The organism is Bacillus sp. FSL K6-0073, from assembly GCF_038006085.1.
GTDB classification, from domain to species: Bacteria; Bacillota; Bacilli; order Bacillales; family Bacillaceae_G; genus Bacillus_A; species Bacillus_A cereus.
In genome coordinates this window covers 4,307,741-4,538,426 of record NZ_JBBOUN010000001.1, presented here as the reverse complement: position 1 = coordinate 4,538,426, position 230,686 = coordinate 4,307,741, and the positions used below count along the sequence as shown (strand labels likewise).

The window sequence follows — 230,686 nt, the reverse complement described above, 5'->3', positions numbered from 1 at the left end:
AAACGGCTTGTGGAAGCGATGGACGGAAAAATTCATCTTTCTAGTAAACCGTATGAAAAAACAATTTTTACAATTGTATTAAAAAAGATGCTGTTTTAGCTTGTAGAGAAGTAGATTCTACAAGCTTTTTTTCAGCGTAAGGAATTTGTAAGAAACGGGTAAGAAAAAAGAGATTTCCGTTGTCTATTATAGAAATATAGAGTATTGCGAAAGGGGAAAGTAACATGACATATATATTAAAAACAAATCAGTTAACGAAAGTGTTTAAAGGGAAAGAAGTTATTTCCAGTGTTAACATGCATGTGAAAAAAGGAGAGATATACGGTTTTTTAGGACCAAACGGTGCTGGTAAAACAACGATTATGAAAATGATTACAAATTTAATAAAACCGACGAGTGGTGATATTGAAATCTTCGGTGATAAATTAACAGATACATCTTATGAAGTATTAAAAAGAATGGGGACAATTATTGAATATCCAATCTTTTATGATAAATTAACGGCGAAAGAAAACTTAGACCTACATTGTGAATACATGGGCTACTACGATAAAAATGCAATTGACCATGCTTTACATTTAGTGAAACTACAAGGGGTAGATAATAAAAAAGTAAAAGATTTTTCATTAGGAATGAAACAACGACTCGGTATTGCAAGGGCAATCGTTACAAAGCCAGAATTGCTCATTTTAGATGAACCAATTAACGGTTTAGATCCAATTGGTATTAAAGAGTTACGAGACTTATTTAAAATGCTTTGCAAAGAATATGGCATTACATTATTAGTTTCTAGTCATATTTTAGGTGAGATGGAACTAATGGCCGATACAATTGGTGTGATTCAAAATGGAAAACTAATAAAAGAAGTTTCAATGAAGAGTATTAACGGAAAACAAACAGAGTATATTGAAATTACTGTTCCTGATGTGAAACGTGCAGCTTATATTTTAGAAGATAAACTTGGTATAAAAAATTACAAAATAATGAGCGGAAACATGATTCGGATTTATGAAGTGGCGGTGACACAGCAAGCCATTTCAAAAGCACTTATTATGAACGATGTGGAAATTGAAAGTATTAATAAGAAACATAGTTCCTTAGAAGAATATTTCTTAAATGTAATGGATGGAGAAGGTATTCATGCTTAATGGACTGTGGCTGAACCTGGTAAGTGGATTTATCGTAATGCTAATAAGTGGAATTTTATATTATAGAAAACCAGAGCGGAAATGGTTGTTCATTGTACTAGTGATAGGAATGTTAAGCTTCGTTACTGCTGGAATTAGAATGTTAGCAGCGTAGAGACAGGTATATAAAGAATGGAGGCGTAATTTATATGTTTAAATTAATGAAGCTCGAATGGAAGAAACATAAATTATCTCGTTACTTTAAAAGTGTAGCAATTTGTATTATAGCAATTTTCGCTGCAGTAAGCCTTATGGCATTGGGAATGAAAGCCGAGGAAGACATGCTCTTCTCTGATTTCACACAGAACATGGCTGCAGCAAATATTTTTATTAGGATAACATTCATTATTTTTAGTTCGGTCATTTTATCACGTTTAGTAATTGATGAGTATAAGAACAAAACGATGCAATTATCGTTTATGTACCCGCTGCAAAGGAAAATGCTAATGAGGGCGAAATTAACAATTGTTTTTTGTTTTTGTTTTGTGAGCACCATTATCGCTACTTTTATTATTAGTTTACTCGTATATTTTGTGAGTCCAATGATGGGACTGATTGAAACGCCAGCTACGATAGGTGAAATAATAGCTATCGTTCCAGATACTTTTATAAGTGCATTTATGATATCTGGTATAAGTTTAATTCCTTTATTTTTTGGAATGAGAAAGAAATCGACACCGACAACGATTACTTCGGCAGTAATAATTGGTATGCTGATTAGTGGTAACGTTGGTCCTGGAAACGATCAAGTAAGTATGTTTGATTTTATAGCTATCCCAATCGTGCTCTGTTTATTAGGGATTTTCATTAGTTATTTATCGTTTCGTAAAATCGATAAGATTGATGTGGTGTGAAGCAAGCTTAAAACAACAACGAACTGGGGTATGAATGGTGAAAAAGATAATAGTAATTGCAATATTATTCATTACAATTGCTAGTGTAGTTTTTGGTATTAAGGTATTTCAGGGGAAAGATTTTAAGAAAGAAAAGTCTTTTGAGATAAATAATATAAAAGAAATAGAAGTAGATAATGAAAACTGGAATCTTGAATTTAAAAGTACAGACGCTAATAAAATAGTAATTTCCGCTCAAGGTGAACAAGTAGATAAAGAGATAGATCCTGTCAAAATAGAAAATGATGAAAATAAAATTGTGATTAAACAAAAACAAAAGATGAACAGATTTTTTAATGGTTTTACGTTTAGGAAGAAAAATAGTATATCTATAGCTATTCCGAAGAAAGAAATAAATAAAATTGTATTAAATAATAAATCGGGTGATGTGAAAATAAGAGATATAGTAGTAAAAAATATCATGACAAAAGGCAAGTCTGGAGATGAAATGATTGTAGGACTATCAGCCGAGAAAGGTGAATTCATATCGCAAAGTGGAGAGTTAGTTTTAAAAGGTAGTTCAGTACAAGAATTAAATATAAAGTCTACGACTGGTGATAACTATATAACAAATGTAAGTAACTCAAATATGAACATCACTTCAACATCTGGGGAAGTATTACTGAAAGATATGACAGAAGGAAAATCATTATTTATAGAAACAAAATCAGGTGATATTGGCGTACGGTATAAAGGTGTCCCTGCATCATTGAAGCTTATGGCTAAAAGTAATTCGGCTGACGTAATAGTGGATTTAAAAGGACTTAAGAAAGATAAAAATACAGAAAAGATAAAAGAAGGAACTATTGGTGATGCAAAAAACGAAGTGAAGATTTTAAGTAAAACAGGGGTAATTTATATTGATTAAAGTTTAAATGAAAGGAGGACTATCATGCTACGTCTTATGAAGCTAGAATTGAAGAAGTTTAAGTTTGGATGGTATGTGAGGGGAGCAGTTATTGCAAATATCATTATACTGGCATTATTAATCTTTGTTAGTTTCATTGCACAAATAGAAGGAGATCCAGAAATAAGAGATCCGCAGATGATTTTGCTAATGGCTAGTACAGTAGTAAGAGCAACATTTATTATTTTTGGTAGTGTGTTAATCGCAAGGTTAATAATTGGCGAATATAAAAATAAAACAATACTACTCATGTTTTCTTATCCTATTAACCGAAAGAAAATGATGGCTAGTAAGTTGGCTATTACAGCGATAGTAACATTTATAACAGTTATTGTATCTAACATTTTAGTAGTAGGAATTTTCTTTGGGATAGATAGTTATTTTTCAATTCTTCCTCATTCATTCACAGTAGATCAATTGGTGCAAGAAGGAATAAAACTGGTTCCTTTAGCTATTGCAACTGCGGGAATGAGTTTAATCCCATTATATTTCGGAATGCGTAAACGTTCAGTGCCAACTACAATTGTTTCATCTCTTATCGTTGTAGCAATTGCAATGAATAGCAACCCAGCGTTTCCTACAGCAACTTTACTTCCCCTTCAACTAGCACTCGCAGCAATTGGAGCTGTGATTGCATATTACGGAATTAAAAATATAGAGAAGGAAGATATAGCTGTATGACAAGAATAAGAAAAAAGAGTTGGCGTTACACTAACTCTTTTTTGTATATGTATGCTTCGTTACTACTCTGTAAATTTGGAGTGTTTGCTTAAATACTCTTGAACTCCTGGAGAGATATTAAAGTTATTAGGACTTTTATATTCGATAGTAAAATCTCCGTCTCTACTTGTCTCAAAGGAGATGGCATAGCTATTCATTTTAGCATCGTAAGAAGTATTTTTGACTTCTGCATCTAGATTAAAATATTTTGTAATATATTCTTTTGAGTCCGTAATTGCTGCTTGTTTTCCCCAAGGGGTACCATAATAGGTGAAATAAAGAGATACACTAATAACTCCAATAAGGGAAGTTAGTAAAATAGTTCCCATAGCTATTTTTTTATTTTTTGTATTCAATTTGGTTACTCCTCTTCGTAATATGTATTCATTTTAACCTATATATTCCATAAAACAACCATTTTAAAAAATAGTTTCACATGAAACAAGTTACAGAAAAAGACAAGATATGTAAACACCTTGTCTTTTTTGTCATTACATTTTAGGAGCTACCATTCCAGCCGCAGCCCACTCTTCTTTTGCGGGGCCGTACACACCAGGAACTGTTAAGCCGGCTTGTCGCATTAAAACCGTCATTTGCCCGCGATGGTGATTTTGATGATTAATAAGTGTCATTAAAAATATAGAATTCGGCATAGGGCGACCAAAGAAGTCGTTAATAGTAGCTAAGTCTTTATCAGTCCATTTATTTTGAAGTGTTTCAACAAAAGCCGCGTTCACTTTACGGTACTCATCTGCAATTGTTTTTGCAGAAGTTGGAACAGGATAATCTTTCGTTTCTCCTTCAAACTTTAGCCCTGTGCCAGATAGTATAACAGGAATTGCCGTCACGATATGCCAAGCGACTCTTCCTAAAGTCCAATGTTCAGGTGCAATTTCTTGTGATAAAGATGCATCGGTTAATGAATCAAGCATTTTCTCAGTAGACTCTGCTTCGTATGTCCATGATTGTAAAAAGCCTTCAATTGTTTGGTACATAGTTATCCCTCCTATTTTTGTTCATAGATTAAATTCGTGAGAGATAATATAATCCCTGTTCCACAAGAAATAATTAATTAAGCATTGCTACAATATGAAAACAATTAGAAAATATTTGTAAAAGTGTCAGGAAACGAATGTGCTCATTCGTATATATAATGAATAAAGAATAGGATAAAGAGTGGTGATAAGGGTGAAGGATATAGAAATAGTAGAAGGTCTTCGGAAACAAGATATGTTAGCATTACATACAGCAATTGATCGATATGGAGATTTAATTTATAAGGTAGTTCATAGTATTTTAGATACTGCACAGAGTAAGGTGTTAGTGGATGAATGTGTTGACGATATTTTATTAATCGTTTGGTACAACATTAGTAGTTATGATGAAAATCGTGGGAAGTTTAGAAACTGGCTTATATCTGTCGCTAGGTTTAAGGCCATCGATTATAAACGAAAAAGTAATAAGTCTTATCAATTACAAGAGTTTCAGCAAGAAATATATGAAGATAGAAAAAATGTCAATTTAACAAAAGAAGAGCGAGATTATAATTTTTACGTTTTAATTAAAGAATTGAATGAAGAAGATAAGAAAATTTTTATAAAAAGGTATTTAGATGAATATAGCGTACAAGAAATAGCGCTTGAATTCGGTATGACACGAGATACGGTATATAGTAGGCTTTCAAGAGGGAGAAAGAAATTGAAGAAGCTGCTGGGGGGGAAAAGGAATGAATAAAGAAAAGTTACTTCAGGAATTAAATAACTTACAGTATAGCGATAATTGTGTAGATGATTATAGAAATGATGAGAAAATAGATAAAAAGAAAATAGATCGTACAAAAGAAGTTGTAACAAAAACAATTTTAATGAAACGTTGTTATGAGGTTGTACAAGAAGAGTTACAGGGAAGCGAAGAGATTTTATATAGTATGCTTGCCGAAAATCATCGTGTGAAAAATTGGCAGACAGGCACAGCAATGACATTAGGGATAGGCGTTCTTGCAATGAACTTCGGTATTAATAATGTGTTAATCGTTACAAATAAACGGTTGTATGTGTTTTTTATGGATCGTTATTATAATGAAGTTGATTTAAAAGTATGTGTATTGAATGAAGTAGCTTATATGAAAACAATATTAGACCGTAAAGGTGGAAGTGAGTTTCTGCATATAAAGTATAAAAATGATAACGAATACGTATTATTGGGAAATGCTGATGATTACAGAGAGTTATTTCAAATAGTAGGTAGGTTGAAAATAGCGAATGGAATAGAATTGAGATTACAAGATAAGAAATTAAAGAGAAAGTTAACTTTAAAACGAAGTGTGTTCAATATAATCATGTATTTACTTGTTATATATATTATGTACAAAGCCTATGTTAATTTTATGCCATAATAGGAAAAGACGGCTTCACATATATGAAGCCGTCTTTTAATTAACCTTCTTCCCACTCTTCCTCATCAACCATAAGAAATAAGGTGCTCCAAGTACAGCAACGACAAGACCAGAAGGAATTTCTTTCGGATATGCGATTGTACGTCCAAGTAAGTCAGCAACAGAAAGAAGGATTGCTCCAAATAGTGCTGAACAAACGAATAGTCTTTGATGATTCATACCAACAATAATTCTTGCTAAGTGAGGTGCGACAAGGCCTAAAAAGGCAATTGTACCGACAGCAGCGATATTTACTGATGCAAGTAGTGTCGCTAGCACAATCAGAGCAAGACGTGTTTTATTTACTGGTTGCCCAAGTCCAGTTGCTAAATCGTCTCCAAGTACGAGAACGTCAAGTTGTTTTATTAAGAAAAAGATAATGAATACAAGAATTAGAGATGGATATAGAATGATATTTTCTAAGTGATTCCATCCTCTTGCATACGTACTGCCAGATAACCATGTTAAAGCAGCGGCAACATTCAAATTGGCTCTAACGATAAAGATTTGAATAATTGCCGAGCCAAGTGCAGAAATACCAATTCCTATTAAAGCAAGGGCTGTTGGGCTAAATCCTGATTTCCATGAAAAGAAGAGGACAATTCCTACTGCAAGTAGTCCTCCGATAAATGCACCAATTGGTAGAAAGAAACCAGGAAGTGCAGGAAAGACATACATAATAGTTAAAGCACCAACACCAGCTCCCGATGAAATACCAATAATAGAAGGATCGGCAAGTGGATTTCGTAATATACCTTGGAAAACAAGCCCACTTATTGCAAGGCATGCGCCAGCAATAGCAGCCACGAGCATTCTTGGTAAACGAAGATTCATCATCATATTTTTGTCAAATAGTGTTAATTGACCTGATATAACATTTGTAATACTTTCGATATAAGCGTTACTACCGATTGTAACACCAAGAGCAATCGTCACAATACAAAGTGTGATAGATATAATGATTACCTTTTTATAAGAGTAATAGCGGGAACTAGCTCCAGCTGCATTCGCACCGTTATCATTCATATATTGTTTCGACTTCATCATTCGGTACACTAAGTAAATAAGCCAAGGAGATCCAATCATTGCTGTGACTGCCCCAACAGGAAGTTCTGCACCGGTTGGATCTATTAATTTACCGACAACATCTGCTCCAAGTAATAATACTGCCCCCCATAAGAAAGAAGAGAGAAGAAGAGTAAAGTGTTGACGGTATCCGATAAGGCGCATTAAATGAGGCGCAACTAAGCCGACAAATCCAATTGGTCCAACAACAGTAACAATTACTGCTGTTAAAAAGATTGCAGCAATGAAGGCGATAAGACGTGTTACTGCTGTTTTTTCACCAAGAGAAACAGCAACATCATCACCAAGTAAGAGAATGTTGAGTTTACGAGACATAAATAGTAAAACTAGGAAAGAAATAATGATAAATGGAAAAGCAAATTGAACGCCATCCCAGTTATTTTGAATAAGAGAGCCAGCTCCCCATAAAAATAAACCAGCTGTTTCATTTTCATAGAAAAGCTGCATCGTTCCGGTAAAGGCAGAGAGCATTAATGTAACGACCATACCAGCTAATGCCATTCTAAGTGGGGTTCCCTTTTTTCCACCAGAAATACGGTATACAAATAAAGCAGTAATAGCGCCGCCGATAAATGTGAACAGAAGAGAATTAATTTGTAAACCTTTCGGTAAGAAAATTGTAGCCGCTACTAGAAAGAAATATGCGCCAGAGTGAATACCCATTGTACTGGATTCAGCAAGTGGATTTTTCGTTAACGTTTGTAAAATAACCCCTGATGCAGCAAGAGCGCCTCCAGCTAAAATGGCAATTACAGCTCTAGGTAATCGAAGCATGATTAAAGTTTGATGTTCTAGCGATTGGTTCGGTGAGATAAGAGCATCAATAATCATACTATAGGAAATGTTTGCTTGACCTTGTCCGATATGAATAAAGAAAAGGAGGAGCAAGAGAGCTGCTCCTCCTCCGAATACAAGACTTGCTCGAAGTGTGTGTTGTAAGCTATTCATCGTGTAATCACTTCTTCGCTGTCATTACATCTGCTACTTGTGTTGCTAAAGATGTTGCAGACTCAGGACCACCGAAAATCCAAGTATCGCCTTTTAATTTATACATTTTGTTTTCTTTTTTGAACTTTAATTCTTCCCAAGCAGGGTTGCCTTTTAGTTGCGTGTCAAAAATGTTATCTTCATCCGCTACAATGTAAATGAAGTTTGAATCTTGTACACTTTGTAATGATTCTACAGTTGTTTGTTTGAAACCATCTGGCTCAGATTTTCCTGCTTCAAAAGTATTTGTTAAACCTAATTTTTTTGTAACTTGTAAAGCTAAAGAATTGTCAGTTAAGATACGGAATGTTGGTACGTTTTTAGCAGTAAATGCTTGTGCCATTGCAATGTTTTTATCTTTTAAGTCTGCTTTCTCAATTTTTGCTTTTGCATCAGCGAATGCTTTATCCATATCAGCTAATACTTTTTTACCTTCTTCTTCTTTTCCAACTGCTTTTGAAATTTGTTTAAATGTTTCTGTCATTTCAGCAAAGTGATCGTTATTACTTGTTGATGGATCAAACATAACTGTTGGTGCAATTTGCTCTAATTCATTTTTAATTGCTTTACCACGGAATGAAGCTGTGATAATTAAGTCTGGTTTTAAACGGCTAATTTCTTCTAAGTTTGGTTGTTGACGTGTCCCTACATCTACAACATCTTTACTCGGTTTTGTTTTTGTATTTACCCATTTATTATAATTCTTAATGTCTGCCATCCCTACTGGCTGAACACCAAGTGCTAATAAGTCTTCTGAATATACCCACTCAAGTACAACTACTTTTTTCGCTGGTTTATCTAACTTCGTTTCCCCTTCAGCGTGTTTAATTGTTATAGCTTGATTTTTATTGTCCGCTTTTGTTTCTTTTTTCTCCTCTTTTTGCTGTCCGCATCCAACAGCGAATAGAAGAACTACTATAAAAATACTGATAATTTTCTTCATCTTCTGCCCCCAAATTAAGTGTTTTTTGTAACTAGTACCATGAGTGAAAATGGTTATCAATTACAACACCCAAATCATACTATGAGGGTATTTTAAGTGTCAATATATTTTTAAAATTTTGACGAAAAACAACAAATTATATGAATTTATATATATTATAGTCGTTATTTATCCCGCTATTTGCCCGGCCGTAAGATTCATATCTCAAAATTTGGGTGGAGCAAAGAAGTTAGGTGGGAGTCGGGCTGATTAAAGTTTCACTTTATGGAGAGTAAGTCTCTTTACTAAAAATATTGGCGAATGTGGAAAGTTAAAATGGGAACTTGGCTGTGTACGAAAGTGTAATGTGTATGGTTAATAATCTGTGGAGATGGGGCGAAAGTACAAGCAAAAGGAGAGTGAATCGCATGTAATAATTACTAGAATGTATGGAGGAAATCTGTGTTTTATCCCCGACTAGGCAAAGTATTTCTTTGTTATTTAGATAGTTGTTTTTTTAGTTGGTGATTGCACTAGAAAGATCGAATATAAAGGAAGTGATCAACATGTCTTCATGGAGCAATAACATAAATGGATATTGTGGGTGTAATAATCAAAATGGTGTACATGTTGATTCATGCTGTTTTAGTTGCGATGGGACAGTGCCTAAGGTTGGTCCAACCGGTCCGACGGGAGCAACAGGCTCAACAGGTCCAACGGGAGCGACAGGAATAACAGGAGCAACGGGAGCGACAGGTTCAACAGGTCCAACGGGATCAACGGGTTCAACAGGTCCAACGGGAGCGACAGGAATAACAGGAGCAACGGGAGCGACAGGTTCAACAGGTCCAACGGGATCAACGGGTTCAACAGGTCCAACGGGAGCGACAGGTTCAACAGGCCCAACAGGAGCGACAGGTTCAACAGGCCCAACCGGAGCGACAGGTTCAACAGGCCCAACAGGAGCGACAGGTTCAACAGGTCCAACGGGAGCGACAGGTTCAACAGGCCCAACAGGAGCGATAGGTTCAACAGGCCCAACGGGAGCGACAGGTTCAACGGGAGCGACAGGTTCAACAGGTCCAACAGGATCGACGGGAGCAACGGGAGCAACAGGCTCAACAGGTCCAACGGGAGCGACAGGAATAACAGGAGCAACGGGTCCAACGGGTCCAACAGGAGCGACAGGAATAACAGGATCAACGGGTCCAACAGGAGCGACAGGCCCAACCGGAGCTACAGGTACAAGTATCACGGCGACATATGCATTTGCAAATAATACGTCAGGAACAGCGATATCAGTACTTCTAGGTGGAACGAATGTCCCGCTTCCGAATAATCAAAATATCGGTCCAGGTATTACGGTTTCCGGGGGAAATACAGTATTTACGGTTGCAAATGCTGGAAATTACTATATTTCATATTCGATTAATATAACGGCTTCATTATTAGTTAGTTCACGGATTACAATCAATGGAGCACCACTTGCTGGGACGATTAATTCTCCTGCTGTAGCGACTACATCATTTAGCGCAACAATCATTACAACTCTTGCAGCAGGAGATGCTATTAGCTTGCAATTATTTGGTTTGTTAGCTGTCGCAACATTATCAACAACTACTCCAGGAGCAGTGTTAACGATAATAAGATTAAGTTAAACTATAACTCTCTTACTCTTTTAAGATTAAGAGAGTTTCTACATATAATAAGAAGTTAATGAAGTAAAGCATAGTTATACAAAAGTCAGAATATTATGATTGTAACGCTATGGTGACTATAATATAATGAAAATAACCATCATGAATGAACATTCATTTATTTTTATGTATTTGAAGGGGGAATGAAGGTGGAAAAACCATGGTTGAAAAGTTATCCAGAGGAAATTCCGAGTACGATTTCTTATGATATTCAGCCGCTTCATAGATATGTAGAACAGATGGCTTCTCGCTACCCAGAAAAGAAAGCGCTTCACTTTTTAGGGAAGGATATTACGTTTTCGGACTTCCATGATAAGGTGAAGAGGTTTGCAAATTATCTTCAAAAGCTCGGTGTGGAAAAGGGTGATCGAGTTGCTATTATGTTGCCGAATTGTCCGCAAGCTGTAATTGGTTATTATGGTACATTACTTGCGGGAGGTATCGTAGTACAAACAAATCCACTGTATACAGAGAGAGAATTAGAATATCAGCTTCATGACTCGGGAGCGAAAGTAATTCTTTGTCTCGATTTAGTGTTTCCAAGAGTAACGAATGTTCAATCTGCTACAAAAATTGAGCATATTATCGTAACTCGCATTGCGGACTTTTTACCATTCCCTAAAAATCTATTGTATCCATTTGTGCAGAAAAAACAGTCAAATTTAGTTGTGAAAGTATCAGAGAGTGAAACGATTCATCTTTGGAATTCAGTAGAAAAAGAAGTGAATACGGATGTTGAGGAGCCTTGTGATCCTGAAAAAGATCTAGCTCTTTTACAGTACACAGGAGGAACAACCGGATTTCCGAAAGGCGTTATGTTAACGCATAAAAACCTCGTCTCTAACACGTTAATGGGAGTTCAATGGTTATATAATTGCAAAGAAGGAGAAGAAGTCGTTCTTGGGGTTCTTCCATTTTTCCACGTGTACGGCATGACGGCTGTTATGAATTTGAGTGTTATGCAAGGATACAAAATGGTCCTTATTCCAAAGTTTGATATGAAAATGGTTTTTGAAGCGATTAAGAAGCATAAAGTGACACTATTTCCAGGTGCACCAACTATTTATATCGCTCTTTTAAATAGCCCACTTTTAAAAGAATACGATATTTCTTCTATTCGTGCTTGTATTAGTGGATCAGCACCACTCCCAGTAGAAGTACAGGAAAAGTTCGAAACAGTTACAGGTGGTAAACTAGTAGAGGGATATGGTTTAACAGAATCCTCTCCGGTTACACATAGTAATTTTTTATGGGAAAAGCGAGTGCCAGGTAGCATTGGAGTTCCGTGGCCAGATACAGAAGCGATCATTATGTCACTTGAAACTGGTGAGGCATTACCGCCAGGAGAAATAGGGGAAATTGTAGTGAAAGGTCCTCAAATTATGAAAGGATACTGGAATAAGCCAGAGGAAACAGCGGCTGTATTGCAAGATGGCTGGCTCCATACAGGTGATGTTGGCTACATGGATGAAGATGGATTCTTCTATGTAAAAGATCGCAAGAAAGATATGATTGTCGCGAGTGGATTTAATGTGTATCCTCGTGAAGTTGAAGAAGTATTATATGAGCATGAAAAAGTGCAAGAAGTAGTGACAATTGGAGTTCCAGATCCGTACCGAGGAGAGACAGTTAAAGCATTTGTTGTGTTAAAAGAAGGTACGGAGTGCTCTGAGGAAGAATTAAATCAGTTTGCACGTAAATATTTAGCGGCTTATAAAGTGCCGAAAGTATATGAGTTTAGAGATGAATTGCCGAAAACGACAGTAGGGAAAATTTTGCGCCGTGTTCTAATAGATGAAGAGAAGAGAAAGAATGAGGATGAGCAAACGGGCTAAGGCCCTTTCTTTTTGAAAAAATAGGATTGACACTTTTCTAAATAGTCAGTATTATAAGAATATGAATGACTATTCATTCAGTCATCTTCTTGAAGGGGACAGTAAAGTGAAGAAAAATAGACCGAAATACAATCAAATTATTGATGCGGCAGTCATTGTGATTGCGGAGAATGGGTACCACCAAGCGCAAGTTTCTAAAATCGCAAAGCAAGCTGGGGTAGCTGATGGCACGATTTATTTATATTTTAAAAATAAAGAAGATATATTAATATCCTTATTCCAAGAGAAGATGGGAGAATTTGTCGAAACAATTCGTCAAAAAACAGCAGGAATTGAAAGCGCTGTATCGAAGTTATTCATGTTGGTAGAAACGCACTTCTTGCTGTTGTCGCAAAATGATCCTCTTGCTATCGTTACGCAATTAGAGCTGAGGCAGTCCAATCAAGACTTGCGCCTTAAAATAAATGAAGTATTAAAAGGCTACTTACAAGTTATGGATGAGATTTTAGAGACTGGTATAAAACAAGGTGAATTTCAAGCAGATTTAAATGTTCGCGTGGCAAGACAAATGATCTTTGGAACAGTAGATGAAGTTGTGACCAATTGGGTAATGAGCGATCATAAGTATGATCTGGTCGCACTTTCAAAAACGGTACACGGGCTACTTATTGCAGCTTGTGGTTATCGTCAATAATGGGAGGGATCATGTTGAAATTCCTATCTGTAAGAGTTGAAGATCATATCGCGGTGGCGACGTTAAATCACGCACCAGCGAATGCGATGTCTTCACAAGTTATGCATGACGTTACTGAATTAATTGATCAAGTGGAAAAGGATGATAACATTCGTGTTGTTGTTATTCACGGTGAAGGACGTTTCTTCTCAGCGGGAGCAGATATTAAAGAATTTACATCTGTTACTGAAGCGAAACAAGCAACAGAATTAGCACAGCTTGGACAAGTTACGTTTGAGCGTGTTGAAAAATGTTCAAAACCAGTTATTGCGGCAATTCATGGAGCGGCACTGGGCGGCGGCCTTGAGTTTGCTATGTCTTGCCACATGCGCTTTGCAACTGAAAGTGCAAAACTTGGTTTACCTGAATTAACACTTGGATTAATTCCTGGCTTTGCAGGTACACAGCGCTTACCACGTTATGTTGGGAAAGCGAAAGCTTGTGAAATGATGTTAACAAGTACACCAATTACTGGTGCAGAAGCATTAAAGTGGGGACTTGTTAACGGATTGTTCTCTGAAGAATCTCTTTTAGATGATACGCTTAAAGTTGCAAAACAAATTGCTGGAAAAAGTCCAGCAACAACTCGTGCTGTACTAGAGTTATTGCAAACGACAAAATCGTCTCATTACTATGAAGGTGTACAACGTGAATCACAGATTTTTGGTGAAGTATTTACAAGTGAAGATGGAAGAGAAGGTGTAGCTGCATTTTTAGAAAAGCGTAAACCTTCATTTAGTGGCAGGTAGTTCAATTATTTTTTTAATATAAATTAACAGAAAATTAAAATTGATAGAATCTTTCTGAAAAACAAGGGGGTAAATGGAATGAACATCTACGTACTCATGAAACGAACATTTGATACAGAAGAAAAAATCGTAATTAAAAACGGTGCAATTTACGATGGCGAAGCGGAATTCATCATCAACCCTTACGATGAATATGCAATTGAAGAAGCAATTCAAGTAAGAGACGCACAAGGTGGAGAAGTTACAGTTGTAACAGTCGGTGGCGAAGATAGTGAGAAAGAACTTCGTACTGCATTAGCAATGGGCTGTGATAAAGCCGTATTAATTAATATTGAAGATGATGTAGAAAATGGTGACCAGTTCACGACAGCAAAAGTGCTTGCTGAATATTTAAAAGATAAAGATGCAGATTTAATTTTAGGTGGAAACGTTGCAATTGATGGTGCATCTGGACAAGTAGGACCACGCGTAGCTGAAGCGTTAAATATTCCATATGTAACGACAATTACAAAACTTGAAATTGACGGTACAAATGTGAAGATTGAGCGTGATGTTGAAGGTGATACAGAAGTGATTGCAACTTCATTACCAGTTTTAGTAACAGCACAGCAAGGTTTAAATGAACCGCGTTATCCATCGCTTCCAGGTATTATGAAAGCGAAGAAAAAGCCGCTAGAAGAATTAGAATTAGATGATTTAGATTTAGAAGAAGATGATGTGGAAGCAAAAACAAAAACAATTGAAATCTATTTGCCTCCTAAGAAAGATGCAGGAAAAGTGTTACAAGGCGAGCTGCAAGATCAAGTAAAAGAACTTGTATCGTTGCTCCATACAGAAGCGAAAGTAATCTAATAAAATACGAAATTATATATGCAGGAGGGAAAATCTATGGCTCGTAAAGTATTAGTAATGGGTGAAGTTCGTGATGGATCGCTACGTAACGTTTCTTTTGAAGCGGTAGCAGCAGCAAAAACAATTGCAGAAGGCGGTGAAGTAGTAGGTCTTCTAATTGGAGACAGCGTTGCCTCTTTTGCAAATGAATTGATTCATTACGGTGCAGATCGCGTTGTGACAGTTGAAAATGATAAATTAAAATCATATACATCTGATGGTTATGCACAAGCGTTTTTAGCTGTACATGCTGAAGAAAATCCAGAAGGTATTGTCTTTGGACATACAGCACTTGGTAAAGATTTATCACCAAAATTAGCAGCGAAGCTTGAAGCTGGTTTAGTTTCTGACGTAACTGCTTTAGAGGTTGAAGGTGGAAATGTTATCTTCACTCGTCCAATTTATTCTGGTAAAGCATTCGAGAAGAAGATTGTAACAGACGGCATCTTATTTGTGACAGTGCGTCCAAATAACATTGCAACTCTGGAAAAAGATGAGTCTCGCAGCGGTGACGTATCTTCTATTACAGTTGATGTGAAAGATTTACGTACAATCATTCAAGATGTTGTCCGTAAAACAGCAGAAGGTGTGGATCTTTCTGAAGCAAAAGTTATTATCGCTGGCGGACGCGGTGTGAAGAGTGAAGAAGGCTTTAAACCATTAAAAGAGTTAGCAGACGTACTAGGCGGCGCTGTTGGGGCATCTCGTGGTGCTTGTGACGCTGAATACTGTGATTACTCATTACAAATTGGTCAAACTGGTAAAGTTGTTACGCCAGACTTATACATTGCATGTGGTATTTCTGGTGCGATTCAGCATTTAGCAGGTATGTCTAACTCAAAAATAATCGTTGCGATTAATAAAGATCCAGAAGCAAGTATCTTTAAAGTAGCTGACTATGGTATTGTCGGTGACTTATTCGAAGTTGTACCTCTTTTAACAGAAGAGTTTAAAAAGTTAAAAGTACATTCATGATTTAAGTACCCTTGAGTTCCAAGTGAAGTACCCCTATATATAGAAAAAGGTGAGAGATCCCCTGTCTCTCATCTTTTTAGTATTTAATCCGTATTTTTATATAGTATAAAGGAACATTTTTTTGTTACAATACATAACGATACATATTATTCGCCACGTATATAAGTTAATGATATACTCTTGGTAGAATATACTTGAAGGAGGAAATAAAATGGCAATTGTAAACGCAAATGACCAAAGCTTCGCAGCTGAAACTAGCGAAGGTGTTGTATTATTAGATTTCTGGGCACCTTGGTGTGGACCTTGTAAAATGATCGCTCCTGTATTAGAGGAAATTGATGCAGAACTAGGCGAAAAAGTAAAAGTAGTAAAAGTAGACGTTGATGAAAACCAAGAAACTGCTCGTCAATTCGAAGTAATGAGCATTCCAGCTCTTTTCGTATTAAAAGACGGTAAAGTAGTTGATCAAGCGTTAGGTTACAAACCGAAAGAAGCGTTAGTAGAATTAGTTTCTAAACACTTCTAAAATAAAAAAGCTACCATTTGGTAGCTTTTTTTATTTTCTTTTTTACAGTCTTTCCGTTACAATAAAAGAACGTATGTTGGGTGTTTGGGCATAGTATGTTTTCAAGGGAAAATAAAAATGCTAAGTATGTAGAAATGGAGGGAGACGAGTGCACGAACATTTGAAAGAGAAGTTGGCTATTTTACCAGATCAACCTGGTTGCTATTTAATGAAAGATAAGCAAGGAACGGTTATATATGTCGGAAAGGCAAAAGTGCTTAAAAATCGTGTGCGCTCGTACTTTACTGGTTCACATGATGGGAAAACACTGCGGCTTGTAGGAGAAATTGTTGATTTTGAATATATTGTAACCTCTTCGAATTTAGAAGCACTTATTTTAGAGTTAAATCTAATTAAAAAATATGATCCGAAATATAATATTCAATTAAAAGATGATAAAACATATCCTTTTATTAAAATTACGGCGGAGAAGCAACCGCGCTTACTCATTACTCGAAACGTAAAAAAGGATAAAGGGAAATATTTTGGTCCTTATCCAAATGCACAATCTGCTCATGAAACGAAAAAACTGCTAGATCGTATGTATCCACTTCGGAAATGCACGAATATGCCAGATAAAGTTTGTTTGTATTATCATATGGGTCAATGTTTAGCACCTTGTGTGAAAGAAGTGACGGAAGAACAAAATAAAGAAATTGTAGATGAAATTATTAAGTTTTTAAATGGTGGACATAAAGAAGTTCGTTCAGAACTAGAAATAAAAATGTATGAGGCTTCAGAGAAACTAGAGTTTGAACGTGCAAAAGAGTTGCGTGATCAAATTGCTCATATTGATGCGATTATGGAAAAACAAAAGATGATTATGAGTGACTTAGTGGATCGTGATGTGTTTGGATATGCAGTGGATAAAGGATGGATGTGTGTTCAAGTTTTCTTCGTTCGAAAAGGAAAGCTAATTGAACGTGATGTTTCTATGTTTCCAATCTACGATGAACCAGAAGAGGGTTTTTTAACGTTTATCGGCCAATTTTATGAAAACAGTAGTCATTTTAAGCCGAAGGAAATTGTCGTTCCAGGAAGTATAGACTCGGAATTAGTAGAGCGCTTTTTAGAAGTGGAAGCGACGCAGCCGAAACGTGGTAAGAAAAAAGACCTTGTAGAATTGGCAAATAAAAATGCGAAGATTGCTCTTGAAGAGAAGTTTTACTTAATTGAACGTGATGAAGAACGAACGATTAAAGCGGTAGATCATTTAGGGAAGCAGCTTGGGATTGAAACGCCATATCGTATTGAAGCGTTTGATAACTCAAATATTCAAGGAACAAATCCCGTTTCTGCAATGATTGCTTTTATCGATGGGAAACCGGCGAAGAAAGAGTATCGGAAATATAAAATTAAAACGGTTCAAGGACCAGATGATTATGAGTCTATGAGAGAAGTTGTGAGGCGCCGTTATACAAGGGCGCTTAAAGAAAATTCACCTTTACCTGATTTGATTATTATTGATGGAGGAAAAGGCCATCTAGCGGCTGCAAGTGATATTTTAGAGAATGAGCTCGGATTATATATTCCGATGGCAGGTCTTGTAAAAGATGATAAACATAAAACCTCCCATTTAATTATTGGGGATCCACCGGAACCTGTGATACTTGAGAGAAATAGCCAAGAATTTTATTTGTTGCAGCGTATTCAAGATGAGGTGCATCGATTTGCGATTACATTCCATCGTCAATTACATGGGAAATCTGTCATTCAATCAGCATTGGATGATATTCCAGGAATCGGTGATAAACGGAAAAAGGTATTGTTAAAACATTTTGGTTCATTAAAGAAGATGAAAGAAGCTTCTATAGAGGAATTTGTCGAAGCGGGTATGCCGAAAAATGTCGCGGAGACGATTTATACGTATTTAACAGATAAGAAGACGTTGTAGTTTACAACGTCTTCTGTTTTTTGGTATAATTTCTGAAGATTTAAAATAAACGCATCTGAATGAAAATACAAAAAAGTCAACTAAACTGATATGTCTAGTTGACTGTAGGTAATGCTTACACTTCAATGAGATCTTTTATATCCCATTTTACAAGAAATGTAATAGAGTCAGAACGTTTTTTCTTTTCTTCGTATGACTCCGCAACGACGTTCCGTTGCTTTTGGATTTGTTCAGCGATGAATCCGGCTTCTAGTTGATAAGAAGAATGTCGTTTTTGTTTTTGACGTTCTGCGATGAGTGTGCCTTTAAGTTGGAACTGCATTTCACGACGCTTATGTTCAACAATGCTTAAAGTGCCCCAGCCAGCCTTTTCAAAGAACTGAATGACTTCTTCAATTGTTTCTAGCGGATATTTTCTTGCAAGGTTTCTACCAGACCAGTATAAAATACCATCTAAATCGTTGCCGATTAAATCAGGTAGTAATTCTTCACGTAGCAATTCATAAGCGAAGGCGTTCAATGAAACATCTTCTAAAGATGTTGTATCGATTGTATTTTTACTCACAATATTCCCCTCTTTCTATAGGGATTATTATATAACATTTCACATTTATAAAAACAGATTTTTCTTTAGGAAAATCTGAATATATAAGAAGAAAAAAAGAATTGGCAAATTATATGCAAATTATGTATACGTTTTCTTGACGCTTCGACAAAAATAGGAGTAAAATGAACTTGGTATCAAATTATGCTGAAATATTTCGAATAATTTTTTCAGTTTTTCTTATGCCAATAGTGAAAAAACATTATTGTCATAAACTAATCTGAAAACAGCAGTCAAACATTCAAGGGGGGTAATGGGGACATGAAAGGCCGCGAGTATACGTTTCGTAAGTGGCACTCATTAATGGGGGTCATCCCGGTTGGTGTCTTTTTGACGCAACATTTAATTGTAAACAACTTTGCAACACGAGGAGCAGAGGCTTTTAACAAAGCTGCAGGCTTTATGGAGCTCCTTCCATTCCGGTATGCGCTAGAAATTTTCATCATCTTTTTACCGATACTGTACCATGCTATATATGGCTTATATATTGCATTTACAGCTAAGAACAATGCGGTTTCTTACGGTTATTTCCGTAACTGGATGTTCGTTTTCCAAAGAATTTCAGGTATCGTTACGCTGATTTTCATTTCTTGGCATGTCTGGGAAACTCGTATTCAAGCAATGTTAGGTAAAGAGGTAAACTATGATATGATGGCAGATATTTTAAACAATCCAGCTATGTTTGCATTCTACTTAGTTGGTGTTGTTTCAACAATTTTCCACTTTGCAAATGGACTATGGACATTCTGCATCAGCTGGGGAATTACAGTATCTCCACGTTCACAAAGAATCTCTACTTATGTAACATTAGCTATTTTCTTAGGTTTATCTTATGTAGGTGTGAGTGCATTATTAGCGTTCATCGATCCACAGCTAGCAAACCAGTAAGGAGTGGGAGAGCATGAAAGGGAAACTTATAGTAGTCGGCGGTGGCTTGGCTGGCTTAATGGCAACGATTAAAGCGGCAGAAGCAGGAGTAAATGTTGAACTGTTTTCTTTAGTACCAGTAAAACGTTCACATTCTGTATGTGCTCAGGGCGGAATTAACGGTGCCGTAAATACGAAAGGTGAAGGGGATTCTCCATGGATCCACTTTGACGATACAATTTATGGTGGGGACTTCTTAGCGAACCAACCACCAGTTAAAGCGATGTGTGAAGCAGCACCTGGTATCATTCATTTAATGGACCGTATGGGTGTTATGTTCAACCGTACGGAAGAAGGACTTCTTGATTTCCGTCGATTTGGTGGAACGCAACATCACCGTACAGCATTTGCTGGTGCAACAACTGGACAGCAATTACTTTACGCATTAGATGAACAAGTACGTCGTCACGAAGTAGCAGGACTTGTAACGAAATATGAAGGTTGGGATTTCTTACGAGCTGTTGTTGATGATGAAGGTGTGTGCCGAGGAATCGTTGCACAAGACTTACAAACTATGGAGATTAGAAGTTTCGGAGCAGATGCCGTGATTATGGCAACAGGGGGCCCTGGTATCATTTTCGGAAAATCAACAAACTCCATTATCAATACAGGTACAGCAGCTTCTGCTGTATATCAACAAGGCGCATATTATGCAAACGGTGAGTTCATTCAAATTCACCCAACGGCAATTCCTGGAGACGATAAATTACGTCTTATGAGTGAATCTGCACGTGGTGAAGGTGGACGTGTTTGGACATATAAAGATGGTAAACCATGGTACTTCTTAGAAGAAAAATATCCGGCTTACGGAAACCTTGTACCTCGTGACATCGCAACACGTGAAATCTTTGATGTTTGCGTAGAGCAAAAACTAGGTATTAACGGTGAAAACATGGTGTACTTAGATCTTTCTCATAAAGATCCAAAAGAACTAGATATTAAACTAGGTGGAATTATTGAAATCTATGAGAAATTTACAGGGGATGATCCTCGTAAACTACCGATGAAAATCTTCCCAGCTGTTCACTATTCAATGGGCGGACTATGGGTTGATTATAAACAGATGACAAATATTCCAGGTTTATTTGCAGCAGGTGAGTGTGATTATTCTATGCACGGTGGTAACCGTCTTGGTGCGAACTCACTATTATCAGCAATTTATGGTGGTATGGTAGCGGGACCAAACGCAATTGAATATATGAAAGGTCTTTCTAAATCATCTGATGCTGTTTCATCTACTGTATATGAGCAAAATGAATTAATCGAAACAGAGAAATTTAACAATATTTTAACGATGGATGGTAACGAAAATGCGTATGTTCTTCATAAAGAGCTTGGAGAATGGATGACAGATAACGTTACAGTAGTTCGTGAAAATAAAAAATTATTAGAAACAGATGCGAAAATTGAAGAATTAATGGCTCGTTACAAACGTATTAACATTAACGATACAGCAAGATGGAGTAACCAAGGTGCTTCATTTACACGCCAACTTGCAAATATGTTTGAGTTAGCACGTGTTATTACAATTGGCGCATATAACCGTAATGAAAGCCGTGGGGCGCATTACAAACCTGAATTCCCAAATCGTGATGATGCAAACTTCTTAAAAACTACGATGGCAAAATTTGAGGGAGAAGGAAATGCACCAGCATTCCATTACGAGGACGTTGATATTTCGTTAATTAAACCACGTAAACGTGATTATTCTTCAAAACACGATGTAGCTGCTAAGGGTGAAGAGAAGGGGGATAAACAACATGTCTGAGAAAACAATCCGCCTCATCATTACAAGACAAGACGGGCCAGATGCGCAAGCCTTTGACCAAGAGTTTGAAATTCCATATCGTCCGAATATGAATATTATCTCAGCACTTATGGAAATCCGTCGTAATCCTGTTGATTCAAAAGGGAACCAAACAACTCCGATTGCATGGGATATGAACTGCTTAGAGGAAGTATGTGGTGCATGTTCGATGGTGATTAACGGAAAACCACGTCAATCATGTACGGCACTTATCGATCAATTAGAGCAACCAATTCGCTTAAAACCGATGAAGACATTCCCGGTTGTACGTGACTTGCAAGTTGATCGTAGTCGCATGTTTAATGCTCTAAAACGCGTTAAAGCGTGGATTCCAATTGATGGTACGTATGACCTAGGTCCAGGACCAAGAATGCCTGAGAAAAAGCGTCAATGGGCTTATGAGCTTTCAAAATGCATGACATGTGGTGTTTGCTTAGAATCATGTCCAAACGTAAACAGTAAGTCTGATTTTATTGGACCAGCACCGTTATCACAAGCTCGCTTATTCAACTCACATCCAACGGGTGAAATGCATAAAGCAGATCGCTTACGTGCAATTATGGGAGATGGAGGACTAGCAAACTGTGGTAACTCGCAAAACTGTGTGCAATCATGTCCGAAGGGTATTCCTTTAACAACTTCAATTGCGGCATTAAACCGTGATACAACAATTCAATCGTTCAAAGATTTCTTTGGTAGCGATAATAACTATTAATAAATATTGCCTCTTCATATCGAAGAGGCAATATTTATAACTATATTTTTCTGTTTATTCTGTTTATTTTAAGATGAAAAGGAGAGATAACAATGAAGAGGATTTCTTATATTGAAGACTTTGAGCAATGGGAAAGTGGTTTTTCGTTTTACAACCCTGTAAAGGTTCGTTTTGGTGAAGTAGATATGTTTGGACATGTAAATAATGTCGTTGCTTTTACTTATTTTGAAGAAGCTCGTATTGCGTTGTTTAAAGAACTTGGATTTATGCAAGAGTGGACACATGCATCATCAGAAACGATGATCGTTGTTGCGGATTTACAATGTAATTTTATTAAGCAAATATATTTTGATGAACAGTTGAAGGTGTATGTAAAAGCAGGGTCGGTTGGGAATTCTTCTTTAGATTTACATTATATGGTGAAGAATGAAGCAGGAGAGGTTTGTTTAGTAGGTCGTGGAATGATGGTTCAAGCGTCGAAAAAAACAGGAAGAGGCGAACCATGGCCTGAAGAATGGAAGAAGAAATTACTACAATGATAGAGTGAAAGAAAAATAAGAGAGCAATTTGCTCTCTTATTTTTTGTCTTCCATCACTTCTTCTAATGTTAAGTGATGTTTATATAGGTATGTAGCGTATGGATTACCAACGTAGCGTAAGTGCCATGGTTCATATGCATATTCTGTTGTATCTGTTTTATCTTCTAAGTAACGAATGACAAAGCCGAATTCATGAGCATGTTCTGCGACCCATTTTCCTTCTGCTGTCTCCCCGAAGATAGGCTCTAATTGAAATTTAGCTGATTTTGAACTAATATCCATTGCTAAACCCGTTTGGTGTTCACTTGTACCAGGAATTGCGCTTACTGAATTAGCTTCGGCTTTTCCTTGGCGTCTAACGTATGTATCATGCAACGACTTTTGGCGTTTGTATGAACGATAACCAGATACAGCTGTAAGATCAAGCCCTTCTTTTTTCGCAGCTTTAAACATGTTTTCAAGTGCCTCTGCAGCATCTTTGCGTAGTAATGTTTTTTCTTTATCTTTTGGACTAGTAAATGGTACATTTGGTCTCGTTAAGTCTTCAGGAGTGTATCCATCTGGTAGTTTTCGATGTTTATTAATTAAGACAAGGTTAGATTTTGGATTTGTTACAACTGAAAAGTCATTGTCTATTTTCTTTGCATTATGATCAGCTTTTGGAAAATCAGGAATTTCTTCTTTTTTATGGTTAGTATGTTTTTGACTTTCGACAGCTTTCGCTTCATGATGTAGTGGTGATTTAGAACCAAAGTAAGCGAAAGATGTGATACCGATTACAATAGTAGTGGCAGAAATAATTATTATCTTTTTCATGATGCCTTGTAATCACAGTCCCTTCTTAATAGAATGTGTAATGTTTTTTTATTATAAATCTAGTTTGTTGGAAAAGGAATATAAGAGTCATAACGTAATAGAAATGCAAAGAAAATGTCAGAAAATGTGTGAATTTGTAGTATTTTTTTATATAATTCATTTCTTATCTTTCATGAAATGCATTTTTTATGTAATATATATACATAAGAAGATGTAGCGATTATCGAGAATAGAGAACTTCTTGTATAGACTAGGAGTGAATGGGAATGGATTTTGCAACAATTATTGGACTTATTTTAGGATTTGTAGCAGTGGTAGTAGGGATGGTCGTCAAGGGCGCTGACATAACAGCCTTATTAAATCCTGCCGCAGCATTAATTATTTTTATCGGTACATTTGCTGCAGTATGTATTGCATTTCCGATGAATCAACTAAAAAGGGTTCCAAAACTATTTAAAGTTCTTTTTGGTTCAAATAAAAAGGATTTAAGTTATGAACAGTTGCTAGAATTATTTGTTCATTGGACATCTGAAAGTAGAAAATACGGTATTTTGTCTTTAGAGCAACAATTAGACAAAATTCAAGATGAATTTCTTTTGCGCGGTATGAAATTTGTGATTGATGGTGTATCCGCAGAAGATTTAGAGCAGATTTTGGAATCTGAATTAGAGGCAATTGAAGAAAGACATGCAAAGGGAGCTGCTATTTTTTCACAAGCTGGTACGTATGCACCGACATTAGGAGTTTTAGGTGCTGTTATCGGTCTTGTAGCTGCGCTTGGTAACTTAACTGATATTGAAAAGTTAGGTCATGCTATTTCGGGTGCGTTTATTGCAACGATTTTTGGTATTTTTTCCGGTTATGTATTATGGCATCCATTTGCAAATAAGTTAAAGCAAAAATCTTCAGCTGAAATTGAGAAAAAACGTTTAATCATTGATTGTTTATTAATGTTACAAGAAGGTACATATCCGTTTATTATGAAGAACCGTATTTTAGGTGCACTTTCTGCAACTGAGCGTAAAAAGCTAGAAAAAGGAGCAGAAAAAAATGCGGAGTAAGAAAAATAGAAGAGGTAAAAAGAAAAAACATGATGAGCATATCGATGAAACATGGTTAATTCCATATTCTGATATGTTAACGTTGTTATTTGCATTGTTTATCGTTTTATTCGCAATGAGTAGTATAGATGCTGCGAAGTTTAAACAGATGGCAGTTGCTTTTCGAAGTGAATTAGCTGGGGGAACAGGCAACAAAGAATTTTTAAGTGATCAAAAGCCAAATGATGAAAAAGAATTATCAGCAAGTAGCCTTGAGGCAGAACAAGCAAAAAAACAAGAAGAAGCTAGAGCTAAAGAAAAAAAAGAGATGGATGAATTGAAAGCATTACAAAAAAAGATTGATCAATATATTAATGAAAAACAATTATCCTCTTCTTTTCAAACTAAATTAACTGAAAAGGGATTAATGGTGACAATATTAGAAAATATACTGTTTGATTCGGGGAAAGCAGATGTGAAATTAGAATCTTTAGGGATTGCAAAAGAGATGTCTAGCTTACTTGTTTCAGCGTCACCTCGTGAAATTACAGTATCGGGTCATACGGATAATGTCCCTATTGCCAATGCGCAGTTTGCGTCGAATTGGGAATTAAGTACGCAGCGGGCAGTTAATTTTATGCAAGTATTACTGCAAAATAAAGAATTACAACCAGAAAAATTTAGTGCGATTGGATACGGAGAATACCGTTCAATTGCTCCAAACGATACGCAAGAAGGAAAGGCAAAGAATAGACGTGTGGAAGTATTTATCTTGCCTTTAACAGAGAAAGTAAAATAAAAGAGGATGGCGAATGCCATCCTCTTTTATTTTACATCAAATGATTTTAAGTTGTCGCGACGGATTTTATCTTTTTCTGCATCTGATTTTTTGAAATCATAATCATATAAAGCGCCTTCCCAATCACCATACATTGGATTCGGGAAAATAATGAATTTCTCACCAAATTGTGCTTTTGAATCTTCTACTGTTTGGTTACGATCTTTTACAGATTTTCCATCAAAACCTGTGAAATCAGACAAGTTATCACCGAAGAATAAGACAATATCATGGGTTTGAGAAACGAGTTCACGGCGTTTTTCTTTCCCTTTTTCTTTCGGATCTTGTAGTAATATATGTTCTTTCGTTGCTTGAGGAGCACCTACACGCTCAAGATTTTTAATTGTTGCATCTAGTTGATTCGTTTTACGATTTGAGACGTAGTAAATATCTACACCTTTAGACTCTGTATATTTTAAGAAATCAATTGCGCCTGGAAGGGCTTCAGCCTCAGCTTTGTTAATCCAATCATCCCATTTGTAAGGATAGCCTTTGCCTGTTTTTACGCTCATTGCTTGATGAGGACTGTTATCTAAAACAGTTTCGTCTAAATCAAGCACGATAGCAGGTTTTTTCTCTGTCCCTTTTGCAAGAATTGCATCAAGCTTTAATTGACCAATGTTGTACCCTTGGTAGTAAAGTGCTTTCGTTTCACCGGCTGTTTGATACCATAAATCAGCCATTAATTGTTGTTCTGTTAATTTTACTTTCTCTTCTTTCGCCACTGTTTTCTCTGGTGTTCCTGAACATGCTACAAGTGATGTAGATAGAACTGCTACAGATAATAAAGTGGTAATGCCCCTCTTCATCTTCATATGTATCCTCCTTGATGTTAGAAAATCATTTTATATTATATATTAAAATATAATATTTTTATATGAACATTTGCATATTGTCTTTTGTATATATAGTAGTATGTCCTATATTAGAAAGATGAGCAAAATAATAATAGTTGTTTTGACAATTTTTATTGTCGTAATGACAATTATAATTGACAAAAAGAACTTTGTTATTTACAATTTTAACTAAATAGAACAAATGATGGATTCATGACGATGTTTACATATAAGAGGATGAAGCGTGGTGCTATATTTTGTCTTGAATAAACATAGTCTTTGAAAGAGAGCACGAATGATACTAAAGGGGAGGCTTTATACTTTGAGTTTACAAATTCAAAACTTAACGAAACAATTTGGGGAATCAAAAGCAGTTAACGGTTTGCAAATTTCGTTACCAAAAGGTGAAGTACTAGGGTTACTTGGACGAAATGGTGCAGGGAAAACAACAACAATCAAAATGCTTCTCGGATTATTAACGCCTAATGAAGGTTCGATTACATGGGATGGAAAAGCATTTGGAAATAGTGGTGTAACAATTGGGTATTTACCAGAAGAAAGAGGTTTATATACAAAAAGTAGAGTAATAGATCAGCTGCGATATTTTGGTAGATTAGAAGGAATGTCGAAGAAAGAAGTAGATCATGCTATTGATCACTGGTTAGAGCGTTTAGCGATACCAGAATATAAATTTAAAACGGCTGGAGAGCTTTCAAAAGGGAATCAGCAAAAAATCCAATTAATTGCTGCTCTTCTTCATAATCCGGAACTTCTCATTTTAGATGAACCATTCAGCGGCCTTGATCCAGTTAATGCTGGGATGTTAGCTAGTATTATTGAAGAACAAGTACAGAGCGGAAAGACGATTATTTTATCAAGTCATCGTATGGAACAAGTAGAGGCTTTTTGCCAACATGTATGTATTTTGAAAAAAGGTGAGGCAGTCGTAAAAGGACAGCTAAGTGATATTAAGAAAGAATACGGTTTCCGTAATTTAACGATTGAAGATACAGTAGAGAATGAAAAGGGATTAGAAGCTATACATGTATCGTATGAAAAACAACAAGGCCTTCTTTATGTGAAAGTACAAGACGATGCGGAAGCTCTCAAGATTTTGCAACAGTTGCAAGAGCAAGGTGTTAGCTTACGACAATTCAAAATGTTAGAGCCGACGTTAAACGAAATCTTTGTAGAGAGGGCGAAATAACGATGCGTAAATTTTCTCACGTATTTTCATTTTATTTTAGGGAAGCATTTTTATCTAAAAAATCATTAATTACGAGTGCGATTTTATTTTTAGTTGTGTTTGGGATTTTTGCATTTAATCATTTTACTTCAGGCGATGATAAAAATAAGGATAAAGATAAAATTGCAGTTGTAGTAGAGAGTTCCACATATAAAGTACAAAAAGATGAGCTAAATAAGCTATTGCCATCAGCAAAAATAACAATTGGTTCAAAGGATGATTTTGATAAACTGCATAAGCAAGTAGAAGAAGGCGATTTAGATGGTCTATTCCATGTGACGGAAAAGGATGGGGCTCCATCGATTACATATATGTATAATGGATTTCCAAGCCAAGCAACTTCTGCAATTATGGCAGGATATTTAAAGCAACAATATACGATGGTGACGATTGCCAAAAATAATGTTTCACCAGAAATTGCACAGCAATTACAAACAGAAATTCAAGTAAAGCAAGAAGCGATAAAAGATCGTACATCTTCTTTCGGAATTGCCTATTTCTTTACATTTGCTTTATATATGTTTATTGTAGCGTTCGGAAATACAATCGCAATGAATATTGCATCTGAAAAGGCGTCACGTGTAATGGAAGTAATGCTTCCGAAAGTGAAGCCTCTTACGATGATGTATGCGAAAATTTTAGCGGTTGTTTCAACGGCGTTATTACAACTTGTCATATTGGCGTGTGGTTATCTTATTCCATATTTGTTAGGTTGGGTCGATTTAGAAAGTGCCTCACTATTTGGTATTCCAATTGACTTTACGAAATTAGATGCAAAGGTTATCAGCATGTTTCTTGTTTATTTCATTACGGGATATTTACTTTATGCGATGATGTATGCTGCTGCTGGAGCTGTCGTGTCTAAGACGGAGGATTTACAAGCTGTATCTTTCCCGGTAATGATTTTAATTATGGCTGCATTCTTTATTAGTATTAAATCATTAAGTGATCCGAATAGTACTATCGTCGTTGTAAGTTCTTACATTCCATTCTTTACACCGATGGTTACCTTCTCACGTATTGTAGCTGGTGAAGCAGGTATGCTAGAAATTACGATAACATTAGCAGTCTTATTGGCGACAATTGCGGTATTAAATGCTGTTACAAGCCGCATTTACGTAAACGGCGTAATGAATTACTCAGATAAAGTGAAATTTAAAGATTTAGCGAAATTTATAAAGCGTCAATAATGAGAGAAAAGCGTGATTTCTTATTGAAATCATGCTTTTTCTTTATGTATAAATTAAAAATAGTATATAATGATAAGAGTCGTCTTTTAATAGAATGAATAAAAAGGAGGGTGTGCAGATGGGGATTAGTAGTCGTTTTACAGTAGGTGTTCATATGCTGACATTACTTGCGATAGATCGAAACTCTCGCTGTACCTCTGAATGGATTGCCGGTAGTGTGAATACAAATCCAGTTGTGATTCGTCGCATTACAGGAATGTTGAAGAGAGCAGGACTTGTTGATGTACAAGCTGGTAAAGGTGGTACGACACTTGCTCGAGATTTAGAAGAAATTACATTACTTGATGTATATAAAGCAGTGGAAGTTGTAGAAGAAGGACAGCTATTTTCCTTCCATGAAAATCCCAACATTGAATGTCCAGTAGGAGCTAATATTCAATCAGTATTAGAAATTATTTTAATGCAAGCGCAAGAAGCGATGGAAAACGTACTTGCAAATGTAACGGTAGATCAATTAGTTACAAATTTAAAGTCTAAAATGAAAGAATAAAAAAAGCGAGCTTCCTCATAATGAGGGCTCGCCTTTTTTTATTCAGAAATATTGAAAATTCTATTTTTCAGTATTTAAAATGAATTTACCTACGATAGCTGCGAAGATACCACCAAGAATTGGTGCTACGATGAATACCCATAGTTGAGAAAGTGCTTCTCCACCAACAAATAAAGCTGGTGCGATACTACGAGCTGGGTTAACAGATGTTCCAGTTAACGGAATTCCTAATAAGTGAATTAAAACTAATGTGAAACCAATTACTAGTCCAGCTAAAGAAGAACTTCCTTTTTTACCTGTTACAGCAACGATAACTAAAATAAATACGAAAGTTAAAATGAACTCAACTAAAAATGCTCCAGATAAACCAAGAGTTCCGAAACCATTTTGTCCTAAATTATCTAAAGGTGTTTTAGCAGATTTTAAAATTGTTACTAACGTTGCAGTTCCTAATAAACCACCTAAAATTTGAGCTAATACATAATAACAAAGTTCCATAGCGTTCATTCGTTTGTTGATGAACATAGCTACTGATACTGCTGGGTTAATGTGACATCCAGAAATTGTTCCGATGCTATATGCCATAGCTACAATAGATAGACCGAAAGCCATAGCGATTCCTAATGTTCCAATTCCTTCAATTCCGCCGCCAGTGACAGCTACTCCAGTTCCGAATAATACAAGTACAAATGTACCAATAAATTCAGCGATTGCTTTTTTTAACATAATTTACCTCCTATTAATGCGCATGAAACGTATTATAACATAAGTTTTAGTATAAGCAGCCAATGAAATACTATTCTGATAAGGCGAAATAGGGGGACAATAAAAAAGAGTATGGTTCATCTCTATAGAACCATACCCTTTTTTTATGCCGATTTTTTCTGTTTAACGACTGGAACAGAACGGTTTAAAATACTATTTGCAACCATTCCTAACATGATAATAATCATTCCGATGAGAGAAAGTCCTCCAGGGAGTGAACCATTTAAGAAAATGATTTCTCCAAGTACGGTAAAGACCATCGTTCCAGCTTGTGTTGCTTCAACAGCTCCAAGTAGAGCGAGGTTATCTTTTGCTAAGTCAGTAGCAAAGAAAAATGTCATCGTTGCAATAACGCCGGAACATAATGCTAACAAAAATCCTTGAAGTATTTGGTTGGATGTTGGAATGCCAGTAGTAGAAAATCCGTATATACCAAGCAAGATTGTTATAGGAAGACTTCCAATTGCCATTCCTAATACACGTTGGAACGTATCAAGGCGTCCACCAACAAGCTCCATCATTTTTCGGTTACCGAACGGATATAAGAAAGCGGCTAATACGACAGGTAAAAAACCTGAAATGAACTGAGTCATTGTAATATGGCCTGCGGCAGTTGCTTGCATACAAATTACACCAAGTAAAATAAATAATGCAACATATAAGCTACGAAGTGGAATTTTTCCACGTACAAGTTTCGTACCTGATTTTGTTTCTATTTTCACGAAAAATAGTGGTGATAGTAGTAAACCAGCTAAAATCGTAACTTGCCAAGTTCCAGCAACGAGCCAAGCTGGAGAAAAGACAGCTGCGAAACTTAATAAAGAATAAAAACCAATACCGGCAACAGAACCCCATCCGATCCATGCCAATGGATGTTTTTTTAAATCTTCCCATAATCCCCTAAAGTTTTTGCGAAATAAAACGATAAGGAATAAAATAGGAAGAGCAAATAAAAAACGGAAGGAAGCTGTCCAAGCCCAGCTCGTTCCAGATACATTCATTGCTCTATTAATAATAAAGGTTGCAGAAAAAAAGGCCGATGATAAAAGACCTAATAAAATTGCGCGCATGAAGTATAACACTCCTTTCGAAAATAAATAATTATGTATAGTATGATATACTTTTAATTATTAAAAGTAAACTATTTTATACTTTAAGGTGGTTTTATATATGAAAGAAAATGAAGATATGCAAACGAAAGAAGTCATTCAACAAGTTGGACAGTTATTGAGACAAATTCGAAATGAACAGAAATTAAGTTTAGAAGAATTAGCTCATAAAACAGGAGTTAGTAAATTAACATTAGGAAAGATCGAAAGAGGGGAAACAAATCCGACACTAGCTGTCATTTGGAAAATAACGAAAGGGTTATCAATTCCTTTATCCAGATTAATGGTTGTTGGAGAACCTGTAGCTGTTGCGCGCTGTGGAGAAGGATTTGCAGTAGATGAAGGACAAGCGTGGCATTTAGAAACGATGTTCCGTTATACGAAAGAAACAGGGATGGAAATGCACCGCGCTTGTTTACGATCAAATAGTATATATGAGCCAGAAGCTCATCATGAAGGTGCGATTGAGCTTGTAACGGTAATGAAAGGGAAAGTGTCTATTCAAGTGGAGAATGATGTATACGAATTAAATGAGTTTGATTCCATTCAATTTGAAGCGAATAAGAAGCATATTTATAAAAATGAAGAAGAAGAAGTAGCGGTATTACATTTAACGATGAAATATTCTTCATGAAAAAATCACCTATAGGATTCTATAGGTGATTTCTCTTCTTAAGTATGTGAAATAATGCCGTTAGTACGAACGTGGCATAAGTAATAAACAAATGAAATAAACTAAAAATCCTGTCCCAAAACATAAAACAGCAATAACCCAAATGATACGAATAAGAGTAGAGCTAATATCAAAATATTCTCCTAAACCACCACATATACCAAATAGCATTTTATCAGTTTCGGATTTACATAACTTTTTTGACATATTCCAATCAACTCCTTTTTATATCAAACTGCATACTTTTATTCTATATGGAAATTTATGAGAAGACTATGGGGTTGTATTACATTTTTTTGTGAGAAGTGATCGTATTAATTGTCTTAATTTTCAGTGGATATTAAACTTGTAGTTATGAGGTGATTTTTAATAAAGGGTGGGGAAATAGAGATGACAGTATATTGGTTGACTAACGTAATGCTTGAATCAGGATATACATATGAAGAAGAGAGAATTTCACAAACAGAAACAGAATTATGCAGTTTACTTATTGAAGATGGTCGAATTAAAAAAATTATAAAAGGGATTGTTCAAGAGGAAGATATAGTAACTTTTGATGCTAAGAACTTATTAATGTTGCCAGCTTTCAAAGAGATGCACATTCACATTGATAAAACATATTATAGTGGCCCATGGAAAGCTTGTATGCCAGCAGAAAGTATTTTTACACGTTTTAATGAAGAAGAAAAAATTTTACCAAAGCAATTAGCGACTGCCCAAAATAGAGCGGAAAATATGCTAGAGTTACTACTGCAAAATGGTGCAACGAATATTAGAACGCATTGTAATGTCGATCCGATTATTGGGCTTGGTAATCTGGAGGCGACGTTAGCGGCATTAGAAACATATAAAAATCGAGTGTCTAGTAGAATTGTTGCGTTTCCGCAACATGGATTATTGCGCAGTGATTCTGTGCAACTCGTGAAAGATGCGATGCGTATGGGTGCTCATCTAGTCGGAGGAGTAGATCCAGCTACAGTAGATAATGACATTGAAAAGTCATTACATACAATTATGGATATCGCAGTAGAATTTAATGCGGATGTTGATATTCATTTGCACGATGCGAATAATCTTGGAACGTTTACGATGAAGAGATTGGCAAGTTTAACAGAAGAAGCAGGATGGCAAGGCCGTGTAACGATTAGTCATGCACTTGGACTTGGTGGTGTTACTGATAAAGAGGCTGAAGAAGTGGCAGAAAGACTCGCAAATGTAAATATTGATATTACTTCAACAGTGCCAATTGGTAAACAAGTAATCCCAATTCCGTTATTAGATAAAAAAGGTGTTAAGGTTGCATTAGGCAATGATAGCATTACAGATCATTGGTCACCGTTTGGAACAGGTGATATGCTTCAAAAGGCGAATCGATTAGCAGAGCGTTTTGGGTGGAGTGACGAAAGGTCTTTAGGAAAAGCACTCCGCTTTATTACAGGAGGAAAAGAAACGTTAAATAATGAAGGGAAGCGAGTATGGCCGAATGTAGGGGATGAAGCGAGCTTTGTTTTGACGAATGCGACATGCGCTGCTGAAGCAGTAGCGCGTCAAACAGAAAAACGTTTAGTCGTGTATAAAGGAAATATTGTTGTTGGAAGTTTAAATGAGGTGGAATTAAATAATCTTGTGTAGAAGAATCGTTTAAATACTTTGAGGAGGGTTCTAATGGTGAGTATAGAACTCTTCTTTTTTATTCTTACAATATATTTTTATAGGAAAGCTAGAAGGGATGAAAAAATTGGACAATCAACATAACCAAAATCATATTATGGGAACTTTGCAATGGTTTATATTTTTATTAGCAAATTCAATCGCACTACCAATTGTCGTTGGCGGATTATTTCATCTTACGACGGAAGAAATATTTTATTTAATGCAGCGTACGTTTTTTGTAGTTGGTATATCTTCTTTTTTACAAGGGTGGCTTGGGCATAGACTGCCAATTGCGGATGGGCCGGCTGGATCTTGGGTTGGTGTATTTACCGTACTTGCTTATGCAACGGCCGGACAGGATCAATTACATAGTACACTGCAAATTTTAGAATTAGGAATAATAATCTCCGGTGTTATTTTAATAGGATTAGGAGTAACTGGTTTTATAGGACGTATTTTATTTTTATTTACGCCGCTTGTGACAGGGACGTTTTTACTTTTATTATGTTTACAATTAAGTGGTGTATTTTTAAAAGGAATGTTAGGAATTACAGCTACTATTTCTCAAATCGACGGATTTACAGCAATGATCGCGTTTAGTATATTTCTGTTCGTTATTATACTATCTAATTTTGGAAAAGGCTTTGTCAAAAGTTATGCAGTTTTAATAGGATTAATTAGTGGGTGGATTATTTTTCTCATTGCAGGAAAAGTGACAATCCCATCTCAAGTAACTCATTTTGTGCAACTTCCACATATATTTGCTTGGGGACTTCCAAAATGGAATACTGGTATGGCTGTATCCAGTTTCGTTATGGTATGTATTTTAGTTTCGAATACGGTGGCAGCTATTATAGCAATTAATCAAGCAACTATTCATAAAGCGACTATTGAACAAAAACAGTTGAAAGATGGAACATGGGTTGGGGGGATTTCACATCTCATCTCTTCTGTATTTTCAACTGTAGGTGTCGTTCCGTTACCAGCAACGGCAGGATTTATACGTTTAACAAAACAAAAGTATATACGATCGTTCTTAATGGCATGTGCATTACTAGTCGTAATGTCTCTTTTTCCAAGTATTATTCGTTACTTAGCATCTTTACCATCAGCTGTTGCATCGGCTGTTTTAATGGCTTCGTTCGTACAGTTAATTGGAATTGGATTTAATAATATAAAACAAGTGCCGATGAGTGAAAGGAATGTAACGATCTTAGGCGTTGCAGTATTATTTGGCAGCGGCGTAATGTTTTTACCGTCTGGAGCACTCCAATCCTTGCCGTCTATTATGCAATATATATTCGGTAATGGTTTATTTGTAGGTACGGTTGTAAGTATATTGCTAGAACAAATATGGCGCGTTGGAAAGTAAGTGGATAAAAAGAGTGTACGCACTGTATAAAAGTCTAAAATAACATAGGAAATAAAGCCCATTTTTATTCACCACCTGCACATTTCGTTCATACAATATCTTGACTAAATAAACACCCAACTTACACATACACAGCTCTGGCTTAAGCAAGGAGGGTTATACCAGTTGAAGGAAAAAGCGTATCAATCTAAACCTTTACTCACAAAGAGAGAGAGAGAAGTATTTGAATTGCTGGTTCAAGATAAAACAACGAAGGAAATTGCAGGTGAACTTTTTATAAGTGAAAAGACAGTTCGCAACCATATCTCAAACGCAATGCAAAAGCTAGGGGTTAAAGGACGTTCACAAGCAGTTGTGGAGCTTCTTCGTATGGGAGAGCTCGAATTATAAGAAAGCAGCCGACTTTTATATAAAAGTCGGCTATTTTTTGTTTGCTTCACTTGCTATATGAATGATAAGAACACTCCATACATAAATAGGTAATAAGGAGGGGATATGTTGAAAAGGATACTGTTAGTTTCAACAAGTGCTCATGATATGAATGGACACCCGACTGGTTTGTGGCTGGAAGAGCTCGCAGCTCCTTATCATGTATTTAAAAAGGCTAAGTTTGATGTTGATATTGTGTCAATAAAAGGTGGGAGAGTACCTATAGATAGAGTGTCTATTCCGAATGGTATACCTCGCGAATTCAAGCATGTAGCTTCTTTATTGCAAAATACGAGGCCGATTTCAAATGTTCATTTTTCGGATTATGATGCGGTTTTATTTTGTGGTGGGCACGGGGCGATTGTAGATTTTCCAGGTAATCCATATGTAGCAAATTTGATTGAGAATATGTATAACAATAACCGGATTGTAGCGGCTGTTTGTCACGGAGTAAGCTCTTTAGTCGGTGTGAAAAATAAGGATGGCTCGTTTTTTGTTGCGGGTAAGCGTATAACAGGTTATACAAACGATGAAGAAAGAGCTGTACATTTAGAAAAGCGCGTTCCGTTTTTGTTAGAAAGTAAGTTGAAAGAAGAAGGAGCTTTGTTTTATGTAGCCCCCAATTTTACGCCGCATGTAGTAGTAGATGGTCATTTAATTACAGGACAAAATCCACAGTCTAGCGTGGAAATAGGTAAGGCTATAAAAAGGGCTGTAAATAAATTATCGTCATTTTAATTTCTGCTCATTTCTTCTTATTAATGGGAATGTCTTCTTTTCAAAAAAAGATGGAGCAATGAATATGCACTTTATATAGAAGAAACCGACTTTCTTATAGAAGGTCGGTTATTTTTCTATCTTGCAAATTACGAAAAAAAGGAGCAAAATAAAAAAGGTCCTAGTCTATACATGGGCAAATGAAAATTTTCATACAGAAGCATTTGAAGTGAGCGAACTTAAAGTGTGTAAAATATAATGATAAACATAAAAGATGATGAATGAGAAAACGGGTGATGAAGTTGAATAGAGCAATCGGTGTTATCGATTCAGGAGTTGGCGGTTTAACAGTAGCGAAGGAATTAATTCGTCAATTGCCGAAAGAGCGTATCATATATTTAGGAGATACAGCACGTTGTCCTTATGGTCCACGTTCTCGAGAAGAAGTACGTCAATTTACGTGGGAAATGACGGAGCATTTACTAGATTTAAATATTAAAATGTTAGTTATTGCGTGTAATACAGCAACTGCAGTTGTATTAGAAGAGATGCAAAAACAATTACCAATTCCAGTAGTAGGAGTTATTCACCCAGGATCACGTACAGCTTTAAAAGTGACAAACACGTATCACGTTGGGATTATTGGAACGATTGGAACGGTGAAAAGTGGTGCATACGAAGAGGCGTTAAAGTCTATTAATAACCGTGTTATGGTAGAAAGTTTAGCTTGTCCACCTTTCGTTGAACTTGTAGAGAGTGGGAATTTCGAAAGTGAAATGGCGTATGAAGTTGTAAGAGAAACGCTGCAACCACTGAAAAGTACCGATATTGATACACTTATATTAGGTTGTACACATTATCCGATTTTAGGACCTGTTATTAAAAAAGTAATGGGAGATAAAGTGCAACTAATTAGTTCTGGTGATGAAACAGCACGTGAAGTAAGTACAATCTTATATCATAGTAAAATGTTGAATGAAGGAGAAGAACAAAGCGATCATCTCTTCTTAACAACAGGAAAAATAGGCTTGTTTAAAGAAATTGCATCAAAATGGTTTGGTCAACCGATTGAAAATGTGAAGCATATTCATTTAGAAAAAGAATAATAGTAGAATTTATATAAGTGAGCTCCTGAGAAATCAGGAGCTTTTGTTTTATCTTGCTATTTGCTGGGTAGTAAGACCCCTGCTGATTAAAGTTTCAATTTATAAGAGGCACAGCTTGTTCTAAAACGTGAAACAGCTCGTATACATAATAGTACAAACTTAGATTTTAGGGGGGAATGGCATGCCTAAATCCACTTTTAAATGGGTTGTTGGTGCTACTGTGAGCGCTGTTTTACTAACAGGGTGTGGCTTTATAAATCAAGAGAAAGCAACTGAACAAATTGATCCGCCAAAACAAGTTACGTATACAGAGGGTGGGAAGAAAGAAGTAGCTAAAAAAGATAAGCAAGGGCAAATGGTAAATAGAGAACTATACCTTGTTGATAAAAATGGTTATGTTGTACCACAAACGTTAGCTATACCTACTCCGAAAGCAAATGAGACTGTGAAGCAAACGTTAGAATACCTTGTGAAAGATGGACCGGTAACGAATTTATTACCAAATGGGTTTCGTGCAGTCATTCCGGCGAATACAACGATGACCTTAGATTTGAAAAAGGACGGAACGGCAGTTATTGATTTCTCTAAAGAAATGAAAAACTATGCGAAAGAAGAAGAGCGTCAAATCGTTGAATCTATAGCTTGGACGTTGACGCAATTTACAGAGATAAAACAAGTGCAGTTCCAAATAAATGGTGAGAAATTGGCAAAGATGCCGGTTGGTGGTACACCGCTTGGTGAAGGAGTGAGCCGTGCAAATGGTATTAACTTCGATGATGAACAAGTAGCAGATGTAACAAATACAAAACCAGTCACACTGTATTTTATGGCGCAAAATAATAATAAACAGCAATACTACGTACCAGTCACACGCCGCGTTGCGGAAGGTAAAGAAAATGACTATGCAGCAATTATAGATGAGCTTGTAAAAGGTCCGATCCATCAATCGCTCCTGAATGATTTTAATCCAGGCGTTAAGCTTATTACGAATCCGAAATTACAAGACGGAAATCTTACATTAAACTTTAATGAAAATATATTTGTAAACCCAGATAAAAATATGATTTCAAATTACGTATTGAAGTCGTTAGTTTTATCTTTAACTGAAAAGAAAGGCGTGAAAAGCGTTTCTATTGAAGTAAATGGTAAAGCAAATCTTATAGATGAAAAGGGCGGAAAGTTAATAAAACCGGTAGATCGTCCAGAAAACGTGAATACAGGTAGTTTTTAATCGCCAATAATTTGATATACTTAAGTAAGAAAGGGGAATTGCTTTTTGAGTTCCCCTTCTTTTATTGTATACATATCATACATTTAAATTTGGCTATACTAACAAGTAGTTATGAGGAGGTTATTTTTATGCGAGTAGATGGTAGAGAGAAAACAGAATTACGCCATATACATATTCATACGAATTATTTAAAACATCCAGAAGGATCAGTATTAATTGAGGTTGGGGATACAAAGGTAATTTGCTCAGCGACAATTGAAGAGCGTGTCCCGCCGTTTATGCGTGGAGAAGGAAAGGGCTGGGTAACAGCTGAATATGCGATGATTCCACGTGCGACAGAACAACGTACAATTAGGGAGTCAAGTAAAGGGAAAGTAACAGGACGTACAATGGAAATCCAGCGTTTAATTGGACGAGCATTACGTGCGGTAGTTGACTTAGAAGCACTTGGTGAGAGAACAGTTTGGATTGATTGTGATGTTATTCAAGCGGATGGTGGAACGAGAACTGCTTCTATTACAGGTGCATATGTAGCAATGGTATTAGCGTTTGAGAAGTTATTACAAGCAGAAAAAGTATCTAAAATTCCAGTGAAAGATTATTTAGCAGCAACGTCGGTAGGAATTGTTGAAGAACAAGGTGTTGTTTTAGATTTAAACTACGTAGAAGATTCTAAAGCAGATGTTGATATGAACGTAATTATGACTGGAAAAGGGCAGTTTGTTGAAGTGCAAGGAACTGGAGAAGAAGCGACGTTTAGCAGAGCACAGTTAAATGAATTACTTGATGCTGCGGAACAAGGCATTTTCCAACTGATTGACATGCAAAAAGAAGCTTTAGGCGACATCGTATCTCATATAGAGTAGAGGTGGAAAGTATGAAACAAGTTGTTGTAGCGACAAAAAATATGGGGAAAGTACGTGAATTTGCTGAGTTATTTGAGCGATTTGATTTAGAAGTAAAATCATTACACGATTTTCCTCATATTGAAGAAGTCGAAGAAACTGGTGAAACATTTGAGGAAAATGCGATTTTAAAAGCGGATAGTCTGAGCAAACAGTTGAATGCAATTGTAATCGCAGATGATTCAGGTCTTATTGTAGATGCTTTAAATGGAAAGCCAGGCGTGTATTCAGCTCGTTTTGCTGGAGAGCCGAAAGATGATCAAGCGAATATTGATAAAGTGTTACAAGAATTAAATGAAATACCGTTTGATAAGCGTAAAGCTCGCTTCTACTGTGCATTAGCAGTAGCTTTCCCTGAAGGTGATAAAAAGCCTGTTATTGTAAACGGGACGTGTGAAGGATATATTTTAGAACAGCGCCGCGGAGAAAACGGCTTTGGATATGATCCGATTTTTTATGTGGAAGAATATAAAAAAGCGATGGCGGAACTAAGCTCAGATGAGAAAAATGCCATTAGCCACCGCGGACGTGCTCTTCGTAAATTAGAAGAAAAAATCCCGGAATGGTTTTTAGGAGAATAAGGGAGAGAGATTGATGAAAGCTTTAATCGTAAGCGATAGTCATAGCTCTGTGAAGGAATTACAGCAGTTAAAAGAGAAATATGAAGGGAAAGTAGATATCATGATTCATTGCGGTGATTCGGAGCTAACGCCTGCTCATGAAGAGTTGCAAGGTTTCCATGTTGTAAAAGGGAATTGTGATTATGCTAACTTTCAAGACGAAATCGTAACTGATGTAGATGGCATTCGTTTCTTAGTTGTGCACGGACATCGTCATAACGTGAAAATGACATTGCAAACATTAGCGTACCATGCAGAAGAGGTAGGGGCGCAAGTTGCGTGCTTCGGACACTCTCACGTATTAGGTGCAGAATTAATCAACGGCGTTTTATTTATTAACCCAGGCAGTGTTTTATTACCACGTCAGCGTGTAGAAAAGACATTTGCTTTATTAAAAATGGATGAAAATCAAATGGAAGTTCGTTTTGAAACGTTAGACGGACAGCTAGTTGAACAAGCAGTTTTTAAAAGAGGATAAGAAAAATTATCCTCTTTTAAAAAAGGTGTTGACTTTATGTATGGTTATACATATAATAAATATTGTCGATAGGGCAACGGCGCTAACGAAGAAAAATAAAATAACATATGCGGGTGTAGTTTAGTGGTAAAACAAGAGCCTTCCAAGCTCTGGTCGAGAGTTCGATTCTCTTCACCCGCTCCATGTCCCAGTAGCTCAGCCGGATAGAGCATACGCCTTCTAAGCGTACGGTCGGGAGTTCGAATCTCTCCTGGGACGCTAAAAAAACCTTTTGCGGTGACGTCAAAGTCCGCAATATATAAGCTCTCTAATTCGTAAGTTGAATCGTACAATGTGCGGTCGCTAACGAGTTAGGGGGCTTATTTTTTTATGTGACAAATTGTATTATAAAAAAATACACCCCCAATTGTTAGTTATGTCTAACAATTTTATTTTCAATTATGTAACTAATTGCATTCATTCTCCCTGTTAGTAATTTCTAATATTTGGAACAGTGAAATAACCATACATGGTATAATTTTCTTATAAAATGCTTTATAAAGAAGGAGGATCAATGCATGAGTTTAAATATGTATTTGGGAGAAGTACAAAGCCAAACTCATAGCATGAACGCTGTATGTTCCTCTACCATTCAAGGTATGGAACAAGCCATTCAGTCGATTGATGCTTTTACAAGCGATACTGTTCTACAAGGGCAAACTTACGATAGTGCAAAAGCATTCTTCGCAGAAACTTTTCGTCCTTTAGCATAAGGAATCATTTATTTATGTGAAGAATTAATCCGTCAGAATGATGCCTTTCCAAATCAATTTCAATCACAAGTTGCTTCCACAGATGTAGTTGAACAAGAACTGTTAGAACAAATTCGAGAGATTGACCGAATGATAGCAAGTACAGAAGCACTCAATCAAGCTATGCCAATCTCGGGCATGGACGCTATGGTAAATCTTTTTATTGAGATGCGGCGTAAAATTCAGGAAAAATTAGAACATCTATATGAATTTAATCGAACGTCTAGTAATAATTACGCAACAGCACTTCAACTAGCCGCTAGTATTGCAACAGGTCTTGCAGAAGTACAAAGTGGAAAAGGATTTAGTCCTGCAAGTGGTACATTTAGTACGAAAGAATTAAATATGGAGTGGGTGGCTTCTATTCAAGCGATTGCAGAAGATAGGAATCGTCAGGCTGATAATTCAATTGAAGAAGGTGCAATGTGTGGCAAACCAAAATCTGATTTAGAGAAAGCTTGGGATGGTCTTTATGATGGTGCAGGAAAAGGTGTTGGAGATGCTTGGGAAGGATTTAAAGCGTTAGGTGACGGTGAAACATGGTCAGCCATGTGGGATGCAGTTGTCAATTATGACGAAACTCTCCCTGCCATGTGGAATGCCTTTTCAGATTCTTTTATGGATGATGTTTGGCATGGTGATGTTGAAAGTGGCTTTCGCTGGGGTTCTTACCTTGTAACATCAGTCGGGTTAGGATTCCTTGGAGGTAAAGGGTTGGATAAAGTTTCTACACTTGCTAGAGGAGCTAGATTCTCTAAAATAACTCAGATTACTCCACCACGTTTACAACCTGCCTTTGCAGGTGTTGGATTAACTGGTGAAGCAGTACTTAGTGCATTACCATCGTCAGGAAATTGGGGAAATTATTTGAGTAGCTACCTCATGTTTGCTAGACCTTCATGGAGACAGTCTGAACTTGACGTAGGTAAGGAATATCCTGATTATGATGACCAAGTTGCTTTTAAAGATAGAGAAGAAGTTTCAAAGGCTACAAAAGGTAGTACAAGACCTGATTTTTATATAGAGGGTCACAGCTTGGAAGTGAAAAATTATGACTTGTCTACTTCGTCAAAAAGAAGTAACCTAGTTAGAGTTATTGTTAAACAAGTTAATGATAGGGTTGATAATTTACCTGTGGGTACAAAACAAACCGTCATTATTGATATACGAGGACAAACCGTTCCTGAAGATGCTTTATTTGATATTGTAAGGAAAATAAGGGAAAAGGCTAAAGAAACACCAGAGGTAATATTCAAGCGAGAGGATTGATATTAATGGCAGTAGGATTTAAAGTAGATATATTTTTTTATGAAGTAGGTCATCCTGACTTTTTACATAGCTTCTTCTCAACAATTTCATATCATACAGAACCTGAAGGTTGGGGAACTAAGTACCCACTGTTAATGAAAAATTTGTATTTTGACAAGTTGAGTTGGGAAGATACAGAAGAAGGACTTCAAAATGTAGAAGAAATACGAGGGATTTTAAGTAAATTACCTCCATCAAAAGTCATTTGGGACATTGAGGATGTAGAAAAACAGCCACCTTGGGGAAATAAGATTCCTACTAGAATAACTAGCTTGGAAAATTATCATGCTACCCCAACAGGTAAAACTTTCTTAGACTTACTAAGCAATGCTTTAAAAGTCGCTAAAAGAAACAAAATTGATGTGACAGTTTCAAATTTAGGTAAATAAAATTCCGCAAAAACATCTCAGGGCTTCCTTTGAGATGTTTTGTTTTATAAAAAGGGAGTTTAAACTTGTTCCTGTTTCTTATTTGTAAAAAATAGGGGCATAAACACATTAAAAATTAGTATATTGGAGTGATAATATGTCAAATGCAGGATTTGGGGTAGATGTTATTTTTTATGAAGTAGGTCATCCTGATTTATTACACAGCTTTTTTTCAACGATGTCTTACCATACAGAACCTGAAGGTTGGGGAACAAAATATCCTTTACTTATGAAAGATTTGTACTTTAAAAAATTAAGTTGGGAAGATGTAAAAGAAGCAAGAGAAAATTTAAAAGAGATTCAAAATGTATTACAAAAAAAGAAACCCGATGAAGTGGTTTGGGATATTGAAGATTTAGAAAAGAGACCTCCTTGGGATGGACAACAACTTCCACCACAAGTGACAGATTTAACTACATATTATGTCACATCTAGAGGAGTTACCTATTTCGACCTGCTATTTCACGCATTTGATGATGCACAAGAAGTAGAAATAGATATTGTAATACGAAAAAGTTTAGCAGATAAAACATCTTAACTTTTACTGTTAGCATCTTAAACTGAAATAAGGTGATTGAATATGGCAACGGGATTTAAAGCAGACTTTCTATGGTATAGATTAGGTACATCGGATTTTGTACATTCATTTTTCTCAACTATTAGTTTTCATTTAGAAAAAGAAGGTTGGGGAACAAGATATCCACACTTAATGAAAGAACTATATAATGGAAGGTTAACACTCAAAAATATCCCAAAGGCGATTGAGGAAGCGAAAGAAGCTCGTGAAAAATTGAAATTATTCTCACCATCAGAAGTAGTATGGGATATTGAAGATTTATCTAAGCAACCACCATGGGGAGATAATATTTCAACAGATATAACAGACTTATCTAATTACTTTTACACAAGTGGTGGTAAAGACATGTTTGAAATGTTATTTAAGGCATGTAACGAAGCTCTAGAATTAGAAGTAGATTTAGAAATAGAGACATTATAACAGGAAAAAGCATGTGTTTTATAATTTTTTTGACTGCTTATGAAAAAGATTGCTTCGAGAAACTGTACTATAATTCAATTAGAAATTGATTATATGGGGTAGGGAATAGGTCAATTAATTGAAAAAGCATCATCTTGACGATAAGGTATATAATAAGGTAGAATTTTAACAAATGGTCAGTTGACCGAAACAATGAACGATTCAACAAACGGATTATACTAGTGTTTATATATTTAGGTTAAAGACGGGTCGGGAGTTCGAATCTCTCCTGGGACGCTAAAAAAACCTTGTTATCTTTTGATAACAAGGTTTTTTGTTTGTCTACAAATTGATGTATGTGCAAGAGGTTTAAAAATATTATAACGGGATATATGATAATGAGTATATGCAACAGATTAAAGTGCATTAAAAAGAGCGCTTAAAAAAGCTCTTTGCTAGTCAGTTATATTATTTGTTTGTTCAGGCTCATCAAATGGTTTATGCACGTATTGAAAACCATATCCAGCTTCAACGAGAACCTCATCAACCTTTTCTAAAAATTCTTTGCCCCATTCAGTAAAAAGATATTTCCCCAATATCTTAATAACAAAACGATACCCTTTTACTTCAGGATACCTTTCGTAAACCTCGTCACTTTCTATAAAGCCCAAATACAAATTGATTTTTTCTTGCAGTAATTCAATATGTTTTTCCTCATCAGACCAGTCTAATTCATCAGCGATGACTAAATAGGCTATTTTTTCTTCTTTATTGTAGCCCATAAAATCAACTTTTTCTAATTCGTATAAAGACATAAGTACACCTCTTATCTATTGTTTTCTTCTAATTTCAACTTTAGTTGGAGGTATTTCCGTACCACCTACAAAAGGTGGTTGCCCTTTGCCTATAACTGTTGCGCCCTATTCCTCTTATTTAATTTAAAGAATCAATAGGTTTATGGTGGAACTCAAATCCATATCCAGATTCTCCTAACTGTTCACTTACAATATTATAAAACTTTTTACCGCTCTAGTACGATTGAGCAACCGTTATCGAAACTTATTCCTGTTAGTGTGTTACAATTAATAGAAGCGGAAAACGAGAATCTCCAATTGACTGGACCTGTGATTGGTTAGATGGTTTAAGAAGGTCGTATAAAAAAGGGAGATGGCGCAAAGATGGCGAGATCAAATGAGAATGATTTAACGGAGAAATTGGCAGAAGGTCACCGGAAATATGGTGATGGCAATTTTACAGTACAGAACATCGGTGATGAAACTAACCCGAATTGGACTGTCGTAAAAAATGTGAGGAAAGGATCGGCAGGCATTCGCGAAGGAGAAGATATATTAAGACTGCGATCAAAATATATAAAGTAGTAAGGAAATGGGCGGAGCGGGAGTTCGAATCTCTCCTGGGACGCTAAGAAAACCTTGTTATCTTCTGATAACAAGGTTTTTTGTTTGTTTTAAATTAGTTGTTAATAAACTTGTCAAAGACAAAACCATAATCTTTCACATTATATTGTTTCTTCGTATCAACAAGCCAGTTAAAGGCGATCTCGTTCATCTCTTTAAATTGCTCTGCTAAGTTTACTTGTGCGTTTGAAATACGGCTGAAAGCATTAGATGCCATATCTAAACTTTTGTGTGCATATTGTAATGTAATATCGTTGTCGTATGAAATTTCTTCGATTTTAAGTAAAGCCTTATATAAATCTTTTAATTCTTCAATATGTTTTTTATGAACATCAATTGAGTAATGCTCATCGCCCATTTGAAACTTAATTTCTACATCTAAATCAATCGTTCCGGCAGTTTCAAGTGCTACGTTTTTAATTTGATATTTGCTATAACTAAAGCGGCGTAGTGTACGTTTTTTACTTGTCGCACTTGTACCATCTAGATGGAGTAATCCTTTGTTTGTGAAGCAATATTCATCTGATTTCGATTTAATTAGAAAGTAAATTTTCTCTCCATCTTCATGCATTACGTAATCATCAGCATCGACTTTATCGTAATCTTTCGGTGTAATGACAGAACCTACATCGCTTAATCCTAAAACATCGGCAGCTACTTTTTTGAACATATATAATCCCCCTTGCAAAAAAATTCTTAATTGCACAAAAATATATTAACATGATTTTAACAAAGGGTGTTCTTTTAATGAGAAAATATTGGGAGGTAAGTTAAGAAAAGGAACGAATATTATTATAAAATATGTAAAAAGGTGCTGAGAAGAAGTGTACCATCATACAAAAACAAAAGGAGATTTAGCTGTTTTAAAGGCACAAGTTGATTTGTATGAAAAAGGATACATGATTTTAATGCCACAAACAGAGCATTCGCCGTTTGATCTTGTAGTGTATAAAGACGGGAGATTTAAAAGGGTACAAGTGAAATATAGAGAATTGAATGCAAGAGGGATACTAGAAGTTAGATTCCGATCTAGTTATTCTACGACAAGCGGAGTCACTACAAAAGAAGTGAATAAAGAAGAGATAGATGTGTATTGTGTATACTGTCCTCAAACAGATTTTTGTTATTATTTCAATCCAAAAATTTTTAGTAAATCTATTAGTTTAAGAGTGGATTCTCCGAAAAATAACAAAGAGAAAAAGTTAATTTTGCAAGTGATTATAAATAAATTCCGTGAAAGCACCTCAAGCGATATGAGGTGTTTTTCAATCTCTTTTTGAAATCTTACAATTCTGTAAGGTAACTGTAAGGTAGTTCGATGGTAAGAAATTGCTAATCTTTTATAATGAAGATAACAACGATAAAACGAGGAGGCAGAAATGATGAAAGGATTAGTTGTAACGGGCTTGACGGTTGCTTTTGGATTTGTAGCGTATGAGAAATTAACGTATGTAGTTGATGTTGTGAAACATTTGATTGCTTAGAGAAAACAGCCATGAGAGGGAAAGGGAATGAGTGAATGAATGGAATGGTTATTTGGAATTATAGGTACTTGTAGTGTAGTGTTATTGTTCTTTGTCCCAAGTGGTATACTTAGTTCGACAACAAGTTTGTTCTTCTTAAGTTTGTTTGCTTGTACGATGCTTATTATTATGTTTTTAATGAAGCGAAGTAAACCAATCTTCTATTTTAGCATGATTGTTATGGCAATTATTGTTCTCCAAATTATTACCCTTGTAATATACCCCACAATTATAAAAGCTTTCCATTAATGATGAATCCTCTGCGTTTGTTGCTGGGGATTTTTACTTGTACAATTTTAATTTTTAGTAGAGATTTATTTGTATTGGAATGTAAAAATTAAATATTTTCATATTTCAAACAAATAGTTTTGGGATGTTGTGTTCTCATTACGCATTTGATATATTTACTTTGAACATAATTAAAATCAAGAAAAAGAGGCGGACGTATGGATAAAAAAGAAAATACGGTCGTATTGTTTCCGCAGCTATCAGAGCGCTATATTGATGAAGGTTTTTTAGCGCTGAAAGAGCGGAAGTTCGAAGATGCATTGCGCTGCTTTGAAATATTACGTCAGTATAATGCGGAAACGGAACAAACGGAATTAGCTTCAGTTATTTGTTTACTCGAATTAAAACGTATGGAAGAAGCGAAAGACAAATGTGAACAGTTGCTTAAAACAGGAGTTGTCTTATTTGGTGATATTCTTGAAACGTACGTGACTATTTTAGTTCAAACAAATGATTATGAAGGTGTTATTGAAACTGTTGAAAAGGTTTTACAAACGAAAGATATAATGCCTGATCAAAAGGAAAAATTAGCGCAGCTTGCTTTATTTGCAGAAGGTATGCTAAATGAGGGAGACGCATCGCTAGTGGATTCAAATTTTGAGTTGGATGAGTTTACTAATGAAATTTTTGGAGAAAACTTTGGACAGAAGCTAAGAGCGATTCAGCGACTTTCGTTAAAAGACTTAGATCTTGCATTACCTGTTTTAAAGAAATTTTTAATAGACGAAGAGCAACACCCCTATTTGAAAACTTCTATTTTGTATAAAATGATAGAAAGTCAGGTAGAAGAGGAAATAGAGGTAGAAAAGTTTGGGAATACGATTAAGGTAATTCCAGCATTTACAGGTCATAATGAGGAGCAATCCAATAACATTATACATAAATTATCAAGTCGATTAGAGCAAAATTATCCCGATATATTTGAAGCGATGGTTACATATTGGAAAGAATTGCAAATTAGCATTTTCCCATTCGCTCTATTAATGGATAAAGAAGAGATTTGGTCAGCTGTTTTAGAGAGAATTGGAAGAAAGCGTTTCGGATTGGCTATTGATGAAGAAGAGCTTATGGCAGCATACAATATCGAATTGGAAGAGTTTCATATTGCCTATCAATGGTTATTACGTGTTGAAAGAGAAGGATATTTGCCCGTATAATTATGAAAAAGAATCGTTCAGTTCTTGAAACGAGCATATTCTATGTTATAATATAAGGGTTGCAAAAGGCAGAAAACTGCCTGTTTGTAAGAGAAGAGAAGTGTAATTCTCTTACTTAATATGTTTCATATTATTCTCGAACAAAATATACCGTAGTTGTCTTCTGGGCAATTAGTAGATTGGAACATTATATCTGAAAGCTTTTGCTAGAGGATTATTTGTGTATTTGTTATTTCAAAAAAGAGATAATGAAGATCTTAATCTATAGAGGTATGTGCATACATTATTATAGTTGGAGGGAAAGAATAAATGTCTACAAAATGGGAAAAATTAGAAGGTAACGTTGGCGTTTTAACAATCGAAGTTGATGCTAAAGAAGTAAACAACTCTATCGACGCTGCGTTCAAAAAAGTAGTAAAAACAATTAACGTACCAGGTTTCCGTAAAGGAAAAATGCCTCGTCCATTATTCGAACAACGCTTTGGTATTGAATCTTTATACCAAGATGCTTTAGATATCATTTTACCAAAAGCATACGGTGAAGCGATTGAAGAAGCTGGTATCTTCCCAGTTGATCATCCTGAAATCGACATCGAGAAGTTCGAAAAAAATGCTAACCTTATCTTCACTGCAAAAGTTACAGTGAAACCTGAAGTTAAATTAGGTGAGTACAAAGGTTTAGCAGTAGAAAAAGTTGAAACAACTGTAACTGATGAAGATGTAGAGAACGAATTAAAATCTTTACAAGAGCGTCAAGCTGAACTAGTTGTTAAAGAAGAAGGAACTGTTGAAAACGGTGATACAGCTGTAATCGACTTCGAAGGTTTCGTTGATGGCGAAGCATTTGAAGGCGGAAAAGGCGAAAACTACTCTCTAGCAATCGGTTCTGGTACATTCATCCCAGGTTTCGAAGAGCAAGTAATCGGTCTTAAATCTGGTGAGTCTAAAGACGTTGAAGTATCATTCCCAGAAGAGTACCATGCTGCTGAATTAGCTGGCAAACCAGCAACATTCAAAGTAACAATTCATGAAATCAAAACAAAAGAACTTCCTGAGTTAAACGACGAGTTCGCTAAAGAAGCAGACGAAGCGGTTGCAACTCTTGATGAATTAAAAGCAAAACTTCGCACAAACTTAGAAGAAGGCAAAAAGCACGAAGCTGAGCACAAAGTACGTGACGAAGTAGTAGAATTAGCTGCTGCTAACGCTGAAATCGAAATTCCAGAAGCTATGATCAACACTGAGTTAGATCGTATGGTTCGTGAATTCGAGCAACGTTTAAGCCAACAAGGTATGAACCTTGAGCTTTACTACCAATTCACAGGTACTGACGCTGACAAATTAAAAGAGCAAATGAAAGAAGATGCACAAAAACGTGTAAGAATCAATCTTGTTCTTGAAGCTATCATTGAAGCTGAAAACATCGAAGTTACTGAAGAAGAAGTAACTGCAGAAGTTGAAAAAATGGCTGAAATGTACGGTATGCCAGTAGACGCTATCAAGCAAGCTCTTGGAAGCGTAGACGCTTTAGCTGAAGATCTTAAAGTGCGTAAAGCTGTAGACTTCTTAGTAGAAAACGCTGCATAATAAAATAACAAGGCACGATTAAAATCGTGCCTTGTTTTATAAATATAGAAATATATTTATAAAACTTTTCGATGGAGAAGGAAAAGTTCCTTTACAAGTCGAATATACATATTTCAAAAGTTTTAAAAATTTTTTATTTGTACATAACTAGTCATATTATTTGTATTTCTCGCCACGTAGTGACATAATATGTATTTACATACGATACATTTATCGTGTACATACGAAGGCAAGAGGTTAGCACTTTGTAAGGGGTGTGAAAATATGTTTAAATTTAATGATGAAAAAGGGCAATTAAAATGTTCTTTCTGTGGTAAAACACAAACGCAAGTTCGAAAGTTAGTGGCAGGTCCAGGTGTTTACATTTGTGACGAGTGTATCGAACTTTGTACTGAAATTGTACAAGAGGAGCTTGCGAAGGACGAAGAAGTAGAATTCAAAGATGTACCGAAACCGGTAGAAATTCGTGAAATCTTAGATGAGTATGTCATCGGGCAAGATAGCGCGAAAAAAGCACTAGCGGTAGCGGTATATAACCATTACAAACGCATTAATTCTAACAGCAAAATTGATGATGTAGAATTAGCGAAGAGTAATATCGCACTTATCGGGCCAACAGGTAGTGGTAAAACATTACTTGCACAAACGTTAGCGCGTATTCTAAATGTTCCATTTGCAATCGCGGACGCAACATCTTTAACAGAAGCTGGATATGTTGGTGAAGATGTAGAAAATATCTTACTAAAATTAATTCAAGCAGCTGATTATGATGTAGAGAAAGCGGAAAAAGGAATCATTTATATTGATGAGATTGATAAAGTGGCACGTAAGTCCGAAAATCCATCAATTACACGTGATGTATCTGGTGAAGGTGTGCAACAGGCACTTCTGAAAATTTTAGAAGGTACTGTAGCAAGCGTTCCACCTCAAGGTGGTCGTAAGCATCCGCACCAAGAGTTTATTCAAATTGATACAACGAACATCTTATTCATTTGTGGTGGAGCGTTTGATGGCATTGAGCCGATTATTAAACGTCGCCTTGGTGAAAAAGTAATTGGATTTGGTTCTGAGAAGAAAAATGCTGATGTAAATGAGAAGCATGTTTTATCTCACGTATTACCAGAGGATCTTTTAAGATTTGGTTTAATTCCAGAGTTTATCGGTCGTCTTCCAGTTATTGCGAACCTAGAGCCACTTGATGAAGATGCTCTTGTTGATATTTTAACGAAACCGAAAAATGCACTTGTTAAGCAATTCCAAAAACTATTGGAGCTTGACGATGTTGAGTTAGAGTTTGAAGAAGGTGCACTAATCGAAATTGCGAAAAAAGCAATTGAACGTAAAACGGGTGCTCGTGGACTTCGTTCTATTATTGAAGGCTTAATGCTTGATGTAATGTTCGAACTTCCATCTCGTAAAGATATCGAGAAGTGTATTCTTACAAAAGAAACAGTAGCTGATAATGAGCCGCCAAAATTGGTGTTACAAGACGGTACTGTACTTGATACAAAAACATCTGCATAATGCGAATGCGAAAGGGAAACAGCAATTTTTATAATTGCTGTTTTTCTTTATGTTTAGCTACGTTCCTCCGCGGAAATACTAAGAGATAAAATATTGCGGGAGGAAATAAATAATGAGCTGGACAAATATATTTTTAGTTGTTCAACTTGTTTTTGGTGTAATTGTCGGATTGTATTTCTGGCATTTACTTCGAAATCAACGAACACAAAAAGTTTCAATTGATCGAGAATCGAAAAAAGAATTAGAACAACTTCGTAAAATGCGTGAGATTTCTTTAACAGAGCCGCTAGCAGAAAAGGTGCGTCCTACAACCTTTTTAGATATTGTAGGGCAAGAGGACGGGATTAAGTCGTTAAAAGCGGCTCTTTGTGGTCCGAATCCGCAACATGTAATCATATATGGCCCACCAGGTGTTGGGAAAACAGCGGCAGCACGTCTTGTATTAGAAGAAGCGAAACGAAATCCTAAATCTCCATTTCGTACGAATGCAACATTTATTGAACTTGATGCGACAACAGCTCGGTTTGATGAACGTGGTATCGCAGACCCTTTAATTGGTTCGGTGCATGATCCGATTTATCAAGGTGCTGGGGCGATGGGGCAAGCAGGTATTCCGCAACCGAAAAAAGGTGCTGTAACAGATGCACATGGTGGTATTTTGTTTATTGATGAGATTGGCGAGCTCCATCCGATTCAAATGAACAAAATGTTAAAGGTGTTAGAAGATCGAAAAGTATTTTTAGAAAGTGCGTACTATAGTGAAGAAAATACAATGATCCCAACATATATACATGATATTTTCCAAAAAGGCTTACCGGCAGATTTTCGCTTAGTTGGAGCAACGACACGTTCGCCAGAGGAAATTCCTCCTGCTATTCGGTCACGTTGCTTAGAAGTATTTTTCCGTGAATTAGATACGGAAGAAATTCAAAAAGTAGCGAAAAATGCCGCGGAAAAAGTGGAAATGCAAATAGGTGAAAATGGTATTGAAATGATTGGGATGTATGCAAGGAATGGACGAGAAGCGATTAATCTCGTGCAAATCTCTACGGGTATGGCGATAAATGAAGAACGTTCTTTCATTAAGGATGAAGATATAGAGTGGGTTGTTCACTCAAGTCAGCTTACACCGAAATATGAAAAGCGCATTTATCCGATTCCAAGGATTGGTCTTGTAAATGGTCTTGCTGTATACGGACCCAATACAGGTGCGTTATTAGAAATTGAAGTAACAGCAATTCCGGCGAAAGATAAAGGATCGGTAAATGTTACGGGAATTGTGGAAGAAGAAAGTATTGGTAGTCAAACGAAATCGATTCGTCGTAAAAGTATGGCGAAAGGCTCTGTTGATAATGTATTAACAGTACTTCGTTCTTTAGATGTGTTGCCAGAAGGATATGATATACATATTAATTTTCCAGGTGGTATCCCAATTGATGGACCTTCTGCGGGAATCGCTATGGCAACAGGTGTATATTCTGCGGTGCACCGCACGTATGTAAATAATGAAGTAGCGATGACAGGGGAAATAAGTATACACGGAGAAGTAAAACCTATTGGTGGCGTGTACGCAAAAATAAAAGCTGCGAAAAAAGCGGGAGCTAAGAAAGTCATTATTCCTGCTGAAAATATGCAACCATTTTTGTATACGATTAAGGGAATTGAAATTATTCCTGTTCGTAAGTTAAAAGAAGTATTTGAGTTAACGTTTATGCAAGAAAATATGCATAGAGAGCTAGATGTACATACTCACGTAGACGAAACAGATGCACAATCTATGTAAAAATAAACAATAATAAAATTTGCCAGACTTCGTTTAAGTTTGTATGCTTAATCGGAGTCTTTTTCTTTTCGTGAGGTAGAAAAACAAGCTATTTACAATTGCGCGGAATCTCAGCAATTGCATCTAGGTGTATTGTAATATAAAATAGTTGAACAGGAGTTTAATTTATTATGGAGGTGCTATGTCTAGTATGAATACGAACGAAAGAATCGTGCCCCTCCTACCATTAAGAGGCGTTCTCGTATATCCAACGATGGTTTTGCATCTTGATGTAGGACGTGATAAATCGATACAAGCACTAGAGCAGGCGGCAATGGATGAAAATATCATCTTTTTAGCAATGCAAAAAGAAATGAATATCGATGATCCGAAAGAAGATGACATATATAGTGTAGGTACAGTGGCGAAAGTGAAGCAAATGTTAAAATTGCCGAACGGTACGCTTCGTGTCCTTGTGGAAGGTTTACATAGAGCAGAAGTAATAGAGTTTATCGAAGAAGAAAATGTAGTACAAGTGTCTATTAAAACGGTAACTGAAGAAGTAGAAGATGATTTAGAAGAGAAAGCTTTTATGCGTACGTTACTGGAGCATTTCGAACAATATATTAAAGTTTCGAAAAAAGTTTCAAATGAAACTTTTGCAACGGTAGCTGATGTGGAAGAACCAGGGAGATTAGCTGATTTAATTGCTTCTCACTTGCCGATTAAAACGAAGCAGAAACAAGAGATTTTAGAGATTGTATCTGTAAAAGAACGATTACAAACACTTATTTCAATTATTCAAGATGAACAAGAGTTACTTAGTCTAGAAAAGAAAATTGGGCAAAAAGTGAAACGTTCCATGGAGCGCACGCAAAAAGAATATTTCTTACGTGAGCAAATGAAGGCGATTCAAACTGAACTTGGCGACAAAGAAGGCAAGGGCGGAGAAGTAGAAGAACTTCGTGAGAAAATTGAACAGTCAGGAATGCCGGAAGAAACAATGAAGGCTGCCCTGAAAGAATTAGATCGTTATGAAAAGTTACCAGCAAGTTCTGCGGAGAGTGGTGTTATTCGCAATTATATTGATTGGTTATTAGCGCTTCCGTGGACAGAGGCAACAGAAGATATAATTGACCTTGCTCATTCGGAAGAGATTTTAAATAACGATCATTACGGTCTTGAAAAAGTGAAAGAGCGTGTACTTGAATATTTAGCTGTACAGAAGTTAACGAATTCATTAAAAGGACCTATCCTTTGTTTAGTAGGCCCTCCTGGGGTCGGCAAAACTTCGCTAGCGCGTTCAATTGCAACATCATTGAATCGTAACTTCGTCCGTGTATCTCTTGGTGGTGTGCGTGATGAATCTGAAATTCGTGGTCACCGTCGTACATATGTTGGAGCAATGCCAGGACGCATTATTCAAGGTATGAAAAAGGCGAAAACAGTTAATCCAGTCTTCTTATTAGATGAGATTGATAAAATGTCTAACGATTTTCGTGGAGATCCATCAGCGGCATTACTTGAAGTATTAGATCCAGAACAAAACCATAACTTCAGTGATCATTACATTGAAGAACCATATGATCTATCAAAAGTTATGTTTGTAGCAACTGCTAATACACTTTCAAGTATTCCAGGTCCATTACTTGACCGTATGGAAATCATTTCGATTGCTGGCTATACAGAACTTGAAAAAGTACACATTGCTCGTGAGCATTTGTTGCCGAAACAATTAAAAGAACATGGCTTACGAAAAGGTAATTTACAAGTGCGTGATGAAGCGCTGCTTGAGATTATTCGTTATTATACACGTGAGGCTGGTGTTCGTACGCTAGAGCGCCAAATTGCAAAAGTTTGCCGTAAAGTAGCGAAGATTATCGTTACAGCAGAACGTAAACGTATCGTTGTGACAGAGAAAAAGATTGTTGATTTACTTGGTAAACACATATTCCGTTATGGGCAAGCTGAAAAAACAGACCAAGTTGGTATGGCAACAGGTCTAGCTTACACAGCAGCAGGCGGCGATACACTTGCCATTGAAGTTTCTGTAGCGCCAGGAAAAGGGAAACTAATTTTAACAGGGAAACTTGGGGATGTTATGAAAGAATCAGCACAAGCTGCGTTTAGTTATATACGTTCTCGTGCAGAAGAGCTTCAAATCGATCCGAATTTCCATGAGAAAAATGATATTCATATTCACGTTCCAGAAGGAGCAGTTCCAAAAGACGGACCGTCAGCAGGTATTACGATGGCAACGGCACTTATTTCTGCGCTAACAGGTATTCCTGTAAGTAAAGAAGTGGGTATGACAGGTGAAATTACACTTCGTGGTCGTGTATTACCAATTGGTGGTTTAAAAGAAAAAACATTAAGTGCTCACCGCGCAGGCTTAACAAAAATTATTTTGCCAGCAGAAAACGAGAAAGATTTAGATGATATTCCAGAGAGCGTAAAAGAAAACCTTACGTTTGTGCTTGCATCTCATTTAGATGAAGTATTGGAGCACGCATTAGTAGGAGTGAAACAATGAAAGTAACAAAAGCAGATATTGTAATTAGTGCTGTTAAACCAGAACAATATCCAGACAGTGATTTACCAGAAATTGCATTAGCAGGTCGTTCAAATGTGGGGAAGTCTTCCTTTATAAATAAAATTTTAAATCGTAAAAAGTTAGTGCGTATTTCTTCTAAACCAGGAAAAACGCAAACGCTGAACTTTTTCTTAATCAATGAGATGATGCACTTTGTTGACGTTCCAGGTTATGGATATGCGAAAGTATCTAAATCCGAGCGCGCTGCATGGGGGAAAATGATTGAAACGTACTTTACAACGCGTGAGCAATTAGACGCAGCTGTATTAGTAGTTGATTTACGTCACCAACCAACAAGTGATGACGTGATGATGTATGATTTCTTAAAGCATTATGAAATCCCAACAATTATTATTGCGACGAAAGCCGATAAAATTCCAAAAGGGAAATGGCAAAAGCATTTAAAAGTTGTAAAAGAAACGCTTGCTGTTGAAATTGGCGATGAAATTGTTCTATTCTCTTCTGAAACAGGACTTGGAAAAGAAGAAGCGTGGAAAGCAATTCATAAATTTACAAAAACAAAAAACGCGTGACGAATGTCGCGCGTTTTTGTTTTGCTAAATTTTTTAGCGTACGTTTAATGTAACTTCAATATTTCCTCGTGTTGCTTTCGAGTAAGGACATACACCGTGAGCCGCTTCTACAAGTTCTTGTGCTTCGTTATGTGAAACGCCAGCCACATGTACATCAAGTACAGCAGATAGGCCGAAACCACCATCTGTATCTTTTTCGATAGAAACGTGAGCAGTTACTTCTGTACTTTCTACTTTCACACGTTTTGTACGAATGACAAGTTGTAATGCACTATCGAAACAAGCTGCATAACCAGCTGCAAATAGTTGTTCTGGATTTGTTGCTTCTCCGCCTGCACCACCTAGTGCTTTCGGCATTTTTACATCAAGATTTAATATGCCATCATCTGAAACTACTTTCCCATTTCTTCCACCTGTTGCTGTTACTGAAGCAGTATATAATTTATCCATATTTATTCCCCTTTTCTATCATTAATTGTTTTCATTGTGTCAATTAGTTTATTTAGCTGAATTAATAAAGAGCGATATTCTTGCTCTGTAATTCCTAAGTTTGTAGCCATCGTTGTCGGTAATGAACAAGCCTTTTCCTTTAAATCTTTGCCTTGTTCTGTTAATTCAATACAAACTTTTCGCTCGTCTTCTTTGGAACGAACACGTTTTACAAGTTTTAATGATTCCATGCGTTTTAACATAGGTGTTAACGTACCAGAATCTAAAAATAGACGTTCTCCAATTTCTTTTACTGTTAGTCCATCTTGCTCCCATAGTACGAGTAAAGTAATGTACTGGGGATACGTAATACCCATTTCTTCTAAATAAGGTCGATAAAAACGAGTAACCTCTCTAGAGCAGGCGTAAATAGAAAAACAAAGTTGGTTATCTAGATGCAAAGAGTCCTCTGTCATAAATAACTCCCTTCTAATTAATTTGTGCACAATTTAATTTCGTAAAACCAATATAACGAAAAAGAAATACAATGTCAAATACATTGTATTGAGAAAGTCTTTGTTGCATTTTGGAACAATCATACATATTTTCCTTCATGATGAAAGAAGATAGGGAAGATGATGTTATAATTTATATGGAATAGTTTCCATCACTTGATTATGAGGGCTTTTTTTGGTAACGTACAAATAGAGTTATTAATTTATAATCATTATAAAGTAGAAGTTTTTTTATTAGTGTTACTGAATCTCCTTTATTACATACGGAGAATAATTAAAAAATAATCAGTTGTTCACACGATTGTCAGATTCATAAGAGGAAAGTTGTATTATGATAGTAGATAAAGTGATAAAACGGGTGAAGGGGGACATGCTGCGTGCATATTCTTGTTGTTAGTGTAAATTATCGAACAGCCCCTGTAGAATTTCGTGAGAAACTCACATTTCAGGCAGCAGAACTAGAGCGAGCGATGACTACATTACAAAATCAAAAGAGCGTGTTAGAGAATGTCATTGTATCAACTTGTAATCGCACTGAGATTTATGCTGTTGTCGATCAATTACACACGGGACGGTATTATATTAAGAAGTTTTTAGCTGATTGGTTTCAGCTTGAAATAGAAGAAGTCGCGCCATATTTAACTATTTTTGAACAAGATGGTGCAATAGATCATTTATTCCGCGTAACGTGCGGTTTAGATTCTATGGTAGTCGGAGAAACGCAGATTTTAGGTCAAATAAAAGATAGCTTTTTAGAAGCGCAACAAGTTAAAGCAACAGGCACAATTTTTAATGAATTGTTTAAGCAAGTCATTACATTAGCAAAACGTGCCCACTCAGAAACAACAATCGGGGAAAGTGCGATGTCTGTTAGTTATGCTGCTGTTGAGCTTGGAAAGAAAATATTTGGCGAGTTAACAGATTGTCATGTGCTTATTCTTGGTGCTGGTAAAATGGGCGAACTTGCACTGCAAAACTTATATGGAAGTGGTGCTCGTAAAGTAACAGTTATGAATAGGACGCTTTCGAAAGCAGAAGTAATGGCTGAGAAATATATGGGACATGCAAAATCGTTAAGCGAATTACAATGTGCATTATTAGAAGCAGATATTTTAATTAGTTCAACTGGTGCATCTGAGTATGTCATTACGAAAGAGATGATGACAAAGGTGGAGAAAATGCGCTGTGGTCGCCCTTTGTTTATGGTTGACATTGCAGTGCCACGTGATATTGATCCAGCGATTGATGAGCTAGAAGGTTCTTTCTTGTATGATATTGATGATTTACAAGGAGTAGTGGAGGCAAACCGTGCTGAGCGTTTGAAAGAAGCAGAGAAAATTCAATTTATGATTGAAGAGGAAATTGTTCTATTTAAAACGTGGTTAAGTACACTTGGTGTTGTTCCATTAATATCAGCTCTTCGTGATAAGGCACTTGCAATCCAAAGTGAAACGATGGTAAGCCTAGAGCGAAAAATACCAAACCTTAGTGATCGCGAGAAAAAAGTTATTAGTAAGCATACGAAAAGTATTATTAATCAATTATTAAAAGACCCAATTTTAGTAGCGAAAGAAATAGCTGCTGAAGAGGGAGCGAGCGAAAAATTAGCGTTATTTGCGAAGATTTTCGATTTAGAAACGGAAGACGTAGAGAATTGTGCGGAAGAAGTAGAACATAAAAAAGTGTGGACACCATCCGTTCCATCTTTATAATTTGGAAGGATGATCGGATGAGTTTTTTAAATAACAGTATTATTTATCATATTGCAATTATTTTATATGCTTGTAGCATTAGTTTATATTTTATAGATTATTTCCAAAGTAACCGAAAGGCGAACCGATTTGCTTTTTGGTTACTTTCGATTGTATGGGTCCTGCAGTCTATTTTTATGTTACTTAGGGCTACAGATTCAGAAACGAATCCTATTTTAACTTTATTATCAGGGATATATTTTTATGTTTGGTTATTGATTACGATGTCGTTAGTCATTAATCGATTTATGAGAATTGACTTTTTAGTCTTTTTTACAAATGTTGTTGCATTTGGCGTAAGCGCTTTTTCTATTTTTACACCGCTCGGAAAGATGTCGCCAGTACTTGCGGAACAATTAGTTTCAGAACTTGTATACGTGCATGTCGGTATGGCAATTATTTCTTACGCAACGTTTACTGTATCGTTCATTTTTTCTATTATGTACTTATTACAATATCGCCTATTAAAAAAGAAAAAATGGAATGCGAGATTAAGAAGATTAGGGAATTTACCGAAGCTAGAATCTATGTCTTACGGATTAAATTTATTTTCTGTTCCATTTTTCTTACTAGCAATTTTATTGGGATGTATATGGGGATATACAAAATTGGACAATTTCCATTGGTATGATACGAAAGTAATCGGATCTTTTGTCGTTCTATTTGTGTATTGCACAGGTTTATATTTACGAGCGGCAGATGTGTTGCAAGGTAAGAAAATTGTACAGTGGAATATCGGATCGTTTCTCGTAATGCTAGTAAACATTTTTCTATTAAGCAGTTTATCCAATTTCCACTTTTGGTATTTATAATGAGGAGAGAGAATTATGCGCAAAATTATTGTAGGATCACGAAAGAGTAAACTAGCATTAACGCAAACAAACTGGTTTATTGATCAGTTAAAAGCCCTAGGTCTACCATATGAATTTGAAGTGAAAGAAATTGTCACAAAAGGTGATGTTATTTTAGATGTTACTCTTTCAAAAGTAGGCGGCAAAGGCTTGTTTGTAAAAGAGATTGAACACGCGCTACTTACGAAAGAAATCGATATGGCTGTACATAGTATGAAAGATATGCCAGCCGTACTTCCAGAAGGTTTAATGATTGGCTGTACACCAAAGCGTGTTGACCCTCGTGATGCTTTTATCTCAAAAAATGGAGCATCGTTTAAAGAGTTAGCGGAAGGTGCTATTTTAGGTACGAGTAGTTTAAGACGTAGTGCACAGCTACTCGCTGCGAGACCAGATTTACAAGTGAAGTGGATTCGCGGGAATATCGATACACGTTTACGTAAATTAAAAGAAGAAGATTACGATGCGATTATTTTAGCGACAGCTGGATTACAAAGAATGGGCTGGGATGATGAAGTTATTACAGAACATTTAGATGAAACGTTATGTGTACCTGCTGTAGGACAAGGTGCATTAGCGATTGAGTGTCGTGAGGATGATAAGGATTTATTGCAGTTGTTAGCGCATATTAATGATGCGATAACAGAAAGAACAGTGGCGGCGGAGCGAGTATTTCTTCATAAACTTGAAGGTGGATGCCAAGTTCCAATCGCTGGATATGCAACCCTTACAGAAAACGATGCAATCGAATTAACAGCTCTTGTCGGCTCTATGGATGGCTCTGTTTTATTAAAAGAGACAGTAGTGGGTACTGATCCTGAGGAAGTAGGATTAGAGGCCGCGGACCGTTTAATTAAGCAAGGCGCCAAAGAACTCATTCTTGCTGCAAATAAGGAGCAACAATAAATATGAACGCTCTCGCTGGAAAAACGGTATTGATTACACGTGCCCAGCATCAAGCGAAACAAATGAGTGTAGCAGTGAAAGAAAAGAGCGGAATTCCATTGGAAATTCCGCTTTTGCGTATGGAAGGTATGTCTCATAGGCAAATTCAACATATTGAAGAGCAGCTACATTCATACGACTGGGTTATTTTTACGAGCAGAAATGGTGTAGCTTTTTTTCTAGATAGTTTAAAAAAGAAACTACCACTAACCATTAAAATCGCTGCGGTAGGTGTGAAAACAAAATTAGAGTTAGAAAAAAGGGGCTATCAAGTTCATTTTGTTCCGACTTCATTTGTTGCAGAAGCATTTGCAGAAGAGTTTCTAAAAGAATTAAGTGGAAATGAACGTATTTTATTTCCGAAAGGGAATTTAGCAAGAGAGGTAATTCCGGTTGCACTTCGGGAAATTGGTGTTTCTCTAGATGAGCTAACCGTATACGGTACGAAAGTGAATATAGAAAAAAAGCAAGAGCTTATAGCGGCATTGAAGTTAGGGAAAGTAGACATTATTACATTTACGAGCCCTTCAACTGTTACTAGTTTTGTTCGTTTACTTGAGGGTACAAACTGGAGAGAATGGACAAAAAAATGTACAATTGCTTGTATAGGACCTATTACGGAAAAAGAGGCAAGTCTTTATTTTCCGTCTGTTATTGTGCCGAAAGAGTACACTGTAGAAGCATTACTACAATATGTTTGTGAATCTATAAAATGAAAGAATGGGGATAGAAATCTATGAACTCTTTACAATTTAATCGTCATCGTCGTTTAAGACAAAGCGGGGGCATGCGTGCGCTTGTGCGTGAAACGTTTTTACATACGGAAGATTTTATTTACCCTATTTTTGTATTAGAAGGTGAAAATGTTCGTAATGAAGTTCCTTCTATGCCAGGCGTATATCAAATGTCTTTAGATTTATTGCAAGCTGAAATGCAAGAAGTTGTTGATTTAGGTATTCGTTCTGTTATTGTATTTGGTTTACCTGCTGAAAAGGATGAAGTTGGATCATCAGCATATTGTGATCATGGAATTGTACAACGTGCTATTCAGCAAATTAAAGGTGATTTCCCTGAGCTAGTAGTAGTTGCAGACACATGTTTATGTCAATTTACAAGCCATGGTCATTGCGGTGTAATTGAAGATGGTATTATTTTAAATGACGAGTCTCTTGCAGTTCTTGCGAAAACAGCTGTAAGTCAAGCGAAAGCAGGAGCGGACATTATTGCGCCATCAAACATGATGGACGGCTTTGTAACAGCAATTCGCCATGCATTAGACGAAAATGGTTTTGGACACGTGCCAGTTATGTCGTACGCTGTGAAATATTCATCAGCATTTTATGGACCATTCCGTGATGCTGCGCACGGTGCACCGCAATTTGGTGACCGTAAAACATATCAAATGGATCCGGCAAACCGTATGGAAGCATTCCGTGAAGCAGAATCAGATGTAATGGAAGGTGCAGATTTCTTAATCGTAAAACCAGCTCTTTCTTACTTAGATATCGTTCGTGATGTGAAAAACAACTTTAATTTACCAGTTGTCGCTTATAATGTAAGTGGTGAATATTCGATGATTAAAGCGGCAGCGCAAAATGGTTGGATTAATGAAAAAGAAGTTGTTCTTGAAAAATTAATTAGTATGAAACGTGCAGGAGCAGATTTAATTATTACGTATCATGCAAAAGATGCAGCAAGATGGTTACAAGAAGGAGGCGCTAAATAATGAAAAAGTTTGATAAGTCAATTGCAGCGTTTGAAGAGGCGCAAGACTTAATGCCTGGCGGCGTAAATAGCCCGGTTCGTGCCTTTAAGTCTGTTGGGATGAATCCGTTGTTTATGGAGCGTGGAAAAGGCTCTAAAGTATATGATATCGATGGGAATGAATACATCGACTACGTATTATCATGGGGTCCTTTAATTCATGGTCATGCAAATGATCGTGTTGTAGAAGCGTTAAAATCTGTTGCTGAAAGAGGTACAAGCTTCGGTGCACCAACAGAAATTGAAAATAAATTAGCAAAACTTGTTATTGAGCGCGTGCCATCAATTGAGATTGTGCGTATGGTTAACTCTGGAACGGAAGCAACAATGAGTGCACTACGTTTAGCTCGTGGTTATACAGGTCGTAATAAAATCTTGAAATTTATCGGTTGTTACCACGGTCATGGTGATTCGTTATTAATTAAAGCTGGTTCTGGTGTGGCGACTTTAGGTTTACCAGATAGTCCTGGTGTACCAGAAGGTGTAGCGAAAAATACGATTACAGTAGCTTATAACGATTTAGAAAGCGTAAAATACGCGTTTGAACAATTCGGTGATGATATTGCTTGTGTAATTGTAGAACCAGTAGCAGGAAATATGGGGGTTGTTCCTCCGCAGCCTGGATTTTTAGAAGGTCTTCGTGAAGTAACAGAACAAAACGGTGCATTGCTTATTTTTGATGAAGTAATGACAGGGTTCCGAGTAGCTTATAATTGTGGCCAAGGTTATTATGGCGTAACGCCTGATTTAACATGCTTAGGTAAAGTAATCGGTGGTGGTTTACCAGTAGGAGCATACGGTGGTAAAGCGGAAATTATGCGCCAAGTTGCGCCAAGCGGACCAATTTACCAAGCTGGTACTTTATCAGGTAACCCACTTGCAATGGCGGCAGGTTATGAAACGTTAGTACAGTTAACGCCAGAATCATATGTAGAATTTGAGCGTAAAGCTGAAATGTTAGAAGCTGGATTACGTAAAGCAGCTGAAAAACATGGCATTCCGCACCATATTAACCGTGCAGGCTCTATGATTGGTATTTTCTTTACAGATGAACCCGTTATTAATTACGATGCAGCAAAATCTTCAAACTTAGAATTCTTTGCGGCTTACTATCGTGAAATGGTAGAACAAGGTGTATTCTTACCACCATCTCAATTCGAAGGTTTATTCTTATCGACAGCACATAGTGATGCAGATATTGAAGCGACGATTGCAGCAGCTGAAATTGCAATGTCAAAATTAAAAGCGTAATGTATTAGAGAAAATCGCTCTCCATAAGGGGAGCGATTTTTTTTATTCATAAAGTAAGCTTTCCGCACATAAATCTGTAATGACATATAGTTTGGGAGGGGGAAAAGAAGTGGCTGCAGATCATTCATTACGATTTTCATTAAAAGAATCTGTGTGGTTCCAAAAAGGACAGGAAGTCGAAGAACTTTTGTCAATTTCGTTAGATCCAGACGTTGAGATAGAAGAGCTTGATCATGAAGTAATCGTGAGAGGACAATTAGATTTAACGGGAGAGTATGTTGCACGAAAAGATGATTCCACGTATTCATTAAGAGAACTATCGCCAGCAAAGTCAATTGATTATGTAGAAACAAGAGAAGATGGGGTTAATGAACTTGTTCATTCCTTTCCACTTGAAATATCAATTCCGAGAAATCGAGTGAAAGTAATTGAAGAGCTATATGTATCAATCGAGGAATTTGATTATGAATTAAAGGAAAATGGTTGCTTACAATTATTAGCGGATATATCTATTACCGGTTTGTGTGATGAAGAGAGAGGCGAGGATGAAGTTGAAGAGGAAGAAACGGTGTATGCTGAGTTAGAAGAAGATTCAGCGCAAGAGGATGAAAATAGACCGGCGCCGCATGTAGAAGAACCGGCATATAAGGAATCAGATGAGTGGGAAGATTACGCATTTGAACCGTTCCAATTAGAGGAAAGAAAAGAGCAGGAATTAGAAGAAGAGAAAATAGAAGAACATGAATTTGTGGAACGTGAAGAGGAGCAAGAAACAACGCCGCAATTTGAACTGTTCGGACGAAAAGATTTCAAGAAAGAAAAAGCGAAAAAGCAGGAAGAACAAGAAGAAGAGTACTCACAGCGAGATGAAAATGCGCTTTATTTAACAAAACTATTTACGAAAGAACCGGAAGAAGAATTTACAAAGTTAAGAATGTATTTCGTGCAAGAAGGAGATACAATTGAATCTATTGCAGACCGTTATGAAACGTCTGTACAAAATTTATACCGTGTTAATCAAACAGAAGATATATTTTTAAATACGGGGCAAATTATTTATATTCCCGTTTCAAGGGTAAAGACGAAATAAGGAAGTGAGTGTTTTCACTCACTTCCTTTCTTAGAGGCTATGTTTTGAATAGAAAGGGTTATTCGTATGGATATTGAGTTGCGAAATCACTATGAACCTATCGTGAGGCAATATAGATTGGATACGCAGCATATGGAAGAGCACGGAAATGTAATGAAAATTTATACGAATCAAGGTCCATATGCACTCAAGAAAATAGAAGGCAGAAAGTTAGAGCGGAATAACTTTCTGCATCATATTCAATATTTGAAGGAGAAAGGTTTTTCAAATTATGTACCTATATATCATGCGACGGATGGAAGTTATATTTTAAGTGACGGGACGTATAATTATTATTTAATGCCTTGGTTAGAACGTGCAGAAGGAAACGGTGAGGACAATGATCAATACCATAAAATGTTTCAGACACTTGGAACGTTGCATCAAAAAACTGTGAAGGAAGAAATGTATACGGAAGAAGATTTAGAAAAACATTATACAAGTATATCCGATCGTTGGGAAAATGATGGTGAGATGTTAGAAGAGTTTCTCGTAGAATCTGAATCAAAATGGTATATGTCCCCGTTTGAATTGCAATATTGTACGTACTATCATCATGTAATGAGAGCGCGTGAATTTGCAACGAAGCAATTAAATGAGTGGAACGATGCGATGAAAGAAAAAGAGAAAACGCGTATTACTTTTGTGCATGGTAATGTGTCACTTAATCATTTTTTATTTGACTATGAGCGGAATGGCTATTTTATTAGTTTAGAAAAATCGAAGTTTGCAACGCCTGTGCAAGATATAGTAGGTTTTTATTCACGGTCTTTAAACACATATCCAATCGCAAGAAGTGATCGGTTTGAATGGTTTCAAATGTATCAAAAAAATTTCCCTTTTACGAAAGAAGAGCAACTACTTATGTTTGCGTATATGACGTATCCATCGCAATTTATTCGGCAAATCCAGTCCTATAAGAAAAGAAGAGATAATCGCAACGAGGAAAATGAACTGCGCGGAGTAAAGAGTTTGCAACAATCGCATTGGCTCGTTAGCAATATAGAATATTTCCTGTCACAATTACAAGCTGCCCAGCAAGGGAACGGATAAAGTAAAGGCATTCCCCGCTGATGATTAGCCTTCACCAATTGGGCGTTTACGGGCACCAGGGCTCCCATCTAACTTCTTTGCTTCAGCTGAGTTTTAAGGTGGAGGTCTTACTGCCCGCAAATAGCGGGGGAAAGAAGATAAGTAGAGGATTCTACTTATCTTCTTTTTTTGGCACGAAAAGCTGTAGTTTTAAATTTGTCTTGACGAATAAGGTTTCGTTTTTTACACTATTGTATATAATAATTAACAATCATATAAATGCCTTGAAGGGGAAGAGTATAACATGAAACGTCTTCAGAGAGGAGAATCATTAGCTGGGAGATTCTCTAGATAGTTATGTTAGAAGGTAGCCCTGGAGCATCTTTTCTGAACGGAATAGTTCTTATTAGGAAAAGACGGATTTGTCCGTTATCAAATTAAGAGTATAAGCAAATTATGAATTTGTTTGTAAATAAAGGTGGTACCGCGATGTCCCTCGTCCTTTTTGGATGAGGGACATTTTTTATTTTAAGGAGGGAAAATAATGTCAAACACGGAAAAGAATTTACCAACTAAATATGATCATATGTCCGTTGAAGAAGGCCTTTATCAATGGTGGCTTGAAGGCAAATATTTTGAAGCAACAGGAGACGAGAAGAAACAACCATATACAATTGTAATTCCACCTCCGAACGTAACTGGTAAGTTACACTTAGGTCATGCTTGGGATACAACTCTTCAAGACATTTTAACTCGTACGAAGCGTATGCAAGGATACGATGTGCTATGGCTTCCAGGAATGGACCATGCTGGTATTGCAACACAAGCAAAAGTAGAAGGAAAACTTCGTGAAGAAGGTATTTCACGTTACGATCTTGGCCGTGAAAAATTCCTTGAAAAAGCTTGGGAGTGGAAAGAAGAATACGCTTCTCACATTCGTCAACAATGGGGAAAAGTTGGTTTAGGACTAGACTATTCTCGTGAACGCTTCACATTAGACAAAGGTTTATCAGATGCGGTTAATAAAGTATTCGTTCAATTATACGAAAAAGGCTTAATTTACCGTGGTGAATATATCATCAACTGGGATCCAGCAACACGCACAGCTCTTTCTGATATTGAAGTAATTCATAAAGAAGTTCAAGGTGCATTCTACCATATGAACTATCCGTTAACAGATGGTTCTGGTCACATTCGTCTTGCGACAACTCGTCCAGAAACGATGCTGGGTGATACAGCAGTAGCAGTTCATCCCGAAGACGATCGTTACAAACATTTAATCGGAAAAACAGTTACACTTCCAATCGTAGGCCGTGAGATTCCGATTATTGCTGATGAGTACGTAGAAAAAGATTTCGGAACGGGCGTTGTAAAAATTACACCAGCTCATGACCCGAATGACTTTGAAGTAGGTAACCGTCATGACTTACCACGCATTTTAGTAATGAACGAAGATGGAACAATGAACGAAAAAGCTGGTAAGTATAACGGTATGGATCGTTTCGAATGCCGTAAAGAATTAGTGAAAGACTTACAAGAAGCTGGCGTATTAGTAGAAATCGAGCCACATATGCATTCAGTAGGTCATAGTGAGCGTAGCGGTGCAGTTGTTGAGCCTTATTTATCAACACAATGGTTCGTAAAAATGGCTCCACTTGCTGAAAAAGCAGTAGCGCTTCAACAAAAAGAAGAAGAAAAAGTAACGTTCGTACCAGAGCGTTTTGAAAACACATATTTACGCTGGATGGAAAATATTCATGACTGGTGTATTTCTCGTCAATTATGGTGGGGACACCGTATTCCAGCTTGGTACCATAAAGAAACTGGTGAAGTATACGTAGGTACAGAAGCACCAGCAGATATTGAAAACTGGAATCAAGATAATGACGTACTTGATACATGGTTCAGTTCAGCGTTATGGCCATTTTCAACACTTGGTTGGCCAAATGAAGATTCAGCAGACTTCAAACGTTACTATTCAACAGATGCACTAGTAACGGGTTATGATATCATCTTCTTCTGGGTATCTCGTATGATTTTCCAAGGTTTAGAGTTTACAGGAGAGCGTCCATTTAAAGATGTATTAATTCACGGTTTAGTTCGTGATGAGCAAGGTCGTAAAATGAGTAAATCTCTTGGTAACGGTATTGATCCAATGGATGTTATCGAGAAGTACGGTGCAGATGCAATGCGTTTCTTCTTATCAACAGGAAGTGCACCAGGTCAAGATTTACGTTTCAGCATGGAAAAAGTAGAATCTACTTGGAACTTCATTAATAAAATTTGGAACGCATCACGTTTCGTATTAATGAACATGGATGATATGAAGTATGAAGAAATCGATTTAACTGGTGAAAAATCAGTAGCAGATAAGTGGATCTTAACTCGCTTAAACGAAACAATCGAAAGCGTAACACGTAACATGGATAAATATGAGTTCGGTGAAGCTGGTCGTTCATTATACAACTTCATTTGGGACGATTTCTGTGATTGGTATATTGAAATGGCGAAACTTCCACTATACGGTGAAGATGAAGCAGCTAAGAAAACAACTCGTTCTATTTTAGCTTACGTATTAGATCAAACAATGCGTCTATTACACCCATTCATGCCATTCGTAACAGAGAAAATTTGGCAACATTTACCGCATGAAGGCGAGTCTATTACAGTAGCTGCGTGGCCAACAGTTCGCGAAGATTTACAAGATACGGAAGCTGCGGCAGAAATGCACCTTCTAGTTGATATCATTCGCTCTGTTCGTAACATCCGTGCAGAAGTAAATACGCCAATGAGCAAAAAAGTTCAAATGCAAATTAAAGCAAAAGATGAGGCTGTACTTGCTCAACTTACGAAAAACAGCTCTTACATTGAGCGTTTCTGTAACCCAAGCGAATTAACAATTCAAACGGACTTACAAGCGCCAGAAAAAGCAATGACTGCAATCGTATCAGGTGCAGAGTTATTCTTACCGTTAGCTGATCTTATCAATCTTGATGAAGAGAGAGCTCGTCTTGAGAAAGAACTTGAGAAGTTCGATAAAGAAGTAGAACGTGTACAGAAGAAACTTTCTAACCAAGGTTTCGTAGCGAAAGCTCCTGCAGCGGTTATTGAAGGAGAGCGTGCGAAAGAGCAAGATTACCTAGAAAAACGCGAAGCAGTTCGTCAACGTCTAGCAGATCTTGAAAAGTAAAAATGTTTTTAGAGACTCACTATATTGGTGAGTCTCTTTTCTTTGCGTATAATAGAACTATGAAAGTTGTCTTTTGAAAGGGGAAAAACATACGTGATACATACATACGAAGAAGCGATAGGGTGGATCCATAGCCGATTGAAATTTGGAATTAAGCCAGGATTAGAAAGAATGAGATGGATGTTAGAAGAACTTGGAAATCCAGAGCGTCATATAAAATGTGTTCATCTTGCTGGTACAAATGGAAAAGGTTCAACGTTAACATATATGCGTTACATGTTAGAAGGCGCGAAATATAAGGTAGGAACGTTTACCTCTCCTTACATCGAATCATTTAATGAACGCATTAGTGTGAATGGAACACCAATTGCAGACGAAGAGATTACTGAACTTGTAAAGATGGTAAAACCAGTCGTGGAAAAACTAGATGAAACGGATTTAGGGGAAGCGACAGAGTTTGAAATTATTACTGTTATGGCGATTTGCTATTTCGGAAAATTCAATTTCTGTGATGTTGTTTTATTTGAAACAGGGCTTGGTGGACGTTTTGATTCTACCAATGTTATACACCCTGTTCTCACGATTATTACAAATATAGGTCACGATCATATGCATATTTTAGGAAATACACTAGGGGAAATTGCATATGAAAAGGCGGGGATTATTAAGTCTGGCGTGCCCGTAATTACTGGTGTACAAGATGAAGAAGCTTTGCAAGTCATTCAAAATGTTGCAAAGGAAAACCATGCAAACTTATACGAACTTGGCAAGCATTTTACAGCGTTACATAAACAGTCTAACGAAGATGGGGAACAGTTTGATTTTACTTGTCCTTTTTCCGCATTTGAAGATTTGCAAATCTCAATGAAAGGCATTCATCAAGTAGGAAATGCAGCGCTAGCACTTATGGCAGTAATGTATGTGAAAACATATTTATCATTTTTAATTGAGGAAGATGAGATAAGAACGGGATTACGGGAAGCATATTGGATTGGGCGCTTTGAAAAGCTGCAAAGTAACCCGGATATTATTATAGATGGTGCTCATAATCCAGAAGGTATCGAAAGCCTTGTGAAAACAGTAGAAGCACATTACAAAGATAAAAATGTAATAGTGTTATTTACTGCCCTTGGTGATAAACAATTACATAACATGGTAGGCCAATTAGAAACCATTGCAGATGAAATTATTTTTACAACATTCGCCTTTGATCGTGCTATTTCTGCTGACAAGCTTGCATCATATTCACAGAAAGAATCAAAATTAGTTTTTGAAAATTGGAAAGAGGCAATTGATACAAAAGTTGAAAAGATAGCAGAAAATGATGCTTTTATCATAACAGGTTCTCTTTATTTCATTTCTGAAGTACGAAAATATATTCGCGAGAAAAACTAGATAGTCTTTGCTATCTAGTTTTTTTGTTCTACAAATGAAGTCAAATGCATACATATAAGATAAATATATAGGGTTATTTGGCGAATTCCTCTGACAAATATCTCGTTTTTTTATGAAATGAATATGATATGATGCGGACAACGATAAGAGGTGAGGTGTGAGTGTATGGACAAGCAATCACGAACGATCTCAGTGAAAGTGAATGGAACAGAAGCGAAGTATGAGGAAAAAAAGAAAGATGAATTTGAATGGATGGTAGTAGAAAGTGAACGACCGAAAAATGTTGTTCCGTTTCAAAAAGCGAAATCAATGTCTGTGGAAAAATACCGAAAGAAGTGGAGTAATACATTAATTGTAATCGTTGCAACTGCAATCATTATCGGTACGGCGTTTGGAATGGGGATGCTTCATTTACTTACTGGACAAGGAACGACAGGAGGAAGTGAAGTGACAGCTTCAAGGCCGACTGGAAATGGAGAATCAAAGGTGGGTGGAACGGCAGAACAAACACCAGCACCGAAAGAAGAAAAACAAAAAGCACAGACAGGAACGTCATTGGATCCGATGAAATTATTTTTTGTTCAAGGGGGGCTTTATTCTTCTGAAGAAAAGGGACAGGCAGCTCTTGAAGAATGGAAAGGCAATGGGGGCATTGGTGCTTTGAGACCGAGCGGTGATAAGTATGCAATAGTTGTTGGTATTGCTAGCGATGAACAGTCTATAAATCAATTAATGACTAAGTATAAAAATGATGGTGTCTCCGTTTTAAAAAAGAGCTGGGATATAACAGATAAAGCATTGCTGAAAGATGATAAAGAAGTAGGGACATTTTTAACAAAAGTGCAGCCATTATACACTCATTTAGCAAAATATGCTTCTAGCGTACAAGTTGGTGGAAAAAGCAGCCCAAAAGATATAGAAGCAATTGAAAAAGAATGGAAAAAGGTTGAAAAAGAAGGGGAAAGTATGAAACGAGAAGAAGCAAAGAAACTGTATATGTATACGTCGGTAGCTGTACAAACAGTAAAAGATGGGAAGGTGGATAAGGAATCTTTGGCGAAATTAAATCAAGTTATTATTGATGGTTTACTCTCGTATGAAAAAATTGTTTCGTAGAAAGTGAAATGATAGGATAATAAAATGAGTAAGAAAGAAGTACATGTACTTCTTTCTTTTCTTTTGAATTTAGAGCAAAGTGCTTTCTCTATGACGGGAATATAATCGTATGCAATAAAGAAGTTTTATTTTAGTTAGAGAAATTAATATTTCTTTCATTTGTGGGCAAACTATTCCTTTGATACGATTAATATAAATTGTTCTGCTTCATGTGAGAAAGGAAGGAGAAAATATGAGAAAAATAATTTTAGCTTCAGGATCACCTCGGAGGAAGGAATTACTTGAGTTAGCTAGTGTGCCATTTGAAATCGTTGTAAGTGAAGTAGAGGAAACAATTGGTGCATATTCATCGCCTTCTGATATTGTAATGTCGCTTGCCTTGCAAAAAGCATCAGCGGTGGCAGAAAATAATAGTGATTACATTGTGTTAGGTGCAGATACAATTGTTACATATGAGTCGCGTATTCTTGGTAAGCCTTCTAATGAGGATGAGGCGAAAGAGATGTTACAATTACTATCAGGGAAAACACATGAAGTGTATACAGGTGTTGCGATTATAGCAAAAGAAAAAACGGTTACTTTTTATGAGCGTACAGAAGTTACATTTTGGGAGTTAACAGAAGAGGAAATTGATACATACGTCGCGTCGAAAGAACCTCTTGATAAAGCCGGTAGTTATGGGATTCAAGGTAAAGGATCTATTTTCGTTCAAAATATTCAAGGGGACTACTATAGTGTAGTTGGCTTACCAATTGCACGTCTCGTTCGGGAATTAAAACAATTTGATATTGATGTAACCCATGCGTAAAATTGCATGGGGTTTTCTTTGAGAGAACAAATAAAGGGGTGGAGAGATGAACGGTATTCGTGATGTTGTAAGAGAAGAACAGCCACGGGAGCGTTTATTGTTAGAAGGTGCTGGAAGTTTATCAAATCGAGAGCTTCTCGCAGTGTTACTCAGAACAGGTTCTAAAGAAGAAACAGTTTTAAAGTTGTCAGATAAAATTTTACACCAATTTGATGGCTTACGTATGTTGAAAGATGCAACATTAGAAGAGCTAATTAGTATACATGGTATTGGGATTTCAAAGGCATCGCAACTTATGGCAGCCTTTGAACTAGGCAGAAGAATGGTACGTTTAGAATATCAAAATAGATATAGTATTCGAAGTCCAGAAGATTGTGCGAAATACATGATGGAAGAAATGCGTTTTTTACAACAAGAGCATTTTGTTTGTTTATATTTAAATACAAAAAATCAAGTTATACATAGGCAAACGATCTTTATTGGAAGTTTAAACACGTCAATTGTACACCCGAGGGAAGTTTTTAAAGAAGCCTTCCGTCGTGCAGCAGCCTCTATCATATGTCTTCATAACCATCCCTCAGGAGATCCCACGCCGAGCCGTGAAGATATTGAAGTAACCAAACGCTTAGTAGAATGCGGCCAGATTATCGGAATTGAAGTGCTTGATCATATTATAATAGGTGACCATAAATTCGTGAGTTTAAAGGAAAAAGGTCATATTTAAGACTATGCTTTTTACTTATTTTGTTTTATAATGTGATTTATGAGTTTTTTGTAGAAATTTATCTACAAAAAGGATAAAGATATAAAAAACGTACTGTTTTTATAATATAAATTAAGAAAAAATGAGTCCGTGAAAACAAGAAAGGAAGATAAATAATATGTTTGGATTTGGTGGATTTACTCGCGATCTTGGAATAGACTTAGGAACTGCGAACACGCTTGTATATGTAAAAGGAAAAGGTGTAGTTTTACGTGAACCTTCAGTAGTGGCGTTACAAACTGATACGAAACAAATCGTTGCTGTAGGTAGCGACGCAAAACAAATGATTGGTCGTACACCAGGGAACGTTGTGGCACTTCGCCCGATGAAAGACGGTGTAATTGCTGATTACGAAACAACTGCAACAATGATGAAATATTACATTCAACAAGCTCAAAAATCAAACGGTTTCTTCTCACGTAAGCCGTATGTAATGGTATGTGTACCATCTGGTATTACAGCTGTAGAAAGACGTGCAGTAATCGATGCGACTCGTCAAGCGGGTGCTCGTGATGCTTATCCTATCGAAGAGCCATTTGCAGCAGCAATTGGTGCAAACTTACCTGTTTGGGAACCAACTGGTAGTATGGTTGTTGATATCGGTGGTGGTACAACAGAAGTTGCAATTATTTCTCTAGGTGGTATTGTAACAAGCCAGTCAGTCCGTGTTGCTGGTGATGATATGGACGATTCAATCATTCAGTACATTAAGAAAAGCTATAACTTAATGATCGGTGAAAGAACAGCTGAAGCATTAAAATTAGAAATTGGTTCTGCAGGCGAGCCAGAAGGTATCGAGCCTATGGAAATTCGCGGTCGTGATTTAGTAAGTGGTTTACCAAAAACAGTACTAATTCAGCCAGAAGAAATTGCAGATGCATTAAAAGATACAGTAGATGCGATTGTAGAATCAGTTAAAAATACGTTAGAAAAAACTCCACCTGAATTAGCGGCTGATATTATGGACCGCGGTATCGTATTAACAGGTGGCGGGGCATTACTACGTAATTTAGATAAAGTAATTAGTGAAGAAACGAAAATGCCAGTTCTTGTTGCAGAAGATCCATTAGATTGCGTAGCAATTGGAACAGGTAAAGCATTAGACAATATCGATCTTTTCAAAACTGCTGCTCGATAATATTGCAAAATAAAAATCAGTGAAATTAAGAGGGTGTGAACGTGCCACAGTTTTTCTTAAACAAAAGATTAATTGTTTTGTTGGTTAGTATTATTCTTCTCGTGGCATTGATTGGAATCTCATTGAAAGAACGGAACAGTTTAACATGGCCAGAGCAGTTTGTTAAAGATACTGTCGGTGTTGTAGAACGTGTATTCCAAAAGCCAGCGAAATACGTAGCTGGATTCTTCGAAAATGTAGAGGATGTAAAGCGCACGTATGAAGAGAATAAAGAATTAAAAGCAAAATTAGATAATTATGCAGGTCTATCAGGGAAAGTAAAACAATTAGAAGATGATAACAAGAAGCTACAAGAGCTAACGGGTAAAAAAGAGTTAAATAGCGGGTATACTGAAATTCCAGCTACTGTTGTTTCTCGTAATCCAGATAAATGGTACGATTTAATTGGAATTGATAAAGGGGCACAGCAAGGAATTAAAAAAGATATGGCTGTAGTAACTTCACAAGGGTTAGTTGGAAGAGTGAAAAGTGTATCTCAGTTTACATCATCAGTAGAATTACTAAGTTCTATGAGCCGAACAAATCGCGTTTCTGCTATTGTACAAGGGCAAGAGAAAATCTTTGGATTGATTGAAGGTTATGACAAAGAAAAGCAATTACTTCTTTTCACAAAGATTGGCTCTGATGCACCGGTAGATAAAGATCAACTAGTTGTAACATCTGGACTGGGTGATATTTTCCCGAAAGGTCTTGTAATTGGAAAAATCGTTGAAGTTCAGCCGGATGCATATGGCTTAACAAAAACAGCTTATGTAAAACCTGCCGCTGATTTAAATGACGTAGAGCATATTACGGTTGCTAAACGTGCAACACCTTCAGCGCCATTAGAATAGGAGGAGAAGAAGAGATGATGAAGATATTAAAAAGAGCAGCTCTTCCTCTTTTGCTCCTTTTTGTGTTTCTATTTGAAAATATGTTTGCTACTGTTGTTCCAACGGATGTGTTTTGGAAAGACAGCATAGCAGCACCGCATTTCTTTATAATCGTCTTATGTTTTATTACAGTGTATTATAGTCCGGTCCAAGGGATTTATTACGGACTATTATTTGGCTTCTTATTTGATACCGTATACACAGAACTTGTCGGGATATATATTTTTGCTTATCCGATTTTAGCTTATTTAGTATATAGTGTGATGAAAGTACTACAATTGAATTTATTTATTGTTGTTTCTATCATATTAGCTAGTGTTGTAGCACTAGAGTATTATGTGTATGGATTCTTAACTTTATTAGGACGTACTCATATGCCAGCGTATGTCTTTTTCACAGATCGTCTCCTTTCTACTTTATTGTTAAATGCTATTTTCTTATTGATAGTTTGTTTCCCACTGAGACGATATATAGTGCGTCTTTCAAAAGCGATGGAAGAAAAAGAAAAAAGGATTTTCTAATTTTATGTCGAATTGAATCGGTGGGGTGAACTTTAGTGGAAGAAAAAAAGCAACAAAATGTAACGATAAAAGGGACAAAAGATGGGATAACGCTTCATTTAGATGATTGTTGTTCATTCTCAGAATTATTGGTGGAATTAGATGAAAAACTTTCTACACATTACTACGATGGTGATGGACGTTCTTTAATTGAAGTGCATGTGAAAGTAGGAAATCGTTATTTAACAGAAGTCCAACAAGAAGAGATTCGTACGTTAATTCGTAATAAAAAGAATCTTGTTGTGGATTCAATTGAAAGTGATGTTATCACTAAAGCAGAAGCAATAGCTTGGAAAGAAGAAACAGAAATTGTCCCTATTTCCAAAATTGTTCGCTCTGGACAAGTTTTACATGTAAAAGGAAATTTGTTGTTAATTGGAGATGTTAATCCAGGCGGAACGGTTATCGCTGGGGGGAATATTTTTGTCGTAGGATCATTAAGAGGAATTGCACATGCTGGGTATTATGGGGATTCGGATGCTGTAATCGCTGCATCTGTTATGAACCCGATGCAACTTCGAATTAGTGATGTGGCAATGCGGGCTCCGGAAGAGAAAGAAGACGGAGCGGAGGCGGCAGAATGTGCGTATATTAATGAGAACAATCACATTGTTGTCGATCGCCTGCAACTTCTCACTCATCTTAGACCTAATTTAACAAAGTTAGAAAGGGGAATTGTATAGCTGTGGGAGAGGCAATAGTAATTACATCTGGAAAAGGCGGAGTAGGTAAAACTACTACATCTGCGAACATTGGTACGGCCCTAGCGTTATCTGGAAAGAAAGTGTGCTTAATTGACACAGATATCGGTCTTCGAAATTTAGACGTAGTAATGGGGCTGGAAAATCGTATTGTATTTGATCTTGTTGATGTCGTTGAAGGGCGTTGCCGTTTACCTCAGGCTCTTATTAAAGACAAACGTTTTGATGATCTTTATTTATTACCTGCAGCACAAACGAGTGATAAATCAGCGGTAACACCTGAACAAATGGATGAATTAATACAAGTATTACGTCAAGATTATGATTACATATTAATCGATTGTCCTGCGGGGATTGAGCAGGGATTTAAAAATGCGGTAGCTGGTGCGGATAAAGCAATCGTTGTTACGACTCCAGAAGTATCCTCAATGCGCGATGCGGATCGTATTATTGGGCTTTTAGAAAAAGAGGATATTGAACCACCGAAACTTGTTATTAATCGTGTACGTAGTCATATGCTTCATGAACAGGATATGTTAGATGTTGATGAAATTGTACGTACATTGTCAATCGAGCTTCTTGGTGTTGTCGAGGATGACGATGAAGTTATTCGAGCTACAAATACAGGTGAACCTGTGGCGTTGCAACCAAGCGGAAAAGCAGCGTTGGCTTATCGTAATATTGCAAGACGCTTGTTAGGTGAGAATGTACCATTACAAGCATTTGAACAAGAAAAGGTATCGGTATTTGCAAAGGTGAAAAACTTCTTTGGAATCCGTTAAGAGCACTTCGCACATATGCGAAGTGCTTTCTTTTTTCTTCACACGAATATCTTTCTTTCTTAGCTCATACATATGTACAAACTGTATACAACTGTTTCTAATGAAATTAGCTTAACGAAAGAAAGGAGACAGTATGAAGAATAGACGCGTAGAAGAAATTAAAAAGCGGATTGCAAAAAGGAAGGCCGAGCAAGAAAGGATGGAGGAAGAGCAGTATTTTAACGGAGGGAATTTTGATAGTGAAGCAGTATTTATTGAAGATGGAGAAAAGGAAATGCATCCTTTATTTCGAAAGGAAGTCTTTTTCTTCAAAGTTTTATTATCAGCAATATTAGTTCTTTCGGTTGCTATTTTATATAAGAATGCTCCTTCTTCATTCAATGGAGCTAAAGCTGTTACAGAAAAAGTGATGAAAGAGGAATTTCAGTTTGCTACTGTAGTGAAATGGTACGAAAAGCAATTTGGAAAACCGCTCGTATTCTATTCGCCGAACGAGAAAAAAGAAGGAAGTATTCAGCAAAAAGATTATGCAATTCCTGCTTCTGGAAAGGTAATGCAAGGGTTTCAAAAAAATGGCCAAGGTGTATTTGTCCAAACAGCTACAAATGCAAAAGTGGAGTCAGTAAATGAAGGGTTAGTTGTTTTTGCAGGCAAGAAAGAGGAACTTGGAAATACAGTTCAAATTCAACATGCAGATGGTACGGAGTCATGGTATGCAAACTTAAACGATATGTCAGTGAAATTATATGATTACGTTTCAAAGAAACAAAAAATTGGAACGGTGAGTAATGATACAAATGATAAAAATGGAAAGTTTTATTTCGCGATAAAAAAGAATGAAAAATTTATTGATCCGATCCAGGTGATATCATTTGATTAAATATAGGGACGTTTTAACGAAAATTTCCGTGCATCCATTATTTTGGGTTATTATTGTCATTGGTATTTTTACTGCGCGTTTTAAAGAGTTACTACTGTTATTTTGTATTGTTCTTATTCATGAACTTGGGCATGCTTTTGCAGCAGCACACTATAATTGGCGTATAAAAAGAATTCAGCTTTTGCCGTTTGGTGGCGTTGCCGAGCTTGAGGAACATGGTAATAAGTCATTGAAAGAGGAACTTGTTGTCGTAATTGCAGGACCGATTCAACATGTTTGGATGATGCTGGTAGGTTATATGTTGTTCGAAGCCGGTTGGCTGAATACAGATTTATATTATTTCTTTATGTGGAATAATATAATTATTTTAGCATTTAATTTACTCCCTATTTGGCCGTTAGATGGCGGGAAAGTATTGTTTAATGTATTATCATATCGTTTCCCTTATTTACAAGCACATGAAAAGATGATGCAATTGTCATGTGTTTTTTTTGGTGTAATATTAGGATGGCAGTTACTCTGGAATAGTAACAATATTATGATGTGGGTACTACTCATATTTTTAGCAGTGTCATTATATCAAGAGTGGAAACAAAGACGGTATGCATTTATGCGTTTTTTATTAGAACGTTATTATGGAAACAAAAGAGGAATCGAAAAGATTGCACCTATTGAAGTGCAAACGGAAGATCGTTTATATACGATCTTCACAAAATTTCGTAGAGGATATAAGCATTCTATTATCGTCCGTGGAAAATATAAAGAGCATTACACATTGGATGAAAATGAATTGCTCTATGCATATTTTACTGAAAAACGAACAACTTCATCAGTTGAAGAATTAATCGGTTAGTGTTGACGATAGCACTAACCTTTTATTATTGTAAAAGCAAAGAAGATTATAAAGTGAGGAAATAATTTTGAAAACGTTATATGTGAATTACGCTGGTTCGGAAAAGCGCGTTGCAATTGAAGAGAAGAAAAAAATTGTTGAGTTTTTATGGAAACGTAATGAAGAGCAAGAGATTGTTGGGCATATTTATGTTGGACGTGTCGTAAGAACAATTGCTGGAATGAATGCAGCTTTTGTAAACATCGGTTTAGAAAAACATGCTTACCTTTCATACGATGATGTACCATCTTCTTATCGTATACATGAAGGGCAAGCGATACTCGTACAAGTTGCGAAAGAGGCAATTGATACGAAAGGGCCTAAATTGACAGCGAATATAGAATTTACCGGGAAATATGTCGTTTATATGCCGTTTGGTGAGATGCGCGCTGTTTCTCGAAAAATAAAAAATAATAAAAGAAGACAACAATTACTCCAAATTGAAATAGAGGGAACGGGGGGATACATTTTCCGTTCTGCTTCTGAAAAAGGAGCAATTGAAGAAATACAAGCTGAAATGCAAGAGTTACAACAGTTGTATGAAGAGTTAAAAAGAAAAGAGGGCCAAGGAAAGGCGCCGTTATTACTTCATCGACCGGCGACCTTTTTAGATCGTGTATTTCAAGAGAACCCAATTGAAACCATTGAAAAAGTAGTTGTAGATACAAGAAGTATAGTAAAAGAATTAGAAGACAAAATTGGAAAAGAAAAAGTATCTTTTTATAATGAAAAGTCTTCGATGTTTAACCATTTTGGAATAGAGCGTGAAATTGAGAAAGCACTTCAAAAAATTGTTTGGCTTTCAAATGGTGCTTATTTAATTGTAGAACAAATGGAGACGATGACTGTAATTGATGTGAATACGGGCAAGTTTACGGGAAAACAAAATTTACAAGATACAGTACTTCGCACAAATGAGATGGCAGCTGAAGAAATTGCACGCCAATTAAGAATTCGTGATATTGGTGGTATGATATTAATTGATTTTATTAATATGAAAAAAAGAGAAGATAAAGAAAAGGTAAGAGAATGTCTCATAGCTGCTATGCAAGATGACCGCACATATACAAGGGTGCTCGGCTTTACGGAGCTAGGGATTTTGGAAATGACACGTAAACGTAAAAAGCATTCTTTACGAGACGTATTATTAAAAGAGTGTGTACCTTGCAAAGCGACGGGTTATGTGATGTCGCATGAAACAATTGCGTATGAGTTAGAGAGAGAACTAATCACATATGGCAATATAGAAGATGAAGCGGTATTAATCGCTGCGCCTAAAGAACTGCAAAAACAGTTTTTGCAAAAAGAATTACAAAAAAATATTCCATTTGAAATTTATTTCAAAGATGATAATATCGAAAAGTATGCTATCGTTCGTTTTGGAAGTAAAAAAGAAATTGTAGAGCGGAAAAAATAGTTAGCAGAACATTTATTGACAACCGTCTATGATTCATGATAACATCTTTATGTTATAGTTTATAGCACCTAAACGGCTATATGCTACAACCGCACAAGACAGGTTCCCTAAAGGCATTTATGTCTACCTCGTTTTTGGCGAGTCTTAGTAATTAAGAGGAGGTGCAAGTATGTACGCAATTATCGAAACAGGTGGAAAACAAATTAAAGTTGAAGCTGGTCAAGCAATCTACATTGAAAAATTAGATGTTGAAGCTGGTGAAACTGTTACTTTTGACAAAGTTCTTTTCGTTGGTGGCGAAAACGTTAAAGTTGGTAGCCCAGTTGTAGAAGGTGCAACAGTTACTGCGAAAGTTGAAAAACAAGGTCGCGCTAAGAAAATTATCGTTTTCAAATACAAAGCGAAAAAGAACAATCGTAAGAAACAAGGTCATCGTCAACCTTACACTAAGCTAGTTGTTGAAGCTATCAACGCTTAATTCTGGTTAACATGATTAAAATTACGATAAGTCGCACGAAATTAGGAAGTATCCAATCATTTAAAATGACTGGACATGCCGATTATGCGCCACATGGACAAGACCTTGTCTGTGCTGGAACTACAGCGGTTGTGTTTGGTTCTATAAATGCAGTGGAAGAACTTTGTAATGTGCAAGCAACTATTGAACTCGGAAGTGATGGCGGATTCTTAACGTATGAATTGCCTAATGATTTAGACGTTCATACAGCAGAAAAAGCACAAACACTTTTAGAAGGATTAGTTGTTTCGCTTAAGACGATCGAACTTGATTACGGAAAGTATATCCGTTTAATAGAAAAAGTGCAGGAGGTGTAACGTATGTTAAGATTAGATCTTCAGTTTTTCGCATCTAAGAAAGGTGTAGGTAGTACAAAGAACGGTCGTGACTCTCAGTCAAAACGTCTTGGTGCTAAACGCGCAGATGGTCAAACGGTTACAGGTGGTTCAATTCTTTACCGTCAACGCGGTACAAAAATTTATCCAGGTGTTAACGTTGGTCGTGGTGGCGATGACACTTTATACGCGAAAGTTGACGGCGTAGTACGCTTTGAGCGTCTTGGTCGTGACCGCAAACAAGTGAGCGTATATCCTGTTGCTCAAGAAGCATAAGAACTCACGGAAAACTCTAACCTGAGTGCAGGTTAGAGTTTTTCTATATTAAGGGGTATCTAAATGAATGAAAAATGGACAATTATAGATGCATTGCGCCATTCAAGACATGATTGGCTCAATCGTATGCAGATGGTGAAAGGAAACCTTTCCCTTGGAAAAGTGGAAGAAATTCATAGTCTCATCGATCGTTTTGTCCAAGAAGCGAGACAAGAATCCAATCTGATGGGGCTATCAATGCCTTTATTTTCAGAGTGGATTTTAACATATAATTGGAAACAGCAGCCGTGCTTATTGGAGTACGAAGTATTAGGGAAATTACATAACTTATCTCACTTAGATGAGACTGTATGTACATGGACGAATCAATTTTTCTCGATGCTTCAGCATAGTTTAGACGTATATGTTGAAAATTATGTTTGTATCACAATTGAATGTGACGCGGATAATGCTCGTTTCTTTTTTGATTTTCGTGGTAAGCTAACGAGTGTAGAAGAACTACAGAATTGGCTTGCGACCCAAAACAATAAATGGTATTCCATTTCTTATACAGTGCGAGACGAAGAAGTCTCAGTTATATTACAACCAATTGAAAAAAGTGTGGTGAAATAATGTTTGTAGATCAGGTCAAGATATATGTAAAAGGCGGCGACGGTGGTAATGGTATGGTTGCGTATCGTCGTGAGAAGTATGTACCAAAAGGTGGCCCAGCAGGTGGCGACGGTGGTAAAGGTGCAGATGTTGTTTTCGTAGTTGAGGAAGGCTTACGTACATTAATGGACTTCCGCTACCAACGTCATTTCAAAGCTGATCGCGGTCAGCACGGAATGAGTAAAGGTCAGCACGGACGTAAGTCTGAAGATTTACTTGTAAAGATTCCACCAGGAACAGTAGTAAAAGATGAAAAAACTGGTCAAATTCTTGCCGATTTAGTAACGCATGGACAAACTGCTGTAATTGCAAAAGGTGGCCGCGGTGGCCGTGGTAACTCACGTTTCGCAACAGCTACGAACCCAGCGCCAGAAATCGCTGAGAACGGGGAACCAGGTCAAGAGCGTGATGTTATTCTAGAACTTAAAGTACTAGCAGACGTTGGACTTGTTGGATTCCCAAGTGTAGGTAAATCTACATTATTATCTGTTGTATCATCAGCGCGTCCGAAAATTGCAGAGTATCATTTCACAACAATCGTTCCAAATCTTGGTGTTGTTGAAACGGGTGATAACCGCAGCTTCGTTATGGCTGACCTTCCAGGACTAATTGAAGGCGCACATGCTGGCGTCGGACTTGGACACCAATTCTTACGTCATATTGAGCGTACACGTGTAATCGTGCATGTTATTGATATGTCTGGTTTAGAAGGCCGTGATCCATATGAAGATTACGTAACGATTAATAATGAATTAAAAGAATACAATCTTCGCTTAACTGAGCGTCCACAAGTTGTTGTTGCAAACAAAATGGATATGCCAGATGCAGAAGAAAACTTACAAGCATTTAAAGAGAAAGTGGGAGACGAAGTAAAAATCTTCCCAATCTCAGCTGTAACAAGACAAGGTGTTCGTGACTTACTGTTTGAAGTAGCGAACTTAATAGAAACAACACCAGAATTCCCAATACATGAAGTTGCGGATGAGTCTGATACAAGTGTAATGTACAAATTTGATACTGAAGGTGTTAAATTTGAAATTACACGTGAAAGTGATGGCACGTTTGTTATCTCTGGTTACGATATCGAGAAAACATTCAAGATGACAGACTTCTCACGTGATGAATCTATACGTCGTTTCGCTCGTCAAATGCGCGGAATGGGTATTGATGAAGCGCTTCGTGCACGTGGTGCGAAAGACGGAGATATTGTAAAAATTCTTGAATATGAATTTGAATTTATCGATTAAGACTGCCGAAATACGGCAGTCTTTTTTTTATATCGTAAAAATCGGATTTATATAGGAAAAAATCCCCACTAATTAAATTTTCAATTTATAATAAAAAGGGAGTGGTTTTAGAAGAATTTTTTATGGGGAGAAAACGAGCATGTATAAAATATTAATTGTAGAAGATGATGAGAAAATCGCGGGAATATTGGAAGAGCATTTAGAAAGGTATGGCTATCAATCATTTAGAGCAAGTGATTTACGTCAAATAAAAGATGAGTTTGTAAAAGTGAATCCTCATCTCGTGTTACTTGATATTAATTTACCGTACTTTGACGGTTTTTATTGGTGTCGTCAAATTCGTACTGTATCGAATGCGCCAATTATTTTTGTTTCTGCAAGAACAGGAGAAATGGATCAAGTAATGGCGATTGAAAATGGCGGTGATGATTATATTACGAAGCCATTCCATTTAGATGTCGTAATGGCAAAGGTGAAGAGTGCACTTCGCCGTGGTTACGGAGAGTATGCTTCTGCTGCTGAGAGTGATTGTTTAGGTGTAAATGGACTGTTGTTATTCCCGTCTCAGCATATTGTTGAGTGGCAAGGACAACAAACTGAACTGACAAAAAATGAATTTTACTTATTAGAGTGTTTAATGAAACAGGTGAATCAATATGTATCGCGCGAAGAACTGTTAGAAGCTCTATGGGATGAAGTAGCATTTGTGGATGATAATACATTAACCGTAAATGTAAAACGTGTAAGGAAGAAACTAGAGGAGTTAGGCATTAAAAATGCAATTGTAACGAAACGTGGATATGGTTATGCGCTTCTTACGGAGTGGGGCGAAGGGCATGAAGGTTAAAAATTACCTTATGGACCGCTTTTCTTTAATTCTTTCTTATCTTGTTAGCCTTTGTTTATTTGGGCTCGTTTTACAGTTGCAAAGTCTTTTGGAAAAGAAATCCATTGATTGGAGTACGTGGTTATATGGACTTTTATTAGGAACAGTTGTGTTTACTGTATACCTCATTTACGATTACCGAAAACGGAGTGTGTTTTTAAAGAGGATCGAAAAGTATGTTACTGGTGGAAATACATTACATGACTCTTTACTTATTGATGAATCTTATACATCAGAGCAAGAAATGGTCGTTGAATCTTTTACGTTATTAAGACAGCAATATATGAATGAAGTTCATAAACAGCATACGAAAGAGCAACAACAAATGATATTTATGAACCAATGGATTCACCAAATGAAAACACCAGTATCTGTTATTGAATTATTGTTGCAGAAGTTTGGCAAAGAGCATCGTGAGGCAAGAGCAACAGTTGAAAGTATTCGTGAAGAAAATAACCGTATACTAAATGGTTTAGATTTAGCGTTACATATGGCAAGACTAGAGCAGTTTGCGAAAGATTATAAGGTAGAAGTAGTAAATGTTATAGATGTCGTGCGAGGTATTATTAATGAAAATCGAAAATCCTTCATTCAATCGTCTGTATTTCCGAAAGTGATGTTTGAAGAAGATACTTGTATGGTTGCATCTGATAGAAAATGGCTGAGTATTGCTATAGGTCAAATTGTTGTAAACGCAATCAAGTATACAAAAATTTCAGCGGCAGAGAAAAAAGAAATTCAATTTCAAATTGAAGAGAAAAATCAAAAGGTGTTATTACATATTAAGGACAATGGAATTGGTATTCCAGAGCAAGACGTAAAGCGCATATTTGATCCATTTTTTACGGGAATAAATGGACGTAAAACGAGAGAAGCGACTGGGATGGGCTTATATATTACGAAGGAAATTTGTGATAATTTACATCATGGAATGTATGTCCAATCGGCTGAAGGAGAAGGGACAACATTCACGTTCCAATTTGCAAAAGATGAAGAATATCATACATTGATGAGAAAAATGACAAAACTGTAAGATAACAAAACGTTTTGTAAGGGAAATCACTCGTTTCTTTTTCTTATTTTTCTTATAGTAAATGTAAGAAGAAAACACATAGGGGGATTAGAAATGAGTGTTCTTGAAGTAAAAGGCTTAACGAAGGTGTACCAATCAAAAGGTTCAGTAGCGACGACTGCTTTAAACGATATAAATTTTAAAATAGAAGAAGGCGAATTTGTAGGGATTATGGGCCCTTCAGGAAGCGGAAAAACGACGCTTTTAAATTTATTAGCAACAATTGATAAGCAAACTTCAGGTCATGTGCTTGTAAATGGTGAAGAAATTAATCAAATGCGTGCTGCAAAATTAGCGGAGTTTCGCCGTACACATTTAGGATTCATCTTCCAAGATTTTAACTTACTTGATACGTTATCCATTAAAGAAAACATTATTTTACCACTTGTAATGGCGAAGAAATCTGTAAATGAAATCGATGCGAAAGTACTGGAAATTGCAAAGTTTTTAAACATCGAAGAAATTTTAAATAAAAAAGTATACGAAGTATCTGGGGGACAACAACAACGTGCAGCAGCAGCGAGAGCAATCATTCATGAACCGACGTTAATTTTAGCAGATGAGCCAACTGGAAACTTAGACTCAAAGTCAGCGAAATCGCTAATGGGAGCCCTGCAAGATTTACACGAGCAAAAGAAAGTAACGATTGCAATGGTTACGCACGATCCAGTAGCGGCTAGTTATTGTGAACGTATCCTTTTCATACGCGATGGAGAAATTTTCTCGGAAATACATAAAGGAAGAACGAAACAAGCCTTTTTCCAAGAAATTCTGGACGTACTTGCGATGCTAGGAGGAGAATATCATGAACTTTCGCCAGCTCGCGCTTAATAACGTAAAAGGAAATTGGCGTAACTATAAAGCGTTTCTTATAAGTAGTTGTTTATCGATTGTCGTATTTTTTATGTATGCTTCTTTTATTTATCATCCAGATGTCGTAAGCGGTAATATTAGTATGAGAAAGATGATCACAAAAGGATTAGAATCGATGAATTATATTGTGGTCATCTTCTCGGCACTCTTTATTTTATATGCAAATTCAACGTTTTTACGAGCAAGAAAAAAAGAGTTTGGTCTACTAACATTAATAGGCGGAACGAAATCGCAGCTCGGCCGAATGATTATATTAGAGCAACTGATGTTAGGTAGTATTGCAATTGTAGTTGGTATTGGGGTTGGAATGCTTTGTTCAAAATTATTTTTCCAAGCGTTAAGCGTATTATTAAAAATAGATAAGACACTTCCACTTGTTTGGAATAGTAAAGCAGTTCTTATTACAGCTGGTGTATACTTTATTCTATTTTTAATCCTATCATTGTTTAGTGTTTGGACAGTAGGACGCTTGCAAATTATTGATTTATTAAGAGAGGCAAGAAAGCAAAAAGTAGAGCCATTTGCATTTACATGGTTATGTGTAGTTGGTATAGGATGTATTATTGTTGCATATGTACTTAGCTTCCAAGTAACGTTTCTGAATTTCCTCATCCTCTTTTTACCGGTGGTAGGACTGACAATTGGCGGAACGTATTTACTATTTACACAAGGTAGTACAGTTGTATTAAAAGCATTACAAAAAAGAAAGCAATCTTTCTATACGTATCCAAATATGTTTGTTCTTAGCAACCTTATTTATAAAATGAAAGATAATGCTCGTTTTCTATTTGTAATTTCTATTATTACGGCGATTGTATCCTCGGCAGTTGGCACGCTTTACGTATATTTTGAAAATTTGAGTGCGGAAACGGTAGAACTTACACCACATGCTATTTCATATGAGGAAAAGGGGTTAAATACATATAGCCTTATTAATGAAGAAAAGGTACAGGAGCTTGTGAAGAGACACGGGTTTGAAGATGCACGAAAAGTAACCTACGTTAAACTACCAGCAACACAGAAAATAACGTTGTTTAATAGTGAACATGAAGTACCGATGACGATTATTTCAGAAAAAGAATATAATGCGGAAGTGCGTAAACAAAAGAGAGAGCAACCTTCAGAAATTCATAATGCAATGGGTAGTGCAACGATGGTTATGGTTGATATGTCAAATGAACTGATGAAGATAGACCGTACGAAACCGTATGAATTTACAATTAACGGACAAAAGCAGTCTGTTCAATTAAATGCCCCAACGCAGTATTCTGTTTTTAATGATAGTGAATATCTCGTTGTAAATGAACAAGATTTTGAGAAATATGCAAAACTCGTACCAGATGAAGAAAAGACGAAATATTATGGTTATTATATTGAGGATTGGAAAATTACAGAAGATCTTGTATTAGATTTGAAAAATGAAATTGCACCAGAAAAGCAAGGAGAATTGAGAAATTCAGTGTTTGCGTATAAGGATATAAGAGAAGGTGGAGCAATTACAATGTTCATCGGTTTCTTCGTAGCGGTACTGTTCTTCTTCTTCGCTTGTAGTATGACATACTTTAAATGGTTTAACGATAAAGAACAAGATCGTATTCAATTTAAATCGTTAAAGAGAATCGGTATGACAGATAAAGAAATTCGCAAAATTGCGATTCGACAAATGGGAGTTATCTTCTTTATCCCAATTTTAATCGGTTCCATTCATAGTGGAGTTGCTCTTCATACGTTAGGAAAAATGCTTTATATTGATTTGTGGAAATCAGGCGCGCTTGTAATTGGAGCATACATTTTAGCTTCTGCCATTTACTTTATGATCGCACAAAGAGGATATTTAAAACACGTAAAAAGCTAGGGGAACCTCTAGCTTTTTGCCTATGTAGTAAGTTACAGGAGGACGATAGATGAAAATTCGGCAACTAGCGCTGCAAAATATAAAAGGAAATTGGCGTAATTATAAAGTGTTTTTCTTAAGTAGTTGTTTTGCAATATTTGCTTCTTACGCATATATGTCTGTCATTGTGCATCCATATATGCAAGAGACGATGTGGTATCAAAACGTACGCTGGGGACTTATCATATGTAATGTTATAATCATTTCTTTTTTCGTCATATTTATTTTGTACTCTACTTCTATTTTCATAGAAGCACGTAAGAAAGAATTAGGGTTATATATGTTAATGGGAGCAACGAAGTCTAACGTAATAGGAGTGATTATGACCGAGCAAATTTTAATCGGGGTCTTCGCGAATATTTTCGGTATTGGGCTTGGTATGATATTTTTAAAACTCTTTTTTATGGTATTTAGTATGTTACTGGGGCTTCCGAAAGAACTCCCTGTCATATTTGACGTAAGGGCGATTGGTGTAACATTTATTACATATATGGTCGTTTTTATTTTGTTATCTTTTATAAGTGCTTTACGTATATGGAATATAAAAATCATTCGGTTGTTGAAAGAATTTCGAACAGATAAAAAAGAGAAGAAAACATCAAAGTGGCTCTGTTTATTCGGCTTTGCTTGTTTAGTGGGCGGATATGCGTTGGCGCTACAAGTGACGATGGCTACGATAGTGATATACTTTTTCCCTGTGTCTATACTTGTCTTTTTTGGAACGTACTTTTCTTTTACACATGGAGCTACCCAAGTGTTAGAAATGATAAAGCGAAATAAAAAGATTATGTATACATATCCGTATTTATTTATAGTGAATCAATTGTCACATCGAATGAAGGAAAATGGTCGCTTTTTCTTTCTGATGTCTATGGCAACGACGTTTGTAGTTACAGCAACAGGTACGGTGTTCTTATATTTTTCTAGCATGCAAGATATGTGGCGAACTGGAGGGGTACACTCGTTTTCGTACATAGAAAAAGGTATTTCTACTCATGAAGTCTTTGAGGAAGGTGCGGTTGAAAAATTACTGCATCAATATGAGTATGACGATTTTCAATATATGAGTTTTGTTGGAGTGTATGCATCCTTTCAGTCTAGTAAAGGAGAAACAACAATAGTACCGCTTATAAAAGAAAGTGAATATAACCAAGAAGCAAGGAAACAAAAACAGAAAACGTATCGTCCTAAAAAAGGTACAGTGACACTCGTTTATTATAATAAATACAATAATTCGAATGTATATAATCAAAAAGAGATTCAATTGCAAGTAATGAATCAACCATATCAATTCGTATTTAACGGTCAGAAAGAAGGGGTTCAATTTAACCATCATCCTTCGTACATTAATGGTCTGTTCTTCGTTATGAATGATGAAGATTTTGATAGTATAGCAAATCAGGTTCCTGATTCTGAAAAAATGATATATAGAGGCTACACATTACCAAATATCGAAAAGACGAAGAAATTAAATGAAGATTTACGGAAACATATGAAACAAGATAATAATGCATTTCGAAGCAATATGGAGTTGTATGTAAATATGAAAGAAGGCGGCGATATTACTCTATTTGTAGGCTCATTTATTAGTATATTATTCTTTCTTACTTCATGTAGTATCGTTTATTTTAAATGGTTCCATAATATTGCATCGGACCGAAAGCAGTATGGTGTACTCTCTAAACTTGGAATGACGAAGGAAGAAGTATGGAAAATTTCTCGTTGGCAATTATGTATGCTATTTTTTGCGCCAATTATAGTAGGGAGTATGCACAGTGCAGTTGCGTTATATACGTTTCATAATACGCTTTTTATGGATGGATCATTAAGAAAAGTAGGTTTGTTCATTCTGTTTTATATCGCAGCATGTATCATTTATTTCTTCTTCGCTCAAAGAGAATATAAGAAACATTTAGACTAGCGAATGCTAGTCTTTTTTTAATATTCGAAATTTACATAGAAGAATATAAAAAAGTATGGTATAACAGTAAGAAAACGAAAAAGAGGGGAAAAAACGATGATTCGAGTAGGATATTTAGGACCAGAAGCAACATTTACAAATATGGCGGTGAGTCGTTTTTTTCCGGAAGCAGAGCATGTACCGTATCGAACGATTCCAGATTGTATAGATGCAGCTGCAAATGAAAATGTAGACTTCGCAGTTGTACCGTTAGAAAATGCAATAGAAGGTTCAGTGAATATAACGGTTGATTACCTTGTACATGAGCAGCCGCTTTCCATTGTAGGAGAAATTACAGTACCAATTCAGCAGCATTTACTTGTACATCCGCAGTATGCAGAAGTGTGGGGTGAAGTATATGCAGTGCATTCTCATCCGCATGCCATTGCACAGTGCCATAAATTTTTAAATGAAGAATTAAAAGGAGTAACTGTTCGAGATATGACATCCACAAGTGCTGCTGCGCAATATGTGAAAGAACATCCTGAAGAGAAAGTTGCTGCTATTGCAAATGAAGCAGCTGCAGAAAAATACGGATTAACAATTGTGAGGCGTAGTATTCATACGCATAAAAATAATCACACACGTTTCCTAGTACTCCATAAGAAAAAGAAAGCAGTACTCCCGAATAACGGAGAGAATCGCGGAGAGAAAACGACGCTTATGATAACGTTACCTGCAGATTATGCAGGTGCCCTATATCAAGTGTTATCAGCTTTCGCATGGAGAAAATTAAACTTATCAAAAATCGAATCGCGTCCGATGAAAACAGGTCTTGGAAATTACTTTTTCTTAATCGATGTCGATAAAGCATATGATGACGTATTATTGCCAGGCGTAACGATGGAACTTGAAGCACTCGGTTTTTCTGTTACTGTGTTGGGAAGTTATTCTTCTTATTGGTTGTAGAGGGGAGCTGTTGTTAAACTTGATTGAAATGAAAAGCTGTTTTTCGGTTTGAGGCAGAGTAAGCTATCGATTCTATTGAAGTAAGTGATTAATTAAGCTAGCAAAATAAAGAAGCCGTCCTAAAAGATATTTAGGACGGCTTTCTGTTAGGAATAGGTAACTCTTTTGTCGTGTTTTTAGTACGCATCATTACAACTATTATAATAGTAGGATTCATCATTGTTCGAATTACTGCAGCAAATACAATTCGTTTGTTGTATTAATAGATTGAGTGTAGATGGAGCTACAGTATCTGAGAAAGTAATACTCTCAACATCTTCTACTAAAAATGTTTTAATATCTCCTGGTGTTAAGGTAAATGTAAGTGGAGAGCGATGGTTTAATCTTGCAATTGTTAATCTAATCGTTGTTGCAAATGCAGGACTGAAACTAAATTTAATAAGTGTCTTATTATGATTTTTAGTGAAGTTTTCAAATACAGTTCGAGGAATTCCAGTTGTTATATCAAGATCTTGAGGGGTATTTCCCGTGCCGAAAATAGTATAGTTCTGTATAAAACAGTTATTTGAATCTGAATTTGAAGAATTACATGGACGATCATTTTTCTTATAATATTTTTTTCCATTTTTTAAGAAGTAATCCGCCATAATTAATCACTCCCTTCACATATAAGAATTAAAGGTTGTCCATATATAATATGAAATATATTTTTATATGTTTGGACGTGAAGGAAGAGAAAATAAAAAGAGTCCATCTGGTATGATGGACTCAATACTGTTTTACCTGGTGTGATTCTTTATTTTAACTTCGCAAGACGATCTTCTAACTGACCACGCCAAATATCAGCTAGTTCTGGAACGGCAAGAATTTTTTCAATGCCATCTTTATCTTTTCTATTATGAAAATAAATTTCGTTAGAGAACAAAACAGAAATATTGCTCGGTTGACGTTCTAGTAATGTAATTTTAGAATCTTTACGTACAGTACCTTCTTGAAGAACGCGGCATAGGTAGCCTGTAAATCCAGTTGCTACAATGCGTGGCAGTATGCCAGGGATGCCAAGACGTTTTGAAATTGTGCTACAAGGTACTCTTGATTGTGTCACTTGAATGATTGATTCACCTAGTTGATATGTATCTCCGATGCAAACATCACGCTCTAACATATTTGTTACGGTAATGTTTTCGCCAAATGTGGAAGCTGGAAGCGTAGTTTGAAATTCCTCTTCCCATAGTGCGTAATGCTCGTGTGGGTACACACAAACAGCACGATCAGGACCGCCGTGATGTTTTAAATCCGCTACATCATCACCACGAAATCCGTCTTTTGAGAGAAAGGCCTCTTCTGTAGGGTCTTTACATATACCTGTTATCATTTCTTTATCTTCGCCATATTTCATTTGTTTCGGTTTGCCAATGCTAAAGTGAACGAGTTCAATTCCCATATTTGATCTCCTTTACGATTGATTACAATATTATAGCATTAAAAAAGCACAGAGAATGATAAAAACTCTGTGCCTTACATTAATAAACCAGAAATCCTGCTTTATCTAACGCCTCACAAGCAGCATCTAACTTTTCTTTAGAATCTGCCTCAATTGTATGTAAGTGAATACCATCTGTTAGTTGTGAAAGATAGGAAGCATTTGTGTTTTCGATTTTTTGTAAATATTGCTCTACATCAAAGCGATTGCTTACCATGATGGATGCTGTTAAGTCACCGTATACAGGATGCTCAACTTTTACATCTTTAATCGTAACGCCGTGGTCAACAAGCATTGTAAGTTCTTGACGTACTTCTGCTGGTTTGTGCTGGCATACGATTACGCGTTCAAAAGCTTGTTGTTTCTCTTGTGGTTTTAAATATAAATAGCCTTGGGCAGTCGCAATAATTGGTTCGTTTCGTGCTTTAAGCAAGGAAATATCTTGCACGATAACTTGCCTACTTACGTTTGTCTTCTTCGATAGTTCATTCCCAGATAACGGCTCATTTGCAGCGAGAAGCCACTGAAGGATAAGCTGTCGTCTTTCTTCACCTAAAATCTTTTTTTGGTCATTTTGTTTCATTATGATTTAACACCTCTATAAAATTGATTTCCAATTGTGTGTAGTGCATGAATAGTAGTATCAATTTGATCTTTCGTTGTTTGTTGTCCGAAAGAGAAGCGGACATATTGTTTGGCCTCTTCATACGTTTTTCCAATTGCAAGCATAGTTTTCGAAGGTTCTTGTTTACCGACTTGGCAAGCACTTCCGGTGGAAATGGCGATACCATGGCGATTACATTCTAGCATAGTATATTGACCTTCTATTCCTTTTATTGTAACCCCAACAATATGTGGTAAACAAGAAGTAGAATGACCTTCTACTTCAATTTCTAGCGGAAGTGTTTGTATTTGCCCTAAAAAGTAGGAGCGTAACTCTTTAAAACGTAAACTTTCTTCCCATTGAGTTTTTAATATATTTTCAGCAGCTGTTAAAAAAGATGCGATGCCGGGAACGTTCACTGTACCTGGGCGAAATCCTTTTTCGTGAGAAGTTCCCGGAAATACTTGCTCCCAGCGAGATTGCGGATTTATGTAGCAAGCGCCGACACCTTTTGGTCCGTATATTTTATGTGCTGAAACAGAAAGACTATCAATGCCCATCTCAAAAACATGGATAGGCAGTTTACCAAACGTTTGCACACAATCTGTATGAAATAAAACATTATATTTTTTTAAAAGTGCCCCGATTTCTGTAATGTTTTGAACGGTTCCGATTTCAGAGTTTCCATGCTGTATACTTGCTAGCGCAGTATCTTCTGTAATAGCTGCCTCTAAATCTACTAAACAAAGGAGTCCGCTTTTATCAACAGGAATTTCAGTGATCGTATAGCCTTTTGATTTTAGAGATTGAAAATAACTTCGAATGGATGCATGTTCCATAGGTGTCGTAATAATATGCTTCTTAGTTCGGGCATTTAGAAGTGATTGAATCGCAAGATAGTTTGATTCCGATCCGCCACTTGTGAAAAATACTCCTTGTTCTTTTCCTCCAATCATTTCCGCAAATGTTTTTCGGCAAACTTGTAATAAAGAAGCAGCTGTTCCTCCAATATCATGTAAACTTTGTTCATTTCCGAAGTATTGCGACGCTGCTTTCATATATGTTTGTAACGCTTCCTCGCTCATAGGTGTAGTAGCTGCATAGTCAAGATATATCATCATGTAAGTTCCTCTCTCTAGTAAGAGTTACAGTTCTTTTACTTTTTAAATGGTAGTGAAAATAAGAATTATAAAAAAACTCTTGTCATTATTTTAAAACTATGTAAATATAGGTGTCAAGACAGTTGAAAAGTGTAAAGTAGGAGGCAACAATTATGCCAAGTGCAGATGTCTTAATTATTGGAAGTGGTGTTGCGGCACTTCGTGTTGCAAAAGAGATTTGTCACGAAAAGAATGTGATTATTATCACAAAGGAGACGAAACGTAATAATAATACACATTTAGCTCAAGGTGGAATTGCCGCAGCGGTAGCTACATATGACAATCCTAATGATCATTTTGAAGATACATTAGTAGCAGGGTGTCATTATAACAATGAAGAAGTGGTCCGTTATTTAGTCGAGGAGGGACCGAAAGAAATTAATAACCTTATTGAAAGAGGAATGAAATTTGATGGAGATGAAACAGGTCCTCATCTTGGAAAAGAAGGAGCGCATCGAAAACGTCGTATTTTACATGCAGGTGGCGATGCAACAGGAAAGAATTTATTAGAGCATCTTATTCAAGAAGTAGCTCCATACGTTACGGTAGTGGAACAGGAAATGGTGCTCGATTTTATTATAGAAAAAGATAAATGTGTTGGGGCTTTAACTCGCAACAATAAAGGAGAATTGAAACGTTACAATGCAGATTGTACGGTGTTAGCTTCAGGCGGTATTGGCGGTTTATACGCCTTTACTTCTAATGATGAGACGATTACAGGCGACGGACTTGCAATGGTGTACCGTGCAGGCGGAGAGCTTGTAGATTTAGAGTTTATACAATTTCATCCGACGATGTTATACGCGGGTGGGCGTTGTTCCGGCCTCGTGTCCGAAGCTGTTCGCGGAGAAGGAGCTGTCCTTATAAATGGAAAAGGGCAGCGTTTTATGATGGATATACATTCCGAACAGGATCTAGCACCTCGTGATGTAGTCGCACGGGCTATTCATGAACAGCTACTTGCGGGTGAAAAAGTGTACTTAAACATCGAAATGATTCAAAACTTTGAACAACGCTTTCCGACCGTGTCATCGATATGTAAAACAAATGGAGTCGATATAAATAAAAAACTTATTCCAGTCGTGCCTGGTACTCATTTTCACATGGGCGGCGTGAAAACGAACTGTGATGGAGAGACGTCTATTCCGAACTTATACGCAGTCGGTGAAGTAGCTTGTAACGGAGTTCATGGTGCAAATAGATTAGCGAGTAATTCATTATTAGAAGGTCTTGTGTTTGGAAAAAGAATCGGACGACACATTTTATCTAGAGAGACAAAAGAAAAGGTGAACATGCTAGCTGAAAAGGAAGAAAAGTTTATCGTTCCGAATCATTTACCGACGAAAGAAGAAATACAAAAATGCATGATGAAATATGTTGGGATTGTGCGAACAGAGCAAAGTTTATCTTATGCGAAGAGATGGTTTAGTAAGTATGGTGTTCGAAATATGATATTACAACATGATGTTCTTACGAATGAAGAGATAACGCTTATTAATATGTTAACGGTTTGTGAGCTTATAGTTGTGTCAGCCTTGCAAAGAGAAGAAAGTATTGGCGGGCATTACCGGAGTGATTATCCAGATAGAAATATAGGAAAGAAAGAGATTGTTCGAGTAAAGAGAAAACTACAACTTGTGTGATGAGGGGAAGAGGGGCTTTATGAACACGATAAAAGTTAAAGAAGCATTAAACCGATTTTTTTTAGAAGATATAGGAGAAAGAGATGTAACATCTCAGCTTATTTTTCCAGATAACTTGCTTTCGAAAGGAACGTTTCTTGCGAAGGATACAGGGGTCTTTGCAGGATGTTTAGTAATTGAATCAGGATTTAAATTAATTGATGAGAGAATTGAAATAGAGCTTCATAAAAAAGATGGGGATCTTGTAGAAAAAGGAGAAATTATTGCAACAGTGCAAGGTCCAATCGCATCGTTATTAACAGCAGAGCGCGTTATATTAAACGTTATTCAGCGTATGAGTGGAATAGCGACGATGACGCGTAAAGCGGTTCTTGCTTTAGATAGTAGTCATACTCGCATTTGTGATACGCGAAAAACGATGCCAGGACTACGTATGTTTGATAAGTATGCAGTCGTGTGCGGCGGTGGATTTAATCATCGCTTCGGTTTATATGATGGTGTCATGATTAAAGACAATCATATTGCTTTTGCTGGTTCTATTACAAAAGCTGTTACATCAGTAAAAGAAAAGTTAGGACATATGGTGAAGGTAGAAGTGGAAACAGAAACTGAGGAACAGGTGAGAGAGGCTGTCGCTGCTGGTGCGGATATTATTATGTTCGATAATCGTACGCCAGATGAAATCCGGGAGTTTTCAAAGATTGTACCAAGTGCCATCGTTACGGAAGCTTCAGGGGGCATCACAATTGAAGATTTATCGAAATACGGAAAAACAGGGGTAGATTATATTTCACTTGGAGCGTTAACACATTCAGTGAAAGCACTTGATATTAGTTTCAATATTGAAGAGTAAGGAAAGTGGCTTAGAGGGGGAGAAACGTATATGAGTATTTTAGAAAAAGTACAGCCGATTGAAACGATGTTACCAGAGCGTTATTACACAATGTCAACGGAAGATATGGAAAAGCGTGTTCGTGAAATTAAAGAGAAAATGGGGAAAATGTTATTCATTCCAGGGCATCATTATCAAAAAGATGAAGTGGTACAATTTTCAGATGCAGCAGGGGATTCACTTCAACTTGCGCAAGTTGCAGCGAGCAATAAAGACGCAAAATACATTGTGTTTTGCGGGGTACACTTTATGGCGGAAACAGCAGATATGTTGACGACAGATGATCAAGTTGTCATCTTACCAGATATGCGTGCAGGTTGTTCGATGGCGGATATGGCAGATATTGAACAAACAGAAAGAGCATGGGCAGAGCTCACTAAATTATTTGGAGATACGATGATTCCGTTAACATATGTGAACTCTACAGCTGCAATTAAAGCGTTTTGTGGTCGTAACGGAGGAGCAACAGTAACTTCTTCTAATGCAAAGCAAATGGTATCTTGGGCGTTTACTCAAAAAGAACGTCTCGTCTTTTTACCAGACCAACATTTAGGGAGAAATACAGCGTACGATCTAGGTATCCCGTTAGATAAAATGGCAGTATGGGACCCGCACACAGATTCATTAGAGTACGATGGGGATATAGAAGAAATTCAAGTGATTTTATGGAAAGGACATTGTTCTGTTCATCAAAATTTTACAGTGAAGAATATTGAGAGTGTACGAAAAAATCATTCTAATATGAATATTATTGTACATCCAGAATGTTGCTATGAAGTTGTAGCTGCTTCAGATTATGCAGGCTCAACGAAATATATTATTGATATGATTGAATCAGCGCCATCTGGTAGCAAATGGGCGATTGGTACAGAAATGAATTTAGTGAATCGAATTATTCAGCAACATCCAGATAAAGAAATTGTTTCGCTTAATCCATTTATGTGTCCGTGCTTAACGATGAATCGAATAGATCTGCCTCACTTATTATGGACACTTGAAACGATAGAAAGAGGAGAAGAAATTAACGTTATTAGCGTAGACAAACAAGTAACGGCAGAAGCAGTTCTTGCATTAAATCGTATGTTAGAGCGTGTGTAAAGCAACGGTATTCCCGTTGCTTTTTTTCATACATATAATCATAACGAGAACGAAATGGGCATACATTGTTTTGAAGAAATCATTGTGGTTCTTTATGCTTATTCCACTTCGAATGATATTGAAAATCGAAGAAGTGATAAAAGTAAAAAGAAGTTAATGTTATTTAGAAAGAGTTACTTCATGAGATTTGTTACTTATAGATAAGTTATACAGGAGGGGGAAAATTTGAAAATTCATATCGTGCAAAAAGGGGATACCCTTTGGAAAATTGCGAAAAAGTACGGAGTGGATTTTGACACGTTGAAAAAAACAAATACACAACTTAGTAATCCAGATTTAATCATGCCAGGTATGAAAATTAAAGTGCCATCAAAGAGTGTTCACATGAAACAACAGGCTGGAGCAGGTTCAGCGCCTCCAAAGCAATACGTAAAAGAAGTGCAGCAAAAAGAATTTGCAGCAACACCAACTCCGCTTGGAATAGAAGATGAGGAAGAAGTTACGTATCAATCAGCACCAATTACACAGCAGCCAGCTATGCAACAAACACAAAAAGAAGTGCAAATAAAACCGCAGAAAGAGATGCAAGTAAAGCCACAAAAAGAAGTACAGGTGAAACCACAGAAGGAGATGCAGGTAAAGCCGCAAAAAGAGGTGCAAAAAGAACAGCCAATTCAAAAAGAAAAACCAGTTGAAAAACCGTCTGTTATTCAAAAACCACCTGTGATAGAAAAACAAAAACCGGCGGAAAAAGAAAACACGAAGTTTTCGGTAAATGTATTACCGCAGCCGCCACAACCACCAATAAAACCGAAAAAAGAATATAAAATTTCAGATGTAATAAAAAAAGGAAGCGAGTTAATTGCTCCTCAAATTAGTAAAATGAAACCTAACAATATCATTTCTCCGCAAACGAAAAAAAATAATATAATATCGCCGCAAGTGAAGAAAGAGAATGTAGGGAATATAGTGTCACCACAAGTGAAAAAAGAGAATGTAGGGAATATAGTGTCACCACAAGTGAAAAAAGAAAATGTAGGAAATATAGTGTCGCCGCAAGTGAAAAAAGAAAATGTAGGAAATATAGTGTCGCCACAAGTGAAGAAAGAGAATGTAGGGAATATAGTGTCACCACAAGTGAAAAAAGAAAATGTAGGAAATATAGTGTCACCACAAGTGAAGAAAGAAAACGTAGGGAATATAGTATCGCCAAATGTATCGAAAGAAAATGTAGTTATTCCACAAGTCATACCGCCAAATATTCAAATGCCGAATATAATGCCAATTATGGATAACAATCAACCACCGAATATAATGCCAATTATGGATAACAATCAAATGCCGAATATGATGCCAATTATGGATAACAATCAAATGCCGAATATGATGCCAATTATGGATAACAATCAAATGCCGAATATGATGCCAATTATGGATAACAATCAAATGCCGAATATGATGCCAATTATGGATAACAATCAAATGCCGAATATGATGCCAATTATGGATAACAATCAAATGCCGAATATGATGCCAATTATGGATAACAATCAAATGCCGAATATGATGCCAATTATGGATAACAATCAAATGCCGAACATGATGCCAATTATGGATAACAATCAAATGCCGAATATAATGCCGATTATGGATAATAACCAAATGCCGAATATGATGCCAATCATGGATAACAATCAAATGCCGAATATAATGCCAATTATGGATAACAATCAAATGCCGAATATGATGCCGATTATGGATAACAATCAACCACCAAATATGATGCCCTATCAAATGCCGTATCAACAGCCCATGATGCCGCCGAATCCGTATTATCAACAACCAAATCCATATCAAATGCCATATCAGCAAGGAGCGCCGTTTGGACCGCAACATACGTCTATGCCAAACCAGAATATGATGCCAATGGATAATAACATGCCGCCGCTTGTGCAGGGTGAGGAAGATTGTGGATGCGGAGGAGAAAGTAGACTATATAGTCCACAACCAGGCGGTCCGCAATATGCGAATCCTTTATATTATCAACCAACTCAGTCTGCATATGCACCACAGCCAGGAACGATGTATTATCAACCAGATCCACCAAATGTATTTGGAGAGCCCGTTTCAGAAGAAGAGGACGAAGAAGAAGTTTAAAAAGGCGGGAGTATTCCCGCCTTTTTTGCATTCTTGTTGATTAAGAAAATGCAGTTTTTTTATGAAGTGCTAGAAAATTCCCAGTGAAATATTAACAGTGTAAAAACCTTCTCTGTTACTCATCATAAGAGGGAGCTTTTCAGTAGAGAAGCTCATTCTAACAGAGGGGGTTTTTGTATTGAATACGAAAGTAAAAGTGATTGCTGCTTCTTTGTTAGTTACTAGTGCATTAGCTGCATGTGGTACACCAAAAAACAATGCAATGGATGGACGTAACTACAATTACGAGCGTACATCTTATAATGATACACACCAGTATCGTGATAATGTGACGCGTAATGATCGTTATACAGATTATGTAACATATAGAAATGGTCGTAACGATACAGGATACAATTATTACCGTGATGTAAATTACAATGGACAAATTGCTAATCCGCATCCAACTCGTAATATTACAATGAACAATTCATACATTAACAATGATGGTAAAACAGCTGAAAGAATAACAAATCGTGTGAAACGTATGAATAACGTAGACCGTGTGTCTACAGTTGTATATGGAAACGATGTAGCGATTGCGGTAAAACCACGTAACACAGTGACAAATGAAACGGCGATGGCGAACGAAATTCGTCAAGCTGTTGCAAATGAAGTTGGAAACAGAAACGTATATGTTTCTGTAAGAAATGATATGTTTACTCGTGTCGATGCAATGAGTACGCGTCTACGTAACGGTACAGTTACAAACGATTTTAATCGTGATATAGGAAATATGTTCAGAGACATTCGTTACGGTTTAACTGGTACAGTGCGATAGCAAAACAAAAGAGGAAGGGGGAGCCCTTCCTCTTTATTCATCTTCGTCTTGTAAACGACGTTTTTTAATGAAATAACTAACGGAATAAGAACCTAAAAAGCATATGAAGAGAATACCACCTGTTAAAATAGCTTCAAATAGGGGGCTTTCTGGACTGAAAATGATATAAATAATAGCCATAACGATTCCTACAATAAGAGAGCGTAAAACAATTTTGTAATAAGGAGTTAATTTTATCTCCTTTTCACTTTCTTCTACATCAATTGAAACACTTAACTGTAAATAACTAAGGATCATACTCGTAAGAATAAATACTAGCCATAATGGAGATTTCGTAATTTGATCTATTCCTTCAGTGAATCCGATATAGCCTAAAATACCGATTATACCAAGTGATTGAAAAAGAAAAGCAATACGTACGTTTTTTAACGTTTGCAGAATGAGACGTTCATCCTTTATTTTTTTCACACTACCCATCTCCTGTTTATTATAATTTCGCTGTTACATTAATTGTAACATATATATTACATTTATCAATTTATAATTTACATATAATTTGTTTAGATGAAAGAGGAAATAAAATATTTTTATAAACATGTTGCACTTATACTTTATTAATGTTATATTAGCAAAGCGATGAGCTAATTTACGTAAGACGAGAGATATGCTTAAGTGCTAAACACGCGAATGTGGTCGCCTGGTCTCTCGCCGTAAACGCATCAAGACGCCTGCTTTGCAGGCGTCTTTCATTTTATATAAAAGTAAATGATACATGCAGATGAGGTGAATCCTTATCTGCATTTTTTATATTTTCGAAAGAAATGTAATATGGATAAAACCCCCATTTCCGGAAAAACTACTAATGAAAGTATGATCTTTCCTTAAAGAGGTGAACGGAAATGAAATGGATACTGATTGCGATGCAAGCTTTCGTTATGATGTTTTGTTTCGTTTATGAAACGAATGTGAAGGCGGAAGGGCCAGTACCAAAAGTAACGAAAAAAGAACCTGAGGTTACAATTTTATTAGAGCGTATGTATGTTGATGGCGAAGTAAGCGAAGAAATACTTACAGAAAAAGTGACGGATTTAGAAAAGTTTTTACAGCAGTATAAAGAATGGCAGCTCGTTGATTGTGATGATGTACAAATTGTATTGCAAAAGAAAGTTGATGATATTTCTCCGTTATTGAAAACGAGCGGGTATTTTGGTGTTTCAGAGGAAGGGATATTACAAATTTTCAAAGGTGTGCCAAAAAATGATAATGCGATCCATTCTTTCTTTCAAATTGATATGAAAAAGCTTGAGAGCTATGAACGTGCGAAATTGAAACGTGGCATTCGTATTAAATCAAAAGAAGGTTTTGTGAAGACGATTGAAAAAATGAAGCAATACGCAGTTCAAAGTAAGAAAAAAAGCAGCTCATGGTGAGCTGCTTTTTTTCTTATTTATTTTTAGCTAAAATTTCTTTTGCGATTTCATCAATTAGCATATCTTTTCCGATTGGATTGAATGCTTTCGTATTGAAGACTTCATTTGATACTTCATATACGTGATTATTTTTAACTGCTTTATTGTCTTTCCAAACGGCACTGTTTTTGTAGTCTTCGTAAACTTTATCAGCTTCGCCGCCGAAGTTTACAATAAACATTTGGTCAGGCTGGAATGCAACTAGACCTTCTAGTGATACTTGCGCCATCGTTTGTTTTAAATCCGTACCTTTTGTTGCTGGAAGTTTTAAGTCATTAAAGATGATGTCACCGTATCCGAAGCTACCGTATACACGGAAGTTTTGTGGTGTAACTGCAACGAACATAAAGTTCTCATCTTTTGTTTTCTCTTTAATTTTTTTAGATAAAGAGTCTGCTTTCTTATCGTAGTCTGCAATCCATTTGTCTGCTTTCTTCTCTTCGTCAAATAGCTTACCTACTTCTTTAAACTTACCACGCCAGTCTTCTAAGTTTGTTTCTAGAACAACTGTAGGTGCAACCTTTTCTAGTTGATCATAAATTTTTAATTGACGGTTGTTTAAAATAATTAAGTCTGGTTTTAAAGCAGTAACAGCTTCTAAATCAACTTTAGGTGCCCAGTACCAACCTACTGCTTTTACTCCATCTAACTTGTCTGTTAAGTGATTTTGGATTTTATCTTTATATGTATTTGCTGTACCAACAGGTTTATGTCCAAGAAGTAATAGTTCTTCTGTTGATCCAGATAAGTCAACAATTCTCTTTGGATTTACTGGAATTGTAGCTTCACCTTTAGCATGTTTTACAACTTTTGTTTTCGATTGTTCTTTTGCTTTCGATTCTTCTTTTTGAGAAGAACAGCCAACGATAGAAAGAACAACAAGCATAATAGTAAATAAAATAAATAGCTTACGTTTCATCCTGATGTAACCCCTTTAATTAGTATTGATAATCATTATCGACTTCTGTATATTAAGGTGCTTTAACCTTTCTGTCAATGGAAAATAACAGAAGTTTCAAGTGGAGAACATTTGTTGGGGCAGTCTCGCTTTTCTATCATTAAATATGTTAAAATGGAATACATGATTTAAGAGGGAGAGATCGTATTTTGTTTGAATATGTTACAGGTTACGTGGAGTATGTAGGGCCGGAATATGTCGTAATTGATCATAATGGAATTGGTTATCAAATTTTCACACCAAATCCGTATGTATTTCAAAGAAGTAAGCAAGAAATCCGTGTCTATACATATCATTATGTGAGAGAAGATATTATGGCACTTTACGGTTTTAAAACACGTGAAGAGCGTTTATTATTTACAAAGTTGTTAGGCGTGTCTGGCATTGGGCCAAAAGGCGCTCTTGCAATTTTAGCTTCTGGTCAAACAGGACAGGTCGTTCAAGCGATTGAGCATGAAGATGAGAAGTTTTTAGTGAAATTCCCAGGCGTCGGAAAGAAAACAGCACGCCAAATGATTTTAGATTTAAAAGGAAAACTAGCAGATGTCGTACCAGATGCATTTGTTGATTTATTCTCAGACACAGAACGTTTTGATGAGAATAAAGGTTCATCAGCTGAGCTTGATGAGGCACTGGAAGCTCTGCGCGCACTTGGATACGCAGAACGCGAAGTTTCTCGTGTTGTACCAGAGTTATTAAAAGAAGCATTAACGACGGATCAGTATATTAAAAAGGCACTTAGTCTTTTACTAAATGGTAAGAGGTGAGTATAATGGACGAACGTCTCCTTTCAGGGGAATCTGCATATGAAGATGCGGATTTAGAATATTCATTACGGCCACAGACGCTCCGTCAGTATATTGGCCAAGATAAAGCGAAACATAATTTAGAAGTATTTATTGAAGCGGCGAAAATGCGTGAAGAAACGTTAGATCACGTGCTTTTATATGGACCACCAGGTCTTGGTAAAACGACGCTTGCGAATATTATTGCCAATGAGATGGGCGTTAATGTTAGAACAACTTCAGGTCCCGCAATTGAAAGACCAGGAGATTTAGCTGCTGTATTAACAGCGCTTCAGCCAGGTGATGTATTATTTATTGATGAAATTCATCGTTTGCATAGATCAATTGAAGAAGTATTGTATCCTGCGATGGAAGACTTTTGCCTTGATATTGTAATTGGAAAAGGGCCCTCAGCACGTTCTGTACGCCTAGATTTACCGCCATTTACATTAGTTGGAGCAACAACACGTGCTGGAGCATTATCGGCACCGCTTCGTGACCGCTTTGGTGTACTTTCAAGGTTAGAGTACTACACAGTAGATCAGCTTTCTGCGATTGTTGAACGTACAGCAGAAGTATTTGAAGTTGAAATCGATTCGTTAGCTGCATTAGAAATTGCAAGACGTGCTCGTGGTACACCTCGTATTGCGAATCGTCTTTTAAGACGTGTACGTGATTTCGCACAAGTTCGTGGTAATGGAACGGTTACGATGGAAATTACACAAATGGCATTAGAGCTACTGCAAGTAGATAAATTAGGTCTAGATCATATTGATCATAAATTACTGCTTGGTATTATTGAGAAATTCCGTGGCGGTCCAGTTGGATTAGAAACGGTTTCAGCAACAATTGGAGAAGAATCTCATACGATTGAAGATGTGTATGAGCCGTATTTATTACAAATTGGCTTTTTACAACGAACGCCGAGGGGCCGAATTGTAACGCCGCTTGCGTATGAACATTTCGGAATGGAGATACCAAAAGTATGACGGAGATGCCAAAGCTGCTTATTACAGCCGGGATCTTACTCATCGTTGTTGGATTAGCTTGGAAGTTCATTGGAAGGCTTCCAGGCGATATTTTTGTAAAAAAAGGAAACGTTACCTTTTATTTTCCTATCATTACATGTATTGTGTTAAGTATTGTATTATCTTTTATTATGTATATAATAAATCGATTTAAATAAGAAATAGGTGGATATAGCTATGGATATAAATCTGTTTGATTTTCATTTACCAGAAGAACTTATTGCACAAGTCCCGTTAGAAGAGCGTGAAACATCAAGATTAATGGTGTTAGACCGTGAAACAGGTGATATTGAGCATAAGCATTTTACGGATATTCTTTCTTACTTACATGAGGGGGATTGCTTAGTTTTAAATGAAACGAAAGTTATGCCTGCTCGTTTGCACGGTGTGAAAGAAGATACAGGCGCGCACATTGAAGTACTTCTTTTAAAACAAGAAGAAGGTGATAAGTGGGAAACGCTTGTAAAGCCAGCGAAACGTGTAAAAGAAGGAACTGTTATCTCTTTTGGCGAAGGGAAATTAAAAGCAACTTGCACAGGAACTGCAGATCAAGGTGGACGTCAGCTTGAATTTTCATATGACGGCATCTTCTATGAAATTTTAGATGAACTTGGGGAAATGCCACTTCCTCCATATATTAAAGAGACGCTAGAAGATCGCGATCGCTATCAAACAGTATATGCGAAAGAAATCGGTTCAGCAGCAGCGCCGACTGCGGGACTTCACTTTACAGAAGAGTTACTTGAGAAGTTAAAGCTAAAAGGCGTTCAGTTAGCATTCATTACACTTCACGTAGGACTTGGAACATTTAGACCAGTTTCTGCAGACACGATTGAAGAACACCATATGCACGCAGAATATTATCATATGTCTGAAGAGACAGCGGCATTATTAAATCGTGTGAAAGAGAATGGTGGACGTATTATTACTGTAGGTACGACATCAACTCGTACGTTAGAAACAATTGCAACAGATCATGAAGGTAAGCTTTGCGCCGCTTCTGGATGGACAGATATTTTCATGTATCCGGGATATGAATTTAAAGCAATTGATGGTTTAATTACAAACTTCCATTTACCGAAATCAACATTAATTATGCTTGTAAGTGCATTTGCAAATAGAGATAATGTACTTCATGCTTATAATGAAGCAGTAAAAGAAAAATATCGTTTCTTTAGCTTCGGTGATGCAATGTTCGTTGCATCTCACGCTAAAATGAGAAACAAATAAAAGGAGTAAGTTATGACAGCAATTCGTTATGAATTTATTAAGACATGTAAACAAACGGGTGCCCGTTTAGGTCGTGTGCATACGCCGCACGGTTCATTTGATACACCAACATTTATGCCAGTTGGTACACTTGCAACAGTTAAGACAATGTCACCAGAAGAATTAAAAGCAATGGATTCTGGCATTATTTTAAGTAATACGTATCATTTATGGCTACGTCCAGGTCATGAAATTATTCGTGAAGCAGGCGGTTTGCATAAATTTATGAACTGGGATCGTGCAATCTTAACAGATTCTGGTGGTTTCCAAGTATTCAGTTTAAGTGACTTCCGTCGTATTGAAGAGGAAGGCGTTCATTTCCGTAATCACTTAAATGGAGATAAATTATTCTTATCACCAGAAAAAGCGATGGAAATCCAAAATGCATTAGGTTCAGATATTATGATGGCATTTGATGAGTGTCCACCATTCCCAGCTACTTTTGAATATATGAAGAAATCTGTAGAGCGTACGAGCCGCTGGGCAGAACGTTGCTTAAAAGCGCATGAACGTCCGCAAGATCAAGGCTTATTCGGTATTGTACAGGGGGGAGAGTACGAAGAGCTTCGTCGTCAAAGTGCGAAAGATCTTGTTTCAATGGACTTCCCTGGTTACGCTGTAGGTGGTTTATCTGTAGGTGAACCGAAAGATATTATGAACCGTGTACTTGAGTTTACAACACCACTTCTTCCAGATAATAAGCCTCGTTACTTAATGGGGGTAGGTTCTCCTGACTCGTTAATCGATGGCGCAATTCGTGGTATTGATATGTTTGACTGCGTACTTCCAACTCGTATCGCTCGAAATGGTACATGTATGACAAGTGAAGGTCGCCTCGTTGTAAAAAATGCGAAATTCGCAAGAGACTTCGGTCCGCTTGATCCAAACTGTGATTGCTACACATGTAAAAACTACTCTCGTGCGTACATTCGTCACTTAATGAAATGTGATGAAACGTTCGGAATTCGTTTAACGTCTTATCACAACCTTCATTTTCTGTTAAACTTAATGGAGCAGGTGAGACAAGCTATTCGTGAAGACCGTCTTGGCGATTTCCGCGAAGAGTTCTTTGAACAGTATGGCTTTAATAAACCGAATGCTAAAAACTTCTAATACATAATTTAAAAGGAGGAACAAAAGATGAATGCAGGTATGATGAATATCGTTATGATCGTTGCGATGTTTGCGATTTTCTATTTCTTATTAATTCGCCCGCAACAAAAACGTCAAAAAGCAGTTGCTCAAATGCAAAGTGAGTTAGCAAAAGGTGATGCTATCGTAACAATCGGTGGTTTACACGGTACAATAGAATCAGTAGATGAGACGAAAATTGTTATTAAATCTGGTGGTTCACACTTAACTTTCGATCGCAATGCGATTCGTGAAGTTGTGAAAAACTAATTTGGAAGGCCCTGCATAAAATATGCAGGGCCTTTTTTAGTTACTTTGCTTTGACATATTTACACCGAAAATACCACCGAGTGTACTCGCCCCCATTAATGCTAATTGATAAAGTAATTGTGAGTTCGATAAAGTTTGAGAAAAGCCTAAATAGTTAACTAGAAAAACGAGTATAGTGAACGTGAGACCTGTTGTGAGACCTACTAGCCATCCTTTCCCTTGAGCTTTTTTACCAGCAATAAAACCAGACATAAGCATAGATAAAAGAGCGAGTATAAAAATAGTAACGGCTAATGTCCCTTCGTTTATATTCGTAAACTTTAATAAAAGAGCCATAATCATGCTAGTAAGAGATGCGAGAATTAATAGTGTAATAATACCGAAGCCGATTGCAGTGGATAATTTTTTCGTTCCATCCATTTATACATTCCCCCTTTTTAATACAAGCATATTTTTCTTTTGTCTAAGTTAGACTAGTTTCTTTTTTATAGGGGAGTCTATACGTAAAAAAGGAGATGTAGAAATGGAATGGATATCAATAATTGGACGGACAATGCTTTTATATATCATCATCTTAATTATTTTTCGTCTTATGGGTAAACGTGAGATAGGAGAACTAAGTGTATTAGATTTAGTCGTATTTATTATGCTTGGAGAAATGGCCGTAGTGGCAATTGAAAATACCGATAAATCACTTTGGCATCAATTAGTTCCGATGACTTTTCTTATGTGCATCCAAATTATTTTGTCAGTCATTTCCCTAAAGTATCAACGCTTTCGGCATTTAATAGAAGGTGAGCCGGCTATTCTTGTAAACGCGGGAAAGATTGATGAAAAGAAGATGAGAAAGCAACGTTATAATATAGATGATTTAATGATGCAATTAAGGGAACAAGGAGTTGGAGATATTCGGGATGTAGAATATGCTATTTTGGAACCGTCTGGGAAGTTATCTGTCTTTCAAAAACAAAAAAATAAACAAGATACATTGCAGTTTACGCTTCCTCTTATTATTGATGGAGAAATTCAATCTAGTCATTTACAAATGATTGAACATACAGATGAATGGCTTATTGAGAAATTAAAAAACTTAGGTTATAACGATGTAACACAAATTTTATACTGTAGTTTTCAAAACGGAAAATTTTTTGTTGATGTAAAAGAAAATTAGAGATTTATCCTTTGAAAGAGTAAGAATGATTAGTTTAACTAATAATCAGTGGAGATTACCCCACTGATTAAAGTTTCAACTTATTTCAAAAATGAAAGTTTACGAATGATAGGGAGACGACTTAACTCTTCTTTTCGAATGAGTTTGAAAGTGAAGAGAAGTACGATATAAACAATTGTTGTTAAAGTGATTTCCCATAATGTTTGTATGCCAAGGGCATGAGAGAAAATAATATATTTATGAAGATAAAAACCGAAGGCGCCCGCGATACCGATGGCAAGTCCGCCGAAAATATAGTCTTTTGCGTAAATGGTAAATGTAATCTTTTTTAAAACAGTAGCGTAGTGAAGAAATGTTACTGTTACAATATTTGCAGCAATAGCGAGAGCAACCCCCATCATTTGAAATTCTGGCCTTGATGCTAGTACAAAAATAACGATTAATTTCACGATGGCACCAATAAATGTATTCATCATTGCAGCTCTTGCTAAGTTTAAAGCTTGCAAAACAGAGGTAAGTGGACTTTGGAAATAATGAAATAAAAAGCAAGGCGCAAGAAGTTGAATGAATGCTGTTGCGCTGTCTGATCCATACATAAGAGTTAAAACAGGAGAAGCGAATACGTATAATATAACGACAGACCATCCGCCGGTAATTAATGAAATTCGAAGTGCTTGTTGTAAACGGTGCTCTACTAATTTATGTTGTCTTTTTGCCATTGCTTCACTAATAGAAGGAACGAGCGCTGTAGAGAGAGCGTATGTAATAAAGGCGGGTAGTGATAGGAGCGGGAATGCATAACCGTTTAATATACCGTATTGCTGGGTTGCAATAGAAGCAGCGACACCAGCGATTGCTAAGCTTTGCATAACGACAATAGGTTCAAAAAAATAGGAAACGGAGCCGATTAAACGACTTCCTGTAGTTGGAAGGGCAATATCCATCAGAGAATAAAATGTTCCTTTGCTTTCCTTTACAGTAGTGAAAAATCCAGAGCGTATTGATAAATGTTTTTCTCGCTGAAATAACGTGAGTAAAAATAATAAGGATGCAACTTCACCGAGAACAGCTGATAACATAGCGCCGGCTGCAGCGTATTCTATGCCGTAAGGTAAAAATAATTGAATGCATATAGCGATAATGGTAATGCGGACGACTTGTTCTAGAACTTGCGCATAAGCGCTAGGTTTCATGTTTTGTTTCCCTTGAAAGTAACCACGCAAAACAGAAGAAACAGCAATAACAGGAACAACGGGCAAAATGGCCATTAATGGATAGTACGTTCTTTCGTCGGTTAATAATGTTTTTGCTAAAATAGGTGTGAGGAACATAATTCCGATTGTTAAAATGATACTAATAACGGATGTAACAGCTAGTGATACGGTTAATATTTTTTTAACTCTTTGTTTATCGTTCACAGCTTCCGCTTCTGCTACAAATTTTGCGATTGCGACAGGAAGACCAATTTGTGTCAATGTAATTGCTAAAATGAATGTAGGAACGGCCATCATATAAAGACCAACGCCTTCTTCTCCCAAAATACGTGCCATTACTATGCGGTTGATAAAGCCGAGTATTTTTGTAATAAAGCCGGCTATCATTAAAATAAATGCGCCTTTTAAAAAGCTTTGTCTCGTCATGTTCTTCTCCTACCTTCTCAAAATCAATGGAATGATTTACAATAATTTATATGCACGTACGAGACAAGAATGACAAGCATTTAAGAGAGTGAAGTATGATAGTGCTCTTGAAAGTAGTTATTGCTGTCCATTAGAGCGGGAATAAAAGCGACTTTTCGTGCGAAATAAGAAGGAGATGTTATAGATGTTAGATAGAGAGGCTTTGGTAGAATCATACCGCGGACAGTTACAAGTCGTTTTAGAAAGTAAAGTAGAAGAGTTTCAAATGTTCGGCTACGACAGAGTGACAGATGATGACATTTGGAAGTTTCTTAAAGTGAAAAAGTGGAAGAAGATAGACAGCGATGTTAGATTGTATGAATTAGTTAATGACGTATTAACAGTAAGTGCTAATGAATATATGACATATTTAACTGTTGAAGCATATCAAGCGCCACTTTGGTCATTTGATGAATATGAAAATAAATAACCGACTGCAATTGGTTTGTTCTTCCTTTTGCAGTATAATGATAGGTATTGATAATCAGGAAATAATTATGTCTAAGATCATATATAAAGGAGGTAGTGAAGAGAGAAAACAAATAATGAAAGTGCAGGTATCGTGAAAACGTACCGGCACAGCTAGTGATGAGCTAGCAAAATTATAGAAAGGAAGTCTACTAACTAGACGTATGCACACGTGTAAAAGTGAATCGTAAGAGATTTATTTAAAGTGTTAGTAGCGGAAAGAGGGTACATATGGCAAAGCGTGGTACGAGAATTGCCGCCTTTTTCCTCATCGTTTTATTAATCGGTGGAGTAATTGGTGCGGCAGGAAAAGACATAGCAAAAGGAATTAGTCTAGGACTAGACCTTCGCGGTGGTTTTGAAATTCTGTATGAAGTAAAACCAGCCAAAAAAGGTGACAAAATCGATCGAGACGTACTTGTAAGTACAGTAGGTGCTCTTGAGAATCGTGTCAATGTTCTCGGTGTAAGTGAGCCGAACATTCAAATCGAAGGGCAAGATCGAATTCGTGTACAGCTTGCTGGTGTACAAGATCAGCAAAAAGCACGTGAAATGTTATCAACACAAGCGAAATTAACATTCCGTGATGTAGATGATAATCTTCTTATGGACGGAACGGATTTAAAAGGCGGCGGAGCGAAGCAAACATTTGATGAGCAAGGCCGTGCGAGCGTAGGTCTTACACTAAAGAGCGCTGAAAAATTCCGTGAAGTAACTGAAAAAATTTCAAAAATGCCACCACCAACGAATTTAATGGTAATTTGGCTTGATTTTGAAGAAGGAAAAGATTCGTACAAAGCAGAATCTGCAAAACCGAATCCGAAGTTCTTATCAGCAGCAACAGTAAACCAAGTATTTAACCAAGCTGAAGTATCTATCGTAGGTGGAAACTTCACAGTTGAAAGTGCGAAACAACTTTCATCTTTATTAAATGCAGGTGCACTTCCTGTTGATTTAAAAGAAATGTATTCAACATCTGTTGGAGCGAAGTTTGGTCAACAAGCGTTAGAGCAAACGATTTTCGCTAGTGCGATTGGTATCGCTCTTATTTTCTTATTTATGCTTGTATTCTACCGTTTACCAGGACTTGTAGCGGTTATTATGTTAGGTTTATACATTTTCGTTACGTTACTTGTCTTTAACTGGATGCATGCAGTTCTTACGCTGCCGGGTATTGCGGCGTTAGTGCTCGGGGTAGGTATCGCTGTTGATGCGAATATTATTACGTACGAGAGACTGAAAGAAGAGCTGAAAATTGGTAAGTCAATGATGTCAGCATTCCGTGCTGGTAACCATCGTTCATTAGCAACGATTTTAGATGCGAACATTACAACACTTGCAGCAGCTGGTGTGTTATTCGTTTACGGTAATAGTTCCGTAAAAGGGTTCGCAACAAGTTTAATCGTAAGTATTTTAGTCGGTTTCATTACGAACGTATTCGGTACTCGTTTCTTACTAAGTTTACTAGTAAAGAGCCGTTACTTCGATAAAAAACCAGGATACTTTGGTGTGAAGCAAAAGGATATTATTCCATTAACAAAAGGTGTAGTACATCCACCAACGAAATTTGATCGTATTAACTTCGTAAATGTCGGTCATAAATTCCTTATCTTCTCGATTGTAGTTGTAATTGCAGGTGCAATTATCTTGCCAATTTTCAAATTGAATCTTGGTATTGACTTTGCGAGTGGTACACGTATCGACTTGCAATCAAAACAAGCAGTTACTGTGTCTGATGTTCATAAAGATTTTAAAGAGTTGAACATTGATGTGAAGGAAGAAAATATTGTACCGACTGGAGATGACAATAAAGGATTCGCAGTTCGTACATTAGGTGTTCTATCAAAAGATGAAATTGCAAAAACAAAAACATTCTTCCACGATAAATATGGTACAGATCCAAACGTAAGTACAGTTTCACCAACAATCGGGAAAGAAATTGCACGAAATGCATTTATCGCAGTATTAATCGCTTCTGCGGTTATCATTTTATACGTAAGTATTCGATTCCGATTTACGTACGCATTATCTGCAGTACTTGCATTATTACATGATGCGTTCGTTATGATTGTTATATTTAGTATTTTCCAATTAGAGGTAGACTTAACGTTTATCGCTGCAGTGTTAACAATCATCGGTTATTCTATTAATGATTCAATCGTTACATTTGATAGAAACCGTGAATTATACAAACAGAAAAAACGAGTTCGCGATATAAAAGACTTAGAAGAAATCGTAAATGCAAGTATTCGCCAAACGCTTGGTCGTTCGATTAACACCGTATTAACAGTGTTATTTCCAGTAATTGCACTGCTTATCTTCGGTAGTGAGTCACTACGTAACTTCTCGTTTGCGTTACTAGTTGGATTAGTTGTAGGTACGTATTCTTCTGTTTTCGTTGCTTCTCAAATTTGGTTAATGCTTGAAAACCGTCGTTTGAAAAAGGGCAAAAACAAGAAAAAGGTTGAGAAAGTAGAATCTGAACCGCAAGTATAGAAAAGATGATGTCTCTTTATGAGGCATCTCTTTTTTCGTTTGTGGATACAATAAGATAGCAACTTTTTAACAGAAAGAAGATTGAAGAAAGTGGTGGTATTATCGCTGTTTTTGTTAAAATAAAAAGATAGGTTAAGAAAAGAAGGGATTTTAATGATGGAAAAAGATGAACGTTTTAAACAGGCTGAGTTTGGTGCTATTGTCGGGATCGTTGGTAATATTATATTAGCGATTGTAAAGGCGGTAATTGGTTATATTGGGAACAGTAAAGCACTGTTAGCGGATGCGGTGCATTCTGCATCAGATGTAATTGGTTCGCTAGCTGTACTTTTTGGATTGCGAGCGGCAAAGCAGCCACCTGATGAGGATCATCCATATGGTCATGGTAAAGCGGAATCGATTTCAGCGATTATTGTTGCGGTATTATTATTTATTGTGGGACTTGAAATCGCGATTTCGTCTATAAAAGCTTTTTCGCAAGAACTAGAACCACCGAAAGGAATTACGATATTTGCTGTTGTTCTTTCAATCGTCGTGAAAGAAGGAATGTTTCAATATAAATTCCGATTAGGGAAAAGAGTAAACAGTGATGCAATTATTGCAAATGCATATGAGCACCGTTCGGATGTATTTTCTTCAATTGCAGCTTTAATCGGTATTTGTGCAGCTATAATCGGTGGTAAGCTTGGTATAGACTGGCTCGTATATGCTGATCCGATTGCAGGATTAGTTGTTTCACTTCTTGTTGTAAAAATGGCATGGAGCATTGGAGCGGAAGCAATTCATGCAACGCTTGACCATGTTCTTCATGAGGAGGATGTTATTCCGCTTAGAGAGGCCGTTCTTCAAGTAGATGGTGTGAAAAAAATTGGTTCTTTATATGCACGGGAGCATGGTCATTATGTTATTGTCGATATTAAAGTGTCTGTAGATCCATACATTACCGTAGAAGAAGGACACCGTATTGGAAAACATGTGAAAGAAATACTTATGAAACAAGATAATGTACAAAATGTATTCGTACATATAAATCCGTATTCTCCAAATTAAACATCATTAACATTTTAGTATATAGATATTGCATCGTAGTTTGCATTATATTGTCACCCCTTAATCTGTCTTGTATAATGAACAGGTTAAGGGGTGATTTCGTGTTACAACCGAAGACGCGTTGGAAAGAAAAAGAATATAATGACGAGCGAGTGAGTGAATTAGCAAGTAAATTACAGTTATCGCCACTTGTCGTTTCATTATTCCTCGGTAGAGGACTAGATACAGAAGATAAGATTTTAGATTTTTTAAATACAGAAAATCAAGAATTTCATGATCCATTTTTATTAGAAGGAATGGATAGAACGGTAGAACGTGTAAATAAGGCCATTCAAAATGGAGAGCAAATATTAATATTTGGTGATTACGATGCGGACGGAGTAAGTAGTACGACGGTTTTATATCTTGCTCTTCAAGAATTAGGTGCAGAAGTAGAATTTTACATTCCAAATCGTTTTACAGAAGGGTATGGACCGAACGAAGAAGCGTTTCGTTGGGCGCATAGCGCAGGGTTCTCACTGATTATTACTGTCGACACTGGCATCGCAGCAGTACATGAAGCGAATGTAGCGAAAGAGCTTGGAATAGATCTAATTATTACAGATCACCATGAGCCACCGCCAGAATTGCCAGAAGCACTTGCGATTATACATCCGAAATTAGAAGGTGGCGTATATCCGTTTCACTATTTAGCTGGTGTAGGTGTTGCGTTTAAAGTTGCGCATGCACTATTAGGCCGTGTACCAGAACATTTATTAGAGATTGCAGTAATCGGTACAGTAGCTGATTTAGTATCACTTCATGGTGAAAATAGGTTGCTAGTGAAACGCGGTTTAAAACATATGCGTATGACGAGAAATATTGGTTTGAAGGCATTGTTTAAAGTTGCTAACGTTTCGCAAAGTGAAATTACCGAAGAGAGTATTGGTTTCTCAATTGCACCTCGTATTAATGCGGTCGGGCGTTTAGAAGATGCAGCGCCGGCTGTACACCTTTTATTATCAGATGATCCAGAGGAAGCGAAAGAGCTAGCTGAAGAAATTGATGAGCTGAACAAACTGCGAAAAGATATTGTAAAGCAAATTACAGAAGAGGCTATCGCTGAAGTGGAAAATAACTTCCCACCAGAAGAAAATAAAGTATTAGTACTTGCAAAAGAAGGCTGGAACCCAGGGGTAATTGGAATTGTTGCTTCTAAATTAGTTGAACGTTTTTATCGTCCGACGATTGTATTAAGCATTGATCCTATAAAAGAAACAGCAAAAGGCTCAGCACGTAGTATTGCAGGATTTGATTTGTTTGCAAATTTATCAGATTGTAGAGAGTTATTACCACACTTCGGAGGGCATCCGATGGCAGCGGGAATGACGCTACATATGAATGATGTAGATGAATTACGTCGCCGCTTAAATGAACAAGCAGATGCAATTTTAACAGACGAAGATTTTATTCCAATTACAGCAGTTGATGTTTTTTGCAAAGTAGAGGATGTAACGTTAGCGGCAATTGAAGATATGCAAAAACTAGCCCCGTTTGGTATTGGAAATCCGAAACCACGTATTGCAGTAAAAGATGCAGAGTTAGAAAGCATTCGCGCAATCGGATCAGATGGCTCTCATTTAAAAATGGCTCTTCGTGATGGACAAGCAACACTGGATACAATTGGATTTGGTTTTGGTGCATATGCGAAAGAAATCTCTCCAGTTGCAAAAGTATCTGTAATAGGAGAAGCGTCCATTAATGAATGGAATAACTTTAAGAAGCCACAACTAATGGTACAAGATATTGCTGTAGAGGCGTGGCAATTATTTGATTGGCGTAGTATGCGTAATGCAGAAGCAAATTTAGCAGAACTTCCGAAAGAAAAAATAACAATGGTGTATTTTTCTGAAGAGGTATTGAATAAATTTTCTTTAGAGAGCTATAAAGAAAAGCTCATGCATGCTTCAGAAGTAACGCATTTAGATGATCAATATATCGTGTTACTTGATTTACCAAAAGGAACAGATGAATTACGTGAGCTATTTAAGGTAGGATTCCCAGCGCGAATTTATACGCTATTTTATCAAGAGAATAACCACTTATTTAGTACAGTTCCGACGAGAGAACACTTTAAATGGTACTATTCTTTCTTAAGCCAAAAAACACCATTTTCTTTAAGACAATATGGAGAACAACTATGTCGTCATAAAGGTTGGTCAAAAGATACAGTAAATTTCATGACACAGGTGTTTTTTGAGTTAGAATTTGTTACAATAAAAGATGGCGTCATTTTTATGGCAGACAAAAAACAAAAGCGTGATTTAATTGAATCGAACACATATCGTGAGAAAATGAACCACTTACAATTAGAAAAAGAATTGGTTTATAGCACATATCAGCAACTATATACATGGTTTGAAACGATTCGTAATCATAAAGAAGTAGAACAGTTAGGGTAAAGGATTTGTATTTACAAACCTTTTAGATCTGAGGAGGATTCAGAAATATGGATTTCAAGCAACATATCGCAATTGTACCGGATTATCCGAAAGAAGGTATTGTGTTTAAAGACATTACACCTTTAATGAATGACGGTAAAGCATACAAAGCAGCAACAGATGCAATCGTTGAATACGCAAAAGAAAGAGATATCGATGTTGTAGTAGGACCAGAAGCTCGTGGTTTCATTATCGGTTGCCCAGTTTCTTATGCGTTAGAAGTAGGATTTGCGCCAGTTCGTAAATTAGGAAAATTACCACGTGAAGTAATTACAGTTGACTACGGTAAAGAATATGGTAAAGATGTTTTAACAATCCATAAAGATGCAATTAAGCCAGGTCAACGCGTATTAATTACAGATGACCTATTAGCTACAGGTGGAACTATCGAAGCGACAATTAAGCTAGTTGAAGAACTTGGCGGAGTTGTAGCAGGGATTGCATTCTTAGTAGAGCTTACTTACTTAGATGGTCGTAAAATGTTAGATGGTTACGATGTATTAGTATTAGAAAAATACTAATCACTATATAGGTAAAACTACGGTGATAAAAAGTACCCGTGAATCTCTTGGAGAGGAGCGGGTACTTTTGTATAATTGAACAAAAAATCATGGTGAAATGTCAGTAAAATCTTTTCCTTTTCACAATTCACAATCATTGGGTTATAATGATAGAATATAATTTATTCTATTAAATAAAGATAAAGTCAATTTTCAATAAAAGGTGATTCGATGGCAAATGAGCAGGTACTAACAGCTGAACAGGTACTCGAGAAAGCAAGTCAATATTTAGTGGATGAAGATATTGAGCTAGTAGCACGTGCCTATGAATATGCACGCGATGCGCATAGCGAACAATACAGAAAATCGGGTGAACCGTATATTATTCATCCAATTCAAGTTGCAGGTATTTTAGTTGATTTACACATGGATCCAGCTACGGTATCAGCAGGTTTCTTACATGATGTAGTGGAAGATACAGAGATTACGTTAGAAGATATTGAACGGGAATTTAACAAAGAAATTGCTATGCTTGTTGATGGTGTTACGAAGCTTGGGAAGATCAAATATAAATCTCACGAACAACAACAAGCAGAAAACCATCGCAAAATGTTTATTGCAATGGCTCAAGATATTCGAGTTATTTTAATTAAACTAGCTGATCGTCTTCATAACATGCGTACATTGAAACATTTGCCTCAAGAGAAGCAGCGTCGCATAGCGAATGAAACGCTAGAAATCTTTGCACCTTTAGCACATAGACTCGGAATTAGTACTATTAAATGGGAGCTAGAGGATACGTCACTTCGCTATTTAAATCCACAACAATATTATCGTATTGTAAATTTAATGAAGCGTAAACGTGCAGAACGTGAAGAATATTTAGACGAAGTAATGACTGGTATTCGTGAGAAATTAAAAGAAGTTGCAATTCAACCTGAGATCTCTGGAAGACCGAAACATATTTACAGTATTTATCGTAAAATGGCACTGCAAAATAAACAGTTCAATGAAATTTATGATTTATTAGCTGTACGTGTCGTTGTAAATAGTATTAAAGATTGTTATGCAGTGCTTGGAATTATTCATACGTGCTGGAAGCCGATGCCAGGTCGTTTTAAAGATTATATTGCAATGCCAAAAGCAAATCTATATCAATCTCTTCATACGACTGTAATTGGACCGAAAGGTGATCCGCTTGAAGTGCAAATTCGTACGAAAGAAATGCACGAAATTGCAGAATTCGGGATCGCGGCACACTGGGCATACAAAGAAGGAAAAACAGCAGAAACAACAGGTACATTAGAGAAGAAACTCACGTGGTTCCGTCAAATATTAGAATGGCAAAATGAAACTTCTAATGCAGAAGAATTTATGGAGTCATTAAAAATTGATTTATTCTCTGACATGGTATTCGTCTTTACACCGAAAGGCGATGTAATGGAATTACCACTTGGATCGGTTCCAATTGATTTCGCGTATCGTGTCCATTCGGAAATTGGGAATAAAACAATTGGTGCAAAAGTAAACGGGAAAATGGTGACGCTGGATTATAAATTAAAAACAGGCGATATCATTGAAATTTTAACGTCGAAACATTCATATGGCCCAAGTCAAGATTGGGTAAAACTTGCTCAAACATCTCATGCGAAAAATAAAATTCGTCAATTCTTTAAGAAACAACGTAGAGACGAAAATATTGAAAAAGGCCGTGAACTTGTTGAAAAGGAAGTACGTGGTCTAGAGTATGAGATGAAAGAAGTATTAGCGCCTGATAACTTAAAACGCGTCGCTGAGAAATTTAACTTTGCAAATGAAGAAGATATGTTTGCAGCAGTTGGATATAGCGGAATTACAGCTTCGCAAATTGTTACGCGACTAACGGACAAGTTCCGCAAGCAACGCGAAGAAGAAGAAATTGTTGAAGTTAAAGAAGTTCGTAAACCGATGAAAATTCGAAAATGGGATTCTGGTGTAAAGGTAAGCGGTGCTGATAATTTATTAATCCGTTTATCGAAATGCTGTAACCCAGTTCCGGGTGATGATATCGTTGGGTATATTACCAAAGGCCGAGGTGTATCGATTCACCGCCGTGATTGTGTAAATGTTCATACAGAAGAAGCGATAGAACGTTTATTAGAAGTTGAGTGGGAAGGTAGCCCTGAAAAAGAAATAGAGTATAACGTTGATATTGAAATTTCAGGTTACGATCGCCGCGGTTTATTAAATGAAGTACTGCAAGCTGTTACAGAGACGAAAACATACATTTCAGCTGTTTCTGGTAGAAGTGACCGTAATAAGATGGCAACAATTAATATGTCAATCTCGATTCGTAACTTACAACACTTGAAAAAAGTAGTAGAACGCATTAAACGCGTTCCAGAAATTTATGCAGTACGACGCATGATGCATTAATAGGGAGTGTAGAAAGATGAGAGTTGTTTTACAACGATCAAAGAAAGCGTCTGTCACAGTAGACGGTGAGATCGTAGGACAAATTCCGTTCGGTTTAACATTACTAGTTGGCATTACGCACGAAGATACAGAAAAAGATGCAACTTACATTGCGGAAAAAATTGCAAACTTACGTATTTTTGAAGATGAGAGTGGAAAGATGAATCATTCTGTACTTGATGTAGAAGGACAAGTTCTATCTATTTCGCAATTCACATTATACGGAGATTGCCGCAAGGGAAGACGTCCAAACTTTATGGATGCTGCGAAACCTGATTATGCAGAGCGTTTATACGATTTCTTTAATGAAGAAGTTCGTAAACAAGGATTACATGTGGAAACAGGGAAGTTCGGAGCAATGATGGATGTTTCTTTAATCAATGATGGTCCGGTGACCTTAATTGTAGAAAGTAAATAGTGTTGATAAAAAAGAGAGGGTTATATAATCCTCTCTTTTTTATACATTGTTGTATGTTTTGTTCATTTATTTGGAATCAATAGCAGTTTCGGTTATGTATAACTCTCCCATCAATATGGAACAATAAAAAGTAAAACATCCATATTGAATGTGAGGGATATACGTATGCGTATGAATGAAAAAGGGCATTCTGTTACAAATGGTGCAAATCAACTATTTAACGTGAATTTTCATGATTTTATTTCAAAAGAGCAAAACAATACTTCAATGGAGCTTGCTTCCGAGTTTGGGATTTCTCTTCAAGATGTAAAGCGTTTAAAGAAGCAGATTGAACGTTCTTAGAGCACTTGACAATCCTACTTAACAAACGTATAGTAATTTTATATTTACATATGAATATAACCGTTGATAGAGAAGAGTAAATGAGATACACATGGAAAGAGAAGGAATGTCTTAGGCTGAAAACATTTCTGCATGATGACTGATTGAATGACACTCTAGAGGTTTCAACTTGAACGGCATATACGCTTAGTAGGGATGAACGCACATTTAAGCGTTATTAAAAAAGTGGAAGCATACGTGCTTCAATTAGGGTGGCACCACGGGTATAATACTCTCGTCCCTACTGTTTAAACAGTAGAGGCGGGAGTTTTTTTATTTTTATTAAGATTAAAACAATTTGAGGAGGAACTGAATATGTCTATTCAAATCCCACGCGGAACGCAAGATATTCTTCCAGGCACTGTTGAGTTATGGCAGTATATCGAAGGGCAAGCACGCGAAATTTGCCGTCGTTACAATTATAAAGAAATTCGTACACCAATTTTTGAGCACACTGAGCTATTTTTACGCGGTGTTGGTGATACGACAGATATCGTACAAAAAGAAATGTACTCATTCCAAGATCGTGGAGAGCGCAGCTTAACATTACGTCCAGAAGGTACTGCACCTGTTGTACGTTCTTACGTTGAAAATAAAATGTTTGGTGATGCAACACAACCAACGAAATTATACTATATCGGTCAAATGTTCCGTTATGAAAGACCACAAGCAGGTCGCTATCGTCAATTCGTACAATTCGGTATCGAAGCAATCGGCAGTAATGACCCTGCAATTGATGCAGAAGTAATTGCACTTGCTGTTGAATTTTACCGCGGCATGGGCTTAAAAAATATTAAAGTTGTATTAAACAGTTTAGGTGACGCAGCGAGCCGTCAAGCGCACCGTGATGCATTAATCGCACACTTTGAGCCACGTATCGGCGAATTCTGTTCTGACTGTCAATCTCGCTTAGAAAAGAACCCACTTCGAATTTTAGACTGTAAGAAGGACCGTAACCATGAATTAATGGGAACAGCACCATCTATTACAGAATACTTAAACGAAGATTCAGCAATATACTACGACAAAGTTCAAGAACTATTAACGATGATGGATGTTCCGTTTGAAAAAGATCCGAACTTAGTGCGTGGTTTAGACTACTACCAACACACTGTTTTTGAAATTATGAGTGAGGCAGAAGGTTTCGGTGCGATCACTACATTAAGCGGTGGTGGCCGTTATAACGGACTTGTACAAGAAATCGGTGGACCAGAAATGCCAGGTATCGGTTTTGCAATGAGTATTGAACGTTTAATTATGGCGCTAAAAGCTGAAAACATCGAATTACCACTTGAACATAGTATTGATTGTTACGTTGTGGCGCTTGGCGAAAAAGCGAAAGACCATGCTGCAAAAGTTGCGTTCGATCTTCGTAAAGCTGGATTGTCAGTTGAAAAAGATTATTCAGATCGTAAAATGAAAGCACAATTTAAATCAGCAGATCGTCTAAAGGCGAAATTTGTAGCTGTATTAGGAGAAGATGAGCTAGATAAAGGCATCATTAACTTAAAAGATATGGCAACAGGTGAACAAGAAGAAGTAGCGTTAGATGTATTTGCTTCATACGTAGCAGAGAAATTAATATAGGGGGAACTTACAGTGGCTGAAAGAACACATGCATGTGGAAAAGTAACAGTAGAAGCTGTTGGACAAACAGTTCAATTAAAAGGTTGGGTACAAAAACGCCGTGACTTAGGTGGATTAATCTTTATCGACTTACGTGACCGTACAGGTATCGTGCAAGTTGTATTTAACCCAGAAACATCAAAAGAAGCGTTAGAAGTAGCAGAAACAATTCGTAGCGAATACGTATTACACGTAGAAGGTACAGTTGTTGAACGTGGTGAAGGCGCAATTAATGACAATATGGCAACTGGTCGTATTGAAGTACAAGCAACAAAAGTAAATGTACTAAATGCAGCGAAAACAACGCCAATCATCATTGCTGATGATACAGATGCATCAGAAGATGTGCGTTTAAAATATCGTTATTTAGACTTACGTCGCCCAGTAATGTTTAACACATTCAAAATGCGTCATGACGTAACGAAAACAATTCGTAACTTCTTAGACACAGAAGAGTTCTTAGAAGTAGAAACACCAATTTTAACGAAAAGCACGCCAGAAGGAGCTCGTGACTATTTAGTACCAAGTCGTGTGCATGATGGTGAATTCTATGCACTACCACAGTCACCACAGTTATTTAAACAGCTTCTTATGGTCGGCGGATTTGAGCGTTACTATCAAGTAGCACGTTGTTTCCGTGATGAAGATTTACGTGCGGATCGTCAACCGGAATTCACGCAAATTGATATCGAAGCTTCATTCTTAACACAAGATGAAATTTTAGATATGATGGAGCGTATGATGACGAAAGTTATGAAGGATGCAAAAGGTGTAGAAGTTAGTGCACCATTCCCTCGTATGAAATATGCTGATGCAATGGCTCGCTACGGTTCTGATAAGCCAGATACACGCTTTGAAATGGAACTAACAGACTTATCTGAGTTTGCAGCAGGTTGTGGCTTTAAAGTGTTTACAAGTGCTGTAGAAAGCGGCGGACAAGTAAAAGCAATCAATGCAAAAGGTGCTGCAAGTAAATATTCTCGTAAAGACATCGATGCATTAACTGAATTCGTGAAAGTATACGGTGCAAAAGGTCTAGCTTGGCTTAAAGTTGAAGAAGACGGTTTAAAAGGACCGATTGCAAAATTCTTCGGTGAAGAAGATGCAAATGTGTTAATGAGCACATTAGAAGCTACTGCTGGCGACTTATTACTATTCGTAGCAGATAAGAAGAGCGTTGTTGCAGATAGCTTAGGCGCACTTCGTTTACGTCTAGGTAAAGAGCTTGAGTTAATTGATGAAAGTAAATTTAATTTCCTATGGGTAACGGATTGGCCACTTCTTGAGTACGATGAAGATGCAGATCGTTACTTCGCAGCTCACCACCCATTCACAATGCCATTCCGTGAAGACGTTGAGTTACTAGAAACAGCACCAGAAAAAGCACGTGCACAAGCATATGACCTTGTATTAAACGGTTATGAGCTTGGTGGTGGATCACTTCGTATTTACGAGCGTGACGTACAAGAAAAAATGTTCAAAGCACTTGGATTCTCACAAGAAGAAGCGCAAGAGCAATTCGGATTCTTATTAGAAGCATTCGAATACGGTACACCACCACACGGCGGTATTGCATTAGGTTTAGATCGTCTTGTTATGCTGCTTGCAGGCCGTACGAACCTTCGTGATACAATTGCATTCCCGAAAACAGCAAGCGCAAGCTGCTTATTAACAGAAGCTCCAAGCCCAGTTGCAGAAGCACAGCTTGAAGAGTTAAACTTAAAATTAAGCTTAAAAGAAGAGAAGTAAGAATAGGGTCTAGATGGTTATACTAATACCATCTAGACTTTTTTTGAGAGGTTGTTTAAAAAGTCCGGTTTAGATAACTGTCGCATCTCATCGTTGCTTCGCCAGTTCGGTGCTCGAGTAGTATTTCTACACTGCGCTCCTCCTGGCTTCAGCGCCTCGATCTGCTCGGTTCTCTAAATCCTCCTTTTTAAACGTGTATTGAAAGGAAGTAAAAAAAGACCGGTTTACACTATGTTTTCATTATCGAAATATGTATTTTTAGGAATTCTATAACTTTTTCTATACAAATAGTCGGAAAAACGCTAGAATACATGGTAGACCATTTTTGTAATAGGAGTGTAGAGCTGAATGTTACATCAATTTTCACGTAATGAATTAGCCTTCGGTAAAGAAGGACTTGAAATATTAAAAAATAGTACAGTCGGTATTTTAGGAATTGGCGGCGTAGGCTCTTTTGCAGCTGAAGCGTTAGCACGTTCTGGCGTTGGACGTCTTGTATTAGTTGATAAAGACGTTGTAGATATTACAAACGTAAACCGTCAAATTCACGCTTTAGTATCTACTGTAGGACGTTCAAAAGTAGAATTAATGAAAGAGCGTATCGCAGACATTAACCCAGAGTGTGAAGTAATTGGACTTGAAATGTTTTATACAGATGAAACATATGAAGAGTTCTTTAAGCACGGTTTAGATTTCGTAGTGGATGCATCTGATACGATTACGTTCAAAATCCATTTAATTAAACAATGTTTACGTCGTAAAATTAAAATTATCTCATGTATGGGTGCAGCAAATAAAATGGATCCAACTCGTTTCCGTATTGCGGACATTTCTAAAACACATACAGATCCAATTGCGAAAGTCATTCGTACGAAGCTTCGTAAAGAGGGTATTAAAAAAGGTGTAAAAGTTGTCTTCTCTGACGAAAACCCAATCGTAATTCGTGAAGAGGTACGTAAAGAAATCGTACCAGACGAAAATGCAAAAATTCGTAAAGCGAAATTACCGCCTTCATCAAATGCATTCGTACCATCTGTGGCAGGCTTAATCATGGCAAGTCACGTTGTACGTGAACGTATTAAAAACGTTGAAGTGAAGCGTGTAGGGCAAGAATAAAAAGAAAGCATATATCCGTCAAGGGTATATGCTTTTTCTATTATGTTTTAAAGAATTGCAGATATTTGCAATACTAATAATTCGAATGTAAGTAATCCTAATAAAGAATAATCGTATTTATCCGACTTATAGGCGGAAATCTTTTTTAAACTCTTAATGGTAAAAAGACCTAATATTAGAAAGAGAATACCGAGTGTTATTTTGAAGACTATTAATGAAATAGCAACCATCGCCCTTAAAATGTATATGTTTATAATAACATTTTAGTAAAAAATATCTAATCTATACCGAGAGTTTTCTTGTGTGATAGGGAGGGATATTTCTTGTCGAATCATCGATATATTAAAAAAATCGTTGATATATTTTGAGTTACGATAGATATATTTGAAAAATCGTCGGTGTAATTTCATTTACCGACACATACATATATACTCTCCACCAAAGAAACAAACAGGGATGTCACTTAGTCAAAAAAGTGACATCCCTGTTTTTAATTCTCTGCAGAATAAATAATATCTAAATTTCCATTTTGATCTGTTTTGAAAATCGGGGCAATTTGCTCTTCTTGCTCTTCGACTGAAACAAGTTTTCGAGCACGATCCATAATTCGAACAAGCATCGCGTAATCTTCTTCGATTGCTTGTTGTTTTTTTGTGAGTACCGCTAATTTCGTTTCAAGTTCATGATTCGTTTTTTGCAGAGAAGTGAGCTGAGCTTGTAATACATCATTTTCAGTTTGCAACTTTGCGAGTGAAGGGTTATTATGCTCCAAGTTTTGCAAAAATGAGATGACATTTTGCATCGTAAGTTCTTGTTTACTTGGCGTAATATCTTCAGAAAACTCAGCATCGATTACGAGTTGTTTCGTTTTCGTGAACTGATTTTTTTCTATTTTAGCTTCAGAGCGCTTTAATTCTTTACGTTGTTTCTTCGCAAGCTGCACAGCATCTTCGTAATTCGGCCTTACTTCAGCATTCCATCTAAAGCCGCAAGCTGCTGAAGTCCGGTTCAACGTATCGCCGACTTCATCAAATGCTTTTATTTGTGTACTTCCGCTGCGAATATGTCGTAAAACAGTTTCTGCTAAAAGGAGATCATCTTCTTTTGTCCATGCATCTTGACGTGTTTTCATAAGCGAAGCCTCCATAATGGTGACGTTTTCGTTTATGTTACCCTTTATTTTTCGTTTTATTCGAAGTTTGTAATCTTTCATAAACAGTAGAAAGGGCTTGCTCAAATTTCCCTGTCGTTTTCGGTTTATAATATTGCTTGTTTTTTATTTTATCAGGTAAGTATTGTTGCCTTACCCAGCCATTTGGATGGTCGTGTGGATATAAATATCCAATGCCTCTTCCAAGTGATTCTGCGCCTTTGTAATGACTATCTTTTAAATGGCTTGGAATGTCACCTGTTTGACCGTTGCGTAAATCGTGTAATGCAGCATCAAGTGCTTTATAAGCTGAATTTGATTTTGGTGATAAGCATAGCTCGATAACGGCATTTGCAAGTGGGATGCGTGCTTCTGGGAATCCAACTCGTTCAGCTGATTCAATTGCAGCTAGTGTACGTGGTCCAGCTTGTGGGCTAGCAAGTCCAATATCTTCATAAGCCATAATAAGAAGGCGTCTGCCAATACTTTGTAAATCACCTGCTTCAATAAGGCGTGCTAAATAATGGAGCGCTGCATTTACATCACTTCCGCGCACTGATTTTTGAAATGCTGATAATACGTCATAATGAGCATCGCCGCCTTTGTCGTGAACGAAGCTCTTCTTTTGTAAGCATTCTTCCGCAATCTCGAGTGTGATTTCAGCCGCTTGATCGTCTGTAGTAAAGCTAGATAATACAGCAAGCTCAAGTGCGTTATAAGCGGAACGCATATCACCACCAGAGGCATTTGCAAAGTGATGTAGTGCTTCATCTGTTACCGTTACAGCATATTCTCCAAGGCCTTTTTCTTTATCTTCTAAAGCTCTTTTTAACCCAATTAAAATATCATCTTCTGTTAGTGCGTGTAATTCGAAAATTTGACACCTGCTTCGAATAGCGGAGTTTATTGCATGGAATGGATTACTTGTCGTTGCACCAATTAAAGTAAGAAGTCCGCTTTCTAAGTGAGGTAATAGAAAGTCTTGCTTTGCTTTATCTAGACGGTGAACTTCATCTAAAATTAAAACGAGGTGCCGATGCATCTTCGCTTCTTGCACGACAACTTCCATATCTTTTTTATTGTGAGTAACAGCGTTCAATAGACGAAACGGGGTACCGGTACTTCCAGCAATTGCACTGGCAATGGATGTTTTTCCTGTACCTGGAGGACCGTATAAAATCATAGATTGAAAATGATTGGCTTGGACCATTCGCCATAAAATCTTTCCTTCACCAACTAAATGTTGTTGCCCAATAATTTCTTGAATATTTGTAGGGCGCATTCGATGTGCGAGTGGTTGTTTCATTTGGACCGTCTCCCTTAATATATAATCTCGTTCTATCGTATCATTTTTTTCTACGAAATTTGAAATAGGATGCTGTTTTATGGGAAAAATGAAGGATAATATTTTCATTTTTCTTTCAATTGTAATAATTTCCGAGTTTTTCAATGTGATTTTATGTTATCATTTTGATACACAAGTTGAAATTTCTTATAATACTATATTATGCTATAATTTCATAGGATTTTAAATTGTGTTCTTTTTATAAATAAGATATAACCAATAGAAGTGAAAATTTGAAAAGAGGTGCAAAATAGATGAAAATTTCAACGAAAGGCCGCTATGGCTTAACAATTATGATTGATCTTGCAAAAAAGTTTGGTGAAGGTCCGATTTCATTAAAATCAATTGCGCAGGCGCATGACTTATCTGAGCATTACTTAGAGCAATTAATTTCACCACTTCGTAACGCTCGTCTTGTAAAGAGTACGCGCGGGGCATATGGCGGATATGTATTATCTGATCAACCGGCTAACATTACAGCTGGGGATGTAATCCGTGTATTAGAGGGACCGATTAGTGTTGTAGAAATGATAGAAGAAGAAGAGCCAGCGCAGCGCCAGTTATGGATGCGTGTTCGTGATGCGGTGCAAGAAGTGTTAGATAGTACAACGTTAGAAGATTTAGTACGTTATGAGGAAGAAAATCACGGGGGCTATATGTTTTACATTTAATTCCTTGTGAAACGATTTGGAAAGAAGGAGATTTAATGGAACGCATTTACTTAGATCATGCTGCGACATCTCCGACTCACCCAGAAGTGGTCGAAAAGATGATTCCATATATGACAGAAATATTCGGGAACCCGTCTAGTATTCACTTTTATGGACGTCAAACTCGTCACACAGTAGATGAGGCGAGAAGAGTGTGTGCACGCAGCATTCATGCGAATCCGAATGAAATTATATTTACGAGCGGTGGTACAGAAGCTGATAATTTAGCGCTTATCGGTGTAGCACGTGCGAACCGTCATAAAGGTAACCACATTATAACGACGCAAATTGAACATCATGCGATTTTGCATACGTGCGAATTGTTAGAGCGTGAAGGGTTTGAAGTGACATATTTACCTGTCGATGAAACCGGGCGCATTCAAGTTTCTGACATACAAAAGGCATTAACAGAAGAGACGATTCTTGTATCTGTTATGTTTGGGAATAATGAAGTAGGGACGATGCAACCGATTGTGGAAATAGGAAAGCTGTTAAAAGAGCATCAAGCGTATTTCCATACAGATGCGGTACAAGCTTACGGTTTAGTAGAAATTAATGTGAAAGAGTTTGGTATTGATTTATTATCAATTTCAGCTCATAAAATTAACGGGCCAAAAGGTGTAGGTTTCTTATACGCTGGTGCAAATGTGAAATTTGAACCGTTATTAATAGGCGGAGAGCAAGAAAGAAAACGCCGTGCTGGTACGGAAAATGTGCCTAGTATTGCTGGGCTTCAGTATGCAATTCTTATAGCTGAAAAAACTCGTGAGCAAAAAAATGCCCAATATGAAGAGTTTAAAGATATAATGGTATCTGTCTTCAAAAATGAAGGCATTACTTTCGAGGTAAACGGAAACTTAGAACATCGCTTACCGCATGTACTTAATGTAAGTTTTACAGGAATGAACATTGAACCTTTCCTTGTGAACTTAGACTTAGCTGGCATTGCAGTATCAAGTGGTTCTGCTTGTACAGCTGGTTCGATTGATCCATCACATGTATTAGTAGCGATGTTTGGAAAAGACTCCGATCAAATACGTTCATCCGTACGCTTTAGTTTTGGACTTGGAAATACGAAAGAGCAAATTGAAAAAGCGGCGTACGAAACAGTGAAAATCGTGAAGCGATTAACACAAAATTAGCATGGGAGGTGACATGATGAACAAACTACCTCACGAAACACGCGTTGTCATCGGAATGTCCGGTGGCGTCGATTCATCTGTAGCAGCACTTTTATTAAAAGAGCAAGGTTATGATGTAATCGGAATTTTTATGAAAAACTGGGATGATACAGATGAGAATGGTGTCTGCACAGCAACAGAAGATTACAATGATGTAATTGAAGTGTGTAACCAAATTGGTATTCCGTATTATGCAGTAAACTTTGAAAAACAATACTGGGATAAAGTATTTACGTACTTCTTAGATGAGTACCGAGCTGGTCGTACACCAAACCCAGATGTAATGTGTAATAAAGAAATTAAATTTAAAGCATTTTTAGAGCATGCAATTGCGCTTGGTGCGGATTATGTGGCAACAGGCCATTATGCACGTGTTGCTTATATGGACGGCGAATATAAAATGCTTCGCGGTGTTGATGACAATAAAGATCAAACATATTTCTTAAATCAATTAAGCCAAGAGCAATTATCAAAAACAATGTTCCCGTTAGGTGAATTAAAGAAACCGCAAATTCGTGAAATGGCGAAAGAAGCTGGCTTAGCGACAGCGGCGAAAAAAGATAGTACAGGTATTTGCTTCATTGGTGAGCGTAACTTTAAAGATTTCTTAAGTAATTACTTACCGGCACAACCAGGTGTAATGCAAACATTATCTGGTGAAGTGAAAGGGAAGCATGACGGTTTAATGTATTATACAATTGGACAACGTCATGGCCTTGGAATTGGTGGTAATGGTGATCCATGGTTTGCTGTTGGAAAAAATCTAAAAGAAAACATTTTATATGTTGATCAAGGATTCCATAACGAACTTCTATATGGTGATGAAGTTATTGCTACGAATGTAGGATGGGTAAGTAACAAAGAAAAAGAAACAGAATTTAAGTGCACGGCGAAATTCCGTTATCGTCAAGAAGACAATAAAGTAACGGTTCAAATCGTTGATGAAAATACAGTTCGTATTCTTTGTGATGAGCCAATTCGTGCAATTACACCAGGACAAGCAGTCGTTTTCTATGATGGAGATGAGTGCTTAGGCGGTGCTACAATTGATGAAGTATACCGTAGTGGTAAGAAATTGGATTATTTAGGATAAATGAGAAGCCTCTGCCGATTAGCGGTTAGAGGTTTCTTTTACATAAAGCGAATTTTCGTTCGCTTGGAAAATACATTCTTTGTTATAATTTGTTGTAGAGGTGAAGGACATGTCAAACAAACTTGAAACAGGTATTCAATATATGCAAGAAGGAAACTGGGAAGAAGCAGCTAAAAATTTTACAGAAGCAATCGAAGAAAATCCGAAAGATGCGCTTGGATACATTAATTTTGCAAATTTATTAGACGTATTAGGTGATAGCGAGCGAGCGATTTTATTTTATAAACGTGCACTAGAGTTAGATGATAAATCTGCAGCAGCCTACTATGGTTTAGGAAATGTATATTATGGCCAAGAGCAATTTACTGAAGCGAAAGCTGTATTTGAACAAGCAATGCAAGCTGGATTACAATCAGCTGATGTAACATTTATGTTAGGTATCACACATGTACAGCTTGGAAATGATCGTCTTGCACTACCATTCTTACAAAGAGCAACAGAATTAGATGAAAACGATGTAGAAGCTGTATTCCAGTGCGGACTTTGCTTCGCGCGACTAGAACACGTTCAAGAGGCGAAACCTTATTTTGAAAAGGTATTAGAAATGGATGAGGAGCATGCAGATGCGTATTACAATTTAGGTGTTGCGTACGTATTTGAGGAAAATAATGAGAAGGCTCTCGCTTTATTTAAGAAAGCAACTGAAATTCAGCCAGAACACTTTTTAGCGGGTAATGGCGTTCGTTTATTAGAGCAAGAAGCTGAATAAGATAAAAATATAGTTTAATGGGTAGTTATCCCTCATCTAAAAAGGTGGGGGATGTACTGCTCATTAAAGTGAAAATACCGGAAAGGAGAGGAAAAATGGGAAATCAACATGCAATGGATTTGTTTGAGGAAGAGAAAAAGTTTATAAAAGCGCAAGTTCTTCATACCATTTTCCACAACGAAGAAAACCTCTATTCCGTTGTCAGTATGAAAGTCATTGAAACGAATGAAACGTATGACGAAAAGAAAGTAATGATAAACGGTCATTTTCCCCGCATGCATGAAGATGAAGTGTTTACATTGACAGGTCATTTTAAGGACCATCCAAAGTATGGAAAACAATATATGGTTGAAACATTTAAAAAAGAATTGCCGCAAACAAAAGCAGGTATGGTGCAATATTTAGCGAGTGATTTATTTAAAGGGATAGGAAAGCGTACAGCTGAAAAAATTGTAGACCATCTCGGAGAACATGCTATTTCTAAAATTATGGATGACCCTGAGGCATTAAATGGTGTTGTTAATAAACAAAAGGCTCAGGAAATATATGAGACAATTGTTGAACATCAAGGGTTAGAGAAAGTAATGAGCTTTTTAAATGGCTACGGTTTTGGAACGAAACTTTCTATTAAGATTTACCAGCAGTATAAAGAGATGACATTAGAAGTGATTCGTAATAATCCGTATCAACTTATCGAAGAAGTGGACGGGATTGGTTTTGGAAGAGCGGATGATATAGGGCGTGCGTTAGGGATATCGGGTAATCATGACGACCGTGTACGCGCAGGATGTTTTTACACATTAGAGAATGTCTCATTACAACTTGGTCACGTTTATATGAGGAAAGATCAACTTGTAAGAGAAACGATGTCACTTTTAAACAATCAAGAAGGAAGAGTGACTGAGGAAGATATTATAGGTTGTATTGAAACGATGCAAAGTGAAGGGAAAGTCATCATAGAAGAAGAACGAGTGTATTTAGCAACGTTATTCTACTCTGAGAAAGGTGTTGTAAAGTCTATTCGCAGGCTTATGAATCAAGAAGAAACACCTTCATTTCCAGAAGCAGAAGTGTTAAAAACGTTAGGTGAAATTGAAGAACAACTGAACGTACAATATGCACCGTTTCAGCAAGAAGCAATTCAAACAGCACTTCATAAACCGATGATGTTATTGACAGGTGGACCAGGAACAGGGAAAACAACAGTTATTAAAGGGATTGTTGAAATGTATGCATCACTACACGGGTTATCGTTAAATCCGAATGAATACAGTGATGATAATCCATTTCCAATACTATTAACAGCTCCAACAGGAAGAGCAGCGAAGCGAATGAGTGAATCGACAGGACTTCCAGCTTGCACAATTCACCGTTTACTTGGTTGGACGCCAGAAGGATCTTTCCAGCGTAATGAAACGGATCCTGTCCAAGGTAAGCTCCTTATTATCGATGAATTTTCAATGGTTGATATTTGGCTTGCAAATCAGCTATTTAAGTCGTTGCCGACGAACATTCAAGTTATCGTTGTAGGTGATGAAGATCAGTTGCCATCTGTAGGACCTGGACAAGTATTAAAAGATTTATTAAATGCAGGCGCAGTTCCGACAGTGAAGCTTACTGAAATTTATCGTCAAGCGGAAGGCTCATCAGTGATTCAACTTGCCCATGCGATAAAAAATGGAACTCTACCACCAGATTTAGCACAAAATCAAAAAGATCGTTCATTTATCGGCTGTACAGGAGCTCAAATTGTTGAGGTTGTGAAAAAAGTTTGTGAAAATGCTAAAACAAAAGGCTTTAGCGCAAGAGATGTACAAGTATTAGCACCGATGTACCGCGGGCCTGCTGGTATTAATGTATTAAACGAAGCGCTGCAACAAGTATTTAATCCGAAGAGGGAAAAGAGTAAAGAAATTGCTTACGGTGATGTTGTGTACCGAAGAGGCGATAAAGTACTGCAACTCGTGAATCAGCCGGAGAGCCAAGTGTTTAATGGTGATATTGGGGAAATTGTTTCGGTGTTTTATGCGAAAGAAAACGTTGAGCAACAAGATATGATTATCGTTTCATTTGACGGAATTGAGGTAACGTATACGAAGCCCGATTTAAATCAAATTACGCATGCATATTGTTGTTCCATTCATAAATCACAAGGTAGTGAATTTCCGATTGTTATTATGCCAATCGTGAAAAGTTACAACCGTATGTTACGTCGTAATTTAATTTACACGGGCATTACAAGAAGTAAGAAGTTCCTTATTATTTGCGGAGAGGAAGCAGCTTTCCAATCTGGTGTAAATCGCCTTGATGATGCAATGCGTCAAACAACCTTAGCTAGTCGCTTGCAAGAATCACAAGGAGAAGTACAGATGGTCACAGTTAATGGCGAGGAAATGGACGTGGAAAACATTTCACCGTATGATTTCATGTAACAAGGTGAAATTATATAGTGAAACTTTCAAACGCATAGCGTTGAAAGGCTCCAGTAAAATGTATAAATGAATGCAGTTTGGACATAATGGCGAATAGAATCTGGGAGACTGTAAGGAGATGAAAGCCATATGTTTATTTGTCCAAATTGCAAAGGGAAAGACATTGGAAAAATAGGTGTCAACCAATTTTATTGCTGGAATTGTTATATCGAATTATCGGTTTCAAAGGGGAAAATCCATACGCATCAAGTTGAGGAAGATGGTTCACTAAGCTCTCTTGATGATTTATTTGATGAGAATGAAAGAACGATCGGATAACGAAAAGGGGGATTTACTTTGAATCTACGCAATTCATTAATCGCATTAGGTGTTGGAGCTGCAGCATATCAATATGCTCGTAAGCAAGATGTATTTTCAAAACGCAATATGAAAAAAGCACGTAAGATGATTAAGTCTTACTTATAATCATTTCGATAAAGTGAAAAACTCCCTTATAGACAAGGGAGTTTTTTTATGCACTCATATGTAAATAAAAAAGTCCGATTTCTGAGAAAAGATAAGATAGACCGTAGCAGCCAACGCCAAGTATTCCATACTGCCATAATTGCTTCGCTTTTTCTTTACGTGAAGAACGAATAAAGAATCCCTTCCAAATACCGAACCCGATACAAATCCATTCAAGAATCATAAAAAGTGCTGATAATCCAAGCATAAACAAAACCATAATTAGCCCTCCTGATTATATTAATTCATGCTGTATTCTCAGGGGTGGTTGTCCTTGTTATGTTATTTATATGTACGTCTTTAAAAAACAGTATGGTCCGTATGAAAAGATTTTAAAAGTTTCGCACATAACCTACCCCATTTATTTTCAAAATAAAGGTGGAGGAGGTTTTTCATGTGAAGAATCTTAAAATCATTTGGATATATCGTTTAGGATTATTGTTACTTGTTTTTCTTTGTCTGCTCGTCTTTTTAAAAATTAAGCCGCTATGGGCACCGATTATTTTTGTATTTAAAGTAGCGATTACGCCGTTTCTTATCGCGTGTTTTATTGCGTATTTATTGCACCCTTTAATTGAAAAAATTCATAAGGAAGGGATGCCCCGTACACTTGCCATTTTGCTCATTTATATCCTTTTCTTTGGCGGAATTGGTTATGGGATTTATAAAGGAACACCAGTCGTTATTAAGCAGTTACAAGAGATTAATGAACAATTTCCGCAGTTTACAAAAATGTACGATTCGTGGATGGATGGCGTTACAGAACAAACGGCGAATTTCCCTTCGTTCATTCATGAAAAGGTGAAACAACTTTTTGTGGGTGTGGAAACGAAGATTCAAGCGCTTTTAAATAAAGTGATGAGTACAGCTCGTGGTGTACTCGATTCATTGCTCATTATTTTCTTAATACCGTTCATTGTATTTTACATATTAAAAGATTATGGTGAGTTTTATCATATCTTTTGGAAACTAGTCCCAAGTAAATGGCGAGGTACGGGGCAAATGCTTGCGAAAGAAATTGATAAATCACTTGGAAGTTATATTCGAGGACAGTTATTTGTTTGTTTAGTATTAGGGGGAGTATCAGCTCTTTCTTTTTGGTTTATCGGTATGAAATATCCATTATTGCTTGGCATTATTATTGGGGTAACGGATATAATCCCGTACTTCGGTCCTATTTTAGGAGCAATCCCGACGTTAATGATTGCAGCAACAGTATCAACGAGTTTACTTATTAAGGCGGGGATCACAATTGCGATTTTGCAATTTGTGGAGAGTAACATTTTATCGCCTTACATCGTTGGTAAGTCACTTCGTATGCATCCCGTTATTATTATGCTTGCCTTACTAGTTGGGGGAGAGGTAGCTGGGATTGTAGGATTGCTAATATCGGTTCCGATTTTAGCAGTTATTCGCACTGTCATTGTTCATGTGAGACCTCTCTTGAAAAAAGAAGATGTGTAAGTATAGAAGCCCTCTATGTAAGAAATAGAGGGCTAATCATATATTTATTTATTTAGAAAGCTGCTCGTGTATCTTTTGAACGAGGGAGCTCACATCATTTGTTTGAATATGTTTTATTTTTTTCCATTCGTTATCATACATAAATACAATTTGATTGTTGAAAAGACGCTTTTGTTCTTTTAGATTAGAAATTTTTGCGAAAGAGTACTCTTCAAATATTGGATTCTTACTTATATCTGGCCCATAAAAGAATAGCCTTTTGTTCGTTAAAATTAGCAATCCTGGCCTTGCGACGGAACGATAAATAAATATGTCTAATGAACATGCTGCGTAAAATAATATCGTTTCGTCAGTCGCTAATATGTTTTTAGCTTTGCTAAGTAAGGTTGTCATTGTGATCGCTCCTTTATTTTATTAACAATAATTTAATTATAACAAAAAAAGTAATATTTAGAAATTTTTATAAATTATTCTTATAAGGAGATTCCGATTTATTAATAAATGCATACTATATGAAAAGGCTGTTAAGAATGAATAGTAGAATACTTATGATTAATAAGTAATTAATCCAATATAAATGATTATCTACATTGACAAACTTAAGAGAATTCTATTATATTTAGTCATATAATACATTAAATCAATGACGGAACAAGTACGTTACAGTCCATTTATAGAGAGAAGCTTCCATATGGCTGAAAGAAGCTTTAAATGAAGGGTAACAGAAAGCTAATCCTGAGAGCAGCTAATCACTGCCGTCTTGCCACGTTACGGCACCATGAGGTGATGAATTGATTGTTATTGTAATCAATTCATAATTAGGGTGGTATCGCGAGTTAACTCTCGTCCCTTTTATAGGGACGGGAGTTTTTTATATTTAAGGAGGAAAATACAATGAAACAACTAACAGGCGCACAAATTCGTCAAATGTTTTTAGACTTTTTCCAAGAAAAAGGACATGCAGTAGAACCTAGTGCATCACTAGTTCCGCATGAAGATCCATCTCTGTTATGGATTAACAGTGGTGTAGCGACATTAAAAAAATATTTTGATGGACGTGTAATCCCGCAAAATCCACGTATTACAAATGCCCAAAAATCAATTCGTACAAACGATATTGAAAACGTAGGGAAAACAGCTCGCCACCATACATTCTTTGAAATGTTAGGAAACTTCTCAATCGGTGATTACTTTAAAGAAGAAGCAATTACTTGGGCTTGGGAATTCTTAACGAGCGACAAATGGATCGGATTCGATAAAGAATTACTATCAGTTACAATCCATCCAGAAGATGAAGAAGCATTCACAATTTGGAATGAGAAAATGGGCGTTCCCAAAGAGCGTATTATCCGCTTAGAAGAAAACTTCTGGGATATCGGTGAAGGCCCAAGTGGACCGAATACAGAGATTTTCTATGACCGCGGAGAAGCTTACGGTAATGACTTTAGTGACCCAGAATTATATCCAGGCGGAGAAAACGAACGTTACTTAGAAGTATGGAACCTTGTATTCTCTCAATTTAACCATAATCCAGACGGTTCATATACACCACTTCCTAAGAAAAACATTGATACAGGGATGGGTCTAGAGCGTATGACATCTATCGTTCAAGATGTGCCTACAAACTTTGATACAGACCTATTCATGCCGATGATTGGTGCAACAGAAACAATTTCTGGTGAAAAATATCGTAATGGCGATTTAGAAAAAGATATGGCATTCAAAGTAATTGCTGACCATATCCGTACAGTAACATTCGCTGTTGGTGACGGTGCTCTTCCATCTAACGAAGGCCGTGGTTATGTATTACGTCGTTTATTACGCCGCGCTGTTCGTTATTCGAAGAAATTAAACATCAACCGTCCATTTATGTTTGAATTAGTACCGGTTGTTGGAGAAGTAATGAAAGACTTCTATCCAGAAGTACTTGAAAAGAAAGATTTCATTGCGAAAGTTGTGAAGAACGAAGAAGAGCGTTTCCATGAAACACTTCATGATGGTGAAGCGATTTTAGCTGAAGTAATTGCAAAAGCAAAAGAAGAAAAAACAACTGTTATTTCTGGAGTAGATGCGTTCCGTCTATATGACACATACGGTTTCCCAATTGAATTAACAGAAGAATATGCAGAAGAAGCTGGCATGACAGTTGATCATGAAGGTTTTGAAAATGAAATGGAAAAACAACGTGAGCGTGCACGTGCTGCTCGTCAAGACGTTGATTCTATGCAAGTTCAAGGTGGTGTCCTTGGAGAAATTAAAGTAGCGAGCGAATTCGTTGGTTACGGTACAGTTGCAACAGAAAGTAACGTTGTTGCACTTGTGAAAAACGGCGAATACACAGACAGCTTACAAGCTGGTGAAGAAGGACAGTTAATTCTTGATGTAACACCATTCTATGCTGAGAGCGGTGGACAAATTGCAGACCGTGGTTACCTTCTTGCAGATGGTGTGAAAGTTCTTGTAAAAGACGTACAAAAAGCACCAAACGGCCAAAACTTGCATAAAGTTGTTGTTGAAGAAGGAACATTAACGAAAGATGCGGCTGTAAAAGCTATTATCGATACGAAAAATCGTAGTAGCGTTGTAAAAAATCATACAGCAACTCATTTACTACACCAAGCATTAAAAGACGTACTTGGAACACACGTTAACCAAGCAGGTTCTCTTGTAACTTCTGAACGTCTACGCTTTGACTTCTCTCACTTCGGTCAAGTACAAGCTGACGAATTAGAAAAAATTGAGCGTATGGTAAACGAGAAAATTTGGGAAAGTATTGATGTTGAGATTTCTCAAAAAGCAATTGAAGAAGCGAAAGAAATGGGCGCAATGGCATTATTCGGTGAAAAATACGGAGATGTTGTACGCGTTGTACAAGTTGGCGATTACAGCTTAGAGCTTTGTGGTGGTTGTCACGTTGATAATACAGCTTCTATCGGTATTTTCAAAATCGTTGCTGAATCTGGTATCGGTGCAGGAACTCGTCGTATTGAAGCAGTAACTGGTAAGTCTGCATACGAATTAATGAACGATCAAGTAGGTTTATTAAAAGAAGCAGCAGGAAAAATGAAAACAAATCCGAAAGATATTTTAACAAGAGTTGATGGTCTATTTGCTGAAGTGAAACAACTGCAAAAAGAAAATGAATCTCTTGCTGCGAAATTAAGCAATATCGAAGCTGGAAACTTAACTGATTCTGTAATGACAGTTGATGGGGTGAATGTATTAGCAGCGAAAGTAAATGTTGCAGATATGAACAACTTACGTACGATGATGGATGACTTGAAAAATAAATTAGAGTCAGCAGTTGTTGTATTAGCGTCTGTTAATGACGATAAAGTAAACATCCTAGCAGGTGTAACGAAAGACTTAATTAGCCAAGGTTACCATGCTGGTAAACTTGTGAAAGAAGTAGCTTCTCGTTGCGGCGGTGGCGGTGGCGGCCGTCCTGATATGGCACAAGCAGGGGGTAAAAACCCAGCTCAAGTCGAAGAAGCTTTAGCATTTGTACAAGAGTACGTTAAATCTGTTTCAAAATAAAGAGATAGTAGTGTACAATGGTAGGGAGAGGAGAAGTTCTTCTCCCTATACTTACTATATAAGTGAGGTGCTTGAAATGGACGGTTTTGATAAAACAATGAAGTTTAGCATTCAAGATGAAAAACAGAGTGTCCATGTAAATGATGTACTTTTAACTGTGTATGATGCACTTCAAGAAAAAGGTTATAATCCGATTAACCAAATCGTCGGTTATTTATTAAGTGGAGACCCAGCATACATACCTCGCCATAAAGATGCACGTAGCATCATTCGCAAGCTTGAACGTGATGAGTTAATTGAAGAGCTTGTGAAGTCTTACTTGAAACATCATCGTGAGGAGTAGTTTATGCGGATATTAGGTTTAGATGTAGGTACAAAAACAGTCGGAGTTGCAATTAGCGACGAAATGGGCTGGACAGCACAAGGATTAGAAACAATTAAGATTAACGAAGAACGAGGTCACTTTGGTTTTGATCGTATTTCTGAGTTAGTAAAGCAGTACAATGTGGACAAGATAGTAGTAGGTTTACCTAAAAATATGAATGGTACAATTGGCCCGCGTGGTGAAGCGTGCCAACAATTTGCAGAAAACCTACGAGAGCTGTTACAATTAGACGTTGTAATGTGGGACGAGCGTTTGTCAACAATGGCAGCGGAACGTCTGCTCATTTCAGCCGATGTAAGCCGTAGGAAGCGAAAGCAAGTAATTGATAAGATGGCTGCAGTCGTAATCTTACAAGGATTTTTAGATAGTAAATAAGAGGTGACCAAAATGGAAGAAAATCAAATTACAATTGTAGACGAAAAAGGTAACGAACATTTATGTGAAATTATTTTCACTTTTGACGCTGAAAAATTTGGAAAAAAATCGTACGTAGTCTTCTCTCCAATCGGTGAAGTAGACGAAGATGGAGACCAAATTTATGATGCAATGGCTTATGAGCAAAATGAAGAAGAGGGCGGAACTTTACTTCCAATCGAATCTGAAGAAGAGTGGGAAATGGTACAAGAAATGTTCAACACTCTAGCTGATGAGCAAGAAGCTGAATAATAAGTACTGAAAAGATGGACGACATACAGTCCATCTTTTTTTTGTATTTATATGTAAAATGAAAGATTTTTTGTCGAAACTGTGTAAGTCTTTGTAGTATAATGAGACGGATTGTAGAAAAATAAAGTGTCAATTAAAAAAGATAAGTGAATTTTTTGCGTTTTTACATCGTGCTGTATAGAAAGGTGTACATACGGTCTACAATTAAGTAAGGAGGAAATGTTTTGATAGAGAATCAAGTGAAAAAGAAGCGTAGACGTATCTTTTTATTTTCGATTATTGCACTGCTTTTAGTTTGTGGTTCAGTCTATGCGTATATTTCATCCGCATTAGGACCAGTTGATAGCGGGAATAAAAAAGAGATTGAAGTAGAAATTCCGAAAGGATCATCTACAAGTAAAATTGGAGAAATTTTAGAAGAAAAAGGTGCTGTGAAAAACGGTACAGTTTTTAGTTTTTATACAAAGGCTAAATCGAAAAGTTTACAAGCAGGTACATATTTATTAAACCCTTCAATGAGTGCTGAAGATGTGATCGAACAAATGTCATCTGGCAATGTGCATCGTCCAGCTCTTTATAAAGTGACGATTAAAGAAGGGGCGCAAGTAACTGAAATTGCAGAAACGATTGCGACAGAACTAAAGTGGAATAAAGATGATGTTACGCGTCAATTAAACGATAAAGCATTTATTCAAAAAATGCAGCAAAAGTATCCGAAGTTATTAACGGATAAAATCTTTGATAGCAATATTAAATACCCATTAGAAGGTTATTTATATCCTGCAACGTATTCGTTTTATAAGAAAGATACGACGTTAGAAGAAATTGTAATTCCAATGCTTGAGAAAACAAATGCAATCATTGTTCAAAATGAGGCGACAATGAAAGCGAAGAATTGGGATGTTCATCAGCTTTTAACATTATCTTCACTTATTGAAGAAGAGGCAACTGGTTTTACAGATCGTCAAAAGATCTCTAGTGTCTTTTATAATCGTTTAGCAAAAGGTATGCCGCTTCAAACGGATCCAACGGTATTATATGCACTTGGAAAGCATAAACAACGTGTATTATACGAAGATTTAAAGGTCAACTCACCGTACAATACGTATGTTGTAAAAGGATTGCCGGTAGGGCCAATCGCAAACTCTGGTAAACATTCAGTAGAAGCTGCGTTAGAACCTGCGCAAACAGATTATTATTATTTCTTAGCTGCACCAAGTGGTGAAGTGTACTATGCGAAAACATTAGAAGAGCATAATGCATTAAAGCAAAAATACATTACGAAAAAACAGTGAAATGGGGAGGGATAGCGAAAAAAGTCGCACATCCCTCTTTTTTGTGGTAAAATATATCGGGTTAAAAACTGGCAGAAGAATCGTTTTTAATATCAAAACGGGACGTACAAGCTAAGGGTAAAGCTGGCTTGTATTTTTATTGCATTCTATGTGTGAAAAGACGTCATAGAGGCACTTCTCCATGTAAATAAGGAGGACCATTTATGGAGGATGCAGTTAACGAGTACCTATTATCATTTATTGATCCGAAAGATAAATTAATTCTTGAAATGGAAGAATATGCAACAGAAAATCATGTGCCGATTATGGATCGACTTGGAATGGAATTTATGCTGCAATTTTTACGTTTAATTGGACCGAAAAGCATTTTAGAACTTGGAACAGCAATCGGTTATTCTAGTATTCGTATGATGCAAGCTATTCCAAATTCACGTATTGTGACAGTTGAGCGCAATCGTGAGCGATATGAAAAAGCACTTGAATATATAGAACGTTCCCCAGTAACAGATCGTATTTCAGTTATTTACGGTGATGCGTTAGAGACAGGTGAACAAGTAAAAGAACACGGGACATTTGACGTTATTTTTATTGATGCAGCAAAAGGACAGTATCGTCGCTTTTTTGACTTATATGAACCGTTATTAAATCCTGGTGGCGTAATTATTTCAGATAATGTTATGTACCACGGTCTTGTAACGACAAAAGAGAAAATTGAAAACAGACGTACACGTGGTTTAATCCGTCGTATTAAGACGTACAATGAGTGGCTTATGAACCATGAAGGATATGATACAACGATTTTCCCAATTGGTGATGGAGTAGCTGTTAGTAAAAAGAGAGGGTGACCAAGGTATGAAGAAACCTGAATTGTTAGTAACGCCAAGAGCGGTGGCGGATATCGAACAACTTGCGAAAGCAGGAGCAGATGCGGTAATGATCGGTGAGCAAAAGTTTGGTTTACGTTTAGCAGGGGAGTTTTCACGTGAAGATGTAAAACAAGCTGTGAAGATTGCACATGAAAATGGTGTGAAAGTATACGTAGCCATGAACGCTATGTTCCACAACGATAAAGTAGAAGAATTAACAGATTACGTTTCATTTTTAAACGAAGTAAATGTAGATGCAATTGTTTTCGGAGATCCAGCGGTATTAATGGCTGTTCGTGAAGTAGCACCAAATATGCAGTTGCACTGGAATACAGAAACGACAGCAACAAACTGGTTCACTTGTAATTACTGGGGACAAAGAGGATCAAAGCGTGCTGTATTAGCTCGTGAGCTTAGCTTAGATGAAATTGTTGATTTAAAAGAAAATGCTGAAGTGGAACTGGAAGTACAAATTCACGGTATGACTTGTATGTTCCAATCGAAGCGTTCATTAGTAGGAAACTACTTTGAGTATCAAGGACGTAATCTTGACATTGAAAAGAAAAAATATGAAGAGAATATGTTCTTATATGACCCAGAGCGTAACAATAAATATCCAATTTATGAAGATGAAAATGGTACTCACATTATGAGTCCGAACGACATTTGTTTCATCGATGAATTAGAGGAACTAATCGATGCTGAAGTTGATAGCTTAAAAATCGACGGTGTACTAAAAAGCTCTGAATACATTATTGAAGTAACGAAGAAATATCGTCAAGCGATTGATTTATGCGTAGAAGATCGTGATGCATATTATGACGTGAAAGATGATCTATATAAAGAAATAGAAGAAATGCAACCAGTAAATCGTCCGTTAGATACAGGATTCTTCTTTAAAGAAACGGTTTACTAAACGAGGAGGGTGTAGGAAATGACTGTACAAGAAATTTCACGAGTGATCGATGGCAAACGTGTTATTGTGAAGAAACCTGAACTGTTAATCCCTGCGGGTAACTTAGAAAAATTAAAAGTAGCTATCCATTACGGGGCAGATGCTGTATATTTAGGTGGACAAGAATTTGGTCTTCGTTCGAATGCAGGTAACTTTACGCTAGAAGAAATGGCAGAAGGCGTTGAGTTTGCAAAGAAGTATGGAGCAAAAATATACGTAACAACAAATATCTTTGCACATAATGAAAATATGGACGGGCTAGAGGAATATTTAAAAGGGATTGAAAAAGCTGGCGTAACGGGAATTATCGTTGCTGATCCACTTATCATTGAGACTTGTAAACGCGTAGCGCCTTCTGTTGAGGTGCATTTAAGCACACAGCAATCACTATCCAACTGGAAAGCAGCACAGTATTGGAAAGAAGAAGGTTTACATCGCCTTGTATTAGCTCGTGAAGCAAGCTATGAAGAAATGAAAGAAATTAAAGAAAAAGTGGATATTGAAATTGAAGCATTCGTCCATGGTGCAATGTGTATCGCATATTCAGGAAGATGTACATTAAGTAACCATATGACAGCGCGTGATTCTAATCGTGGTGGTTGTTGCCAATCTTGCCGCTGGGATTATGATTTAGTTCAAACAGTATCACAACATAAAGATGCAAAAGAGCTTCCTCTATTCCAAGAAGGAGATGCTCACTTTGCGATGAGTCCAAAAGATTTAAATTTAATTTTATCAATTCCAAAAATGATTGAAATCGGAATCGATAGCTTAAAGGTAGAAGGACGTATGAAATCAATCCATTACGTAGCGACTGTAGCAACTGTATATCGTAAAGTAATTGATGCGTATTGTGCGGATCCAGATAACTTTGAGTTTAAACAAGAATGGTTAGATGAGCTTGATAAATGTGCAAATCGTGATACAGCTCCTGCATTCTTTGAAGGGGTTCCAGGACATCAAGAGCAAATGTTTGGAAATCATAGTAAGAAAACAACGTATGATTTTGCTGGTTTAGTGTTAGATTATAATGAAGAAACGGGCATCGTAACGATTGAGCAACGTAATCATTTCAAACCAGGACATGAAGTGGAGTTCTTTGGACCAGAAATAGAAAACTTTACGCAAACGGTGGAGAAAATTTGGGATGAGGATGGAAACGAATTAGATGCAGCGAGACATCCGTTGCAAATCGTGAAATTCAAAGTGGATCAACGAGTGTATGTGAATAATATGATGCGCAAAAGCATACTTCAATAAGAAAGAGTGATAGTCGAATGGGGACGAATAAGCCTGTTGTAATTGGAATTGCTGGTGGTTCGGGATCAGGTAAAACGAGTGTAACGAAAGCGATTTTTGACCATTTTAAAGGTCATTCTATTTTAATCTTAGAGCAAGATTATTATTACAAAGATCAAAGCCATTTACCAATGGAAGAGCGTTTAAAAACAAATTATGATCATCCGCTTGCGTTTGATAATGATCTGTTAATTGAACATTTGCAGCAGTTGCTTGCATATGAGCAAATTGATAAGCCTGTATATGACTATACATTGCATACGCGTTCAGAAGAAATTATTCCGGTTGAGCCGAAAGATGTAATTATTTTAGAAGGAATTCTTATTTTAGAAGACCCACGTCTTTGCGAGTTAATGGACATTAAATTATTCGTTGATACGGATGCTGACCTTCGTATTCTGCGCCGCATGCAACGTGATATTAAAGAGCGCGGTCGTACGATGGATTCAGTTATTGATCAGTACGTAAATGTTGTACGTCCAATGCACAATCAATTTATTGAGCCTTCTAAGAAATTTGCGGATATTATTATCCCTGAAGGTGGACAAAACCACGTTGCAATTGATATTATGGTGACAAAAATTGCAACAATTCTTGAACAAAAAGTAAATTTGTAATAGCATAGTAAAAGATATACGGTAGGAAGGGATTTTTTCCCTTCCTATCGAATACAATGAAACATGCAACCTCATCTATATATAGGTGAGGGCATATTTATATCAACTTTCCATACATATCTTCTTTATATAAAGAAGAATTGGAAATACGGGGTTGTATGTGACAACTCCGCTAGTGCAAGGGTACTAGAAACCTCCGCTAACAATGGAAGCGGAGGAGTTTTCATATGGAACTCCTCTTTTTTTCGGGGGATTGGTATATAAAAGGAGTGGAAAATATGTCAACAGAAAAAACATACCCTATGACGCAAGAGGGTAAGCAAAAACTAGAGAACGAACTTGAGCAATTAAAAACAGTAAGACGTAAAGAAGTAGTAGAACGTATTAAAATCGCACGTAGCTTCGGGGATCTTTCTGAGAACTCTGAGTACGATGCAGCGAAAGATGAGCAAGCGTTCGTAGAAGGACGTATTACACAATTAGAAAATATGATTCGTAACGCAGTTATCATTAAAGATACTGGCGAAGTATCTACTGTTGTTACATTAGGTAAAACAGTAACATTTAAAGAATTACCAAACGGAGATGAAGAAGCGTATACAATCGTAGGTAGCGCAGAAGCTGATCCATTCGAAGGAAGAATTTCTAACGATTCTCCAATCGCAAAAAGCTTATTAGGTAAGCAAATTGGTGAGAAAGTAACAATCCAAACACCAGGCGGAGAAATGCAAGTAGAGATTGTCTCTGTAAAATAAAAAAAAGATTCTCCTATCGGGAGAATCTTTTTTTTATCCCGCTATTTGCCAGACAGTAAGACCACCATCTCAAAATTCAGCGGAAGCAAAGAAGTTAGGTGGGCATCGGACTGCTCGTAAACGCCCGCTTGGTGAGGGCTAATTAAAGTTTCTTTTTATCTGTAGAATAGAAAAATTTGTGTAAACCTTAGAGTGATTCGACAAAAAATGTCAAAAAAACATTTTAAGCTTTGATATCATAATTAGAGACCATAGTTTTTAAAAGGGAAAAGGGGCTAATTATGAAACATAAAATCTTTACAGGATTGGTTTGTAGTATCTCTATATTAGGACTTGCTGCATGCGGAACGAATGAAGAAACTACATCATCAAAGGGAGAAAAAGTAAAGCAAGAAGAAAAAAAGGATATTAAAGCAACTGAGAGTTCAAAAGCCTTAGAAAATCCACAAGATAAAAAGGAATTTAATGATTTTGATGTAGCGTATCAATTAGCAATTGTCATGAAAATATTTCAAGATGTAACGATTAAGTATGATTACGCAATTGGGAATCCAGATTATTTATTGCGAGATTCGATGGATCAAAAAACAATAGATGATATGAAGAATATGTTACAAGAACAGGCGAAGAATAATGATAAAATTTTAAAAGATGAAGTGAATCAAGCATATACATATTTAAAACAATCGAAAGTAAGTAATAAAGATGATATTCAAAAAATAATAGATGCACAAAATAATTATTTACATATTGTAGATAAGATGATTACTTGTATTGATTCTGTAACAGTTGAGAATGCAAAAGAAAAAAGAAATGAAATGGATAATCTTAGTAAGGATTATTTAAAAATAGCGGCTAATGTAACAACCACTGTAATTGAAGTTGCTAAAAACACTGGAGTGAATGAAACTGAATTTAGATCGCTTCTTATGAAATTTTTAGAGAAGCCAAAGAAACAATAATAGCCTTATATAATATCTGTTTTTGTTTTGGAGATTGTATAAATAAAATAGTACCTCGTCTAAACTACAATAGACGAGGTGTTTTTTATGAAAATAAAACGGAGAATTACAATTGTTTTAATTTGTTTTATGTGCGTTATGTTTGTATTGCTTTGTCGTTTAATCCAAATTCAAATTATAGATACAGAATCATTTACTGATCGCAAAATAAATTTAATTGAAAAAAGTGTTACGCAACGCACACAATCCATTACAGTAGACGATGGACGTGGGCAGTTTATAGATCGTAATGGTAAAAAAATAGGTGAGGAAAAATATCCTGTTTTAATTATTTTTCCATTTTTACAAATAAAAAATGACATGTTAGAGAAAATCGCGCATATCATTGGTGTGTCGAGACAAGAGATTAGAAGACAAATGAAAAATAATAAAAATGCATTTACACTACAAGGAGAAACTGCTCCATTTCGAGTGACACGAGAGCAGATGGAGAAGGTAAATGAATTACATGTATTAGGTATTGTAGCAGCTGAAGTGCGATTAAAACAAACTGGAGAGATAAATCATTTAATTGGTGATGTAGGGGAGAACGAAAGGGAGTTTCAAAAGCGATATGGAGAATTGAAAAGAATCTCAAAACAAACGCCGATAGGTATTTCAGGATTACAGCAATCATTTGATGAATTTCTATTGACTGATGGAGAGGCAAAAGTATTATATCAAGTAGATCGGCAAGGAGAACCAATTTTCGGAAAGCAAGCGAAATACACTTCACCAGGAAATCCATTTTATCCAGTTAGGATTCAAACTACTTTACATAAAGAGTTGCAGCAAAAAGCAGAAGAAGTGATTGAAGCGAACGAAATAAAGAAGGGGGGACTAGTATTACTAGATGTAAAGACAAATGAAATATTAGCGATGGCTAGTAAGCCGTCTTTACAAGTAAGGGATGAGAATTTATATAAAACTACACTTGAAAATCAAATGTTAACGCCACATTTTCCAGGCTCTGTTTTTAAAACAGTAGTTGCAGCTGCAGTCATTGATCAAAAAGTAAATTTGTTTAATCGGACATTTAACTGTAATAAAGATTTATATGGTGAAAACGACCCACAAGTTAGGATGGGTACACTTAACTTTAAAGAGAGCTTTGCTAGGAGTTGTAACAGGACATTTTCCGAGTTAGGTAACGAGCTATTACAAAAGGATAAGACGGTGCTAGAAACATACGTAGCAGCTTTAGGAGCAAATGAAAAGGTTGGATGGAAAGGTTCTGTATTTCATACACCTCATTTTGAGCAAATGCCAGAAGAAAAGGGTACTACTATTTGGGGGAATGAAGAAAATAAAAATAGTAAAAAAGCGGTAGAACAAACAGCAATTGGACAGAAAGATGTACGTATATCACCTCTAGCAATTGCAAATATGATGGCGACGATTGCGAGGAATGGAGAAAAGATGGAAGTGAAAGCAGTTGAAAAAATAGTATATAAAAATGGAGCGGATTTTTTTACATTTGAGAGCCATACGTTAAATGGAAAACAGCTTTCGTATGAAACAGTGAAAACATTACAAGAGTTATTAAGAGGCGTTGTAACAAGGGAGAAAGGAACAGGAACGGCATTCCGTTCGTTGCCACTAAGTGTCGCTGGAAAATCCGGGACAGCGCAAACAGGGAAAGGGACGAGGGTGAATCGCTGGTTTGCAGGTTATTTTCCGTATGAGAATCCAAGATATGCTTTAGTTGTTGTTGATCTAGAGACTGATAGCAAAGTGAATAAAGTTACACCTATTTTTAAAGATATGGTAGGAGCAATCTATCAATTGGAGAATGAAAAGTAATCTTGCAATTTATAGTGAAATGTCTTCATTTCATGAAAATATCATTGTAAATGTTCAACCTTTCTAGATTTAATGTTACAATAGCAATTAGGAAAAACTGCATGGAGGTTTGGAGAATGGCAGGAGGATCAAGATTCCAACAGAAACAACAAAAACGTCGTCAAAACGGTGTTTTAAATATTGCAATCGCTATTGTATTACTATTAGTAGCTATTGTAGCATATCAATTGTTCGTTCCTAGTACGAAAGAGCAAGCATCTTCTACTGATAAGAAAGTCTCTCAACAAACAACAAAGAATGAGAAAGCTGGAAAATCAGAAGATAAAGAATCTGCTAAGAAAAAAGAAAAAGAACAAGAGCAAGCAGAAGCCAAGAAAAAAGCTGAAGAAGAGAAGCTAAAGGCTGAAGAAGAACAGAAAAAAGCTGAAGAAGAAGCGAAAGCTAACGAGAAAGTATCAGCTGAGAAAACTGTATCTAAGGCAAAAGAGGCGTATACAAAACCTTCTTGGAAAGCTGTAGGAACAGAACAAGGTTCATCACCAGCGATGACGTTTAAACAGGGTTCATCAGATTGGAATGAGATGCAAAGTGCAATTGCTGCAGGTGTTGAAGTACCGAAAGAGCAATTAGTATTCCATTTTGTTGGAAGAGACAAAACTGGAAAGAGTAAAGCTTATGGTGATGTTCAAGATAAGCAAAGTGGGAAAAGATATTATGTAAATATTGATTGGGTAGACAATGAGGGCTGGAAACCAGTACTTGTTCAAACTCTAAACTAAAAAAGAGAGGCTCCTTAGGAGCTTCTCTTTTTTGTTAACGCAATTTCTTTAATTTAAAATGAACAACCGCGCTATAATACGGTCTTTTGCTTTCAGGATCCATAACCATCTGATGTGAGATGTGATGAACTTCAAGCATAAGTGCTTTATTATTATCAATTTGTTCACTAATTTTTCGTTCTAAAGAAGCTAAGTCTCCCGCTTCAAAAAACTCTACTTTATCTTCTAACATTTCAAAGGTAAATGACATGAAGACGGCCCCTCTCCTATGTAATCAACTATAGTGTAACAAAGAAAAGAAGGAAATACCATGTACATTTCAATTGACATTTTTAGAAAGAGGGAATATCATACTGATAAAACCGATAAGAAAAAGGGGAATTTTTATGGGTACAGAATTTAATGGTTTATTTGATGAGTGGGCTCATACGTACGACTCATTTGTACAAGGCGAAGATATACAATATAAAGAAGTTTTCGCCCATTATGAGGACATTCTAGAGGATGTAGTTAACAAGTCATTTGGTAATGTATTAGAATTTGGTGTCGGTACAGGTAATTTAACAGATAAATTATTACTTGCTGGCCGCACAGTTTACGGTATAGAACCGTCGCGTGAAATGCGCATGATTGCAAAAGAGAAATTGCCAAAAGAATTTTCAATTACAGACGGTGATTTTCTTTCGTTTGAAGTTCCAAATTCAATTGATACCATTGTAAGCACCTATGCATTTCATCATTTAACAGATGATGAAAAAAATGTAGCGATTGCGAAGTATAGTCAATTGCTAAACAAAGGTGGTAAAATAGTGTTTGCTGATACGATATTTGCAGATCAAGATGCATATGATAAAACTGTTGAAACAGCAAAACAAAGAGGTTTCCACCAGTTAGCAAACGATTTGCAAACGGAATACTATACACGTATTCCAGTTATGCAGACTATTTTTGAAAACAATGGCTTCCATGTAACGTTCACGAGATTAAATCATTTCGTTTGGGTAATGGAGGCAACTAAGCAATAGAAAGAGGGATTAGATTGAGAATTGCTGTAATTGGAGCAATGGAAGAAGAAGTACGTATTTTACGTGACAAATTAGAACAAGCAGAGACAGAAACAGTTGCAGGTTGTGAATTTACGAAAGGGCTATTAGCAGGGCATGAAGTAATCTTGTTAAAGTCTGGTATTGGTAAAGTAAACGCAGCGATGTCAACGACAATTTTATTAGAAAAATATAAGCCTGAAAAAGTAATTAATACTGGTTCAGCTGGTGGATTCCATCATTCTCTAAACGTAGGTGATGTAGTTATTTCCACTGAAGTTCGTCACCATGACGTAGATGTAACAGCATTTAACTATGAATATGGTCAAGTACCAGGAATGCCGCCTGGATTTAAAGCTGATGAGGCGTTAGTTGCATTAGCTGAGAAATGTATGCAGGCTGAAGAAAATATTCAAGTTGTAAAAGGTATGATTGCAACAGGTGATTCATTTATGAGTGATCCGAACCGCGTTGCAGCCATCCGTGATAAATTTGAAAATCTTTATGCGGTAGAAATGGAAGCAGCAGCAGTTGCACAAGTATGCCACCAATATGAAATTCCGTTTGTTATCATTCGCGCACTTTCTGATATTGCTGGTAAAGAATCAAATGTTTCATTTGATCAGTTTTTAGATCAAGCAGCTCTTCACTCTACAAACTTTATTGTAAAAGTGTTAGAAGAGTTAAAGTAATGTAACAAAAAGGCAACTGTCTCATATAAAGAAAATACATACAGTTGCCTTTTCTTTATTGGCAAACAAGGGGGAGAACACGATGAATGTATATCGTGGAGTTCATGAGTTAATTGGTCATACACCAATTGTAGAAATTACTCGTTTTTCACTTCCGAAAGGGGTCCGTTTATTTGCAAAGCTTGAATTTTATAACCCAGGCGGAAGCGTTAAGGATCGTTTAGGAAGAGAATTAATCGAAGATGCGCTAGAAAAAGGGCTTGTTACCCAGGGTGGAACAATTATTGAACCGACTGCTGGGAATACTGGTATTGGACTGGCACTTGCAGCATTAGAACATGATTTACGTGTTATCGTTTGTGTACCAGAGAAATTTAGTATTGAAAAACAAGAATTAATGAAAGCACTAGGTGCAACGGTCGTGCATACACCGACTGAGGAAGGAATGACCGGTGCAATTGCTAAAGCAAAAGAGTTAGTAAATGAACTACCGAATTCATATTCTCCAAGTCAGTTCGCAAATGAGGCAAATCCTCGTGCATATTTTAAAACATTAGGACCTGAACTGTGGGACGCATTGAATGGAGAGATTAACATATTTGTTGCTGGAGCAGGAACTGGCGGTACGTTTATGGGGACTGCATCTTATTTGAAAGAAAAAAATATAGATATTAAAACAGTGATTGTAGAGCCAGAAGGATCTATTTTAAATGGTGGTAAGGCTGGTTCACATGAGACCGAAGGAATTGGACTGGAATTTATCCCGCCATTTTTGAAGACATCTTATTTTGATGAAATTCATACGATTTCTGATCGAGATGCATTTTTACGAGTGAAAGAATTAGCCCAAAAAGAAGGACTTCTCGTTGGGAGCTCTTCAGGAGCAGCATTTCATGCGAGCTTACTGGAGGCAGAGAAGGCAGCACCAGGTACAAATATTGTAACCATTTTTCCTGATAGCAGTGAGCGCTATTTAAGTAAAGACATATACAAAGGATGGGAATAAAAAATGAGAGCAAAGACAAAGTTAATTCATGGTATTCGCATAGGAGAACCTTCAACTGGATCTGTAAACGTACCGATTTATCAAACAAGTACGTACAAACAAGAAGCAGTTGGTAAGCATCAAGGATATGAATATTCACGTACAGGTAACCCAACACGTGCAGCTTTAGAAGAAATGATTGCTGTATTAGAAAATGGGCATGCTGGATTTGCATTTGGTTCAGGAATGGCTGCTATTACAGCGACAATTATGTTGTTCTCAAAAGGTGACCACGTAATTTTAACAGATGATGTTTATGGCGGAACATACCGCGTTATTACGAAAGTATTAAACCGTTTCGGTATTGAGCATACATTTGTAGATACAACAAACTTAGAGGAAGTTGAAGAAGCGATTCGTCCAAATACGAAAGCAATTTATGTGGAAACACCAACGAATCCACTACTAAAAATTACTGATATTAAGAAAATATCTACTCTTGCTAAAGAGAAAGACTTATTAACAATTATTGATAACACATTCATGACGCCATATTGGCAGTCGCCGATTTCTTTAGGAGCAGATATTGTGCTTCATAGTGCAACGAAATATTTAGGAGGTCATAGTGACGTAGTTGCAGGTTTAGTAGTTGTAAATAGTCCACAACTAGCAGAAGATCTTCACTTTGTACAAAACTCAACAGGAGGTATTCTTGGGCCACAAGATAGCTTCTTACTACTTCGCGGTTTAAAAACATTAGGAATTCGTATGGAAGAACATGAAACGAATTCACGCGCTATTGCTGAGTTCTTAAATAATCATCCAAAAGTAAATAAAGTATATTACCCAGGTCTTGAATCACATCAAAACCACGAATTAGCAACAGAACAAGCAAACGGATTTGGTGCTATTATCTCATTTGATGTAGATAGTGAAGAGACATTAAATAAAGTACTTGAGAAACTACAATACTTTACACTTGCTGAAAGCTTAGGAGCGGTAGAAAGTTTAATTTCTATTCCATCTCAAATGACACATGCATCAATCCCAGCCGATCGCCGCAAAGAATTAGGAATTACAGATACATTAATTCGTATTTCTGTCGGTATTGAAGATGGTGAAGATTTAATTGAAGATTTAGCACAAGCGCTAGCATAATAAAAAATGCACTGCTCTATATTAGCAGTGCATTTTTTTATTACATCATTTGTGAAACATTTCACAAAATAGACATACACAAACGAAATGATTTCATGTATATTGAATTCAGGAAATGTTACTCACGAACAAACTTGTGAAACTTTTCACAAACAATGAAATTCATGTAGGAAAGCATCTCTATTTTTTTGTGTTAATTGGGACTTATTTTGACCTATAGGGACATATAAGGACCGTGATAGTAGAATAGGAGGAAATTCACATGGTAGTCAAAGAGAAAGTTGTAAATGAAATGCAGGAAGTAAAAAAGATGATTGATACGCTAGTAAATAATGGTCAACAAGCTTTACAAGCATTAGAAAGTTTTACACAAGAGGAAATTGACAACATTGTTCATGAAATGGCATTAGCAGGTGTTGATCAACATATGCCGCTAGCAAAATTGGCAGTTGAAGAAACTGGCCGTGGTGTATATGAAGACAAATGCATTAAAAATATTTTTGCCACTGAATATATTTGGCATAGTATAAAGCAAGATAAAACGGTAGGGATTATTCACGAAGATCCTCATGAAGAAATAATAGAAATCGCGGAACCTGTCGGTGTAGTAGCTGGGGTAACGCCAGTAACGAATCCAACGTCGACAACAATGTTTAAAGCGTTAATTGCGATAAAAACAAGAAATCCAATTATTTTCGCATTTCATCCTTCCGCACAAAAATGTTCTGTGGCAGCAGCGAAAACCGTATATGATGCAGCGATGAAAGCTGGTGCACCAAAACACTGTATTCAATGGATTGAAAGACCGTCTGTTGAAGCGACGAAACAATTGATGAACCATGATGGTGTAGCACTCGTTCTAGCAACTGGAGGCGCTGGTATGGTGAAATCAGCTTACTCTACTGGAAAACCAGCGTTAGGCGTTGGTCCTGGTAATGTACCGTGTTATATAGAAAAATCAGCACATGTAAAACGAGCTGTTAATGATTTAATTTTATCGAAAACATTTGATAACGGTATGATTTGTGCATCGGAACAAGCAATCATTGTCGATAAAGAAATTTATGATGATGTTAAAACAGAAATGATTGAAAACAATTGTTACTTTGTAACAGAAGAAGAAAGAAAAAAATTAGAAAAGCTCGTTATAAATGAAAATACATGTGCAGTAAATAGTGATATTGTAGGGAAATCAGCACAGTATATTGCCGATTTAGTTGGGATCACTGTTCCTGAACATACAAAAATGCTTGTAGCTGAAATTCAAGGTATCGGAGCAGCATATCCGTTATCTCGTGAGAAACTGAGTCCAGTATTAGCTTGTGTGAAGGCGAATTCATTAGAAGAAGGATTTACATATTGCAAAGAAATGTTGAACCTCGGTGGTTTAGGACATTCAGCAGTTATCCATTCTACAAATAAAGATGTGCAAAAGCAATTTGGGTTACGTATGAAAGCTTGCCGTCTCATTGTAAATGCACCTTCATCACAAGGTGGAATAGGGGATATATATAATGGATTTATTCCATCACTTACACTTGGTTGTGGTTCATACGGAAAGAATTCAGTTTCCCAAAATGTAACAGCGACTCATTTATTAAATATAAAAAGGCTGGCAAATAGAAAAAAGAATATGCAGTGGTTCAAACTGCCACCAAAAATTTATTTTGAAAAACATGCTACAGCTTATTTAGCAAATATGCCTAACATTTCACGTGCATTTATTGTAACGGACCCCGGAATGGTTGAACATGGCTATGTCGATACAGTCGCGCACTATTTAAACAAGAATGCAAATGATGTGAAAGTTGAAGTTTTCTTTGAGGTCGAACCAGATCCATCAGATGAAACTGTTTTCAAAGGTGCGGAAATGATGAAAAGCTTTAAGCCAGATGTAATTATCGCACTTGGTGGTGGTTCAGCTATGGATGCAGCAAAAGGAATGTGGTTATTCTATGAGCATCCAGAAACGACATTCTATGGTATTAAACAGAAATTTTTAGATATAAGAAAACGTACATGTAAATATCCGGAATTAGGAAATAAGGCGCAGTTTGTTGCGATTCCAACGACATCAGGAACGGGATCAGAAGTGACACCATTTGCGGTTATTACAGATAAGAAAAATAATATAAAGTATCCGCTCGCAGATTATGAATTAACACCAGATGTAGCAATTGTTGATCCACAATTTGTAATGACAGTACCACCACATGTAACAGCAGATACTGGTATGGATGTTTTAACACATGCAATTGAGGCGTATGTGTCTGTTATGGCAAATGACTATACAGATGGATTAGCATTAAAAGCCATTGATCTCGTATTCAAATATTTACCGAGAGCATATAAAGATGGAAATGATGAAGAAGCAAGAGAAAAAATGCATAACGCTTCTGCAATTGCAGGGATGGCATTCGCAAACGCTTTCCTCGGTATTAATCACAGCTTAGCACATAAGATTGGACCAGAATTCCATATTCCGCACGGACGCGCAAATGCCATTCTAATGCCGCACGTAGTCCGCTATAATGCTATTAAGCCAAGAAAACACGCATTGTTCCCAAAATATGAGCACTTTGTGGCAGATGAAAGATATGCACATATAGCGAGAATGCTCGGTCTTCCAGCAAGTTCGGCAGCAGAAGGGGTGGAATCACTCGTCCAAGCAATTATTGAGCTTGGAAAAAGCTTAAATATTAATATGAGTATTGCGGGACAAGGAGTCGATAAAGAGCAATTTGAAGAGGTTGTTGGAGTATTAGCAGAAAGAGCTTTTGAAGATCAATGTACAACTGCTAATCCAAAGTTACCGCTTATTTCAGAGCTGAAAGAAATTTATATGGAAGCATATAAAGGTGAATAATGATAAAAAAAGAGCCGCAGTAAAAGCGGCTCTTTTTTTATTGGAAAATATCTCCCAGAATGGCTGTATTTACTGGTCTTTCAGTTTCATAGAATATGATACAGTGAAATGGAGGAGTGAGAATATAATGAAAGAATTAAAAGGAAAAATAGAAGATTATACTCGGTTTGGACAAATGCTTCTCGCTGTAAGTACATTGTTAATGGTTGGCTTATTGATTCCGAGTGGAGCAAAAGAGACAATCCAATTTTTTGTTATGATGGGGAGCATCGTTATATTTTTAAGCTTATCGTTCTTTTTCTTTCAGCGTGTGAAAGTGATGCGTGACCAGCTAGAGGAAAATGAATGTGAATAATATTGTTAACTAGAGCGCAGCGAAAAGAAAAAATCTTTTTGTCGCGCTTTTTGTTTTTTGTAGGAAAATATATGCGTTTCGTGTTGACAATGATAATCCTTATCAATTAAAGTAGAATAGTAGTTAATGATTATCATTATCAATTAGAGGTGAAGAAATGAAAAAATCTATTACGCTATTTACAGCGATTTTATCTATTTTTTTCTTGTTAATAGGTTGCAGTGCCAAAGGGGACGAAAAAGCGTCTGCAACCAAAACAGAAAAAGGAAAAGAGAAAATCGAAATTACCGACCTATCAGGAAGAAAGGTAACATTCGATAAAGTGCCAGAAAGTTTTGCAACATTAAGTATGGGGGACATGGATATTATTCATGCTTTAGGTGGAAAAATAGTAGGTCGCCCGGATACGAAATTAACTCTTCCGGATGAGCTAAAGAAAGCACAAGTAATTGGGAATGCACATCAACCGAATTTTGAGCAAATTGTTAGTTTAAAGCCCGATGTACTTGTTGCTAACAATGGATTCCAAAAGAATGTGCCAACGGTTGAAGGACAAGGAACGCAAGTTATCATTTCTTCTGCGAATTCTGTACAAGATATTCAAAAGAATATTGAATTATATGGAACGGTAATGAAGAAAGAAGATAAAGCAAAAGAAATTATTCAAAAAATGAATGATCAAATGAAGAAATATGAGAAAAAGAGCGATGTGAAAGCATTGCTAGTGTATGGCGCACCAGGAACTTATTTAGCGGCATTACCAACATCTTTATCAGGTGATATTTTAGAAAAAACAGGCGGAAAAAATATTGCTTCTGATTTTCCAGAAACGAAAGAATATCCGCAATATGCACAGCTAAGTGTAGAACGTATTATTGAGGCGAATCCAGATGTGATTTATTTAATTACACACGGAGATCCAAAAAGTGTGAAAAAAGCATTCGAAGGCGAAATGATGAAAAATGAAGCGTGGAAAAATTTAGAGGCAGTAAAACAAAACCGCGTAGTTATTTTGCCACCTGATTTATTTGGATCTAATCCTGGTACAAAAGTTACAGAAGCAATGGACTTTATGTATAAAAGTATACAAGATGTAAGGAAATGATACGTATGGAAAGTAGTGAAGTAGTAAGAGAAAAGGAACATCCTTTTGCGAAAAAAAGATGGATAATAGCAGTTACTTTAGTTGTATTAACAATCCTAGGTCTCTTTTACGGTCTTTTCGCAGGAAGTTTATCCTTTTCTGTACGAGATATTCTAACGGGTATACAAGATGAAGGTTCGACAGTTCATCGAATTGTATGGGATCTTCGCATACCGAGAGTGCTCATTGGGTTTATAGTAGGAACATGTTTAGCTGCATCTGGTACACTGCTACAAGGAGTTATGAGAAACCCTCTTGCAGATCCTGGTATTATCGGAGTTTCATCTGGGGCAGGCCTTGTAGCAATTGTCATCATGATTTTATTCCCACAGCATCTAGCTTTTTTACCACTAGGGGCGTTTTTAGGAGCTTTCATAACAGCGATGGTTATTTATGCTTTATCATGGCAAAAAGGGGCACCACCTTCAAGAATCGTCTTAGTAGGGGTGTCGATCAATGCATTAATTGGTGCAGCAACGTCAGCATTAATGTTATTACATAGTGACAAAGTACAATCGGTGTTACCGTGGCTAGCGGGTGGTATTGGTGGTGTAAGTTGGGCACATTTAAATATGATTATTTATTATGCAATATTCGCCATTATATTAGCTTTCTTTGGTATTAAGCATATTCGAGTGTTAATGCTTGGAGATGAAATGGCAAAGTTATTAGGACATAACGTGGAAAAAAGTCGGTTTTATTTAATCGTAGTAAGTACATTATTAGCTGGAATTGCAGTAAGTGTGTCTGGTCTGATTGGATTTGTCGGTCTTGTCGTACCACATATGCTACGTTTATTAGTTGGAAATGATTATAGATATTTGCTACCTTTATCATGCCTTGGCGGCGGGGTATTACTTGTTTTTGCGGATGCAATAGCTCGAAGTTGGTTTGACCCAATCGAATTGCCTGTTGGTATTTTACTGTCCTTCTTAGGTGGTCCGTTCTTCTTATATTTAATTCATAGAGGAGGAAAACAAAGTGATTTCCGTTAACAAAGTGTTTTACGCACACTCTGAAAGATTTCAAATGCAAAATATGAATGTACATATTAAGGCTGGAGAAATCGTTAGTTTAATTGGTCCGAATGGATCGGGAAAATCTACTTTGCTTCGTTTAATAGCAAGGCTACTGAAACAAAGCGAAGGGGACATCATTTTAGATGGGAAAAATATTCATATGATGAAGAGTGCTGATGTAGCGAAGCAATTAGCAATGTTACCACAAATGCATGATCATCAATTAGATTTAACAGTGAAAGAACTAATTGAGTTCGGAAGAGGTCCACATAAATCATGGAGTAGCCACTTAAATAAAGAAGATGAAGAAATTGTTGATTGGGCATTGTCTGTTACAAATCTTGAAGGGTGTGAATATCGTCTTTTACATTCTTTATCAGGAGGAGAACGGCAACGTGCTTGGATTGCGATGACGCTAGCGCAACGTACAAATGTCTTATTATTGGATGAACCAACAACCTTTTTAGATATCGTTCACCAGTTGGAAGTAATGGAACTTGTGAAACGATTAAATGAGGAGTTTGGAATGACAATTATAATGGTTTTACATGACATTAACCAAGCTGCTCAATATAGCGATCGTTTACTTGTATTAAAGCGAGGGAAAATTCAGTATGATGGTATACCAGAAGAAGTACTATGCCATGAAATGTTTCAACATGTATTTGGCATAGATGTAGATATTTTTCAGGGAAGTGACAAGCCTTTTTTTACACCGAAACGAATTTCTAAAAGGGGAGAAGAGCGATGCAAACAGAAGAGCGTATTACCATTGAATTAGTAAGAAAATTTGTTATGGCAGCTCACGGGGATTTAGAGAAAGTACAAGAGCTATTGGTTGAATCACCAAGCTTACTTCACGCCTCTTATAATTGGGGTGGATCAGATTGGGAAAGTGCGTTAGGCGCATCGGCACATGTAGGTCGTAAAGATATTGCTCTTTATTTACTAGAAAAGGGTGCTCGGATGGATATTTTTGCAGCAGCTATGCTTGGTGAATTAGAAGTTGTACAAGCTATTTTAGTAGCTCAACCAGAAGCATTGCGCGCATCTGGTCCTCATGGTATTTCTCTTCTTCAACATGCACGAATGGGTGGAGAGAAATCTAAGCGTGTATATGATTATTTAGCAATACTATCTTAATGAACGAAGGAAGTTCTTATGTGCGGTAAACTTTTCACTTGAAACAATTGGAAAGTTTACCGCCCGTTAGAACGGGATAAGTATCTAGTATATTTGAAAATCCTACACCCCCCTCAATTGTAGTTTTCTTTATGCTAGTTATGATATGGATGCAGTGGACAATATTTGTCTACTGCTTTTTTTGTTTCTATAAGATTGAATATTCTGTGTTATGTAGTTGATTCATTTATAATAAATGGTAACATTTATTGTGCATACAAAATATGATTGTGAAATTAAGAAGAAATTAGTAGAAAGGAGTGAAGGAATGTTTCATACAGACCGTTTACAAATTCGTAAATATACAATGGATGATTTACAGTTCTACGCTTCACTATGGGGAAACGAAAAAGTAATGCGCTATATTGGAAATGGGAATTTAAAAACATATATGCAATGTAAAAAAAGTTTGGAAGAGTGGGTAATTCCTAGCTATAAAAACGGCCTCGGTTTATTTGTATTAATTGAAAAGGAAACGGGGATACGGATTGGTCATGCAGGATTAGTAAAGCAGCAGATAGATGGAAAAGAGGAAATTGAAATTGGTTATTGGTTATTACCTCAGTATTGGGGAAAAGGCTATGCGAAAGAAGCAGCGGCAGCATTTCGAGACTATGGCTTCCAAGCGTTACGAATGAATAAATTGATTTCTCTTATTAATCCGGACCACCCCGCCTCAATCTTTGTCGCTAGAAAAACGGGGCTTAGTTATGAGAAAACAACTTCATTTCATGGGATGGATGTTCTCGTTTATTCCATTAGGCGCGTTGGATGAAAAAAGGTTAATTGCATTTTTTGAAGAATGGTATATAAAAATAAAGGGGGGATTACATGTACATTTATCATAATGGACTTATTATTCGTGAGGGAACGAATGGTGTACCTGCATATGCAATTAAGACTTTATTTGAAGATGCCGGTTGGAGCAATGATAATATCCCTTCTTGGCAAATTGAAAAATTCACGATAGCATTTGAAAATTCAACATGGGCATTCACAATCTGGGATGAAGAAGAGATGATTGCCATGGTTAGAGTCATTTCTGATGGAATCATGGTCGCGAACATAGTAAATTTAGTTGTGAAATGTGAATATAGAGGGAAGGGATTAGGTAAGAAACTTGTCGCTCTTTGTTTGCAAAAGCTACCACATGGTGACTGGTTTGCACATACTTCTGCGAACAATTTTGATTTTTATAGAAGCTGTGGATTTGAAGTTAGAGAGCTATCGAGAAATGGAACATGTGCGTATTATGGATATCAAGTCGCCAAAAGAGATGGTCACCGATAAATGAATGGCAAGTAAAAAAGTATAGCGAGGTAATTTTGAGACTTTTGATAATAGAGAATGGATTGAGGCTCGTTTTATGATAAAATAAAAGAAAATTCTGTTTATTTATAGGGGGATAAAAATGAGTATAAAAGTTGGGGATGTATTTAAATATGAAAGAAGATTTACTGAGGAAGAGGTTTTTGAATTTGCAAATATTACCGGTGATAAAGGTAGACACCATGTGGAATACGATGAAGATGGAAGATTAATGGTTCATGGTTTATTGACTGCTAGCATTGGGACGAAAGTGGGAGAAGAGTTACATTACATAGCAAGAGAATTAGTAAGTGAGTTTATTAGACCAGTGTTCACAGGAGATACGATCACTTGTGAACTAACTTTAACAAATGTTGAGCAAATGGAAGGCTATAAAAAAGTTTCAATCGAGTCAGTTTATCGCAATCAGCATGAAAAGACTGTACTAGTTGGGACAAGTTATGGAATTATAAGGGGATAAAAAAGAAGCCTGTTTAACAGGCTTCTTTTTTATTATTTAGTAAACACGTTTTCGATTTTCTGCATAACTAGAGATGAGTAATAATGCAGTTTCTTCTCCTATATTACGAACAATATGAGGAACACATGCATTCCATGAGAAAGAATCACCTTCTTCTACAATTGCAATATCTTCACCGTGCTGAACTTCTAGTTTTCCGCGTAATACAAGGTGACATTCTTCCCCTTCATGGGCATTTGGTGAGTTTTCTTTCGGGAATCCAGTAGGGATTTCTACTAAAGATAGGCGAAGGCCCCCTTGCTCCGCAACATGTTCAATTCTTTGCTCATCTTTGCCGTATACACTGTATTTCCGTTCTTCTTTTTTGACAATTTTTAATCGATCTTTTTGCTCTAACAATAAATAGGGAAGGGGAACGTTTAAAAAATTGGAGATCGTTTCTAAAGTTGAGATAGATGGTGATGTTTTATTATTTTCAACCTGACTCATAAATCCTTTAGAAAGACCTGTTCCCTCACAAATTTGTGCGATTGTTATGCCCCTACGTTGACGAATTTCACGTATTGCAGAACCAATATTCATAAAATCAAGCTCCTTTTTGTAAACAACTATTTGTATCATAGCAAAAAAAATATATTTTTTCCCAGTGAAAATGAATTGACGAATAAAAAAAATTAGTGTATGTTTTGTAATGTGAATAAAAGTTTTATATAATAAAACTATAAAGGAGAGAAAGAAATGAATCAACATATTGGTAACTTAATTATTCGTATCGTGTTAGGGGTAACATTCTTCATGCACGGTTTAACAAAATTCCAATCAGGAATTGACAATATTGCAGGGTGGTTTACAAGCATTGGTTTACCAGGAGGACTTGCATACGGTGTAGCAACATTTGAATTAGTTGGAGGCCTATTATTAATTCTAGGTTTAGGTGTAAGATATATTGGATTATTATTTGCACTTGTTATGGTTGGAGCAATCGTAAAAGTGAAATGGTCAGCTGGTTTATTGGGAGATGGAAAAAATCCTGGTTTCGAATTAGAACTTGCATTATTAGCAATGGGTGCATACTTATTTGTTGCAAAAGCTGATGGTTTTGTAGATAATTTCTTAAAAGAAAAAATGTCAAAGAAGAAATAATTTAAATGGGGGAGGCTAACAAGATGAGTTTTCAACTTCATCCCAATACAACACTTGATGTTGTTCATTTATACGTATCTAATGTAAAGAAATCACTAGAGTTTTATACGGAAGTACTAAGTATGAAGGTGCTAAAAGAAGAAAAAGCAGTCGTTACATTTGGGAATGAAAATGATGAACCACTTCTTATCATTGAAGAAAAGAAAGAAGCTTTTCCGAAGCAAAGAGGAAGAACAGGGTTATATCATTACGCAATTTTATTACCAAGTAGGCAGGATTTAGCGAATGTTCTTCGTCATCTTGTAGAAATGGTATATCCACTACATGGCGGGGCCGATCATTACTTTAGTGAAGCTCTTTATTTAGCTGATCCAGATGGAAACGGGATTGAAATTTATCATGATCGACAAAAAGAAGTTTGGCGTGATGAGAATGGAGAGCTCCCATTTGTTAGTAACCCGTTAGCTGGTGAAGAATTATTGCAGCAAGGAAGTACATGGAGTGGATTTCCAGCTGGTACTGTGATGGGGCATATTCATTTCCATGTAGCTGATTTAGAGGAAGCGAAACGTTTCTATGTTGATGGTCTTGGTTTTGAAGTAACGATCCCAGCTCGTAATGGAGCGTTGTTCGTATCAGCAGGTGGCTATCATCACCATATCGGTTTAAATACATGGCAAGGTGAAGGGGTACCACCGCAAATGCCAGGTTCTGTTGGTTTGAAATATTTCACAATTGTACTAGCGGATGAAAAACAAAAAGAACAAGTATGTGAAAGCTTAAAAAATATTGGCAAGATTGCTACGTACAAAGATGGAATATTACAAGTCGAGGATCCATTTGGACATTGTATCCATTTCAAAATAAAAGGAGAAGCCTAAAAAGGCTTCTCTTTTTTATTTTCTTATAATTGCATTTTCGTTTTGTAAAAATAGTTCATCAAATTGTTTTGCAAGCTCAAAATCTAGTTTCGTTAAACCTTTTGCATTCCAAGATGACAAAGTAATAATAACTGCTTTATACTGGATAAGGATAAATGGATGGTGATTATGTTCTTCTGATAGTTTGGCGGCTTCAGAGACAAATTCGACTCCTTTTAAGTAGTCGGAAAACATATATTTTCGTTCAATCCATTTCTCATCTTTTACCATCCATTTATCTACCTTCAATAATTCCTCGTGAACTTCTTCTTCAGTTAATCTTAGCATCATTTTTCACATCCTTTATTGGAAGTAACGCAAGACCATTGTTAATAAGGCGTGTTACAGCTTCGTCAGTTGTGAAAGTAGAAAGTTGATGTAGTAATGCTGCAGATGTTTCATGCCCTTTGTTATGCTCTAAAAGTAACTCTAATACTTCAAGGCGCAGCAACCATTCTTTCGCATAAAATTTATTTAATACTTCTTGAATTGCTACTAATTGATCGATATGCGCGTCGTGTAAAATCCCCTCACTTCGAATATCTCGAACTGTTTGATACATACGCTCGAGTTCATTCAGTACAAGCGGAGCAGGAATTTCTTGAACTTCTTCATCCATTGGGAAAAATGCTGCTGCATCTGCGGCACCTGGGAATACTGAAGTGATTTGTGAGCCAACAGCCATATCAAATGCGCCCCATGAAGCATCAAATAAAACGCGGGCGTTATAAGTAACTGTGCAATCGATAAAGGAAATAAGAGCAATTTTCTTATCGTTTTTCACAATATCTGTTACTGTTCCTTTTACATGAATACCACTTGCAAAAGTAAACTCAGCGATAGTTCCAATTGTAATTCCTAATGATTGTAGTTGTTCGTCTGTACAATTTTCTAATGCAATATTTTCAGTAAGTAATCCAATCGGTGTTCCAAATCCGTCACTGTGTACAGAAGTAGAATGATTCGCTAACTGTTTATTATGAAGCGCTAATGCCGTTGGCGAATTTGTTCGCATGTAAATTAATTCACCTGCATCGTTTTCAATTGTCTCGCTAAATGTACCTGTGATTTGTAATCCGCTATTTAGCTCAGCTGTTGCATAGTTCTCAGAGCGAATTGCTTTTTCTAAACCTTCTTTTCCACCTGTTTTAAAGGCCATTGTTTTAGAAAATGTTTCAAGCGCATCTGTTAATTCTTCAAAGGACTTGCAAACGAATAGTTGTGGTTGCATTTTTGTTACGTCATAAGTTGTCCCTGTACATGCTTCGATAGAAAATGGAACTTTTTCTACAGCGTCTGTTAAGCAATGTTTGCTTTCGCCAACAGAAGAAAGGAGACCAGCACCATATATTTTTGGATCATCTATATTTCCAATCAATCCATATTCTACTGTCCACCAGAAAAGACGTGAAATTTGTTCAGCTTCTGATAAACCAGAAACTAAGTTTTGTTTTTCGATTACAGCATTTTCAGCAGCCTTAACTTCATCAGGAGTAGAAGTAGGACTTTCTTTTACTATCGTTAATGTACGAACAGCTTCAAATGCATCATGTTCTTCTTTTGTAGAGAAAGCTTTTGCACCAATTTGCCCAAAACGTTTCACATATTTTGCATATGTAGGATCAAGTAAAATCGGTGCGTGTCCTGCGGCTTCGTGTACGATATCTGGAGCTGGTGTGTACTCGATATTTTCTACTTTCCGAATATCTGTTGCGATTGGTAGTAATCCGTGTCCTTGGAAATCGAAGAATGCTACACCGGGAATAAGTCCGTCAATCGTTACAGCGCCCCAGCCACTTGGTGCCAAACACTCATTCATTTCTTCTACTTTTGGAATTGAATCTATATTAATACCAGATGATTGTAGTCCGTTCACATAGGCTGGATGAGCAACGTCTTTTAAGAAACTATGATTTTGTCTCATAATATAACGCCACACAGCGTGATTCACCGGTGTGTATTGATCATAATGTTGTGTGGATACGAATGGTTTTAAATGCGATGGGATTTCTGTTTTCTTTGTCATTTAGACATCCTCCTTTTTTTTCAATAAAATTGAATATCGATTTCGTATAGCTTGTATCACCTCCTCGTATGATTAAGTTAGGTTTTTTAGGGACGGGATGTACCTATAAACCCAAGAGTATCTATTTTTATGAGATACTTAAATTTGTAGATAGAGTGTTGCCGACCACCTCCTTGAATCTTTGTATTCGGTTGAAAGAATGGTACCTCTGTCTAATAAGTAGTTTACGAATGAGTTGGATGTTGATGACCATTGGTCATTCTTCGTATCTCTTACGAGGTAGTAGCGCTTATTAGTTCAGAGGAGGACAACACTATCTAACACTGATTAAAATAGGGGTGTAAGCTATGTTCTATTTAGGTATTGATATCGCTAAACATAAACATTATGCGTCCATTATCGATCAAACTGGAAAACCTATTACTAAGCCATTTCCCTTTCAGAATCACAAAGAAGGTGGACAAGCACTATTAAATTGGATGTACCGATACATTGAGTCTCCTACAGAAATAATGATTGGAATGGAGGCAACAGGACATTATTGGTTAGCCATTTATTCTTTTCTACTGGATCATGGCTTCTCAGTCGTTGTATTAAATCCAATTCAAACCAATGCCTGGCGAAAAGGAACAGAAATTAGAAAGCGGAAAACAGACGCCATTGATGCCACTATGATTGCCGATATCATTCGATTCGGCCGTTTTGTTGAAACTCCACTTGTGGACGAGAAAATGTTCGCTCTAAAACAAATGAGCCGCTTTCGTAATGCGCTTGTAAGTAATATGAGTGATTTAAAAAGAAAAGCTCTTGTCGTATTAGATCAGACTTTCCCAGAGTACCAAAGCATCTTTTCGGATGTTTTTGGTAAAACTTCTTCACAAATCTTACTTGAATATTCCTCTCCTAGTGACTATGAACAGATATCTATTGATGATTTAACACAAATAATTGAGCAAACCAGTCGTAACCGACTTGGGAAGAAAACAGCCAACAAACTAATGGAATTAGCCTCTAATTCGTTTGGTGTTACTTTCTGTAAAAACGCTTTTTCCTTTCAACTAAAAATGTTGATGGAGCAAATTCGTTTTATCGAAGATCAAATCAAAGAGTGTGAAGAAGAAATGTCACAACTTTTAATTGATTTAGATACTCCTATCATGACAATACCTGGCGTTGGACCGATTTTAGGTGCCACTATACTAAGTGAAATTGGGGATATACACCGCTTTGACAAACCATCTAAACTTGTCGCATACGCAGGCATCGATGCCTCTGTGTCCCAATCTGGGCAATTTGAATCCTCAGGTACGTCTATATCCAAACGTGGCTCTTCTCATTTGCGTAGAGCCTTATTCCAGGCGGCTATTACAGCTCATAAACATGACCCTGTATTAAAAGCCTTTTATGAAAAGAAACGAAAACAAGGAAAGCACTACTATGTTTGTATAGGAGCCGTAGCTAGAAAGCTGTGTTACATTATCTATGCCATTCTTAAAAGCAATAAACCTTATGAAATTCCACCACACACAACAGAAACATGAACTTCTCATTTTTTTGAAAATCCTTAGGTTTATTTGATACGCCCTTTTTTAGAGAAACACCCCCTATTTATATAAAAAATCCTCCTTGACTTCTCATAGTTGGTCTTTCATTTTTGTAAGCGCTTATAAAATTTTATCATAAGATTCGGAATTATTTAACATATGTTTCTGTGAGAAATAGAAAAAGCCCCTATCGGAAAATCCGATAGGGGCGAAAGAATCGCGGTACCACCCTATTTGTAAGAGAAAATATAATTACATCTCAATTAATGATAACGGAAAAATTCCGTCTTTTCCTTCATGCATAAAAGCACTACGAAAAAGAAGCTCCAGAATTGTAATTCATACTTATATATGTGCTAATTTCCACCGACCATTAGCTCTCTGTAACAGGGATATAAGATACTACTGCGATTCTTTCAACGCGTATATATGAAATTGTGTAAGAGGATGGATGCAAAAAAGTCCCTATCGGAAAATCCGATAGGGACGATAAAAATCGCGGTACCACCCTATTTGTAAACAACTAATTGTTTACCACTCACTTTACGATAACGGAAAGATCCGTCTTTCTCTTCATGCCATAAAAAGCATTACGGGAAAGAAGCTCCAGAATTGTAATTCACGCTTGTATATGTACTGATTCGCACCAACCATCAGTTCTCTGAGACAGTGATATAAGTCGCTACTAGCATTCCTTCAAAGCCGATATATAATTCGTTCAACTAAACTATGTTTTGTATTATAAAACTATATTAAAAAAATTGTCAACAAAAATTTTTTATCCCGTGTTAATGAGCAGTAAAATTCCTACCTCAAAATTCAGTGGAAGTAAAGAAGTAAAGAAGTAAGATGGGAGCCTAACTGCTCGTGAACCCCCGATTGGTGAAGGCGAATAATCAGTGGGGATGAACGAAATCTCCACTGATTAAAATTTCACTTTATTTCACTTCTAAATTAACAGTTAAATTAGAGGTATTGCCAGCTGCATCAGTTGCTACAATGTGAATAGTATTTTTTCCTTCGTGTAATTGAGTGCGATCGAAATAAATGTCATAGCTTTTCTCCCAAGGGTTCAGGAATGCCTGTTCCCATACACCATTTCCGTTAATTTCATATTGCATTCTCACTGGAATACCAGGTGCTATCCAACCAGATTCTGACATCCAATCTAGTAGAATATCATCAACTTTTCCTCTAATTACAAGATTTTCTTGGTCAACCTCGTGTGTTAACTTAGGTGCAGTTCGATCAAGAAATACAGCAGCTGTTTGCTTTGTTTCTCCGCCAGAATTAGAAGCAACTGCTTCAATTTGATATAGCCCGTCAGTTAAAGGAGTGCCATCTGCTTTTGTACCATTCCATTTGAAAGGTTTATACCCAGGAGTTGCATTTTTAGCTTGATGGATAATCCCTTGATACGTTACATGTTCTTTCGTAACTAAATTTGCATGCAATGTGATATCATCCACAGGCGCAACTAAATAGTAGTTGATGAGATTATCATCTAGTACGTGGTCGCCATTTGGGCTAAAAGTAGAATTAATAATTTCAAGTCCATCGATACGTTTATAATCTTTAGGATCGATACTAAATGTGAATGGAATTCGAATTTCTTCTTTTGCCCCTTGTTCTTTTACATATACATTTCCAGTATATACACCTTGTTGTAGTGAGTTATCTACAGTGATAGTAAATGGTTTTTCGGTACTACTATTCGGTTGTATGCTAATCGATGAAGGGACAGAAGCTTTTACTTTTGTTTTTATGTTTGCATCTAGTAATTCCACACGAGTTGAAAAACTTTTCTTTTTACTAGAAAGGTTTTGTAATGTAACATTTTGCGTCAGTTTTACTTTTCCACTATTGGGCTTAATAAGACCGAAGCTGACATTGTTAGGTTTTACTAATATATTTGTTTGAGCTGCTTTCGGAATGTTAATTAAACCAGATCCTTGTGCCATAACAGGGTATGTATTTTCATTGACATCATGTAATGTTTTGGCATTGTTGGCAAGAGCCGCTTTCAATTGTTCTGTCGTCCAATCAGGATGCATTTGACGCAAGAGGGCAACCGCTCCAGCTACTTGCGGAGCAGCCATACTTGTTCCGTTATGCGATTCATAGCCGCCTCGCGGTACTGTACTAGTAATTTGTACTCCAGGTGCAACAACATCAGGCTTTATTAGCCAACTTCCTTGTGATGGTCCTCTTGAACTAAAGTTACCGATAAGTTCTGTTTGCTTTGGTTGTCCAATTTTTATGTTTTTCTTTCGTTTTGTAATTAAAGTTTTTAATTCTTCCCCATTTGTATTTGATAATTGCGTTACTGGGACAGCTAGATGTTCACGTGAAAAATATTCCGGCATCATATTAATTTCTTTTTCGCTAGAGATTAATAACACACCAAGTGCACCAGCTTGCTTCGCTTGTTCTGCTTTTACTAATGTACTAGAAGTACCTTGTAAAATAAGTGCGAATTTCCCTTTTACATCTTGTTTTGCATAATCACTTGGATTGCCATAACCAACATATACAAGAGGGGAATCATTTCCTATTGGAAAATCGGATTTTGATAACGGTAACCCTTGATATGTTTTGCTGGAACCAGCTACTTGGAATGTTGGAAACGGGATAGAAACCGTAGATGCTCCAACAGAAATGACACTACTTGCGTTACCGGGAGCATCAACAGACCAAGGTTTTGGTCCGTCATTTCCATTTGAAACGACAGCAGTAACACCAAGTTTCGCTGCTCGTTCTAACGTTAATGTTACAGGCTGATCAGGTACATTTAAATCCTGCCCAAGGGAGAGGTTTAACACATCCGCACCATCTTGAATCGCTCGCTCAATCCCTTGGATAATATCATCTGTTGTACCAGTTCCACCGTCATTCATTACACGATAGGCTAGAATAGAAGCGTTTGGAGCAACGCCTTTAATTTTTCCGTTACCTGCAATAATTCCAGCTACATGAGTACCATGTACGTTACCATCCATTGGATCGTTATCTTCATCAACCGTGTCATATCCACCGATATAATTTGCCTTTAAGTCAGGGTGTGTATAGTCTACGCCAGAGTCGATAATGGCTACTTTCATGCCTTTTCCATCAAGCGGTTTGCCAGATGGATCTTTTAAATTCCACGCTTCAGGTGCACCAATTGTCGGTCCACCGATATTTGGTGCTTCTTCGTTAGTAGCACTTTTTGATGTTTCATGCAATTTATATGTTAAGTTCGGATAGACTGCTTTTACTTCAGGTAAAGAGGCAAGAGAGGTAATTTGATCTCCAGGAACTGAAATAGAGAATCCGGAAAATAACGTATTATACACTTCTTTAATTTTTGCACCAGGTGCTTTTTCTTTTATTTTCTTAGTCGTATCTTCTTGTGCTTTTTTTAGCTCAGCATGATAAGACTGCGCATTACTATTTTGGAAATCTGGAGCATGCTGAATATTACTTTGAGCAGCGAGAGGTGCGTGTTGCAATTCTACAATTACTGATATTTCTTTTGTTGTTTTCGTTTCAACATTTTGAGCAATTTTATGTTCTCCCCACTGTTCAATCGTTGTTTTTAATTGTGGACTAAATTGCTTTTCCTTTTGTAGTGATTCAGCATGAGCGCTTAAAGCTCCAAAACTAGAAAAGACAAGCGCCATGCTTAATAGTGTAGATGTAGTTTTTTTCATTGATACTCCCCCTAATAAAAGTGCTAATATTCAGAAATAAAATCTTGCATTTTAGTTAAAAATTATAAATATAAATGTTGGATAAACTATACTTTCGACACAATTCATACCAATCCTCTATGAATTGAAAATTTCTTGGGAAATTTTTTCTGATTATGTCGAATCGATATTTTTCACATATTGTAGGGAGAAAGTGAGGAATGCTATGAGGGAAATGGAGTGATGGTATGAAAAGGCTAATAGTAAGTGGTAGTGTAGTGTTGTTTATGTTTTTATTTTCTATCACTATTACTAGTGCAGAAAATAATAGTGTGAAAGTTGCTTTTATTCGTCATCATAACCTTTGGATTAAAGTTGATGGGAAAGAAATACAGATTACAAAAGGAGAGTACATAACAGGGCCGAAGTGGTCACATGATGGAGAATGGCTAGCATATGTAAAAGGGAAGAAACAAAGTATTCTTGAGTTATATCGGATGAAAGATGGAAAGAAAGTTACGCCGTTTCACTCAGAAGCATCAAATTATCAATGGTCACCAACAGAAAATATAATTGCATTTATATTTACAGGTACATTAAATACATTTGATGTAGAAAAAAAGAATGCAGATTTTGAAAATGTATCGGCTGGTGTAGGGGATTATGCATGGTACCCCGATGGAAAGAACTTTCTTGTATCCTCTGAAGCGCACTTACTTCCCACAGGATGGACAGGTGCTCAGCTATATGAAGTGCAAAAAGATGCACATATGAATCCTCACAAAATGAAGCATTTGTATGCATTGCCAAATGAACATGATGATTTCCTAGCGCTAGTAGCAAGTGGCTTTAAGTGGTCACCAGACCAAAAGTGGATTTCATTTTTAGCAGTACCGACAGCTTCATGGTCAGCTGATAGTAATACGCTTTGCTTAGTTCGTGCAGATGGCAGTCGGTTTGAAAAAGTAGATCAAATGTTATTAAACGCACAATGGTTTCAATGGGCACCATCAAAAAATATATTAGCTTATATTGAAGGGAGCGGAAGAGTTGCATTAGAAAATAAGCATTTAAAAGTAAAGGAATTGCCAGCACTTCAGCAGAACATATTTACGCCGAAAGGATATGTTGATTGGGATTTTGTATGGAAGAACGATAGAGTAATTATCGTTTCACGAGCAAAAGAGGCAGGGATAGAAACTCCACCAGAAAAAAGGCCACTACCATCTTTGTATGAGGTCGATAGTACAAGTAATGCACAGCATCAAATCACAAAGAAAACGAACAAGCAAGGGGATTACCACCCGATCTTCATGAAGAAGAGTAATCAATTAATTTGGATACGTTCAGACCGTAAGAAAGCGGATGTATGGCTTGTTCATAAAGATGGGAAACAGGAAAAGAAGTGGATTGAAAATATAGATGTACCAGCGTGGTATTATGAGAAATGGAATTGGGAAAATGTCATCTCGGTGAAATAACAATAAAAAACTGCCTAAAAGATCATTTTAGGCAGTTTTTTATTGTTATTTATGCGTTTTATTTGGCTTTTTTTTCGCTGGGTTTCCGTTCCCTTGGCGCTTTCTATTTTGTTCATCTTTTGCTTGTTTTTCATGCAGTGTATCTAAAAAGTCATTCGAGTTACTCATTTTTCTATCGCTCCTTTCATTTCGTCCTAATTACTATAACCATTTAGGAGGATAATCATGAGTTAGAAGTTAGGCACTTAATTTTCTTCGATAATGTAAGTAAAATATTCCATACATAACAAATAGCATGAGTAAAACTTGTAACTCTACATTTTCCTTTAAAATAGCTGCGATAGGGTCTGGTAAGTACGGTGATTTATCGTTTGTGCTTAAACCTAACCATTTATTTAAGAGGCTAATGGTACAAAACATAAAAACACCGGACCAGCTTGCCGCAATTGCTTTTTGTTTAATTTTTGTTTCACGTTCATCATCTGTAATCCAAGGATTAGCAGTTTTATCACTACTAAAGAAGCCGTTTATATATCCCCATACAATCATTCCAATAAAGACAATTATCCATTTCATATATGTAATTCTCCTTTCGGTGTAAAAAGTATTTTACATGTGATATTGTAATATTTTACAAAGATTAGTGTCAAACCTTTTTTACATATCGTTTTTTATACAGCAGGAATAAAGAATGCAATAGGGAAGAAATATGTGTGAGGATTTTATAGTAAGAGGAGGCTGAATATGAAAATCGTTTTTGTTCGGCATGGTGAAGGTGAACATACAACGGATTTACCAGAAAGTTTACAAGTGTTTGACCCACCATTGACGAGAGTAGGAAAGGCTCAAGCTAAATTACTTCAATGCAATGTGCCATTGCAAGAGACAGATATATTAATTGCTAGTCCTACACTTAGAACTTTGCAAACGGCGACAATATGGAGTGCGAAAGTTGCTTGTCAAAAAATCGTCCATCCATATGTATCCCCGCGTATTTTTCCTTATCGAGAAGGAGCGAAAACATTACCGTGCGATTATATAGTAGATCAGGGAATGATAACAAAGTTATTTCCGCATTTTTCGATAGAGAAAAGCTCAAATAATCAGTTATGGAAGGAAGGTATAAACACTATTTCAGAGAATAGTTTTCAGCAAATAGTAAATGAATTTCTTCTTTGGTGTTATGAACTGGGTGCTGAAAGAATTTGCATTGTATCTCACGATGGAACAATTACAGCATATAGGCAATATTTACAGAAAGTCGTTTTAACTAGATCAGATTTTTTGAAAGAAACGGGCATATATGAAATGGATTTATCCCATAAAATTCTGATTGATAAGGGCTGATTATAGGATGGGGGTTGTATGTTGAATATTGCATTAGTAGTTGGTTTTAATTCGGATTTAGAGGCGCAATCAATCCGAGCATCTCTTGAATATTTTGGTGCAAGGGTTGTGACATATTGGATTGGTAGACCGAAAGATTTTGTGGAAGTTCTTTCTGGAAAGAACTTATTTAACGATATTAATTATATTATTTTTTGCTTTCATGGTGAAGAAGGGAAGTTTGTCATGGAAGAGTTAGGCGAAGAAGTATATGAACAAGATGAACCGAGAGGGTATTTTGGTACAGAAGAAATTTATAAATATGCAAAATTGCATAATACACATATTGTAAATAGCGGGTGCACGTTAGGGGAGAAAAATCTAGCAAAATCTTTTTTACATAGTGGGGCGAAATCATATATTGGATCGATTGATTATGTAGATGGAAATGCAGCACTTATGTTTACTATACGCTTATTTTATGGGGTTATTAACCATGGGAAAACGTTAGAAGAAGCGTTTCAAGAAGCGAGTTTAATTGATGAGGAGACACATACATTTCGATTCTATAATTAGTGTGAAACACGTTTATTCTATATTCGAATAAACGTGTTTCACATTTAACTCACATTTTTTTTACATTTTTTTCAATGAAAATGATTATCACTTGTGGTATGATATGTTCAAGTTTTTACAGGTAATAAAAGTTACTATATAAACATTAGTTTTTAATGTTTCATACGCATGTCACAGATTATTCATAATTAACATTTGAAAAATAAGTAACTAATGTTATTATATTATCTGTAACTAACTTAATTACAACTTTAGGAGGAAGATATGGTTATTCAATTTTTAAGAGAAAACAAAGCAGTTTCTTTTGTATTAGCAGTAATTCGAGTATATCTTGGTTACACATGGTTAATGGCAGGAATCGGTAAACTACAAGGAAAAGGATTCGATGCAACAGGTTATTTGCAAGGGGCAATTGAAAAATCTAAAGGTGCACAACCGGCTGTTCAATCTTGGTGGGCATCATTCTTACAAGAATTTGCAATTCCAAATGTAGATTTGTTTAATACACTTGTAACATGGGGAGAAATTTTAGTCGGAATTGGTTTAATTGTAGGCTGTTTAACAAAAACAGCGGTCTTTTTTGGCCTTGTAATGAACTTTTCCTATATGTTTAGTGGGTCAATTGGTGTGAACCCTGAGATGGTTATCTTATCTATGTTTGTTCTTGTTTCCGGTATGAACGCTGGGAAATTTGGAATGGATGGCTTCGTTATCCCGAAAGTATTAGGATCAAAAACTCAAAAACGCCAAAAGCAAGCTGCTTAATATATGAAAACGGGTATCTCAAAATGAGATACCCGTTTATGTTATTTTTCAACTTTGATCGGATTGTTCTTAAAGAAATCTTTTACATACCCGACAAATTCTTGTGGTTCTTGGCGAAATGGTGCATGATAACCTTTTTCAATAATATGTAAAGTGCTATTTTTTAAGAATTGATGATACGTTTCTCCTTCTTTCCAGGATACGCTACTATCATTTCTGCCCCATATAATTAAAGTTGGCTGTTTTATTTCATTTGCATTAATTTTAAGACGTCTAGGCCATAATTTCATTTTATTATAATGCTCTTCATCATTACGTTTGAATTTCACTTTGCTTTCATCATAATCTGTAATAGAAGAAACGGCATTTAAATCAGTCGACAATTGTGGTTTTGGTGAGCCTTGTTTATTAACGAATGTATGAGGGCCACCTGTAGCATCAGTTAAAATAAGGTGAGTAACTGCTTCAGGATATAAATATGTTAAATTTAGAGAAATTTCTCCCCCCATGGAATGCCCCAGTATTGCGAATGAATCATACCCAAGTTTTTTCATTAATTTATAATACAAATTTGCATGAGTTGGAAAAGAATAATAAAAATCCATTGGCTTAGATGAGCGCCCGAATCCTAAAGCATCTACAGAAATAATTGTATGATCTTTTGCTAAATCGGAATAAATCTTTTGAAAACCATCTGATGACCCTCCAAAGCCATGAATCATAAGTAAAGGTGGTTTTTCATTACCAATCTTTTTAAAGTAAATGGTTTGACCATCTATTTCTACCATTTTTTCCTCGGTAGCTAGTTTCGCTGTAATTGTATTTTTAACTTGTTTTACTTGTTCTACTGGCTTTTCTGCTGCACTACATCCTACTAATAGTGTAAGAGTAAGACAACCTACCATAAAATAGCTAAATCGCTTCAATTAGGTGTCTCCTTTCTAACATAACGCTGTATCTATCATAGCAAATAGCATATTACGATTTCCAGGAAGTTGGCTACCATTTTTTATCATAAGAGGTGAAAGGAGCGTTTCTTGGAAATTTTCTGTTTGAAGAAATTTACGGAATGTAAATTGTGAGTGTGGGACATCAATTCGTACTATACCATTCCAACATTCACATATCTTTTTTAATAATTGAATAGCATCTTCTTCTTGCTTGGCGATAAGTGGATTGATACATAATATATTGCCCTTTTGTATGCATAATGAAAAAGCTTCTATACAGTTATTTCTTTCAATTTTAAAAGAGTGTACGGCCCTTGGTAATAGCAAAGAGTAAAGTAGAGAACGATTCATACCAGTTGCAATTTGATCCAGAGAAGTAAGAGATATAAGGTCTTCTTCTTGTACTTGTTGTAAGTGAGAAGGGTACGTCTTAATAGTTTGCTTTTCAAAACGATGAATCGTTGTTGCTGTTTGAAATCCGCATGATGTGTATAGAGGTTCGCCAGCTTTTGTCGCAATAAGTGCAGTGGGTTGTTTTGGATGAATTTGTTCCAAGCAATGATTTAGCAACATGCGCCCTATTCCGCGTCCTTGAAAATTAGGGTGAACGATTAACATACCAATGGAAGCGAAGTTACTTGTAAAGGGAAATACTCCTCCAGTCGCAATGAGTTTGTTTTCATGAATGTAACCTACAAGTGTGCCGATAGAAAGATACATTTCGAATTGTTTTTTCATAAAAATTTCATCGTGTAACCATCCAACAGATTTGCAAAGATTAAGTAATTCAAAAATAAAAGACTCATTTAGCTTTACTATTTTCATAAAGGCTCACCGCATTTCTATTTATTTTCATAAACATAGAGTCAAAATGTAAAAAAAGAGATTTACGTTAAATGAAATCCAACTTGTTTATATTTAAATTGTAAAGGGCGGAATGATTGATACAAAAAGACAAACTTATACAAATTATAACTGATATTTACATAAGTTAACAAAAAATTTACATACAGCTAATTTTCTCTTAATAGTCTTCCATTAAATTTGATAGTGGGAAATGAATAACCTAATTAGGGGGACAAGACAGTGAAAAAGTTTGTGAAAAAAGCATGGCCATTTGCAGTTGTGGCATCATTAGCAGTTACTTCGGTAGCAACATGGAATTTTACTCATTCTAGTGAGGTTAATGCAGATGAGAACGGAAGCAATGCAAAGATTAAAAATGTTATCGTATTAATTGGGGATGGTATGGGCCCTTCATATATGACGGCTCACCGTTATATGAAAGATAATCCAAAAACCTTTGAAATGGAATCTACAGAATTTGATAAGCATCTTGTAGGAACACAAAAAACATACCCAGAAGATGAACATGAAAATATTACAGACTCTGCATCGGCAGCAACAGCTATGTCAGCAGGAATTAAAACATATAATGCTGCAATTGCAGTTGATAATGATAAAGCGGAAGTGAAAACAGTTCTTGAGCAAGCGAAAGAAAAAGGGAAATCAACGGGACTCGTTGCAACTTCTGAAATTACACATGCAACACCAGCTGCTTTCGGTGCGCATGACATTAGCCGTAAAAATATGGACGCAATTGCAAATGATTATTTTGATGAGAAAATTAAAGGGAAGCATAAGGTAGATGTTATGCTTGGCGGCGGCGTAAAGAACTTTGTTAGAAAAGATCGTAATCTTACAGAAGAGTTTAAGAAATCTGGTTATAGCTATGTAACGGATCGAGATCAATTGTTAAATGATAAAAATGATCAAATTCTTGGTTTATTTGCACCAGGTGGATTAGATAAAATGATTGACCGCAATGAGAAAACACCTTCATTAGAAGAAATGACTAATGCAGCAATTGAGCGTTTGAACAAAAATAAAAATGGTTTCTTCTTAATGGTGGAAGGAAGTCAAATCGACTGGGCTGGACATGATAATGATATTGTTGGTGCAATGAGTGAAATGGAAGACTTCGAAAAAGCTTTCAAAGCAGCGATTGAGTTTGCAAAAAAAGATAAAAATACGTTAGTTGTTGCAACGGCAGATCACGCTACTGGTGGCTTATCTTTAGGTGCCAATGGCGAGTATAACTTTAAAGTAGATCCAATTAAAGCTGCAAAACGCACACCAGACTTTATGGCAAATGAGATTGCAAAAGGTGCAAATGTAGAAGAAACATTGAAAAAGTATATTGATTTACAATTAACTCCAGAAGAAATTCAAGCTGTAAATGATATAGCTCCGTCAAAAGATGTAACAAAGATTGATAATGCAATTGAAGATATTTTCAATAAGCGCTCGGTTACAGGCTGGACAACAGGTGGACATACAGGGGAAGATGTGAACGTGTATGCATTTGGTCCAGGTAAATACTTGTTCTCTGGCGTTCAAGAGAATACAAATATAGCGAAACGTGTCTTTGATATTGTTGGCGGTGGCGATCCGAATAAAGGAAGACGCTAATTAAGAGCGAAAGTGAGGCGGAATGCCTCACTTTTCTTTTTAGGAGTTGGGAATATGGGAAAAATATTTAGAAAATTAAGGTTACTTTTAGTGTTTGTAGTACTACTAGTTGGATGTCAACAAGAAGAGAATAATGTAGCACAAAAATCTACTACTAAAAAAACTGAGGAAAAGGTACAAATAACAAAAGAAGAAGAGAGATCTATTCAAGATGTTATTCATACATTTGTGCGAACGACGAATGAAAAAAATCTTGCAGAACATATGGAGTTATTTTCAAAGAAGATGCCTAGTGCTGAAGACTTAAAAACACAAAAAGAAGCCGCATTTCAAAAGGGAAATAAGAAAATTGAATTGGAACATATAGATATGAAAGTTAGTAAAGTAGGGTATGTTATTGTTGAAACGAAAGAAAAGGAAGTAGACGACAGTATTACTCTTCAAAAGAAAGTACAGTATGCTCTTGGAAAAGAAGAGGAGAAATGGAAGATTGAAGAGGTTCGAACGATAGAGAAAAAATAATGTGAAACTTTAATAAGTGTGGAGTCGTACTTCCCAAAAATGATATAAAAAAGGTTCTCATTGGCGAGAACCTTTTTTATAGTGGTAGCATAATTTGATTTGAGCATGCCTCAATATCATCAATATCTTGACGAATAGTGGCCATTTTATTATCCAGATCTTCAGCTTTCATTGCTGCATCATGTAGTTCATCTTTTAAATACTCCGGTATTTTCCCTTCATATTTATAATAAAGTTTGTGTTCTAAACTTGCCCAAAAGTCCATTGCCAGTGTACGTAACTGAATTTCTGCAAATACATCTTTTGTACCAGAATTTAGTGATAAAGGGTATTTAATGATCATGTGTAAACTTTTATATCCGTTTCGTTTTGGGTTAGCGATATAATCTTTTACTTCTATGACTTCCATATCTTCGCGTTTTTGAATGACTTCTTTCAAATGATAGATATCTTCTACGAAGCAACATGTAATACGAATACCAATAATATCTTGTAAATGTGTTTGAGCATTTTCAACTGTTGGTAATAAGCTTTTGCGCTCTAGTTTTTTAATAATACTTTCAGGTTGTTTTAGTCTTGTTTTTATATGTTCAAACGGGTTGTAATCCTCTAGAAATTGAGCTTCCCGGTTCATAATTTCAAATTTAGTTTTTAACTCTTCTAAAGCAAATGTATATGGTAATACAAAAGCTTTCCAGTAGTTAACTGTTGATTGATTATATTCCATTTATATACACACCTTTTCCTATTTGCAAGTGAGGTCGTTATTATACTAAATACCAAATCATATAAGCGCAAGCAGCAAATGATGAGATCATAAAGCGATATTTAGTTTTCATACTTTCAACTCCTTTCGAGTAAGATTTTATATAAATAAACGTGATTGTTAATAAGTTCACTATGTACAGTTTCTATAGTAATAGATTCGTGTGAATTTCGTATGAACTAATTGTTTCAGCTTTTTGTCTTTTTTGCTGTTAATCATAATTATTATTCGATTTAAAGTATTTTTATTTGATTTATCTATTTAGATAAATTAATGTATATTTAAATTTACAGTTATCGAGGAGGATATATGGTGAACTTTAAAGAATTAGCAATTGCTAGACGTTCTGCAATGAAATTTATACAAGGTATAGAAATCTCTGATGAGGATTTTAAAAAAATATTTGAGTTAACTAAGCTTTCTCCATCTTGCTATAATTTGCAGCACACACATTATGTTGTAATTCGTGATCAAGAGCGAAAAGAAAGATTAAAAGAATTAGCTTTTGGTCAATATAAAGTATCGAGTGCATCAGCGGTAGTGCTCGTTTGTGGTGATAAAAAAGCATACCAAAATGTTGAAAATATTTACTTCGGTATGAAAGTTTTAAAAATGATTGATGAATGTGAATATGAAGATACAATTAGGCAAACGAAAGGTTTATATGAAGGAAAAGGAGAGCGTTTCATGGAGGATGAAGCGATTAGAAATGCTTCGTTAAGCGCGATGACTTTTATGTACGCAGCTAAATATTATGGCTATGATACATGTCCAATGATTGGTTTCGATGAAAAAGCAGTACAAAGTGAATTGAAGATGCCGGAGCATATAGTACCTGTTTTAATGATTACGATAGGAAAAAGTGATACGACTAAAACTCGTCCACGAGGATATCGAAAGCCGATTAGTGAGTTTGTTACATACGAATCGTTTTAATAAAGTGAAACTTTTAATCAGTGGGGGTCTTACTGCCCGTTAATACGGGAGAAAATTTATTTAACTATAAAAACAAGGGGATTCTAAATGGAATCTTCTTGTTTTTGCAATTGACAAATAGAATGAAGTTTTATAATATATAAATCGTAATCATTACGTTTTAGTTGCGGTCTTTGAAAGAAAGGAGAAATAAATATGCGTGTAAATATTACATTAGCTTGTACGGAGTGCGGCGATCGTAATTACATTTCTAAAAAAAATAAACGAAACAATCCAGAACGCATCGAACTAAAAAAATATTGTCCACGGTTAAAGCGAGTAACGTTACATCGTGAAACGAAGTAGAAGACTAGAGATATCTCTAGTCTTTTTTGTTAATAAATTTTAGTTTTCTTTGTTATAATTACCTTAAATTGTAAGATTGAGGAGGAGAATAATGAATCAAAAAGATAAAGAGAGAAAAGAGCGAGTGGCTCATATTATTGATATTCCAGGTGATTATAGGCTTGTTGTAGATGATCAAGAAGGGGTTGATGACCCGTATCATTTATTGTGGTGGGCACATAAAGATGATGAGGAGAAACAGATACAAATTACATTAAATAGACATACTGGTAATTTAATTGAATTTAGGATAGATGATGAAAATTCTTTTTCAAGTGGCAAGGAAGCGATAGAGGAGAAGAAGGCAAGAGAGATTGCAAATGCGTTCTTGAAAAAATATACAAAAGAAGGATATGAATTCTATACATATGTAACGGTTAAGGACGACAGGCGCGGTTGGAAAGAAGTAAATTATATGCAAGAAGTGAATAGCTATCCATTGCCGAATACAGGGTGCGTTGTGCGAGTGCACCCTTCAGGTAATGTTGTGCATTTTCATTACAATGGACAAAAAGCTATAGAGAAAAAAACGTTATGGCCAAGTGAAATTGTTGAGGAGAATATCGTTTTAGAAAATTTGAAAGCTAGACAAGATATGAGACTTGTATTTGTAGATTTAACATACTCTTCATGTGAGTATGAAAGCGGGGAAGAAGTAAAAGGGTACCATCTTGTATATGAACCAGAGCCTAGTCATGCGTTTATTGATGCAAGTACAGGTAAAGATTTATTTGGACCAGATCATTATAAATTACCTTCGGCTGTAGCTGTTGAAAAATCGAAAAAAGGTAACGAACGAGGTGACGTATTCGAATTATTTGACTGGAATAAAGAAGGTTTTACAAAAGTAGATGAGACAGAAAATGATGATGAAATAAGGATGAAATTTGTTCCGAAAGAGGAATTACAAAAACAGAAAGAAGAAAAGGATCCATATTTAATGAATGAATTCTTTAAAAAGCATTTACCGATGTTGAAATATAATAATTTAGTTAGCGTTAAAATTGATAAATTAACCAATGAATTAACTGGTTTTATAAAACTGACAGATGATAAAGAAGTAAAGCAAATACTGTCTAGAGAGGAATGTTTACAAAAAGCACTTCAATTTTTAGAACGAGTTATTCCAGATATCACACAATATCTGCGTCTTTGGGAGGAACGTGAAGAAGCAGAAGATGGGATTGAAAGATTTATCTTTTCTGTATATATAAATGATATTCCGGCAGAGTATAACCAATTTATGATTAACATCAATGCAGAAAATGGTGCTGTTATGCACTACTCGGGGGAGTCTAGCAACTTTATAAAAGAATTGCTCACATATGAAATAACACCAAAAGTAACTAAAGAAAAAGCGTTAGAAATATACAGAGAGGCTATCCGAGTTAAATTAGAATGGTTTTTAGATCATGATGCAGAGGAAACGAAATACAAACTACTTTACAAACAAACGACAGATGAAAAACATAAAGAACCTTTTAATTGTAGGCGGGAAATTCGTTATATTGATGCCCAAGCGGGGAGAAAGATTTGGAGTAAGTAAAATAAAAAGAGTTATTTTTCAAAGAAAATAACTCTTTTTATTTTTATACTTTGCCTGTTCGTTTTTCAAAAGTAAATGTGATAGGAAGATTGGAATGAGAACTATCACTTTTAAATATTACTTTCCATTCTTTAGTATGGGCTTTAATTTCAAAATTAAGAAGATTCATCGCTCTACGTTTATCTATTTCTAAAAACATATTATGAATCTCTGGTTCTTGCTGTAAATTAAGAGCCTTTAGTGTGACTGTAAATGTGAAAAAATTCTGCCCTTCATATACTATTTTTGATATTTTTGTTTTTTGTTTATTTAACAGCACATAAAAACGGTCTGATGGAGTTAATTGTACAGAGTCATCAGTAATTTCATTCTCGCTATTATGAAGTTCAACTAAGAAAGATGTACTATGAGAAGAATCTTTTTTGCTTGTAATCTGTAATTCAGTAGGAATCATCGGTATTTCATAAAAATCATTCCTTATTATGTTGTTGTAATCCTCTGAAAATTTACGAACTTCTTTTGGAAAAGAGTCTTCTTGTGTACTTAAAAAAGTTTTGTTTTGCTTTGGAATTTTTTTACTAAAATTTAATGTTTCTTTAAAGTAATAATTGGATCCAGTTAAAAATAAACAACTACAGATTAATAAAAAAATTCGATACGGATTTTGAAAGTGAAAGAATAATAGTATACATGTAATAATTCCAATTACATAGAAAATAAAGATAAGTAGTTCTAGTTTTGAGTGAAAGGAGAAACCATAGTTATGAAAAAATTTTATTCCAGTTATAATTTGAGCTCCAAAAAATAAAGAAATTCCAAATTGAAAAAATAATAAATCAGGCCCTCTTTTAATAACAAAAGTAATGAACGAAATGAAAAGTAAAAACACCCCTAAATAAATTGTTACATTTAATAATCGTTCTAATGTAATCATGAATAGTGTCCCCTTTAATAGCATATTCATATATAAATAACAATTTTATTTAATTATAATATAACGATAAAATATTTTAAATGTTAGAAGTGTTGAGTTTTATAAATAAACTGTACAGACACAAACAACCTCACGCCCACATACACATAATAAAGACCACTATTTTGGCGGAGGTGAAAGGTTTGAGTCTATTCGCCGCAATTGGATATATGGTTCGAGAAGTGTTTGTCTTTGTTTCTTATGTGAAGAACAATGCGTTCCCGCAGCCGTTATCATCAGATGATGAGAGAAAGTACTTAGAGTTAATGGAGCAAGGTGATGCTCAAGCGAGAAATCTTTTAATTGAACATAATTTACGGCTTGTAGCTCATATCGTTAAAAAATTTGAGAACACAGGAGAAGATGCAGAAGATTTAATTTCAATTGGTACGATCGGGCTCATTAAAGCGATCGAGAGCTATTCTGCAGGAAAGGGAACGAAGCTTGCGACGTATGCAGCACGCTGTATTGAAAATGAAATTTTGATGCATTTACGTGTACTAAAGAAAACGAAAAAAGATGTTTCACTTCATGATCCGATCGGGCAAGATAAAGAGGGCAATGAAATATCGCTTATTGATATATTAAAATCAGAGTCTGAAGATGTAATTGATATGATTCAGCTTAGTATGGAGTTAGAAAAAATTAAAGAGTATATCGATATTTTAGACGAAAGAGAAAAAGAAGTGATTGTGAAACGTTTTGGACTTGGGCTAGATAAGGAGAAAACACAGCGGGAAATCGCTAAGGCGCTTGGTATTTCTAGAAGCTACGTATCACGGATTGAAAAGCGTGCTTTAATGAAAATGTTCCACGAGTTTGTAAGGGCAGAGAAAGAGAAAAAAGCGAAAGAGTAAAGTGTATTAGAAGCAGCCATATTTAAAATGGGCTGCTTTTCTTATTGTAAATAAGAAAAGAAAACGCGTTATGCTAAGAAGAAATACATGTTCACTGTTGAAAATGACGGATTCTATCTGTAATATTAGAAGGTGCTAAATAATTTAAGAATAATACCATACTTAGTTTTCTGTATATATAATAAGGCTGCTTTATATGATATGTGGGAATAAGAACCAATTTTACATATGATATAGAAAGAAAAGAAGGGAAAACTAAAGTTATAGACTGATTAGGGGGTTTCGCAATTTGCGACGTACATTATATCGACTTATGATAGAACTTACAAATGGTCGCTTTACTTCTTATATATTACGTAAATTTGCACAATCTCGTTTGAGCTCTATCATTATTCCATCGTACGCGAAAGTTTTTCAAATTAATCAAGATGAGATGGAAAAGGGTTTGAAGGAATATAGAACATTGCATGAATTATTTACGCGTAAGCTAAAAGAAGGAAAGCGTAGTATTGATACAGATGCATCGAGTATCGTTAGTCCTGTTGATGGTGTTTTTGCAGATCATGGTCCTATTGAGGATGCAAAAACATTTGATATTAAAGGAAAGCGCTATTCAATTGTGGATATGCTAGGTAATGAAGAACGTGCAACGCGATATGCAGGCGGTACATATATGGTAATTTATTTGAGTCCAAGTCATTATCATCGCATTCATAGTCCGCTTTCTGGTTCTGTGACTGAAAGATTTGTACTCGGTAGAAAATCATATCCGGTAAATGCAGCTGGTATGGAATACGGGAAAGAACCACTGTCAAAAAATTATCGTTCTGTTACAGAAGTAAGCAGTGATGGCGAGCATATGGCTCTTGTAAAAGTAGGTGCTATGTTTGTTAATAGTATCGAGCTTTTGCATGAGAGAGACACTGTTCAAAAAGGTGAAGAAATGGCATACTTTACATTTGGTTCAACAGTTGTGTTATTGTTTGAAAAAGATATGATAGAAGTAGTGCAGGAATTAAAGAGTGGACAAGAGCTTCGTCTTGGTGAAAAAATAGCTACTCGCTTAGCTCATAAATAAAGAAAAGCTTTTATAACCGTAAGTAAGAGTTATGGGCAAAGATACTTAATGATGAAATCCCCTAGATGGGAGTACTTGTTTATTCGAGAGCCATCGTAGATGGCTCTTTTTACAAGGCATCTAATAATTTATCCTGTAACTGTTTGATTGGTAAGGGCTGATTAAACTTTCACTTTATATGTAATCAAGATGATTTGACAAGCTTGTCCTCTAATGAGCGTCTAATGATTTCTTGTTTTATAAGTAAAATGAAGTCGGGATTTAATTTTAGTTCTTTTGCTTTATAATAAGACTCAGTGAGTAACTCAGTGGATAACTGTTCCATATGTTTTGTTTTCAAGGTGAGTCACCTCCTAATAATATAAGGATTGATTCGTTGATGCATTTAATGTACCAAAAAAATATGACAGTCACAAACGAGTGGTTATCCACATACCTAGGTGGATAAAGTGTGTATAGTTTGTTAGTAAATTCCAAATTAACTGAAAAATTAATGTGGAAAATGTGTACAATTTTATCCACAGGTTATATATCGAAAAATGTTGTCGAAAAATTTTATGAAAAATCCTCAAAGAGGTGAAAGAAATTGAAACTATTTTTACCAAATGAATATGTGAAAAATGTATATCATGTTCAACCAGAAGATTTAAAAAAACGTGGGATTAAAGGCGTTATTACTGACTTAGATAACACTTTAATTGAATGGGATCGTCCCAATGCAACGCCACAACTTGAAAAATGGTTCTTGGAAATGAAAGAGCAAGGCATTCAAGTAACGGTCGTTTCAAATAATAATGAGCAACGTGTGAAAGATTTTGCTGATCCATTAGGTATTCCATTTATTCATAGTGCACGTAAACCATTTGTTCGCGCATTTAAGCGTGCGATACAAGAGATGCGTTTGCAGCCAGATGAAGTTGTAGTAATTGGAGACCAGTTACTGACTGACGTGCTTGGTGGAAACCGAGTAGGCCTTCATACAATTTTAGTTGTACCGGTAGCACAAACGGACGGATTAGTAACGCGCTTTAATCGAAAAATTGAACGAAGAATTATGAAAAATATGAAGAAAAAAGGTTTAATTAACTGGGAGGAATAAAGTTTGACTGAAACAATTAAATGTATTGGTTGCGGTGTAGAAATTCAAACAGAAAATAAAAACGAAGTGGGGTATGCTCCTGCCTCATCTTTAGAGAAAGAACAAGTCATTTGTCAACGTTGTTTTCGCCTGAAGCATTACAATGAAATTCAAGATGTATCGTTAACAGATGATGACTTCCTACGCATTTTAAATGGAATTGGAAAATCAGATGCATTAGTAGTCAAAATTGTAGATATTTTTGATTTTAATGGTAGCTGGTTACCTGGCTTACATCGTTTCGTAGGGAATAATAAAGTATTACTTGTTGGAAATAAAGCTGATTTAATTCCAAAGTCAGTAAAACATGATAAAGTAAAACATTGGATGCGCTATAGTGCAAAGCAGCTAGGATTAAAACCAGAAGATGTCTTTTTAATTAGTGCAGCGAAGGGACAAGGAATTGCTGAACTAGCAGATGCTATTGAGTATTATCGCGGCGGCAAAGATGTTTATGTTGTTGGATGTACGAATGTAGGGAAATCGACATTTATTAATCGTATGATTAAAGAATTTAGTGATGAGACTGAAAATGTAATTACAACATCTCATTTCCCAGGAACAACACTGGATTTAATTGATATTCCATTGGACGAAGAGTCTTCTTTATATGATACGCCAGGTATTATTAACCACCACCAAATGGCTCATTATGTTGGAAAGCAAAGCTTAAAGCTTATTACACCAACAAAAGAAATTAAGCCGATGGTATTCCAATTAAATGAAGAACAAACGTTATTCTTTAGTGGATTGGCACGTTTTGATTATGTAAGTGGTGGTCGTCGTGCATTTACTTGTCACTTCTCGAATCGCTTAACAATCCATCGTACAAAGCTTGAGAAAGCAGATGAATTATATAAAAATCATGCCGGGGATTTACTAAGCCCACCAACGCCAGAAGAATTAGCAAATATGCCTGAGCTAGTGAAATACGAATTTAATATTCGTGAACCTAAAACGGATGTTGTATTCTCTGGATTAGGATGGGTTACTGTGAACGAACCAGGAGCAAAAATTGTTGCACACGTACCAAAAGGAGTAAGTGTTTCACTACGTAAATCTTTAATTTAATATGGAGAGGGATTTATGAAACAATTATATGGTGTAATCGGAAATCCAATTGGACATTCATTATCACCCGTTATGCATAACGATGCATTTGAACACTTGAATATGGATGCCCATTATCATGCGTTCCTTGTTGAAGAGGAATTGCTAGGGGAAGCAGTAAGAGGTTTAAAAGCATTAGGTATTTCAGGATTTAATGTAACAACTCCGCACAAGGTTGCTATTATGGAGTATTTGGATGAGATTGACCCATTGGCAAGGAAAATCGGTGCAGTAAATACAGTGGTTCATAAGGATGGAAGATTAATTGGCTATAACACAGACGGGATTGGTTTTGTTCGAGCGCTGCAGTCAATTAGTAATGAACCACTTCAAGGGAAACGTATTTTGCTACTTGGTTCAGGTGGTGCTAGCCGAGCTATTTATTTTTCTCTTGCTGATGTAGGTGTAAAAGAGATTGATGTAGCCAATCGTACAGTAAATAAGGCGAAGGAACTTATTGCTGCACGTACGGCCGATGTTAATTCTATTGCTTTGTCGTTAGAAAAAGCGACAGAAGAACAAGGAAATTATGATATTATCATTCAGACGACAACGATAGGTATGCATCCGCACGTAGAATATACGCCATTACAAATTTGTTCGTTAAAAAAAGGAACGATTGTATCAGATATAATTTATAATCCATTTCAAACGAAAATTTTATGTGAGGCAAAAGAGCAAGGTGCAATCATTCAAAATGGTATTGATATGTTTGTTTATCAAGGAGCACTTGCATTTGAAATGTGGACAGGACGCACGCCAAATATCGAGAGAATGAAACAATTAGTTATAGAAAAGCTTGGAGGCTAACATATATGTTAACAGGAAAACAAAAAAGATTTTTACGTGCACAAGCACATCATTTAACACCAATTTTTCAAGTAGGAAAAGGCGGAGTAAATGAAAATATGATTAAACAAATTGCAGATACTTTAGAAGCTCGTGAGTTATTTAAAGTAAGTGTATTACAAAACTGTGAATTTGATCGCCGTGAGGTTGCGGAAGAACTTGCAAAAGGTGCACGTGCTGAAATCGTTCAAGTAATTGGAAGCACAATCGTTTTATACAAAGAATCAAGAGAAAATAAACAAATTAAGCTTCCTCGATAAAAAGATTAGCATGCGCTATTTTTATCGCTGATGCGTAATGATGTAGAGAGCGAAACCAATTGAACTTTTATTAATAGCAACTCTCTTCATTCCTAACCGAGGAGAGTTGCTGTATATAAAAGGAAGGGGCGTTTCTTTTGAGGAAAATTGGCATCATTGGCGGTACATTTGATCCGCCTCACTATGGACATTTGCTAATTGCAAATGAAGTATATCACGCTTTGAACTTGGAAGAAGTATGGTTCTTGCCAAACCAGATTCCGCCACATAAACAAGGGCGGAATATTACAAGTGTAGAAAGTCGTTTACATATGTTGGAGCTCGCGACTGAGGCAGAAGAACACTTTTCTATTTGTTTAGAAGAGCTAAGTAGGAAGGGCCCATCTTATACGTATGACACTATGTTACAATTGACGAAGAAGTATCCGGATGTGCAGTTTCACTTTATTATTGGTGGGGATATGGTTGAATATTTACCGAAGTGGTATAACATTGAAGCTTTACTTAATCTTGTAACGTTTGTTGGAGTTGCAAGACCTGGGTATACATTGCATACACCATATAAGATTACTACAGTGGAAATTCCGGAATTTGCAGTTTCTTCATCCTTATTACGTGAGAGATATAAAGAGAAGAAAACGTGTAAATATTTACTTCCTGAAAAAGTACAGGTATATATCGAGAGGAATGGGTTGTATGAATCGTGAGAATGCACTGCATATTGTCAAACAACAAATGCATGAAAAACGTTATATACACACGATTGGTGTAATGGAGACAGCGATTGAGCTTGCTAAGTTATACGGTGTGGACGAGAAAAAAGCAGAGATGGCAGCTATATTCCATGATTATGCGAAATGTAGAGCAATTTCAGAAATGGAAGAGATTATTAAACGTGAAGATTTGCCGAAAGATTTACTTTGCTATAACAAAGAGTTATGGCATGCACCTGTTGGGGCATACTTAGTAGAAAAAGAAGTAGGCATTACGGATTCTGAAATTTTGCAAGCTATTACATATCATACAAGTGGTCATGAGAATATGACGATGTTAGATAAAGTGATTTATGTAGCTGATTACATTGAACCTGGGCGAAAGTTTCCAGGAGTGGAAGAGGCTCGTAAACTCGCATATACGGATATAAATCAAGCTTTATTATTTGCGTTAAAGAGAACAATTCAATTTTTAATGGAAAAAGATCAGACGATTTATCCATTAACATTCCAAACATACAATGCAGTTATCAAGGAGGAAATGAGTAAATGAACGATAAAGATTTATTAGTATTAGCGGCAAAGGCAGCTGATGATAAGAGAGCAGAAGATATGGTTGTCCTAAATATGCAAGGTATTTCACCAATTGCAGATTATTTCATTATTTGTCACGGTAATTCAGATAAACAAGTACAAGCAATTGCACGTGAAATTAAATCAAAAGCACATGAGTTCCAAATCGACGTACAACGTATGGAAGGGTTTGACGAAGCACGTTGGGTATTAGTTGATCTTGGAGATGTAGTTGCTCATGTATTCCATAAAGATGAGCGTAATCACTATAATTTAGAGCGTCTATGGGGCGATGTGCCACGTGAAGATATTACAGAAGAGTTAGGCCAATGAAATACGAACAATTTGCATTGTTGTACGACGAACTAATGAATGATGTCCCTTATGATAAATGGGTGGAATTTACAGAGGGAAGTTTACAGCAGGCAGGTATGAAAGAGGCAAAAATTCTTGATGTAGCATGCGGTACAGGTAATGTAACCCTGCCGCTTGTGCAAAAGGGTTACGATTTAATAGGTGTCGATCTTTCAGAAGAAATGTTAACAGTCGCTCAGCAAAAACTAGGCGGAGAAGGGCATTTTATTCCTTTTTACCAACAAGATATGCGCGAGCTTGATGTTCCGGGTGAGTTTGACTGTGTAACGATTTTTTGTGATTCATTAAATTATGTATTGCAAGAAGATGGAGTACAAGAAACATTTAGAAGAGTATTTCACCATTTACGTCAAGATGGTTTGTTTTTATTTGATGTACACTCTTTATATAAAATACATCATGTATTTCAAAATGAAACGTATACAGTGAATGGAGAAGAAATATCTCTTATTTGGAATTGCTTCCCTGGTGAAGAATCAAATAGTGTAGAGCATGATTTAACATTCTTTGTTCAAGATCCAGAAGAAGATGTGTACCATCGGTTTGACGAATGTCACGTGCAACGTGCATATCAAGTGGAAGAGTTAACGAAATGGCTTGAAGAAGCAGGCTTTACAGTGCTTCGTGTAACAGGTGATTTTGAGCGACTTGAAGTTACAGAACAAACAGAGCGTATTTTCTTCATGGCGAAGAAAAACGGATAAAAACAAAAGCAACCGAGAAGGTTGCTTTTGTTTTATAAAGAAGATGTATTTTTAGTTCTAGCATAATCTAAAGATCGTATGCGTAAAGTGTGGGAATAGTAGTTGAAGTGAAAATGTATTGTAAAAAAGTAAGTATTTATAAAAAGGATTTGGAATGAAAATGACGTATTTATTATGTGTGTTTATTGAATTGCTGATCAACGCATTCTAAATCTTCATCAAATTTTTCATGTGTTCGCTCGATTAACTTATGGAACATATCTCCAACGTGTTCTTCTAAAACCCGAATGCCTTCCCCAGTAACGCCGCCTTTCACGCAAACCTTTTCTTGTAAGGTAGGTAATGTGAAGATTTCTTTTTCAAGTAATTTCCCCATCCCCACGACCATTTCACTTACTAAAGTAGTAGCCTCTTCGTGTGTAATATTTGTTTTATCTACAGCAGCGTTAATGAAGCATTGTAGTAAATAACTAAAGAAAGCAGGACCGCAACTTGCTATATCAGATGAAACGCGCGTTATATCTTCTTTTATTACAAGAGGTGTAGAAATGTTTTTGAATAGACGAAGTAGTTTTTGTTGCCATTCTTCAGAGCAATTATCTCCAAATGTAAATAGTGAGGCGCCAGAGAGCGCGCGATTTGTGATACTTGGAATGATACGCGCGACGTGGCAAGGTACGAGAGTCTCTAATTGTGATGGAGATATTGGACTTGTAATAGAAACTAAGCACGTTTCATCAGAAAAATGTTCAGCGTATTTTTTTAGGATAGGGTATATATCTATCGGCTTAACACAAATAAAAATAAGTTGTGATTGTTCGATTACTTCCGGGATTGTTTTTGCTATCTGAACAGAAGGGTATTTTTCTTTTATATGATATGCTTTTGCAGGCGTCCGATTAATGATTGTAAGGCAAGAAGGTTTGACAGCACGGGTTTCTAAAAATGCATCGATTAGTATATTTCCCATGTTTCCTGTCCCTATAATTCCTATGTTCAAAGTTTCATCCCTCCTTCGTAACAGCTTTCTCCTAAACAATATGAATGATGTTATAAATTTATGATTAGAGGTGTAAAATGATGTGGGATTTTCCGAAAAAGTGGTTAGGTTTAGTAGCTATTATTGGAACTTTACTTTTTCTTGTTTTTTGGAAAACGAATCAGAGTGTAGAACGAACGCCTATTACAATGAATGTACAAGAGAAGGAGATAGAAAAAAAGGGTAAACCGAAAATATCGGATACAAAGGAACAGAAAAGAACAATTATAATTGATGTGAAAGGAGCGGTTAGTAAAGAAGGGGTATATGAAATGAAGGAAGGAGATCGCGTAAAGGATGCGGTTCAAAAGGCTGGTGGTTTTTTATCAGAAGTAGATATGAAAAAAGTAAATTTAGCACAAATTGTACAAGATCAAATGCTTCTTTATATACCGAGTAAAAATGAGTCAGAACAAGGGGTGCTTACTTCTTCTAAGGAAGATGGCAAGATTCGAATAAATACAGCGGCGAAAGAACAACTAGAAAAAATTACAGGGATTGGCTCTCGAAAGGCAGAAAGTATTTTGAAATATCGAGAAGAACATGGTCCGTTTCAGAAAATAGAAGATTTATTAGAGATTGATGGGATTGGTGCGAAGTCTCTTGAAAAGATAAAAGATCAAATTATTATTCCGTAAAAGATTGACGAAGTTTTTCTTCTTTCGCTACACTACAAGTAGACAAAAAAGTAGGTGAAAAATATGGAACGAATTTCATGGGATCAATATTTTATGACGCAAAGCCATCTACTATCTTTGCGTAGTACATGTACAAGGCTTGCGGTAGGAGCGACAATCGTTCGCGATAAACGAATTATTGCTGGTGGGTATAATGGTTCAATTAAAGGTGGCGTACATTGTATAGATGATGGTTGTTACGTAATCGATAATCATTGTGTTCGGACAATTCATGCCGAAATGAATGCTTTATTACAATGTGCCAAGTTTGGTGCGAAAACAGAGGAAGCAGAAATTTACGTTACGCATTTCCCTTGTTTACAATGTTGTAAGGCGATTATTCAAAGTGGTATTACAGCGGTTTATTATGCACAGGATTATAAAAATCATCCATACGCCATAGAGTTATTTGAACAAGCGAACGTAACAGTGAAGCACGTTCCGCTAGAATATGATATTGCTGCATTAGAGGAGCAAAAACGTTATACAGAGTTGAAAGAATTATTTGCGTCTTTAGAAAAAGATAATTTATCAATGGAAGAATTACAGCATGTATTCACGAAAGCAAAAATGATGCTATAAGGAGTGAGTATAAGTTGCAGGAACAATGGGGGTATGTTGCAATCTCGTTTATAATAGGGGTTGCAATTGCTTTTTCCTCGTCACTTTTATTGATAGTTTTTTGCCTCTTTTTAAATGTTTTCTTCTGTTTATATCGCACTTCGCGTAAAACCTTCATTTTTTGTATTGTAGCGTGCTTTAGTAGCGCTATATACACTTCCTATGTTCAAACGTGGAATAAGCCTCTAGGGGAGTCCTATGGAGTTACAAGAGGGGTTATACAAAATACACCGCTTGTTAATGGGGATCGCCTATCTTTTCAATTTGAAGATCAGAATAAAAATATAGTGCAGTTAAGTTATAGAATCAAATCAGTCTTGGAAAAGAAAAAAATGCAACAATTATACGCAGGGATATCATGTGTATTCGAGGGTGAGAGGAAAGAACCGGAAACAGCTCGGAATTTTCATGGTTTTAATTACCGTGATTATTTATACAAACAACATATTCATTTCACATTTGAGGCTACATATATTTCTGAATGCTATAAAACATCACTGTCGCTCACGCAATGGATTCTTCTTTTGAGGCAACAAGCAATCTCGAAAGTTACAGAAATGTTTCCAGAGCAATCAGGTGCTTTTATGAATGCATTACTATTTGGTGATAGACAACAAATGACGTTTGAAGTGGAAGAGCAATATCAACAATTTGGTCTTGTACATTTGTTAGCAATTTCAGGTTCGCACATTGTATTGTTAATGGTGATAGTATATTTTATTTTGCTAAGAAGCGGTGTGACAAGGGAGGTAGCAACAATTTGCCTTATCGTTTGTATTCCTTTGTATATGGTTTTAGCAGGGGCGTCACCCTCTGTTATAAGAGCTTCTATAACAGGAGTTTTGATGTTGATTGCTTTTATGTGCTCGATTCGTTTATCTAGTTTAGATGCTTTAAGTGTAACAGCTATATGTATGCTTATATATGACCCTTATCTTGTTTTTAATATTGGATTTCAGTTTTCATTTGTAGGTAGCTTCGCTTTACTTTTGTCTGCTCCGTTATTGTTAGGGGGTAGCAACGGAGTAATCCGAAATTCTATTTATATTTCTATCATTTCACAGCTCGTTAGTACTCCGATTTTGTTATATCACTTTGGTTATTTTTCTCCATATAGCATTCTCCTCAATCTCTTATACGTTCCGTTTTTATCTATCATTGTATTACCATGTAGCATTATTATTTTACTGTGTATGCCAATTGTCCCGTTTCTCGCAAAAGGATTTGCGGATGTATTATCAATAGGCTTGAGTATGTCTAATGATTTTCTAAGTTATTGTGAAAGTTTACCATTTACCCAGCTTATCTTCGGGGAAACGCCCTTCAATCTTGTAGCTGTATATTGCGCGAGTATTGTCAGTATATTGATGGTTTGGGAAAGGAGAGCGCCGAAAAAAATAGTTTGTATAGTTGCGAGTGTATTTCTTTTTATTAGCACATGTCATTATATATATCCATATTTTAGAGGAAGCGGAAGTGTAACATTTATTGATGTTGGACAAGGTGATGCAATATTAATTCGCCTTCCGTATGATAAAGGGATTTATCTTATTGATACAGGTGGAACGCTTCGTGTGAATAAGGAAGAATGGCAACAAAAAAAGCATGAATTTTCTGTTGGAAATGATGTATTAATCCCCTTTTTACAAAAAGAAGGTATTAAAACAATTGATAAATTAATCGTAACGCATGGAGATGCAGATCATATAGGTGCTGCGCAAGAATTATTATCATATATACCTGTAAAAGAAGTGGTATTTGGCCGAAAGGGAAAAGATGCAGTATTAGAAAAAGTAGTAAAGAAACGGGCATTAGAAAAGGAAATGAAAATAACTGAAGTGGGGGAAGGGGAGAGTTGGAGTGTAAATGAAGCGGAATTTTTCGTTTTAGCTCCAAAAGGAAAAGAAAAAAGCGAAAATAACGCTTCAATTGTAATATGGGCAAAATTTGGAGGGTTGAAGTGGCTATTTACAGGCGATTTGGAAGAAGAAGGGGAAAAGGTTTTAGTAGAGGCATATCCAGATTTACAAGTGGATGTTTTAAAAGTTGCTCATCATGGGAGTAATACGTCATCTATAGAGCCTTTTTTGAACGTCATACAGCCTCGTGTAGCGATTATATCTGTTGGTAAGCAGAATAGGTATGGACACCCGCATAAAGAAGTGATAGAGCGTTTTGAGAAGATGGGGAGTGCGATATGGCGCACGGACAAGCAAGGTGCTATTTCCTATGTTTTTAAAGGGGAAAATGGAACCTTTAAAAGTAAAATCACATATGATAAAACACATAATAGATGAAAAAGAGAAGACTGCCATGAAGTGGCAGTCTTTAAGAACCGATAAATTTAATAACAGTTGCAATGATGAAAAGTGTTGCGAAAAAACCAAATGAGACGATAAATCCTACCCCTGAATCAATAGCGTCATTGCGTTTACTTTGAACGTTTTGTTCAAAATCATTCATTTAGAATCCCTCCCCAACATTCCACTTTAGTATAAAATATTGTCAGAAAAAAATCTACAATTTCCATATGAAGAGAAAACGAGCTTTTTTGTTACTTTTAAATCATGAAGTAATGTGAGTTTTTCGTTTCCAAGCATGTTAACAGTTGGCACTTATACTCAAATTTTTATTGCGAATAATAAAGGGAAGGTGATTACCGCACACCAATAAGAAACCCGGGGCTTATTGCGTGGCGTTTAATATAAATAAAGGGACGGGTTATAAAGCCTGTTCCTTTGTACTTGTAAAACAACAGCTAGGGCATTAGTATAAATATATATTGCCAAGTTAGGGAGTAGGAAAAAGTATGAGTGATATACATAAAAAAATTAAAAAGAAACAGTTTGCTCCGTTATATTTAATATATGGAACGGAAGCTTTTTTTATAAATGAAACGATAAAGCTTATTACGACAGAAGCACTTGAAGAAGAAGATCGAGAGTTTAATGTTGTGACATACGATTTAGAAGAAGCGTATTTAGAAGATGTGGTTGAGGATGCGCGTACGCTTCCTTTCTTCGGAGAACGGAAAGTACTGTTAATAAAATCACCGCTATTTTTGACTTCGCAAAAAGAAAAGTTAGAGCAAAATATAAAAATTTTAGAAGAATACATTGGTGAACCTTCTCCATTTTCTATTCTTGTTTTTGTTGCGCCTTACGAAAAACTTGATGAGCGAAAAAAAATTACAAAACTATTAAAGAAAACAGCAGATGTAGTAGAAGCGAATGCGATGCAAGTACAGGATGTTCAGAAGTGGATTGTTGCTCGTGCAGATGAAGTGCATGTGCATATTGATAACGCGGCTGTTAGTTTGTTGCTAGAGCTTGTGGGAAGTAATGTAACGATGTTGGCGAAGGAAATGGACAAGTTAACGTTATACGTTGGTATGGGCGGAGAGATTACGACGAAACTTGTTGCAGAGCTTGTGCCAAAATCAGTTGAGCAAAATGTATTTGCTTTGACAGAAAAAGTGGTGAAAAAAGATATTGCAGGTGCAATGCAAATTTTGGATGGATTATTTACGCAGCAGGAAGAGCCGATTAAATTGCTTGCGTTATTAGTGAGTCAATTCCGCTTGTTGTATCAAGTGAAAGAGCTACAGCAACGTGGTTATGGACAAAATCAAATTGCGTCTCATATTGGTGTACATCCGTATCGTGTAAAGTTAGCAATGAATCAAACGAAGTTTTTCTCTTTTGAAGAATTAAAAAAAGTGATTATAGAATTAGCGGAAGCTGATTATAGTATGAAGACGGGAAAGATGGATAAGAAGCTTGTGCTCGAATTTTTCTTAATGCGATTAAATCATATGTGATGACACAAAAAAGTTCATGTATTTAGTGCATGAACTTTTTTGTATATAAAAAAACGATCCAAATGGATCGTTTTTTAAACGCCTTACGCGTTTACTTGTTTCGCTAAGCGAGATTTTTGACGAGCTGCAGCGTTTTGGTGGATAAGACCTTTACGAGCTGCTTTGTCAAGTTTTTTAGAAGCAGTTTTGAAAGCTTCTTTAGCATTTTCAAGATCGTTATTAGTAACTAAAGCTTCTACAGTTTTAACAGCAGAACGCATGTCAGACTTGATAGAAGCGTTATGTGCACGACGCTCTTCGCTAAGTTTAGCGCGTTTGATAGCAGATTTGATGTTTGCCATACTTTTCACCTCCCTGGTGCAATCGAATGACTCGATTCTTACATAGAACAAGTGATATTCTATCAAACGGTGAAGAGAATTGCAATAGTATATCCATGAAATTTCACGTAAAGGAAAGAATGACCTTATATAACTTTGGGAAATCTAACGATATTTACTATGAATTACGGAGGAGATACGATGAAAGAACCATTAGATTTAAGTAAATATAGCATTAGAACTGACCTTGCTGTAGAAGCTCATCAAATGTTGCAAGAAAGCCAAGAAGAACAAAAAGGGATACAGGGAGTTATTGTAAAAGAGAGAGAAGAAGAAGGTACTATAATTACAAAAGTAACGATTGATGAAGCTGCCTCTGAAGCGATGGGGAAAAAACCTGGAAATTATTTAACACTTGAAGTACAAGGGATACGTCAGCAAGATACAGAACTTCAACAAAAAGTGGAGCGTATTTTTGCAAAAGAATTTTCTTGTTTCTTAGAAGAGGTTGGAGTTACAAAAGAAGCAAGCTGTTTAATTGTAGGTCTTGGGAATTGGAATGTAACACCAGATGCTCTTGGACCGATAGTTGTAGAAAATGTATTAGTAACGAGACATTTGTTTCAATTGCAGCCTGAAAGTGTAGAAGAAGGATTTAGGCCTGTTAGTGCAATTCGGCCGGGGGTAATGGGGATTACAGGAATCGAAACGAGCGATGTTATTTATGGAATTATTGAGAAGACGAACCCGGACTTTGTAATTGCAATTGATGCATTAGCTGCCCGTTCTATTGAACGAGTAAATAGCACGATACAAATTTCTGATACCGGAATCCATCCTGGATCAGGGGTTGGGAATAAGCGTAAAGAACTAAGTAAAGACACATTAGGTATCCCTGTTATCGCAATTGGTGTTCCGACTGTGGTCGATGCTGTTTCGATTACAAGTGATACGATTGATTTTATTTTGAAACATTTTGGTCGAGAGATGAAAGAAGGAAATAAACCTTCACGATCTTTGTTACCAGCGGGATTTTCATTTGGAGAAAAGAAAAAATTAACAGAAGAAGATATGCCGGATGAAAAGAGCAGAAATATGTTTTTAGGTGCTGTTGGTACGTTGGAAGAAGAAGAAAAAAGAAGGCTGATTTATGAAGTGCTATCTCCTCTTGGTCATAATTTAATGGTAACCCCAAAAGAAGTAGATACTTTTATTGAGGATATGGCGAATGTAATAGCGAGTGGTTTAAATGCAGCGCTACATCATCAAATTGATCAAGATAATACGGGAGCATATACACATTGAGGGGAACGGATGATTATGGTTTGAGTCGCTTTGCGCTTTTGTGTATATGTAGTGTAGCTTTATGTTTACTTATGATGATAGCAGGAGTGGCACTTGCTAATCATGGTTTGAAAAGTATGAAAGGCTATCAGCAATTGTCATATGAACAAATAGCTCATATGACAGGGACAGAAAGTACAGGTGCTGAATCAGAAATTTTGGGTAGCTCGTTTTCGGCCTCAGAAAAACAACAGCAATTAGAACGTTTAAGAAGTTTTAATGTTGTAGAAGGAATTGGGATGGCGGTAGCAAGTGTAGCTTATGAAATGACGAAGTTCGGGACGGATATAGTTGTTGGGAAAATAAAAGGAATTTTTAGCTAAGAGTAACATGGGAGGCGGTTGTTTTACTGATTTGTAGGACAGCCGTTTTAAAATTTGAAAAGGGTTTGTCTCTTATGGTTTATTCGCATAAGATATAGATAGAATGATTTGTATCGTAAGCAGCACGAGTTTTCATTGAATCTTTGTTGCTCTATTGATATAATCAGTGCTAGTGTATATTGGCGAGACTATTAGGAGTTGAGAACATAGATGAATAAAGAAGAAAGAGCAAAAAGACAGTCCAAAATTCGTAATTTCTCTATTATTGCTCATATTGACCACGGAAAATCAACGTTAGCAGACCGTATTTTAGAGAAAACAAACGCGTTAACACAACGCGAAATGAAAGCTCAGTTGCTTGACTCTATGGATTTAGAGCGTGAGCGTGGTATTACAATCAAATTAAACGCAGTACAATTAAACTATAAAGCAAAAGATGGTGAAGAGTATATTCTTCATTTAATTGATACACCAGGACATGTCGACTTTACGTACGAAGTATCTCGTAGTTTAGCGGCTTGTGAAGGCGCGATTCTTGTAGTAGATGCAGCGCAAGGTATTGAAGCGCAAACGTTAGCAAACGTATACTTAGCGCTTGATAACAATTTGGAAATTTTACCAGTTATTAATAAAATCGACTTACCAAGTGCGGATCCAGAACGTGTACGTCAAGAGGTAGAAGATGTAATTGGTTTAGATGCATCAGAAGCGGTACTTGCTTCTGCGAAAGCTGGAATTGGTATTGAAGAAATTTTAGAACAAATTGTTGAAAAAGTACCAGCTCCGTCGGGTGATTCAGAAGAGCCATTACAATGTATGATTTTCGACTCTTTATATGATCCGTACCGCGGTGTAATTGCTTATATCCGTGTTGTAAATGGAACAGTAAAAGTTGGCGATAAAGTACGTATGATGGCAACGGGTAAAGAATTTGAAGTAACAGAAGTAGGTGTATTTACACCGAAAACTACGCAACGTGACGAGTTAACAGTAGGTGATGTAGGTTTCTTAGCAGCATCGATTAAAAATGTTGGTGACACACGTGTTGGTGATACGATTACACATGCGAAACGTCCAGCTGCAGAGCCGTTAGCAGGTTACCGTAAGTTAAACCCGATGGTATTCTGTGGTCTGTATCCAATTGACTCTGCTCGTTATAACGATTTACGTGATGCATTAGAAAAATTAGAGTTAAACGATTCTGCTCTTGAGTTTGAACCAGAAACATCTCAAGCGCTAGGATTTGGTTTCCGTTGTGGTTTCTTAGGGCTTCTTCACATGGAAATCATTCAAGAACGTATTGAACGTGAATTTAAGATTGACTTAATTACAACAGCGCCAAGCGTTATTTATAAAGTTTATTTAACTAACGGTGAAGATGTTATTGTTGATAACCCATCTAATATGCCAGATCCACAGTCTATCGATCGTGTAGAAGAGCCGTTTGTGAAGGCTTCAATTATGGTTCCGAATGACTATGTTGGAGCTGTAATGGAGATTTGCCAAGGTAAACGTGGAACGTTTATTGATATGCAATATTTAGATGAAACGCGTGTTACATTAACATATGAAATCCCGTTATCAGAAATCGTATATGACTTCTTCGATCAATTGAAATCAAATACGAAAGGGTATGCATCATTTGACTACGAGTTAATTGGCTATAAACCATCTAAACTTGTGAAAATGGATATTCTTTTAAATAATGAACAAGTGGATGCTTTATCATTTATCGTACACCGTGATTCAGCGTATGACCGTGGTAAAGTAATCGTAGAGAAATTAAAAGAATTAATTCCGAGACAACAATTTGAAGTGCCAATTCAGGCGACTATCGGAAATAAAGTTGTAGCACGTTCTACAATTAAAGCGATGCGTAAAAACGTACTTGCAAAATGTTACGGTGGTGACATTTCTCGTAAGCGTAAACTTCTTGATAAGCAAAAAGAAGGTAAAAAACGTATGAAGTCTGTTGGTTCTGTAGAAGTACCGCAAGAGGCATTTATGGCTGTACTGAAAATGGATGACAACTAATATTTGAAATAAAAAAGAAGTCGTTTGTGCGGCTTCTTTTTTCTGTATAATTACTTTTTAGACATCTGAGCAGCTCTCATTTACAATAATGAGAGAGCTTTTTAGTTCATATAGAGTTAGGAGATTGTTAATGTCCGAAAATATTCGAAAAGATATTCAAGAAAAAATACAAAATGGTAATTTTAATTGTGAAAAGGAATTGACGCTTTCTATTATTAGTGGAAAGTGGAAAGTTGTGATACTGTGGCATCTTGGTGTGGAAGGGCCACATCGTTTCAGTGAATTACAACGGTTATTCCCAAGCATTTCTCATAAAGTTTTGTCGAACCAATTAAAAGAGTTAATGGAAGATGGAATTGTTGATCGGACAGTATATCCCGAAATTCCTCCTCGCGTTGAGTATTATATGACGGAACTAGGCATGTCACTTTTACCGATCGTTGAAATGATGTATGATTGGGGAAAAATGCGAATGGAACAAATTCGTAATACGTTAGAGAAGTAGAGAACCCTCCGGAGTGCGGAGGTTTTCTTTTTAGAAAGGTAGGAGTTATATTTGGTACAAGCTGCATATATTCATATTCCGTTTTGTCAGCACATTTGTCACTATTGTGATTTTAATAAAGTGTTTATTGAACGCCAACCGGTTGATCAATATTTAGATTATTTAGAGAAGGAAATAATAAATACGGTTCAAAAAGTTCCGTTTGATAGTATAAAAACGATTTTTGTGGGCGGGGGAACTCCGACAGCGTTAAATATGGAACAGACAAAAAAATTACTCGAGATTATTAATCGTCATTTGCGTCCGTTCGCCCCAAATTGTGAATTAACATTTGAAGCGAATCCAGGAGATCTGCCGAAAGAGAAGTTGAATGTACTGCTAGAAGGTGGAGTGAATCGAATTAGTTTTGGTGTGCAAACGTTCCGTGATGAACTGCTTGAGAAAATCGGGCGCAAGCATACGAGGGAAGATGCATTCCTCGCGATTCGAGAAGCACAGGAAGTAGGATTTAAAAATATTAATGTAGATATTATTTATGCTTTGCCAGGACAGACGATAGAAGATGTAAAAGAAACATTAGATATTGCTTTTACGCTTGATGTACAACATTTCTCTGCATATTCATTAATTGTGGAACCTAAAACAGTGTTTTATAACTTAATGAACAAAGGGAAATTGCGTCTTCCGGGTGAAGACCATGAAGCGAAAATGTATGAAATAGTAATGGATGAAATGGAGAAACACGGTTATAACCAGTATGAAATTAGTAATTTCTCAAAAGGTGACAATAAAAGTAGACATAATCTCACATACTGGAATAATGAAGAGTATTATGGATTTGGAGCTGGAGCTCATAGTTATGTGAACGGGGAACGTATTCAAAATGTAGGTCCGCTGAAGCAATATTTTAATAAAATTGATGAAACAGGATTTCCGTATTTAGATGTTCACAAAGTGACGGAGAAAGAAAGAATGGAAGAAGAGCTGTTCTTAGGGCTTCGAAAAACAAAAGGTGTTTCTAAAACGGCGTTCCGCAATAAATTTAATGTAGAGATGGATCAAGTTTTCGCGAAGCAGTTACAAAGCAACCAAGAGCAGGGATTGCTTGAAGAGGAAGATGGGCATGTGCGTTTAACGCGAAAAGGAAAATTATTAGGGAATGAAGTATTCCAATCATTTTTGATTGACTAATTAAATGTTCCATAGGCGTGAAAAAGTTTCATTATTTCGTGACGTTTCCGTTGACAATTGAATGTCAATTTTGGTAAGTTATTAATAGATTTAGCACTCAAAGACAAAGAGTGCTAACAGAGGTGATGATGAGATGCTTACGGAACGTCAGCTCTTAATTTTACAAACAATTATTGATGACTTTATTGGATCAGCGCAGCCCGTTGGGTCTAGAACGTTGGCTAAAAAAGATGAAATTACATTTAGTTCAGCTACTATTCGAAATGAAATGGCGGACTTAGAAGAATTAGGTTTTATTGAAAAAACGCACAGTTCTTCTGGACGTGTTCCTTCTGAGAAAGGCTACCGATTTTATGTAGACCATCTTTTAGCACCGCAAAACTTACCGAACGCTGAAATTGTACAAATTAAAGATTTATTTGCTGAAAGAATTTTTGAAGCGGAAAAAATTGCACAACAATCTGCTCAAATTTTATCAGAACTTACGAATTATACGGCCATTGTTCTTGGACCGAAGTTAAGTACAAATAAACTTAAAAATGTACAAATTGTGCCGCTTGATCGTCAAACTGCTGTCGCTATTATTGTAACCGATACAGGGCATGTACAAAGTAAAACGATTACCGTTCCGGAATCTGTTGATTTATCAGATTTAGAAAAAATGGTTAATATTTTAAATGAAAAGCTATCTGGCGTACCGATGGAAGAACTTCATAATAAAATCTTTAAGGAGATTGTTACAGTTTTACGTGGGTATGTTCATAATTACGATAGTGCAATAAAAATGTTGGATGGTACATTTCAAGTTCCGTTATCGGAAAAGATATACTTTGGAGGAAAAGCAAATATGCTTTCGCAGCCAGAGTTCCATGACATTCAAAAGGTTAGATCTTTACTTACCATGATTGATAATGAAGCCGAATTTTATGACATTTTGCGTCATAAACAAGTCGGGATTCAAGTGAAAATTGGTAGGGAAAACTCTTCGACGGCTATGGAGGATTGTAGTTTAATTTCTGCAACATATTCGATCGGCGAAGAGCAACTTGGAACAATTGCTATTTTAGGTCCTACGAGAATGCAATATTCTCGTGTAATTAGTTTGTTACAGTTATTTACGAGACAATTTACTGATGGACTTAAAAAGTAAATGAGAGTAATACATTCGCTCAAGTGATGAAATTTTCATTGCTGTGTGTAATATATAATGCTTAGGTAATCATGCTATGCATGATACCTAATACCTTTTAAGGAGGTGAATATTGTGGAAGAGCGTAACGAACAAGTGGTAGAAGAAGTAAAAGAAGCGCAAGTTGAAGAAGCTGTCACGCCAGAAAACAGTGAAGAAACTGTAGAAGAAAAAAGTGAGGCTGCTCTTTTACAAGAAAAAGTAGATGAGCTACAAGCGAAACTAACGGAAACGGAAGGTCGCACATTACGTCTACAAGCTGATTTTGAAAATTATAAGCGCCGTGTCCAAATGGATAAACAGGCTGCTGAAAAATATAGAGCACAAAGTCTAGTTTCAGACATCTTGCCAGCTCTTGATAATTTTGAAAGAGCAATGCAAGTGGAAGCGACTGATGAGCAAACGAAATCCTTGTTACAAGGTATGGAAATGGTGCATCGTCAATTGTTAGAAGCGCTGACTAAAGAAGGTGTGGAAGTGATTGAAGCTGTTGGTAAACAGTTTGATCCTAATGAACACCAAGCTATTATGCAAGTAGAAGATAGTGAATTTGAATCAAACGCGGTTGTGGAAGAATTCCAAAAAGGTTATAAACTAAAAGACCGTGTGATTCGCCCATCAATGGTAAAAGTAAATCAATAATTTACATAAAACTAGGAGGATTCGCCATGAGTAAAATTATCGGTATTGACTTAGGTACAACAAACTCTTGTGTAGCTGTTATGGAAGGTGGAGAACCAAAGGTTATCCCAAATCCAGAAGGAAACCGTACAACACCTTCTGTTGTAGCTTTCAAAAATGAAGAACGTCAAGTTGGGGAAGTTGCAAAGCGCCAAGCAATTACAAACCCAAATACAATCATGTCTGTTAAACGTCATATGGGTACAGACTACAAAGTAGAAGTTGAAGGTAAAGAGTATACACCTCAAGAAATTTCTGCAATCATTTTACAAAACTTAAAAGCTTCTGCTGAAGCATACTTAGGTGAAACAGTAACGAAAGCTGTTATTACAGTACCTGCATACTTCAACGATGCAGAGCGTCAAGCAACGAAAGATGCTGGTCGTATCGCTGGTTTAGAAGTTGAGCGTATCATTAACGAGCCAACAGCAGCAGCACTTGCTTACGGTTTAGAAAAACAAGACGAAGAACAAAAAATCTTAGTATATGACTTAGGTGGCGGTACATTTGACGTATCTATCCTTGAGTTAGCAGACGGTACATTCGAAGTTATTTCAACTGCTGGTGACAACCGTCTTGGTGGCGATGACTTTGACCAAGTTATCATCGATCACTTAGTAGCTGAGTTCAAAAAAGAAAATAACATTGATTTAAGCCAAGATAAAATGGCGCTTCAACGCTTGAAAGATGCAGCTGAAAAAGCGAAAAAAGATCTTTCTGGTGTAACACAAACTCAAATTTCATTACCATTCATTAGTGCTGGAGCTGCTGGTCCATTACACTTAGAATTAACGTTAACAAGAGCGAAATTCGAAGAGCTTTCAGCAGGTCTTGTTGAAAGAACATTAGAGCCAACTCGTCGTGCATTAAAAGACGCTGGTTTTGCTCCAAGCGAATTAGATAAAGTTATTCTTGTTGGTGGATCTACTCGTATCCCAGCTGTACAAGAAGCTATTAAACGTGAAACTGGTAAAGAGCCATATAAAGGTGTAAACCCTGATGAAGTTGTAGCATTAGGTGCTGCAGTTCAAGGTGGCGTACTTACTGGTGATGTAGAAGGCGTTCTATTATTAGACGTAACTCCACTTTCTTTAGGTATTGAAACTATGGGTGGCGTGTTCACGAAATTAATCGAGCGTAACACTACAATTCCAACAAGTAAGTCACAAGTATTCTCGACAGCTGCTGATAATCAACCAGCAGTAGACATTCACGTATTACAAGGTGAGCGTCCAATGTCGGCTGACAACAAAACGTTAGGTCGTTTCCAATTAACTGACCTTCCACCAGCACCACGTGGTATTCCACAAATCGAAGTAACATTCGATATTGATGCGAACGGTATCGTTAACGTACGTGCGAAAGACTTAGGAACAAGCAAAGAGCAAGCTATTACAATCCAATCTTCTTCAGGTCTTTCTGATGAAGAAGTAGAACGTATGGTACAAGAAGCGGAAGCAAATGCTGACGCTGACCAAAAACGTAAGGAAGAAGTTGAACTTCGTAACGAAGCTGACCAACTTGTATTCCAAACAGACAAAGTTGTAAAAGATTTAGAAGGTAAAGTAGATGCAGCTGAAGTTGCAAAAGCAACAGAAGCGAAAGAAGCATTACAAGCTGCAATTGAGAAAAACGAGCTTGAAGAAATTCGTGCGAAAAAAGATGCTTTACAAGAAATCGTACAACAATTAACTGTTAAATTATACGAGCAAGCTCAAGCAGCTGCTGGTCAAGCAGAAGGTGCGCAAGGTGCACAAGACGCTGGCGCAAAGAAAGACAATGTAGTTGACGCTGAGTTTGAAGAAGTAAAAGAAGACAAGTAATTCAACTGTAAACATAATAAGTAAGATGACAAAAAGTCAAAGTCAAGCGTGCCTTGACTTTGGCTTTTTTCACGAATGAGAAGCGATGTGTGAGGATCTTAAGTTTTTCGCTTTGCATACTGTAAGTGAGGAAACTTTGTTGCAAAGCACTTTCTTTCGGTGTTAAAATTACGTTTATGTGAAAGATTCGGGGGTTGTAAATTTATGAGTAAACGAGACTATTATGAGGTCCTTGGACTTAGCAAGGGCGCTTCAACAGATGAAATTAAAAAAGCGTATCGTCGTTTGGCTAAAAAATACCATCCAGACGTAAGCAAAGAAGAAAATGCAATTGAAAAGTTTAAAGAAGTACAAGAAGCATACGAAGTGTTAAGTGATGATCAAAAGCGTGCACAGTACGATCAATTTGGTCATGCTGGTGCAAATCAAGGATTCGGTGGATTTGGCGGCGGAGGAGACTTCGGCGGTGGCTTCGGTTTTGAAGATATATTTAGTTCTTTCTTCGGCGGTGGCGGTGGCAGACGTCGTGATCCAAATGCTCCGCGCCAAGGTGCTGACTTACAATATCAAGTCACTTTAGATTTTGAAGAAGCTATTTTTGGTAAGGAATTAAATGTGGAAATTCCAGTAGAAGATCCATGTGATACTTGTAAAGGTAGTGGAGCAAAACCAGGAACTTCAAAAGAAACATGTAAACATTGTTCAGGCTCTGGTCAAGTGAGTGTAGAACAAAACACGCCGTTTGGTCGTATCGTAAACCGTCAAGCTTGTGGTCATTGTTCAGGAACTGGACAAATTATTAAAGAAAAATGTACGACATGTCACGGTTCAGGTAAAGTTCGTAAACGTAAAAAAATCAATGTTAAAATTCCAGCGGGTATCGATAATGGTCAACAAATTCGTGTGTCTGGAAAAGGTGAAGCCGGCGTAAATGGCGGACCAGCAGGAGACTTATATGTTGTCGTTCATGTAAGAAATCATGAATTCTTCGAGCGTGAAGGAGATCACATTATTTGCGAAATGCCATTAACATTTGCGCAAATGGCGCTTGGTGATGAAGTGGAAGTTCCTACTGTTCATGGTAAAGTGAAGCTGAAAATTCCAGCAGGAACACAAACTGGAACAGAATTCCGCTTAAAAGGAAAAGGTGCTCCGAACGTACGTGGATACGGCCAAGGAGATCAATATGTAGTCGTTCGTGTTGTTGTACCGACGAAATTGACTTCGCAGCAAAAAGATTTATTACGTGAATTTGCAGGACAAGAAGAGCAGGATGATAGTTTATTCGGAAAGCTTAAACGTGCTTTCAAAGGGGAATAATGGAAATAAAAAATGGAGTTGGTAAATTGTGAAATGGTCAGAAATTAGTATTCATACAACAGAAGAAGCAGTAGAAGCTGTCTCTCATATTTTACATGAAGCTGGTGCTAGCGGAGTTGCGATTGAGGATCCAGCGGAGTTAACGAAAGAGCGCGAGCAACAATATGGTGAAATTTATGCATTGAACCCAGATGAATATCCGGCGGAAGGTGTATTAATAAAAGCGTATTTCCCGCAAACGGATTCTTTACATGAAACGATTGCAGGTGTAAAATCATCTATTGATGTGCTTCCATCTTACGACATCGAAATTGGTACTGGAAATATTACCGTTAACGAAGTCAATGAAGAAGATTGGGCTACTGCTTGGAAAAAATATTACCATCCAGTACAAATTTCTGATACATTCACAATCGTACCGACTTGGGAAGAATATACACCATCTTCTCCTGATGAAAAAATCATTGAATTAGATCCGGGTATGGCGTTTGGTACAGGAACTCATCCAACAACAACGATGTGTATCCGTGCTTTAGAAAAAACAGTACAGCCAGGTGACACTATTATTGATGTAGGAACAGGTTCTGGTGTACTTAGTATTGCGGCTGCAAAATTAGGTGCGTCTTCTGTTCAAGCATATGATTTAGATCCGGTTGCGGTTGAAAGTGCAGAAATAAATGTACGTTTAAATAAAACAGATGATATCGTGTCTGTTGGACAAAATAGTCTTTTAGAAGGTATTGAAGGTCCTGTTGATTTAATCGTAGCTAACTTATTAGCAGAGATTATTCTATTATTCCCTGAAGATGCAGCAAGAGTTGTGAAGTCAGGTGGATTATTTATTACATCGGGCATTATTGCTGCGAAGGAAAAAGTAATTTCTGAGGCGTTAGAACAAGCTGGATTTACAATTGAAGAAGTGTTACGAATGGAAGATTGGGTAGCAATTATTGCACGAAATGCGTAATATAGATTTTAGTCTATAATGAAAAGGGGAGTCTCTCACTATAAGGTGAGAGACTTGCCGTTTGTTATATGAAAAATGATAACGTTTCGTTCTTTTCGTAAGTGTTGACTTACGAAAGGAACGAAACTCTACTAAGGTGATTATATGCAACGTTATTTTGTAGAAGAGAAATATGTAAATGAGACAAGTATTCGGATTGTAGGTGATGACGTACATCATATCGCAAGAGTGATGCGTATGTCAGCTGGTGATCATATTTATTGCTGTGTAAACGGAAAAACAGCAGTATGTTCAATTGATGAAATTACCAGTGAATTTATTAATACGGCTATTGTAGAATGGGTAGAGGCGTCAAGTGAACTTCCTGTTTTCGTGACGATTGCAAGTGGACTGCCAAAAGGAGACAAGCTAGAGTTAATTTTTCAAAAAGGAACTGAGCTTGGGGCAGCTGCATTCTTACCATTTCAAGCATCTCGCTCTATCGTAAAATGGGATGCGAAAAAAGCTGATAAAAAAGTTGAGCGTTTAAGAAAAATTGTGAAAGAAGCTGCGGAACAATCACATAGAAGTGAAATTCCAGAAGTACATGCTCCGGCATCATTTAAGCAATTGCTTTCAATGAGTGGTGAGTATGATGTTTGTCTTGTTGCTTACGAAGAGGAAGCAAAACAAGGTGAGAAATCTAATTTTGCGAAAGCTTTAACGACAATGAAACCAGGTCAAAAGCTATTGATTGTATTTGGCCCAGAAGGCGGTTTAGCTGAGGAAGAGATTACAGCGCTTCGTGAACATAAATTTGTACCATGTAGTTTAGGACCAAGAATTTTAAGAACAGAAACGGCGCCGTTATACGCGTTAAGTGCTGCTTCGTATCATTTTGAATTGATGGGGTGATGATCAATGTCAACTGTTGCGTTCCATACGTTAGGTTGTAAAGTAAACCACTATGAAACAGAAGCCATTTGGCAATTGTTTAAACAAGGTGGTTATGAAAGAACAGAATATGAAAAGAAAGCTGATGTATATGTTATTAACACATGTACAGTAACGAATACTGGGGACAAAAAAAGCCGTCAAGTAATCAGACGTGCTGTGCGTCAAAATCCAGATGCAGTTATTTGCGTAACGGGATGTTATGCACAAACATCTCCAGCTGAAATTATGGCGATTCCGGGTGTAGATATTGTAGTTGGTACACAGGATCGTGAAAAGATGTTAGGTTACATCGAAGAATTCCGTAAAGAGCGTCAACCAATTAATGCTGTCCGTAATATTATGAAAACACGTGTGTACGAAGAACTTGATGTACCTTATTTCACGGATCGTACACGTGCGTCTTTAAAAATACAAGAGGGTTGCAATAACTTCTGTACATTCTGTATCATTCCTTGGGCGCGTGGTTTAATGCGTTCTCGTGATGGAAAAGAAGTTATTAAACAAGCACAACAATTAGTGGATGCAGGCTATAAAGAAATCGTATTAACGGGTATTCATACAGGTGGATACGGCGAAGACATAAAAGATTATAACTTAGCTGGATTACTTCGTGATATGGAAGCGGAAGTAGACGGATTAAAACGTCTTCGTATTTCTTCTATTGAAGCGAGTCAAATTTCAGATGAAGTAATTGAAGTGTTAGATAAATCTGAAGTAGTTGTACGCCACTTGCATATTCCGTTGCAATCTGGTTCTAATACTGTATTAAAACGTATGCGTCGTAAATATACGATGGAGTTCTTCCAAGAGCGTTTAGATCGTTTGAAAGAAGCGTTACCAGGCCTTGCGATTACATCTGACGTAATCGTTGGTTTCCCAGGTGAAACAGAAGAAGAATTCATGGAAACATACAATTTCATTAAAGAGAACCGCTTCTCTGAGTTACATGTGTTCCCTTACTCAAAACGTACAGGAACACCTGCAGCACGCATGGAAGATCAAGTTCCTGAAGATGTGAAGAACGATCGTGTTCATCGTTTAATTGAGCTATCTAATCAATTAGCGAAAGAGTACGCATCAGCGTTTGAAGGTGAAGTGCTTGAAATCATTCCGGAAGAGCAATTTAAAGAGGGCGACCGTGAAGGGTTATATGTAGGGTATACAGATAACTACTTAAAAATTGTATTTGAAGGATCAGAAGAATTAATTGGTAAGCTAGTGAAAGTGAAAATTACGAAAGCTGGTTATCCATATAACGAAGCGCAATTTGTTCGTGTTCTTGAAGATGATGTAAAAAAAGAATCAGCTAGCGCATAAAAAGAGCGTGCAACCGGAAACGGTTTGCATGCTTTCTTTATTTGAAGCGCTTAAGTACTATAAGGTGGGGAGGCGTTGCATGCATCCCTGTATGAAAAAAGATGAAATGATAAAAATATAGTTGTCTTCATCAGTAAAGGATACTAGCTATTTGCATAACTTTTGAAAAGGAAATGCTTCTATTCTTCTTTTATTCTGCCAAATAGTTGACCTGAAGTGATAAAATGTATTATAATCGTAAAAGACATGCTGAAGAAGTGTTTCTTTTTGCATGCTGAAGTTAGTATGTAAGTGTGATGTTTCGGAGGGAGGGAAAGAGAATGTCAAAAACAGTCGTTCGTAAAAACGAGTCTTTGGAGGATGCACTTCGCCGTTTTAAAAGATCGGTTTCTAAAACTGGTACACTTGCTGAAGCAAGAAAGCGCGAGTTTTATGAAAAACCAAGTGTAAAACGTAAGAAGAAATCTGAAGCGGCAAGAAAGCGTAAATTCTAAGAGAGGGTGTAAGTTATGAGTCTTCTCGGTCGTTTAAACGATGATATGAAACAAGCGATGAAGAATAAACAAAAAGAAAAATTAACCGTTATTCGTATGGTTAAGGCTGCTTTACAAAATGAAGGTATTAAACTGCAACATACTCTTACTGAAGAAGAGGAAATAACAGTTTTAGCTCGTGAAGTAAAACAGTATAAGGACTCCCTCCTTGAATTTAAAAAAGCTGGTCGTGAAGACCTTGTTAATAAACTGCAAAGTGAAATTCAGATTTTAAGCGCATATTTGCCAGAGCAATTAACTGAAGAAGAACTAGTTGATGTAATCAAGCAAGTTATTTCTGAAGTTGGTGCGACTTCTAAAGCAGATATGGGTAAGGTGATGACTGCTGTTATGCCGAAAGTAAAAGGTAAAACAGACGGATCACTTGTGAATAAGCTGGTTATCCAGCTATTAGCGTAAAAAAACGTCTCATTTCGTATGAGACGTTTTTTTATTGTTCTTATTAAGGAAACGCTATATTGCTTAAAAAGGGTTTCTGTAAGTGATAGAAACCCCTCTAGTTAAAGTTTCAATTTATTATTTCCTTGTATAATTCCGATTCTACACCTGTTCTTACTTCCTTGACTAAAACTTCTTTCGCAAATAAAAGCTAAGTACCGAACCTTCTGAAACTCAGATTGAAGTTTTATAGCTTGCTCTTCAGCATAATCCTCAAAGGTAATGAAAGAGATTCTAACTATTTTAGATTTTGCATCAGTTGCATAAAATGGCCGGATATTACTGTCGGTAACTTGTTTTATAACATTCAAAATTTCTTGACCAAAGCCAATTTCCTTTCGTATTTCCTCATTTATTAATTCATTTTTTAATGAACCCTAATATTTTTTGAAATTCATATAACAACCATCTATAAAATATTCTTACTTAAAACGTAACATTCAGAGTGGAGAAATTTTCTTTTTTTGATTTTATCCCTCATTAACGGGCAGCCCGATTGGTGAGGGTTGATTAAAGTTTCACTTTATCTCATGTGTCCAATAAATGACAACTACTTATTCTATGGTCAGTATGTCACGTCCAGAACGAATTGTAACAGTTTTTTTCAAGTTTCCAACTTCTCGCTAGGCTTAATTTCTTAATGTAACTTGTACTGATATCCTGTAGGGGCGCATATTCTTGTATTAATACTTCTATTATTAAAGGTAACATCCTCTAATCCATCATTGTCCTGACAAATATGATTTCATATAGCGACTGTTTTAATTAACATGATATGAACTCTTACAGAATATAGTTATGTTAGTGAAGTCGTTATAACACGATAGGCGCTTGTGAAGAAATACATATATATGGGATGAGAGGGGGTCTTTCGAGATGAAGAAATTAGAACAAATGAAAAATTGGTTGACAAAACAAGTAGACCTACCAGTGGATGTATTAATGGATCTACCTCGGATTACTCTTGTTGGGCAAATACATATTTATATAGAAAATCATCGGGGGTTATTAGTGTTTTCAGATAAAGAAGTGCGATTGCTTTTAAAACACGGTCAATTATTAATTAAAGGACAATCCTTTGTTATTAAAACGATTCTTCCAGAAGAGCTTTTACTCGAAGGGATAATTGAGCAAGTAACATTTTTAGAAAATGAAAAAAAAGGTGATTGAAGTGAAACTTCCATTTGTGAAGTTTTTCTTCTTTATCCTGTAAAAGTTCCGTTGATAGAGACGGATTACAGTTTTACTCGGTTTCATTTTAGTACGAGCTATTTTAATGCTTCAAATAAAAAAGTAGTATATCTACTTTTAGAAAGGTAGTGAAGGTGGTAAATGAAAAATAAATGGTTTATAAAGTGGCTTGGATATGTAAAAGTGCGAATTGAAGGTAGAGGAGCGGAACGGTTTGTTAATGAATGTGTACGGAGGAATTTATTAGTTTGGGATGTTAAAAAGATAGCTGATGAAACGTTAGTTTTTTGTATATTGTTACGCGATGTGAAAAAAATAAAACCAATTTATAGAAAAAATGAATGTAAATTATATTTTATTGGACGTTATGGTTTTCCTTTTTGGAATAAGCGTTTAATTAAAAATAGTGGATTTTTAATTGGTTTTTTAATTTTCTTTTTTGGTGTGATTGCAATGTCAAATATGGTTTGGAAAATTGAAATTACAGGAGCAAAACCTGAAACAGAATATATATTGATGAAAGAATTGGATAAAATGGGTATTAAAAAAGGGAAACTACAATTTCAAATGCCGAATGTAGAAGATGTACAACGCCATTTGACAGATAATATTAATGCCATTACTTGGGCGGGACTAGAAGTAAGAGGAACGACGTATCATTTTAAAATTGTTGAAAAAAACGAACCGAAGAAAGAAAAGGAACAAAGGCCGCAAAATTTAGTAGCAAAAAAAGAAGCGATTATTACAAAGACGTTCGTAGAAGTTGGAAAGCCGGTTGTACTGAAAAATGATCATGTAGAAAAAGGGCAGATTCTCGTATCAGGAATATATGGTAATGAGGAAAGTCCGACGATTGTTTCAGCGAAAGGTATTGTGTATGGCGAAACGTGGTATACATCTAAGGTGGATGTCCCGTTAAAGACGCAATTCCAAGTGTATACTGGTAACGTATACAATGAACATTTTCTTAAATTTTGGGATACGAAAATAAAAATATGGGGATTTCAGCATGATAAGTATAAACGCTCTCGTACTGAAAGTGTAAAGCATGATGTGAAATTATTTGGTTTTACACTGCCGATTGCATATGAAAAAGATGTTGTGAGAGAAGAGGAAGAAGCGAATCGAGAATATACAGAAAAGCAAGCGCTGAAAGTAGCGAAAGAGATGGCCGAAAAAGAACTAAAGAAAAAATTGGATGAACATGCTATGATTGTAAGTGATAAGATTTTGAGTAAAGAGGTTGAGGCGGGTCAACTAAAGGTCACATTGCATTATACTGTGGTTGAAAATATTGCAGAGCCACAACCAATATCCGAATCCGATATTCAAGGAGACTGAGTAATGGCAGAACAATTAGTAGAAATGAACCAACAATTGGAAAATACTAACGAAGCAATCGCTCTTTTTGGAGTCAATGATGCACATTTAAAAGTAATTGAACGAGAACTGAATGTATCGATCGTAACTAGAGGAGAAACTGTTCATGTATCTGGGGCAGTTGAAACGGTGACACTCGTAGAAAAAATCTTACAGCAATTACTTGTTGTAATTCGTAAAAGTATATCAATTTCAGAGAGAGATGTTGCGTATGCAATTCAGCTTGCACAACAAGGGAAAATTGCTCAATTTGAAGAGTTATATGAAGAAGAAATTTTCAAGACTGCAAAAGGTAAATCCATTCGTGTAAAAACAATGGGGCAAAGACGATATATTCATGCGATGAAGAAGAATGATATTGTCTTTGGGATAGGGCCTGCAGGAACTGGAAAAACATACTTAGCTGTAGTAATGGCTGTGAGGGCTTTAAAACAAGGGTATGTAAAGAAAATTATTTTAACAAGACCTGCTGTAGAAGCTGGAGAAAATTTAGGTTTTTTACCAGGGGATTTGAAAGAGAAGGTAGATCCATACTTACGCCCATTATATGATGCCTTACATGATATTCTTGGACAAGAATATACGCAGCGTATGATGGAGCGAGGAGTAATTGAAATCGCGCCGCTTGCTTATATGAGGGGGCGTACGCTTGATGATTCATTTGTTATTTTAGATGAGGCTCAAAATACAACGGGTGCTCAAATAAAAATGTTTTTAACAAGATTAGGTTTTAGTTCTAAAATGGTTATTACAGGGGACCCTTCACAAGTAGACTTGCCAAAAGGGGTAAAATCAGGGCTATCTATAGCTGCTAATATTTTATCTGGTGTATCAGGTCTGTCATTTATTACATTAGAACAAACGGACGTTGTGAGACATCCATTGGTGCAACGTATTATTGAGGCATATGATAAAATGGAATGATCCTATTTGTCAGGATCATTTCTTTTTGTATGATAAGGTTGGCGAACGTCATATTTTTTACTATCATGAAAGATAAGGAAAATAAACTATAGGTACTAGTGTATAAAATGTTGCCTCAAAGTATCGTTTGGTAGAAGAAATGAAAGCTATAAATAGTTTCACTTTATTTCTGGAGAGGAGAAGGTATTGAAATCATGTCAAGATCTCAAGAAATTTCTAAGTGGTTTCGTAATTTACAACATTCGAAAAAACTAAGTTGGATTTCTTACGTTGTATTAGGAGCGGTGCTGTTTTTTGCGCTTATGAATAATGTAAAACCAGAGCAATTAGATGTTAATATGTATTCTATTGCGAAAAAGACAATCCATTCTCCTATAAAAATTGAAGATAAAGTTACAACGGATAAAAAGAAAAAAGAAGCCGCTACAAAAGTTGAAGATCAATATACATATAAAAGTGAGTATAAACAAAACAAAGTTGATATTGTGAATGACGTCTTTGCTAAAGTGGATGAAGTGGTGCAAGAGATTAAAGCTGTTGGACCGGATGATCAAAAAAAGATGACTGATGCTGAGAAAGTGGAGAAGTTAAAAAAGAAACTACCCGCTGACTTAACGAAAGAATTATCTGATTCAAACTTACTAAGTTTGATTAATGCAGATTCGAGCCAATTAGTATTAGCGAAAGATGCTGCGGTCACAGCAATTAATAGTATCATGACTGAGCATATTAAAATGGACGAATTGAAAGATGCGAAAGAACGATATGTAAGTGAGATGAATAGTGTTAATGTTGATAATGGTTTAAAAGAGTCGATTAAGGCGCTAGGAAGATATGCAATTTCAGCAAACTATTTTTATGACCCGATCTTAACGAAAGAGAAGAGAAAAGCAGAGGAAGATTTAGTTCCACCTGTTTATATTCTTCAAGGACAAGTTCTTGTTAGAGAAGGTGAAACAATTTCAAGTGATGTGTATAATCAGTTGAAATTAGTTGGTTTGTTAGAAAAAGGGAACGGCTTTCAACCTTATGTTGGATTAGCGGTACTCATTGGTGTGTTACTATACTTTATGCATAAACAATTTGAATTATTTTTAAAGAGAAAAAGAGAAGATAGACCGTATGTTTTAGCGTATATTACAATTTTGTCTATCACAATTGTCTTAATGAAAATCATTAGTTTGTTTCAAAAACTTGAATACGCGGGGATTGCATATGTTGTCCCAGTTGCGATGGGAACAATACTTGTAAAACTAATGATTGGTGATCGATTTGTCTTTTTAACGAGTATGATTTTTTCTGTATGCGGAAGTATTATGTTTAATGAAGGAGTAACGAGTACATTAAATTATAGTGTAGGGATTTACGTATTGTTAAGTTCATTATCGGTTAGTATTTTCTTGCGAGAAAAAAATCGTCGTACAATGATTTTACAAGCTGGTATACTCGTTTCTGTATTAAATGTAGTCGTATTGGCGGCGCTCTTATTATTACGTAATGGGAATTTTTCGCCTCTTGAAATTGGTACGCAATTATTAATGGCTTCGCTTTCAGGGATTATATCATCCGTTTTGGCTATGGGGATTTTACCATATTTAGAAAGTGGACTTGGAATCGTATCAAGTATGAAGCTTATGGAACTATCAAGCCCAAATCATCCGCTTTTACGCAGAATTTTGTTAGAAGCGCCAGGGACATATCATCATAGTGTAATGGTAGCGAATCTTTCTGAGGCTGCTTGTGAAGCAGTCGGGGCAAATGGTGTATTAGCGCGTGTAGGGGCATATTATCATGATGTAGGAAAAACAGTACAACCGCAATTTTTTATTGAAAACCAAATGGGAATTGAAAATCCGCATGATAAATTAGATCCTGTAACGAGTAAAGATATTATAATTGCTCACGTAACGGATGGAGTAAGAATGCTCGAAGAATATCATATTCCACAAGAAATTATTGATATCGCTGGGCAACATCACGGTACAACGTTACTGAAATATTTTTATTATAAAGCTATTAAAGAAGATAAAGAAAAATATACAGAAGAGATGTTCCGTTATCCAGGTTCAAAAGCAACTTCGAAAGAATCGGCAATTGTTGGTATTGCTGATAGTGTAGAAGCTGCGGTACGTTCTATGAATCACCCAACGCCAGAACAAATTAATAATTTGGTGCAAAGTATTATTAAAGATCGACTACAAGACGGTCAATTTAGTGAATGTGATTTGACGTTTAAGGAACTACAAATCGTTGGAAAAACGTTGTGTGAAACGTTAAATGGTATTTTCCATTCGCGTATTACATATCCGGAACTTCCGGAAGAAAAGGAGAAAGAATGAGTTTGTTAATTGATTTTATTGATGAAACAGAAGAAGTAAAAGAAGCGTATATGAGTTTAATTCGTGAAGTGTTAGAAAAAGCAGCTCAAATGGAAAATATCGAGGATGGTGCGGAGGTATCGGTGACATTTGTAGATAATGAGCGCATTAGAGAAATTAATCGTGATTACCGAGATAAAGATCAACCTACAGATGTAATATCCTTTGCCATGGAAGAAATGGGAGAAGGAGAAATGGAGATTGTTGGTGCAGAGATGCCGCGCATGTTAGGTGATCTTATTATCTCTATTCCAAGGGCGAAAGAGCAAGCTGAAGAGTACGGACATTCTTTCGATCGTGAACTTGGATTTTTGGCGTTACATGGCTTTTTACATTTACTTGGTTATGATCACATGACAGAAGAAGATGAAAAAGAAATGTTCGGAAGACAAAAAGAAATTTTAGAAGCTTTTGGATTAGGACGATGAAAAAAGGAAAACTTATAGATAGTTTTGGATATGCTATAGCTGGTATATTCTTTTGTTTTCGTCATGAACGAAATATGAAAATCCATTATTTAGCCGCAGTCATTGTTATATGCTGCGGCTTTTATTTCCATATTACGAGAACAGAGTGGATGATATTACTTATTGTAATAGGTAGTGTAATGAGTTTAGAAATGGTAAATACGGCTGTGGAAAAAACAGTAGATTTAGCGACTGCCGATATTCATCCATTTGCAAAAATTGCAAAGGATGTTGCGGCAGGAGCGGTTTTATTGTTTGCAATTATAGCTGTTATAATTGGTGCTATTATCTTTTTACCGTATATGGTATAGTTGCATTCCGAAGCTTTTATTAAGCTTTGGAAGTGCCGTAAGGGGCTTTAATGAGAGAGTGTACCTCTTCATAGCTGTGAACAGGAAGGATGCGGGAATATGAATAGTAAACAATTAATTCTAGAAGCAATCGAAGCGCGTAAACAAGCGTACGTACCATATTCTAAATTTCAAGTAGGTGCAGCACTATTAACGCGCGATGGAAAAGTATATCGTGGATGTAATGTTGAGAATGCATCATATGGCTTATGTAATTGTGCTGAAAGAACAGCTTTATTTAAGGCGGTTTCTGAAGGAGATAAAGAATTTGTAGCCATTGCGGTTGTAGCAGATACAAAGCGCCCAGTACCTCCTTGTGGAGCATGTCGACAAGTTATGGTAGAATTATGTAAACAGGATACGAAAGTATACTTAACAAATTTACATGGTGACGTTCAGGAGACGACAGTCGGAGAATTGTTACCAGGAGCATTTTTAGCGGAGGATTTACATGAATAGAAAAGGTTATAAATCAGGTTTTGTCTCTATTATTGGCAGACCGAATGTTGGGAAATCTACATTTTTAAATCGTATTATCGGCCAGAAAATTGCTATTATGAGTGATAAGCCACAAACGACTCGTAATAAAATTCAAGGTGTATATACAGAAAATGATGCACAAGTTATTTTCATTGATACACCAGGAATACATAAACCTAAACATAAACTAGGCGACTTCATGGTGAAGATGGCGCAAACGACATTAAAAGAAGTTGATATCGTTCTGTTTATGGTTAATGCTGTCGAAGGCTTTGGTCGTGGTGAAGAATTCATCATCGAGAAGTTAAAAGAAACGAAACAACCAGTATTTTTAGTTATTAATAAAATTGACCAACTTCATCCAGAGCAATTACTAGAGTTAATTGATCAATATCGTAAACTACATGAGTTTGCAGAAATTGTACCAATTTCTGCGTTAGACGGTAATAATGTGGACGCTTTAATTGGAACAATTAAAAAGTATTTACCAGAAGGACCACAATACTATCCAGATAATCAAGTAACGGATCATCCGGAGAGATTTATTATTGCAGAGCTTATTCGTGAGAAAGTACTACATTTAACACGTGAAGAAGTGCCGCATTCTGTGGCTGTTGTTATCGATGCGATTCAAAAGCGTGAGGGCGGGGCAGTTTATATAAATGCAACGATTGTTGTTGAACGTGCATCACAAAAAGGAATCATCATCGGAAAACAAGGGAAAATGTTAAAAGAAGTTGGTAAGCGAGCTCGTTTTGATATTGAAGCGCTACTTGGTTCTAAAGTATTTTTAGAAGTATGGGTAAAAGTGCAAAAAGATTGGCGTAATAAAATGTCTCAGCTTCGTGACCTAGGTTTCCGCGAGGATGAGTACTAAAATAGAGTCAAGCTGTAATCAGTGGATGGTTGGTTCATCCACTGATTATTGGTTTTTATGAACTTTGATAAATTAGGAAAAATTTTTCTCACATGAAAATGGACAAAATGGGTCAATTTAATAACAACAAAGGAAATTGGTTTATAGGCTACGCTTATTGAGAAAGGTGGATTCTTATGCTAGATTTTACCTGGAAGTTTTTCTCCAAAACAGGAAGCATTGAAACGTACTTGCTTTTGAAAGAAATGGAAAAAGACGTAAACGATGAGATGGATCAACATGAAGAGGAGCTAGCGCATCTAGACTCTCCAATTTCTTGACCCGTTTTGTTCAAACCTTGGATGGTGACGAACATGTTTCAAAAAGTTGAGGGCATCGTTATCCGTACGACAGATTACGGAGAAACGAACAAGATTGTTACAATATTCTCAAGAGAACTTGGTAAGGTAAGTGCAATGGCAAGAGGGGCAAAAAAACCGAAAAGCCGATTAGCATCTGTGTCGCAATTAATGACACATGGCCAGTTTCTTATTCAAATGGGATCTGGGCTTGGAACATTGCAACAAGGCGAGATTATTTCAACTATGAAAGAAATTCGCGAGGATATATTTTTAACTGCTTATGCATCATTTATTGTTGAATTAACTGATAAAGCAACAGAAGATAAAAAACATAATCCGTATTTATTTGAAATGTTATATCAAACGTTGCATTATATGTGTGAGGGTGTTGATCCAGAAGTATTATCATTAATTTATCAAACGAAAATGCTTCCGGTATTAGGGATGCGCCCGTACTTTGATACATGTGCGATTTGTCATCAAGAAACAGACTTTGTCGCCTTCTCCGTTAGGGAAGGCGGTTTTCTGTGCTCACGTCATGCGGAGCAAGACCCGTATCGTATACCGGTAGGAGAAGCTGTTCATAAATTATTACGTCTTTTCTTCCATTTCGATTTACATAGGCTCGGAAATGTATCGGTAAAGGATAGCACAAAAAAACAAATGCGTTTAGTATTGAATACATATTATGATGAATATTGCGGAATTTATTTGAAATCAAGACGTTTTTTAGAACAACTTGATAAGTTTCAAATATAATTTTGGGCCGTATACGGTCCTTTTTACATACTTTCTTTTTCGAATAGCATATTTAGTATATAATATTTAAGAGATAGTATAACTTTTTTCGTTGTGCATTAAAGGTGGTGATTATCATAGAGCTGAATAAACGGCAAGAACATATAATTCAGATTGTAAAAGATCACGGTCCTATTACAGGGGAATCAATTGCAGCGCAATTGGGTCTAACACGTGCGACGCTAAGACCAGACTTAGCAATTTTAACGATGGCTGGTTATTTAGAAGCACGTCCACGCGTAGGTTATTTTTATACGGGTAAAACTGGGGGGCAGTTATTATCTGAAGCTGTTAAGAAAATTAAAGTACAAGATTATCAATCTAGACCGGTTGTAATTGATAAAAATGTTTCCGTATACGATGCAATTTGTACGATGTTTTTAGAGGACGTTGGTACATTGTTCGTTGTAGATCAGATGACTCTATTAGTTGGTGTTGTGTCTCGTAAAGATTTATTAAGAGCGAGCTTAGGAAAGCAGGATTTAACCTCTCTTCCGGTTAATATTATCATGACAAGGATGCCAAACATTGCGATGTGTCGTAGAGAGGATTCTTTATATGATATTGCGATGGAATTAATAGAAAGACAGATTGATGCAATGCCAGTTGTAAAAGATACGAAACAAGGTTTAGAAGTGATTGGGCGAATTACAAAAACAAATATTACACGTGCGTTTGTAAATTTAGTAAATAACGAATAAGTGTAATTTGTTTAAAGTGAGGTAATGTAATGGATAATAAAATCGTATATGTCGTATCTGACTCTGTAGGGGAAACGGCTGATTTGGTTGTTCGAGCAGCAATGGGGCAATTCCCGTTTGCTCCTGATATTAGACGTGTACCGTATGTAGAAGATACAGGGACATTAAAAGAAGTGATTTCGATTGCTAAGAGTAATCAAGCACTTATATGTTTTACGTTAGTTAAGCCTGATATGCGCAAATATTTAGTAACAGAGGCTGCAAAAGAAGGGGTAGAGGCATACGATATTATCGGCCCTCTTATTGATCAAATTGAAGAAATTACGGGGCAAGTGCCGAGATGTGAGCCAGGCGTTGTCCGTAGGTTAGATGAAGAATACTTTAAAAAGATTGAAGCGATTGAGTTTGCTGTGAAGTATGATGACGGCAGAGATGCACGAGGTATTTTAAAAGCGGATATCGTGTTGATTGGTGTTTCGCGTACATCAAAAACACCACTTTCCCAATATTTAGCTCATAACAAACGCTTGAAAGTTGCGAATGTACCACTCGTGCCAGAAGTTGACCCACCTGAAGAACTATATCAAGTGGCAAAAGAAAAATGTTTCGGTTTGAAAATTACGCCAGATAAGTTAAATCATATTCGAAAAGAACGATTAAAATCACTTGGATTAAGTGATGGAGCAACATATGCAAATATTAATCGTATTCAAGAAGAAATTGATCACTTTGAGGAAGTAATTAGTAAAATAAATTGTCAAGTAATCGATGTATCGAATAAAGCAATTGAAGAAACAGCAAATATTATTGTGAATGCAGTGCAAAACCAAAAAATGTTTTAGCACATTTACCAAAGGTGAATGTGCTTTTTTCGCTCGTGTGAAATATGGTACCTATGGATTTTGTAATAGATTGTAGTGTAATGGTTATACTTATACTCCTTTGTCTTTTAGTATATTCAAGGTGTGAGTTTGTCATCCTGAAATGTAAGATGAAAAAATAAAGGGATATGTAGCGTAGTTGAAGAAAATATATTATAATAAAAAATTGTGATAAAAACCTATATTTTACGTTTAGACTTTAATTTTTCAGAATAAACTAGGGATAGGATTTACGAAAAAGACATGTAATTACGTTAAATCGACAAAATCTATACAAGAAAACGCACATTATGGAAGGATTCACAGAAGGGATGTAGAATACAGAAATATGCAAAGCATTGACAACATATTAGTTGGTGTGGATGTATATCCCGTGAAGGCTGAAATTGTGCAAGTTGGAGCGGAATTTCATGTCGGAATTTTGTTTGTCGCATCATATGCTCATCCTTTAAGGAAATAGCAAGGCCATTGGATCTTTGTAGATACTGAACAAAATGGAGTTGATCGTTATATGGATCAACATGAAAAAGTTACAAATCTCAAGATCAAACGGTATATGTGGCTTGCTACTCTTCTTATAAAAAGGTGTATATGTATTGTTTCTAAGAGATACATTTGTAACAGATGAGCAAATGTATACAATTTTATATAGCAAGTATGTATATGCGATTTATGCAGATAAAGGACCTATAGGAAAGGTTTAAAATCGTTTATACAATGTAATCGGCAACACTTTCTAACAAGTTTAGAAAAATATTGTCGAATTATAAAGGAATTTTTTAATTTATATCGAATACAAAATACGACACGGAGATGGAGTTATGGGGAACAGAATTCCCGAAGAAGTTGTTGAACAGATTCGGACATCATCCGATATTGTAGAAGTCATTGGTGAATACGTTCAACTTAGAAAACAGGGGCGTAACTATTTCGGCCTTTGTCCATTTCATGGTGAGAAATCTCCTTCATTCTCTGTTTCATCTGATAAGCAAATTTTTCATTGCTTCGGATGTGGAGAAGGTGGAAATGTATTTTCCTTTCTAATGAAAATGGAAGGACTGGCTTTTACCGAGGCTGTTCAAAAGCTAGGCGAAAGAAATGGAATTGCGGTTGCAGAGTATACATCAGGGCAAGGACAACAAGAAGACATATCTGATGACACTGTCATCATGCAACAAGCTCATGAATTATTGAAAAAGTATTATCATCATTTATTAGTAAATACGGAAGAGGGAAATGAAGCACTTTCATATTTATTAAACCGTGGTATTACGAAAGAGATGATTGAGAAGTTTGAAATTGGTTATGCATCACCTGCCTGGGATGCAGCGACGAAAATTTTACAAAAAAGAGGTTTATCGCTGTCTAGTATGGAACAAGCTGGCCTTCTAATAAGAAGTGAGAAGGATGGTAGTCATTATGATCGCTTCCGTGGAAGAGTTATGTTCCCGATTTATACGTTACAAGGTAAGGTGATAGCGTTTAGTGGAAGGGCGTTAGGAGATGACACTCCGAAATATTTAAATAGCCCTGAAACACCGATTTTTCACAAAAGTAAATTGTTGTATAACTTCCACCAAGCAAGACCGTTTATTAGAAAACGTGGGCAAGTGGTTCTTTTTGAAGGATATGCCGATGTACTAGCTGCGGTAAAAAGTGGTGTGGAAGAAGCTGTTGCGACAATGGGAACAGCTTTAACTGAAGAACAAGCAAAACTTCTGCGACGTAACGTTGAAACTGTTGTTCTTTGCTATGATGGTGATAAAGCAGGGCGAGAAGCGACGATGAAAGCAGGGCAATTATTGCTAAAAGTTGGTTGCCAAGTGAAAGTCACATCCTTGCCAGATAAGCTTGATCCTGATGAATATGTGCAACAATATGGGACTACTGCTTTTGAAAATCTTGTGAAATCAAGTGTGAGTTTTGTTGGTTTTAAAATAAATTATTTGCGTTTAGGGAAAAATTTGCAAGATGAGTCTGGCAAAGAAGAATATGTGAAAAGTGTTTTAAAAGAGTTATCGTTGTTACAAGATGCGATGCAGGCAGAGTCATATTTGAAGTCATTATCGCAAGAATTTTCGTATTCAATGGAAACACTTTTGAATCAATTGCACCAATATCGCAAAGAACAAAAGGTACAGCAAAAACAAATAAAGCAGGTTGCTAAACCGTCTCAAGTCGTTCAAACAAAACCGAAGTTAACAGGTTTTGAAAGAGCGGAAAGAGAAATTATTTACCATATGTTGCAAAGTGCAGAAGTAGCTGTTCGTATGGAATCCCATATAGAAGATTTTCATACAGAAGAACATAAAGGGATTTTATATGAACTATACGCATATTATGAAAAGGGAAATGAACCTTCAGTCGGAACATTTTTAAGTTGGCTCTCTGATGAAAAGTTGAAAAATATTATCACTGATATTTCGACGGATGAATTTATTAATCCAGAATACACAGAAGAAGTGTTGCAAGGCCATTTGGAGACGCTTAGACGGCATCAGGAAAAACTTGAAAAGATGGAGATCATCTTTAAAGTGAAACAAATGGAAAAAACAGATCCTGTAGAGGCTGCTAAATATTATGTAGCATATTTACAAAATCAAAAAGCGAGAAAATAGCTTTTTTGATAAAGTTTTAGTATAATGAATGTTTGTATCTCGCGTAAGGAGGGGAACAGATGGCTGACAAACCAGCTCGTTCTAAACAAATTGAAACTGAAATGACCCTTGAGCAAGTGAAAGAACAACTCACTGAGCTCGGAAAAAAACGTGGCGTTCTTACATATGAAGAGATTGCAGAACGCATGAATGGATTTGAAATTGAATCCGATCAAATGGATGAATACTATGAATATTTAGGTGAACAAGGCATTGACTTAGTTGGTGATAATGACAACGAAGAAGGCCCTAATAATCGCCAAATTACAAAAACAGAAGAAGAGTTTGACCTCAATGATTTAAGTGTACCACCTGGGGTTAAAATCAACGATCCTGTTCGTATGTATTTAAAAGAAATTGGTCGTGTAGACTTACTATCTGCAGAAGAAGAAATTCGACTTGCAACGCGTATTGAAGAAGGCGATGAAGAAGCGAAACGTCGTCTTGCAGAAGCAAACTTACGTCTTGTAGTAAGTATTGCAAAGCGCTATGTAGGCCGTGGCATGCTTTTCCTAGACTTAATTCAAGAAGGTAATATGGGTCTAATTAAAGCTGTTGAAAAGTTCGATTATCGTAAAGGTTTCAAATTTAGTACGTATGCAACTTGGTGGATTCGCCAAGCTATTACACGTGCCATTGCAGACCAAGCACGAACAATTCGTATTCCAGTTCATATGGTTGAAACGATTAATAAGTTAATTCGTGTACAACGTCAATTATTACAAGATTTAGGTCGTGAACCATCTCCTGAAGAGATTGGTGAAGAAATGGATCTTGCTCCAGAAAAAGTACGTGAAATCTTAAAAATTGCACAGGAGCCAGTTTCTCTTGAAACACCAATTGGTGAAGAAGATGACTCCCATTTAGGTGACTTTATTGAAGACCAAGAAGCAACATCGCCTGCGGACCATGCGGCCTATGAATTGCTAAAAGAACAATTAGAAGATGTGTTAGATACGCTAACAGATCGTGAAGAAAATGTTCTACGTCTTCGTTTCGGTTTAGATGATGGACGAACTCGTACGCTTGAAGAAGTTGGGAAAGTATTCGGCGTAACGAGAGAGCGTATTCGTCAAATTGAAGCAAAAGCACTTCGCAAATTAAGACATCCAAGCCGTAGTAAGCGTCTTAAGGATTTCTTAGAATAGGTTATTTTTTAAGTTTACTTCACCTTTGTGAAGTAAACTTTTTTATTTTGTTAATTTTTGTTAAAATTTAGCTATCGGCAACGATTACAATTTCTTGTAATTTATTTTACAGAATTGTCTTTTGATTTGCAAATGCTCATTTTTCGATTTTTCGATTAATTTTGTTTATTATATACAAAAATATATGTAGAAAAGCGAAAAATATGATGAGAAACGTTAATAATTATCGAAATAATAAGCGATATGACAATAAAAAACAATAAACTGAATTTATGGAATATTTTTAACAAGTGGTAGTTTACTCTTTTCTGATAGAGCGTTTTCAAGTACAATGGAAATGACTGAATCATCTAACTATTTAGGGGTATAGAGGGGGGAGAAGAGATATGAAACGTAATCCGCTGATTCCGTTCGCTCTTATTGCAGCATTGGGTATTATCGTTATGTTTGTATTTTCATTTCAGGGGCTAAATAAATCTAAAGAGTTAGCTGATGCAAAAAATGGCGGGAAGCCAGCACAAACAGCATCAAAGCCAGAGGATATTGTGAAGCAAAGCTGTACGAGCTGCCATGGTGATCAGTTACAAGGGGCAGTTGGACCTAACTTACAAAAAATTGGTGGGAAACTTTCAAAGGATGAAATTAAAGAAATTCTTTCGAAAGGAAAAGGCAATATGCCTGCCAATATAGTTCCAGCTGATCAAGCCGCTAAAGTAGCTGATTGGTTATCGAAGAAAAAATAAAGTTCCGTATGACAAGCCTTTTGCTTATGCAAAGGGCTTGTTTTTCTATATTTTCTAAAATACGATGAATGATAGAGCGGTGAATTGTTGTTATGGGCTTGCAACAACTACTATAAATTCATTATCATGGAGACAGACAGACAGACTGACAAGAGAAGGAGTAATGGAAATACATGAATGAAGTAAAGCTTTCAAAACGATTAGAAGAAGTTGTACGTGAAATACCAGTAGGATCTACAGTTGCTGATATTGGATCGGATCATGCGTATTTACCGTGTTATACAATTATAAATAATATTGCTACAAAAGCAGTTGCAGGAGAGGTTGTAGATGGACCATTTCGCTCTGCGCAAGCAACTGTAGCTGAAAGTGGTTTACAAGATAAAGTAGATGTGCGTAAAGGGAATGGATTAGCTGTTATCGCGCCAGGAGAAGTAGATGTAATTACGGTTGCCGGAATGGGCGGAGCGTTAATTCGTGACATTTTAGAAAGTGGTAAAGAGAAATTAGAAGGTGTAACACGTTTAATTTTACAGCCTAATATTGCAGCGCATCATATTCGTGAATGGTTTATTGAGAATGGTTGGGAGCTTATCCATGAAAAAATCGTAAAAGAAGATGGGAAAATTTACGAAATTTTAGTAGGGGAGCGCGGAAATGTTGTAGCGCCTTACTCTGAAAATAAACAAGCTGAATTGTTTATGGGACCATTTTTAATAACAGAAAAAAGTGAAGCCTTCGTTGAAAAATGGGAAGGAGAATTAAAAAACTTCCAAAATATTTTAAAACAGTTAGAACGTGCGGCTGATTCTGAAGAAACAAAAGCGAAGCGTGGGGAAGTAGAAGCGAAAATGAAAATGATAGGGGAGGTTTTATCATGAGTAAAATTCCAAACGGCCATGAAATTATTTCTTTATTTGAAAGTATGTATCCGAAGCATTTGGCAATGGAAGGAGATAAGATTGGTCTGCAGATTGGAGCGCTTAATAAACCCGTGCAGCACGTATTGATTGCGCTAGATGTAACGGAAGAAGTTGTGGATGAAGCAATTCAATTAGGGGCAAATGTCATTATTGCTCATCATCCTTTAATTTTTAACCCGTTAAAAGCGATTCATACAGATAAGGTGTATGGGAAAATTATTGAAAAGTGTATTAAAAATGATATTGCAATCTATGCAGCGCATACAAATGTGGATGTTGCTAAGGGCGGGGTAAACGATTTACTTGCTGAGGCGTTAGGATTGCAAAATACAGAAGTTCTAGCACCGACATATGCAGAAGAAATGAAAAAAGTTGTTGTGTTTGTGCCAGTCACTCATGCAGAAGAAGTAAGGAAAGCATTAGGAGACGCAGGTGCTGGTCATATCGGCAATTATAGCCACTGTACGTTTAGTAGCGAGGGTACAGGCACATTTGTACCTCAAGAGGGGACAAATCCTTATATCGGGGAAACTGGACAGTTAGAACGTGTAGAAGAAGTGCGAATCGAAACGATTATTCCAGCTTCATTACAGCGGAAAGTGATTAAAGCAATGATAACGGCGCATCCGTATGAAGAAGTAGCATACGATGTGTATCCGCTTGATAATAAAGGTGAAACGTTAGGCCTAGGAAAAATAGGATACTTACAAGAAGAAATGACGCTTGGTCAATTTGCAGAACATGTGAAACAATCATTAGACGTGAATGGCGCAAGAGTTGTCGGTAAGTTAGATGATAAAGTGCGTAAAGTAGCTGTACTTGGTGGAGATGGTAATAAATATATAAACCAAGCGAAATTTAAAGGAGCAGATGTATATGTAACTGGTGACATCTACTATCATGTTGCTCATGATGCGATGATGCTCGGTTTAAATATAGTTGACCCAGGACATAATGTTGAAAAAGTAATGAAACAAGGTGTGCAAAAGCAATTACAAGAAAAAGTGGATGCAAAGAAACTCAATGTACACATTCATGCTTCGCAGTTACATACAGATCCATTTATATTTGTATAAGAAAAATAAAAACCGTTGCTCATGTAAGCA

235 protein-coding genes, 2 tRNA genes, 3 pseudogenes and 6 other annotated features (1 of these 246 only partly in view) are annotated in these 230,686 nt (G+C 36.4%); of the genes and pseudogenes, 198 read left to right on the top strand and 42 right to left on the bottom strand.

Annotated features, from left to right (window positions below):
• The 6 genes from MHB52_RS23455 to MHB52_RS23430 all read left to right on the top strand — a co-directional run.
• Window positions 1-99, top strand: partial view of a HAMP domain-containing histidine kinase gene (locus MHB52_RS23455; protein WP_044796492.1) — the 3' end only. 837 nt of this gene lie to the left of the window's left edge; the window shows 99 of its 936 coding nt (coding positions 838-936); its start codon lies beyond the left edge, outside the window; its stop codon occupies window positions 97-99.
• 125 nt (window positions 100-224) lie between these two features.
• Complete coding sequence (locus MHB52_RS23450; protein ID WP_044796494.1) at window positions 225-1,148, top strand: ABC transporter ATP-binding protein; 924 nt, start codon at window positions 225-227, stop codon at window positions 1,146-1,148.
• Entirely contained in the window at window positions 1,141-1,302 is a 162-nt protein-coding gene (locus MHB52_RS23445) for a hypothetical protein (RefSeq protein ID WP_000931813.1), read from the top strand. The genes MHB52_RS23450 and MHB52_RS23445 overlap by 8 nt, the downstream gene beginning before the upstream one ends.
• 34 nt (window positions 1,303-1,336) lie before the next feature.
• Complete coding sequence (locus MHB52_RS23440) at window positions 1,337-2,041, top strand: ABC transporter permease (protein WP_000475529.1); 705 nt, start codon at window positions 1,337-1,339, stop codon at window positions 2,039-2,041.
• 34 nt (window positions 2,042-2,075) lie between these two features.
• Window positions 2,076-2,948 carry a DUF4097 family beta strand repeat-containing protein gene (locus tag MHB52_RS23435; protein WP_061663236.1) on the top strand — a complete coding sequence of 291 codons (873 nt, stop codon included), beginning with the start codon at window positions 2,076-2,078 and terminating at the stop codon, window positions 2,946-2,948.
• A gap of 24 nt (window positions 2,949-2,972) precedes the next feature.
• Entirely contained in the window at window positions 2,973-3,668 is a 696-nt protein-coding gene (locus tag MHB52_RS23430) for an ABC transporter permease (protein WP_061663235.1), read from the top strand.
• Between the two features lie 62 nt (window positions 3,669-3,730).
• On the opposite strand, the gene MHB52_RS23425 is transcribed toward MHB52_RS23430, so the two are convergent.
• Window positions 3,731-4,063 carry a YfjL-like protein gene (locus MHB52_RS23425; protein WP_001093299.1) on the bottom strand — a complete coding sequence of 111 codons (333 nt, stop codon included), beginning with the start codon at window positions 4,061-4,063 and terminating at the stop codon, window positions 3,731-3,733.
• A 135-nt stretch (window positions 4,064-4,198) separates the two neighbouring features.
• Window positions 4,199-4,702 carry a DinB family protein gene (locus MHB52_RS23420; RefSeq protein WP_000284964.1) on the bottom strand — a complete coding sequence of 168 codons (504 nt, stop codon included), beginning with the start codon at window positions 4,700-4,702 and terminating at the stop codon, window positions 4,199-4,201.
• 235 nt (window positions 4,703-4,937) lie between these two features.
• Here MHB52_RS23420 and MHB52_RS23415 point away from each other — a divergent pair, with 235 nt between their 5' ends.
• Window positions 4,938-5,441, top strand: coding sequence for a sigma-70 family RNA polymerase sigma factor (locus tag MHB52_RS23415; protein WP_206702468.1), 504 nt, complete (start codon window positions 4,938-4,940; stop codon window positions 5,439-5,441).
• Window positions 5,434-6,102 carry a hypothetical protein gene (locus MHB52_RS23410; RefSeq protein WP_001031129.1) on the top strand — a complete coding sequence of 223 codons (669 nt, stop codon included), beginning with the start codon at window positions 5,434-5,436 and terminating at the stop codon, window positions 6,100-6,102. The genes MHB52_RS23415 and MHB52_RS23410 overlap by 8 nt, the downstream gene beginning before the upstream one ends.
• A gap of 36 nt (window positions 6,103-6,138) precedes the next feature.
• Here the strand turns inward: MHB52_RS23410 and fhuB are convergent, their stop codons facing one another.
• Together fhuB and MHB52_RS23400 are read right to left on the bottom strand one after the other, a co-directional pair.
• A complete protein-coding gene (gene fhuB, locus MHB52_RS23405) occupies window positions 6,139-8,175 on the bottom strand; it encodes a Fe(3+)-hydroxamate ABC transporter permease FhuB (RefSeq protein WP_001087096.1) in 2,037 nt (678 codons plus the stop codon).
• 7 nt (window positions 8,176-8,182) lie between these two features.
• Window positions 8,183-9,157, bottom strand: a complete 975-nt coding sequence (locus MHB52_RS23400) for an ABC transporter substrate-binding protein (protein WP_000720874.1) — start codon at window positions 9,155-9,157, stop codon at window positions 8,183-8,185.
• 545 nt (window positions 9,158-9,702) lie between these two features.
• Between MHB52_RS23400 and MHB52_RS23395 the strand changes: the two genes are divergently transcribed.
• The 8 genes from MHB52_RS23395 to uvrC all read left to right on the top strand — a co-directional run bounded on the left by MHB52_RS23395 (window position 9,703) and on the right by uvrC (window position 18,475).
• On the top strand, window positions 9,703-10,794 hold the full coding sequence (locus tag MHB52_RS23395) for a BclA C-terminal domain-containing protein (protein WP_227593283.1): 1,092 nt from the start codon (window positions 9,703-9,705) through the stop codon (window positions 10,792-10,794).
• A 188-nt stretch (window positions 10,795-10,982) separates the two neighbouring features.
• Complete coding sequence (locus tag MHB52_RS23390; RefSeq protein WP_016118686.1) at window positions 10,983-12,668, top strand: long-chain-fatty-acid--CoA ligase; 1,686 nt, start codon at window positions 10,983-10,985, stop codon at window positions 12,666-12,668.
• 106 nt (window positions 12,669-12,774) lie between these two features.
• Window positions 12,775-13,362 carry a TetR/AcrR family transcriptional regulator gene (locus tag MHB52_RS23385; RefSeq protein ID WP_000742223.1) on the top strand — a complete coding sequence of 196 codons (588 nt, stop codon included), beginning with the start codon at window positions 12,775-12,777 and terminating at the stop codon, window positions 13,360-13,362.
• Between the two features lie 11 nt (window positions 13,363-13,373).
• Window positions 13,374-14,150 (top strand): enoyl-CoA hydratase, encoded by a 777-nt coding sequence (locus MHB52_RS23380; RefSeq protein ID WP_000911292.1) that lies wholly within the window; start codon window positions 13,374-13,376, stop codon window positions 14,148-14,150.
• A gap of 78 nt (window positions 14,151-14,228) precedes the next feature.
• Complete coding sequence (etfB, locus tag MHB52_RS23375; protein WP_001029028.1) at window positions 14,229-15,002, top strand: electron transfer flavoprotein subunit beta; 774 nt, start codon at window positions 14,229-14,231, stop codon at window positions 15,000-15,002.
• A 36-nt stretch (window positions 15,003-15,038) separates the two neighbouring features.
• Complete coding sequence (gene etfA / locus MHB52_RS23370; RefSeq protein ID WP_000101947.1) at window positions 15,039-16,016, top strand: electron transfer flavoprotein subunit alpha; 978 nt, start codon at window positions 15,039-15,041, stop codon at window positions 16,014-16,016.
• A 211-nt stretch (window positions 16,017-16,227) separates the two neighbouring features.
• Window positions 16,228-16,542: a thioredoxin gene (gene trxA / locus MHB52_RS23365; protein ID WP_001018943.1), complete on the top strand. Its 315-nt coding sequence runs from the start codon at window positions 16,228-16,230 to the stop codon at window positions 16,540-16,542.
• Between the two features lie 148 nt (window positions 16,543-16,690).
• Complete coding sequence (gene uvrC / locus MHB52_RS23360) at window positions 16,691-18,475, top strand: excinuclease ABC subunit C (RefSeq protein ID WP_000544295.1); 1,785 nt, start codon at window positions 16,691-16,693, stop codon at window positions 18,473-18,475.
• A gap of 115 nt (window positions 18,476-18,590) precedes the next feature.
• Here the strand turns inward: uvrC and MHB52_RS23355 are convergent, their stop codons facing one another.
• Window positions 18,591-19,040: a YslB family protein gene (locus MHB52_RS23355; RefSeq protein WP_000042226.1), complete on the bottom strand. Its 450-nt coding sequence runs from the start codon at window positions 19,038-19,040 to the stop codon at window positions 18,591-18,593.
• Between the two features lie 300 nt (window positions 19,041-19,340).
• Here MHB52_RS23355 and sdhC point away from each other — a divergent pair, with 300 nt between their 5' ends.
• From sdhC to MHB52_RS23335, 4 genes are all read left to right on the top strand, one after another.
• Window positions 19,341-19,967: a succinate dehydrogenase cytochrome B558 gene (gene sdhC, locus MHB52_RS23350; protein WP_000678354.1), complete on the top strand. Its 627-nt coding sequence runs from the start codon at window positions 19,341-19,343 to the stop codon at window positions 19,965-19,967.
• Between the two features lie 13 nt (window positions 19,968-19,980).
• Entirely contained in the window at window positions 19,981-21,774 is a 1,794-nt protein-coding gene (sdhA, locus tag MHB52_RS23345; protein WP_000676750.1) for a succinate dehydrogenase flavoprotein subunit, read from the top strand.
• Window positions 21,767-22,528, top strand: a complete 762-nt coding sequence (gene sdhB, locus MHB52_RS23340; RefSeq protein WP_001291827.1) for a succinate dehydrogenase iron-sulfur subunit — start codon at window positions 21,767-21,769, stop codon at window positions 22,526-22,528. Before sdhA ends, sdhB begins: the two co-directional genes overlap by 8 nt.
• Before the next feature lie 92 nt (window positions 22,529-22,620).
• Complete coding sequence (locus MHB52_RS23335; protein WP_000822736.1) at window positions 22,621-23,067, top strand: acyl-CoA thioesterase; 447 nt, start codon at window positions 22,621-22,623, stop codon at window positions 23,065-23,067.
• Window positions 23,068-23,103: 36 nt separating this feature from the next.
• On the opposite strand, the gene MHB52_RS23330 is transcribed toward MHB52_RS23335, so the two are convergent.
• A complete protein-coding gene (locus MHB52_RS23330; RefSeq protein WP_016118685.1) occupies window positions 23,104-23,883 on the bottom strand; it encodes a M15 family metallopeptidase in 780 nt (259 codons plus the stop codon).
• Window positions 23,884-24,149: 266 nt separating this feature from the next.
• Between MHB52_RS23330 and motA the strand changes: the two genes are divergently transcribed.
• A complete protein-coding gene (motA, locus tag MHB52_RS23325) occupies window positions 24,150-24,944 on the top strand; it encodes a flagellar motor stator protein MotA (protein ID WP_000344853.1) in 795 nt (264 codons plus the stop codon).
• Window positions 24,934-25,722, top strand: coding sequence for a flagellar motor protein MotB (gene motB, locus MHB52_RS23320; RefSeq protein ID WP_001256734.1), 789 nt, complete (start codon window positions 24,934-24,936; stop codon window positions 25,720-25,722). The genes motA and motB overlap by 11 nt, the downstream gene beginning before the upstream one ends.
• A 26-nt stretch (window positions 25,723-25,748) precedes the next feature.
• Here motB and MHB52_RS23315 read toward each other — a convergent pair whose 3' ends face one another.
• Complete coding sequence (locus tag MHB52_RS23315; RefSeq protein ID WP_044796505.1) at window positions 25,749-26,576, bottom strand: 5'-nucleotidase, lipoprotein e(P4) family; 828 nt, start codon at window positions 26,574-26,576, stop codon at window positions 25,749-25,751.
• A 343-nt stretch (window positions 26,577-26,919) separates the two neighbouring features.
• On the opposite strand from MHB52_RS23315, the gene MHB52_RS23310 reads away from it, so the two are divergent.
• The 3 genes from MHB52_RS23310 to MHB52_RS23300 all read left to right on the top strand — a co-directional run bounded on the left by MHB52_RS23310 (window position 26,920) and on the right by MHB52_RS23300 (window position 29,583).
• Complete coding sequence (locus MHB52_RS23310; RefSeq protein WP_000058117.1) at window positions 26,920-27,804, top strand: ABC transporter ATP-binding protein; 885 nt, start codon at window positions 26,920-26,922, stop codon at window positions 27,802-27,804.
• 2 nt (window positions 27,805-27,806) lie between these two features.
• Window positions 27,807-29,033, top strand: a complete 1,227-nt coding sequence (locus MHB52_RS23305; RefSeq protein ID WP_016118684.1) for an ABC transporter permease — start codon at window positions 27,807-27,809, stop codon at window positions 29,031-29,033.
• A 118-nt stretch (window positions 29,034-29,151) separates the two neighbouring features.
• A complete protein-coding gene (locus MHB52_RS23300) occupies window positions 29,152-29,583 on the top strand; it encodes an Rrf2 family transcriptional regulator (RefSeq protein ID WP_000512998.1) in 432 nt (143 codons plus the stop codon).
• 60 nt (window positions 29,584-29,643) lie between these two features.
• On the opposite strand, the gene MHB52_RS23295 is transcribed toward MHB52_RS23300, so the two are convergent.
• Together MHB52_RS23295 and MHB52_RS23290 are read right to left on the bottom strand one after the other, a co-directional pair.
• Window positions 29,644-30,309 carry an aquaporin gene (locus MHB52_RS23295; RefSeq protein ID WP_000913213.1) on the bottom strand — a complete coding sequence of 222 codons (666 nt, stop codon included), beginning with the start codon at window positions 30,307-30,309 and terminating at the stop codon, window positions 29,644-29,646.
• Window positions 30,310-30,452: 143 nt separating this feature from the next.
• On the bottom strand, window positions 30,453-31,418 hold the full coding sequence (locus tag MHB52_RS23290) for a DMT family transporter (RefSeq protein WP_001201625.1): 966 nt from the start codon (window positions 31,416-31,418) through the stop codon (window positions 30,453-30,455).
• Between the two features lie 100 nt (window positions 31,419-31,518).
• Between MHB52_RS23290 and MHB52_RS23285 the strand changes: the two genes are divergently transcribed.
• The gene (locus MHB52_RS23285) at window positions 31,519-32,091 is read left to right on the top strand and encodes a helix-turn-helix domain-containing protein (RefSeq protein WP_000661924.1); all 573 of its coding nucleotides are present in this window, start codon (window positions 31,519-31,521) and stop codon (window positions 32,089-32,091) included.
• A gap of 60 nt (window positions 32,092-32,151) precedes the next feature.
• On the opposite strand, the gene MHB52_RS23280 is transcribed toward MHB52_RS23285, so the two are convergent.
• Window positions 32,152-32,337 (bottom strand): PspC domain-containing protein, encoded by a 186-nt coding sequence (locus tag MHB52_RS23280; RefSeq protein ID WP_000038411.1) that lies wholly within the window; start codon window positions 32,335-32,337, stop codon window positions 32,152-32,154.
• Window positions 32,338-32,520: 183 nt separating this feature from the next.
• On the opposite strand from MHB52_RS23280, the gene MHB52_RS23275 reads away from it, so the two are divergent.
• The 16 genes from MHB52_RS23275 to MHB52_RS23200 all read left to right on the top strand — a co-directional run bounded on the left by MHB52_RS23275 (window position 32,521) and on the right by MHB52_RS23200 (window position 44,165).
• On the top strand, window positions 32,521-33,762 hold the full coding sequence (locus MHB52_RS23275) for an amidohydrolase family protein (RefSeq protein ID WP_000219559.1): 1,242 nt from the start codon (window positions 32,521-32,523) through the stop codon (window positions 33,760-33,762).
• Window positions 33,763-33,859: 97 nt separating this feature from the next.
• On the top strand, window positions 33,860-35,155 hold the full coding sequence (locus MHB52_RS23270; RefSeq protein WP_016118683.1) for a purine/pyrimidine permease: 1,296 nt from the start codon (window positions 33,860-33,862) through the stop codon (window positions 35,153-35,155).
• Window positions 35,156-35,320: 165 nt separating this feature from the next.
• On the top strand, window positions 35,321-35,545 hold the full coding sequence (gene gerE / locus MHB52_RS23265) for a spore germination transcription factor GerE (protein ID WP_000659484.1): 225 nt from the start codon (window positions 35,321-35,323) through the stop codon (window positions 35,543-35,545).
• 105 nt (window positions 35,546-35,650) lie between these two features.
• Window positions 35,651-36,322: a type 1 glutamine amidotransferase domain-containing protein gene (locus tag MHB52_RS23260; protein WP_016118682.1), complete on the top strand. Its 672-nt coding sequence runs from the start codon at window positions 35,651-35,653 to the stop codon at window positions 36,320-36,322.
• Between the two features lie 275 nt (window positions 36,323-36,597).
• The gene (racE, locus tag MHB52_RS23255; protein WP_000774005.1) at window positions 36,598-37,407 is read left to right on the top strand and encodes a glutamate racemase; all 810 of its coding nucleotides are present in this window, start codon (window positions 36,598-36,600) and stop codon (window positions 37,405-37,407) included.
• Window positions 37,408-37,588: 181 nt separating this feature from the next.
• Entirely contained in the window at window positions 37,589-38,638 is a 1,050-nt protein-coding gene (gerM, locus tag MHB52_RS23250; RefSeq protein WP_016118681.1) for a spore germination protein GerM, read from the top strand.
• A 128-nt stretch (window positions 38,639-38,766) separates the two neighbouring features.
• Window positions 38,767-39,504, top strand: coding sequence for a ribonuclease PH (gene rph, locus MHB52_RS23245; protein WP_016118680.1), 738 nt, complete (start codon window positions 38,767-38,769; stop codon window positions 39,502-39,504).
• Window positions 39,505-39,515: 11 nt separating this feature from the next.
• Window positions 39,516-40,124, top strand: a complete 609-nt coding sequence (locus tag MHB52_RS23240) for an XTP/dITP diphosphatase (protein ID WP_000815929.1) — start codon at window positions 39,516-39,518, stop codon at window positions 40,122-40,124.
• Window positions 40,125-40,137: 13 nt separating this feature from the next.
• Window positions 40,138-40,641, top strand: coding sequence for a metallophosphoesterase (locus tag MHB52_RS23235; protein WP_000645489.1), 504 nt, complete (start codon window positions 40,138-40,140; stop codon window positions 40,639-40,641).
• 109 nt (window positions 40,642-40,750) lie between these two features.
• Window positions 40,751-40,824: transfer RNA gene (locus MHB52_RS23230), tRNA-Gly, on the top strand.
• Window position 40,825: 1 nt separating this feature from the next.
• Window positions 40,826-40,899 (top strand) — tRNA-Arg (locus tag MHB52_RS23225).
• Window positions 40,900-41,198: 299 nt separating this feature from the next.
• A complete protein-coding gene (locus MHB52_RS23220) occupies window positions 41,199-41,393 on the top strand; it encodes a hypothetical protein (RefSeq protein WP_016118679.1) in 195 nt (64 codons plus the stop codon).
• A 129-nt stretch (window positions 41,394-41,522) separates the two neighbouring features.
• Window positions 41,523-42,701, top strand: coding sequence for a WXG100 family type VII secretion target (locus tag MHB52_RS23215; RefSeq protein WP_137026126.1), 1,179 nt, complete (start codon window positions 41,523-41,525; stop codon window positions 42,699-42,701).
• Between the two features lie 5 nt (window positions 42,702-42,706).
• Window positions 42,707-43,129: an immunity 70 family protein gene (locus tag MHB52_RS23210; RefSeq protein ID WP_016118677.1), complete on the top strand. Its 423-nt coding sequence runs from the start codon at window positions 42,707-42,709 to the stop codon at window positions 43,127-43,129.
• 136 nt (window positions 43,130-43,265) lie between these two features.
• A complete protein-coding gene (locus tag MHB52_RS23205; RefSeq protein WP_016118676.1) occupies window positions 43,266-43,706 on the top strand; it encodes an Imm70 family immunity protein in 441 nt (146 codons plus the stop codon).
• Between the two features lie 42 nt (window positions 43,707-43,748).
• A complete protein-coding gene (locus MHB52_RS23200) occupies window positions 43,749-44,165 on the top strand; it encodes an immunity 70 family protein (protein WP_016118675.1) in 417 nt (138 codons plus the stop codon).
• A gap of 434 nt (window positions 44,166-44,599) precedes the next feature.
• Here the strand turns inward: MHB52_RS23200 and MHB52_RS23195 are convergent, their stop codons facing one another.
• Entirely contained in the window at window positions 44,600-44,959 is a 360-nt protein-coding gene (locus MHB52_RS23195; protein WP_000061064.1) for a DUF6572 domain-containing protein, read from the bottom strand.
• Between the two features lie 118 nt (window positions 44,960-45,077).
• Window positions 45,078-45,170: pseudogene (locus MHB52_RS36845) on the bottom strand (DUF6572 domain-containing protein); the annotation flags it as partial.
• A gap of 152 nt (window positions 45,171-45,322) precedes the next feature.
• Here MHB52_RS36845 and MHB52_RS23190 point away from each other — a divergent pair.
• A complete protein-coding gene (locus tag MHB52_RS23190; protein WP_000124460.1) occupies window positions 45,323-45,523 on the top strand; it encodes a hypothetical protein in 201 nt (66 codons plus the stop codon).
• 94 nt (window positions 45,524-45,617) lie between these two features.
• Here the strand turns inward: MHB52_RS23190 and MHB52_RS23185 are convergent, their stop codons facing one another.
• On the bottom strand, window positions 45,618-46,232 hold the full coding sequence (locus tag MHB52_RS23185) for a PH domain-containing protein (RefSeq protein ID WP_000475205.1): 615 nt from the start codon (window positions 46,230-46,232) through the stop codon (window positions 45,618-45,620).
• A 154-nt stretch (window positions 46,233-46,386) separates the two neighbouring features.
• Here MHB52_RS23185 and MHB52_RS23180 point away from each other — a divergent pair.
• The 8 genes and pseudogenes from MHB52_RS23180 (at window position 46,387) to ysxC (ending at window position 56,529) form a co-directional block, all read left to right on the top strand.
• Window positions 46,387-46,790, top strand: a pseudogene (locus tag MHB52_RS23180) (group I intron-associated PD-(D/E)XK endonuclease).
• A 295-nt stretch (window positions 46,791-47,085) separates the two neighbouring features.
• On the top strand, window positions 47,086-47,334 hold the full coding sequence (locus tag MHB52_RS23175) for a hypothetical protein (RefSeq protein WP_001983650.1): 249 nt from the start codon (window positions 47,086-47,088) through the stop codon (window positions 47,332-47,334).
• A 197-nt stretch (window positions 47,335-47,531) separates the two neighbouring features.
• Complete coding sequence (locus MHB52_RS23170) at window positions 47,532-48,530, top strand: hypothetical protein (protein ID WP_000358274.1); 999 nt, start codon at window positions 47,532-47,534, stop codon at window positions 48,528-48,530.
• A gap of 309 nt (window positions 48,531-48,839) precedes the next feature.
• Window positions 48,840-50,117, top strand: coding sequence for a trigger factor (tig, locus tag MHB52_RS23165; RefSeq protein ID WP_000105215.1), 1,278 nt, complete (start codon window positions 48,840-48,842; stop codon window positions 50,115-50,117).
• A gap of 264 nt (window positions 50,118-50,381) precedes the next feature.
• Window positions 50,382-51,641, top strand: a complete 1,260-nt coding sequence (gene clpX, locus MHB52_RS23160; RefSeq protein WP_000472289.1) for an ATP-dependent protease ATP-binding subunit ClpX — start codon at window positions 50,382-50,384, stop codon at window positions 51,639-51,641.
• Window positions 51,642-51,753: 112 nt separating this feature from the next.
• A complete protein-coding gene (gene lonB, locus MHB52_RS23155) occupies window positions 51,754-53,424 on the top strand; it encodes an ATP-dependent protease LonB (protein WP_061664903.1) in 1,671 nt (556 codons plus the stop codon).
• A gap of 181 nt (window positions 53,425-53,605) precedes the next feature.
• Complete coding sequence (gene lon, locus MHB52_RS23150) at window positions 53,606-55,936, top strand: endopeptidase La (RefSeq protein WP_000097285.1); 2,331 nt, start codon at window positions 53,606-53,608, stop codon at window positions 55,934-55,936.
• Window positions 55,933-56,529: a ribosome biogenesis GTP-binding protein YsxC gene (gene ysxC, locus MHB52_RS23145; protein WP_000869116.1), complete on the top strand. Its 597-nt coding sequence runs from the start codon at window positions 55,933-55,935 to the stop codon at window positions 56,527-56,529. Before lon ends, ysxC begins: the two co-directional genes overlap by 4 nt.
• Before the next feature lie 33 nt (window positions 56,530-56,562).
• Here the strand turns inward: ysxC and MHB52_RS23140 are convergent, their stop codons facing one another.
• Entirely contained in the window at window positions 56,563-56,979 is a 417-nt protein-coding gene (locus tag MHB52_RS23140; RefSeq protein WP_061664902.1) for an organic hydroperoxide resistance protein, read from the bottom strand.
• A gap of 2 nt (window positions 56,980-56,981) precedes the next feature.
• Entirely contained in the window at window positions 56,982-57,434 is a 453-nt protein-coding gene (locus tag MHB52_RS23135) for a MarR family winged helix-turn-helix transcriptional regulator (RefSeq protein ID WP_016118673.1), read from the bottom strand.
• A gap of 416 nt (window positions 57,435-57,850) precedes the next feature.
• Between MHB52_RS23135 and hemA the strand changes: the two genes are divergently transcribed.
• The 32 genes from hemA (at window position 57,851) to pheA (ending at window position 91,390) form a co-directional block, all read left to right on the top strand.
• Window positions 57,851-59,185, top strand: coding sequence for a glutamyl-tRNA reductase (gene hemA, locus MHB52_RS23130; protein ID WP_000547864.1), 1,335 nt, complete (start codon window positions 57,851-57,853; stop codon window positions 59,183-59,185).
• Between the two features lie 17 nt (window positions 59,186-59,202).
• Window positions 59,203-60,036, top strand: a complete 834-nt coding sequence (locus tag MHB52_RS23125; RefSeq protein ID WP_000008999.1) for a cytochrome c biogenesis protein — start codon at window positions 59,203-59,205, stop codon at window positions 60,034-60,036.
• Between the two features lie 15 nt (window positions 60,037-60,051).
• Entirely contained in the window at window positions 60,052-60,981 is a 930-nt protein-coding gene (hemC, locus tag MHB52_RS23120) for a hydroxymethylbilane synthase (protein WP_001226399.1), read from the top strand.
• Window positions 60,982-60,983: 2 nt separating this feature from the next.
• Window positions 60,984-61,736, top strand: coding sequence for a uroporphyrinogen-III synthase (hemD, locus tag MHB52_RS23115; protein ID WP_000992349.1), 753 nt, complete (start codon window positions 60,984-60,986; stop codon window positions 61,734-61,736).
• Between the two features lie 20 nt (window positions 61,737-61,756).
• Window positions 61,757-62,746, top strand: coding sequence for a porphobilinogen synthase (gene hemB, locus MHB52_RS23110; protein ID WP_001087065.1), 990 nt, complete (start codon window positions 61,757-61,759; stop codon window positions 62,744-62,746).
• Window positions 62,746-64,035, top strand: coding sequence for a glutamate-1-semialdehyde 2,1-aminomutase (gene hemL / locus MHB52_RS23105; protein WP_000712943.1), 1,290 nt, complete (start codon window positions 62,746-62,748; stop codon window positions 64,033-64,035). The genes hemB and hemL overlap by 1 nt, the downstream gene beginning before the upstream one ends.
• A gap of 79 nt (window positions 64,036-64,114) precedes the next feature.
• Entirely contained in the window at window positions 64,115-65,125 is a 1,011-nt protein-coding gene (gene spoVID / locus MHB52_RS23100; RefSeq protein WP_115735440.1) for a stage VI sporulation protein D, read from the top strand.
• Between the two features lie 66 nt (window positions 65,126-65,191).
• Window positions 65,192-66,217 carry a spore coat protein YsxE gene (gene ysxE / locus MHB52_RS23095; RefSeq protein ID WP_000350655.1) on the top strand — a complete coding sequence of 342 codons (1,026 nt, stop codon included), beginning with the start codon at window positions 65,192-65,194 and terminating at the stop codon, window positions 66,215-66,217.
• Window positions 66,218-66,471: 254 nt separating this feature from the next.
• Window positions 66,472-66,703, top strand: a binding site (T-box leader).
• Between the two features lie 37 nt (window positions 66,704-66,740).
• Window positions 66,741-69,386, top strand: a complete 2,646-nt coding sequence (locus MHB52_RS23090; RefSeq protein WP_000072250.1) for a valine--tRNA ligase — start codon at window positions 66,741-66,743, stop codon at window positions 69,384-69,386.
• A gap of 93 nt (window positions 69,387-69,479) precedes the next feature.
• Window positions 69,480-70,781 carry a bifunctional folylpolyglutamate synthase/dihydrofolate synthase gene (locus MHB52_RS23085; RefSeq protein ID WP_061664901.1) on the top strand — a complete coding sequence of 434 codons (1,302 nt, stop codon included), beginning with the start codon at window positions 69,480-69,482 and terminating at the stop codon, window positions 70,779-70,781.
• Between the two features lie 165 nt (window positions 70,782-70,946).
• Window positions 70,947-71,897, top strand: a complete 951-nt coding sequence (locus MHB52_RS23080; protein ID WP_000361012.1) for a hypothetical protein — start codon at window positions 70,947-70,949, stop codon at window positions 71,895-71,897.
• Between the two features lie 232 nt (window positions 71,898-72,129).
• Complete coding sequence (locus MHB52_RS23075; RefSeq protein WP_001226294.1) at window positions 72,130-72,705, top strand: Maf family protein; 576 nt, start codon at window positions 72,130-72,132, stop codon at window positions 72,703-72,705.
• A gap of 46 nt (window positions 72,706-72,751) precedes the next feature.
• Window positions 72,752-73,429: a DNA repair protein RadC gene (gene radC / locus MHB52_RS23070; protein ID WP_001013391.1), complete on the top strand. Its 678-nt coding sequence runs from the start codon at window positions 72,752-72,754 to the stop codon at window positions 73,427-73,429.
• 157 nt (window positions 73,430-73,586) lie between these two features.
• Window positions 73,587-74,606 carry a cell shape-determining protein MreB gene (mreB, locus tag MHB52_RS23065; protein ID WP_000466736.1) on the top strand — a complete coding sequence of 340 codons (1,020 nt, stop codon included), beginning with the start codon at window positions 73,587-73,589 and terminating at the stop codon, window positions 74,604-74,606.
• Between the two features lie 41 nt (window positions 74,607-74,647).
• Window positions 74,648-75,499, top strand: coding sequence for a rod shape-determining protein MreC (gene mreC, locus MHB52_RS23060; protein ID WP_001135486.1), 852 nt, complete (start codon window positions 74,648-74,650; stop codon window positions 75,497-75,499).
• Window positions 75,500-75,513: 14 nt separating this feature from the next.
• A complete protein-coding gene (mreD, locus tag MHB52_RS23055) occupies window positions 75,514-76,059 on the top strand; it encodes a rod shape-determining protein MreD (RefSeq protein WP_000975766.1) in 546 nt (181 codons plus the stop codon).
• A 35-nt stretch (window positions 76,060-76,094) separates the two neighbouring features.
• Window positions 76,095-76,781, top strand: coding sequence for a septum site-determining protein MinC (gene minC / locus MHB52_RS23050; RefSeq protein WP_000391525.1), 687 nt, complete (start codon window positions 76,095-76,097; stop codon window positions 76,779-76,781).
• A gap of 2 nt (window positions 76,782-76,783) precedes the next feature.
• Window positions 76,784-77,581: a septum site-determining protein MinD gene (gene minD, locus MHB52_RS23045; RefSeq protein ID WP_000503309.1), complete on the top strand. Its 798-nt coding sequence runs from the start codon at window positions 76,784-76,786 to the stop codon at window positions 77,579-77,581.
• Window positions 77,582-77,714: 133 nt separating this feature from the next.
• On the top strand, window positions 77,715-78,461 hold the full coding sequence (gene spoIVFA / locus MHB52_RS23040) for a stage IV sporulation protein SpoIVFA (protein WP_061664900.1): 747 nt from the start codon (window positions 77,715-77,717) through the stop codon (window positions 78,459-78,461).
• Window positions 78,454-79,314 (top strand): stage IV sporulation intramembrane metalloprotease SpoIVFB, encoded by an 861-nt coding sequence (gene spoIVFB, locus MHB52_RS23035; protein WP_000599054.1) that lies wholly within the window; start codon window positions 78,454-78,456, stop codon window positions 79,312-79,314. Before spoIVFA ends, spoIVFB begins: the two co-directional genes overlap by 8 nt.
• A 67-nt stretch (window positions 79,315-79,381) precedes the next feature.
• Window positions 79,382-80,770, top strand: a complete 1,389-nt coding sequence (locus MHB52_RS23030) for an Rne/Rng family ribonuclease (RefSeq protein ID WP_016118671.1) — start codon at window positions 79,382-79,384, stop codon at window positions 80,768-80,770.
• Between the two features lie 77 nt (window positions 80,771-80,847).
• Window positions 80,848-80,925, top strand: a sequence feature (ribosomal protein L21 leader region).
• Window positions 80,926-80,939: 14 nt separating this feature from the next.
• Window positions 80,940-81,248, top strand: a complete 309-nt coding sequence (rplU, locus tag MHB52_RS23025) for a 50S ribosomal protein L21 (RefSeq protein ID WP_000270907.1) — start codon at window positions 80,940-80,942, stop codon at window positions 81,246-81,248.
• Between the two features lie 11 nt (window positions 81,249-81,259).
• Window positions 81,260-81,604, top strand: a complete 345-nt coding sequence (locus MHB52_RS23020) for a ribosomal-processing cysteine protease Prp (RefSeq protein ID WP_002001054.1) — start codon at window positions 81,260-81,262, stop codon at window positions 81,602-81,604.
• A 3-nt stretch (window positions 81,605-81,607) separates the two neighbouring features.
• Window positions 81,608-81,898, top strand: a complete 291-nt coding sequence (gene rpmA, locus MHB52_RS23015) for a 50S ribosomal protein L27 (RefSeq protein ID WP_000944958.1) — start codon at window positions 81,608-81,610, stop codon at window positions 81,896-81,898.
• Between the two features lie 63 nt (window positions 81,899-81,961).
• Complete coding sequence (locus MHB52_RS23010; protein WP_001003584.1) at window positions 81,962-82,510, top strand: sporulation initiation phosphotransferase B; 549 nt, start codon at window positions 81,962-81,964, stop codon at window positions 82,508-82,510.
• The gene (obgE, locus tag MHB52_RS23005; RefSeq protein WP_061664899.1) at window positions 82,510-83,796 is read left to right on the top strand and encodes a GTPase ObgE; all 1,287 of its coding nucleotides are present in this window, start codon (window positions 82,510-82,512) and stop codon (window positions 83,794-83,796) included. Before MHB52_RS23010 ends, obgE begins: the two co-directional genes overlap by 1 nt.
• A 139-nt stretch (window positions 83,797-83,935) precedes the next feature.
• Entirely contained in the window at window positions 83,936-84,643 is a 708-nt protein-coding gene (locus MHB52_RS23000) for a response regulator transcription factor (RefSeq protein ID WP_000276725.1), read from the top strand.
• Window positions 84,633-85,715 (top strand): HAMP domain-containing histidine kinase, encoded by a 1,083-nt coding sequence (locus MHB52_RS22995; RefSeq protein WP_061664898.1) that lies wholly within the window; start codon window positions 84,633-84,635, stop codon window positions 85,713-85,715. The genes MHB52_RS23000 and MHB52_RS22995 overlap by 11 nt, the downstream gene beginning before the upstream one ends.
• Before the next feature lie 93 nt (window positions 85,716-85,808).
• A complete protein-coding gene (locus MHB52_RS22990) occupies window positions 85,809-86,585 on the top strand; it encodes an ABC transporter ATP-binding protein (RefSeq protein WP_000114529.1) in 777 nt (258 codons plus the stop codon).
• On the top strand, window positions 86,560-88,482 hold the full coding sequence (locus MHB52_RS22985; RefSeq protein WP_061664897.1) for an ABC transporter permease: 1,923 nt from the start codon (window positions 86,560-86,562) through the stop codon (window positions 88,480-88,482). The genes MHB52_RS22990 and MHB52_RS22985 overlap by 26 nt, the downstream gene beginning before the upstream one ends.
• Before the next feature lie 49 nt (window positions 88,483-88,531).
• The gene (locus tag MHB52_RS22980) at window positions 88,532-90,442 is read left to right on the top strand and encodes an ABC transporter permease (protein WP_044796603.1); all 1,911 of its coding nucleotides are present in this window, start codon (window positions 88,532-88,534) and stop codon (window positions 90,440-90,442) included.
• Between the two features lie 96 nt (window positions 90,443-90,538).
• Complete coding sequence (gene pheA / locus MHB52_RS22975; protein ID WP_000621707.1) at window positions 90,539-91,390, top strand: prephenate dehydratase; 852 nt, start codon at window positions 90,539-90,541, stop codon at window positions 91,388-91,390.
• Window positions 91,391-91,566: 176 nt separating this feature from the next.
• On the opposite strand, the gene MHB52_RS22970 is transcribed toward pheA, so the two are convergent.
• The 4 genes from MHB52_RS22970 to MHB52_RS22955 form a co-directional block, all read right to left on the bottom strand.
• The gene (locus tag MHB52_RS22970) at window positions 91,567-92,037 is read right to left on the bottom strand and encodes a hypothetical protein (RefSeq protein ID WP_000796370.1); all 471 of its coding nucleotides are present in this window, start codon (window positions 92,035-92,037) and stop codon (window positions 91,567-91,569) included.
• Between the two features lie 149 nt (window positions 92,038-92,186).
• Window positions 92,187-92,834: an MOSC domain-containing protein gene (locus MHB52_RS22965; RefSeq protein ID WP_016118666.1), complete on the bottom strand. Its 648-nt coding sequence runs from the start codon at window positions 92,832-92,834 to the stop codon at window positions 92,187-92,189.
• 79 nt (window positions 92,835-92,913) lie between these two features.
• A complete protein-coding gene (locus tag MHB52_RS22960) occupies window positions 92,914-93,456 on the bottom strand; it encodes a transcription repressor NadR (protein ID WP_000812240.1) in 543 nt (180 codons plus the stop codon).
• Window positions 93,456-94,598, bottom strand: coding sequence for an IscS subfamily cysteine desulfurase (locus tag MHB52_RS22955; protein ID WP_000973758.1), 1,143 nt, complete (start codon window positions 94,596-94,598; stop codon window positions 93,456-93,458). Before MHB52_RS22955 ends, MHB52_RS22960 begins: the two co-directional genes overlap by 1 nt.
• A gap of 152 nt (window positions 94,599-94,750) precedes the next feature.
• Here MHB52_RS22955 and nadB point away from each other — a divergent pair, with 152 nt between their 5' ends.
• The 5 genes and pseudogenes from nadB to MHB52_RS22930 all read left to right on the top strand — a co-directional run bounded on the left by nadB (window position 94,751) and on the right by MHB52_RS22930 (window position 101,247).
• Window positions 94,751-96,280, top strand: coding sequence for an L-aspartate oxidase (nadB, locus tag MHB52_RS22950; RefSeq protein WP_061664896.1), 1,530 nt, complete (start codon window positions 94,751-94,753; stop codon window positions 96,278-96,280).
• Between the two features lie 19 nt (window positions 96,281-96,299).
• Window positions 96,300-97,133, top strand: coding sequence for a carboxylating nicotinate-nucleotide diphosphorylase (gene nadC, locus MHB52_RS22945; RefSeq protein WP_001092207.1), 834 nt, complete (start codon window positions 96,300-96,302; stop codon window positions 97,131-97,133).
• Between the two features lie 30 nt (window positions 97,134-97,163).
• Window positions 97,164-98,270, top strand: coding sequence for a quinolinate synthase NadA (gene nadA / locus MHB52_RS22940; protein ID WP_000025302.1), 1,107 nt, complete (start codon window positions 97,164-97,166; stop codon window positions 98,268-98,270).
• 225 nt (window positions 98,271-98,495) lie between these two features.
• A pseudogene (safA, locus tag MHB52_RS36840) lies at window positions 98,496-98,652 on the top strand (SafA/ExsA family spore coat assembly protein); the annotation flags it as partial.
• Between the two features lie 1,953 nt (window positions 98,653-100,605).
• Entirely contained in the window at window positions 100,606-101,247 is a 642-nt protein-coding gene (locus MHB52_RS22930) for a YhcN/YlaJ family sporulation lipoprotein (protein WP_001093541.1), read from the top strand.
• 33 nt (window positions 101,248-101,280) lie between these two features.
• Here the strand turns inward: MHB52_RS22930 and MHB52_RS22925 are convergent, their stop codons facing one another.
• Complete coding sequence (locus MHB52_RS22925) at window positions 101,281-101,715, bottom strand: hypothetical protein (RefSeq protein ID WP_000721244.1); 435 nt, start codon at window positions 101,713-101,715, stop codon at window positions 101,281-101,283.
• Between the two features lie 431 nt (window positions 101,716-102,146).
• Here MHB52_RS22925 and MHB52_RS22920 point away from each other — a divergent pair, with 431 nt between their 5' ends.
• A complete protein-coding gene (locus MHB52_RS22920) occupies window positions 102,147-102,677 on the top strand; it encodes a BofC C-terminal domain-containing protein (RefSeq protein ID WP_061664894.1) in 531 nt (176 codons plus the stop codon).
• Between the two features lie 13 nt (window positions 102,678-102,690).
• Here the strand turns inward: MHB52_RS22920 and MHB52_RS22915 are convergent, their stop codons facing one another.
• Entirely contained in the window at window positions 102,691-103,635 is a 945-nt protein-coding gene (locus MHB52_RS22915) for an iron-hydroxamate ABC transporter substrate-binding protein (protein ID WP_061664893.1), read from the bottom strand.
• Between the two features lie 188 nt (window positions 103,636-103,823).
• Between MHB52_RS22915 and ruvA the strand changes: the two genes are divergently transcribed.
• The 6 genes from ruvA to yajC are packed head-to-tail and all read left to right on the top strand — an operon-like array spanning window position 103,824 to window position 108,157.
• Window positions 103,824-104,441 (top strand): Holliday junction DNA helicase RuvA, encoded by a 618-nt coding sequence (gene ruvA, locus MHB52_RS22910; protein ID WP_000464513.1) that lies wholly within the window; start codon window positions 103,824-103,826, stop codon window positions 104,439-104,441.
• 5 nt (window positions 104,442-104,446) lie between these two features.
• On the top strand, window positions 104,447-105,448 hold the full coding sequence (gene ruvB, locus MHB52_RS22905) for a Holliday junction branch migration DNA helicase RuvB (protein ID WP_000344449.1): 1,002 nt from the start codon (window positions 104,447-104,449) through the stop codon (window positions 105,446-105,448).
• Window positions 105,445-105,645, top strand: a complete 201-nt coding sequence (locus tag MHB52_RS22900; RefSeq protein WP_000138162.1) for a DUF2905 domain-containing protein — start codon at window positions 105,445-105,447, stop codon at window positions 105,643-105,645. Before ruvB ends, MHB52_RS22900 begins: the two co-directional genes overlap by 4 nt.
• A gap of 19 nt (window positions 105,646-105,664) precedes the next feature.
• On the top strand, window positions 105,665-106,717 hold the full coding sequence (gene queA / locus MHB52_RS22895) for a tRNA preQ1(34) S-adenosylmethionine ribosyltransferase-isomerase QueA (protein WP_000354027.1): 1,053 nt from the start codon (window positions 105,665-105,667) through the stop codon (window positions 106,715-106,717).
• 12 nt (window positions 106,718-106,729) lie between these two features.
• A complete protein-coding gene (tgt, locus tag MHB52_RS22890) occupies window positions 106,730-107,869 on the top strand; it encodes a tRNA guanosine(34) transglycosylase Tgt (protein WP_000125365.1) in 1,140 nt (379 codons plus the stop codon).
• Window positions 107,870-107,896: 27 nt separating this feature from the next.
• Complete coding sequence (gene yajC / locus MHB52_RS22885) at window positions 107,897-108,157, top strand: preprotein translocase subunit YajC (protein WP_000991115.1); 261 nt, start codon at window positions 107,897-107,899, stop codon at window positions 108,155-108,157.
• 36 nt (window positions 108,158-108,193) lie between these two features.
• Here the strand turns inward: yajC and MHB52_RS22880 are convergent, their stop codons facing one another.
• The gene (locus MHB52_RS22880; RefSeq protein ID WP_000349141.1) at window positions 108,194-108,577 is read right to left on the bottom strand and encodes a TIGR04086 family membrane protein; all 384 of its coding nucleotides are present in this window, start codon (window positions 108,575-108,577) and stop codon (window positions 108,194-108,196) included.
• Between the two features lie 103 nt (window positions 108,578-108,680).
• Between MHB52_RS22880 and MHB52_RS22875 the strand changes: the two genes are divergently transcribed.
• The gene (locus MHB52_RS22875; RefSeq protein ID WP_000454820.1) at window positions 108,681-109,328 is read left to right on the top strand and encodes a DUF421 domain-containing protein; all 648 of its coding nucleotides are present in this window, start codon (window positions 108,681-108,683) and stop codon (window positions 109,326-109,328) included.
• 80 nt (window positions 109,329-109,408) lie between these two features.
• Here the strand turns inward: MHB52_RS22875 and spoVB are convergent, their stop codons facing one another.
• Window positions 109,409-110,968, bottom strand: coding sequence for a stage V sporulation protein B (gene spoVB, locus MHB52_RS22870; protein ID WP_016118661.1), 1,560 nt, complete (start codon window positions 110,966-110,968; stop codon window positions 109,409-109,411).
• A gap of 184 nt (window positions 110,969-111,152) precedes the next feature.
• On the opposite strand from spoVB, the gene MHB52_RS22865 reads away from it, so the two are divergent.
• From MHB52_RS22865 to MHB52_RS22815, 11 genes are all read left to right on the top strand, one after another.
• Window positions 111,153-111,437 (top strand): post-transcriptional regulator, encoded by a 285-nt coding sequence (locus tag MHB52_RS22865; RefSeq protein ID WP_000886978.1) that lies wholly within the window; start codon window positions 111,153-111,155, stop codon window positions 111,435-111,437.
• Window positions 111,438-111,706: 269 nt separating this feature from the next.
• On the top strand, window positions 111,707-113,971 hold the full coding sequence (secDF, locus tag MHB52_RS22860; protein ID WP_001119060.1) for a protein translocase subunit SecDF: 2,265 nt from the start codon (window positions 111,707-111,709) through the stop codon (window positions 113,969-113,971).
• Window positions 113,972-114,127: 156 nt separating this feature from the next.
• The gene (locus tag MHB52_RS22855) at window positions 114,128-115,021 is read left to right on the top strand and encodes a cation diffusion facilitator family transporter (RefSeq protein ID WP_000409743.1); all 894 of its coding nucleotides are present in this window, start codon (window positions 114,128-114,130) and stop codon (window positions 115,019-115,021) included.
• Between the two features lie 101 nt (window positions 115,022-115,122).
• Window positions 115,123-117,462, top strand: coding sequence for a single-stranded-DNA-specific exonuclease RecJ (gene recJ, locus MHB52_RS22850; protein ID WP_061664892.1), 2,340 nt, complete (start codon window positions 115,123-115,125; stop codon window positions 117,460-117,462).
• Window positions 117,463-117,509: 47 nt separating this feature from the next.
• Window positions 117,510-118,022, top strand: a complete 513-nt coding sequence (locus MHB52_RS22845) for an adenine phosphoribosyltransferase (RefSeq protein WP_000346215.1) — start codon at window positions 117,510-117,512, stop codon at window positions 118,020-118,022.
• A gap of 210 nt (window positions 118,023-118,232) precedes the next feature.
• Window positions 118,233-120,416, top strand: a complete 2,184-nt coding sequence (relA, locus tag MHB52_RS22840; protein WP_001262813.1) for a GTP diphosphokinase — start codon at window positions 118,233-118,235, stop codon at window positions 120,414-120,416.
• A 16-nt stretch (window positions 120,417-120,432) separates the two neighbouring features.
• Window positions 120,433-120,873, top strand: coding sequence for a D-tyrosyl-tRNA(Tyr) deacylase (locus MHB52_RS22835; RefSeq protein WP_001266965.1), 441 nt, complete (start codon window positions 120,433-120,435; stop codon window positions 120,871-120,873).
• A 165-nt stretch (window positions 120,874-121,038) separates the two neighbouring features.
• Complete coding sequence (locus tag MHB52_RS22830; RefSeq protein WP_001242605.1) at window positions 121,039-121,215, top strand: hypothetical protein; 177 nt, start codon at window positions 121,039-121,041, stop codon at window positions 121,213-121,215.
• 54 nt (window positions 121,216-121,269) lie between these two features.
• Window positions 121,270-121,500 (top strand) — a binding site (T-box leader).
• 69 nt (window positions 121,501-121,569) lie between these two features.
• Window positions 121,570-122,841: a histidine--tRNA ligase gene (gene hisS, locus MHB52_RS22825; RefSeq protein ID WP_061664891.1), complete on the top strand. Its 1,272-nt coding sequence runs from the start codon at window positions 121,570-121,572 to the stop codon at window positions 122,839-122,841.
• A 12-nt stretch (window positions 122,842-122,853) separates the two neighbouring features.
• Window positions 122,854-124,629, top strand: a complete 1,776-nt coding sequence (gene aspS, locus MHB52_RS22820; protein WP_000840898.1) for an aspartate--tRNA ligase — start codon at window positions 122,854-122,856, stop codon at window positions 124,627-124,629.
• Window positions 124,630-124,977: 348 nt separating this feature from the next.
• Complete coding sequence (locus MHB52_RS22815) at window positions 124,978-125,745, top strand: tRNA threonylcarbamoyladenosine dehydratase (RefSeq protein WP_000903176.1); 768 nt, start codon at window positions 124,978-124,980, stop codon at window positions 125,743-125,745.
• A 490-nt stretch (window positions 125,746-126,235) separates the two neighbouring features.
• On the opposite strand, the gene MHB52_RS22810 is transcribed toward MHB52_RS22815, so the two are convergent.
• Window positions 126,236-126,877 carry an RsfA family transcriptional regulator gene (locus MHB52_RS22810; protein WP_000857722.1) on the bottom strand — a complete coding sequence of 214 codons (642 nt, stop codon included), beginning with the start codon at window positions 126,875-126,877 and terminating at the stop codon, window positions 126,236-126,238.
• A 37-nt stretch (window positions 126,878-126,914) separates the two neighbouring features.
• Window positions 126,915-128,201: a replication-associated recombination protein A gene (locus MHB52_RS22805; protein WP_000812919.1), complete on the bottom strand. Its 1,287-nt coding sequence runs from the start codon at window positions 128,199-128,201 to the stop codon at window positions 126,915-126,917.
• Window positions 128,202-128,494: 293 nt separating this feature from the next.
• Between MHB52_RS22805 and cymR the strand changes: the two genes are divergently transcribed.
• From cymR to MHB52_RS22770, 7 genes are all read left to right on the top strand, one after another.
• Window positions 128,495-128,911: a cysteine metabolism transcriptional regulator CymR gene (gene cymR, locus MHB52_RS22800; RefSeq protein ID WP_000704116.1), complete on the top strand. Its 417-nt coding sequence runs from the start codon at window positions 128,495-128,497 to the stop codon at window positions 128,909-128,911.
• Window positions 128,912-128,946: 35 nt separating this feature from the next.
• Entirely contained in the window at window positions 128,947-130,092 is a 1,146-nt protein-coding gene (locus tag MHB52_RS22795; RefSeq protein ID WP_000439893.1) for a cysteine desulfurase family protein, read from the top strand.
• A 16-nt stretch (window positions 130,093-130,108) separates the two neighbouring features.
• Window positions 130,109-131,224, top strand: a complete 1,116-nt coding sequence (gene mnmA, locus MHB52_RS22790; RefSeq protein ID WP_001038010.1) for a tRNA 2-thiouridine(34) synthase MnmA — start codon at window positions 130,109-130,111, stop codon at window positions 131,222-131,224.
• Window positions 131,225-131,333: 109 nt separating this feature from the next.
• Window positions 131,334-131,993, top strand: a complete 660-nt coding sequence (locus tag MHB52_RS22785; RefSeq protein ID WP_061664890.1) for a tetratricopeptide repeat protein — start codon at window positions 131,334-131,336, stop codon at window positions 131,991-131,993.
• A gap of 95 nt (window positions 131,994-132,088) precedes the next feature.
• Window positions 132,089-134,425: an SF1B family DNA helicase RecD2 gene (recD2, locus tag MHB52_RS22780; RefSeq protein ID WP_000528086.1), complete on the top strand. Its 2,337-nt coding sequence runs from the start codon at window positions 132,089-132,091 to the stop codon at window positions 134,423-134,425.
• Window positions 134,426-134,554: 129 nt separating this feature from the next.
• Complete coding sequence (locus tag MHB52_RS22775) at window positions 134,555-134,743, top strand: hypothetical protein (protein WP_000469281.1); 189 nt, start codon at window positions 134,555-134,557, stop codon at window positions 134,741-134,743.
• 18 nt (window positions 134,744-134,761) lie between these two features.
• Window positions 134,762-134,890: a YrzQ family protein gene (locus tag MHB52_RS22770; protein ID WP_001053553.1), complete on the top strand. Its 129-nt coding sequence runs from the start codon at window positions 134,762-134,764 to the stop codon at window positions 134,888-134,890.
• A gap of 46 nt (window positions 134,891-134,936) precedes the next feature.
• Here the strand turns inward: MHB52_RS22770 and MHB52_RS22765 are convergent, their stop codons facing one another.
• A complete protein-coding gene (locus tag MHB52_RS22765; RefSeq protein ID WP_000242539.1) occupies window positions 134,937-135,149 on the bottom strand; it encodes a hypothetical protein in 213 nt (70 codons plus the stop codon).
• A 176-nt stretch (window positions 135,150-135,325) separates the two neighbouring features.
• On the opposite strand from MHB52_RS22765, the gene MHB52_RS22760 reads away from it, so the two are divergent.
• A complete protein-coding gene (locus MHB52_RS22760) occupies window positions 135,326-136,393 on the top strand; it encodes an AI-2E family transporter (RefSeq protein WP_000793128.1) in 1,068 nt (355 codons plus the stop codon).
• A gap of 48 nt (window positions 136,394-136,441) precedes the next feature.
• Here MHB52_RS22760 and MHB52_RS22755 read toward each other — a convergent pair whose 3' ends face one another.
• Window positions 136,442-136,786 (bottom strand): PH domain-containing protein, encoded by a 345-nt coding sequence (locus tag MHB52_RS22755; protein ID WP_061664889.1) that lies wholly within the window; start codon window positions 136,784-136,786, stop codon window positions 136,442-136,444.
• Window positions 136,787-137,027: 241 nt separating this feature from the next.
• Window positions 137,028-137,247 (top strand) — a binding site (T-box leader).
• Window positions 137,248-137,287: 40 nt separating this feature from the next.
• Between MHB52_RS22755 and alaS the strand changes: the two genes are divergently transcribed.
• From alaS to MHB52_RS22690, 13 genes are all read left to right on the top strand, one after another.
• Entirely contained in the window at window positions 137,288-139,930 is a 2,643-nt protein-coding gene (gene alaS, locus MHB52_RS22750) for an alanine--tRNA ligase (protein WP_000811825.1), read from the top strand.
• Between the two features lie 76 nt (window positions 139,931-140,006).
• Window positions 140,007-140,273 (top strand): IreB family regulatory phosphoprotein, encoded by a 267-nt coding sequence (locus MHB52_RS22745; RefSeq protein ID WP_000348590.1) that lies wholly within the window; start codon window positions 140,007-140,009, stop codon window positions 140,271-140,273.
• A gap of 3 nt (window positions 140,274-140,276) precedes the next feature.
• Window positions 140,277-140,690: a Holliday junction resolvase RuvX gene (gene ruvX, locus MHB52_RS22740; protein WP_061664888.1), complete on the top strand. Its 414-nt coding sequence runs from the start codon at window positions 140,277-140,279 to the stop codon at window positions 140,688-140,690.
• Between the two features lie 12 nt (window positions 140,691-140,702).
• The gene (locus tag MHB52_RS22735; RefSeq protein ID WP_000392247.1) at window positions 140,703-140,981 is read left to right on the top strand and encodes a DUF1292 domain-containing protein; all 279 of its coding nucleotides are present in this window, start codon (window positions 140,703-140,705) and stop codon (window positions 140,979-140,981) included.
• A 224-nt stretch (window positions 140,982-141,205) separates the two neighbouring features.
• Window positions 141,206-142,276 carry an endolytic transglycosylase MltG gene (mltG, locus tag MHB52_RS22730; RefSeq protein WP_016118655.1) on the top strand — a complete coding sequence of 357 codons (1,071 nt, stop codon included), beginning with the start codon at window positions 141,206-141,208 and terminating at the stop codon, window positions 142,274-142,276.
• Window positions 142,277-142,479: 203 nt separating this feature from the next.
• Window positions 142,480-143,121, top strand: a complete 642-nt coding sequence (locus MHB52_RS22725) for an O-methyltransferase (RefSeq protein ID WP_000389102.1) — start codon at window positions 142,480-142,482, stop codon at window positions 143,119-143,121.
• Between the two features lie 7 nt (window positions 143,122-143,128).
• A complete protein-coding gene (locus MHB52_RS22720; protein WP_000742807.1) occupies window positions 143,129-144,058 on the top strand; it encodes a peptidase U32 family protein in 930 nt (309 codons plus the stop codon).
• An 18-nt stretch (window positions 144,059-144,076) separates the two neighbouring features.
• Window positions 144,077-145,357, top strand: coding sequence for a peptidase U32 family protein (locus tag MHB52_RS22715; protein ID WP_000217974.1), 1,281 nt, complete (start codon window positions 144,077-144,079; stop codon window positions 145,355-145,357).
• Window positions 145,358-145,374: 17 nt separating this feature from the next.
• The gene (udk, locus tag MHB52_RS22710) at window positions 145,375-146,013 is read left to right on the top strand and encodes a uridine kinase (protein WP_000537078.1); all 639 of its coding nucleotides are present in this window, start codon (window positions 145,375-145,377) and stop codon (window positions 146,011-146,013) included.
• 278 nt (window positions 146,014-146,291) lie between these two features.
• On the top strand, window positions 146,292-146,768 hold the full coding sequence (gene greA / locus MHB52_RS22705) for a transcription elongation factor GreA (RefSeq protein WP_000102591.1): 477 nt from the start codon (window positions 146,292-146,294) through the stop codon (window positions 146,766-146,768).
• A 281-nt stretch (window positions 146,769-147,049) separates the two neighbouring features.
• Entirely contained in the window at window positions 147,050-147,730 is a 681-nt protein-coding gene (locus MHB52_RS22700; protein ID WP_000680878.1) for a hypothetical protein, read from the top strand.
• An 87-nt stretch (window positions 147,731-147,817) separates the two neighbouring features.
• Window positions 147,818-149,572, top strand: a complete 1,755-nt coding sequence (locus tag MHB52_RS22695; RefSeq protein WP_000695140.1) for a peptidoglycan D,D-transpeptidase FtsI family protein — start codon at window positions 147,818-147,820, stop codon at window positions 149,570-149,572.
• Between the two features lie 116 nt (window positions 149,573-149,688).
• Window positions 149,689-150,351 (top strand): YrrS family protein, encoded by a 663-nt coding sequence (locus MHB52_RS22690; RefSeq protein ID WP_000897099.1) that lies wholly within the window; start codon window positions 149,689-149,691, stop codon window positions 150,349-150,351.
• Window positions 150,352-150,385: 34 nt separating this feature from the next.
• Here the strand turns inward: MHB52_RS22690 and MHB52_RS22685 are convergent, their stop codons facing one another.
• Entirely contained in the window at window positions 150,386-150,601 is a 216-nt protein-coding gene (locus MHB52_RS22685; RefSeq protein ID WP_000010984.1) for a YrzA family protein, read from the bottom strand.
• Between the two features lie 136 nt (window positions 150,602-150,737).
• Between MHB52_RS22685 and MHB52_RS22680 the strand changes: the two genes are divergently transcribed.
• The 13 genes from MHB52_RS22680 (at window position 150,738) to MHB52_RS22620 (ending at window position 162,584) form a co-directional block, all read left to right on the top strand.
• Window positions 150,738-151,376, top strand: coding sequence for a class I SAM-dependent methyltransferase (locus MHB52_RS22680; RefSeq protein WP_000536313.1), 639 nt, complete (start codon window positions 150,738-150,740; stop codon window positions 151,374-151,376).
• Between the two features lie 14 nt (window positions 151,377-151,390).
• Window positions 151,391-152,086: a 5'-methylthioadenosine/S-adenosylhomocysteine nucleosidase gene (mtnN, locus tag MHB52_RS22675; RefSeq protein ID WP_001217024.1), complete on the top strand. Its 696-nt coding sequence runs from the start codon at window positions 151,391-151,393 to the stop codon at window positions 152,084-152,086.
• A gap of 82 nt (window positions 152,087-152,168) precedes the next feature.
• Window positions 152,169-153,092: an O-acetylserine dependent cystathionine beta-synthase gene (locus MHB52_RS22670; RefSeq protein WP_016118652.1), complete on the top strand. Its 924-nt coding sequence runs from the start codon at window positions 152,169-152,171 to the stop codon at window positions 153,090-153,092.
• Between the two features lie 3 nt (window positions 153,093-153,095).
• The gene (locus MHB52_RS22665; protein WP_001201908.1) at window positions 153,096-154,229 is read left to right on the top strand and encodes a bifunctional cystathionine gamma-lyase/homocysteine desulfhydrase; all 1,134 of its coding nucleotides are present in this window, start codon (window positions 153,096-153,098) and stop codon (window positions 154,227-154,229) included.
• A gap of 262 nt (window positions 154,230-154,491) precedes the next feature.
• Entirely contained in the window at window positions 154,492-157,095 is a 2,604-nt protein-coding gene (gene adhE / locus MHB52_RS22660; RefSeq protein WP_016118651.1) for a bifunctional acetaldehyde-CoA/alcohol dehydrogenase, read from the top strand.
• A gap of 127 nt (window positions 157,096-157,222) precedes the next feature.
• The gene (locus MHB52_RS22655; protein WP_000661265.1) at window positions 157,223-157,450 is read left to right on the top strand and encodes a YrhC family protein; all 228 of its coding nucleotides are present in this window, start codon (window positions 157,223-157,225) and stop codon (window positions 157,448-157,450) included.
• 157 nt (window positions 157,451-157,607) lie between these two features.
• A complete protein-coding gene (locus MHB52_RS22650; RefSeq protein WP_000748455.1) occupies window positions 157,608-158,555 on the top strand; it encodes an ABC transporter substrate-binding protein in 948 nt (315 codons plus the stop codon).
• A 5-nt stretch (window positions 158,556-158,560) separates the two neighbouring features.
• The gene (locus MHB52_RS22645) at window positions 158,561-159,589 is read left to right on the top strand and encodes a FecCD family ABC transporter permease (protein WP_002000971.1); all 1,029 of its coding nucleotides are present in this window, start codon (window positions 158,561-158,563) and stop codon (window positions 159,587-159,589) included.
• Window positions 159,576-160,394, top strand: a complete 819-nt coding sequence (locus tag MHB52_RS22640) for an ABC transporter ATP-binding protein (protein ID WP_000626524.1) — start codon at window positions 159,576-159,578, stop codon at window positions 160,392-160,394. Before MHB52_RS22645 ends, MHB52_RS22640 begins: the two co-directional genes overlap by 14 nt.
• Window positions 160,361-160,756, top strand: a complete 396-nt coding sequence (locus MHB52_RS22635) for an ankyrin repeat domain-containing protein (RefSeq protein ID WP_016118650.1) — start codon at window positions 160,361-160,363, stop codon at window positions 160,754-160,756. Before MHB52_RS22640 ends, MHB52_RS22635 begins: the two co-directional genes overlap by 34 nt.
• A 235-nt stretch (window positions 160,757-160,991) precedes the next feature.
• Complete coding sequence (locus MHB52_RS22630; protein WP_136986246.1) at window positions 160,992-161,570, top strand: GNAT family N-acetyltransferase; 579 nt, start codon at window positions 160,992-160,994, stop codon at window positions 161,568-161,570.
• A 56-nt stretch (window positions 161,571-161,626) separates the two neighbouring features.
• Entirely contained in the window at window positions 161,627-162,085 is a 459-nt protein-coding gene (locus tag MHB52_RS22625; protein ID WP_000276114.1) for a GNAT family N-acetyltransferase, read from the top strand.
• A 121-nt stretch (window positions 162,086-162,206) separates the two neighbouring features.
• A complete protein-coding gene (locus tag MHB52_RS22620) occupies window positions 162,207-162,584 on the top strand; it encodes a MaoC/PaaZ C-terminal domain-containing protein (protein ID WP_000025014.1) in 378 nt (125 codons plus the stop codon).
• A gap of 36 nt (window positions 162,585-162,620) precedes the next feature.
• On the opposite strand, the gene MHB52_RS22615 is transcribed toward MHB52_RS22620, so the two are convergent.
• Window positions 162,621-163,166 (bottom strand): helix-turn-helix domain-containing protein, encoded by a 546-nt coding sequence (locus MHB52_RS22615; protein WP_001020693.1) that lies wholly within the window; start codon window positions 163,164-163,166, stop codon window positions 162,621-162,623.
• Between the two features lie 156 nt (window positions 163,167-163,322).
• Between MHB52_RS22615 and MHB52_RS22610 the strand changes: the two genes are divergently transcribed.
• Window positions 163,323-163,727 (top strand): DoxX family protein, encoded by a 405-nt coding sequence (locus tag MHB52_RS22610; protein WP_001071552.1) that lies wholly within the window; start codon window positions 163,323-163,325, stop codon window positions 163,725-163,727.
• Window positions 163,728-163,750: 23 nt separating this feature from the next.
• Window positions 163,751-164,608 (top strand): VOC family protein, encoded by an 858-nt coding sequence (locus MHB52_RS22605; protein WP_000009857.1) that lies wholly within the window; start codon window positions 163,751-163,753, stop codon window positions 164,606-164,608.
• 15 nt (window positions 164,609-164,623) lie between these two features.
• Here the strand turns inward: MHB52_RS22605 and MHB52_RS22600 are convergent, their stop codons facing one another.
• A complete protein-coding gene (locus MHB52_RS22600) occupies window positions 164,624-164,938 on the bottom strand; it encodes a 4a-hydroxytetrahydrobiopterin dehydratase (RefSeq protein ID WP_000979538.1) in 315 nt (104 codons plus the stop codon).
• Window positions 164,919-166,673, bottom strand: coding sequence for an aromatic amino acid hydroxylase (locus tag MHB52_RS22595; protein WP_000163212.1), 1,755 nt, complete (start codon window positions 166,671-166,673; stop codon window positions 164,919-164,921). Before MHB52_RS22595 ends, MHB52_RS22600 begins: the two co-directional genes overlap by 20 nt.
• Before the next feature lie 347 nt (window positions 166,674-167,020).
• On the opposite strand from MHB52_RS22595, the gene MHB52_RS22590 reads away from it, so the two are divergent.
• On the top strand, window positions 167,021-168,214 hold the full coding sequence (locus tag MHB52_RS22590) for an IS110-like element ISBth13 family transposase (protein WP_061663050.1): 1,194 nt from the start codon (window positions 167,021-167,023) through the stop codon (window positions 168,212-168,214).
• Window positions 168,215-168,418: 204 nt separating this feature from the next.
• Window positions 168,419-168,646 (bottom strand) — a binding site (T-box leader).
• A gap of 50 nt (window positions 168,647-168,696) precedes the next feature.
• Window positions 168,697-168,926 (bottom strand) — a binding site (T-box leader).
• A gap of 229 nt (window positions 168,927-169,155) precedes the next feature.
• Here the strand turns inward: MHB52_RS22590 and MHB52_RS22585 are convergent.
• Window positions 169,156-171,909, bottom strand: coding sequence for a S8 family peptidase (locus tag MHB52_RS22585; RefSeq protein ID WP_061663049.1), 2,754 nt, complete (start codon window positions 171,907-171,909; stop codon window positions 169,156-169,158).
• Window positions 171,910-172,136: 227 nt separating this feature from the next.
• On the opposite strand from MHB52_RS22585, the gene MHB52_RS22580 reads away from it, so the two are divergent.
• Window positions 172,137-173,369: a TolB family protein gene (locus MHB52_RS22580; protein ID WP_000825728.1), complete on the top strand. Its 1,233-nt coding sequence runs from the start codon at window positions 172,137-172,139 to the stop codon at window positions 173,367-173,369.
• A 45-nt stretch (window positions 173,370-173,414) separates the two neighbouring features.
• Here MHB52_RS22580 and MHB52_RS22575 read toward each other — a convergent pair whose 3' ends face one another.
• Window positions 173,415-173,537 carry a DUF4023 domain-containing protein gene (locus MHB52_RS22575; RefSeq protein WP_000071861.1) on the bottom strand — a complete coding sequence of 41 codons (123 nt, stop codon included), beginning with the start codon at window positions 173,535-173,537 and terminating at the stop codon, window positions 173,415-173,417.
• Between the two features lie 69 nt (window positions 173,538-173,606).
• Window positions 173,607-173,945, bottom strand: a complete 339-nt coding sequence (locus MHB52_RS22570) for a hypothetical protein (RefSeq protein WP_000871145.1) — start codon at window positions 173,943-173,945, stop codon at window positions 173,607-173,609.
• 168 nt (window positions 173,946-174,113) lie between these two features.
• Here MHB52_RS22570 and MHB52_RS22565 point away from each other — a divergent pair, with 168 nt between their 5' ends.
• From MHB52_RS22565 to MHB52_RS22555, 3 genes are all read left to right on the top strand, one after another.
• Complete coding sequence (locus MHB52_RS22565) at window positions 174,114-174,716, top strand: histidine phosphatase family protein (protein ID WP_044795872.1); 603 nt, start codon at window positions 174,114-174,116, stop codon at window positions 174,714-174,716.
• A gap of 18 nt (window positions 174,717-174,734) precedes the next feature.
• Window positions 174,735-175,271 carry a hypothetical protein gene (locus MHB52_RS22560; RefSeq protein ID WP_000931924.1) on the top strand — a complete coding sequence of 179 codons (537 nt, stop codon included), beginning with the start codon at window positions 174,735-174,737 and terminating at the stop codon, window positions 175,269-175,271.
• A 264-nt stretch (window positions 175,272-175,535) separates the two neighbouring features.
• Window positions 175,536-176,036: a DoxX family protein gene (locus tag MHB52_RS22555; RefSeq protein WP_000236612.1), complete on the top strand. Its 501-nt coding sequence runs from the start codon at window positions 175,536-175,538 to the stop codon at window positions 176,034-176,036.
• 41 nt (window positions 176,037-176,077) lie between these two features.
• On the opposite strand, the gene MHB52_RS22550 is transcribed toward MHB52_RS22555, so the two are convergent.
• Both MHB52_RS22550 and MHB52_RS22545 read right to left on the bottom strand, forming a co-directional pair.
• A complete protein-coding gene (locus MHB52_RS22550; protein ID WP_000819810.1) occupies window positions 176,078-176,962 on the bottom strand; it encodes an alpha/beta fold hydrolase in 885 nt (294 codons plus the stop codon).
• Between the two features lie 15 nt (window positions 176,963-176,977).
• Window positions 176,978-177,811 (bottom strand): GNAT family N-acetyltransferase, encoded by an 834-nt coding sequence (locus MHB52_RS22545; RefSeq protein WP_044795873.1) that lies wholly within the window; start codon window positions 177,809-177,811, stop codon window positions 176,978-176,980.
• Between the two features lie 261 nt (window positions 177,812-178,072).
• On the opposite strand from MHB52_RS22545, the gene MHB52_RS22540 reads away from it, so the two are divergent.
• Together MHB52_RS22540 and MHB52_RS22535 are read left to right on the top strand one after the other, a co-directional pair.
• A complete protein-coding gene (locus tag MHB52_RS22540) occupies window positions 178,073-179,458 on the top strand; it encodes an alkaline phosphatase (RefSeq protein WP_061663048.1) in 1,386 nt (461 codons plus the stop codon).
• A gap of 54 nt (window positions 179,459-179,512) precedes the next feature.
• A complete protein-coding gene (locus MHB52_RS22535) occupies window positions 179,513-179,980 on the top strand; it encodes a hypothetical protein (RefSeq protein ID WP_016118645.1) in 468 nt (155 codons plus the stop codon).
• Between the two features lie 76 nt (window positions 179,981-180,056).
• On the opposite strand, the gene MHB52_RS22530 is transcribed toward MHB52_RS22535, so the two are convergent.
• Window positions 180,057-180,707, bottom strand: coding sequence for a GTP pyrophosphokinase (locus MHB52_RS22530; protein ID WP_000456230.1), 651 nt, complete (start codon window positions 180,705-180,707; stop codon window positions 180,057-180,059).
• A 348-nt stretch (window positions 180,708-181,055) separates the two neighbouring features.
• On the opposite strand from MHB52_RS22530, the gene MHB52_RS22525 reads away from it, so the two are divergent.
• The 3 genes from MHB52_RS22525 (at window position 181,056) to MHB52_RS22515 (ending at window position 183,612) form a co-directional block, all read left to right on the top strand.
• Window positions 181,056-181,682: a nitroreductase family protein gene (locus MHB52_RS22525; RefSeq protein WP_061663047.1), complete on the top strand. Its 627-nt coding sequence runs from the start codon at window positions 181,056-181,058 to the stop codon at window positions 181,680-181,682.
• A 195-nt stretch (window positions 181,683-181,877) separates the two neighbouring features.
• The gene (rpmG, locus tag MHB52_RS22520) at window positions 181,878-182,027 is read left to right on the top strand and encodes a 50S ribosomal protein L33 (protein ID WP_001265617.1); all 150 of its coding nucleotides are present in this window, start codon (window positions 181,878-181,880) and stop codon (window positions 182,025-182,027) included.
• Window positions 182,028-182,118: 91 nt separating this feature from the next.
• On the top strand, window positions 182,119-183,612 hold the full coding sequence (locus MHB52_RS22515; protein ID WP_061663046.1) for a YcdB/YcdC domain-containing protein: 1,494 nt from the start codon (window positions 182,119-182,121) through the stop codon (window positions 183,610-183,612).
• 43 nt (window positions 183,613-183,655) lie between these two features.
• Here the strand turns inward: MHB52_RS22515 and MHB52_RS22510 are convergent, their stop codons facing one another.
• A complete protein-coding gene (locus MHB52_RS22510) occupies window positions 183,656-184,576 on the bottom strand; it encodes a hypothetical protein (protein ID WP_002000984.1) in 921 nt (306 codons plus the stop codon).
• 152 nt (window positions 184,577-184,728) lie between these two features.
• Between MHB52_RS22510 and sigK the strand changes: the two genes are divergently transcribed.
• Window positions 184,729-185,442 (top strand): RNA polymerase sporulation sigma factor SigK, encoded by a 714-nt coding sequence (gene sigK, locus MHB52_RS22505; RefSeq protein ID WP_000051382.1) that lies wholly within the window; start codon window positions 184,729-184,731, stop codon window positions 185,440-185,442.
• A 289-nt stretch (window positions 185,443-185,731) separates the two neighbouring features.
• Window positions 185,732-186,520, top strand: a complete 789-nt coding sequence (locus tag MHB52_RS22500) for a phosphatidylserine decarboxylase (protein ID WP_001254992.1) — start codon at window positions 185,732-185,734, stop codon at window positions 186,518-186,520.
• A 184-nt stretch (window positions 186,521-186,704) separates the two neighbouring features.
• On the opposite strand, the gene MHB52_RS22495 is transcribed toward MHB52_RS22500, so the two are convergent.
• A complete protein-coding gene (locus MHB52_RS22495) occupies window positions 186,705-186,860 on the bottom strand; it encodes a sporulation histidine kinase inhibitor Sda (RefSeq protein ID WP_000850094.1) in 156 nt (51 codons plus the stop codon).
• A gap of 246 nt (window positions 186,861-187,106) precedes the next feature.
• On the opposite strand from MHB52_RS22495, the gene MHB52_RS22490 reads away from it, so the two are divergent.
• The 8 genes from MHB52_RS22490 (at window position 187,107) to MHB52_RS22455 (ending at window position 192,242) form a co-directional block, all read left to right on the top strand.
• The gene (locus MHB52_RS22490) at window positions 187,107-187,619 is read left to right on the top strand and encodes a YqeG family HAD IIIA-type phosphatase (protein ID WP_000765314.1); all 513 of its coding nucleotides are present in this window, start codon (window positions 187,107-187,109) and stop codon (window positions 187,617-187,619) included.
• A gap of 3 nt (window positions 187,620-187,622) precedes the next feature.
• Window positions 187,623-188,729: a ribosome biogenesis GTPase YqeH gene (yqeH, locus tag MHB52_RS22485; protein WP_000140799.1), complete on the top strand. Its 1,107-nt coding sequence runs from the start codon at window positions 187,623-187,625 to the stop codon at window positions 188,727-188,729.
• A 15-nt stretch (window positions 188,730-188,744) separates the two neighbouring features.
• A complete protein-coding gene (gene aroE, locus MHB52_RS22480; RefSeq protein WP_044795880.1) occupies window positions 188,745-189,578 on the top strand; it encodes a shikimate dehydrogenase in 834 nt (277 codons plus the stop codon).
• Window positions 189,579-189,583: 5 nt separating this feature from the next.
• Window positions 189,584-189,877, top strand: a complete 294-nt coding sequence (gene yhbY / locus MHB52_RS22475; RefSeq protein WP_000955224.1) for a ribosome assembly RNA-binding protein YhbY — start codon at window positions 189,584-189,586, stop codon at window positions 189,875-189,877.
• A gap of 137 nt (window positions 189,878-190,014) precedes the next feature.
• Window positions 190,015-190,584: a nicotinate-nucleotide adenylyltransferase gene (gene nadD, locus MHB52_RS22470; RefSeq protein WP_001226048.1), complete on the top strand. Its 570-nt coding sequence runs from the start codon at window positions 190,015-190,017 to the stop codon at window positions 190,582-190,584.
• A complete protein-coding gene (gene yqeK, locus MHB52_RS22465) occupies window positions 190,574-191,143 on the top strand; it encodes a bis(5'-nucleosyl)-tetraphosphatase (symmetrical) YqeK (RefSeq protein WP_001078477.1) in 570 nt (189 codons plus the stop codon). The genes nadD and yqeK overlap by 11 nt, the downstream gene beginning before the upstream one ends.
• Window positions 191,140-191,496 (top strand): ribosome silencing factor, encoded by a 357-nt coding sequence (gene rsfS, locus MHB52_RS22460; RefSeq protein ID WP_000998173.1) that lies wholly within the window; start codon window positions 191,140-191,142, stop codon window positions 191,494-191,496. Before yqeK ends, rsfS begins: the two co-directional genes overlap by 4 nt.
• Window positions 191,493-192,242 (top strand): class I SAM-dependent methyltransferase, encoded by a 750-nt coding sequence (locus tag MHB52_RS22455; protein ID WP_000873080.1) that lies wholly within the window; start codon window positions 191,493-191,495, stop codon window positions 192,240-192,242. Before rsfS ends, MHB52_RS22455 begins: the two co-directional genes overlap by 4 nt.
• Window positions 192,243-192,414: 172 nt before the next feature.
• Here MHB52_RS22455 and comER read toward each other — a convergent pair whose 3' ends face one another.
• Entirely contained in the window at window positions 192,415-193,242 is an 828-nt protein-coding gene (comER, locus tag MHB52_RS22450) for a late competence protein ComER (protein ID WP_001020560.1), read from the bottom strand.
• Window positions 193,243-193,319: 77 nt separating this feature from the next.
• Here comER and MHB52_RS22445 point away from each other — a divergent pair, with 77 nt between their 5' ends.
• The 3 genes from MHB52_RS22445 (at window position 193,320) to MHB52_RS22435 (ending at window position 196,876) form a co-directional block, all read left to right on the top strand.
• Window positions 193,320-193,919: a helix-hairpin-helix domain-containing protein gene (locus MHB52_RS22445; RefSeq protein ID WP_000989937.1), complete on the top strand. Its 600-nt coding sequence runs from the start codon at window positions 193,320-193,322 to the stop codon at window positions 193,917-193,919.
• Window positions 193,920-193,982: 63 nt separating this feature from the next.
• Window positions 193,983-194,540: a ComE operon protein 2 gene (locus tag MHB52_RS22440; protein ID WP_000439773.1), complete on the top strand. Its 558-nt coding sequence runs from the start codon at window positions 193,983-193,985 to the stop codon at window positions 194,538-194,540.
• A gap of 14 nt (window positions 194,541-194,554) precedes the next feature.
• Window positions 194,555-196,876: a DNA internalization-related competence protein ComEC/Rec2 gene (locus MHB52_RS22435; protein WP_061663045.1), complete on the top strand. Its 2,322-nt coding sequence runs from the start codon at window positions 194,555-194,557 to the stop codon at window positions 196,874-196,876.
• Window positions 196,877-196,907: 31 nt separating this feature from the next.
• Here the strand turns inward: MHB52_RS22435 and MHB52_RS22430 are convergent, their stop codons facing one another.
• Window positions 196,908-197,042 (bottom strand): YqzM family protein, encoded by a 135-nt coding sequence (locus MHB52_RS22430; RefSeq protein WP_000997609.1) that lies wholly within the window; start codon window positions 197,040-197,042, stop codon window positions 196,908-196,910.
• 346 nt (window positions 197,043-197,388) lie between these two features.
• On the opposite strand from MHB52_RS22430, the gene holA reads away from it, so the two are divergent.
• The gene (gene holA / locus MHB52_RS22425) at window positions 197,389-198,399 is read left to right on the top strand and encodes a DNA polymerase III subunit delta (protein ID WP_001279908.1); all 1,011 of its coding nucleotides are present in this window, start codon (window positions 197,389-197,391) and stop codon (window positions 198,397-198,399) included.
• Window positions 198,400-198,482: 83 nt separating this feature from the next.
• Here the strand turns inward: holA and rpsT are convergent, their stop codons facing one another.
• Window positions 198,483-198,740, bottom strand: coding sequence for a 30S ribosomal protein S20 (rpsT, locus tag MHB52_RS22420; protein WP_001274011.1), 258 nt, complete (start codon window positions 198,738-198,740; stop codon window positions 198,483-198,485).
• Between the two features lie 180 nt (window positions 198,741-198,920).
• Between rpsT and gpr the strand changes: the two genes are divergently transcribed.
• The 31 genes from gpr (at window position 198,921) to MHB52_RS22265 (ending at window position 230,656) form a co-directional block, all read left to right on the top strand.
• Window positions 198,921-200,024 carry a GPR endopeptidase gene (gene gpr, locus MHB52_RS22415; RefSeq protein ID WP_000662616.1) on the top strand — a complete coding sequence of 368 codons (1,104 nt, stop codon included), beginning with the start codon at window positions 198,921-198,923 and terminating at the stop codon, window positions 200,022-200,024.
• Entirely contained in the window at window positions 200,021-200,386 is a 366-nt protein-coding gene (locus tag MHB52_RS22410; RefSeq protein ID WP_001215034.1) for a YqxA family protein, read from the top strand. Before gpr ends, MHB52_RS22410 begins: the two co-directional genes overlap by 4 nt.
• A gap of 210 nt (window positions 200,387-200,596) precedes the next feature.
• On the top strand, window positions 200,597-202,420 hold the full coding sequence (gene lepA / locus MHB52_RS22405) for an elongation factor 4 (RefSeq protein ID WP_001030951.1): 1,824 nt from the start codon (window positions 200,597-200,599) through the stop codon (window positions 202,418-202,420).
• Window positions 202,421-202,550: 130 nt separating this feature from the next.
• Window positions 202,551-202,925, top strand: a complete 375-nt coding sequence (locus MHB52_RS22400; RefSeq protein ID WP_001293546.1) for a winged helix-turn-helix transcriptional regulator — start codon at window positions 202,551-202,553, stop codon at window positions 202,923-202,925.
• A 51-nt stretch (window positions 202,926-202,976) separates the two neighbouring features.
• Window positions 202,977-204,116, top strand: a complete 1,140-nt coding sequence (gene hemW, locus MHB52_RS22395; RefSeq protein WP_044795883.1) for a radical SAM family heme chaperone HemW — start codon at window positions 202,977-202,979, stop codon at window positions 204,114-204,116.
• A gap of 133 nt (window positions 204,117-204,249) precedes the next feature.
• Complete coding sequence (hrcA, locus tag MHB52_RS22390; RefSeq protein ID WP_000954941.1) at window positions 204,250-205,266, top strand: heat-inducible transcriptional repressor HrcA; 1,017 nt, start codon at window positions 204,250-204,252, stop codon at window positions 205,264-205,266.
• 114 nt (window positions 205,267-205,380) lie between these two features.
• The gene (gene grpE, locus MHB52_RS22385) at window positions 205,381-205,947 is read left to right on the top strand and encodes a nucleotide exchange factor GrpE (protein WP_000392711.1); all 567 of its coding nucleotides are present in this window, start codon (window positions 205,381-205,383) and stop codon (window positions 205,945-205,947) included.
• Between the two features lie 26 nt (window positions 205,948-205,973).
• The gene (dnaK, locus tag MHB52_RS22380; RefSeq protein WP_000034706.1) at window positions 205,974-207,809 is read left to right on the top strand and encodes a chaperone protein DnaK; all 1,836 of its coding nucleotides are present in this window, start codon (window positions 205,974-205,976) and stop codon (window positions 207,807-207,809) included.
• Window positions 207,810-208,013: 204 nt separating this feature from the next.
• On the top strand, window positions 208,014-209,129 hold the full coding sequence (gene dnaJ, locus MHB52_RS22375; protein WP_000043947.1) for a chaperone protein DnaJ: 1,116 nt from the start codon (window positions 208,014-208,016) through the stop codon (window positions 209,127-209,129).
• Window positions 209,130-209,157: 28 nt separating this feature from the next.
• Window positions 209,158-210,096: a 50S ribosomal protein L11 methyltransferase gene (gene prmA, locus MHB52_RS22370; protein WP_061663044.1), complete on the top strand. Its 939-nt coding sequence runs from the start codon at window positions 209,158-209,160 to the stop codon at window positions 210,094-210,096.
• 144 nt (window positions 210,097-210,240) lie between these two features.
• On the top strand, window positions 210,241-210,990 hold the full coding sequence (locus MHB52_RS22365) for a 16S rRNA (uracil(1498)-N(3))-methyltransferase (protein WP_001190159.1): 750 nt from the start codon (window positions 210,241-210,243) through the stop codon (window positions 210,988-210,990).
• 6 nt (window positions 210,991-210,996) lie between these two features.
• The gene (mtaB, locus tag MHB52_RS22360) at window positions 210,997-212,349 is read left to right on the top strand and encodes a tRNA (N(6)-L-threonylcarbamoyladenosine(37)-C(2))-methylthiotransferase MtaB (RefSeq protein ID WP_000108676.1); all 1,353 of its coding nucleotides are present in this window, start codon (window positions 210,997-210,999) and stop codon (window positions 212,347-212,349) included.
• A gap of 320 nt (window positions 212,350-212,669) precedes the next feature.
• Window positions 212,670-212,843 carry a 30S ribosomal protein S21 gene (rpsU, locus tag MHB52_RS22355; RefSeq protein WP_000048061.1) on the top strand — a complete coding sequence of 58 codons (174 nt, stop codon included), beginning with the start codon at window positions 212,670-212,672 and terminating at the stop codon, window positions 212,841-212,843.
• 15 nt (window positions 212,844-212,858) lie between these two features.
• Window positions 212,859-213,302 (top strand): GatB/YqeY domain-containing protein, encoded by a 444-nt coding sequence (locus tag MHB52_RS22350; RefSeq protein ID WP_000054562.1) that lies wholly within the window; start codon window positions 212,859-212,861, stop codon window positions 213,300-213,302.
• A 915-nt stretch (window positions 213,303-214,217) separates the two neighbouring features.
• Window positions 214,218-214,511, top strand: coding sequence for a sporulation protein YqfC (yqfC, locus tag MHB52_RS22345; RefSeq protein ID WP_000732269.1), 294 nt, complete (start codon window positions 214,218-214,220; stop codon window positions 214,509-214,511).
• Window positions 214,512-214,673: 162 nt separating this feature from the next.
• Window positions 214,674-215,873: a sporulation protein YqfD gene (gene yqfD / locus MHB52_RS22340; protein ID WP_044795888.1), complete on the top strand. Its 1,200-nt coding sequence runs from the start codon at window positions 214,674-214,676 to the stop codon at window positions 215,871-215,873.
• Between the two features lie 3 nt (window positions 215,874-215,876).
• Complete coding sequence (locus MHB52_RS22335; RefSeq protein WP_000840520.1) at window positions 215,877-216,836, top strand: PhoH family protein; 960 nt, start codon at window positions 215,877-215,879, stop codon at window positions 216,834-216,836.
• A 194-nt stretch (window positions 216,837-217,030) separates the two neighbouring features.
• On the top strand, window positions 217,031-219,175 hold the full coding sequence (locus tag MHB52_RS22330; RefSeq protein ID WP_000091514.1) for an HD family phosphohydrolase: 2,145 nt from the start codon (window positions 217,031-217,033) through the stop codon (window positions 219,173-219,175).
• Entirely contained in the window at window positions 219,172-219,642 is a 471-nt protein-coding gene (gene ybeY / locus MHB52_RS22325; RefSeq protein ID WP_000054679.1) for an rRNA maturation RNase YbeY, read from the top strand. Before MHB52_RS22330 ends, ybeY begins: the two co-directional genes overlap by 4 nt.
• The gene (locus MHB52_RS22320; protein ID WP_000715469.1) at window positions 219,639-219,992 is read left to right on the top strand and encodes a diacylglycerol kinase family protein; all 354 of its coding nucleotides are present in this window, start codon (window positions 219,639-219,641) and stop codon (window positions 219,990-219,992) included. The genes ybeY and MHB52_RS22320 overlap by 4 nt, the downstream gene beginning before the upstream one ends.
• A 99-nt stretch (window positions 219,993-220,091) precedes the next feature.
• Window positions 220,092-220,490, top strand: a complete 399-nt coding sequence (locus tag MHB52_RS22315) for a cytidine deaminase (RefSeq protein WP_001086282.1) — start codon at window positions 220,092-220,094, stop codon at window positions 220,488-220,490.
• Window positions 220,483-221,388 (top strand): GTPase Era, encoded by a 906-nt coding sequence (gene era / locus MHB52_RS22310; RefSeq protein WP_001080229.1) that lies wholly within the window; start codon window positions 220,483-220,485, stop codon window positions 221,386-221,388. Before MHB52_RS22315 ends, era begins: the two co-directional genes overlap by 8 nt.
• 176 nt (window positions 221,389-221,564) lie before the next feature.
• Window positions 221,565-221,708 carry a YqzL family protein gene (locus tag MHB52_RS22305; protein WP_000883924.1) on the top strand — a complete coding sequence of 48 codons (144 nt, stop codon included), beginning with the start codon at window positions 221,565-221,567 and terminating at the stop codon, window positions 221,706-221,708.
• Window positions 221,709-221,741: 33 nt separating this feature from the next.
• Window positions 221,742-222,488, top strand: coding sequence for a DNA repair protein RecO (gene recO, locus MHB52_RS22300; protein WP_000487013.1), 747 nt, complete (start codon window positions 221,742-221,744; stop codon window positions 222,486-222,488).
• A 107-nt stretch (window positions 222,489-222,595) separates the two neighbouring features.
• Window positions 222,596-223,228: a helix-turn-helix transcriptional regulator gene (locus MHB52_RS22295; protein ID WP_000583756.1), complete on the top strand. Its 633-nt coding sequence runs from the start codon at window positions 222,596-222,598 to the stop codon at window positions 223,226-223,228.
• A gap of 29 nt (window positions 223,229-223,257) precedes the next feature.
• Complete coding sequence (locus MHB52_RS22290; protein WP_000368935.1) at window positions 223,258-224,070, top strand: pyruvate, water dikinase regulatory protein; 813 nt, start codon at window positions 223,258-223,260, stop codon at window positions 224,068-224,070.
• Window positions 224,071-224,930: 860 nt separating this feature from the next.
• Window positions 224,931-226,727 carry a DNA primase gene (gene dnaG / locus MHB52_RS22285; RefSeq protein WP_061663043.1) on the top strand — a complete coding sequence of 599 codons (1,797 nt, stop codon included), beginning with the start codon at window positions 224,931-224,933 and terminating at the stop codon, window positions 226,725-226,727.
• A 59-nt stretch (window positions 226,728-226,786) separates the two neighbouring features.
• The gene (rpoD, locus tag MHB52_RS22280; protein WP_000764066.1) at window positions 226,787-227,914 is read left to right on the top strand and encodes an RNA polymerase sigma factor RpoD; all 1,128 of its coding nucleotides are present in this window, start codon (window positions 226,787-226,789) and stop codon (window positions 227,912-227,914) included.
• A 386-nt stretch (window positions 227,915-228,300) separates the two neighbouring features.
• Window positions 228,301-228,657, top strand: coding sequence for a cytochrome c550 (cccA, locus tag MHB52_RS22275; protein ID WP_000828141.1), 357 nt, complete (start codon window positions 228,301-228,303; stop codon window positions 228,655-228,657).
• A 173-nt stretch (window positions 228,658-228,830) separates the two neighbouring features.
• Complete coding sequence (locus MHB52_RS22270) at window positions 228,831-229,538, top strand: tRNA (adenine(22)-N(1))-methyltransferase (protein ID WP_001006545.1); 708 nt, start codon at window positions 228,831-228,833, stop codon at window positions 229,536-229,538.
• On the top strand, window positions 229,535-230,656 hold the full coding sequence (locus MHB52_RS22265) for a Nif3-like dinuclear metal center hexameric protein (RefSeq protein WP_061663042.1): 1,122 nt from the start codon (window positions 229,535-229,537) through the stop codon (window positions 230,654-230,656). The genes MHB52_RS22270 and MHB52_RS22265 overlap by 4 nt, the downstream gene beginning before the upstream one ends.
• Window positions 230,657-230,686: the final 30 nt, after the last annotated feature.

Excerpts from the sequence above, each read along its gene's own strand:
- MHB52_RS23450 (WP_044796494.1), top strand. The coding sequence starts at position 225 with ATGACATATATATTAAAAACAAATCAGTTAACGAAAGTGTTTAAAGGG.
- MHB52_RS23445 (WP_000931813.1), top strand. The coding sequence starts at position 1,141 with ATGCTTAATGGACTGTGGCTGAACCTGGTAAGTGGATTTATCGTAATG.
- MHB52_RS23440 (WP_000475529.1), top strand. The coding sequence starts at position 1,337 with ATGTTTAAATTAATGAAGCTCGAATGGAAGAAACATAAATTATCTCGT.
- MHB52_RS23435 (WP_061663236.1), top strand. The coding sequence starts at position 2,076 with ATGGTGAAAAAGATAATAGTAATTGCAATATTATTCATTACAATTGCT.
- MHB52_RS23430 (WP_061663235.1), top strand. The coding sequence starts at position 2,973 with ATGCTACGTCTTATGAAGCTAGAATTGAAGAAGTTTAAGTTTGGATGG.
- MHB52_RS23420 (WP_000284964.1), bottom strand. The coding sequence starts at position 4,702 with ATGTACCAAACAATTGAAGGCTTTTTACAATCATGGACATACGAAGCA.
- MHB52_RS23415 (WP_206702468.1), top strand. The coding sequence starts at position 4,938 with ATGTTAGCATTACATACAGCAATTGATCGATATGGAGATTTAATTTAT.
- MHB52_RS23410 (WP_001031129.1), top strand. The coding sequence starts at position 5,434 with ATGAATAAAGAAAAGTTACTTCAGGAATTAAATAACTTACAGTATAGC.
- fhuB (WP_001087096.1), bottom strand. The coding sequence starts at position 8,175 with ATGAATAGCTTACAACACACACTTCGAGCAAGTCTTGTATTCGGAGGA.
- MHB52_RS23400 (WP_000720874.1), bottom strand. The coding sequence starts at position 9,157 with ATGAAGAAAATTATCAGTATTTTTATAGTAGTTCTTCTATTCGCTGTT.
- MHB52_RS23395 (WP_227593283.1), top strand. The coding sequence starts at position 9,703 with ATGTCTTCATGGAGCAATAACATAAATGGATATTGTGGGTGTAATAAT.
- MHB52_RS23380 (WP_000911292.1), top strand. The coding sequence starts at position 13,374 with ATGTTGAAATTCCTATCTGTAAGAGTTGAAGATCATATCGCGGTGGCG.
- etfB (WP_001029028.1), top strand. The coding sequence starts at position 14,229 with ATGAACATCTACGTACTCATGAAACGAACATTTGATACAGAAGAAAAA.
- etfA (WP_000101947.1), top strand. The coding sequence starts at position 15,039 with ATGGCTCGTAAAGTATTAGTAATGGGTGAAGTTCGTGATGGATCGCTA.
- trxA (WP_001018943.1), top strand. The coding sequence starts at position 16,228 with ATGGCAATTGTAAACGCAAATGACCAAAGCTTCGCAGCTGAAACTAGC.
- sdhC (WP_000678354.1), top strand. The coding sequence starts at position 19,341 with ATGAAAGGCCGCGAGTATACGTTTCGTAAGTGGCACTCATTAATGGGG.
- sdhA (WP_000676750.1), top strand. The coding sequence starts at position 19,981 with ATGAAAGGGAAACTTATAGTAGTCGGCGGTGGCTTGGCTGGCTTAATG.
- sdhB (WP_001291827.1), top strand. The coding sequence starts at position 21,767 with ATGTCTGAGAAAACAATCCGCCTCATCATTACAAGACAAGACGGGCCA.
- MHB52_RS23335 (WP_000822736.1), top strand. The coding sequence starts at position 22,621 with ATGAAGAGGATTTCTTATATTGAAGACTTTGAGCAATGGGAAAGTGGT.
- MHB52_RS23330 (WP_016118685.1), bottom strand. The coding sequence starts at position 23,883 with ATGAAAAAGATAATAATTATTTCTGCCACTACTATTGTAATCGGTATC.
- motA (WP_000344853.1), top strand. The coding sequence starts at position 24,150 with ATGGATTTTGCAACAATTATTGGACTTATTTTAGGATTTGTAGCAGTG.
- motB (WP_001256734.1), top strand. The coding sequence starts at position 24,934 with ATGCGGAGTAAGAAAAATAGAAGAGGTAAAAAGAAAAAACATGATGAG.
- MHB52_RS23315 (WP_044796505.1), bottom strand. The coding sequence starts at position 26,576 with ATGAAGATGAAGAGGGGCATTACCACTTTATTATCTGTAGCAGTTCTA.
- MHB52_RS23305 (WP_016118684.1), top strand. The coding sequence starts at position 27,807 with ATGCGTAAATTTTCTCACGTATTTTCATTTTATTTTAGGGAAGCATTT.
- MHB52_RS23300 (WP_000512998.1), top strand. The coding sequence starts at position 29,152 with ATGGGGATTAGTAGTCGTTTTACAGTAGGTGTTCATATGCTGACATTA.
- MHB52_RS23295 (WP_000913213.1), bottom strand. The coding sequence starts at position 30,309 with ATGTTAAAAAAAGCAATCGCTGAATTTATTGGTACATTTGTACTTGTA.
- MHB52_RS23290 (WP_001201625.1), bottom strand. The coding sequence starts at position 31,418 with ATGCGCGCAATTTTATTAGGTCTTTTATCATCGGCCTTTTTTTCTGCA.
- MHB52_RS23285 (WP_000661924.1), top strand. The coding sequence starts at position 31,519 with ATGAAAGAAAATGAAGATATGCAAACGAAAGAAGTCATTCAACAAGTT.
- MHB52_RS23280 (WP_000038411.1), bottom strand. The coding sequence starts at position 32,337 with ATGTCAAAAAAGTTATGTAAATCCGAAACTGATAAAATGCTATTTGGT.
- MHB52_RS23275 (WP_000219559.1), top strand. The coding sequence starts at position 32,521 with ATGACAGTATATTGGTTGACTAACGTAATGCTTGAATCAGGATATACA.
- MHB52_RS23270 (WP_016118683.1), top strand. The coding sequence starts at position 33,860 with ATGAAAAAATTGGACAATCAACATAACCAAAATCATATTATGGGAACT.
- MHB52_RS23260 (WP_016118682.1), top strand. The coding sequence starts at position 35,651 with ATGTTGAAAAGGATACTGTTAGTTTCAACAAGTGCTCATGATATGAAT.
- racE (WP_000774005.1), top strand. The coding sequence starts at position 36,598 with ATGAAGTTGAATAGAGCAATCGGTGTTATCGATTCAGGAGTTGGCGGT.
- gerM (WP_016118681.1), top strand. The coding sequence starts at position 37,589 with ATGCCTAAATCCACTTTTAAATGGGTTGTTGGTGCTACTGTGAGCGCT.
- rph (WP_016118680.1), top strand. The coding sequence starts at position 38,767 with ATGCGAGTAGATGGTAGAGAGAAAACAGAATTACGCCATATACATATT.
- MHB52_RS23240 (WP_000815929.1), top strand. The coding sequence starts at position 39,516 with ATGAAACAAGTTGTTGTAGCGACAAAAAATATGGGGAAAGTACGTGAA.
- MHB52_RS23235 (WP_000645489.1), top strand. The coding sequence starts at position 40,138 with ATGAAAGCTTTAATCGTAAGCGATAGTCATAGCTCTGTGAAGGAATTA.
- MHB52_RS23220 (WP_016118679.1), top strand. The coding sequence starts at position 41,199 with ATGAGTTTAAATATGTATTTGGGAGAAGTACAAAGCCAAACTCATAGC.
- MHB52_RS23215 (WP_137026126.1), top strand. The coding sequence starts at position 41,523 with ATGATAGCAAGTACAGAAGCACTCAATCAAGCTATGCCAATCTCGGGC.
- MHB52_RS23210 (WP_016118677.1), top strand. The coding sequence starts at position 42,707 with ATGGCAGTAGGATTTAAAGTAGATATATTTTTTTATGAAGTAGGTCAT.
- MHB52_RS23205 (WP_016118676.1), top strand. The coding sequence starts at position 43,266 with ATGTCAAATGCAGGATTTGGGGTAGATGTTATTTTTTATGAAGTAGGT.
- MHB52_RS23200 (WP_016118675.1), top strand. The coding sequence starts at position 43,749 with ATGGCAACGGGATTTAAAGCAGACTTTCTATGGTATAGATTAGGTACA.
- MHB52_RS23195 (WP_000061064.1), bottom strand. The coding sequence starts at position 44,959 with ATGTCTTTATACGAATTAGAAAAAGTTGATTTTATGGGCTACAATAAA.
- MHB52_RS23190 (WP_000124460.1), top strand. The coding sequence starts at position 45,323 with ATGGCGAGATCAAATGAGAATGATTTAACGGAGAAATTGGCAGAAGGT.
- MHB52_RS23185 (WP_000475205.1), bottom strand. The coding sequence starts at position 46,232 with ATGTTCAAAAAAGTAGCTGCCGATGTTTTAGGATTAAGCGATGTAGGT.
- MHB52_RS23175 (WP_001983650.1), top strand. The coding sequence starts at position 47,086 with ATGGAATGGTTATTTGGAATTATAGGTACTTGTAGTGTAGTGTTATTG.
- MHB52_RS23170 (WP_000358274.1), top strand. The coding sequence starts at position 47,532 with ATGGATAAAAAAGAAAATACGGTCGTATTGTTTCCGCAGCTATCAGAG.
- tig (WP_000105215.1), top strand. The coding sequence starts at position 48,840 with ATGTCTACAAAATGGGAAAAATTAGAAGGTAACGTTGGCGTTTTAACA.
- clpX (WP_000472289.1), top strand. The coding sequence starts at position 50,382 with ATGTTTAAATTTAATGATGAAAAAGGGCAATTAAAATGTTCTTTCTGT.
- lonB (WP_061664903.1), top strand. The coding sequence starts at position 51,754 with ATGAGCTGGACAAATATATTTTTAGTTGTTCAACTTGTTTTTGGTGTA.
- lon (WP_000097285.1), top strand. The coding sequence starts at position 53,606 with ATGTCTAGTATGAATACGAACGAAAGAATCGTGCCCCTCCTACCATTA.
- ysxC (WP_000869116.1), top strand. The coding sequence starts at position 55,933 with ATGAAAGTAACAAAAGCAGATATTGTAATTAGTGCTGTTAAACCAGAA.
- MHB52_RS23140 (WP_061664902.1), bottom strand. The coding sequence starts at position 56,979 with ATGGATAAATTATATACTGCTTCAGTAACAGCAACAGGTGGAAGAAAT.
- MHB52_RS23135 (WP_016118673.1), bottom strand. The coding sequence starts at position 57,434 with ATGACAGAGGACTCTTTGCATCTAGATAACCAACTTTGTTTTTCTATT.
- MHB52_RS23125 (WP_000008999.1), top strand. The coding sequence starts at position 59,203 with ATGAGTTTTTTAAATAACAGTATTATTTATCATATTGCAATTATTTTA.
- hemC (WP_001226399.1), top strand. The coding sequence starts at position 60,052 with ATGCGCAAAATTATTGTAGGATCACGAAAGAGTAAACTAGCATTAACG.
- hemD (WP_000992349.1), top strand. The coding sequence starts at position 60,984 with ATGAACGCTCTCGCTGGAAAAACGGTATTGATTACACGTGCCCAGCAT.
- hemB (WP_001087065.1), top strand. The coding sequence starts at position 61,757 with ATGAACTCTTTACAATTTAATCGTCATCGTCGTTTAAGACAAAGCGGG.
- hemL (WP_000712943.1), top strand. The coding sequence starts at position 62,746 with ATGAAAAAGTTTGATAAGTCAATTGCAGCGTTTGAAGAGGCGCAAGAC.
- spoVID (WP_115735440.1), top strand. The coding sequence starts at position 64,115 with ATGACATATAGTTTGGGAGGGGGAAAAGAAGTGGCTGCAGATCATTCA.
- ysxE (WP_000350655.1), top strand. The coding sequence starts at position 65,192 with ATGGATATTGAGTTGCGAAATCACTATGAACCTATCGTGAGGCAATAT.
- MHB52_RS23090 (WP_000072250.1), top strand. The coding sequence starts at position 66,741 with ATGTCAAACACGGAAAAGAATTTACCAACTAAATATGATCATATGTCC.
- MHB52_RS23080 (WP_000361012.1), top strand. The coding sequence starts at position 70,947 with ATGGACAAGCAATCACGAACGATCTCAGTGAAAGTGAATGGAACAGAA.
- MHB52_RS23075 (WP_001226294.1), top strand. The coding sequence starts at position 72,130 with ATGAGAAAAATAATTTTAGCTTCAGGATCACCTCGGAGGAAGGAATTA.
- radC (WP_001013391.1), top strand. The coding sequence starts at position 72,752 with ATGAACGGTATTCGTGATGTTGTAAGAGAAGAACAGCCACGGGAGCGT.
- mreB (WP_000466736.1), top strand. The coding sequence starts at position 73,587 with ATGTTTGGATTTGGTGGATTTACTCGCGATCTTGGAATAGACTTAGGA.
- mreD (WP_000975766.1), top strand. The coding sequence starts at position 75,514 with ATGATGAAGATATTAAAAAGAGCAGCTCTTCCTCTTTTGCTCCTTTTT.
- spoIVFA (WP_061664900.1), top strand. The coding sequence starts at position 77,715 with ATGAAGAATAGACGCGTAGAAGAAATTAAAAAGCGGATTGCAAAAAGG.
- rplU (WP_000270907.1), top strand. The coding sequence starts at position 80,940 with ATGTACGCAATTATCGAAACAGGTGGAAAACAAATTAAAGTTGAAGCT.
- MHB52_RS23020 (WP_002001054.1), top strand. The coding sequence starts at position 81,260 with ATGATTAAAATTACGATAAGTCGCACGAAATTAGGAAGTATCCAATCA.
- rpmA (WP_000944958.1), top strand. The coding sequence starts at position 81,608 with ATGTTAAGATTAGATCTTCAGTTTTTCGCATCTAAGAAAGGTGTAGGT.
- MHB52_RS23010 (WP_001003584.1), top strand. The coding sequence starts at position 81,962 with ATGAATGAAAAATGGACAATTATAGATGCATTGCGCCATTCAAGACAT.
- obgE (WP_061664899.1), top strand. The coding sequence starts at position 82,510 with ATGTTTGTAGATCAGGTCAAGATATATGTAAAAGGCGGCGACGGTGGT.
- MHB52_RS23000 (WP_000276725.1), top strand. The coding sequence starts at position 83,936 with ATGTATAAAATATTAATTGTAGAAGATGATGAGAAAATCGCGGGAATA.
- MHB52_RS22995 (WP_061664898.1), top strand. The coding sequence starts at position 84,633 with ATGAAGGTTAAAAATTACCTTATGGACCGCTTTTCTTTAATTCTTTCT.
- MHB52_RS22990 (WP_000114529.1), top strand. The coding sequence starts at position 85,809 with ATGAGTGTTCTTGAAGTAAAAGGCTTAACGAAGGTGTACCAATCAAAA.
- MHB52_RS22985 (WP_061664897.1), top strand. The coding sequence starts at position 86,560 with ATGAACTTTCGCCAGCTCGCGCTTAATAACGTAAAAGGAAATTGGCGT.
- MHB52_RS22980 (WP_044796603.1), top strand. The coding sequence starts at position 88,532 with ATGAAAATTCGGCAACTAGCGCTGCAAAATATAAAAGGAAATTGGCGT.
- pheA (WP_000621707.1), top strand. The coding sequence starts at position 90,539 with ATGATTCGAGTAGGATATTTAGGACCAGAAGCAACATTTACAAATATG.
- MHB52_RS22970 (WP_000796370.1), bottom strand. The coding sequence starts at position 92,037 with ATGGCGGATTACTTCTTAAAAAATGGAAAAAAATATTATAAGAAAAAT.
- MHB52_RS22965 (WP_016118666.1), bottom strand. The coding sequence starts at position 92,834 with ATGGGAATTGAACTCGTTCACTTTAGCATTGGCAAACCGAAACAAATG.
- MHB52_RS22960 (WP_000812240.1), bottom strand. The coding sequence starts at position 93,456 with ATGAAACAAAATGACCAAAAAAAGATTTTAGGTGAAGAAAGACGACAG.
- MHB52_RS22955 (WP_000973758.1), bottom strand. The coding sequence starts at position 94,598 with ATGATGATATATCTTGACTATGCAGCTACTACACCTATGAGCGAGGAA.
- nadB (WP_061664896.1), top strand. The coding sequence starts at position 94,751 with ATGCCAAGTGCAGATGTCTTAATTATTGGAAGTGGTGTTGCGGCACTT.
- nadC (WP_001092207.1), top strand. The coding sequence starts at position 96,300 with ATGAACACGATAAAAGTTAAAGAAGCATTAAACCGATTTTTTTTAGAA.
- nadA (WP_000025302.1), top strand. The coding sequence starts at position 97,164 with ATGAGTATTTTAGAAAAAGTACAGCCGATTGAAACGATGTTACCAGAG.
- MHB52_RS22920 (WP_061664894.1), top strand. The coding sequence starts at position 102,147 with ATGAAATGGATACTGATTGCGATGCAAGCTTTCGTTATGATGTTTTGT.
- MHB52_RS22915 (WP_061664893.1), bottom strand. The coding sequence starts at position 103,635 with ATGAAACGTAAGCTATTTATTTTATTTACTATTATGCTTGTTGTTCTT.
- ruvB (WP_000344449.1), top strand. The coding sequence starts at position 104,447 with ATGGACGAACGTCTCCTTTCAGGGGAATCTGCATATGAAGATGCGGAT.
- MHB52_RS22900 (WP_000138162.1), top strand. The coding sequence starts at position 105,445 with ATGACGGAGATGCCAAAGCTGCTTATTACAGCCGGGATCTTACTCATC.
- queA (WP_000354027.1), top strand. The coding sequence starts at position 105,665 with ATGGATATAAATCTGTTTGATTTTCATTTACCAGAAGAACTTATTGCA.
- tgt (WP_000125365.1), top strand. The coding sequence starts at position 106,730 with ATGACAGCAATTCGTTATGAATTTATTAAGACATGTAAACAAACGGGT.
- yajC (WP_000991115.1), top strand. The coding sequence starts at position 107,897 with ATGAATGCAGGTATGATGAATATCGTTATGATCGTTGCGATGTTTGCG.
- MHB52_RS22880 (WP_000349141.1), bottom strand. The coding sequence starts at position 108,577 with ATGGATGGAACGAAAAAATTATCCACTGCAATCGGCTTCGGTATTATT.
- MHB52_RS22875 (WP_000454820.1), top strand. The coding sequence starts at position 108,681 with ATGGAATGGATATCAATAATTGGACGGACAATGCTTTTATATATCATC.
- spoVB (WP_016118661.1), bottom strand. The coding sequence starts at position 110,968 with ATGACGAGACAAAGCTTTTTAAAAGGCGCATTTATTTTAATGATAGCC.
- MHB52_RS22865 (WP_000886978.1), top strand. The coding sequence starts at position 111,153 with ATGTTAGATAGAGAGGCTTTGGTAGAATCATACCGCGGACAGTTACAA.
- secDF (WP_001119060.1), top strand. The coding sequence starts at position 111,707 with ATGGCAAAGCGTGGTACGAGAATTGCCGCCTTTTTCCTCATCGTTTTA.
- MHB52_RS22855 (WP_000409743.1), top strand. The coding sequence starts at position 114,128 with ATGGAAAAAGATGAACGTTTTAAACAGGCTGAGTTTGGTGCTATTGTC.
- MHB52_RS22845 (WP_000346215.1), top strand. The coding sequence starts at position 117,510 with ATGGATTTCAAGCAACATATCGCAATTGTACCGGATTATCCGAAAGAA.
- relA (WP_001262813.1), top strand. The coding sequence starts at position 118,233 with ATGGCAAATGAGCAGGTACTAACAGCTGAACAGGTACTCGAGAAAGCA.
- MHB52_RS22835 (WP_001266965.1), top strand. The coding sequence starts at position 120,433 with ATGAGAGTTGTTTTACAACGATCAAAGAAAGCGTCTGTCACAGTAGAC.
- MHB52_RS22830 (WP_001242605.1), top strand. The coding sequence starts at position 121,039 with ATGCGTATGAATGAAAAAGGGCATTCTGTTACAAATGGTGCAAATCAA.
- hisS (WP_061664891.1), top strand. The coding sequence starts at position 121,570 with ATGTCTATTCAAATCCCACGCGGAACGCAAGATATTCTTCCAGGCACT.
- MHB52_RS22815 (WP_000903176.1), top strand. The coding sequence starts at position 124,978 with ATGTTACATCAATTTTCACGTAATGAATTAGCCTTCGGTAAAGAAGGA.
- MHB52_RS22810 (WP_000857722.1), bottom strand. The coding sequence starts at position 126,877 with ATGAAAACACGTCAAGATGCATGGACAAAAGAAGATGATCTCCTTTTA.
- MHB52_RS22805 (WP_000812919.1), bottom strand. The coding sequence starts at position 128,201 with ATGAAACAACCACTCGCACATCGAATGCGCCCTACAAATATTCAAGAA.
- cymR (WP_000704116.1), top strand. The coding sequence starts at position 128,495 with ATGAAAATTTCAACGAAAGGCCGCTATGGCTTAACAATTATGATTGAT.
- MHB52_RS22795 (WP_000439893.1), top strand. The coding sequence starts at position 128,947 with ATGGAACGCATTTACTTAGATCATGCTGCGACATCTCCGACTCACCCA.
- mnmA (WP_001038010.1), top strand. The coding sequence starts at position 130,109 with ATGAACAAACTACCTCACGAAACACGCGTTGTCATCGGAATGTCCGGT.
- MHB52_RS22785 (WP_061664890.1), top strand. The coding sequence starts at position 131,334 with ATGTCAAACAAACTTGAAACAGGTATTCAATATATGCAAGAAGGAAAC.
- recD2 (WP_000528086.1), top strand. The coding sequence starts at position 132,089 with ATGGGAAATCAACATGCAATGGATTTGTTTGAGGAAGAGAAAAAGTTT.
- MHB52_RS22775 (WP_000469281.1), top strand. The coding sequence starts at position 134,555 with ATGTTTATTTGTCCAAATTGCAAAGGGAAAGACATTGGAAAAATAGGT.
- MHB52_RS22765 (WP_000242539.1), bottom strand. The coding sequence starts at position 135,149 with ATGGTTTTGTTTATGCTTGGATTATCAGCACTTTTTATGATTCTTGAA.
- MHB52_RS22755 (WP_061664889.1), bottom strand. The coding sequence starts at position 136,786 with ATGACAACCTTACTTAGCAAAGCTAAAAACATATTAGCGACTGACGAA.
- alaS (WP_000811825.1), top strand. The coding sequence starts at position 137,288 with ATGAAACAACTAACAGGCGCACAAATTCGTCAAATGTTTTTAGACTTT.
- MHB52_RS22745 (WP_000348590.1), top strand. The coding sequence starts at position 140,007 with ATGGACGGTTTTGATAAAACAATGAAGTTTAGCATTCAAGATGAAAAA.
- ruvX (WP_061664888.1), top strand. The coding sequence starts at position 140,277 with ATGCGGATATTAGGTTTAGATGTAGGTACAAAAACAGTCGGAGTTGCA.
- MHB52_RS22735 (WP_000392247.1), top strand. The coding sequence starts at position 140,703 with ATGGAAGAAAATCAAATTACAATTGTAGACGAAAAAGGTAACGAACAT.
- MHB52_RS22725 (WP_000389102.1), top strand. The coding sequence starts at position 142,480 with ATGGAGGATGCAGTTAACGAGTACCTATTATCATTTATTGATCCGAAA.
- MHB52_RS22720 (WP_000742807.1), top strand. The coding sequence starts at position 143,129 with ATGAAGAAACCTGAATTGTTAGTAACGCCAAGAGCGGTGGCGGATATC.
- MHB52_RS22715 (WP_000217974.1), top strand. The coding sequence starts at position 144,077 with ATGACTGTACAAGAAATTTCACGAGTGATCGATGGCAAACGTGTTATT.
- udk (WP_000537078.1), top strand. The coding sequence starts at position 145,375 with ATGGGGACGAATAAGCCTGTTGTAATTGGAATTGCTGGTGGTTCGGGA.
- greA (WP_000102591.1), top strand. The coding sequence starts at position 146,292 with ATGTCAACAGAAAAAACATACCCTATGACGCAAGAGGGTAAGCAAAAA.
- MHB52_RS22700 (WP_000680878.1), top strand. The coding sequence starts at position 147,050 with ATGAAACATAAAATCTTTACAGGATTGGTTTGTAGTATCTCTATATTA.
- MHB52_RS22695 (WP_000695140.1), top strand. The coding sequence starts at position 147,818 with ATGAAAATAAAACGGAGAATTACAATTGTTTTAATTTGTTTTATGTGC.
- MHB52_RS22690 (WP_000897099.1), top strand. The coding sequence starts at position 149,689 with ATGGCAGGAGGATCAAGATTCCAACAGAAACAACAAAAACGTCGTCAA.
- MHB52_RS22685 (WP_000010984.1), bottom strand. The coding sequence starts at position 150,601 with ATGTCATTTACCTTTGAAATGTTAGAAGATAAAGTAGAGTTTTTTGAA.
- MHB52_RS22680 (WP_000536313.1), top strand. The coding sequence starts at position 150,738 with ATGGGTACAGAATTTAATGGTTTATTTGATGAGTGGGCTCATACGTAC.
- MHB52_RS22670 (WP_016118652.1), top strand. The coding sequence starts at position 152,169 with ATGAATGTATATCGTGGAGTTCATGAGTTAATTGGTCATACACCAATT.
- MHB52_RS22665 (WP_001201908.1), top strand. The coding sequence starts at position 153,096 with ATGAGAGCAAAGACAAAGTTAATTCATGGTATTCGCATAGGAGAACCT.
- adhE (WP_016118651.1), top strand. The coding sequence starts at position 154,492 with ATGGTAGTCAAAGAGAAAGTTGTAAATGAAATGCAGGAAGTAAAAAAG.
- MHB52_RS22655 (WP_000661265.1), top strand. The coding sequence starts at position 157,223 with ATGAAAGAATTAAAAGGAAAAATAGAAGATTATACTCGGTTTGGACAA.
- MHB52_RS22650 (WP_000748455.1), top strand. The coding sequence starts at position 157,608 with ATGAAAAAATCTATTACGCTATTTACAGCGATTTTATCTATTTTTTTC.
- MHB52_RS22645 (WP_002000971.1), top strand. The coding sequence starts at position 158,561 with ATGGAAAGTAGTGAAGTAGTAAGAGAAAAGGAACATCCTTTTGCGAAA.
- MHB52_RS22635 (WP_016118650.1), top strand. The coding sequence starts at position 160,361 with ATGCAAACAGAAGAGCGTATTACCATTGAATTAGTAAGAAAATTTGTT.
- MHB52_RS22630 (WP_136986246.1), top strand. The coding sequence starts at position 160,992 with ATGGTAACATTTATTGTGCATACAAAATATGATTGTGAAATTAAGAAG.
- MHB52_RS22625 (WP_000276114.1), top strand. The coding sequence starts at position 161,627 with ATGTACATTTATCATAATGGACTTATTATTCGTGAGGGAACGAATGGT.
- MHB52_RS22620 (WP_000025014.1), top strand. The coding sequence starts at position 162,207 with ATGAGTATAAAAGTTGGGGATGTATTTAAATATGAAAGAAGATTTACT.
- MHB52_RS22615 (WP_001020693.1), bottom strand. The coding sequence starts at position 163,166 with ATGAATATTGGTTCTGCAATACGTGAAATTCGTCAACGTAGGGGCATA.
- MHB52_RS22610 (WP_001071552.1), top strand. The coding sequence starts at position 163,323 with ATGAATCAACATATTGGTAACTTAATTATTCGTATCGTGTTAGGGGTA.
- MHB52_RS22605 (WP_000009857.1), top strand. The coding sequence starts at position 163,751 with ATGAGTTTTCAACTTCATCCCAATACAACACTTGATGTTGTTCATTTA.
- MHB52_RS22600 (WP_000979538.1), bottom strand. The coding sequence starts at position 164,938 with ATGATGCTAAGATTAACTGAAGAAGAAGTTCACGAGGAATTATTGAAG.
- MHB52_RS22595 (WP_000163212.1), bottom strand. The coding sequence starts at position 166,673 with ATGACAAAGAAAACAGAAATCCCATCGCATTTAAAACCATTCGTATCC.
- MHB52_RS22590 (WP_061663050.1), top strand. The coding sequence starts at position 167,021 with ATGTTCTATTTAGGTATTGATATCGCTAAACATAAACATTATGCGTCC.
- MHB52_RS22585 (WP_061663049.1), bottom strand. The coding sequence starts at position 171,909 with ATGAAAAAAACTACATCTACACTATTAAGCATGGCGCTTGTCTTTTCT.
- MHB52_RS22580 (WP_000825728.1), top strand. The coding sequence starts at position 172,137 with ATGAAAAGGCTAATAGTAAGTGGTAGTGTAGTGTTGTTTATGTTTTTA.
- MHB52_RS22575 (WP_000071861.1), bottom strand. The coding sequence starts at position 173,537 with ATGAGTAACTCGAATGACTTTTTAGATACACTGCATGAAAAACAAGCA.
- MHB52_RS22570 (WP_000871145.1), bottom strand. The coding sequence starts at position 173,945 with ATGAAATGGATAATTGTCTTTATTGGAATGATTGTATGGGGATATATA.
- MHB52_RS22565 (WP_044795872.1), top strand. The coding sequence starts at position 174,114 with ATGAAAATCGTTTTTGTTCGGCATGGTGAAGGTGAACATACAACGGAT.
- MHB52_RS22560 (WP_000931924.1), top strand. The coding sequence starts at position 174,735 with ATGTTGAATATTGCATTAGTAGTTGGTTTTAATTCGGATTTAGAGGCG.
- MHB52_RS22555 (WP_000236612.1), top strand. The coding sequence starts at position 175,536 with ATGGTTATTCAATTTTTAAGAGAAAACAAAGCAGTTTCTTTTGTATTA.
- MHB52_RS22545 (WP_044795873.1), bottom strand. The coding sequence starts at position 177,811 with ATGAAAATAGTAAAGCTAAATGAGTCTTTTATTTTTGAATTACTTAAT.
- MHB52_RS22535 (WP_016118645.1), top strand. The coding sequence starts at position 179,513 with ATGGGAAAAATATTTAGAAAATTAAGGTTACTTTTAGTGTTTGTAGTA.
- MHB52_RS22530 (WP_000456230.1), bottom strand. The coding sequence starts at position 180,707 with ATGGAATATAATCAATCAACAGTTAACTACTGGAAAGCTTTTGTATTA.
- MHB52_RS22525 (WP_061663047.1), top strand. The coding sequence starts at position 181,056 with ATGGTGAACTTTAAAGAATTAGCAATTGCTAGACGTTCTGCAATGAAA.
- rpmG (WP_001265617.1), top strand. The coding sequence starts at position 181,878 with ATGCGTGTAAATATTACATTAGCTTGTACGGAGTGCGGCGATCGTAAT.
- MHB52_RS22515 (WP_061663046.1), top strand. The coding sequence starts at position 182,119 with ATGAATCAAAAAGATAAAGAGAGAAAAGAGCGAGTGGCTCATATTATT.
- MHB52_RS22510 (WP_002000984.1), bottom strand. The coding sequence starts at position 184,576 with ATGAATATGCTATTAAAGGGGACACTATTCATGATTACATTAGAACGA.
- aroE (WP_044795880.1), top strand. The coding sequence starts at position 188,745 with ATGAAACAATTATATGGTGTAATCGGAAATCCAATTGGACATTCATTA.
- yhbY (WP_000955224.1), top strand. The coding sequence starts at position 189,584 with ATGTTAACAGGAAAACAAAAAAGATTTTTACGTGCACAAGCACATCAT.
- yqeK (WP_001078477.1), top strand. The coding sequence starts at position 190,574 with ATGAATCGTGAGAATGCACTGCATATTGTCAAACAACAAATGCATGAA.
- rsfS (WP_000998173.1), top strand. The coding sequence starts at position 191,140 with ATGAACGATAAAGATTTATTAGTATTAGCGGCAAAGGCAGCTGATGAT.
- MHB52_RS22455 (WP_000873080.1), top strand. The coding sequence starts at position 191,493 with ATGAAATACGAACAATTTGCATTGTTGTACGACGAACTAATGAATGAT.
- MHB52_RS22445 (WP_000989937.1), top strand. The coding sequence starts at position 193,320 with ATGATGTGGGATTTTCCGAAAAAGTGGTTAGGTTTAGTAGCTATTATT.
- MHB52_RS22440 (WP_000439773.1), top strand. The coding sequence starts at position 193,983 with ATGGAACGAATTTCATGGGATCAATATTTTATGACGCAAAGCCATCTA.
- MHB52_RS22430 (WP_000997609.1), bottom strand. The coding sequence starts at position 197,042 with ATGAATGATTTTGAACAAAACGTTCAAAGTAAACGCAATGACGCTATT.
- holA (WP_001279908.1), top strand. The coding sequence starts at position 197,389 with ATGAGTGATATACATAAAAAAATTAAAAAGAAACAGTTTGCTCCGTTA.
- rpsT (WP_001274011.1), bottom strand. The coding sequence starts at position 198,740 with ATGGCAAACATCAAATCTGCTATCAAACGCGCTAAACTTAGCGAAGAG.
- gpr (WP_000662616.1), top strand. The coding sequence starts at position 198,921 with ATGAAAGAACCATTAGATTTAAGTAAATATAGCATTAGAACTGACCTT.
- lepA (WP_001030951.1), top strand. The coding sequence starts at position 200,597 with ATGAATAAAGAAGAAAGAGCAAAAAGACAGTCCAAAATTCGTAATTTC.
- MHB52_RS22400 (WP_001293546.1), top strand. The coding sequence starts at position 202,551 with ATGTCCGAAAATATTCGAAAAGATATTCAAGAAAAAATACAAAATGGT.
- hrcA (WP_000954941.1), top strand. The coding sequence starts at position 204,250 with ATGCTTACGGAACGTCAGCTCTTAATTTTACAAACAATTATTGATGAC.
- dnaK (WP_000034706.1), top strand. The coding sequence starts at position 205,974 with ATGAGTAAAATTATCGGTATTGACTTAGGTACAACAAACTCTTGTGTA.
- dnaJ (WP_000043947.1), top strand. The coding sequence starts at position 208,014 with ATGAGTAAACGAGACTATTATGAGGTCCTTGGACTTAGCAAGGGCGCT.
- MHB52_RS22365 (WP_001190159.1), top strand. The coding sequence starts at position 210,241 with ATGCAACGTTATTTTGTAGAAGAGAAATATGTAAATGAGACAAGTATT.
- mtaB (WP_000108676.1), top strand. The coding sequence starts at position 210,997 with ATGTCAACTGTTGCGTTCCATACGTTAGGTTGTAAAGTAAACCACTAT.
- rpsU (WP_000048061.1), top strand. The coding sequence starts at position 212,670 with ATGTCAAAAACAGTCGTTCGTAAAAACGAGTCTTTGGAGGATGCACTT.
- MHB52_RS22350 (WP_000054562.1), top strand. The coding sequence starts at position 212,859 with ATGAGTCTTCTCGGTCGTTTAAACGATGATATGAAACAAGCGATGAAG.
- yqfC (WP_000732269.1), top strand. The coding sequence starts at position 214,218 with ATGAAGAAATTAGAACAAATGAAAAATTGGTTGACAAAACAAGTAGAC.
- yqfD (WP_044795888.1), top strand. The coding sequence starts at position 214,674 with ATGAAAAATAAATGGTTTATAAAGTGGCTTGGATATGTAAAAGTGCGA.
- MHB52_RS22335 (WP_000840520.1), top strand. The coding sequence starts at position 215,877 with ATGGCAGAACAATTAGTAGAAATGAACCAACAATTGGAAAATACTAAC.
- MHB52_RS22330 (WP_000091514.1), top strand. The coding sequence starts at position 217,031 with ATGTCAAGATCTCAAGAAATTTCTAAGTGGTTTCGTAATTTACAACAT.
- ybeY (WP_000054679.1), top strand. The coding sequence starts at position 219,172 with ATGAGTTTGTTAATTGATTTTATTGATGAAACAGAAGAAGTAAAAGAA.
- MHB52_RS22320 (WP_000715469.1), top strand. The coding sequence starts at position 219,639 with ATGAAAAAAGGAAAACTTATAGATAGTTTTGGATATGCTATAGCTGGT.
- MHB52_RS22315 (WP_001086282.1), top strand. The coding sequence starts at position 220,092 with ATGAATAGTAAACAATTAATTCTAGAAGCAATCGAAGCGCGTAAACAA.
- era (WP_001080229.1), top strand. The coding sequence starts at position 220,483 with ATGAATAGAAAAGGTTATAAATCAGGTTTTGTCTCTATTATTGGCAGA.
- MHB52_RS22305 (WP_000883924.1), top strand. The coding sequence starts at position 221,565 with ATGCTAGATTTTACCTGGAAGTTTTTCTCCAAAACAGGAAGCATTGAA.
- recO (WP_000487013.1), top strand. The coding sequence starts at position 221,742 with ATGTTTCAAAAAGTTGAGGGCATCGTTATCCGTACGACAGATTACGGA.
- MHB52_RS22290 (WP_000368935.1), top strand. The coding sequence starts at position 223,258 with ATGGATAATAAAATCGTATATGTCGTATCTGACTCTGTAGGGGAAACG.
- dnaG (WP_061663043.1), top strand. The coding sequence starts at position 224,931 with ATGGGGAACAGAATTCCCGAAGAAGTTGTTGAACAGATTCGGACATCA.
- rpoD (WP_000764066.1), top strand. The coding sequence starts at position 226,787 with ATGGCTGACAAACCAGCTCGTTCTAAACAAATTGAAACTGAAATGACC.
- cccA (WP_000828141.1), top strand. The coding sequence starts at position 228,301 with ATGAAACGTAATCCGCTGATTCCGTTCGCTCTTATTGCAGCATTGGGT.
- MHB52_RS22270 (WP_001006545.1), top strand. The coding sequence starts at position 228,831 with ATGAATGAAGTAAAGCTTTCAAAACGATTAGAAGAAGTTGTACGTGAA.
- MHB52_RS22265 (WP_061663042.1), top strand. The coding sequence starts at position 229,535 with ATGAGTAAAATTCCAAACGGCCATGAAATTATTTCTTTATTTGAAAGT.